Source organism: Citrobacter sp. JUb117 (assembly GCF_024809055.1).
GTDB lineage: Bacteria > Pseudomonadota > Gammaproteobacteria > Enterobacterales > Enterobacteriaceae > Citrobacter > Citrobacter gillenii.
Window position 1 is genome coordinate 115,343 of the sequence record NZ_JANUFB010000003.1, and the last position, 230,686, is coordinate 346,028.

General features: G+C 52.6%; 211 protein-coding genes, 3 tRNA genes, 1 other RNA gene, 4 pseudogenes and 1 riboswitch (1 of these 220 only partly in view). Of the genes and pseudogenes, 90 read left to right on the forward strand and 129 right to left on the reverse strand.

Annotation, left to right across the window (positions count from 1 at the left end; translation table 11 throughout):
- Positions 1 to 33: 33 nt before the first annotated feature.
- The 3 genes from M2374_RS07950 (at position 34) to M2374_RS07960 (ending at position 2,258) form a co-directional block, all read left to right on the forward strand.
- Positions 34 to 747, forward strand: a complete 714-nt coding sequence (locus tag M2374_RS07950) for a TerC family protein (protein WP_096755846.1) — start codon at positions 34 to 36, stop codon at positions 745 to 747.
- Between the two features lie 144 nt (positions 748 to 891).
- On the forward strand, positions 892 to 1,110 hold the full coding sequence (gene ygdR / locus M2374_RS07955) for a lipoprotein YgdR (RefSeq protein ID WP_000758660.1): 219 nt from the start codon (positions 892 to 894) through the stop codon (positions 1,108 to 1,110).
- A gap of 107 nt (positions 1,111 to 1,217) precedes the next feature.
- Positions 1,218 to 2,258 (forward strand): NADP(H)-dependent aldo-keto reductase, encoded by a 1,041-nt coding sequence (locus M2374_RS07960; RefSeq protein WP_096755845.1) that lies wholly within the window; start codon positions 1,218 to 1,220, stop codon positions 2,256 to 2,258.
- Between the two features lie 102 nt (positions 2,259 to 2,360).
- Here M2374_RS07960 and lplT read toward each other — a convergent pair whose 3' ends face one another.
- Both lplT and aas read right to left on the reverse strand, forming a co-directional pair.
- The gene (lplT, locus tag M2374_RS07965; protein WP_096755844.1) at positions 2,361 to 3,554 is read right to left on the reverse strand and encodes a lysophospholipid transporter LplT; all 1,194 of its coding nucleotides are present in this window, start codon (positions 3,552 to 3,554) and stop codon (positions 2,361 to 2,363) included.
- Entirely contained in the window at positions 3,547 to 5,706 is a 2,160-nt protein-coding gene (gene aas / locus M2374_RS07970) for a bifunctional acyl-ACP--phospholipid O-acyltransferase/long-chain-fatty-acid--ACP ligase (RefSeq protein ID WP_181688781.1), read from the reverse strand. The genes lplT and aas overlap by 8 nt, the downstream gene beginning before the upstream one ends.
- Positions 5,707 to 6,308: 602 nt before the next feature.
- Here aas and galR point away from each other — a divergent pair.
- Together galR and M2374_RS07980 are read left to right on the forward strand one after the other, a co-directional pair.
- Positions 6,309 to 7,337: an HTH-type transcriptional regulator GalR gene (galR, locus tag M2374_RS07975; protein WP_117343818.1), complete on the forward strand. Its 1,029-nt coding sequence runs from the start codon at positions 6,309 to 6,311 to the stop codon at positions 7,335 to 7,337.
- Positions 7,338 to 7,350: 13 nt separating this feature from the next.
- Positions 7,351 to 8,361 carry a LacI family DNA-binding transcriptional regulator gene (locus M2374_RS07980; RefSeq protein ID WP_117343817.1) on the forward strand — a complete coding sequence of 337 codons (1,011 nt, stop codon included), beginning with the start codon at positions 7,351 to 7,353 and terminating at the stop codon, positions 8,359 to 8,361.
- A gap of 140 nt (positions 8,362 to 8,501) precedes the next feature.
- Here M2374_RS07980 and lysA read toward each other — a convergent pair whose 3' ends face one another.
- On the reverse strand, positions 8,502 to 9,758 hold the full coding sequence (gene lysA, locus M2374_RS07985; RefSeq protein WP_181688780.1) for a diaminopimelate decarboxylase: 1,257 nt from the start codon (positions 9,756 to 9,758) through the stop codon (positions 8,502 to 8,504).
- 117 nt (positions 9,759 to 9,875) lie between these two features.
- Between lysA and M2374_RS07990 the strand changes: the two genes are divergently transcribed.
- Positions 9,876 to 10,811: a LysR family transcriptional regulator gene (locus tag M2374_RS07990; protein ID WP_117343814.1), complete on the forward strand. Its 936-nt coding sequence runs from the start codon at positions 9,876 to 9,878 to the stop codon at positions 10,809 to 10,811.
- Here M2374_RS07990 and M2374_RS07995 read toward each other — a convergent pair.
- Positions 10,798 to 11,490 (reverse strand): aspartate/glutamate racemase, encoded by a 693-nt coding sequence (locus tag M2374_RS07995; RefSeq protein ID WP_117343828.1) that lies wholly within the window; start codon positions 11,488 to 11,490, stop codon positions 10,798 to 10,800. The genes M2374_RS07990 and M2374_RS07995 overlap by 14 nt on opposite strands.
- Positions 11,491 to 11,632: 142 nt before the next feature.
- On the opposite strand from M2374_RS07995, the gene M2374_RS08000 reads away from it, so the two are divergent.
- The 5 genes from M2374_RS08000 to M2374_RS08020 all read left to right on the forward strand — a co-directional run bounded on the left by M2374_RS08000 (position 11,633) and on the right by M2374_RS08020 (position 16,665).
- On the forward strand, positions 11,633 to 11,959 hold the full coding sequence (locus tag M2374_RS08000; protein WP_137363195.1) for a cupin domain-containing protein: 327 nt from the start codon (positions 11,633 to 11,635) through the stop codon (positions 11,957 to 11,959).
- Between the two features lie 480 nt (positions 11,960 to 12,439).
- The gene (locus M2374_RS08005; RefSeq protein ID WP_096755836.1) at positions 12,440 to 13,330 is read left to right on the forward strand and encodes a carbohydrate ABC transporter permease; all 891 of its coding nucleotides are present in this window, start codon (positions 12,440 to 12,442) and stop codon (positions 13,328 to 13,330) included.
- Positions 13,323 to 14,225, forward strand: a complete 903-nt coding sequence (locus M2374_RS08010; RefSeq protein WP_096755835.1) for a carbohydrate ABC transporter permease — start codon at positions 13,323 to 13,325, stop codon at positions 14,223 to 14,225. Before M2374_RS08005 ends, M2374_RS08010 begins: the two co-directional genes overlap by 8 nt.
- 12 nt (positions 14,226 to 14,237) lie before the next feature.
- A complete protein-coding gene (locus M2374_RS08015) occupies positions 14,238 to 15,365 on the forward strand; it encodes an ABC transporter ATP-binding protein (RefSeq protein ID WP_096755834.1) in 1,128 nt (375 codons plus the stop codon).
- A 13-nt stretch (positions 15,366 to 15,378) separates the two neighbouring features.
- On the forward strand, positions 15,379 to 16,665 hold the full coding sequence (locus M2374_RS08020) for an ABC transporter substrate-binding protein (protein WP_096755833.1): 1,287 nt from the start codon (positions 15,379 to 15,381) through the stop codon (positions 16,663 to 16,665).
- 86 nt (positions 16,666 to 16,751) lie between these two features.
- Here the strand turns inward: M2374_RS08020 and M2374_RS08025 are convergent, their stop codons facing one another.
- From M2374_RS08025 to kduI, 3 genes are all read right to left on the reverse strand, one after another.
- Positions 16,752 to 18,170 (reverse strand): sugar porter family MFS transporter, encoded by a 1,419-nt coding sequence (locus M2374_RS08025; protein WP_115257557.1) that lies wholly within the window; start codon positions 18,168 to 18,170, stop codon positions 16,752 to 16,754.
- A gap of 315 nt (positions 18,171 to 18,485) precedes the next feature.
- Positions 18,486 to 19,247, reverse strand: a complete 762-nt coding sequence (kduD, locus tag M2374_RS08030) for a 2-dehydro-3-deoxy-D-gluconate 5-dehydrogenase KduD (protein WP_096755831.1) — start codon at positions 19,245 to 19,247, stop codon at positions 18,486 to 18,488.
- A 57-nt stretch (positions 19,248 to 19,304) separates the two neighbouring features.
- Positions 19,305 to 20,141: a 5-dehydro-4-deoxy-D-glucuronate isomerase gene (gene kduI / locus M2374_RS08035; protein WP_096755830.1), complete on the reverse strand. Its 837-nt coding sequence runs from the start codon at positions 20,139 to 20,141 to the stop codon at positions 19,305 to 19,307.
- Positions 20,142 to 20,599: 458 nt separating this feature from the next.
- Here kduI and M2374_RS08040 point away from each other — a divergent pair, with 458 nt between their 5' ends.
- Positions 20,600 to 21,775 (forward strand): oligogalacturonate lyase family protein, encoded by a 1,176-nt coding sequence (locus M2374_RS08040; RefSeq protein WP_096755829.1) that lies wholly within the window; start codon positions 20,600 to 20,602, stop codon positions 21,773 to 21,775.
- A gap of 167 nt (positions 21,776 to 21,942) precedes the next feature.
- Here the strand turns inward: M2374_RS08040 and M2374_RS08045 are convergent, their stop codons facing one another.
- The 3 genes from M2374_RS08045 to M2374_RS08055 all read right to left on the reverse strand — a co-directional run bounded on the left by M2374_RS08045 (position 21,943) and on the right by M2374_RS08055 (position 25,267).
- On the reverse strand, positions 21,943 to 22,626 hold the full coding sequence (locus M2374_RS08045; RefSeq protein WP_096755828.1) for an oligogalacturonate-specific porin KdgM family protein: 684 nt from the start codon (positions 22,624 to 22,626) through the stop codon (positions 21,943 to 21,945).
- A 474-nt stretch (positions 22,627 to 23,100) separates the two neighbouring features.
- Positions 23,101 to 24,279 carry an acetyl-CoA C-acetyltransferase gene (locus M2374_RS08050; protein WP_096755827.1) on the reverse strand — a complete coding sequence of 393 codons (1,179 nt, stop codon included), beginning with the start codon at positions 24,277 to 24,279 and terminating at the stop codon, positions 23,101 to 23,103.
- Positions 24,280 to 24,382: 103 nt separating this feature from the next.
- Positions 24,383 to 25,267 (reverse strand): LysR family transcriptional regulator, encoded by an 885-nt coding sequence (locus M2374_RS08055; protein ID WP_117343813.1) that lies wholly within the window; start codon positions 25,265 to 25,267, stop codon positions 24,383 to 24,385.
- Between the two features lie 101 nt (positions 25,268 to 25,368).
- On the opposite strand from M2374_RS08055, the gene M2374_RS08060 reads away from it, so the two are divergent.
- Together M2374_RS08060 and M2374_RS08065 are read left to right on the forward strand one after the other, a co-directional pair.
- Complete coding sequence (locus tag M2374_RS08060) at positions 25,369 to 25,824, forward strand: multidrug/biocide efflux PACE transporter (RefSeq protein WP_115257555.1); 456 nt, start codon at positions 25,369 to 25,371, stop codon at positions 25,822 to 25,824.
- A gap of 142 nt (positions 25,825 to 25,966) precedes the next feature.
- The gene (locus M2374_RS08065; RefSeq protein WP_135911457.1) at positions 25,967 to 27,196 is read left to right on the forward strand and encodes an amino acid permease; all 1,230 of its coding nucleotides are present in this window, start codon (positions 25,967 to 25,969) and stop codon (positions 27,194 to 27,196) included.
- Between the two features lie 52 nt (positions 27,197 to 27,248).
- Here the strand turns inward: M2374_RS08065 and rcnR are convergent, their stop codons facing one another.
- The gene (gene rcnR, locus M2374_RS08070) at positions 27,249 to 27,521 is read right to left on the reverse strand and encodes a Ni(II)/Co(II)-binding transcriptional repressor RcnR (protein ID WP_016154292.1); all 273 of its coding nucleotides are present in this window, start codon (positions 27,519 to 27,521) and stop codon (positions 27,249 to 27,251) included.
- A 119-nt stretch (positions 27,522 to 27,640) separates the two neighbouring features.
- Here rcnR and M2374_RS08075 point away from each other — a divergent pair, with 119 nt between their 5' ends.
- Positions 27,641 to 28,537, forward strand: coding sequence for a nickel/cobalt efflux protein RcnA (locus M2374_RS08075; RefSeq protein ID WP_181688779.1), 897 nt, complete (start codon positions 27,641 to 27,643; stop codon positions 28,535 to 28,537).
- 51 nt (positions 28,538 to 28,588) lie between these two features.
- On the opposite strand, the gene M2374_RS08080 is transcribed toward M2374_RS08075, so the two are convergent.
- From M2374_RS08080 to M2374_RS08110, 7 genes are all read right to left on the reverse strand, one after another.
- Positions 28,589 to 29,971, reverse strand: a complete 1,383-nt coding sequence (locus tag M2374_RS08080; RefSeq protein WP_181688778.1) for an amidohydrolase family protein — start codon at positions 29,969 to 29,971, stop codon at positions 28,589 to 28,591.
- A gap of 12 nt (positions 29,972 to 29,983) precedes the next feature.
- Positions 29,984 to 30,934, reverse strand: coding sequence for a carbamate kinase family protein (locus M2374_RS08085; RefSeq protein ID WP_115257552.1), 951 nt, complete (start codon positions 30,932 to 30,934; stop codon positions 29,984 to 29,986).
- Between the two features lie 26 nt (positions 30,935 to 30,960).
- Complete coding sequence (locus M2374_RS08090) at positions 30,961 to 32,511, reverse strand: xanthine permease (protein WP_096755820.1); 1,551 nt, start codon at positions 32,509 to 32,511, stop codon at positions 30,961 to 30,963.
- A gap of 117 nt (positions 32,512 to 32,628) precedes the next feature.
- Positions 32,629 to 34,047 carry a DUF1116 domain-containing protein gene (locus tag M2374_RS08095; protein WP_096755819.1) on the reverse strand — a complete coding sequence of 473 codons (1,419 nt, stop codon included), beginning with the start codon at positions 34,045 to 34,047 and terminating at the stop codon, positions 32,629 to 32,631.
- Entirely contained in the window at positions 34,047 to 35,594 is a 1,548-nt protein-coding gene (gene fdrA, locus M2374_RS08100; protein ID WP_096755818.1) for an acyl-CoA synthetase FdrA, read from the reverse strand. Before fdrA ends, M2374_RS08095 begins: the two co-directional genes overlap by 1 nt.
- The gene (locus M2374_RS08105; protein ID WP_181689106.1) at positions 35,572 to 36,471 is read right to left on the reverse strand and encodes a DUF2877 domain-containing protein; all 900 of its coding nucleotides are present in this window, start codon (positions 36,469 to 36,471) and stop codon (positions 35,572 to 35,574) included. The genes fdrA and M2374_RS08105 overlap by 23 nt, the downstream gene beginning before the upstream one ends.
- Positions 36,472 to 36,486: 15 nt before the next feature.
- Entirely contained in the window at positions 36,487 to 37,185 is a 699-nt protein-coding gene (locus tag M2374_RS08110; RefSeq protein WP_338075331.1) for an ankyrin repeat domain-containing protein, read from the reverse strand.
- A gap of 300 nt (positions 37,186 to 37,485) precedes the next feature.
- Between M2374_RS08110 and M2374_RS08115 the strand changes: the two genes are divergently transcribed.
- Positions 37,486 to 38,415, forward strand: a complete 930-nt coding sequence (locus M2374_RS08115) for a LysR substrate-binding domain-containing protein (RefSeq protein ID WP_096755815.1) — start codon at positions 37,486 to 37,488, stop codon at positions 38,413 to 38,415.
- Between the two features lie 45 nt (positions 38,416 to 38,460).
- Here the strand turns inward: M2374_RS08115 and M2374_RS08120 are convergent, their stop codons facing one another.
- From M2374_RS08120 to pgaA, 6 genes are all read right to left on the reverse strand, one after another.
- On the reverse strand, positions 38,461 to 38,733 hold the full coding sequence (locus M2374_RS08120) for a GNAT family N-acetyltransferase (RefSeq protein WP_096755814.1): 273 nt from the start codon (positions 38,731 to 38,733) through the stop codon (positions 38,461 to 38,463).
- Positions 38,734 to 38,744: 11 nt separating this feature from the next.
- Entirely contained in the window at positions 38,745 to 38,975 is a 231-nt protein-coding gene (gene yjdI / locus M2374_RS08125) for a 4Fe-4S mono-cluster protein YjdI (RefSeq protein ID WP_115257549.1), read from the reverse strand.
- Between the two features lie 105 nt (positions 38,976 to 39,080).
- Complete coding sequence (gene pgaD, locus M2374_RS08130) at positions 39,081 to 39,581, reverse strand: poly-beta-1,6-N-acetyl-D-glucosamine biosynthesis protein PgaD (protein ID WP_135911450.1); 501 nt, start codon at positions 39,579 to 39,581, stop codon at positions 39,081 to 39,083.
- Positions 39,578 to 40,912, reverse strand: a complete 1,335-nt coding sequence (gene pgaC / locus M2374_RS08135; RefSeq protein WP_016246533.1) for a poly-beta-1,6-N-acetyl-D-glucosamine synthase — start codon at positions 40,910 to 40,912, stop codon at positions 39,578 to 39,580. The genes pgaD and pgaC overlap by 4 nt, the downstream gene beginning before the upstream one ends.
- Complete coding sequence (pgaB, locus tag M2374_RS08140) at positions 40,909 to 42,930, reverse strand: poly-beta-1,6-N-acetyl-D-glucosamine N-deacetylase PgaB (protein WP_181688777.1); 2,022 nt, start codon at positions 42,928 to 42,930, stop codon at positions 40,909 to 40,911. The genes pgaC and pgaB overlap by 4 nt, the downstream gene beginning before the upstream one ends.
- Before the next feature lie 9 nt (positions 42,931 to 42,939).
- Positions 42,940 to 45,402, reverse strand: coding sequence for a poly-beta-1,6 N-acetyl-D-glucosamine export porin PgaA (gene pgaA / locus M2374_RS08145; protein WP_117343806.1), 2,463 nt, complete (start codon positions 45,400 to 45,402; stop codon positions 42,940 to 42,942).
- Between the two features lie 793 nt (positions 45,403 to 46,195).
- On the opposite strand from pgaA, the gene M2374_RS08150 reads away from it, so the two are divergent.
- A complete protein-coding gene (locus M2374_RS08150; protein ID WP_181688776.1) occupies positions 46,196 to 49,738 on the forward strand; it encodes an inverse autotransporter beta domain-containing protein in 3,543 nt (1,180 codons plus the stop codon).
- Between the two features lie 1,133 nt (positions 49,739 to 50,871).
- On the opposite strand, the gene M2374_RS08155 is transcribed toward M2374_RS08150, so the two are convergent.
- Positions 50,872 to 51,642, reverse strand: a complete 771-nt coding sequence (locus M2374_RS08155) for a DUF3800 domain-containing protein (protein ID WP_181689105.1) — start codon at positions 51,640 to 51,642, stop codon at positions 50,872 to 50,874.
- A 196-nt stretch (positions 51,643 to 51,838) separates the two neighbouring features.
- Between M2374_RS08155 and M2374_RS22340 the strand changes: the two genes are divergently transcribed.
- Positions 51,839 to 52,030 (forward strand): gamma-glutamylcyclotransferase, encoded by a 192-nt coding sequence (locus M2374_RS22340; protein WP_181688775.1) that lies wholly within the window; start codon positions 51,839 to 51,841, stop codon positions 52,028 to 52,030.
- Between the two features lie 60 nt (positions 52,031 to 52,090).
- Here the strand turns inward: M2374_RS22340 and M2374_RS08160 are convergent, their stop codons facing one another.
- Together M2374_RS08160 and M2374_RS08165 are read right to left on the reverse strand one after the other, a co-directional pair.
- A complete protein-coding gene (locus M2374_RS08160) occupies positions 52,091 to 53,083 on the reverse strand; it encodes a zinc-dependent alcohol dehydrogenase family protein (RefSeq protein ID WP_181688774.1) in 993 nt (330 codons plus the stop codon).
- 55 nt (positions 53,084 to 53,138) lie between these two features.
- On the reverse strand, positions 53,139 to 54,131 hold the full coding sequence (locus tag M2374_RS08165) for a zinc-dependent alcohol dehydrogenase family protein (RefSeq protein ID WP_181597032.1): 993 nt from the start codon (positions 54,129 to 54,131) through the stop codon (positions 53,139 to 53,141).
- Positions 54,132 to 54,260: 129 nt separating this feature from the next.
- Between M2374_RS08165 and M2374_RS08170 the strand changes: the two genes are divergently transcribed.
- Positions 54,261 to 55,163 (forward strand): LysR family transcriptional regulator, encoded by a 903-nt coding sequence (locus tag M2374_RS08170; RefSeq protein WP_181597031.1) that lies wholly within the window; start codon positions 54,261 to 54,263, stop codon positions 55,161 to 55,163.
- Between the two features lie 38 nt (positions 55,164 to 55,201).
- Here M2374_RS08170 and M2374_RS08175 read toward each other — a convergent pair.
- The 3 genes and pseudogenes from M2374_RS08175 to actS form a co-directional block, all read right to left on the reverse strand.
- Positions 55,202 to 55,558: pseudogene (locus M2374_RS08175) on the reverse strand (Arm DNA-binding domain-containing protein); the annotation flags it as partial.
- A 195-nt stretch (positions 55,559 to 55,753) separates the two neighbouring features.
- Positions 55,754 to 55,827 (reverse strand) — tRNA-Gly (locus M2374_RS08180).
- Between the two features lie 79 nt (positions 55,828 to 55,906).
- Positions 55,907 to 56,665, reverse strand: a complete 759-nt coding sequence (gene actS, locus M2374_RS08185) for an amidase activator ActS (protein WP_168246980.1) — start codon at positions 56,663 to 56,665, stop codon at positions 55,907 to 55,909.
- A 160-nt stretch (positions 56,666 to 56,825) separates the two neighbouring features.
- Between actS and idi the strand changes: the two genes are divergently transcribed.
- The gene (gene idi, locus M2374_RS08190; RefSeq protein WP_117342622.1) at positions 56,826 to 57,374 is read left to right on the forward strand and encodes an isopentenyl-diphosphate Delta-isomerase; all 549 of its coding nucleotides are present in this window, start codon (positions 56,826 to 56,828) and stop codon (positions 57,372 to 57,374) included.
- A gap of 93 nt (positions 57,375 to 57,467) precedes the next feature.
- Here the strand turns inward: idi and lysS are convergent, their stop codons facing one another.
- The 5 genes from lysS to xerD form a co-directional block, all read right to left on the reverse strand.
- Positions 57,468 to 58,985, reverse strand: a complete 1,518-nt coding sequence (lysS, locus tag M2374_RS08195; protein ID WP_096755805.1) for a lysine--tRNA ligase — start codon at positions 58,983 to 58,985, stop codon at positions 57,468 to 57,470.
- Between the two features lie 9 nt (positions 58,986 to 58,994).
- Positions 58,995 to 60,093 (reverse strand): peptide chain release factor 2 gene (gene prfB / locus M2374_RS08200; RefSeq protein ID WP_115257544.1). Its coding sequence is split into 2 segments (ribosomal slippage): positions 58,995 to 60,017 and positions 60,019 to 60,093, totalling 1,098 coding nucleotides; the frame shifts between segments, so codons are not numbered across the junction.
- Positions 60,094 to 60,183: 90 nt separating this feature from the next.
- Positions 60,184 to 61,917: a single-stranded-DNA-specific exonuclease RecJ gene (recJ, locus tag M2374_RS08205; RefSeq protein ID WP_137399032.1), complete on the reverse strand. Its 1,734-nt coding sequence runs from the start codon at positions 61,915 to 61,917 to the stop codon at positions 60,184 to 60,186.
- Positions 61,918 to 61,922: 5 nt separating this feature from the next.
- Positions 61,923 to 62,636, reverse strand: a complete 714-nt coding sequence (gene dsbC, locus M2374_RS08210; protein ID WP_181688757.1) for a bifunctional protein-disulfide isomerase/oxidoreductase DsbC — start codon at positions 62,634 to 62,636, stop codon at positions 61,923 to 61,925.
- A gap of 23 nt (positions 62,637 to 62,659) precedes the next feature.
- Positions 62,660 to 63,556, reverse strand: coding sequence for a site-specific tyrosine recombinase XerD (gene xerD, locus M2374_RS08215; protein WP_096755801.1), 897 nt, complete (start codon positions 63,554 to 63,556; stop codon positions 62,660 to 62,662).
- A gap of 112 nt (positions 63,557 to 63,668) precedes the next feature.
- On the opposite strand from xerD, the gene fldB reads away from it, so the two are divergent.
- Entirely contained in the window at positions 63,669 to 64,190 is a 522-nt protein-coding gene (fldB, locus tag M2374_RS08220; RefSeq protein WP_096755800.1) for a flavodoxin FldB, read from the forward strand.
- 45 nt (positions 64,191 to 64,235) lie between these two features.
- On the opposite strand, the gene M2374_RS08225 is transcribed toward fldB, so the two are convergent.
- Together M2374_RS08225 and sdhE are read right to left on the reverse strand one after the other, a co-directional pair.
- Positions 64,236 to 64,643, reverse strand: coding sequence for a protein YgfX (locus M2374_RS08225; protein WP_096755799.1), 408 nt, complete (start codon positions 64,641 to 64,643; stop codon positions 64,236 to 64,238).
- A complete protein-coding gene (gene sdhE, locus M2374_RS08230; RefSeq protein WP_096755798.1) occupies positions 64,624 to 64,890 on the reverse strand; it encodes an FAD assembly factor SdhE in 267 nt (88 codons plus the stop codon). Before sdhE ends, M2374_RS08225 begins: the two co-directional genes overlap by 20 nt.
- A gap of 256 nt (positions 64,891 to 65,146) precedes the next feature.
- On the opposite strand from sdhE, the gene ygfZ reads away from it, so the two are divergent.
- On the forward strand, positions 65,147 to 66,127 hold the full coding sequence (gene ygfZ, locus M2374_RS08235; RefSeq protein WP_115257540.1) for a tRNA-modifying protein YgfZ: 981 nt from the start codon (positions 65,147 to 65,149) through the stop codon (positions 66,125 to 66,127).
- A gap of 79 nt (positions 66,128 to 66,206) precedes the next feature.
- Here ygfZ and M2374_RS08240 read toward each other — a convergent pair whose 3' ends face one another.
- Together M2374_RS08240 and yqfB are read right to left on the reverse strand one after the other, a co-directional pair.
- Complete coding sequence (locus M2374_RS08240) at positions 66,207 to 66,866, reverse strand: hemolysin III family protein (protein ID WP_096755796.1); 660 nt, start codon at positions 66,864 to 66,866, stop codon at positions 66,207 to 66,209.
- Between the two features lie 163 nt (positions 66,867 to 67,029).
- On the reverse strand, positions 67,030 to 67,341 hold the full coding sequence (gene yqfB, locus M2374_RS08245) for a N(4)-acetylcytidine aminohydrolase (protein WP_096755795.1): 312 nt from the start codon (positions 67,339 to 67,341) through the stop codon (positions 67,030 to 67,032).
- 52 nt (positions 67,342 to 67,393) lie between these two features.
- On the opposite strand from yqfB, the gene M2374_RS08250 reads away from it, so the two are divergent.
- Positions 67,394 to 68,122, forward strand: a complete 729-nt coding sequence (locus M2374_RS08250; protein ID WP_115259901.1) for a MurR/RpiR family transcriptional regulator — start codon at positions 67,394 to 67,396, stop codon at positions 68,120 to 68,122.
- A gap of 120 nt (positions 68,123 to 68,242) precedes the next feature.
- Positions 68,243 to 69,676: a 6-phospho-beta-glucosidase BglA gene (bglA, locus tag M2374_RS08255; protein WP_115257538.1), complete on the forward strand. Its 1,434-nt coding sequence runs from the start codon at positions 68,243 to 68,245 to the stop codon at positions 69,674 to 69,676.
- Positions 69,677 to 69,768: 92 nt separating this feature from the next.
- Here bglA and M2374_RS08260 read toward each other — a convergent pair whose 3' ends face one another.
- From M2374_RS08260 to M2374_RS08295, 8 genes are all read right to left on the reverse strand, one after another.
- Positions 69,769 to 70,512, reverse strand: a complete 744-nt coding sequence (locus M2374_RS08260; RefSeq protein WP_117342627.1) for an SDR family oxidoreductase — start codon at positions 70,510 to 70,512, stop codon at positions 69,769 to 69,771.
- Between the two features lie 78 nt (positions 70,513 to 70,590).
- Positions 70,591 to 73,464 carry an aminomethyl-transferring glycine dehydrogenase gene (gene gcvP, locus M2374_RS08265; protein ID WP_146717840.1) on the reverse strand — a complete coding sequence of 958 codons (2,874 nt, stop codon included), beginning with the start codon at positions 73,462 to 73,464 and terminating at the stop codon, positions 70,591 to 70,593.
- 127 nt (positions 73,465 to 73,591) lie between these two features.
- Positions 73,592 to 73,981: a glycine cleavage system protein GcvH gene (gene gcvH, locus M2374_RS08270; protein WP_045447282.1), complete on the reverse strand. Its 390-nt coding sequence runs from the start codon at positions 73,979 to 73,981 to the stop codon at positions 73,592 to 73,594.
- Positions 73,982 to 74,005: 24 nt separating this feature from the next.
- Positions 74,006 to 75,100: a glycine cleavage system aminomethyltransferase GcvT gene (gcvT, locus tag M2374_RS08275; RefSeq protein ID WP_115257536.1), complete on the reverse strand. Its 1,095-nt coding sequence runs from the start codon at positions 75,098 to 75,100 to the stop codon at positions 74,006 to 74,008.
- Between the two features lie 451 nt (positions 75,101 to 75,551).
- A complete protein-coding gene (ubiI, locus tag M2374_RS08280; protein WP_181688756.1) occupies positions 75,552 to 76,754 on the reverse strand; it encodes an FAD-dependent 2-octaprenylphenol hydroxylase in 1,203 nt (400 codons plus the stop codon).
- Between the two features lie 122 nt (positions 76,755 to 76,876).
- Entirely contained in the window at positions 76,877 to 78,055 is a 1,179-nt protein-coding gene (gene ubiH, locus M2374_RS08285) for a 2-octaprenyl-6-methoxyphenyl hydroxylase (protein ID WP_135911446.1), read from the reverse strand.
- Positions 78,052 to 79,368, reverse strand: a complete 1,317-nt coding sequence (gene pepP, locus M2374_RS08290; RefSeq protein ID WP_181630251.1) for a Xaa-Pro aminopeptidase — start codon at positions 79,366 to 79,368, stop codon at positions 78,052 to 78,054. The genes ubiH and pepP overlap by 4 nt, the downstream gene beginning before the upstream one ends.
- 26 nt (positions 79,369 to 79,394) lie before the next feature.
- Positions 79,395 to 79,973, reverse strand: a complete 579-nt coding sequence (locus M2374_RS08295; protein WP_135911444.1) for a YecA family protein — start codon at positions 79,971 to 79,973, stop codon at positions 79,395 to 79,397.
- 166 nt (positions 79,974 to 80,139) lie between these two features.
- On the opposite strand from M2374_RS08295, the gene zapA reads away from it, so the two are divergent.
- The 3 genes from zapA (at position 80,140) to M2374_RS08310 (ending at position 81,310) form a co-directional block, all read left to right on the forward strand.
- Positions 80,140 to 80,469 carry a cell division protein ZapA gene (gene zapA / locus M2374_RS08300; protein ID WP_096755784.1) on the forward strand — a complete coding sequence of 110 codons (330 nt, stop codon included), beginning with the start codon at positions 80,140 to 80,142 and terminating at the stop codon, positions 80,467 to 80,469.
- A 41-nt stretch (positions 80,470 to 80,510) separates the two neighbouring features.
- Positions 80,511 to 80,694: non-coding RNA, 6S RNA (gene ssrS / locus M2374_RS08305), on the forward strand.
- A gap of 19 nt (positions 80,695 to 80,713) precedes the next feature.
- Positions 80,714 to 81,310: a 5-formyltetrahydrofolate cyclo-ligase gene (locus M2374_RS08310; protein WP_117342630.1), complete on the forward strand. Its 597-nt coding sequence runs from the start codon at positions 80,714 to 80,716 to the stop codon at positions 81,308 to 81,310.
- A 96-nt stretch (positions 81,311 to 81,406) separates the two neighbouring features.
- On the opposite strand, the gene serA is transcribed toward M2374_RS08310, so the two are convergent.
- Together serA and rpiA are read right to left on the reverse strand one after the other, a co-directional pair.
- On the reverse strand, positions 81,407 to 82,639 hold the full coding sequence (serA, locus tag M2374_RS08315) for a phosphoglycerate dehydrogenase (protein ID WP_096755782.1): 1,233 nt from the start codon (positions 82,637 to 82,639) through the stop codon (positions 81,407 to 81,409).
- Positions 82,640 to 82,912: 273 nt separating this feature from the next.
- On the reverse strand, positions 82,913 to 83,572 hold the full coding sequence (gene rpiA / locus M2374_RS08320) for a ribose-5-phosphate isomerase RpiA (protein WP_136345248.1): 660 nt from the start codon (positions 83,570 to 83,572) through the stop codon (positions 82,913 to 82,915).
- Positions 83,573 to 83,742: 170 nt separating this feature from the next.
- On the opposite strand from rpiA, the gene argP reads away from it, so the two are divergent.
- The 5 genes from argP (at position 83,743) to M2374_RS08345 (ending at position 90,288) form a co-directional block, all read left to right on the forward strand.
- Positions 83,743 to 84,636, forward strand: a complete 894-nt coding sequence (gene argP, locus M2374_RS08325) for a DNA-binding transcriptional regulator ArgP (RefSeq protein ID WP_003825477.1) — start codon at positions 83,743 to 83,745, stop codon at positions 84,634 to 84,636.
- Between the two features lie 232 nt (positions 84,637 to 84,868).
- Positions 84,869 to 87,013, forward strand: coding sequence for a methylmalonyl-CoA mutase (gene scpA / locus M2374_RS08330; RefSeq protein WP_181688755.1), 2,145 nt, complete (start codon positions 84,869 to 84,871; stop codon positions 87,011 to 87,013).
- Entirely contained in the window at positions 87,006 to 88,001 is a 996-nt protein-coding gene (gene meaB / locus M2374_RS08335) for a methylmalonyl Co-A mutase-associated GTPase MeaB (protein ID WP_181688754.1), read from the forward strand. Before scpA ends, meaB begins: the two co-directional genes overlap by 8 nt.
- A 10-nt stretch (positions 88,002 to 88,011) precedes the next feature.
- The gene (scpB, locus tag M2374_RS08340) at positions 88,012 to 88,797 is read left to right on the forward strand and encodes a methylmalonyl-CoA decarboxylase (RefSeq protein WP_096755778.1); all 786 of its coding nucleotides are present in this window, start codon (positions 88,012 to 88,014) and stop codon (positions 88,795 to 88,797) included.
- A gap of 24 nt (positions 88,798 to 88,821) precedes the next feature.
- A complete protein-coding gene (locus M2374_RS08345) occupies positions 88,822 to 90,288 on the forward strand; it encodes an acetyl-CoA hydrolase/transferase family protein (RefSeq protein ID WP_117342632.1) in 1,467 nt (488 codons plus the stop codon).
- On the opposite strand, the gene M2374_RS08350 is transcribed toward M2374_RS08345, so the two are convergent.
- The 7 genes from M2374_RS08350 to epd all read right to left on the reverse strand — a co-directional run bounded on the left by M2374_RS08350 (position 90,285) and on the right by epd (position 97,429).
- Entirely contained in the window at positions 90,285 to 91,181 is an 897-nt protein-coding gene (locus M2374_RS08350) for a LysR family transcriptional regulator SrsR (protein WP_137362200.1), read from the reverse strand. The genes M2374_RS08345 and M2374_RS08350 overlap by 4 nt on opposite strands.
- A gap of 121 nt (positions 91,182 to 91,302) precedes the next feature.
- A complete protein-coding gene (locus M2374_RS08355) occupies positions 91,303 to 92,049 on the reverse strand; it encodes an oxidative stress defense protein (protein WP_096755775.1) in 747 nt (248 codons plus the stop codon).
- A gap of 93 nt (positions 92,050 to 92,142) precedes the next feature.
- Positions 92,143 to 92,778 (reverse strand): arginine exporter ArgO, encoded by a 636-nt coding sequence (argO, locus tag M2374_RS08360; protein WP_096755774.1) that lies wholly within the window; start codon positions 92,776 to 92,778, stop codon positions 92,143 to 92,145.
- Positions 92,779 to 92,968: 190 nt separating this feature from the next.
- Complete coding sequence (locus M2374_RS08365) at positions 92,969 to 93,829, reverse strand: small-conductance mechanosensitive channel MscS (protein ID WP_096755773.1); 861 nt, start codon at positions 93,827 to 93,829, stop codon at positions 92,969 to 92,971.
- Positions 93,830 to 94,020: 191 nt separating this feature from the next.
- Complete coding sequence (gene fbaA, locus M2374_RS08370) at positions 94,021 to 95,100, reverse strand: class II fructose-bisphosphate aldolase (RefSeq protein WP_096755772.1); 1,080 nt, start codon at positions 95,098 to 95,100, stop codon at positions 94,021 to 94,023.
- A 97-nt stretch (positions 95,101 to 95,197) separates the two neighbouring features.
- Complete coding sequence (gene pgk / locus M2374_RS08375; RefSeq protein ID WP_096755771.1) at positions 95,198 to 96,361, reverse strand: phosphoglycerate kinase; 1,164 nt, start codon at positions 96,359 to 96,361, stop codon at positions 95,198 to 95,200.
- Between the two features lie 48 nt (positions 96,362 to 96,409).
- The gene (epd, locus tag M2374_RS08380) at positions 96,410 to 97,429 is read right to left on the reverse strand and encodes an erythrose-4-phosphate dehydrogenase (RefSeq protein ID WP_096755770.1); all 1,020 of its coding nucleotides are present in this window, start codon (positions 97,427 to 97,429) and stop codon (positions 96,410 to 96,412) included.
- Between the two features lie 375 nt (positions 97,430 to 97,804).
- Here epd and M2374_RS08385 point away from each other — a divergent pair, with 375 nt between their 5' ends.
- The 5 genes from M2374_RS08385 to M2374_RS08405 are packed head-to-tail and all read left to right on the forward strand — an operon-like array spanning position 97,805 to position 100,859.
- Positions 97,805 to 98,230, forward strand: a complete 426-nt coding sequence (locus M2374_RS08385) for a PPC domain-containing DNA-binding protein (protein WP_115257526.1) — start codon at positions 97,805 to 97,807, stop codon at positions 98,228 to 98,230.
- Between the two features lie 24 nt (positions 98,231 to 98,254).
- Positions 98,255 to 98,833: an ECF transporter S component gene (locus tag M2374_RS08390; protein WP_135911441.1), complete on the forward strand. Its 579-nt coding sequence runs from the start codon at positions 98,255 to 98,257 to the stop codon at positions 98,831 to 98,833.
- Positions 98,834 to 99,541, forward strand: coding sequence for an energy-coupling factor transporter transmembrane component T (locus tag M2374_RS08395; RefSeq protein ID WP_146717838.1), 708 nt, complete (start codon positions 98,834 to 98,836; stop codon positions 99,539 to 99,541).
- Positions 99,529 to 100,206, forward strand: coding sequence for an ABC transporter ATP-binding protein (locus M2374_RS08400; RefSeq protein WP_181688753.1), 678 nt, complete (start codon positions 99,529 to 99,531; stop codon positions 100,204 to 100,206). The genes M2374_RS08395 and M2374_RS08400 overlap by 13 nt, the downstream gene beginning before the upstream one ends.
- Positions 100,200 to 100,859, forward strand: a complete 660-nt coding sequence (locus M2374_RS08405; protein WP_117342637.1) for an ABC transporter ATP-binding protein — start codon at positions 100,200 to 100,202, stop codon at positions 100,857 to 100,859. The genes M2374_RS08400 and M2374_RS08405 overlap by 7 nt, the downstream gene beginning before the upstream one ends.
- A 53-nt stretch (positions 100,860 to 100,912) precedes the next feature.
- On the opposite strand, the gene tkt is transcribed toward M2374_RS08405, so the two are convergent.
- Positions 100,913 to 102,904, reverse strand: a complete 1,992-nt coding sequence (gene tkt, locus M2374_RS08410) for a transketolase (RefSeq protein ID WP_137362195.1) — start codon at positions 102,902 to 102,904, stop codon at positions 100,913 to 100,915.
- A 279-nt stretch (positions 102,905 to 103,183) separates the two neighbouring features.
- Between tkt and M2374_RS08415 the strand changes: the two genes are divergently transcribed.
- Positions 103,184 to 103,942, forward strand: a complete 759-nt coding sequence (locus tag M2374_RS08415; protein ID WP_096755757.1) for a M48 family metallopeptidase — start codon at positions 103,184 to 103,186, stop codon at positions 103,940 to 103,942.
- 110 nt (positions 103,943 to 104,052) lie between these two features.
- Here M2374_RS08415 and speB read toward each other — a convergent pair whose 3' ends face one another.
- From speB to M2374_RS22285, 4 genes and pseudogenes are all read right to left on the reverse strand, one after another.
- Complete coding sequence (speB, locus tag M2374_RS08420; protein WP_096755756.1) at positions 104,053 to 104,973, reverse strand: agmatinase; 921 nt, start codon at positions 104,971 to 104,973, stop codon at positions 104,053 to 104,055.
- A 142-nt stretch (positions 104,974 to 105,115) separates the two neighbouring features.
- The gene (gene speA, locus M2374_RS08425; protein ID WP_146717835.1) at positions 105,116 to 107,092 is read right to left on the reverse strand and encodes a biosynthetic arginine decarboxylase; all 1,977 of its coding nucleotides are present in this window, start codon (positions 107,090 to 107,092) and stop codon (positions 105,116 to 105,118) included.
- Between the two features lie 8 nt (positions 107,093 to 107,100).
- Positions 107,101 to 107,232 carry an acid stress response protein YqgB gene (gene yqgB, locus M2374_RS08430; RefSeq protein ID WP_115257520.1) on the reverse strand — a complete coding sequence of 44 codons (132 nt, stop codon included), beginning with the start codon at positions 107,230 to 107,232 and terminating at the stop codon, positions 107,101 to 107,103.
- A gap of 185 nt (positions 107,233 to 107,417) precedes the next feature.
- Positions 107,418 to 107,519, reverse strand: a pseudogene (locus M2374_RS22285) (hypothetical protein); the annotation flags it as partial.
- 419 nt (positions 107,520 to 107,938) lie between these two features.
- Between M2374_RS22285 and metK the strand changes: the two are divergent.
- The 3 genes from metK (at position 107,939) to M2374_RS08445 (ending at position 111,467) form a co-directional block, all read left to right on the forward strand.
- Positions 107,939 to 109,093, forward strand: a complete 1,155-nt coding sequence (gene metK, locus M2374_RS08435) for a methionine adenosyltransferase (protein WP_115257519.1) — start codon at positions 107,939 to 107,941, stop codon at positions 109,091 to 109,093.
- 379 nt (positions 109,094 to 109,472) lie between these two features.
- Positions 109,473 to 110,867, forward strand: a complete 1,395-nt coding sequence (galP, locus tag M2374_RS08440) for a galactose/proton symporter (protein WP_096755752.1) — start codon at positions 109,473 to 109,475, stop codon at positions 110,865 to 110,867.
- Between the two features lie 78 nt (positions 110,868 to 110,945).
- Positions 110,946 to 111,467 (forward strand): SprT family zinc-dependent metalloprotease, encoded by a 522-nt coding sequence (locus tag M2374_RS08445; protein ID WP_115257518.1) that lies wholly within the window; start codon positions 110,946 to 110,948, stop codon positions 111,465 to 111,467.
- 12 nt (positions 111,468 to 111,479) lie between these two features.
- Here M2374_RS08445 and M2374_RS08450 read toward each other — a convergent pair whose 3' ends face one another.
- Positions 111,480 to 112,355, reverse strand: coding sequence for a dihydrodipicolinate synthase family protein (locus M2374_RS08450; protein WP_135911437.1), 876 nt, complete (start codon positions 112,353 to 112,355; stop codon positions 111,480 to 111,482).
- Between the two features lie 237 nt (positions 112,356 to 112,592).
- Here M2374_RS08450 and endA point away from each other — a divergent pair, with 237 nt between their 5' ends.
- The 5 genes from endA to ruvX all read left to right on the forward strand — a co-directional run bounded on the left by endA (position 112,593) and on the right by ruvX (position 116,221).
- Positions 112,593 to 113,300, forward strand: a complete 708-nt coding sequence (gene endA, locus M2374_RS08455; protein WP_181688752.1) for a deoxyribonuclease I — start codon at positions 112,593 to 112,595, stop codon at positions 113,298 to 113,300.
- 74 nt (positions 113,301 to 113,374) lie between these two features.
- Positions 113,375 to 114,106, forward strand: a complete 732-nt coding sequence (gene rsmE / locus M2374_RS08460) for a 16S rRNA (uracil(1498)-N(3))-methyltransferase (RefSeq protein WP_096755748.1) — start codon at positions 113,375 to 113,377, stop codon at positions 114,104 to 114,106.
- Between the two features lie 12 nt (positions 114,107 to 114,118).
- On the forward strand, positions 114,119 to 115,066 hold the full coding sequence (gshB, locus tag M2374_RS08465) for a glutathione synthase (RefSeq protein WP_117342642.1): 948 nt from the start codon (positions 114,119 to 114,121) through the stop codon (positions 115,064 to 115,066).
- A gap of 175 nt (positions 115,067 to 115,241) precedes the next feature.
- Positions 115,242 to 115,805, forward strand: a complete 564-nt coding sequence (locus M2374_RS08470) for a YqgE/AlgH family protein (RefSeq protein ID WP_096755746.1) — start codon at positions 115,242 to 115,244, stop codon at positions 115,803 to 115,805.
- Positions 115,805 to 116,221, forward strand: a complete 417-nt coding sequence (gene ruvX, locus M2374_RS08475; protein ID WP_096755745.1) for a Holliday junction resolvase RuvX — start codon at positions 115,805 to 115,807, stop codon at positions 116,219 to 116,221. The genes M2374_RS08470 and ruvX overlap by 1 nt, the downstream gene beginning before the upstream one ends.
- A gap of 9 nt (positions 116,222 to 116,230) precedes the next feature.
- Here the strand turns inward: ruvX and M2374_RS08480 are convergent, their stop codons facing one another.
- Positions 116,231 to 117,211: a type IV pilus twitching motility protein PilT gene (locus tag M2374_RS08480; protein WP_181506578.1), complete on the reverse strand. Its 981-nt coding sequence runs from the start codon at positions 117,209 to 117,211 to the stop codon at positions 116,231 to 116,233.
- Positions 117,212 to 117,228: 17 nt separating this feature from the next.
- Here M2374_RS08480 and M2374_RS08485 point away from each other — a divergent pair, with 17 nt between their 5' ends.
- Genes M2374_RS08485 through hemW form a run of 5 tightly spaced genes read left to right on the forward strand, consistent with a single transcriptional unit; the run spans position 117,229 to position 120,535 of the window.
- Positions 117,229 to 117,933 (forward strand): YggS family pyridoxal phosphate-dependent enzyme, encoded by a 705-nt coding sequence (locus M2374_RS08485; protein ID WP_181688751.1) that lies wholly within the window; start codon positions 117,229 to 117,231, stop codon positions 117,931 to 117,933.
- An 18-nt stretch (positions 117,934 to 117,951) separates the two neighbouring features.
- On the forward strand, positions 117,952 to 118,518 hold the full coding sequence (locus M2374_RS08490; RefSeq protein WP_096755742.1) for a YggT family protein: 567 nt from the start codon (positions 117,952 to 117,954) through the stop codon (positions 118,516 to 118,518).
- Positions 118,515 to 118,805, forward strand: a complete 291-nt coding sequence (yggU, locus tag M2374_RS08495) for a DUF167 family protein YggU (RefSeq protein WP_003027101.1) — start codon at positions 118,515 to 118,517, stop codon at positions 118,803 to 118,805. The genes M2374_RS08490 and yggU overlap by 4 nt, the downstream gene beginning before the upstream one ends.
- Positions 118,806 to 118,812: 7 nt before the next feature.
- On the forward strand, positions 118,813 to 119,406 hold the full coding sequence (locus tag M2374_RS08500) for an XTP/dITP diphosphatase (protein ID WP_137362190.1): 594 nt from the start codon (positions 118,813 to 118,815) through the stop codon (positions 119,404 to 119,406).
- Positions 119,399 to 120,535, forward strand: a complete 1,137-nt coding sequence (gene hemW / locus M2374_RS08505) for a radical SAM family heme chaperone HemW (protein ID WP_181540404.1) — start codon at positions 119,399 to 119,401, stop codon at positions 120,533 to 120,535. The genes M2374_RS08500 and hemW overlap by 8 nt, the downstream gene beginning before the upstream one ends.
- A gap of 124 nt (positions 120,536 to 120,659) precedes the next feature.
- Here the strand turns inward: hemW and ansB are convergent, their stop codons facing one another.
- From ansB to trmB, 4 genes are all read right to left on the reverse strand, one after another.
- Positions 120,660 to 121,706, reverse strand: coding sequence for an L-asparaginase 2 (gene ansB / locus M2374_RS08510; RefSeq protein WP_096755739.1), 1,047 nt, complete (start codon positions 121,704 to 121,706; stop codon positions 120,660 to 120,662).
- Between the two features lie 188 nt (positions 121,707 to 121,894).
- Positions 121,895 to 122,614: a DUF2884 domain-containing protein gene (locus M2374_RS08515; RefSeq protein WP_096755738.1), complete on the reverse strand. Its 720-nt coding sequence runs from the start codon at positions 122,612 to 122,614 to the stop codon at positions 121,895 to 121,897.
- A gap of 49 nt (positions 122,615 to 122,663) precedes the next feature.
- Positions 122,664 to 122,990, reverse strand: coding sequence for a YggL family protein (locus M2374_RS08520; RefSeq protein ID WP_096755737.1), 327 nt, complete (start codon positions 122,988 to 122,990; stop codon positions 122,664 to 122,666).
- Positions 122,990 to 123,709, reverse strand: coding sequence for a tRNA (guanosine(46)-N7)-methyltransferase TrmB (trmB, locus tag M2374_RS08525; RefSeq protein WP_096755736.1), 720 nt, complete (start codon positions 123,707 to 123,709; stop codon positions 122,990 to 122,992). The genes M2374_RS08520 and trmB overlap by 1 nt, the downstream gene beginning before the upstream one ends.
- Positions 123,710 to 123,869: 160 nt before the next feature.
- Here trmB and mutY point away from each other — a divergent pair, with 160 nt between their 5' ends.
- The 4 genes from mutY (at position 123,870) to M2374_RS08545 (ending at position 127,860) form a co-directional block, all read left to right on the forward strand.
- Positions 123,870 to 124,922, forward strand: a complete 1,053-nt coding sequence (mutY, locus tag M2374_RS08530) for an A/G-specific adenine glycosylase (protein ID WP_181688750.1) — start codon at positions 123,870 to 123,872, stop codon at positions 124,920 to 124,922.
- Between the two features lie 27 nt (positions 124,923 to 124,949).
- On the forward strand, positions 124,950 to 125,219 hold the full coding sequence (locus M2374_RS08535) for an oxidative damage protection protein (RefSeq protein ID WP_181688749.1): 270 nt from the start codon (positions 124,950 to 124,952) through the stop codon (positions 125,217 to 125,219).
- 86 nt (positions 125,220 to 125,305) lie between these two features.
- Positions 125,306 to 126,391, forward strand: a complete 1,086-nt coding sequence (gene mltC / locus M2374_RS08540) for a membrane-bound lytic murein transglycosylase MltC (protein ID WP_181688748.1) — start codon at positions 125,306 to 125,308, stop codon at positions 126,389 to 126,391.
- Between the two features lie 212 nt (positions 126,392 to 126,603).
- Positions 126,604 to 127,860, forward strand: a complete 1,257-nt coding sequence (locus M2374_RS08545; RefSeq protein ID WP_096755733.1) for a nucleoside permease — start codon at positions 126,604 to 126,606, stop codon at positions 127,858 to 127,860.
- A 76-nt stretch (positions 127,861 to 127,936) separates the two neighbouring features.
- Here M2374_RS08545 and M2374_RS08550 read toward each other — a convergent pair whose 3' ends face one another.
- The gene (locus M2374_RS08550) at positions 127,937 to 130,072 is read right to left on the reverse strand and encodes an ornithine decarboxylase (protein ID WP_115257507.1); all 2,136 of its coding nucleotides are present in this window, start codon (positions 130,070 to 130,072) and stop codon (positions 127,937 to 127,939) included.
- Between the two features lie 468 nt (positions 130,073 to 130,540).
- On the opposite strand from M2374_RS08550, the gene M2374_RS08555 reads away from it, so the two are divergent.
- Both M2374_RS08555 and M2374_RS08560 read left to right on the forward strand, forming a co-directional pair.
- Complete coding sequence (locus tag M2374_RS08555; RefSeq protein ID WP_096755730.1) at positions 130,541 to 131,248, forward strand: DUF554 domain-containing protein; 708 nt, start codon at positions 130,541 to 130,543, stop codon at positions 131,246 to 131,248.
- A gap of 105 nt (positions 131,249 to 131,353) precedes the next feature.
- A tRNA-Phe gene (locus M2374_RS08560) sits at positions 131,354 to 131,429 on the forward strand.
- 75 nt (positions 131,430 to 131,504) lie between these two features.
- Here the strand turns inward: M2374_RS08560 and M2374_RS08565 are convergent.
- The 14 genes and pseudogenes from M2374_RS08565 to M2374_RS08630 all read right to left on the reverse strand — a co-directional run bounded on the left by M2374_RS08565 (position 131,505) and on the right by M2374_RS08630 (position 149,385).
- Positions 131,505 to 132,875, reverse strand: a complete 1,371-nt coding sequence (locus tag M2374_RS08565; protein ID WP_181688747.1) for a VasL domain-containing protein — start codon at positions 132,873 to 132,875, stop codon at positions 131,505 to 131,507.
- A 1-nt stretch (position 132,876) separates the two neighbouring features.
- On the reverse strand, positions 132,877 to 133,320 hold the full coding sequence (tssE, locus tag M2374_RS08570; RefSeq protein ID WP_137362186.1) for a type VI secretion system baseplate subunit TssE: 444 nt from the start codon (positions 133,318 to 133,320) through the stop codon (positions 132,877 to 132,879).
- Positions 133,320 to 133,853, reverse strand: a complete 534-nt coding sequence (gene tssJ, locus M2374_RS08575) for a type VI secretion system lipoprotein TssJ (RefSeq protein ID WP_096755711.1) — start codon at positions 133,851 to 133,853, stop codon at positions 133,320 to 133,322. The genes tssE and tssJ overlap by 1 nt, the downstream gene beginning before the upstream one ends.
- The gene (tssG, locus tag M2374_RS08580; protein ID WP_153880631.1) at positions 133,828 to 134,925 is read right to left on the reverse strand and encodes a type VI secretion system baseplate subunit TssG; all 1,098 of its coding nucleotides are present in this window, start codon (positions 134,923 to 134,925) and stop codon (positions 133,828 to 133,830) included. Before tssG ends, tssJ begins: the two co-directional genes overlap by 26 nt.
- Positions 134,886 to 136,652, reverse strand: a complete 1,767-nt coding sequence (tssF, locus tag M2374_RS08585; protein ID WP_174361146.1) for a type VI secretion system baseplate subunit TssF — start codon at positions 136,650 to 136,652, stop codon at positions 134,886 to 134,888. The genes tssG and tssF overlap by 40 nt, the downstream gene beginning before the upstream one ends.
- A 34-nt stretch (positions 136,653 to 136,686) precedes the next feature.
- Positions 136,687 to 138,285 carry a type VI secretion system protein TssA gene (gene tssA / locus M2374_RS08590; protein WP_181218143.1) on the reverse strand — a complete coding sequence of 533 codons (1,599 nt, stop codon included), beginning with the start codon at positions 138,283 to 138,285 and terminating at the stop codon, positions 136,687 to 136,689.
- Positions 138,282 to 141,668: an ImcF-related family protein gene (locus tag M2374_RS08595; protein WP_181688745.1), complete on the reverse strand. Its 3,387-nt coding sequence runs from the start codon at positions 141,666 to 141,668 to the stop codon at positions 138,282 to 138,284. The genes tssA and M2374_RS08595 overlap by 4 nt, the downstream gene beginning before the upstream one ends.
- The gene (locus M2374_RS08600; protein WP_181218146.1) at positions 141,640 to 142,824 is read right to left on the reverse strand and encodes a type VI secretion protein; all 1,185 of its coding nucleotides are present in this window, start codon (positions 142,822 to 142,824) and stop codon (positions 141,640 to 141,642) included. The genes M2374_RS08595 and M2374_RS08600 overlap by 29 nt, the downstream gene beginning before the upstream one ends.
- A gap of 4 nt (positions 142,825 to 142,828) precedes the next feature.
- Complete coding sequence (locus M2374_RS08605; protein ID WP_174361150.1) at positions 142,829 to 143,095, reverse strand: PAAR domain-containing protein; 267 nt, start codon at positions 143,093 to 143,095, stop codon at positions 142,829 to 142,831.
- A gap of 373 nt (positions 143,096 to 143,468) precedes the next feature.
- Positions 143,469 to 143,774 (reverse strand): annotated as a pseudogene (locus M2374_RS08610) (formylglycine-generating enzyme family protein); the annotation flags it as partial.
- On the reverse strand, positions 143,728 to 144,042 hold the full coding sequence (locus M2374_RS08615) for a hypothetical protein (protein WP_249418295.1): 315 nt from the start codon (positions 144,040 to 144,042) through the stop codon (positions 143,728 to 143,730). The pseudogene M2374_RS08610 and the gene M2374_RS08615, both read right to left, overlap by 47 nt.
- A 65-nt stretch (positions 144,043 to 144,107) precedes the next feature.
- A complete protein-coding gene (tssB, locus tag M2374_RS08620) occupies positions 144,108 to 144,605 on the reverse strand; it encodes a type VI secretion system contractile sheath small subunit (RefSeq protein ID WP_117342666.1) in 498 nt (165 codons plus the stop codon).
- A gap of 476 nt (positions 144,606 to 145,081) precedes the next feature.
- Positions 145,082 to 146,944 carry a bifunctional glutathionylspermidine amidase/synthase gene (gene gss, locus M2374_RS08625; protein ID WP_115257498.1) on the reverse strand — a complete coding sequence of 621 codons (1,863 nt, stop codon included), beginning with the start codon at positions 146,942 to 146,944 and terminating at the stop codon, positions 145,082 to 145,084.
- A 152-nt stretch (positions 146,945 to 147,096) separates the two neighbouring features.
- Positions 147,097 to 149,385 carry an FdhF/YdeP family oxidoreductase gene (locus tag M2374_RS08630; protein ID WP_181688743.1) on the reverse strand — a complete coding sequence of 763 codons (2,289 nt, stop codon included), beginning with the start codon at positions 149,383 to 149,385 and terminating at the stop codon, positions 147,097 to 147,099.
- A gap of 217 nt (positions 149,386 to 149,602) precedes the next feature.
- Here M2374_RS08630 and yghU point away from each other — a divergent pair, with 217 nt between their 5' ends.
- The gene (gene yghU / locus M2374_RS08635; protein ID WP_135911407.1) at positions 149,603 to 150,469 is read left to right on the forward strand and encodes a glutathione-dependent disulfide-bond oxidoreductase; all 867 of its coding nucleotides are present in this window, start codon (positions 149,603 to 149,605) and stop codon (positions 150,467 to 150,469) included.
- A 55-nt stretch (positions 150,470 to 150,524) separates the two neighbouring features.
- Here the strand turns inward: yghU and hybG are convergent, their stop codons facing one another.
- From hybG to M2374_RS08685, 10 genes are all read right to left on the reverse strand, one after another.
- The gene (gene hybG / locus M2374_RS08640) at positions 150,525 to 150,773 is read right to left on the reverse strand and encodes a hydrogenase maturation factor HybG (protein WP_096755683.1); all 249 of its coding nucleotides are present in this window, start codon (positions 150,771 to 150,773) and stop codon (positions 150,525 to 150,527) included.
- Positions 150,774 to 150,803: 30 nt separating this feature from the next.
- Positions 150,804 to 151,145, reverse strand: coding sequence for a hydrogenase maturation nickel metallochaperone HypA (gene hypA, locus M2374_RS08645; RefSeq protein WP_096755682.1), 342 nt, complete (start codon positions 151,143 to 151,145; stop codon positions 150,804 to 150,806).
- A complete protein-coding gene (hybE, locus tag M2374_RS08650; RefSeq protein WP_096755681.1) occupies positions 151,138 to 151,626 on the reverse strand; it encodes a hydrogenase-2 assembly chaperone in 489 nt (162 codons plus the stop codon). The genes hypA and hybE overlap by 8 nt, the downstream gene beginning before the upstream one ends.
- Complete coding sequence (locus M2374_RS08655) at positions 151,619 to 152,113, reverse strand: HyaD/HybD family hydrogenase maturation endopeptidase (protein ID WP_115257493.1); 495 nt, start codon at positions 152,111 to 152,113, stop codon at positions 151,619 to 151,621. Before M2374_RS08655 ends, hybE begins: the two co-directional genes overlap by 8 nt.
- Complete coding sequence (gene hybC / locus M2374_RS08660; RefSeq protein WP_115257492.1) at positions 152,113 to 153,816, reverse strand: hydrogenase 2 large subunit; 1,704 nt, start codon at positions 153,814 to 153,816, stop codon at positions 152,113 to 152,115. Before hybC ends, M2374_RS08655 begins: the two co-directional genes overlap by 1 nt.
- Positions 153,813 to 154,991: a Ni/Fe-hydrogenase cytochrome b subunit gene (hybB, locus tag M2374_RS08665; protein WP_096755678.1), complete on the reverse strand. Its 1,179-nt coding sequence runs from the start codon at positions 154,989 to 154,991 to the stop codon at positions 153,813 to 153,815. The genes hybC and hybB overlap by 4 nt, the downstream gene beginning before the upstream one ends.
- Complete coding sequence (gene hybA / locus M2374_RS08670) at positions 154,981 to 155,967, reverse strand: hydrogenase 2 operon protein HybA (RefSeq protein ID WP_096755677.1); 987 nt, start codon at positions 155,965 to 155,967, stop codon at positions 154,981 to 154,983. Before hybA ends, hybB begins: the two co-directional genes overlap by 11 nt.
- A gap of 2 nt (positions 155,968 to 155,969) precedes the next feature.
- Positions 155,970 to 157,088 carry a hydrogenase 2 small subunit gene (gene hybO, locus M2374_RS08675; RefSeq protein ID WP_096755676.1) on the reverse strand — a complete coding sequence of 373 codons (1,119 nt, stop codon included), beginning with the start codon at positions 157,086 to 157,088 and terminating at the stop codon, positions 155,970 to 155,972.
- Positions 157,089 to 157,276: 188 nt separating this feature from the next.
- Positions 157,277 to 157,564, reverse strand: a complete 288-nt coding sequence (locus M2374_RS08680; protein WP_096755675.1) for a DUF2623 family protein — start codon at positions 157,562 to 157,564, stop codon at positions 157,277 to 157,279.
- Between the two features lie 85 nt (positions 157,565 to 157,649).
- Positions 157,650 to 159,290, reverse strand: coding sequence for a methyl-accepting chemotaxis protein (locus M2374_RS08685; RefSeq protein ID WP_115259899.1), 1,641 nt, complete (start codon positions 159,288 to 159,290; stop codon positions 157,650 to 157,652).
- Positions 159,291 to 159,671: 381 nt separating this feature from the next.
- On the opposite strand from M2374_RS08685, the gene M2374_RS08690 reads away from it, so the two are divergent.
- A complete protein-coding gene (locus M2374_RS08690) occupies positions 159,672 to 160,712 on the forward strand; it encodes an aldo/keto reductase (RefSeq protein ID WP_181688741.1) in 1,041 nt (346 codons plus the stop codon).
- 55 nt (positions 160,713 to 160,767) lie between these two features.
- Here M2374_RS08690 and M2374_RS08695 read toward each other — a convergent pair whose 3' ends face one another.
- Positions 160,768 to 161,262: a TIGR00645 family protein gene (locus tag M2374_RS08695; protein WP_115257490.1), complete on the reverse strand. Its 495-nt coding sequence runs from the start codon at positions 161,260 to 161,262 to the stop codon at positions 160,768 to 160,770.
- Between the two features lie 70 nt (positions 161,263 to 161,332).
- A complete protein-coding gene (locus M2374_RS08700; protein ID WP_117342671.1) occupies positions 161,333 to 161,836 on the reverse strand; it encodes an ESA_00282 family adhesion-associated protein in 504 nt (167 codons plus the stop codon).
- A 105-nt stretch (positions 161,837 to 161,941) separates the two neighbouring features.
- Between M2374_RS08700 and M2374_RS08705 the strand changes: the two genes are divergently transcribed.
- Both M2374_RS08705 and M2374_RS08710 read left to right on the forward strand, forming a co-directional pair.
- Positions 161,942 to 162,346: a hypothetical protein gene (locus M2374_RS08705; protein WP_137363349.1), complete on the forward strand. Its 405-nt coding sequence runs from the start codon at positions 161,942 to 161,944 to the stop codon at positions 162,344 to 162,346.
- Position 162,347: 1 nt separating this feature from the next.
- A complete protein-coding gene (locus M2374_RS08710; RefSeq protein WP_115257487.1) occupies positions 162,348 to 162,755 on the forward strand; it encodes a cytoplasmic protein in 408 nt (135 codons plus the stop codon).
- Between the two features lie 63 nt (positions 162,756 to 162,818).
- Here M2374_RS08710 and exbD read toward each other — a convergent pair whose 3' ends face one another.
- Together exbD and exbB are read right to left on the reverse strand one after the other, a co-directional pair.
- Complete coding sequence (gene exbD / locus M2374_RS08715) at positions 162,819 to 163,244, reverse strand: TonB system transport protein ExbD (protein WP_096755670.1); 426 nt, start codon at positions 163,242 to 163,244, stop codon at positions 162,819 to 162,821.
- Between the two features lie 6 nt (positions 163,245 to 163,250).
- On the reverse strand, positions 163,251 to 163,985 hold the full coding sequence (gene exbB / locus M2374_RS08720; protein WP_096755669.1) for a tol-pal system-associated acyl-CoA thioesterase: 735 nt from the start codon (positions 163,983 to 163,985) through the stop codon (positions 163,251 to 163,253).
- A 250-nt stretch (positions 163,986 to 164,235) separates the two neighbouring features.
- Between exbB and metC the strand changes: the two genes are divergently transcribed.
- Positions 164,236 to 165,423, forward strand: a complete 1,188-nt coding sequence (gene metC / locus M2374_RS08725) for a cystathionine beta-lyase (RefSeq protein ID WP_096755668.1) — start codon at positions 164,236 to 164,238, stop codon at positions 165,421 to 165,423.
- A 131-nt stretch (positions 165,424 to 165,554) separates the two neighbouring features.
- Complete coding sequence (yghB, locus tag M2374_RS08730) at positions 165,555 to 166,214, forward strand: DedA family general envelope maintenance protein YghB (RefSeq protein ID WP_115257486.1); 660 nt, start codon at positions 165,555 to 165,557, stop codon at positions 166,212 to 166,214.
- A gap of 80 nt (positions 166,215 to 166,294) precedes the next feature.
- On the opposite strand, the gene M2374_RS08735 is transcribed toward yghB, so the two are convergent.
- A complete protein-coding gene (locus M2374_RS08735) occupies positions 166,295 to 167,194 on the reverse strand; it encodes an AraC family transcriptional regulator (RefSeq protein ID WP_135953045.1) in 900 nt (299 codons plus the stop codon).
- Positions 167,195 to 167,388: 194 nt separating this feature from the next.
- Between M2374_RS08735 and yqhD the strand changes: the two genes are divergently transcribed.
- The 3 genes from yqhD (at position 167,389) to M2374_RS08750 (ending at position 171,245) form a co-directional block, all read left to right on the forward strand.
- Entirely contained in the window at positions 167,389 to 168,552 is a 1,164-nt protein-coding gene (gene yqhD / locus M2374_RS08740; protein WP_137399267.1) for an alcohol dehydrogenase, read from the forward strand.
- A gap of 222 nt (positions 168,553 to 168,774) precedes the next feature.
- Entirely contained in the window at positions 168,775 to 169,602 is an 828-nt protein-coding gene (dkgA, locus tag M2374_RS08745) for a 2,5-didehydrogluconate reductase DkgA (RefSeq protein ID WP_096755664.1), read from the forward strand.
- Between the two features lie 182 nt (positions 169,603 to 169,784).
- Positions 169,785 to 171,245 carry a DASS family sodium-coupled anion symporter gene (locus M2374_RS08750; RefSeq protein WP_181688740.1) on the forward strand — a complete coding sequence of 487 codons (1,461 nt, stop codon included), beginning with the start codon at positions 169,785 to 169,787 and terminating at the stop codon, positions 171,243 to 171,245.
- 86 nt (positions 171,246 to 171,331) lie between these two features.
- On the opposite strand, the gene M2374_RS08755 is transcribed toward M2374_RS08750, so the two are convergent.
- On the reverse strand, positions 171,332 to 173,503 hold the full coding sequence (locus M2374_RS08755) for a YgiQ family radical SAM protein (RefSeq protein WP_096755663.1): 2,172 nt from the start codon (positions 173,501 to 173,503) through the stop codon (positions 171,332 to 171,334).
- Positions 173,504 to 173,898: 395 nt separating this feature from the next.
- Between M2374_RS08755 and M2374_RS08760 the strand changes: the two genes are divergently transcribed.
- Entirely contained in the window at positions 173,899 to 175,374 is a 1,476-nt protein-coding gene (locus tag M2374_RS08760) for a TrkH family potassium uptake protein (RefSeq protein WP_259154502.1), read from the forward strand.
- A gap of 16 nt (positions 175,375 to 175,390) precedes the next feature.
- On the opposite strand, the gene ftsP is transcribed toward M2374_RS08760, so the two are convergent.
- The 4 genes from ftsP to M2374_RS08780 form a co-directional block, all read right to left on the reverse strand.
- Positions 175,391 to 176,803: a cell division protein FtsP gene (gene ftsP / locus M2374_RS08765; RefSeq protein ID WP_115257481.1), complete on the reverse strand. Its 1,413-nt coding sequence runs from the start codon at positions 176,801 to 176,803 to the stop codon at positions 175,391 to 175,393.
- Positions 176,804 to 176,874: 71 nt separating this feature from the next.
- Complete coding sequence (plsC, locus tag M2374_RS08770) at positions 176,875 to 177,612, reverse strand: 1-acylglycerol-3-phosphate O-acyltransferase (RefSeq protein WP_115257480.1); 738 nt, start codon at positions 177,610 to 177,612, stop codon at positions 176,875 to 176,877.
- Between the two features lie 195 nt (positions 177,613 to 177,807).
- On the reverse strand, positions 177,808 to 180,066 hold the full coding sequence (gene parC, locus M2374_RS08775; RefSeq protein ID WP_096755658.1) for a DNA topoisomerase IV subunit A: 2,259 nt from the start codon (positions 180,064 to 180,066) through the stop codon (positions 177,808 to 177,810).
- A 129-nt stretch (positions 180,067 to 180,195) separates the two neighbouring features.
- The gene (locus M2374_RS08780) at positions 180,196 to 180,588 is read right to left on the reverse strand and encodes a YgiW/YdeI family stress tolerance OB fold protein (protein WP_096755657.1); all 393 of its coding nucleotides are present in this window, start codon (positions 180,586 to 180,588) and stop codon (positions 180,196 to 180,198) included.
- A gap of 153 nt (positions 180,589 to 180,741) precedes the next feature.
- On the opposite strand from M2374_RS08780, the gene qseB reads away from it, so the two are divergent.
- The 4 genes from qseB to M2374_RS08800 all read left to right on the forward strand — a co-directional run bounded on the left by qseB (position 180,742) and on the right by M2374_RS08800 (position 183,782).
- Positions 180,742 to 181,401 (forward strand): quorum sensing response regulator transcription factor QseB, encoded by a 660-nt coding sequence (qseB, locus tag M2374_RS08785; protein WP_096755656.1) that lies wholly within the window; start codon positions 180,742 to 180,744, stop codon positions 181,399 to 181,401.
- Positions 181,398 to 182,747 carry a quorum sensing histidine kinase QseC gene (qseC, locus tag M2374_RS08790; protein ID WP_181540398.1) on the forward strand — a complete coding sequence of 450 codons (1,350 nt, stop codon included), beginning with the start codon at positions 181,398 to 181,400 and terminating at the stop codon, positions 182,745 to 182,747. The genes qseB and qseC overlap by 4 nt, the downstream gene beginning before the upstream one ends.
- Before the next feature lie 108 nt (positions 182,748 to 182,855).
- Positions 182,856 to 183,437, forward strand: a complete 582-nt coding sequence (locus M2374_RS08795) for an NAD(P)H-dependent oxidoreductase (protein WP_181688739.1) — start codon at positions 182,856 to 182,858, stop codon at positions 183,435 to 183,437.
- A gap of 30 nt (positions 183,438 to 183,467) precedes the next feature.
- Positions 183,468 to 183,782: a putative quinol monooxygenase gene (locus M2374_RS08800; protein ID WP_096755653.1), complete on the forward strand. Its 315-nt coding sequence runs from the start codon at positions 183,468 to 183,470 to the stop codon at positions 183,780 to 183,782.
- A gap of 94 nt (positions 183,783 to 183,876) precedes the next feature.
- Here the strand turns inward: M2374_RS08800 and M2374_RS08805 are convergent, their stop codons facing one another.
- The 3 genes from M2374_RS08805 to M2374_RS08815 are packed head-to-tail and all read right to left on the reverse strand — an operon-like array spanning position 183,877 to position 188,190.
- The gene (locus M2374_RS08805; protein ID WP_135911402.1) at positions 183,877 to 185,067 is read right to left on the reverse strand and encodes a glycoside hydrolase family 88 protein; all 1,191 of its coding nucleotides are present in this window, start codon (positions 185,065 to 185,067) and stop codon (positions 183,877 to 183,879) included.
- A gap of 23 nt (positions 185,068 to 185,090) precedes the next feature.
- Positions 185,091 to 186,359 carry an oligosaccharide MFS transporter gene (locus tag M2374_RS08810; protein ID WP_181506561.1) on the reverse strand — a complete coding sequence of 423 codons (1,269 nt, stop codon included), beginning with the start codon at positions 186,357 to 186,359 and terminating at the stop codon, positions 185,091 to 185,093.
- A 10-nt stretch (positions 186,360 to 186,369) separates the two neighbouring features.
- A complete protein-coding gene (locus tag M2374_RS08815; RefSeq protein WP_181688738.1) occupies positions 186,370 to 188,190 on the reverse strand; it encodes a DUF2264 domain-containing protein in 1,821 nt (606 codons plus the stop codon).
- A gap of 165 nt (positions 188,191 to 188,355) precedes the next feature.
- On the opposite strand from M2374_RS08815, the gene M2374_RS08820 reads away from it, so the two are divergent.
- Positions 188,356 to 189,207, forward strand: a complete 852-nt coding sequence (locus M2374_RS08820; protein ID WP_181688737.1) for an AraC family transcriptional regulator — start codon at positions 188,356 to 188,358, stop codon at positions 189,205 to 189,207.
- A 99-nt stretch (positions 189,208 to 189,306) separates the two neighbouring features.
- Here the strand turns inward: M2374_RS08820 and parE are convergent, their stop codons facing one another.
- The 5 genes from parE to nudF are packed head-to-tail and all read right to left on the reverse strand — an operon-like array spanning position 189,307 to position 193,712.
- Positions 189,307 to 191,199, reverse strand: coding sequence for a DNA topoisomerase IV subunit B (parE, locus tag M2374_RS08825; RefSeq protein ID WP_096755648.1), 1,893 nt, complete (start codon positions 191,197 to 191,199; stop codon positions 189,307 to 189,309).
- A gap of 28 nt (positions 191,200 to 191,227) precedes the next feature.
- Entirely contained in the window at positions 191,228 to 191,809 is a 582-nt protein-coding gene (yqiA, locus tag M2374_RS08830; RefSeq protein ID WP_115257472.1) for an esterase YqiA, read from the reverse strand.
- Complete coding sequence (cpdA, locus tag M2374_RS08835) at positions 191,809 to 192,636, reverse strand: 3',5'-cyclic-AMP phosphodiesterase (RefSeq protein ID WP_096755646.1); 828 nt, start codon at positions 192,634 to 192,636, stop codon at positions 191,809 to 191,811. Before cpdA ends, yqiA begins: the two co-directional genes overlap by 1 nt.
- 24 nt (positions 192,637 to 192,660) lie before the next feature.
- The gene (locus M2374_RS08840) at positions 192,661 to 193,083 is read right to left on the reverse strand and encodes a DUF1249 family protein (RefSeq protein WP_181689104.1); all 423 of its coding nucleotides are present in this window, start codon (positions 193,081 to 193,083) and stop codon (positions 192,661 to 192,663) included.
- On the reverse strand, positions 193,080 to 193,712 hold the full coding sequence (gene nudF, locus M2374_RS08845) for an ADP-ribose diphosphatase (RefSeq protein WP_096755644.1): 633 nt from the start codon (positions 193,710 to 193,712) through the stop codon (positions 193,080 to 193,082). Before nudF ends, M2374_RS08840 begins: the two co-directional genes overlap by 4 nt.
- 199 nt (positions 193,713 to 193,911) lie before the next feature.
- On the opposite strand from nudF, the gene tolC reads away from it, so the two are divergent.
- From tolC to M2374_RS08860, 3 genes are all read left to right on the forward strand, one after another.
- Positions 193,912 to 195,399: an outer membrane channel protein TolC gene (gene tolC, locus M2374_RS08850; RefSeq protein ID WP_137363335.1), complete on the forward strand. Its 1,488-nt coding sequence runs from the start codon at positions 193,912 to 193,914 to the stop codon at positions 195,397 to 195,399.
- 148 nt (positions 195,400 to 195,547) lie between these two features.
- Positions 195,548 to 196,225, forward strand: coding sequence for a DUF1190 family protein (locus M2374_RS08855; protein ID WP_115257469.1), 678 nt, complete (start codon positions 195,548 to 195,550; stop codon positions 196,223 to 196,225).
- A 5-nt stretch (positions 196,226 to 196,230) separates the two neighbouring features.
- Positions 196,231 to 197,391, forward strand: coding sequence for a glutathionylspermidine synthase family protein (locus M2374_RS08860; protein WP_096755641.1), 1,161 nt, complete (start codon positions 196,231 to 196,233; stop codon positions 197,389 to 197,391).
- A gap of 85 nt (positions 197,392 to 197,476) precedes the next feature.
- Here M2374_RS08860 and ygiD read toward each other — a convergent pair whose 3' ends face one another.
- Positions 197,477 to 198,265 (reverse strand): 4,5-DOPA dioxygenase extradiol, encoded by a 789-nt coding sequence (gene ygiD, locus M2374_RS08865; protein ID WP_096755640.1) that lies wholly within the window; start codon positions 198,263 to 198,265, stop codon positions 197,477 to 197,479.
- A gap of 147 nt (positions 198,266 to 198,412) precedes the next feature.
- On the opposite strand from ygiD, the gene zupT reads away from it, so the two are divergent.
- Positions 198,413 to 199,186 carry a zinc transporter ZupT gene (zupT, locus tag M2374_RS08870; protein ID WP_096755639.1) on the forward strand — a complete coding sequence of 258 codons (774 nt, stop codon included), beginning with the start codon at positions 198,413 to 198,415 and terminating at the stop codon, positions 199,184 to 199,186.
- Between the two features lie 65 nt (positions 199,187 to 199,251).
- Here zupT and M2374_RS08875 read toward each other — a convergent pair whose 3' ends face one another.
- Both M2374_RS08875 and ribB read right to left on the reverse strand, forming a co-directional pair.
- Positions 199,252 to 199,428: a hypothetical protein gene (locus M2374_RS08875; protein WP_096759330.1), complete on the reverse strand. Its 177-nt coding sequence runs from the start codon at positions 199,426 to 199,428 to the stop codon at positions 199,252 to 199,254.
- 520 nt (positions 199,429 to 199,948) lie between these two features.
- Positions 199,949 to 200,602 (reverse strand): 3,4-dihydroxy-2-butanone-4-phosphate synthase, encoded by a 654-nt coding sequence (ribB, locus tag M2374_RS08880; RefSeq protein ID WP_115257467.1) that lies wholly within the window; start codon positions 200,600 to 200,602, stop codon positions 199,949 to 199,951.
- Between the two features lie 106 nt (positions 200,603 to 200,708).
- Positions 200,709 to 200,858, reverse strand: a riboswitch (FMN riboswitch).
- 132 nt (positions 200,859 to 200,990) lie between these two features.
- On the opposite strand from ribB, the gene ubiK reads away from it, so the two are divergent.
- On the forward strand, positions 200,991 to 201,287 hold the full coding sequence (ubiK, locus tag M2374_RS08885; RefSeq protein WP_135953046.1) for a ubiquinone biosynthesis accessory factor UbiK: 297 nt from the start codon (positions 200,991 to 200,993) through the stop codon (positions 201,285 to 201,287).
- Positions 201,288 to 201,320: 33 nt separating this feature from the next.
- On the opposite strand, the gene glgS is transcribed toward ubiK, so the two are convergent.
- Positions 201,321 to 201,527, reverse strand: a complete 207-nt coding sequence (glgS, locus tag M2374_RS08890; RefSeq protein WP_096755633.1) for a cell surface composition regulator GlgS — start codon at positions 201,525 to 201,527, stop codon at positions 201,321 to 201,323.
- A gap of 178 nt (positions 201,528 to 201,705) precedes the next feature.
- Here glgS and M2374_RS08895 point away from each other — a divergent pair.
- A pseudogene (locus M2374_RS08895) lies at positions 201,706 to 201,822 on the forward strand (hypothetical protein); the annotation flags it as partial.
- Positions 201,823 to 201,875: 53 nt separating this feature from the next.
- Here M2374_RS08895 and hldE read toward each other — a convergent pair.
- From hldE to M2374_RS08910, 3 genes are all read right to left on the reverse strand, one after another.
- On the reverse strand, positions 201,876 to 203,312 hold the full coding sequence (gene hldE / locus M2374_RS08900) for a bifunctional D-glycero-beta-D-manno-heptose-7-phosphate kinase/D-glycero-beta-D-manno-heptose 1-phosphate adenylyltransferase HldE (RefSeq protein WP_181688736.1): 1,437 nt from the start codon (positions 203,310 to 203,312) through the stop codon (positions 201,876 to 201,878).
- Between the two features lie 59 nt (positions 203,313 to 203,371).
- A complete protein-coding gene (gene glnE / locus M2374_RS08905) occupies positions 203,372 to 206,212 on the reverse strand; it encodes a bifunctional [glutamate--ammonia ligase]-adenylyl-L-tyrosine phosphorylase/[glutamate--ammonia-ligase] adenylyltransferase (RefSeq protein ID WP_181688735.1) in 2,841 nt (946 codons plus the stop codon).
- 113 nt (positions 206,213 to 206,325) lie between these two features.
- Positions 206,326 to 207,627, reverse strand: a complete 1,302-nt coding sequence (locus M2374_RS08910; RefSeq protein WP_135911394.1) for an inorganic triphosphatase — start codon at positions 207,625 to 207,627, stop codon at positions 206,326 to 206,328.
- 241 nt (positions 207,628 to 207,868) lie between these two features.
- On the opposite strand from M2374_RS08910, the gene M2374_RS08915 reads away from it, so the two are divergent.
- Positions 207,869 to 208,489: a TIGR04211 family SH3 domain-containing protein gene (locus M2374_RS08915; RefSeq protein WP_096755626.1), complete on the forward strand. Its 621-nt coding sequence runs from the start codon at positions 207,869 to 207,871 to the stop codon at positions 208,487 to 208,489.
- Between the two features lie 62 nt (positions 208,490 to 208,551).
- Complete coding sequence (locus M2374_RS08920; protein ID WP_096755625.1) at positions 208,552 to 209,787, forward strand: multifunctional CCA addition/repair protein; 1,236 nt, start codon at positions 208,552 to 208,554, stop codon at positions 209,785 to 209,787.
- A gap of 98 nt (positions 209,788 to 209,885) precedes the next feature.
- Here the strand turns inward: M2374_RS08920 and bacA are convergent, their stop codons facing one another.
- Positions 209,886 to 210,704 (reverse strand): undecaprenyl-diphosphate phosphatase, encoded by an 819-nt coding sequence (gene bacA, locus M2374_RS08925; RefSeq protein ID WP_096755624.1) that lies wholly within the window; start codon positions 210,702 to 210,704, stop codon positions 209,886 to 209,888.
- Positions 210,705 to 210,789: 85 nt separating this feature from the next.
- Positions 210,790 to 211,158 carry a bifunctional dihydroneopterin aldolase/7,8-dihydroneopterin epimerase gene (gene folB, locus M2374_RS08930; RefSeq protein WP_096755623.1) on the reverse strand — a complete coding sequence of 123 codons (369 nt, stop codon included), beginning with the start codon at positions 211,156 to 211,158 and terminating at the stop codon, positions 210,790 to 210,792.
- A gap of 106 nt (positions 211,159 to 211,264) precedes the next feature.
- On the opposite strand from folB, the gene plsY reads away from it, so the two are divergent.
- Positions 211,265 to 211,882 (forward strand): glycerol-3-phosphate 1-O-acyltransferase PlsY, encoded by a 618-nt coding sequence (gene plsY / locus M2374_RS08935; RefSeq protein WP_096759329.1) that lies wholly within the window; start codon positions 211,265 to 211,267, stop codon positions 211,880 to 211,882.
- A 40-nt stretch (positions 211,883 to 211,922) separates the two neighbouring features.
- Here plsY and M2374_RS08940 read toward each other — a convergent pair whose 3' ends face one another.
- Positions 211,923 to 212,855, reverse strand: a complete 933-nt coding sequence (locus tag M2374_RS08940) for a LysR family transcriptional regulator (RefSeq protein ID WP_153880018.1) — start codon at positions 212,853 to 212,855, stop codon at positions 211,923 to 211,925.
- 210 nt (positions 212,856 to 213,065) lie between these two features.
- On the opposite strand from M2374_RS08940, the gene ttdA reads away from it, so the two are divergent.
- The 3 genes from ttdA to M2374_RS08955 are packed head-to-tail and all read left to right on the forward strand — an operon-like array spanning position 213,066 to position 216,091.
- A complete protein-coding gene (ttdA, locus tag M2374_RS08945; RefSeq protein WP_096755621.1) occupies positions 213,066 to 213,977 on the forward strand; it encodes a L(+)-tartrate dehydratase subunit alpha in 912 nt (303 codons plus the stop codon).
- A complete protein-coding gene (gene ttdB / locus M2374_RS08950; protein ID WP_181688734.1) occupies positions 213,974 to 214,579 on the forward strand; it encodes a L(+)-tartrate dehydratase subunit beta in 606 nt (201 codons plus the stop codon). Before ttdA ends, ttdB begins: the two co-directional genes overlap by 4 nt.
- A 48-nt stretch (positions 214,580 to 214,627) precedes the next feature.
- Positions 214,628 to 216,091: an anion permease gene (locus tag M2374_RS08955; protein WP_181688733.1), complete on the forward strand. Its 1,464-nt coding sequence runs from the start codon at positions 214,628 to 214,630 to the stop codon at positions 216,089 to 216,091.
- 67 nt (positions 216,092 to 216,158) lie between these two features.
- Here the strand turns inward: M2374_RS08955 and tsaD are convergent, their stop codons facing one another.
- Positions 216,159 to 217,172, reverse strand: a complete 1,014-nt coding sequence (gene tsaD / locus M2374_RS08960) for a tRNA (adenosine(37)-N6)-threonylcarbamoyltransferase complex transferase subunit TsaD (RefSeq protein WP_096755618.1) — start codon at positions 217,170 to 217,172, stop codon at positions 216,159 to 216,161.
- A gap of 235 nt (positions 217,173 to 217,407) precedes the next feature.
- On the opposite strand from tsaD, the gene rpsU reads away from it, so the two are divergent.
- The 3 genes from rpsU (at position 217,408) to rpoD (ending at position 221,732) form a co-directional block, all read left to right on the forward strand.
- Positions 217,408 to 217,623 carry a 30S ribosomal protein S21 gene (gene rpsU, locus M2374_RS08965; protein ID WP_001144069.1) on the forward strand — a complete coding sequence of 72 codons (216 nt, stop codon included), beginning with the start codon at positions 217,408 to 217,410 and terminating at the stop codon, positions 217,621 to 217,623.
- 234 nt (positions 217,624 to 217,857) lie between these two features.
- Complete coding sequence (gene dnaG, locus M2374_RS08970; RefSeq protein WP_117342687.1) at positions 217,858 to 219,603, forward strand: DNA primase; 1,746 nt, start codon at positions 217,858 to 217,860, stop codon at positions 219,601 to 219,603.
- A gap of 284 nt (positions 219,604 to 219,887) precedes the next feature.
- Positions 219,888 to 221,732 carry an RNA polymerase sigma factor RpoD gene (rpoD, locus tag M2374_RS08975; protein ID WP_096755616.1) on the forward strand — a complete coding sequence of 615 codons (1,845 nt, stop codon included), beginning with the start codon at positions 219,888 to 219,890 and terminating at the stop codon, positions 221,730 to 221,732.
- Positions 221,733 to 221,777: 45 nt separating this feature from the next.
- Here the strand turns inward: rpoD and mug are convergent, their stop codons facing one another.
- The gene (gene mug / locus M2374_RS08980; protein ID WP_115257458.1) at positions 221,778 to 222,284 is read right to left on the reverse strand and encodes a G/U mismatch-specific DNA glycosylase; all 507 of its coding nucleotides are present in this window, start codon (positions 222,282 to 222,284) and stop codon (positions 221,778 to 221,780) included.
- Positions 222,285 to 222,408: 124 nt separating this feature from the next.
- Here mug and M2374_RS08985 point away from each other — a divergent pair.
- Positions 222,409 to 222,484 (forward strand) — tRNA-Ile (locus M2374_RS08985).
- A 326-nt stretch (positions 222,485 to 222,810) separates the two neighbouring features.
- A complete protein-coding gene (locus tag M2374_RS22345) occupies positions 222,811 to 223,137 on the forward strand; it encodes a LysR family transcriptional regulator (protein ID WP_181688724.1) in 327 nt (108 codons plus the stop codon).
- A 147-nt stretch (positions 223,138 to 223,284) separates the two neighbouring features.
- Here the strand turns inward: M2374_RS22345 and M2374_RS08990 are convergent, their stop codons facing one another.
- The 7 genes from M2374_RS08990 to M2374_RS09020 form a co-directional block, all read right to left on the reverse strand.
- Positions 223,285 to 223,932 (reverse strand): hypothetical protein, encoded by a 648-nt coding sequence (locus M2374_RS08990; protein ID WP_135911382.1) that lies wholly within the window; start codon positions 223,930 to 223,932, stop codon positions 223,285 to 223,287.
- Between the two features lie 68 nt (positions 223,933 to 224,000).
- The gene (locus M2374_RS08995; protein ID WP_135911380.1) at positions 224,001 to 224,339 is read right to left on the reverse strand and encodes a LysR family transcriptional regulator; all 339 of its coding nucleotides are present in this window, start codon (positions 224,337 to 224,339) and stop codon (positions 224,001 to 224,003) included.
- Between the two features lie 698 nt (positions 224,340 to 225,037).
- A complete protein-coding gene (locus tag M2374_RS09000; RefSeq protein WP_115257453.1) occupies positions 225,038 to 225,337 on the reverse strand; it encodes a DUF1889 family protein in 300 nt (99 codons plus the stop codon).
- Positions 225,338 to 225,471: 134 nt separating this feature from the next.
- Entirely contained in the window at positions 225,472 to 227,286 is a 1,815-nt protein-coding gene (locus M2374_RS09005; RefSeq protein ID WP_181688723.1) for a diol dehydratase reactivase subunit alpha, read from the reverse strand.
- 10 nt (positions 227,287 to 227,296) lie between these two features.
- The gene (locus M2374_RS09010) at positions 227,297 to 227,725 is read right to left on the reverse strand and encodes a diol dehydratase small subunit (protein WP_071697585.1); all 429 of its coding nucleotides are present in this window, start codon (positions 227,723 to 227,725) and stop codon (positions 227,297 to 227,299) included.
- Positions 227,726 to 227,727: 2 nt separating this feature from the next.
- Positions 227,728 to 228,312: a propanediol/glycerol family dehydratase medium subunit gene (locus M2374_RS09015; RefSeq protein WP_096755611.1), complete on the reverse strand. Its 585-nt coding sequence runs from the start codon at positions 228,310 to 228,312 to the stop codon at positions 227,728 to 227,730.
- 11 nt (positions 228,313 to 228,323) lie between these two features.
- Positions 228,324 to 229,991, reverse strand: a complete 1,668-nt coding sequence (locus M2374_RS09020) for a propanediol/glycerol family dehydratase large subunit (RefSeq protein WP_146717973.1) — start codon at positions 229,989 to 229,991, stop codon at positions 228,324 to 228,326.
- Positions 229,992 to 230,383: 392 nt separating this feature from the next.
- Between M2374_RS09020 and M2374_RS09025 the strand changes: the two genes are divergently transcribed.
- Positions 230,384 to 230,686, forward strand: partial view of a heme-binding protein gene (locus M2374_RS09025; RefSeq protein WP_117342700.1) — the 5' portion only. 126 nt of this gene lie beyond the right edge of the window; only the first 303 of its 429 coding nucleotides appear in the window; it begins with the start codon at positions 230,384 to 230,386; its stop codon lies beyond the right edge, outside the window.

Below are 230,686 nucleotides of genomic sequence, written 5' to 3' on the forward strand. Positions count from 1 at the left end.
TAGCGCTTCTTTTTTTTGGCAGGACTTTGTTCGATGTTATTTGCATGGATAACCGATCCTAACGCCTGGCTGGCGCTCGGTACGCTGACGCTGCTGGAGATCGTTCTAGGGATCGACAATATTATTTTCCTTTCTTTGGTCGTTGCTAAACTCCCGACCGCACAACGCAGTCATGCCCGACGTATCGGGCTGGCGGCAGCGATGATCATGCGTCTGGCACTACTGGCGTCTATCGCCTGGGTCACGCGTCTGACCAACCCGCTGTTTGAGGTGTTTGGCGAGGCGATCTCAGCGCGTGACCTGATCCTTCTGCTTGGTGGATTGTTCCTGATCTGGAAAGCCAGTAAGGAGATTCATGAGTCTATAGAAGGTGAAGAAGAAGGGCTGAAAACGCGCGTATCCTCGTTCCTCGGGGCAATTGTGCAGATCATGTTGTTAGACATTATCTTCAGCCTGGACTCCGTCATCACCGCAGTAGGCTTGTCCGATCATCTGTTTATCATGATGGCGGCGGTAGTTATTGCCGTCGGCGTGATGATGTTTGCGGCACGCCCGATTGGTGAATTTGTGGATCGCCATCCCTCAGTAAAAATGCTGGCACTCTCTTTCCTGATCCTGGTCGGCTTCACGCTGATTCTGGAAAGTTTCGATGTGCATGTGCCGAAAGGGTACATTTATTTCGCCATGTTCTTCTCTATCGGTGTAGAGACCTTGAACCTGTTGCGCAATAAAAAGAACCCGCTCTGACCCCATCAGTCGCTCTCCTGCAAGGGGAGCGACGACCCACATCACCTTTTCTTCTCACAGATTAAGATTTTACTGCTTTCGCCCGGCATAACTTCGCGTTATTACTAAACTAGTGTCAGACGCAGGCCACGTGAGGATAAATAGATGAAAAAATGGGCAGTTTTAATTTCCGCGGTAGGATTGGCTTTCGCCGTTTCTGGATGCAGCAGTGATTATGTGATGGCGACCAAAGATGGTCGGATGATCCTGACCGACGGTAAACCCGAAATTGATGATGATACCGGTCTGGTGAGCTATCACGACCAGCAAGGCAATGCGATGCAGATTAACCGCGACGACGTATCTCAAATCATTGAGCGTTGATGGTTGAGGTCAGCCACGCTGCTGGCCTTAACAATTTTGCTTCCCTTTTTCCCTTCCCTCAGCCATTTTTATAATCCTTATGTTGTGATTATAAAAAGGAAACGGCTATGCAATATCACCGTATACCCCACAGCTCGCTGGAAGTCAGTACACTGGGGCTGGGCACAATGACGTTTGGTGAACAAAACAGCGAAGCCGACGCACATGCACAGCTTGACTATGCCGTAGCACAAGGCATCAATTTAATCGACGTTGCCGAGATGTATCCGGTCCCGCCACGCCCGGAAACCCAGGGCCTCACGGAAACCTACGTCGGCAACTGGCTCGCTAAACACGGCAGCCGTGAAAAACTGATCGTCGCCTCGAAGGTCAGCGGGCCGTCGCGTAATAATGACAGCGGCATTCGCCCGAATCAGGCGCTGGATCGTAAAAACATTCGCCAGGCACTGAACGACAGCCTCAAACGCCTGCAAACCGATTATCTGGACCTGTATCAGGTTCACTGGCCACAGCGCCCAACCAACTGCTTTGGCAAGCTGGGCTACAGCTGGACAGACTCCGCTCCGGTAGTCACTCTGCTGGAAACGTTGGAAGCGCTAACTGAATTTCAGCGCGCCGGGAAAATTCGCTATATCGGCGTGTCCAACGAAACCGCATTTGGCGTCATGCGCTATTTACACCTGGCGGACAAACACGACCTGCCGCGCATTGTCACTATCCAGAACCCCTACAGCCTGCTGAACCGTAGCTTTGAAGTGGGATTAGCGGAAGTCAGCCAGTACGAAGGCATTGAACTGCTGGCCTACTCGTGCCTGGGCTTTGGCACATTAACCGGTAAGTACCTGAACGGCGCGCAGCCTGCCGGCGCACGCCATACGCTGTTTAGTCGCTTCACGCGCTACAGCGGCGAACAGACGCAAAAAGCCGTCGCCGCCTACGTAGATATCGCCAAACGCCATAACCTGGACCCGGCGCAGATGGCACTGGCCTTTGTGCGTCGCCAGCCGTTTGTCGCCAGCACCCTGCTGGGGGCGACAACTATGGAGCAGCTAAAAACCAATGTCGAAAGTTTGCATCTGACGTTAAGCGAAGAGGTACTGGCAGAGATTGAAGCGGTGCATCAGGTTTATACCTATCCTGCACCGTAACGTGTAGTGCCTGATGGCGCTACGCTTATCAGGCCTACAAAAACAAGCCGTACTGTAGGCCGGATAAGGCAACGCCGCCATCCGGCAACAGCACGTAACAGGCTAATGGCGACGTTGCCAGATCCACAGCGCCGTAATCGCCAGCGCGAACAGCCCGCCAAAGCCAATTCCGATAGCAACTGCCGGAATGCCCACCAGCACCGCCAGCGAGTAAATACCGAGCATCAGCAGCATGGCGCTGTTTTCACCCAGATTTTGCACCGCGATGGCATTACCCGCGCCGACGCTTTTTTTGCCTCGTTCCTGCAACAACGCATTCAGCGGCACAACAAAGAAACCGCCCAGCACACCGATAAGCATTAGCAGCCCATAGGACGGCAACAGCGCATGCTGCAGAGATAAGAACAGTACGCCGACGCCAATCAGGATCCCCGCTGGCATACAGCGAGACACTGTCTCCAGCGTGACCAGCTTCGCCGCAGCACCCGCGCCAACAACAATCCCAATTGCCACCATCGCGTTGAGATAGGTCGGTGTGGCGTTATCGGTAATCCCCAACGCTACCGGCACCCACAGTACCAGCAGAAAACGCAGCGTCACCCCCGCGCCCCAAAACAGGCTGGTTCCCACCAACGAGAAACGCGTTTCACCGTTGCGCCACAACGAAGACGCCGCGCAGAAGAAGCTGCGCGTCATTTTCCCCAGATGCCACGACTGACCAGGACGCGCGGCAGCAAGCTTCGGGATTGACAGGTTAGCCACCACCGCACCCGCATAGGCCAGTGCGCAAACCGAGAGCGCGGCTATCACATGCCAGTCGGCAAGCACACCGCCAGCCACCGAGCCCAGCAGAATAGCAGCGATGGTTGAGGCTTCCATCAGACCGTTAGCTTTCACCAGTTTATCGCCGGTGGTCAGTTCCCCGAGAATGCCATACTTGGCCGGTGAATACGCCGCCGCGCCAACGCCCACTAGCGTGTACCCCAGAAAAGGGTTAACACCGAAGCAAATACTTGCCGCCCCCAGCAGTTTGAGACCGTTGGCGAACATCATCACTCTGCCTTTGGCAAAGCTGTCCGCCACCTGCCCGACAAAAGGGGCGAAAAGAATGTAAGCACCCACAAACACCATTTGCAGGATCGGCTGGCTCCAGTCCGGATAGAATTGCTCTTTCAGCAACGCCAGGGTGGCAAACAGCAGTGCGTTATCGCCAAACGCCGACAGAAACTGCGCGGCGATAACGGACATCATCCCTTTGGACCAGATTGAAGTGTTAGTGTGTACTGACTCACGCATGTTGTTGTTCCGGTTCATCAACCCAGCTTTTCAGCGTTACAAAGTCCGGCTTACCGCTGCCGAGGAGAGGGAATTGCTTCAGGTGGCGAATATCACGCGGCACGGCGAGCTCAGGGATGCCGTGGGCCCGCGCATGCTGCAGCAGTTTTTCACGCGTCAGCTCGCTGTCTGTGGTGAACAACACCAGCGCCTCACCTTTGCTGGCATCACTCTTGATAGCTGTGGCGTGCATTTTGTCAGCAGAGACCGCCAGCGCCAGTTGCTCCACCATTTCCAGCGATACCATCTCACCAGCAATTTTCGCAAAGCGCTTGGCGCGCCCCTGAATCTGCACGAAGCCGTTCTCGTCAAAACGCACAATATCACCGGTGTCATACCAGCCGCGCTCAACCTCGCCCTGTGCATTTTCTGCCGTCGGCACTTCCAGTACACCCGGGTTTTCAACGCGCAAATAGCCGCTCATAATGTTCGGACCTTTCAACTGCAAACGTCCGCCGTCTTCAATGCCTGGAACCGCCAGCAGTCGGGCATCCATACCGGGCAGAATACGCCCTACCGTGCCTGATTTTGCCGCCATCGGCACGTTAATCGACACCACCGGCGCACATTCCGTCACGCCATAACCTTCAAGCACACGCAACCCAAACTTCTCCTGCCACAGTTGCTTTGTGGTGTCCTGCAGCTTTTCAGCTCCCGCTACCACGTAGCGCAGGCGGTGGAAATCATAAGGATGGGCAAAGCGCGCGTAGTTGCCGAGGAACGTCGAGGTGCCAAACAACACGGTGCAGTTTCGGTCATACACCAGCTCCGGCACAATGCGATAATGCAGCGGGCTGGGATAGAGAAAGACTTCGGCACCGGTCAGGAGCGGCGTAAACAGCCCCACCGTCAGGCCAAAAGAGTGGAACAACGGCAGCGCCGACATAAAGCGATCGTCGGCGGTGAAGTCGGCAATGGTTTTAATTTGCTCGACGTTCGCCAGAATGCTTTTGTGGCTGTGCACCACACCTTTCGGATGGCCCTCAGAGCCGGAGGTAAAGAGGATCACCGCAGCTTCTTCAGGCTGCTGCTTCACCTGAGCCAGGTGCGGCATCAGCAGATGAGAGAAAATCCACACTTTATCGTTAAAGGTAACATCGGCTTTTAAATCTTCCAGGTACACCCAGCGCACCTGGGTAAGCTGTTCCGGCAGATGCCAGAGTTTGCCTTTGTCGAGAAACTGGCGGGAGGTAAAAATTGTTTTGATTTCGGAGGCGGTAATGGCGCTGGTCAGCCCTTTTACGCCCGCCGTGTAGTTCATCATGGCCGGAATACGTCGACGGGCAATAGCGCCAAAAATCACAGCCGCGCTAATCCCCGCATTGGGGAGCATCAGACCAATCTTCTCACCTTCTACGCTGTATTTTTCCAGAATACGGGCAACAAACAGCGTTTTAGTCAGCAGTTTGCGATAGCTGTCCGGGGTAAAGTTAACGTCTTCAATGCAGTTTTTTCCTGCACCAAAGCGGTACTTCGCCGCCAGCAGAGACTCATACAACGTTTCACGCGGTCGTACGGCCATGCGCGCTTCCATCATAATCTGGTGCAGCATTTCACCGGCCATCTTGCGGCGATCGCGGGCGCGCGGCGCTTCTGGCATCGGTAACTGCGTAGGCGGCAGGATATGTAGCTGAATGCGCGGGAAGAAACGTCGTTTAACTAAACCTTTCAGGCGGCTAAAGTAGCTCAGCTCAGCGCCCTCAATGCGCACGGGCACCACCGTCGCGCCAGATTTCGCCGCGACAAATCCGGCACCGTCATAGATTTTCATCAATGAGCCGGTGGTCGAAATACGGCCTTCCGGGAAAATAACCACCGGACGTCCCTGCTCAACCAGGCGAACCAGATGCTTAATTGACATCGGTTTAGTGGGGTCTAGCGGCACGAAATCAATCAGCGGGGTGAGCCAGCGCATGTACCATTGCTGGCTGATCGAGGTATAAACCGCAAAGACCGGGCGAATCGGCAAAAACAGCGCCAGCAGCATACCGTCGATAAAAGAGACATGATTGGGAGTGATTAAGACGCGCTCTCCCCGTAGTGCACTGACATCGCCCGTAAGGCGAACGCGGAAAAGCACGCGAAACACATTGCGAAAAAACCCTAATAGCATTTCAACTCCCTGTACCATCAATTATCTAAAGATGAATGGTGGCAGATTATACGAGTTGTGGGGGAGGCGCGACAGGTAAATGGAGTCCGAAAAAAGAGGCGAAAAAAAACCTGCGCATCCGCGCAGGTTGGTGCAAGAGACAGGTACGAAATGCGTACCGAATAATCTCACCAATCAATACCTCTGGGATCTTGATTGTGGTCGCCACCGGGCCGATACGCCAGTCCGAAAACGCAAAGGAATGAACCCAAGTGCAACCAGTTGTGTAAATTATCGCTTACTGTTACAGATGCGCGTAAAGGCAAAAAAAAACCTGCGCATCTGCGCAGGTTGGTGTAAATCTTGTGATCAACCCGAAAGCTGATTTCACCTATCAATACCTCTGGGATCCCAACTCTAGCAATCCTGTCTTTCTCCTCGCCAGCGAACAATCGCAACAGGTCATCGCAAAGTGTAAGCAAAGATTTTCATTCTCTCTTTCTGTCTTACTTCGCTCGTGTGCGCTCACATTTGCGCAGTCCTGATGGGCAATCTGCTTGAACAACCAGCCATTTTCCGTAACACTGACGGAATGTAAGCGTTTACCCACAACAGGTACTATCATGGCGACTATAAAGGACGTAGCCCAACTCGCTGGTGTATCAGTCGCCACCGTTTCTCGCGTGATCAATCATTCCCCTAAAGCCAGCGAAGCCTCCCGCCTGGCTGTGATGAGTGCAATGGAATCACTCAACTACCACCCTAATGCCAATGCGCGTGCGCTGGCACAGCAATCCACCGAGACCGTCGGTCTGGTGGTGGGTGATGTGTCCGATCCATTCTTCGGGGCAATGGTTAAAGCTGTCGAGCAGGTGGCCTATAACACGGGTAATTTTTTACTGATTGGTAACGGCTACCATAACGAGCAGAAAGAACGTCAGGCGATTGAGCAACTTATTCGCCACCGCTGCGCGGCTCTGGTGGTTCACGCAAAAATTATCCCGGACGCGGAGCTGGCGTCATTAATGAAACAAATCCCCGGCATGGTGCTTATCAATCGCATCCTGCCTGGCTTCGAACAGCGCTGCGTTGCGCTTGATGACCGTTACGGCGCATGGCTGGCAACCCGCCACCTCATCCAGCAGGGCCATACGCGCATCGGCTACCTGTGCTCTAACCACAGTATTTCTGATGCAGAAGATCGTCTGCAGGGCTATTACGATGCGCTGGCAGAAAGCAACATCCCGATCAACGATCGGCTGGTGACCTTCGGTGAACCGGACGAAAGCGGCGGCGAACAGGCGATGACGGAACTGCTGGGACGTGGCAAGAACTTCACCGCTGTCGCCTGCTATAACGACTCAATGGCGGCAGGTGCTATGGGTGTATTAAATGATAATGGCATCGATGTACCGGGAGAAATATCACTGATCGGTTTTGATGATGTGCTGGTTTCCCGCTACGTGCGTCCACGGCTGACGACGGTACGCTACCCAATAGTAACGATGGCAACCCAGGCCGCCGAACTGGCGCTGGCGTTGGCCGACAACCTTCCGGCACCGGAAATAACGCATGTATTCAACCCTACGCTGGTCCGTCGACATTCCGTTTCGACGCTGACAGAATCAGGGAATTCTTCGTCAAAGGATTAATCAGGATAGCGTCATGACAACGATGTTGGATGTTTCTCGTCATGCTGGCGTATCAAAAGCGACCGTTTCGCGTGTGCTGAACGGAACGGGTCAAGTCAAAGAAAGCACGCGCCAGAAAGTCTTTAATGCCATGCAGGCCTTAGACTACCGCCCTAATTTTTTGGCGCGTTCGCTGGCAAATCGCACCAGTAACAGCATTGGCCTGGTGGTTTCCACATTCGATGGCTTCTATTTTGGCCGTCTGCTGCAACAGGCTTCACGCCAAACCGAATCCCACGGCAAACAGCTGATCGTGACCGACGGCCACGATACGCCGGAGCGCGAACAGGAAGCGGTACAAATGCTGGCCGACCGCCAGTGCGACGCCATTATTCTTTATACCCGCTATATGAGCGAAAAAGCGATTATGTCGCTGATGCATAGCATTGATATGCCGCTGCTGGTCATTAACCGCGATGTCAGCCAGGCCCGCGACCGGGCAATTTTCTTTGAACAAGAAAATGCGGCGTATCAAGCGGTAAGTTACCTGATTTCACAAGGCCATAGCGATATCGCCTGTATCACCGTCCCGCACCATACCCCGACCGGTAAGTCACGCCTGATGGGTTATCGTAAGGCGCTGGAAAAGCACGGTATTCCCTGGGATCCTGCGAAAGTTAAATACGGTGATTCTACGATGATGAAAGGCTTCGAGGCCTGCCGTGAATTGCTGGAGGAAGGGGTGATTTTCAGCGCCCTCTTTGCCTGTAACGATGATATGGCATTAGGTGCCTCAAAAGCATTACATCAGGCCGGGCTGAAGATCCCGCAGGATGTATCGCTGTTTGGTTTTGATGATGCCCCCAGCGCCAAATGGCTGGAGCCGGGGCTGTCGACCGTCTATCTGCCGATTGATAGCATGATCACCACGGCCATCGACCAGGCCGTCCGCCTGGCGAACGGTGAGAACGTTGAACCTATCCCGCCATTTACCGGCACGCTGGTATTGCGGGATTCGGTGACAACCGGGCCGTTTTACGAATAGTGCCGGGATACATTCGTGCATATTTGTAGGCCTGATAAGCGTAGCGCCATCAGGCATCACCGCGCACATTGCCGGATGGCGGCTACCGCCTTATCCGGCCTACACCCGGCCAAGCGCAGCGCCGCCGGGAATCCCATCTCTCAAATAAGTTCCAGCGCTAACAGCTCATCAATGGTCTGGCGACGACGAATCAGTCGCGCCACGCCGTTATCAAACAGCACTTCCGGTAGCAGCGGTCGGCTGTTGTAATTCGACGACATCGACGCGCCGTACGCCCCGGTATCGTGTAGCACCAGATAATCGCCCGGTACAACCGCTGGCAGCAGACGCGTTTCGACTTTGCCGCCCTCCTGCTGGGTAAATACATCACCGGATTCACATAGCGGCCCGGCAACCACTGTGTCAATCTGCGCGGCCTGCTCTAACGAACGACCATCACCCGCCAGCGCTGAGATGTGGTGATAACTACCGTACATCGCCGGGCGCATCAGATCGTTAAAACCGGCGTCGATCAATACAAAGTGGCGGCTACCCATCTCTTTAACGCTGCGTACTTGCGCCACCAGCACACCCGCTTCGGCCACCAGAAAACGCCCAGGCTCGATCTCAAGTTTCACCGGATGCCCCAGATGTTTAGCAATTTGCTCACGCGCGGCGTTCCACAGACCAAAGTAGTGATCGGTATTGATCGCCTCTTCCCCTTCACGATACGGGATCGATAAGCCACCACCCGCCGAGATCGCGTCAAGATCCTGACCAAACTCCACCACTTGACGCACCATTGCGCCGCACACTTGCTCCAGATGACCGTAATCCACGCCAGAACCGATATGCATATGAATGCCGACCAGCTTCAACTGATAGCGCTGGATCACTTCCAGTGCCGCCGGAAGATTGCTATACCAGATCCCGTGCTTGCTATTTTCACCGCCGGTATTGGTTTTCTGGCTGTGCCCATGACCAAAACCAGGGTTAACACGCAGCCACACGCGGTGGCCCGGCGACAGCTGGCCCAGTTGCTCAAGCATATCCACCGAACCGGCATTCACCGGGATCTGCAGCTCGTGCACCCGCGCCAGCGTCGCACCATCAATCATATCTGCGGTAAAGACAATCTCATCGTTACCCGGCACGAACCCCGCCGCCAGCGCACGTTCAATCTCGCCTAATGAGACGGAATCCACCTTCACGCCCTGCTCGCGCATCAGGCGCAGGATATGAATATTTGAGCACGCCTTCTGGGCAAATCGCACCACGTCAAACTGGCCGAGTTTAGCAATCTGCGCGCGGATGATTTGCGCATCATAAACCCACACCGGACAGCCAAATTCGGCGGGCAGGCGCAGCAGGTTATCAGCGGTCAGGTCAGTATCGGTATTGTTGAGTGGGCGTGGCATAGCAAACTCCGGTATCTGTTTTTTATGATTACGCCACAGCCTGAAGACAATAAAAAATATCGTTTTATCGTGAGTCTATGCAAAAATGATATGGACTAGTTGATTCGAGGAATGCCCATGCCTGCCGTTAACCTGCGCCATATCGAAATCTTTCACGCCATCATGACGGCGGGCAACCTGACGGAAGCCGCACGGATGCTGAATACCTCGCAGCCGACCGTCAGCCGCGAGCTGGCGCGATTCGAGCAGGTACTGGGATTGAAGCTGTTTGAGCGCAGCCGTGGACGGCTACACCCAACGGTGCAAGGACTGCGATTATTCGAAGAAGTACAGCGTTCCTGGTACGGACTGGATCGGATTGTGAGCGCCGCTGAAAGCCTGCGTGAGTTCCGCCAGGGGGAGTTATCGATTGTTTGTCTGCCGGTCTTTTCACAATCCTTTTTGCCTTCGCTGCTGCAACCGTTTCTGGCGCGCTATCCGCAGGTGAATATTCAGATTGTGCCGCAGGAGTCTCCACTGCTGGAGGAGTGGCTGTCGGCACAGCGTCACGATTTAGGCATAACGGAGACGCTGCATACTCCCGCCGGAACCGAACGTACGCCGCTGCTGACACTAAACGAAGTGTGCGTATTGCCCCAGGGGCATCCGCTGGCGGAAAAATCAGTCTTAACACCACAGGATTTTCAGGGCGAAAATTACATCAGCCTGTCGCTAACGGACAGCTACCGCCAGTTGCTCGATGCCCTGTTCCTTGAGCATCAAGTTAAACGGCGGATGGTGGTGGAGACGCACAGCGCCGCCTCTGTTTGTGCGATGGTGCGTGCCGGTGTGGGGATCTCCGTGGTCAACCCGCTCACCGCACTGGACTATGCCACCAGCGGCGTGGTAGTGCGCCGATTTAGCCTCGACGTCCCCTTTACCGTCAGCCTGATTCGCCCGCTGCACCGCCCTACCTCCACGCTGGTTGATACGTTCACAACCCATCTGCAAACTCACCTTCCGCACCTGCTCGATCCACTGGATACTATTTTAAACCTGCCTACGACAACATAAATTCCACCGCATCCGCCGCGTGAATCGCTGCCGTATCAAATACCGGGATCGGGCTTAATTCTGCTGGCACCAGCAGACCAATCTCGGTACAGCCAAAAATCACCCCTTGCGCTCCCTGGCTCGCCAGGTCGCCTATCACACTCAGGTAATAGTCGCGCGAGGCGTCGCTGAATTCGCCGAGGCACAGCTCGTCAAAAATTATCTGGTTAATTTTCTGCCTATCGCCTTGTTCGGGAATCAAGGTGCTAATACCAAATTCATCCTGTAGGCGACCGCGATAGAAATCCTGCTCCATGGTGTAGCGCGTACCCAACAGCGCCACATTACTCATATTCTGCTGACTGATGGCGCGTCCTGTTGCATCCGCAATATGCAGAAAAGGCACATCACAGGCGGCTTCAATCGCCCCGGCCACCTTATGCATGGTGTTGGTACACAGCACAATGCCCTCGGCACCGGCCTGTTGAAGTCCCCGCGCAGCCTGCGCCAGAATGTCGCCCGCTTTATCCCACTCGCCACGACTCTGACACAGCTCAATCTCATGGAAATCCACGCTGTGCAGTAGGATCTGCGCCGAATGCAGGCCACCCAATCGCTGTTTTACGCCTTCGTTAATCAAGCGATAATAAGGAATGGTCGATTCCCAGCTCATACCACCTAACAGACCGATCGTTTTCATCATTTTCCCCGCGTTCGTTACCGTCATGCCAGTGAAGCAAAGATGTGATCAACTTTCCACATCTGTGAGCAAGCGTTTCTTTTTTACTCTTTCTGATATAAATTTAATGAAACATTGTTTCAACATACTACAGGACTGCCGGATGTTTATTTTTCATAAAGAAACCACCCTTGAAGATTTGGGCAATGGCGTGAGCCGCCGCATTCTGGCTCACGATGGCAAAATGATGGCCGTTGAAGTCAACTTTGAACAAGGCGCAGTTGGCCCAATGCACTGCCACCCGCACGAGCAGCTAACCTACGTGCTGTCAGGTGAATTTGAATTTACCATTGGCGAAGAAAAGCATGTCGTGCGCGCCGGTGACACGTTATATAAACAGCCCAATATTATGCACGGCTGCGTGTGTTTAAAGCCGGGAACATTACTGGATACCTTCACACCGGTACGTGAAGACTTCCTGAAAAGATAATGTCCCCCTTTATTTCAAGCCTTCCTTAGTGGAAGGTTTTTTTATGCCCGCAATAGCATTGTTAGCATGTTAATAATATAACTTTCATTACTTTAACCCGCCAAAAAAGCTGCCATACATGTCGTCATAACCCATAGAAATCCGGCAGGAATTTTTAAAATATGACGCGCACCTCACCTATTTGAAACGCCGTTTCGACTTTGATCACATTTCCATCATTATGTGAATGACGTAGAAACAAATCGCAATAAAATAAATTAAAACGATGTTTTACAAATCAAGAACGGCGGTTCATTCATGTTGATCGTTAGGATGACAACCGGTTAATGACAACATTAAAAGCATTGTATATCAATCATTAACAGGGAGTATTGGTATCGCAAACAGACACAGAACGCCGACACACCGGGCATCCAGAGAGTATGTCCGGTTCGTTACAACCGAATCCGTATTAAACCATTACTCGCCAGGTAGGTATGTATGAATGAAAACAGAATGCTGGGATTGGCGTGGATATCACCCTATATCATAGGGTTGATAATCTTTACCGCCTTCCCATTCGTTTCATCTTTCTTCCTCAGTTTTACTGAGTATGACTTGATGAGTCCGCCGGTGTTTAACGGCATCGAGAACTATCGCTACATGCTGACAGAAGATGCTCTCTTCTGGAAATCCATGGGCGTGACGTTCGCCTACGTATTTTTGACAATCCCATTAAAACTGGCATTTGCATTAGGGATTGCGTTTGTTCTTAACTTTAAATTACGCGGTATCGGCTTCTTCCGTACGGCTTACTATATTCCGTCCATCCTCGGTAGCTCCGTGGCTATCGCCGTGCTGTGGCGTGCGCTGTTTGCCATCGACGGTCTGCTGAACAGCTTTATCGGTGTATTAGGCTTTGACCCGGTTAACTGGCTGGGTGAACCCTCGCTGGCACTGATGTCCGTGACCCTGCTGCGCGTCTGGCAGTTTGGCTCCGCGATGGTTATCTTCCTCGCGGCGTTGCAAAACGTACCGCAGTCTCAGTACGAAGCGGCAATGATCGATGGCGCATCCAAATGGCAGATGTTTATGAAAGTCACCGTGCCGTTGATTACGCCGGTTATCTTCTTCAACTTCATCATGCAGACCACACAGGCATTCCAGGAGTTTACTGGCCCGTACGTGATAACCGGCGGCGGACCAACCTACTCCACCTACCTGTTCTCCCTGTACATCTACGACACGGCCTTCAAGTACTTTGACATGGGCTACGGCGCGGCGCTGGCCTGGGTATTGTTCCTGGTTGTTGCGGTCTTTGCGGCCATTGCCTTCAAGTCTTCGAAATACTGGGTGTTCTATTCCGCCGATAAGGGAGGCAAAAATGGCTGATATCCAACAAATCTCTGAAGCTCAGAGCATCGCTGAGCGTGAAGTTGCCCGCACCCTGCGTCGGGAAAAAATTAACGCGGCCATCCGCTACGTGATCCTGCTGTTGGTAGGGCTGCTGATGCTGTACCCGCTGGTGTGGATGTTCTCGGCCTCGTTCAAACCGAACCACGAGATCTTCACCACCCTGAGCCTGTGGCCTGCAAACGCCACCTGGGATGGCTTCGTCAACGGCTGGAAAACCGGTACCGAATACACCTTCGGCCATTACATGCTGAACACCTTTAAGTATGTGATTCCGAAAGTCATCCTGACCATTATCTCTTCCACCATCGTGGCATACGGCTTTGCCCGCTTCGAGATCCCATGGAAGAAATTCTGGTTCGCCACGCTCATCACCACCATGCTGCTGCCAAGCACCGTCTTGCTGATCCCGCAGTACCTGATGTTCCGTGAAATGGGCATGCTGAACAGCTATATGCCGCTGTACCTGCCGCTGGCCTTCGCCACGCAAGGGTTCTTTGTCTTCATGCTGATTCAGTTCCTGCGCGGCGTACCGCGTGACATGGAAGAAGCGGCGCAGATTGACGGCTGTAACTCCTTCCAGGTGCTGTGGTACGTGGTGGTGCCGATTCTGAAACCGGCCATCATCTCTGTCGCTCTGTTCCAGTTCATGTGGTCAATGAACGACTTTATCGGGCCGCTGATTTATGTCTACAGCGTGGATAAATACCCGATTGCACTGGCGCTGAAAATGTCCATCGACGTTACCGAAGGTGCGCCGTGGAACGAAATTCTGGCAATGGCGAGTATCTCCATTCTGCCATCCATCATTGTGTTCTTCCTGGCACAACGCTACTTCGTACAGGGCGTTACCAGCAGCGGAATTAAAGGTTAAGAGGGAAATATCATGGCTGAAGTGATTTTTAATAAACTGGAAAAAGTGTACTCCAACGGCTTCAAAGCGGTACATGGTATCGACCTGAAAATTGCAGAAGGGGAATTCATGGTGATTGTCGGGCCATCCGGCTGCGCCAAGTCCACCACCCTGCGTATGCTGGCCGGTCTGGAAACCATCAGCGGCGGCGAAGTGCGTATCGGCGAGAAGATTGTGAACAATCTGGCACCGAAGGAGCGCGGGATTGCGATGGTATTCCAGAACTATGCGCTGTACCCGCACATGACGGTGCGTGAGAACCTGGCGTTCGGCCTGAAGCTAAGCAAAATGCCGAAGGCACAGATTGATGCCCAGGTAAACGAAGCAGCGAAGATCCTCGAACTGGAAGAACTGCTGGAGCGCCTGCCTCGCCAGCTCTCCGGTGGTCAGGCACAGCGTGTGGCCGTTGGCCGTGCGATTGTGAAGAAACCGGACGTGTTTCTGTTCGACGAACCGCTGTCCAACCTTGATGCCAAACTGCGTGCCTCAATGCGTATCCGTATTTCCGACCTGCACAAGCAGTTGAAGAAATCCGGCAAGCCGGCCACCACCGTGTACGTGACCCACGATCAGACCGAAGCGATGACCATGGGTGACCGCATCTGCGTGATGAAACTGGGACACATCATGCAGGTTGATACCCCGGATAACCTGTACCACAAGCCGAAAAATATGTTCGTGGCTGGCTTTATCGGCGCACCGGAGATGAACATTCGCCCCTGCAAGTTGGTGGAACAAGAGGGACGTCTGCACATTGCCATCGGCAATGAAACCATGCCGTTGAACGACGAAAAGCAGGAGAAAGTCTCTTCTTATGTCGGTCAGGATGTCTTCTACGGCATCCGTCCGGAATTCGTCGACGTCGCCGAAGAGCCTTTTGCCGAAGGCAACTGTAGTGGCGAAATGGTACGCGTGGAAAACATGGGCCATGAATTCTTTGTTTACCTGAAAGTGGCAGATTACGAACTGACTGCTCGCATCCCTTCAGATAAAGCTAAGCCAATGATTGATAAAGGTCTTAACCGCAAGGTGCATTTCAAGTTCGATATAAATAAATGTCATCTCTTTGACGCAAAAACTGAAAAGAACATCTCTCTCTAATGGAGTTATAAAAATGAAAAAAGTGCTTTTAAGCGCCGCTATCTCCGCCACTCTGGGCCTGACCGCGCTGCCTTCTATGGCAAAGGATGTTGATTTACGTATGTCCTGGTGGGGGGGCAATGGCCGCCACCAGGTCACGCTGAAAGCGTTAGAAGAGTTTCACAAGCTGAACCCGGATATCACCGTCAAAGCCGAATATACCGGCTGGGATGGTCACTTATCCCGCCTGACCACGCAGATTGCGGGCGGTACCGAGCCGGATGTGATGCAAACCAACTGGAACTGGCTGCCGATTTTCTCGAAAAATGGCGACGGTTTTTACGACTTGAACAAAATGAAGGACGTGATCGACTTAAGCCAGTTCGATCCAAAAGAACTGCAGTCCACTACCGTTAACGGCAAGCTGAACGGGATCCCCATTTCCGTCACCGCGCGCGTGTTCTACTTTAACGATGAAACCTGGAAAAAAGCGGGCGTTGAATACCCGAAAACCTGGGATGAGTTGATGGCTGCGGGCAAAACGTTCGAAAGCAAGCTCGGCAAACAGTACTACCCGGTGGTACTGGAGCATCAGGACACGCTGGCGCTGCTGAACTCGTACATGATCCAGAAGTACAACATTCCAGCCGTAGATGAAAAGACCAAGAAATTCTCCTACTCCAAAGAGCAGTGGGTTGAGTTCTTCCAGACCTATAAAAAGCTGGTTGATAGCCACGTAATGCCAGACACCAAATACTATGCGTCGTTTGGTAAGAGCAACATGTATGAAATGAAGCCGTGGATCCAGGGCGAATGGGGTGGCACCTACATGTGGAACTCCACCATTAACAAGTATTCAGATAACCTGAAGCCACCGGCGAAGCTGGATCTGGGTAGCTACCCGATGATGGAAGGTGCCACGGACGCAGGGCTGTTCTTTAAACCTGCGCAGATGCTGTCTATTGGCAAATCCACGAAAAATCCGGAAGCCGCCGCGAAAGTGATTAACTTCCTGCTGAACAGCAAAGAAGGTGTCGAAACGCTGGGTCTGGAGCGCGGCGTGCCGCTGAGTAAAGCAGCCGTTGAAATCCTGACGCAAAACGGCACCATCAAAGAAAACGATCCGTCCGTCGCTGGGTTACGTCTGGCGCAGTCGCTGCCAACCAAACTCACCGTGTCGCCATACTTTGATGACCCGCAGATCGTGGCGCAGTTCGGTACGTCACTGCAGTACATCGACTACGGTCAGAAAACCGTGGAAGAAGCTGCCGCAGACTTCCAGCGTCAGGCTGAACGTATCCTGAAACGCGCGATGCGCTAAATAAAAAGCCGGGTGGCGGCTTCGCCCTACCCGGCCAATGCGAACCTGTCGGCCCGGTAAGCGAAATCCGCCACCGGGCATTAACATTACACGCCGATGTTCCGCAACTTCTCTCCCGCCATCAGTTTGCGTTCGATATGTTCCAGGGTGACATTTTTGGTTTCAGGAATAAGCCAGAACGTAATGCCGATGAATACGACATTCAGCGCGGTATAAAGCCAGAATGTACCGGCCGCGCCAATACTGTCGAGCAGCGTCAGGAACGTTGCCCCGATGATCATATTCGACACCCAGTTGGTGGTGGTGGAACAAGTGATACCAAAGTCACGGCATTTCAGCGGCTGAATTTCCGAGCACAGGATCCACACCACCGGCGCGGCGCTCATCGCATAGCCGGCGATACACATCATGGTCATGCCGACGGACAGCCACGATAACCCGCGGGATGCCGTGCCGTTATCAAACTGCATCAGGCAGTAGCCCAGCACCAATGTTCCCAGCGCCATCACGGTAAAACCAATTTTCAGCGCCGGTTTACGCCCGGCTTTATCGACGGTAAAGACGGCGATAAACGTAGCAAACATAAAGGTTAAGCCAACCACCAGGGTGGCAATCATCTGCTGTTCTGTGGTGGTAAAGCCCGCCATTTTAAAAATCCGCGGCGCGTAGTACATGATGATGTTCATCCCGGTGAACTGCTGCATCGCCTGCAGCAACATACCGAGGAAAACCGCACGACGCACGTTACTGTTAATCTTAAACAGCGCCCATCCGCCCTGCTTTAGCTTCAGGCTTTCGCGGATGTCATTCAGTTCATCGCGGGCTTTTTCCGAGGTATCTCGCAGCATACGCAGCACTTCTTCGGCTTCAATATGACGCCCTTTTTGTGCCAGCCAGCGCGGGCTGTTCGGTAAAAACACCACCAGAACAATCAGCACCACCGCAGGCAGGGCCAGCACGCCGAGCATGGCCCGCCAGTTGCCGGTGTAGCTGAACGCCGTATCGGATAAAAAAGCCAGCACAATGCCCAGCGTGACCATCAGCTGGTACATGCTGATCATTTTTCCGCGCACGTTTTCACTGGCCATTTCGGAGAGATAAAGCGGCGCGGTATAGGAAGCAATCCCGACGGCAACCCCCAGTACTACCCGGGCGGCGATCAGAAGCTCAACGCTTGTCGCGAATGCCGATCCCAACGATCCGAGAACAAAGAGGATTGCCCCGACCATCAGACTGTATTTTCGCCCGAGGCGGAAAGAGAGCCAGCCGTTGAACAGTGCGCCAATTGCCGCACCCAGCATCATGCTGCTGACTACCCACTCCTGCAAACGACTGCTTAGCGCAAAGTGTTCAGTGATAAACGGCAGCGAACCTGCAATCACCCCAATATCCAGACCAAATAATAATCCTGCGACAGCAGCGGAAACTGAGACAAACAGATTCATACGTCGCGTGTCGCGCATTGCGCGCGGTGCTAAAGCAGCATCATGATTAATTGAGACCATTTTTTCCTGCCAGAAACAGAGTAAGACATAAAACTGAAAATAAGGGATCCCTTGCCAGGGGCGTCAGGCTGGAAACGGCATAGTTATGGATAAAATAGCTACCCCATACCGTTATGTGATGGACATTACAATTTTAAAATTTATAGATAATTACTCAATAAAATTTAATATATTGATATTAAAGAGTATTAAATATTACCGTTTCATACATATGAAATTATTTATGGATTAATTTATAACCATAATATGGATTAAAATAACTTAAAACCAAAAAAAAACCTGCCGTTGGCAGGTTTTTTAATACTGGAGAGGGAATTAACGCGCCAGCCAGCCGCCGTCTACTGCAACGGTATAACCATTGATGTAGTCAGATGCGCTGGAGGCCAGGAATACGATTGGCCCCTTCAGATCGTCAGGCAGACCCCAACGGCCTGCCGGGATACGATCGAGGATTTCTGCGCTACGCTGCTCATCAGCACGCAGCTGTTGCGTGTTGTTGGTCGCCATGTAGCCCGGTGCAATCGCATTGACGTTGATGTTGTGTTTTGCCCACTCGTTCGCCATCAGGCGGGTTACGCCCATCACGCCGCTTTTTGATGCGGTGTAAGACGGCACGCGGATGCCACCCTGGAAGGAGAGCATAGAGGCGATGTTAATAATTTTCCCGCCGTTGCCCTGCGCGATGAAGTGCTTCGCCGCCGCCTGGGACATAAAGAATACGCTCTTAATGTTCAGGTTCATGACGTCGTCCCAGTCTTTTTCGCTGAAATCGATCGCATCATCACGACGAATAAGACCTGCATTGTTCACCAGAATATCGATATGGCCGAATTCTGCCACCGCGCGCTCCAGCAGTGCCGGAATACCGTCAATCTGACGCAGGTCGGCAGTCAGGCTTAAAAAGCGACGGCCCAGGGCAGTAACACGTTCGATAGTTTCTGTCGGCTCAACAATGTTGATACCCACGATATCGCAGCCCGCTTCCGCCAGACCCAGCGCCATACCCTGGCCCAGACCGGTGTCACAACCTGTCACAACGGCGACTTTACCTTCAAGAGAGAATGCATTCAAAATCATTGTTAATCCTTATTTTTTATAGTGCCCATCACCGACAGGCTGAGTGGCCGCCCGCGACTAGCGCAGATCTTTTACTGCAACGTGATCCATGTCATCAAAGACCTGGTTTTCGCCGACCATACCCCAAATAAACGTATAGGCTTTTGTGCCCACGCCAGAGTGGATAGACCAGCTTGGAGAAATAACAGCCTGCTCGTTGTGCATCACAATATGGCGCGTTTCCTGAGGCTGCCCCATCATGTGGAAAACACAGGTGTCTTCTTCCATATTGAAGTAGAAATAGACTTCCATGCGGCGTTCATGGGTATGGCACGGCATGGTATTCCACAGGTTCCCCGGCGCCAGTTCAGTCAGACCCATGCTCAACTGGCATGTTTCCAGAACATCCGGCACAAAGTATTTGTTGATGGTACGGCGGTTACTGGTGAGATCATCGCCTAGCGTCACCGGCGCAACGTCTGCTGGCGTGACTTTTTTGGTTGGGTACGCGGTGTGTGCCGGTGCACAGTTGTAGTAAAACTTCGCCGGAGTTGCCGCATCAAGGCTGGCAAACACCACTTCTTTGGCGCCTTTACCGACATACAGCGCATCGCGGTGACCGATTTCATAGCATTGACCATCGACGGTAATCGTGCCCGGACCACCGATATTGATCACGCCCAGCTCACGGCGTTCGAGGAAATACGTTACGCCCAGCTGTTTGCCAACTTCACCACCAACGGAAACGGTTTTGGCCACCGGCATAATCCCACCGACAATAATACGGTCGATGTGGCTGTAAACCATGGTGTATTCGTCTGCGACAAATACCTGTTCTACCAAAAATTCGTTACGCAGCGCCTGGGTGTCCAGGGTTTTAGCATGCGCACTGTGGATACTTTGTCTTACGTCCACATTTACCTCCAGTGATAAATTGACCGTGAATACGTTATCGGATAGCGAAACGTCGTTCCGTTTTCCTAATGCGTTAATGATATCTCTCCCGGAACGCGTTTTCAATTACAACTAAAACGATGTTTCACTTTTTCTGCATCTTATTATCAAAAGTGTAGTTGCGATCACGCTAGCGACGGAAAATCGGCAGATAACAAAAAACAACTGGATTTAAAAACCATATAAAACAGATAGATGTAAAATAATAAGAAATGATAACTCCATGGAGGTAGAGATAAAGCATTCAACAACCTCTCGCCGCAGAAATGCTTTCTTATGCTTTTTGTTACAAATTGCGTCATCAATCACACATGATGAAACACTGTTTTGATAAATTATCACTTGGTTTTTAAATTCATCATAAATCTGGGTGCTGACGCAGATTGCTGAAATCCTGCGTACGGTAAAAGGAGTGCATTATGGCTAAAGGCATGCGGGTCAAGCTGAACTATGAGATCAGCCGCGATCCGGATACAGGCGTGGAAGTCACCCGACTGACCCCACCAGAAGTAACCTGTCATCGAAACTATTTCTATCAGAAATGCTTCTTTAATGATGGCAGTCACCTGCTGTTCGCCGGTGAATTTGATGGTCACTGGAACTACTATTTACTGGATCTTGCCAAAGCCGAAGCCGTTCAGTTGACCGAAGGCGCAGGTGATAATACCTTCGGCGGTTTTTTATCGCCGGACGACAGCGCCCTCTACTATGTCAAAAACGACCGCACCCTGCTGGAAGTGAATCTCAAGACGTTGGCAGAACGCGAAGTGTACCGCGTGTCTGATGACTGGGTGGGCTACGGTACCTGGGTTGCCAACAGCGACTGTACAAAACTGGTCGGTATCGAAATTGCTAAAAGCGACTGGACACCGTTAAACAGCTGGCAGCTGTTCCATGACTTCTTCCATAAAGGCCCGCACTGCCGACTGCTGCGCGTCGATTTACGTACCGGCGACAGCGCGGTGATTCACGAAGAGAAAAACTGGCTGGGTCATCCGATTTACCGTCCGTTCGACGATAACACCGTCGCTTTCTGCCATGAAGGTCCGCACGATTTGGTCGATGCGCGAATGTGGCTGGTCAATGAAGACGGCAGTAACGTGCGTAAAGTTAAAGATCATGCGCAGGGTGAAAGTTGCACCCATGAATTTTGGGTCCCGAACGGCTCGGCGCTGGTCTATGTCTCGTACCTGAAAGGTCAGCAAGGACGCACCATCTCCAGCTACAATCCTGATACCGGCGTTAATGAAGCCGTAATGTTAATGCCTGCCTGCTCGCATTTAATGAGCAATTTTGATGGCACGTTGCTGGTCGGCGATGGTTCAGGTACACCGGTAGACGTGAAGGATACTGGCGGTTACACCATCGATAACGACCCTTATCTGTATGGATTTGATGTAGCGAAGAAAAGCTGTTTCCGCATCGCACGCCACGATACTTCCTGGGCTACCGTGGCAAACAGCCGTCAGGTCACCCACCCGCATCCGTCGTTTACACCAGACGATCGCGCGGTACTTTTTAGCTCAGACAAAGATGGCAAACCGGCGTTGTACATTGCCAAACTGCCCGAGCAGCCGGAACTGTTTCAACTGTAGTCCCCGAAATGATTGTGCCCTGTTTTTAATTTAATGTTTCTGTAACTGGCCTTGCCCTCCTCGCGGAGGGCTTTTTTTATTAATAGAAAAGCTCAAGACTATAAATAATAAGCAGCAGAAAACCCCGGCCAACATCTCCGGGGTATTTCGCCAGCTATTGATGGTATTTAGAAAGAATAGGCGACGCCCATACGGAAACGAGTTTGACGCTCATCCGTTGTTTTCACACCCACGTTCCCGACTTCAACATACGGTGCCCAGTTTTTATCCCACTTATAGGCTAACTTGGCATTATATTCATTGGAGTAGGTTTTATTATTATTACGCGCGACACCTTCGGTGCTTTTGGCGTAAACATAGTTCAGCTCAGTACGCCAGTCACCCAGCACAAAACCAACCCACGCATCCCCACGGTTTACCTTATCATCTTCTTTATTGGAGCTTGAAGGATAGCGTGTATATTCATAACGATAGCGGGTAGCTACATAGAAACCATTCTCAAAACTGTACTGCAGGTGCAGGTTCGGTTTGTAGATGGTGCGGCTGTCATTACTTTCAAGTGTCAGACCTGGCGTTACCGCAATATTGCTGGTTGCTTTCCAACGCCAGTTAATTGAGTCTTCATGACCGTTACCCACTACATCAGCAAAAGGCTGGTCAGCTTTATCACCACCCGATTTCCATTTTGCTTCAACGGTAAAACCTAAACCATTTTCAAAACGATGCGACACCGACACGCGATCAGCATTAGACCCGCTATCAATATATTCATGTCGTAAGTCAACGGTGACAGCCTGCGCTGCAAATGACGCACCAATTAAAGACGCAAGCACCAGAGTGTTCTTAAACATATGCTACCCTCAAATTAAAATGATGTTCCTTTTTTATGGAATTGCATTTTATTTTTTTAACACCACTATTTTAGTGATCATGATCGTAATTATTTGTTTCAAAAAAAATGGACAACAACAGCGTGATGAATATCAAACAAAAATCATCTAAAAACCCGAAAACAAAGATCATGATCACGTTTCATTTTATTTAAAATGAATAGCAGAAGTATTAATCACAACAATTGACATTAAAAACAATGAGATACAATAAAACACGCAGTTAATAACGCAAGTTATATTACCCGTGATAATTATACGCTTTTGTATTATTAATTAAGTTATAAGCGAAAAGGGTAAATCAGAGGAAAGATTTTGCTTCAGAGTTTTTCTGAATAGATTTTACTTATTTCAAAATATAACAGGTGAGCGCTGTCACATTTGCATGGACAGCGCGGCAGGAAGGCATATTTGAGAGGATTAATTTAGAGCGGATCAGTCACGTTCGATGGCCAGCGCCACACCCTGGCCGCCGCCGATGCACAGCGTTGCCAGACCTTTATGCGCCCGGCGTTTCACCATTTCATGGACCAGTGAAACCAGAATACGGCAGCCGGACGCCCCAATCGGATGACCGAGCGCAATGGCCCCACCGTTCACATTCACCCGGCGTTCATCCCACTCCAGCATTTTGCCGACAGAAAGCGCCTGCGCGGCAAACGCTTCGTTGGCTTCGATAAGATCAACATCCGCCAATTGCCAGCCAACTCGTTCCAGGCAACGTCGCGTCGCGTATACCGGCGCAATGCCCATCAACGCAGGATCAACCCCGACGCTGGCAAAGGCACGAATGCGCGCCAGCACGGGTAAGTTCAGCTCTTGGGCCTTGGCTTCGCTCATCATCATCACGGCAGCAGCACCATCGTTTATTGATGACGCGTTACCCGCCGTAACGGACCCCAAACGATCAAAGGTAGGATCCAGACGCGCCAGCCCTTCTGCGCTGGCATCGGTTCTCGGCTGTTCATCGGTATCCACCACTATCGATTGCCCGTTACGCTGAGTGACCACGGGCACAATTTCATCTTTAAACCGCCCAGCATCGATCGCCATACGCGCCTTGTGTTGCGAGTGAAGCGCGTAGGCATCCTGTAATTCACGGCTGATACCGTATTCCCGCGCCAGGTTTTCCGCGGTAACGCCCATGTGATAATCGTTGAAAGCATCCCACAGGCCGTCGTGCACCAGGCTATCGACCAGTTGACTATTACCGAGTTGCGCCCCGGTGCGACTGTCGGTCAGGACATGTGGGGCGCGGCTCATATTCTCTTGTCCACCGGCAATCACAATGTCGGCTTCACCGCACTGGATAGCCTGCGTCGCCAGATGCAACGCCTTCAGGCCCGAGCCACAAACGTCGTTAATGGTGATGGCGGAAACGGTGTTGGGGAGTCCCCCGTTAATGGCAGACTGGCGTGCCGGGTTTTGCCCTGCCCCCGCCGTGAGGACCTGACCGAGGATCACTTCATCAATAGAGTGAACATCCACCCCGGTGCGTTCCATTAACGCCCTGACCACCATACTGCCTAATTCAACGGCAGAGTGGCGTGCCAGCGTACCCTGGAAGCAGCCAATCGGTGTCCTCAACGCCCCCACTATCACAACCTCTTTCATCACCACCTCAGCGCAAAATAACAGCGCAATAGTAGATGATTGTTAAGAATAGTTATCTTAGTTGTTTAGAAAATGGTGAGTTTTATCACAAAGGAAATGTGTATCATTTATCTATCATCGAAACGCCACCCTGTTGTAAGTGATCGCGTAGCCAGCTTCCCGCCACGCCAGGCGGCGATTTCTTGTTCCACAGCAGGTCGATAGAAATAGCCTTTGGCCAGCCAGGCACTTTCAGCTGTACCAGCTGTTTTTCCGCAGCAAACTCCTCCACCAGCGCACAAGGCAGCGCACACCAGCCAAATCCCTGCACCGCCATACTGAGCAACAATAAATAGTTAGGCGCTGACCACACCGGACCGCGCGCCACGTTAGTGCCGCTTTCCAGATAGGTATTTAGCCGCAGCTCGCGCCAGGTACGCAGTTGCTCCCACTGCAGTTTTTCCTGCGCCGCCAGCGGGTGCGAAACCGCCACGTACAATCCCATCAAGGTTTGCATCGGCAGGCGTGTGACGCCCATGTCCGTGGGGTAATCCTCGCGCGCTTCAAGGAGACCAACCTGCGCACGTCCCTTTTGCAGCAGATCGATTACGTCCTCATCTTCGCCAATCAGACATTCAAACTCGGTGTGCGGAAACAGTCGGTCAAACTGCACCATCAAATCTTCCAACACATCCGGATGCAGGGTGTCCGAAAGCACAAAAGTCAGACGTGCTTCCGTTGCACCCGACAGCGAAATCGCCGCTTCATCCAGCCGCTCGCTGGCCGACAGAATCGCCTGCACATAGCCAAGAATCCGCTTACCTTGCTCGGTGAGCGTGGGTTGACGTGAAGAGCGGTCAAACAACGCAAAGCCGAGATCGGCTTCCAGATTGGCTATCGCCGTGCTGATGGTGGACTGACTTTTGCGTAACCGCCGCGCCGCCGCAGAAAATGAGCCGCAGGAGACGGTCTCAACAAATGCCGTTAATGCTTCAGGAGAGTAGCGCATAAACTATCTACTTTATCGATGGATCCTATCTTTTAGATATCACATAAAACGATAAAATTACCACTATTCCGTTATCCGGGCATCAAAGAAGGTTTCAGATTATGCAACACGATACAGTCCAACGCCGTTCGTTAATGGAACGTATTTTTCACGCCGTCTGTTTTGAGGGTATTGCCACCGCCGTTCTCGCGCCAACCGCCGCGTGGTTGATGCAGCGCTCAGTGCTGGAAATGGGCGGATTGACCATACTTCTGGCGACCACGGCGATGATCTGGAATATCATTTATAACGCCCTGTTTGACCGCTTATGGCCGACTCACCTGGTAAAACGTACGGCTAAGGTCCGCGCATTTCACGCGTTAGGTTTTGAAAGTGGGTTTATTGTGATTGGGGTGAGCATTATGGCGTATGTGCTGAACGTCAGCCTGCTGCAAGCATTCACCCTGGAAATTGGTTTCTTCCTGTTCTTCCTGCCGTACACCATGTTTTATAACTGGGCGTATGACACATTACGCGAGCGCGTAATGAAACGTCGCCAGCAGCGCGTTACTGCCTGATAATCCAATGAATAGTCGGAATTATCTCCATTCCGGCTATTCATCCCTTCTCCCGTCCACATGCTCACACCTCCCCCAGCCCCGCTCATTTGTGGTAAATTGCGCTTCTTTTTGTTTATTTTATAGTTGATACGTTCAAATAATGTCGAAAATTTGGTCAAAAGAAGAGACTCTCTGGAGCTTCGCGTTATACGGGACTGCCGTCGGCGCAGGAACCCTTTTCCTCCCCATACAGCTGGGTTCTGCTGGTGCGGTGGTGCTGTTTATCACCGCACTCGTCGCCTGGCCTTTAACCTACTGGCCACATAAAGCGCTGTGCCAGTTTATTCTGTCATCCAAAACCTCAGCGGGTGAAGGGATCACTGGCGCAGTCACCCACTATTACGGCAAAAAGATAGGCAGCCTGATTACCACCCTCTATTTTGTGGCCTTCTTTGTGGTGGTGCTGATCTACGCCGTGGCGATCACCAACTCACTCACCGAACAGCTGGCAAAACATATCGAGATCGATCTCCGCGTACGTATGCTGGTCAGTCTCGGCGTAGTGCTGGTGTTGAATTTGATTTTTCTGATGGGTCGCCAGGCCACCATTCGGGTGATGGGTTTTCTGGTATTCCCGCTAATCGCTTACTTTTTGTTTCTGTCGCTCTACCTGACCGGAAGCTGGCAGCCAACGTTACTCACCGGCCAGATGTCGTTTGATCAGCACACGCTGCATCAGGTCTGGATATCGATTCCCGTGATGGTTTTCGCTTTTAGCCATACGCCGATTATCTCCACGTTTGCTATCGACAGACGTGAGAAATACGGCGAGCAGGCCATGGGTAAATGCAAAAAAATCATGAAAGTCGCCTACGTTATCATCTGCCTGAGCGTGCTGTTTTTCGTCTTCAGCTGTCTGATGTCGATTCCGGTAAATTACATTGAAGATGCGAAGCACGAGGGCGTGACCATTCTGTCCGCGCTGTCGATGATGCCCAACGCGCCCGCATGGCTGTCGATTTCCGGGATCATCGTCGCCGTAGTGGCGATGTCAAAATCGTTCCTCGGCACCTACTTTGGCGTGATTGAAGGGGCGACAGAGTTGGTCAAAACGTCTCTGCACCAGGTCGGCGTGAAGAAAAGCCGGGCCTTTAACCGCGCCCTGTCTATTATGCTGGTCTCCACCATCACGTTTATCATTTGCTGCATTAATCCAAATGCAATTTCAATGATTTACGCGATTAGCGGGCCGCTGATCGCCATGATTTTGTTCATCATGCCGACGTTGTCTACCTATCTGATCCCGGCCCTGAAGCCGTACCGCTCGGTGGGCAATCTGATCACCCTGATTGTCGGTCTGCTGTGCGTATCTGTGATGTTTTTTGGCTAGAACGTGTTGTTTAACGGCTCATTACACTATGTGGATGAGCCGTTAAACTGAATTATTTGATGTAGGAGTCCAGCACCTTCAGCACGACGTCCAGATCCTCTTCACGCTTGATTTCATCACCCTGATGCACGATATGCTCGGTCAGATGACCTTTAATCACTTCACGCATTAATCCATTTACCGCGCCGCGAATTGCCGCAATCTGCTGTAAAACGGCGGCGCATTCATGCGGTTCATCAAGCATAGTTTTCAGCGCGGCTACCTGCCCCTGAATCTTACTCGCGCGGGCTTTGAGCTTTTGTTTGTCGCGGATCGTATGTGACATCGTCCTGTCCCCGTTGCATAAATCATGACGTACTATACCGTGCCGATCTACTGGGGGGTAGTATTCGGTACTGGGGGGGAGTAGAATCTGACGAAACAAACCAACTAAGAATCATTCTCATGGGTGAATTTTCGACGCTTCTTCAGCAGGGCGACGCCTGGTTCTTTATTCCCAGTGCGATTTTATTGGGCGTGCTGCACGGCCTGGAGCCGGGGCATTCCAAGACCATGATGGCGGCCTTTATCATCGCCATTAAAGGCACCATCAAACAGGCGATCATGCTGGGACTGGCGGCGACGCTGTCGCACACCGCCGTGGTGTGGTTGATTGCGCTGGGTGGGATGTATATCAGCAAAGCCTTTACCGCCCAGGCGGTCGAACCCTGGTTACAGTTTGTCTCGGCGATTATTATTCTGAGTACCGCATTGTGGATGTTCTGGCGCACATGGCGCGGGGAGCAGAACTGGCTGGCCGACGCGCATCACGACCACGGGCACGATCATCACCATCACCATGATCACCACCATGACCATGACCACCATCATCATGCTCACCACGACGCTCATCATCATCATGATCATCACCACGAACACGATCATGCCGCGCTGGCAGGCTTTGCTGAAGGTTCAAAAGAGTATCAGGATGCCCACGAACGGGCGCATGCCACGGATATCCAGCGCCGCTTTGCGGGTAAAGAGGTTACCAACGGGCAAATTTTGTTGTTTGGCCTGACCGGCGGGCTGATCCCGTGCCCTGCCGCCATCACCGTATTGCTGATTTGCATCCAGCTCAAAGCTTTTACGCTGGGGGCCACCATGGTGTTGTGCTTTAGCGTCGGTCTGGCAATAACGCTGGTTACGGTGGGTGTAGGCGCGGCCATCAGCGTGCAGCAGGCAGCCAAACGCTGGAGCGGGTTTAACACGCTGGCGCGCAAAGCCCCCTATTTTTCCAGTGTGTTGATTGCTATGGTCGGCGTATATATGGGCATTCACGGTTATATGGGGATCGTGGGGTAACACGAGTCACAATAGCGCGCAGCGACCTTTGCCGCTGCGCGTGAAACCTGACTAGCTCGCCACATTCCCCCACACCAGTTGGCCTTTATGGAAGGTTGCGGTACGGGGAGAAATTCGAGCGACAGCCTCGGCAGAACAGGAGGCATCCACCAACACAAAGCTGGCCTCATCCTGTGCTTTTGGCCATACGCGTTCGCCTTTATCATTGAGCGGCAGCACATCGCCGGTGGCAAGGAACAGCGCCCGCGACAGGTTGAGTTCGTTAGGGCGAATATAAAGCTGCGCGTACAGATTGGCCTTTTCCAGCATGTCCCCCAGCCCGTACGGCGACCAGTGGTCGATCACGCTGTCGGTGCCGGTAATCACCACCACGCCTTTGTCGCGCAGCTGTTTCAGCGGCATGTGCATCGTGCCAATCGGCACCGTCGAGGCAATGGTAATTTGCTGCGCCACCAGGCGGATCGCCAGTTCATCCACCTGCTGCTCGTTCAGCGTAGACAGCGCAAACGCATGGCTGATGGTCAGCTTGCCCTTCAACTGCGGGGTTTTCTCTACCGTTTCCACCATGTAATTCACCGCCGCCACGCCTGCCGGGCTGGTTTCATGCAGATGGATATCCACGCCTTTGTCGTAATCGAGCGCAATCTGGAACATGGTGTCGAGGGATTTCTCCATCGCCCCGTCCACGCTGGTTGGGTCCAGCCCACCTACGTACTGCGCCCCCGCCTGCATCGCTTCACGCATCAGCGGTTCAGACTTCGATAACAGCAGGCCATGCTGCGGAAATGCCACGATCTCACAGGCAAAACCCGGCTGACGACGCGCCAGCACCGCCTGTAGATTATCCAGATTTTTCAGCCCGGAAACCGGCTCAATATTGCAGTGGCTGCGGGCAATCGAGGTACCTTTTGATTGCAGCAGGTCGATAAGCTTTTCCGCACGCTCTTGCGTATACGGCTGCAGTTCAGGCAGCAGCTTTTGCTCCAGGCGAATCATATCCTGAATAGTGGTGCCCGCCGGGCGGTTGAGTGAGCGCCATGGACCGCCATAAAAGGTTTTATCCAGATGGATGTGCATGTCGCGCATGGCGGGCAGCATCAGCTTTCCGCCTGCATCGTAGTGCGGCAGCGTGACATCCGGATGCTGCTTATTCTCACGCAGCGCAACAATTTTCCCGTCCTGAATCTCTACGGTTTGCAGTGCGGTACGGGTATGCACCACCACGGCGTTTTCGTAATCAAATCCCGCTTCCAGCAGGACGTTATCCAGGTAGTAGTGTTTATCGTTAATCGTCATCGTGTTCTTCGCGCAACGGGTTGTCCCGACAGGATCCGCAGCATACGCGACCGGAGCGACCGCGCCAAATAGCGCGGCAGCGGTGACCATTTTTCCGCTCTGGCTTAAAAACTCACGGCGGCTGTTACTTTCCTTCATTCGCATCTCCTTTCAGGAATGGACAATATGGGTGCCTGTTTCACCGCGCAGCGCGGCGGGCAGGCATTCCGGCGTGGTGATGATCACCCGTTTGCCGCCACGGGCGAGAAACGTCAGGCTGGCAACGATTTTGGGTAACATGCTGCCCGGCGGGAAATGCCCTTCCTGCATGTAGCGGGTCATTGTTGCAATATCCACGGTGTCCAGCGCCTGCTGCTCAGGCTTGCCAAAATGAATACACACTTTCTCAACGCCGGTGGTGATCACCAGCACGTCGGCGCGGATCTCCTGCGCCAGCAGCGCGGTGGAGAGATCTTTATCAATCACCGCATCTACGCTCTGGTAATCCCCCTGATCGCTACGTACCACCGGGATCCCACCGCCGCCCGCGCCAATCACCACAAAGCCTTGTTGGGTCAGTGCTTTAATCGCCTCGGCTTCGACGATGCGCTTCGGCTCCGGCGAAGCGACAACCCGACGGTAGCCGCGCCCGGAATCCTCAACAAAGCGCCAGCCCGGATTGGCCAGCTGTAGCGCATCACGCTGAGCGTCGCTAAAAAACGCGCCGATCGGTTTGGTGGGGTTGGCAAATCCCGGATCGTTTTTGTCGACCTCCACCTGCGTGACCACAGTGACCGCTTTCTGTTCGCCACGCCGCGCCAGACGGTTATTCAGCGCCTGTTGGATCAGATAACCAATGCCGCCCTGGGTATCGGCGACGCAGTTTGCCAGCGGCGTCAGCGGCAAGCCTTCACGCTCGTGGGCAATCTCTGCGCGCCGCAGATCGAGTCCCACCTGCGGCCCGTTGCCGTGCGTCAGCACAATGTTGTAGTCCGATGCCAACATCTCCAGCACCGTATCGGCAACGGCTTTTACGGCTTCAGCCTGGTGCTCAATCGACTGGCTGGCGTTATCTTTGATAATGCTGTTGCCGCCAATGGCAACGACCACAAGTTCTTTCATAGCGTCATCTTCCACAGCAAAGCGATTCAGGAGGTTTTGGTCGGTTGCTGCTCAAGGGCAGTCACCGCTTCACGGCTGTCGAGCACATGCTTTATCACGAACATCCCGCCCATCATCAGGTAGGCCATGACAAACATCAGCGAACTGCCTTCAGCAAACCCAACGGCCGGGGAGTGGATCACGCCAAACAGCGACAGCAGCGCCCCACCGGCGGCGGCAATCGCCCCACGTAATGGTTTGTTGATAATGGCGAAGATGGCGATACAACCCCACAGCATACTGGCCAGCGGCGCGCCGCTACCGAGGTGCACCAACCCGTCGTAGTACACGCCTTTACTGTGCAGCAGGTCGGTTCCGAGTTTAGCCGCTGACGTTCCCGCCGCCCCCATCACGCTGTTCACGATGGTTAACGCCCAGTTGGCAATCCACGGGAACAGACAGATGAAGATGACGGGCACCTCAACTTTGGGCGTTTCTCGCACCACCTGGTTAGCGGTTACCACGCCGATAAACACCAGTATCGGCACGATCGCGGTCATCGGAATAATGGCGAGCATAAACGCGCCCAGACCAAACAGCGGCACCAGAAACATGGTGATCCCCGACGCGAGGGTATAGCCGATACTGGCCCCCATCGCTTTCCAGCCCGCGTGTCCGACATACACGGTAACCGGGAACGGATTACCCAACATGCAGCCCAGCATTGATGCAAAGCCGTTCGCCATCATGACTTTACGGGTGTTGTACTCATCGCCTGCGGCGTGCGCACTTTCAATGTTCTCAAGGTCAAAAATGTAGTTCGCCAGTCCCAGAGGAACCGCAGAAGCCAGATACGGCAGTGCGTGCGGCAAGCCTTGCAGGAAGCTGTCGACGTGAATTTCCGGCGGGTTGAAGCCAAAGGAAGACATCGACGCTTTGATCGCTTCCGGGCTTTGTAGGCCGGAGATCCACGCCAATGCCGTACCGGCGATCAGCAGCAGCAGGCCGGTAGGGATACGGGCAAAAATCGGCTTCTTACCGAACCAGTTAATGAAGATCAGCAGCAGCACGATGAACGATACGGTTGGCGCTTCAAACGCCTGCAGCATCGGGTTCATCGCCAGCAGCAGCAGACCCAGGCCGGATAAACAAGAGAGCAGCACCGTGCGTGGGATCATCTTGCGGATGGTCTCACCAAGGAACGAGCCACCAACCAGGATCAACGCTTCGACAAAACACCACACCAGCGCGATTTGGATAGCAAAGTTGGCATCTTTGGTTTGCTGATACACCGGCATCAGCACCAGGAAGGTGACGGTGAAAATTGACGGGGCGCTCGGCCCGGAAGGCAGCGCCGTCACATCTTTACGTCCGGTCTGTTTTGCCATCTGCAGGCCAAACCAGGCGTAGCAGACGCTGGCCACCAGCACCGCCAGACCAAAGGCAGGCGCAATACGGCCGTAGACAATTTCGGTAGGGATCCCGACGACAAAGATGAGTAACCCCATCATTGTCAGCAGGTTAGTCAGGTTGTTGGTCATCAGCCCAAAGTAAGCCGCCCAGTCACCCCGTTTCCATTCTAGTTTTGTGCTGTTCATGGAATATCCTTTACAGGTTAAGCATCGTTTGCGATCGCGGGGATCGCCCAGCCCTGCAGGTAAGCAACGTTATTCGCTTCACGATCAGGGGCTAACGGCATTAGCCCCTGGTTATCGTTATTGGCAGTAGCGATCGCGCCAGCTGAGAATTGCCTTTTCAAAGCAAGCAAACGGCGGATGGACAATTCCCGCGCCGATCATGCCGATCCCCGCATCTTTGTGGGCAATCGCGGTGTTGATCACTGGCAGAATGCCGGTGCTGCCGACGCGCGTAATGTCGATAGCGGTAGGTACGCCCATAAAACCGAGCAGCGGAATAGTGACGTTCGGGTTTTCGCCAAGGGTGATTTCACGCATCTGGCGAGAGAAGTCGACCGCTTCCTCAACCGTACCGCCGACCAGCGCCACGATGGCCGGCGCCGTCGCCATGGCAAAACCGCCAATGCCGTAGGTTTCGGTAATCGCACTGTCGCCGATATCACGCCCGGAATCTTCCGGCTTATAGCCCGCAAACATCGGGCCAATCACCTGCTGCGCCGGGCCGGTAAACCACTGGCCTGGTAACCCACTGACGCGCAGACCAAACTCAACGCCGTTGCGCGCCATCGTCGTCACCACGGTGCTGTATTCAATACCGTGCGCAGCATCCATCGCGGCTTTGCACATCGCCATCCACGTCGGTCCGGAGAAATAGTCGCTGCTAAGGACAAACTCAAAGACCTCGCGCTGCTGCGCCACCGGATAGCCGGTCTGGATAATCCATGGGGTCAGCGCCTGAATCAGCAGCGCCGTCCCGGCATTATTGCGGTTGTGGCATTCATCGCCCATATGCAGCGCCTGCGCCAGCATCAGGCGCAGATCAATTTCCCCCGCCAACTTCATGGCGTCGCGCAGCATCGGTCCCAGCACGTCGCGCATCCAGTTCAGGCGATCGATAACGCTCTGATCGTTCGCCCCCATACGCAGGATCTTCGCCATTTGCTCGCTCATATTGGTATATGCGCGGTTGCCGTAGGTTTTGTTTTCCACAATGTGCATGAACATTGAGGCCGACGTGACGCCCGCCATCGATCCGACGCAGTCGTGCTCGTGGCACGGCGAGAAGATGATTTCACCGGAGGCGGCAAGCTCGGCGGCAGCATCGAGGTCTTTCGCCAGTCCTTCAAACACCAGCGCCCCGGTCACGGCCCCTTTCATAGCGCCGCACATGTTTTGCCAACGGGTCGGCGGCCCAGCGTGCAGGATGGTGTTGCGGGTCATGCCCGGTACCACGTTGATGGCCTGATCAAAACCAATCAGCACCGGGTGCGACTGGATAATACGTTCCAGCGCCTGCTGGTTTGCGGCAGCAATTTTGTCTGCCAGCGGCGAATCGGCAATCTCGTCCAGCGCGGCAACCACCTGCATATTGCCCTGGCCCGGCGGCGTCCAGTCGAGCTGAGTCACCGGTACATTTTGCTTTTTCAGGTCATCACTGAACATCGCGATGCCGACGTTAATCACGTTCAGCGGCTGGGTAAACAGCGTCTGGCTCATCAGGCTTCCTCCCCTTTACAGATAAATTCACGCGCCAGCAATCCGGTGTTGGTGCTGCTGCTCGCCCAGATAACCCCGGCATCGGTCAGCATCTGGCACTGTTTTTCCAGTGATGGCGTATCCTGGTCGGTTCCCAGTACATAACCGAGGATCTCCAGAGGACGTCCGTCTGCGGCAGCGATCGCTTTCGCCTCAGCGATCGCCTCGATCATCACGCCCACCGGATCTTCATGCGATCCAAAGCCGAGGACGAAATCCATCACGATCACGCCGACTTCAGGATCCCGCGCTTCCTGCAATAAACGGCTGATGCGGTTGGTCGGGTCGATCATCGGGTGCGGCTTGCCGTTGGTGAAGTCGTCATCACCAAAATCGAGGAAGGTATGCGCCACGCTGCGGTTAATATCCGGCAGGCGGAACGCCGGGTCCGGGTGAATGTTGCTGTACACCTCGGCATGTTTTTCCATCGCGGCAAACATCGCCTCATCGCACAGCGTGCCGCCACAGAACAGCCCACGGATATATTTTTGCTGCGGTGTCAGACGGGCGCGCACTTCTTCAATCAGCGGCCAGTTGAGCGGATGCAGATCCAGGCTCTCTTTTTTCACGCCGCTGAGCAGGACCGCGCGCAGCGCCGCATCTTTGGTGCCTCGGGCGAACTGCAATCCGTCTTCATCCGCCAGCGCGGCGTCACGTCCGAGGAAGCACACCACCACCGGTTTGTGACAAGCGCGCGCGCGATCCAGCACTTTTCGGGCCACCGCAGGCGCAGGCGGTTTGGAGATCAGCGCAATAATCTCGGTTTGCGGATCGGCCTCCAGCATAGCAATCGCGTCGAGCATCATCAGGCCGCCAATCTTTTCGCTCAGGTCACGTCCACCGGTGCCAATCAGCTGGGAAATACCGCCGCCAAATTCATGAATACGTACGCTGAGTTCCTGGCTACCGGTGCCGGATGCGCCGACAATGCCGATATTGCCGCGACGCACTGCGTTACCAAAACACAGTGCCGCACCGTTAATAATGGCGGTTCCGCAGTCCGGCCCCATCATCAACAGCCCTTTTTCGTGCGCCAGTTGTTTCAGCGCCAGCTCATCGTCGAGGGACACGTTGTCAGAAAACAGCATCACGTTGAGGTTATTTTGCAGCGCCTGACGCGCTTCACGGGCCGCGAACAGGCCGTTGACCGAAATCACCGCCAGGTTGCTGTCGGGAACATGCTTCTTCGCACTGGCAAGCGTGGCATAGCGTGCTTCGTGCTGGCCGCCCTGCTCCTTGTGCGTGAACAGCTCATCGATAGCCACCAGCGTTTGCGCGTTCGCCGCCTCGCTCGCACCCTTGATGACAATCATCAGATCGCCACTCTTCGCCTCTTCCAGTTCAGGCGTCAGCAGGCCGAGATTCTTCAGCACGCCTTTGTTCATTTCCGTTGCCATCGCCACGAACGCCTGCTCCACGCCATCGAGCTTGTTAGCGCGCGTTGAGATAGACATCAGTGACACAGAATCAAAATACGTGTTCTTTTTAACAACTATCCTGATCGACATAATTCCCTCCGGACCGATGGCTCAGGGTGCAGGCGTCCGCCATGCCATACAGCATGTCGCAGCCAGAACTTGAGCCGATATTTTTAATGTCAGTAATAAATGGCGTAGCAACGTGGTGTTGCCGCGTAATAATATGGGTTACCAGTCGTGCAACGCTTTCCCGATAACGCTGATGAAAAGCCTCTTCCAGCGTTATTTTACTGAGCAGCGTCGTGTTATTTCCGGCAATCCGTAATGCTGCTAAAAAATCGTGGTGATATTTTTTAAACGGGTGACCGTTAATAAATAAAACCGTACTCAGACCAACTAAATAATCATCGGATGATGGCGTCAAGCCAATTCCCAGACCGATTAACTGGCCAACTGCGAAAGAAATATTTTCGCCATTATTCAGGGCGGCGATTAATGCCCGGCGGCGGTTCTGTAATTCACGGGCGATTTCCTGATAAAACGGGTTATCGCCCTGGTACAAAAATAATGTGTCGCGGTGATTCAGCTGTTGGCGGATAACCTCTGCCCAGCAACGCCAGGAAATTGCTGCGAAGCGGTCTGCATCTGGCGACCAGCGCGGCATTTGCCAGGTCTGGCACCCGGAGGTTGCTATCCATTTATCCGTGCCAACGGCTATTCCCGTCTCGGTAAAACTCACCGGCTCGCCGGGATGAAACAGATCTTCACAATGCGTCAGCGCCAGCCGACAACTGTTAGGCGCGTTATCGCCGCTCTCGCTCAGTAAGGTGAACAATCGCTGCAGCTCGGGTATGAACAGGTTTACCGCGCGGGAAAAAACCTGTTCTACACGCCCCGTTCCCCGAAATTCAAGAAACGCGCCGTCGGCGGTTAGCGCCGTTACGCATCGCCGTGATGGCGTGGCGATAGTGGCGCTCCTCGGTCAAGCTCCGGCGGCAATCAGCAGCTCGGCAATTTGGTGATACCCTTTCTCCCGCGCCAGTTCCAGCGGGGTTTTGCCGTACTTGTCCGTCATGTGCGGATTCGCACCATTGTCGAGCAGCAGCTTGACGATTTCCTGCTGCTTTGCGCCGCCGTCGTTGAGTACGATGGCTTCCAGCAGCGGCGTCCAGCCGACAAAGTTGGTGTGGTTAACGTTGATGTCGGTACGCAGCAGCAGTTCACGCACGATCTCCACGTGGCCTTTTTCGCTGGCAGGCGTAATGCCAACGCCGCCAAAACGGCTGAGAACATTGAGATCAGGGTTAGCCGGTAACACCAAACGCAGCAGCGTTAAATCATTGGTCAGGCAGCTAATCAGGAAGGGATTAAAACAGGTTTGATCTTGTTTATTAATATCGGCGCCAGCCTCAATCAATAAAGACACGCAGTCATAATGTTTATTCAGGCTGGCAATAATGATGGCGGTACGTCCCTGGCGATTGGTCGCATTAATATCCACATTTTTTGCCAGACAGGATGTTAATCCCTGCGCATTGCCCTGCTCTGCCGCCAGCAGAAATTCAGTAATAAGTTCTTTCTCTGACATAATCCTTCTCCTGCAGTTTTTAAGGCTTTTTAAAATTCCGATAACCTGAGAATAGCAACAGAGAGATGGGAATAACATCCGCTTAAATTTCATTCATCGTTAGCGAGTCGATTATTGAATAGTATTTAATAATGAGAGCAAAAACGTGCTGTAGTGCAATCTTTCTCTTATGACCGCTGCTCTTTTAGACATTATTCAGTCATCCGGGAAATAAAGCGGGATGCTGCACGGATAGCGGCCTGCAACTAAAAGACAGAAGTGTGATTGCCTTCAAATCAAATGTGAACCTAGTGTTAAATTCTGTTCAAAACTGGTTGCTCTGCATAAGGATTACAAATACATTCAACAATCATCGTATGGCAGGGGGTAGACGAGCCCGAGGGGAGAGAGAGGATGAATTCAATTTTTACCGAGGAGAACCTGCTGGCGTTCACCATGGCTGCGCGCTACAGCAGTTTTAGCAAGGCCGCCGAAGAGCTGGGTTTAACCACCTCCGCCATCAGCTACACCATCAAGCGAATGGAAACGGGGCTCGACGTGGTGCTGTTTACCCGCAATACCCGCAGCATTGAACTAACCGAGTCCGGGCGTTATTTCTTCCGCAAGGCGACCGACCTGCTAAACGACTTCCACGCCATCAAGCGCAGTATTGATACCATCGCTCAGGGTATTGAGGCGCGGGTGCGCATCTGCATTAACCAGTTGCTCTACACCCCGCAGCATACCGCGCGGCTGTTGCAGGCCCTCAAAAAGCAGTTTCCAACCTGCCAGATAACCGTGACCACCGAAGTGTATAACGGCGTCTGGGATTCCATAATTAATAACCAGGCCAACATCGCCATTGGCGCGCCGGACACATTACTGGACGGCGGCGGAATTGATTACACCGAGATAGGGGCGATCCGTTGGTCGTTTGCCATTGCCCCGGATCACCCGCTGGCGTTTATGCCTGAACCTATTTCAGAAAGTCAGCTACGGTTGTACCCAAACATCATGGTCGAAGACACCGCGCATACCATTAACAAGAAGGTCGGCTGGCTGCTGCACGGGCAGGAGTCCATTCTGGTCCCCGATTTTAATACCAAATGTCAGTGCCAGATCCTCGGCGAAGGTATTGGCTTTTTGCCGGACTACATGGTGCGTGAGGCAATGGAGAAGTCGCTGCTGGTGACGCGTCAGATCCATAATCCGCGTCAGGATTCACGCATGCTGCTGGCAACCCAACACTCGGCAACCGGCCGGGTCACTCAGTGGATTAAAAAGGAGTTTGGCCCACACGGGGTTCTGACGGGGATTTATCAGGATCTGCTGCATCGGGAATGAGATGCCGGATGACGGCGGCGCCGATCCGGCCTACAACTGCGCATATCAGGCGCGGATATCGTCATACTCGCGGGTTTTATCAAACTCATGTTTGGCAAATGGACACAGTGGAATAACCTTGCGGTTTTCGGCGCGCATTTTCTCCACCACCTTTGCCACCAGCAGTTTACCCACGCCCTGACCTTTCAGACTCGGGTCGACATCAGTATGTTCAATAATGCTCAGATGCTCGCCAGTCGGCACAAAGACGATTTCAGCGACCTGGTTGCCCTGCGCATCATTCACATAAAATTTGTTATGGCCTGCAAGAATTTCCATGGTTCCCTCACTTATTTCTGACGGTATTTCAGCGCACCGCTTGGGCAGGTATCGATAACCCTGATAACCGTGGCAACATCAACTTCATCAGGAATAATCCACGGTTTACGCTTGAGGTTGAACAGCTTCGCGCTGCCGCGCACACAGTTCCCCGAGTGCTGGCACATTGTCGTATTGAAATAGACGTCGATCTTCTCACCGGTATAGGCCCGGTAGCCTGCATCCAGTAGTTCCTTATCCATGACATTGCCTCAGTTATTTTTATTGTACCGAGTCTAATCATAGTCCGATGCAGGGTTGAAGGATGTAACAGGCGGCACAAATTGTCTCATGCCGCCTGAGGGTCATTATTTTGCGTCTTCAGACTCGAGCGTTCTTTCCGACAGCATCGTCAGCATGGCCGGCGTGGGCGGTGGCAACCGGTTATCGGCAATGTGCTTGTCCACATCGACGTGACTGATTTCACCATTCTCATGGTGATGCACCGTCAGCACCCTGGCTTTGTTGAGCTCTGTTACCAGTTCCGGGGTAATACGCATGCTTTCTGCCAGCTCATGATGTTCAAGCCCAGGTCTGCGGTTACGTCGTTCCACCCGAAAACGGTACTGGTTGTACTTCGCCCAGCCAATCAGCACCAGTCCGTTGATTAAGGCGACCAGCATGTAAAAAGTCACCGTATCCAGGGTGGTGAAAAACGGCCGCACGCCCATATACGGTGAGTGCGCCAGCGCGGTAATCAGCCCTTTATAAATCAGGTACAGAAACCCAACCCAGGCAATCAGCGTCAACAGCACGTCAATTATGCGTGGCAGGAGACGCCGCTCGGTAAAGATCAGTGGCTGGTTCATGGTTCGATCCTCCCTATTCCACGGTCAGGGCTCACCCAGCGCGCGCGCCCGCGTTTGCGTTTGAGCATCACTTTGGGGAACGCCACCAGCGTGGTAAACAGGCTAAGCATCCAGTACACCACCGGGAACCAGATAATCCAGAACAACGAGGCGCCAATGCCTTTTTCATAGCGTCGTTCGATCATCAGGCTCACGGCAAACTGCAGTAAACAGACCACGCCGAGGATGAGTCCGGTAAAGGCTGGCGGGAACAGATGCTGCACATATAACGAGTCAGGCATCGGCATGATCAGCCCTAACACGAACAGCAGGATGCTGACCGCATAGGCAAACGACCAGGCGGTCGAAAAACAGAACTCGAGGAACAGCGGCCACATGCGGCGGAATTCCCACGACCACAGGCGGCGCATGTTAACAATAAACACCTCAGCCCCACCCTGCGCCCAGCGCAGACGCTGTTTCCACAACCCTTTTAAGGTTTCAGGCATCAGGATCCAGCACAGCGCCCGCGGTTCAAAGAATACCGACCAGTGGCGCAACTGCAGCTTCCAACTGATGTCGATATCTTCGGTGATCATGTCGGGGCTCCAGTATCCCACCTCAGCCAGCGCACGACGGCGAAACGCCGCAATTACGCCGGAGACGGTAAAGATCTGCCCATAGACTCGCTGGGTACGCTTGATAAGACCAATGATTGACGAAAACTCGCCGACCTGCACGCGGCCGATCAACGTGGAACGGGTACGGATACGCGGGTTCCCGGTTACCGCCCCCACACGCGGGAACTGGATCAGCGGGGCCACAATATAGGCCACCGCATCGCGATCCAGTAGCGCATCACCGTCGATGCACACCAGATAATCGCTACGCGCAGCGGCTGCACCGGTCTTGAGCGCCAGCGCTTTACCCTGGTTTTCAGCTAAATGAATCACCCGCAGGCTCGGGTACTCAATTGCCAACTGTTCCAGCACGTCGTGCGTGTCGTCCGTTGAACCGTCGTTAATGGCAATAACTTCAATGTTCTTATAGCGCTGTGCCATCGCGGCACTGATGGTTTCGCGGGCGTTGATCCCTTCGTTAAAGCAGGGGATCAAAATCGAAACCAGCGGATTTCCTTCCAGCGTCGGTGGCGGCGTGTCGTCTCCCCATTTCCAGTGGCGCTCACGGTAAAACCAGAAGTACACCCCACCGCTTATCCACAAAGCAGACATGAACAAGGGCCAGAAGAAGACAAAGTTCAGCATCACTTCACCCGTAAAGATGACAGCCACGCCAAACGGCAGGCTGAACATCAGGCAAAGTATCAGGAAAGCAATAATGCGATCGGTCATTTTTGCGGGTACCAGTATGATGAGAACGTCGAGCGAATCTCTGACATCTCGGGTTTGTCGCTGATGAAATCATCCGGGTAATAACCGTAGTTACCTGCACCGCTTAATTTAAGCTGGCGCATCCATTCGGCTATCTGTTTACCACTGATTTCGGCCTGTTCGCCGGATTTACGCCAGTCGCGTGCCTGCAGCTCAAACACGGTCTTATCCAGCGCGCCTGGGGTCTGCGCAACGGCATTCACCAATCTGTCGAGCCAGGCATTGGCATCATTGGCTGGAATATTCTCCATTAATGGCATCGCCATCGGTGCAGTCCAGTCATAGGTATTGAGGAAGTCATTCAGGTTTTGTGCAAACCAGGCTTCACTTTCTGGCTCCAGAACCGGCATGGCGTAAATATTGCGCGCCGTTTGTACCTGCGGGCCGCGAATATTACGCACCGAACGTGTCAGTTGCTGGGTAAAGTCGATCAGCATCTTACTTTTCAGGCGAGTCCAGCGCTCAAACGCCTGCGGATCGTTACGGATTTTCTCAATGCTGTCCGGAAGGCCCGCAGCGCGGTAGGCGGCTAACGCATCCGGCGAGGCATCTTCGAAGTCCGTCAGGAATGCATCATCATGGAACAATATGCCTTTGAAGCTGGCGTGCTTCGCCAGGTCTTCATAGATCTCGGTAATGCGCTGACGCGCTTCGCTACTCCAGGGAGACAGACGCACATACTGTTCGTGGTTAATCGCACTGCGTCCGGTTTTCGGATCCCATGCGGTGACACGCGGAATAGACGCATCGAGATCGAACGCCAGCACTGGCATCCAGGCATAAACCGTCACGCCAGCACGCGTTTGTAATTGCCAGGAGATGTAGTTAAAGAGATCGGCACGCATCGGCAGCCAACGGTTAGGGAAATAGAGTTCGCGAATATTCCCGTCGCCTTTGGGGTCGGCATACGCCTGCAGGAAGACATGTGAAATGCGCATGTCGTAAACACGCTGGATCAGCTTATCTATGTTTCTCTTCTGCTGGGCAGGATCTTTGTCATACACGTAATCCAGATCGACATGCATCACGCGCATGGTCTGCGGTTCACGTACCTGAGCGATCTGACTGGCAAAACGCTTAAGAGAAGGGTTATCTGAGATCAGTACACGCGGAATATCATCAAGGAACGCCGCATTCGCCAACCCTTCGTTGAGCGTAAACGCCATTTTATAGCCGTGCTCTTTGGCCAAATTCAACGTCGTACCGTTAGCAGCACCGTACGGCCATACCCACGCGCGGGGCGATTTCCCGGTTACAGACTTAATTTTGTTGGTGATCAACGAGATATCGGTATTAATGCGGCGAGTGTACTGCTCATCCGTTTCATACGTATCGGTTTTCTTGTCATACAGACGGTTCGCCACCGCCGGTTCTTTACTGCCCTGCGGGTTTGCCTCTGCGCCGAAGTGTGAGTTCCAGGTATGCGCCCCGACTTCCACCAGCGGCGATTTGCCCATTTCCTCAACCATTTTCCAGGTAGCGAACTTGTCTCGGGCCGTCATCAGGCCACCAAAATCCACTTTTTTGTTGGCTGGGGCATCCACCCAGCTTCCCACCGGCGCCCATAGCGCAGGCCAGTTGTAGGCTTTTAGCAGCGGCCAGACGCGGGTATAAAAGCTGCTATAGCCGTCATCAAAGGTAAGTAAGACGGCTTTTTCAGGCAGCACGATTTTTCCGTCATGGGCATCGAGAATTTGCTGCACGCTGATCGGGTTATAGCCGTTGTCACGCAGCCAGCCGATCTGATCGCTCAGCGCACTGGTACGTACTGAAAGATAGCGTTGATCCGCTGCGCCATCCTCAACATCGTGATAACCCAACACCAAGAAACTATTTTTTGGCCACGGATGGTCCGCCGTCAGCTCGGTTCTCTCTCCTGGAGGAACATAGCGAGGTGTCGTATTGTGCGCGCTACTACACGCGGTGATCATCAACCAGCCAGCGATGAGTGCGCCAAGCCACAGGCATCTTTTCAGCATGTTCTATCCTTAAAACCTAACATTCAAATCGAAAGCGAGGGAGATATTCCGCTCACGTTTACCGTCGTAGGGGCGTTTATCCCACATAAGCATCACCCCGCCATCCACGACGTTATTCCATTTAAGCCGCTGTCCGTAACCTAACTGAACTATCGCACCGCCATCTTCGCCTTGCTGCCAGTAGTTACCCACACCGCCCACGCCTTGCTGGGTCCAGACCGTGTCATAGTGTCGGTAAAGGACCTGCTCCGCGCTCAAGCCGGGTACCACAGAGAAATCGCTTTTGGGGTTGTAATACGGCACATTTTCTTTGGTGTTGGTACTGCCACCGATACCCGGCGTGAAGTCCAGCGTAAAGCGCGGCGTCGTCCACAGGCGCTCTTTTCCACTCAGCCCGTACTCAATGCGATCGTTACCATCCGAGAAATGTGATGCGGCAAACGACAACTGATACTCTCGTCGTTCGTTTTGATACCAGCGGACAAACATATCTCCACCGTTGGCGTACACGCCGCTACGCAATGCGCGTAGCGGTGTATTACGCGAAAGACGCTCCGCCGAACCGCCGACGCGCCAGTTATCGTTGAAATCATGCCAGCCAGAAAGACGGCCACCTATTTTCTGACCATCGCCATAATTACGACCTGAAACTTCCATTTCAGCCCAGTAGTCACGGGAGGTCCATTCCGCACCGGCCGCCAGATCGCGGCTGATGCCCTTACCTTCTTCAAATTCACCAGTAGCGAAGTTGAATCCAGTAAACAGTCGCCAGTTATCATTGATCGGTGGGCTGTAAATGGCGGTATTGATATTGAAGTCATTCTTACCGCTGACCGGGCTATCAGAGGAGATCCCCTGCGTGCCGCTGATCCGCAGTTCAGACATTTTATGCACATCGCGAATGCGCGCGAGACGCAGCGTTGCCTCATCATCCGGGCTACGAGCGATGACATCATCAGTCAGTTCATCGGCCTGCTTCCATTCCTGGAGATCCAGCGCCACATAAGCCTGCTGACGCTCCAGTTCCAGGTTGCTTGGCTCGATCACTTCCGCAAGCTTCAGCTCTTTTTCGGCGGCATGCGGCAAACCGCGGGCTTCGAGTACGGAAGAATAGAGGATACGTAGCCCCTGGTTACCCGAGCCAGTACGCGCCAGATGTTCCGTCAGCTTTTCGGCTTCGGGCAGCTCATTAGCGGCAATGTGATATTGCGCGAGTAGCGTCTGGCCAAGCAGCCAGTTATCGTTAGGCTGCGGCGTAGGCGAACCATAGATCCGTCGCAGGTACGGGCTGTCTTTGATTAACGCATCGACCTGTTTTTTGGCATCAACAAAGTTTTCATTATCGATATGCGCGTAGAACAGATCCTGTTGATCTTCAGGGCTAAGCGGCGTAACGGGTATCGGCCCGTTCGGATAGTAGATGCTCATCAGCATCGCTTCGGTTTTTTCCGGCTGACGTTCACTTAACCACGCGGAAGCCACCCAACGTTTTGCATAGTTGGGGACTTCGCCTTCGGCTGACAGTGATTCGTATTCGGTAATAACGTCAGCGGTACGCTTGCGGACCAGCAAGGCCCCCATACGGTCTATTCTCGCCCGACGCACATCGCCCTGGGCTGCGGGATCATCTTTCCAGGCAGCAAGCAGTTGGTCATAGCGGGCAAGGGCTTTGTCCGCCACGATAAAACGTTCTTCTTCATTGCGCGCGGTCGTATACGAAGAGCGCACCTTTTCGGCCGCGGCATCAAGCGCAAGGCGACGCTTCACGGGATCGGATGTGGGAACCTCTTCCGCCAGTCCCAACGCAGGTTCGGCTATGCGGTTGGCTGCCAGCGCGGACAACAGCGTTGATTTTGCATTTTTGTTGCCCGGATCAACGTCAACCGCCTGACTGGCGACAAGCAATGCATCCCAGTTTTTATTCTGCGAATGGTACACGTAGGCAAGCAGGGCATCGGAATCGGCTCCCGGATGCGCTCGCGCCCATTTATTCGCCTCGGTCAGGGCTTGTTGATTGTAACGGGCATCGGCCAGCGTCATTATCCAGCCGGTACGAACATCCGCGTTATCAGGCTCTTCCTGCAACACGCTTTCCCAGATAGCTAAGGAATCATTCCAGCTTTTCTGATTGCGATACGCACGCGCAGCGGCAACTTTACCGCGCGCAGGCACATCCATCTTCCCGCGATACTGCTGCCAGATAGCAATTGTTGTTTTGTCGTTGTTATCAACCCAACTGGAGACTTGCAGCCAGTCGGCAACCTGATTGGGCGTGAGCGCGCTTTTCTTTCCCTGATCTTCAAGGTAGCGCAATAGTGGCGCGCTATTACCCCCTCGCGCTTCAATAATCAACGCATCATAATCTGATACTGCCGCAGAGATTTGTAGGGGGAAAAGAACGCTGGCCGTAAATAAACAGCTTACAGACTTAAAGCGTGTAATGAATTTGGCATGTCGACGCATACTGAACATATCTTCCCTTATATCTTACACCAGAGTAAAAATAAGCGTTATCAATAGGTTATCGTCACTCCCTGACGGTTGCCGACCATGTAAAGAAACAGTGCCGCTTATTTAGCAATGTGGTTGTAACCCATTTAATTCTTTCGTCTTATTGACGACCAGCACCTCATCCACTAGTACAAGGAGGAGATCAAAAACTCATGAATTTTAACACTACGCGAACACGGTTGCTACGCGATAGGAAAACTCTTAAGCAAAAAAAGTATTTTAGACCATGTTCTCCTAATACTCCTGGGATTGAACACTGCGTTTCGGTTAATTTTGGCGGCAAAACCATGCCATTGCGGATAATATTTCAAAAAAAGATAAGAACGTTACGTAACTGTTTGCCTGTTAACTAACTTGGGCGGTAGACAGAGAGATCTCTGAGATGTCTCTACCGGTCAGCATGCACATCCTACGAATGCGCCGACGTCGGTCAGGTCAACGCGGCGTATTATGAATGACGGTAGAATACGAACAGGCAGATTAATTTCCTGATAATTTTTATTTGCAGTGTACGCTCATGGTTAAAATACAGACGCCAATATTAAAATCGCCACTATAAAAAGAAAAGCATTTTTACAGCACCCGTTATTTAAAGGTTCGACATCATAGCCAATCCGGATCCGCATAATGTAAAAATATCCAGTTAACTGCGCGATGAACAGGTCTTGAATTTTCCCACTAAATACATATATTACGCATCCCGTTCAGTACATGGAATAACCTTTAATTTTTTTAATTGATATTGGAGTTACGAATGTCAAATAAGAAAATTTCACGGAACAATGGGGCAACAGGCTCCGTTAATAAGGTTGTCGCATGGTCAACAATCGCTTTACAGGCTCTGTATCCAGCCCTTCTCAGCTTCACGCCGACCATCAGCCATGCTTCAGCCGTTAAGGCATCACAGGCCGCAGCTGAGCAGCAAGAACTGCGCGGCCTGTCTTCCCTCGCCGCACAGGCTGGCAGAAGCATTGAAAACGGCCATGCGGGCAGTTTTGCTGCCAATACCGTCTCGGCACAGGCAACGAAGGAGGTGGTAGAATGGCTGCAGCAATACGGTAATGCGCGTATTCAACTCAACGTCGATGACGCTTTCTCGTTGAAAGATTCTGCGTTCGATTTCCTTTATCCGTGGGTTGATACAAAGCAGCATGTTTTATTTACCCAGACATCGCTTCACCGTACCGATGACAGAACCCAAACCAATATCGGCATGGGTTATCGCTACTTCACGCCGGATAATTCAATGCTGGGCGCGAACTTATTTTATGACTACGATTTAAGTCGGCATCACGCACGTATGGGTGCAGGCGTTGAGTACTGGCGAGATTATTTACATGCAGGCGCTAATGCTTATTTAAGATTGTCAAAATGGAAGGATTCCCACGATCTGGGCGATTATCAGGAACGTCCGGCTGATGGCTGGGATATCTATACCAAAGGTTGGTTGCCGTCATATCCGCAACTGGGTGCATCGCTTAAATATGAAAAGTATTACGGCAAGAATGTCGGCCTCTTTGGCAGCGATCATCTGCAGGAAAATCCATACGCCTTTACGGGCGGGATCAGCTACACGCCGGTTCCGCTGGTTACGCTTTCTGCTGAACACAAGCAGGGGCAGAGTAATACTCATGATTCACGCTTCGGCATTGAAATTAACTATCGCCCCGGCATCCCGCTGGCGAAGCAACTGGACGGCGATAACGTTGCAGTGATGCGCGAAGTTCAGCACGGGCGCTACGATTTTGTCGAACGTAATAACAACATTGTTCTGGAATACCGCAAAAAATCGGTTCTGAAGATCCGCCTGCCTGAAAGCGTGCAGGGGGAAGGTGGCGCCGTTATTCCGGTGACTATTTCGCTGGATAAATCCCAATGGGGCATTCAGTCGGTAGAGTGGAACGATAGCGCATTTACCGCCGCTGGCGGGCGTATTTCCGGTAGCGGCACGTCATGGCAACTGACGTTGCCAGCGTATACGCCAGGCGGTACCAATCACTGGCAGATCGGCGCAACGGCGCGAGATGTTAAAGGAAACGTCTCTAACTATGCGGTGATGAACGTGACAGTGACGGGGAGTTCAGCCTCAATCGGCACAATGGATTTTACATTAAACGGCGAGCATCAACCGATCATCGCGGCTGACGGGCAGTCGCAGCATCCCGTTACGTTGGTGCTAAAAGATGCCAATGGTAAACCGTTAACAGGGCTTGCCCATGACATTGAGTTGTCATTGGCATTTACGCCTGACGCACAGCAAAACCGTGAGCGTTCGGCACAGGCACCCAAGCTCGGTGAAGTACAGGAAACCCGTTCCGGGGTGTATACCGCGACGCTGACGCCGGGTTTAACGGCGGGTACGGCACGCATCACCGCTAAAGTCCTGGGTAAAACAGAAACTCTGACGGTAAAACTAAAAGCGGTTTCCGCCGAGGCGGCAAAATCGACGTTGACGGTAATGCCCATGGAACAGATCGTTGGGCACCCGATTAGCTTGACGTTAGAGGCAAAAGATAAAGACGGGAATGCCATTACCGGCGACGACAGCTTACGTTTTTATGCTGTTTCAGCCAGCGGCGAGGTTCGTTTTACTGCCGTAGAAGAGAAAGACGGCGTGTACCGCGCTAAGGCAACGTCTGAACTGGCTCAGGCGACACGCATTGGTGTGGCATCACAAAAACATGATTTCTCCGGACTGGAAAAACAAGCCACCTGGATTGCCGACAAAACGCAGCCGGTGGTTCAGGCTTTTAACCTGACCAGGGACAATGCGCTGGCGGATGGCAAACAGAGTAATGTCGCAGTCGTTACCCTGACCGACCGTTATGGCAACGCGCTGTCCGGATACACGGTTACCCTGGCGTTACCGCCACAGGTCAAGATCGCGAATGGGGAGAACGTTGTGAAGACCAATGCCAAAGGTGAAGCAACATTCTCACTGATCAGTTCAACGCCGGGAACATATGAGATTACGCTAAGCGCGGGGAACATCAGCTCATCACTGCGCGTAACATTTGCCTCTTCAATGACGGGCGCAACATTGTCTCTGGCAGCCAAAGACAATGGCGCAATCACCAATATTGCTGCAAACGGTCGCGATGGCGCCACGCTTGAGGTAAGGCTCAACAATACCGCCGCGTCGGTTGAAGGACAGAAAGTGGAGCTTATCGTAACGCCGCAAGGGCTCGTATACCCGGACAAAATCACCACCAATAAAGACGGCTACGCAACGGTGACGTTAACCACGGTTAAGGCGGGTAATTACACCGTGAAAGCCATGGCTACAGACGGGCAACAGAGTATTGAGTCCTCGAGCGTTGAACTGGGCTTTGTACCTGATATTAACAGCGCGGTGCTGAATTTGACCGCACCAGCAGAGAGCATCGCGGCGAACGCATCAGCTAAGCACGAAATTCAGGTACAGGTTGTCGACGGTGAAAACAACCCATTTAGCGGTGACGTGCGCCTGACCAGCGAACCCGCCAGTGGATTAAAACTGGACCAGTCCGAACTGACATTGGATGAGAAAGGAATGGCATCAACAACCTTTGTTGCCGCAGAGGCCGGGCGCTATCAATTGCAGGCAACCTTCATCAAAGAGGGTAAACGCGTTACGGCGAGTAAGGCAGTGGAGGTGATATCGGATCTGCAAAACGCAGTCTTGACGATCGAACCGTCAACCACATCAGCCATAGTGAGTGATGTGGATAACGTGGCGTTTACCCTGCATCTGAGCGATACATCGGGTAACAGCGTCAGCAACCGTAAGCTGAAAATTACGGCCACAGGCCCATCGTCACGCGATCCTCTGCAGATTGATAATACGCTTGTCACCACCAATGGCTCCGGTACTGCGACCGTGAATGTCCACGGCCATAAGGCGGGTCGTTACACGCTGACCGCCACATTGGCTGAACACGGTAGCAACGTCTCGGCAAATGCTTCGCTGACGCTGAATGCTGATGCCCAGAATCCGGTACTCACTCTGGAGCAGGATCCTGGCTATGCCGTTGCCAACCTTGAACCGGTAGGCTTTATGGCCCGATTGCAGGATAAGTTCGGTAACCCGTTAAACGGCAGTGTCGAATTTAGCGCGGGCAGCAAAGCCCAAACCAGCAGCGGAACCTTTACGATGACGCCGGATAAAACCAACTTTACGTTAGGAAATGCCTACTCACAGCTGAGAACGGATACCGCTGGTGAAAGTTGGGTGAGGGTGAAGGCAATGACGGGAGATAAAACGCTGGAAAAAGAACTCACCGTCTGGGTAGTTGAAAACCATAAACCGAATTCCTGATTCGGGATATAACTGGAGATAGTCACGTTCGCAGTGGCTATCTCCCCTTCTTTCTTTATGTTTGAGTTTATATATAAAATTCATTCGATTAAGTGCTAACCCTTTTTATATATTCACTCAGAGAAATCACTGCAGATGCTGTGCAGTAATCAATATTCTACGGTGCAGTTAAAAATTATGTGAAGTGAATTGCCAAATGCCGGCCGTAACGATCATGCAGCTAATTTCGCTAGCCACGATTAAAAATCCACATGCAACATTGTGAAGGGTTTTGAGTAGACTACTAACAAAAGAAAAGCGTTGGAGCGGGCGAAGGGAATCGAAGCATCGAAGACAACTCACCGCTAACCATTTGTTTCTTAAAGGATGATGAATCCTTGTGGTTACAGTTATGGTTACACAGCGAGTGATCTCTGGTCAAGATTGAATACCCATATTATTCCCATGAAGGGAATAGAACCAATACCAGAATGTCTGGCAAGTACCTCTATGTTTCAACTTCAAGGAGATTGCATCCTCCCTCGGTTCAAGGCGAGCCAAGGGAGGGGCACGGGGATAACTCGGGGGAAATTAATTATTAGATAGACACTCAGATTTTTGTGGGAATTTTCAGAAGAAGATTATAAGCATCGTTCACCGCCACCAAGCACTTCCACCAACTGCATAATGAAAACCTGTCAGCACTAGAGCTACCGCGATGGCTACACAAAAAAGAATACCGCAGACGCCTGACAATCTATTGAAAACAATGCGATATATTATGCCAGCAATGAATAGCAACCCAGCGACCCACCAAAACGACTTTACGGCTCTACCAACTGCATAATAGGTAGTCAACGGGATACCGCCGTATATATAACCAGCCATACATCCCGCTGCCAACAGTAGTACAGCCATAGTAATAGACGGCCCTACTCCTCTCACCATAATGATTTTCCTAAAGTAATCTATTCAGTGACTGACGGTAGGATAGCCTGATTGCAGCCATCGCGCAGATCGTTTGTCTCGATCGGTAACCTGATATTGATCGCTGGTATCTATCGCGATTGATACGCGAGGCTTTCAGTCGAGGGAGACCAATGCATAAGCACAGCCCTCTTCTACCTGCGGTGTGAACGCACCTCAAGCCGGGGTTAGGCCAACTCTTCCCGCTGAACAAGCGGAACACTGTAATCAGGACGGATACTCTTGGAACCCGGCATAGCTCGCATCTCTTGCGGGAAGTGCCATATATTAAAATCCTTATTCGGGAACGTATCGTAATGAAACACATCCCAGCCAAGCAGAGCAGCCATCCGTTCAAAGGCTAGCTCTTTAGCCACTGATAGCTCCAGTCGTGGATTAAGGTACTTCAAGTACCCAGAGTTCACAGCCCCGGTCAGAATGTCTACAACCTGCAACCCCAGATGATGCTTGGAATCGTGCATCGTCACAGACTTAACCAGCTTCTTCATCCCAGCCCTAGCCAGCATGTTGTTAGCAACAATGCCTGTCACCTCATCGTTCTTTTTGTATTTATCAATCTTCTGATCAATGATGACCTCAACTTCGTTCTTAATCTGCTTAGCAACGTTCTTAACGAGCATTGTGTACGTTTGGTAAAAAGCCAGCTCCCTGTCCGTCTGCCAGTTGTTGTACATGTTCTTCACAACAATAATCGAGTGGAAACAGCATGAGTTCTTGAGCACCATTGCCAGCAGCTCAATGCAAATGTTTGCCTGCCCCGCACTGTTCTTTATCTTCGACCACTTTAACTCACCAACAATGCCGTACTTGTCTTTCAGCTTCTGGACTCGCTCATTGAAGATGTGCAGCGTGTCTTTACGTACACACAGCAAACCAATGCCGTAACAGCGGTCACTTCCTGTCGTACCACTCTCATCACCAAAGGCCACGTATTCCATGCACAATACCCACTTAAAATTGAATGGGTATTTTATGCTCAACCCAAGCGGCGGGCAATGTATTGTAGGATTCTTGAGGTACTCTGAAACGCCCCCTTCTGGCATCCTCTCACGGAACCACTTCCACAGCTCATGGAGGTCATCAGAAAGGGTTACATTGAGTGACGGGTCAAGTGTCATCGCGTTAGTCTTTGTCATGTCCTGTCACCACAGTACTTATGATAAGGCATACCAGACAGAAGATATTGCACGAAAGATTGCTTTAGCCTCTGGCCCGCTAGGTTCCAACGCAGATTATTTATTTATGCTGCAGGACAGCCTCAAGAAACTCAACATCCAGGATGATTATATTGACTCTATGGCGATAGCAGTTACTAAGTTGCTATAACGCCCATTATCAAAGGCGTTATATGCCTACTCGAGAGATTAAAGTATGAAGAGTTCCCAATTACATTAAACTCAACACAACCTTCCCAAAATGCTTTTGTTGCTCCAGATGCGTCTGAGCTTCGCGCATGTCTTCAAACGCAAAAACTCTGTCGATATTTGGAACCAACACTCCTGTCGCGAGTCCTTGAAGAATATGACTTTTTGCTCTTTCACGAAGAACATCTGAATCCAGAATTTCTGAAAAAAGATATCCCTGAACAGTCAAAGTTTTGCGTATTGCTAGTCTGTGCGGGAAAGGTGTTGGTTCAGAACTCAGATAACCATGAATGACCAGTCGTCCAAATTTTTTCAGTGCTTCAGCTATCTGGAGAACCTGCGGTCCACCTACCGCATCAAAAGCCGCGGCAAGCCCCTCCTCCCCAGTAATACGGTTCAGTTCTTCCAGTAAATCTACTTCATTAGTTGGTATGACATGCTCGGCACCGACATCCTTCAGTAACTGACGCCACTGAGTTCCAAGACAGGTAGCGATGGGGATCGCTCCAACCTGACGCGCCAACTGTATTGCCGCTATGCCTACACTACTGGTTGCAGCGGTAATAAGAACGTAATCGCCTTTTTTTATTTCTGCTGCATGGATAATCCCACCCCAGGCAGTAAGGTACTGCATCCATACTGCGCTAGCCTCAACAAATGAAAGATTTGATGGTTTATGAACGACATATTTATGGTTGATGACCAGTTCATCCGCACTAGTCCCTTCCTGAGAAAGATCATCAACCGGCAGAACGAATACCTCATCTCCAGGAGACAGGTGCGTGACATTTGCGCCAATTGACACGACTATTCCGGATGCTTCATAACCGAATCGTGATGGAAATTGGGCTTTCTGAATATACTGTCCTTTACGGAAGTTGATATCAGATCGATTAAGACCAATCGCCTTCACACTGATATGAACGTCATCAATCCCTACCGATGAAAGTGACACTGATTCCAGTTGGAGGACTTCAGGCCCACCCAGTTCGTGAAAACGCCAGACATTTGCCATATATTCCTCGCAAAAAGGCCGACATTTTGCCGGCCGTGAAAACTCATGATACTTATTAGGCAACATCAATAACGATTTTGATCTGGGCTGATCCATCTTCTACTGCGCGATGGGCTTCTAGCGCAGAGTCCAGTGTAAATGTACGTGGGTCGATAACTGGCTGAAGTTGGCCGTTTTCAACGTAGCCAGTTAATTTACGTAGGATATCTCCATGATGTGCCCTTTGTTCGCCGGAAAGCATCCGCAATAGAACAAATACTGATGAGATCGTAGTGCAACGCAGTGAAGAATTAGTAATATCAAACGAGCCGAATGCAGCACAGCTGGTCACATGCCCGTAATGCCTGGCTGCGGTAAGAACGCCAGATAGTGCATCACCGCCAACAGTGTCATAGACAATGTCAAACCCCTTACCTGAAGTATGCTCGTTCACATAATCGGTGACGCTTTTTTTGCGGTAATCAATGTGCGTTGCACCCAGTTTTGACACTATCTCTTCTTTTGAAGATGAAGCCGTAGCATAGACACTTGCCCCCATAATTCGGGCAATCTGAATGACCATATGTCCTACACCGCCTGAACCGCCATTCACAAGAACGGTATCTCCTGCTTTGACATTCGCGCGGTCAACCAACCCTTCCCATGCAGTCAAGAATACCAGCGGAAGTGCGGCAGCTTCTCGCATGGTAAGGTTTTTGGGTTTAAGTGCAATAAGGCTTGCGTCGGCAACCATATATTGGGCAAGCGAACCCGCAAGGCCGCGAACACCTCCGGCCAGACCATAAACCGCATCTCCAACCTGGAAACTAGCCACACCGTCACCGGTTTGCACAATCTCACCTGCCACATCAGTGCCGAGAATTGCGGGCAGCTCTGGCATTGCATATGGTGCAACACCCATCCGGATTTTGGTATCGATAGGGTTCACCCCGCTGGCATGAACCTTGATTAGGACTTCTCCTGCACCAGGAACAGGAATGTCGACTTCCTGTTTGTGGAAAGATTGTTCTTCATAGCTTTTCAGAACCAGGGCTGACATTTTAGACATAAATTCTTCTCCGAATGTTAGTTTCAGCTAACAGTAGCACCTCGAAAGAAATACAAAAATGGCATAAAATGGATTTTAAAATTCCAAAAAATGGAATTATAAGACCTCTTGTGAACATGGGCATTTATTATGCAAAACCATTTTGAACTCATCCGAATTTTCTGTGCAGCTGCTGAGGCATCAAGCTTCCGTGAGGCTGCCGCTTATCTGGGGAAGTCACCGCAGGCTGTAACAAGGGCCATTAAGGAACTTGAAGCGATTAGAGGCGAGATTTTGTTTTATCGTAGTACTAGAAATATAAGGATAACGTCTTCAGGTGAAGAGTTAGCGGCGAAAGCCAGAGAAATGATCAACAAAATTGATGAACTGGTTTCTCATACTTCAACCAGCAATACTGATGAGATAGAGGGTAATGTTAGTCTTACTCTGCCTGTATCCCTTGGTAGACATATCATAATGCCGGTTATAAATGCGTTTCAGCAGAATTACCCTGGCATTTCAATTACCTGTACGCTTACCGACTCCCACAGTGATGTAATAGATGAGAAGATTGATATTGGTCTGCGAACAGGTTTTTTACGAGATAACCGCTACGTAGCCAGGAAAATCAGAGAGGTTAATTTCTTCGTTCTTGGCACTCCTGAGCTTATTCACTCTACAGGTATACCTGAGAGTCTAGAGCAACTGGCGAGGATGCCAGTACTTGCCCTTTTAGACCACAAAACAGGGCGCTTCTGGCCTTGGCTTTTCGATGATGCACGCACCTTTACACCTTCTTCTCCTCGCTTTATTACGGATGATCTGGATGCGTATACCGACTCAATGCTTAACGGTACCGGATATGGCCAGCTTGCGGATTACCTTGCACTACCTTTGATGAAAAAAGGTTTACTGATCCCGGTTCTTGAGCAATTGAGACCAACATCCTGGAGTTTATACATCTACCGTCCGCAACGAGGACCTGTTCCCAGACGTGTTCGTCTGTTGTTTGATTACCTCACAGAACATCTTGTTAGTTTTAACCCCCTTTAAGGAGAGATATAAGCTAGCGATACCTGGTCACAGATTCGATAAGACTCTGCCCACAGATCGTAGCGCCGCTGATACCACTCTCGTGTAATTGCTTCGAAGGTATTCCCCTGCTTGTCCTGTTGAGCCTGCTTCTTCTCTTTGCGAGTGTCACTAGGATTAATGCCCGTAGCTAGCAAGTCCTGAGCTTCATCGCGCCGTTTTCGTGCTTCGGATAAGGTAACTTTGGGATACGTCCCCAAAGAAAGCATCTTAGCCTTTCCCTCAAAACGATAACGAAAACGCCATCCCTTTGAACCGTTAGGCTCGATTTGCAGAGATAGTCCTTTACCATCCGCTTTCGTATATGCTTTCTCAGAAGGCTTCGCACGGCGTATCTCAAGGTCTGTAAGAGGCATATGTATAGTTTTCTCCTCTGAGATCTCCCTGTGTGTATAGTTTTAGAGTGTATAGGAGAATCTATACACATTTCTATACGACATAAGGTGTTGATTTGGGGTAAGTCAGGTTGAATTGAGTTGACGAAAAATCGATGAAAAACCGAGTAAAATCAGTAGGTAGTTGACTTGAGTGGAGTTCAGGAGATTTGAAATTGGAGCGGGCGAAGGGAATCGAACCCTCGTATAGAGCTTGGGAAGCTCTCGTTCTACCATTGAACTACGCCCGCATTGAAGTGCGTAAGGGATTATAAACCTTACACACTTCCTGGCAAGGGGCTGATCGACTGACTGGCGATTAATTCACCGTCAGCATTTTGGCTTGCTGCCCTGCGGCGGCAAATAGCGCTGCGGATCGATAGCCGTAGCGCGATAACGGATCTGGAAATGCAGGCGCACAGAAGCCGCATCAGAGCTGCCCATGGTGGCAATTTTCTGCCCGGCTTTCACTGTTTGCCCGTTGTTAACCAACAGCGTATCGTTATGGGCGTAGGCGGTAATGTAATCTTCGCCATGTTTTATCATCACGAGGTTGCCGTAGCCACGCAGCTGATTGCCGACATAGACCACCTTCCCGGCTCCAGCCGCATAAACAGGCGTGCCGCGCGCGGCAGAGATATCAATCCCCTTGTTGCCACCTTCGGCCGTGGAGTATGGCAGTATCACCTTCCCACTCGCTGGCCACTGCCAACAGCGTTGCCCTACCGGTGGCCAGGATGACTGTGGCACAGAAGAAGACGGTCTGACTGCTGCCGTTTTGGTGGAGGATTTCGATTTAGATTTTGTTTTCGCCGATGCCGTGCTGGTTTTCGCGCCACCGCTGACCTTAAGCTTTTGCCCAACTTCTATGGTATAGGGGGGAGAAATGTTGTTCAGGCGCGCGATCTCTTTGACGCTGGTCCCTGTCGCACGTGAAATACCATACAGCGTATCTCCCCGCTTAACGGTATAGGTAGAACCAGAGCCGGAATCAGATGAGCTTGAACATCCCGCGACGATCAGGCTGCTCAGCAACATTATTGTGATAACAAAGCGTTTTCTCATCAGGCGTCCCGCACTCAAAACAATTCCTCGCAACATTTTAAGACGCTTTATCATAGCAGTCCGATGCCGGATGCCAAATCATATCGCGGCACGAATCGTCCGTTCAGGCATTTCACACCGACGGATAATCAATCAGCCACAATTAGGCATATAATAGTGATGCTCAAGATTAATGGTGGATGCGATGCGACAGGAACATGTCATTTTATTGAATGAGCAGGACCAGCCCTGCGGAACACTGGAAAAGTATGCGGCGCATACCGCTACAACGCCCCTACACTCTGCCTTCTCCTGCTGGCTCTTTAACGACCAGGGCCAACTGTTGGTGACTCGGCGTTCGCTACACAAAAAAGCCTGGCCAGGCGTCTGGACTAACTCGGTCTGCGGCCATCCGCAGTCCGGTGAAACTACTGCAGACGCCATCATCCGTCGCGCTCGTTTCGAACTGGGTGTGGAGGTAGCCGAACTCACGCCCGTGTATCCTGATTTTCGTTACCGCGCTGCAGACCCCAGTGGGATTGTGGAAAACGAAGTTTGCCCGGTCTATGCCGCACGAGTTATCAGTGCGCGACGGCCAAACACGGATGAAGTAATGGATGAGCAGTGGAGTGAACTTGAGGATGTCTTACGTGCGCTGGATGCCACACCGTGGGCCTTCAGCCCGTGGATGGTAATGCAGGCATCTAACGATAAAGCGCGCGAATTATTACGCGAGTTTGCTAACCGTAATTGATTGCCGGATGGCAACGCGAAAGCGTTTTATCCGGCCTACAAATCATGCTTATCGTAGGCCGGAAAAGCGTGGCGCGATCCGGCATTTCACATCTTATTTAACCGGACGCATCGCCGGGAACAGGATCACGTCACGGATGGTATGGCTGTTGGTGAACAGCATAACCATACGGTCGATACCAATCCCCAGACCGGCTGTCGGCGGCAGACCGTGTTCCAGAGCGGTAACGTAGTCTTCGTCGTAGAACATCGCTTCGTCATCGCCCGCATCTTTGGCGTTAACCTGATCCTGGAAACGCTGCGCCTGATCTTCTGCATCGTTCAGCTCGCTGAAACCGTTACCGATTTCGCGTCCACCAATGAAGAATTCGAAGCGGTCAGTAATTTCCGGGTTGTCATCGTTACGACGAGCCAACGGAGAAACCTCTGCCGGGTACTCGGTAATGAAGGTCGGCTGAATCAGGTGCGCTTCCGCCACTTCTTCAAAGATCTCCGTCACGATACGACCCAGACCCCAGCTCTTCTCAACCTTGATGCCGATAGATTCAGCTATCGCTTTAGCAGAGTCGAAGTTGTCCAGATCCGCCATGTTGGTTTCCGGACGGTATTTCTGAATGGCTTCACGCATGGTCAGTTTTTCGAACGGTTTACCAAAGTCGAAGACTTCTTCGCCGTAAGGCACTTCGGTGGTTCCCAGAACGTCCTGCGCCAGCGTGCGGAACAGCGATTCGGTCAGTTCGATCAGGTCTTTGTAGTCCGCATAAGCCATATAGAGTTCCATCATGGTGAACTCTGGGTTATGACGAACGGAGATGCCTTCGTTACGGAAGTTACGGTTAATTTCGAACACACGTTCGAAGCCGCCAACCACCAGACGCTTGAGGTACAGTTCCGGCGCAATACGCAGGTACATGTCCAGATCCAGCGCGTTATGATGGGTGATGAACGGGCGTGCAGCGGCACCACCAGGAATCACCTGCATCATCGGGGTTTCCACTTCCATAAAGCCACGGCCAACCATGAACTGACGAATACCCGCCATGATCTGTGAGCGCACTTTAAAGGTGTTGCGAGATTCATCGTTAGAGATGAGATCCAGGTAGCGCTGACGGTAACGCGCTTCCTGATCCTGCAGGCCATGGAATTTGTCCGGCAGCGGACGCAGCGCTTTAGTCAGCAGACGCAGCTCGGTGCAATGGATGGACAGCTCGCCGGTTTTAGTCTTAAACAACTTACCTTTCGCGCCGAGGATATCGCCCAGATCCCATTTTTTGAACTGCTCGTTGTAAATGCCTTCCGGCAGATCGTCACGCGCAACGTACAGCTGAATGCGGCCACCAACGTCCTGCAGCGTAACGAATGAGGCTTTCCCCATAATGCGGCGGGTCATCATACGACCGGCAACGGATACCTCAATGTTCAGCGCTTCCAGCTCTTCGTTTTCTTTCGCGTCGAAGTCAGCGTGCAGTTGGTCTGAGGTGTGATCGCGACGGAAATCGTTCGGGAACGGGATCCCCTGCTCGCGCAGGTTAGCCAGCTTCTCACGGCGCGTTTTCAGTTCATTGTTAAGGTCGGCTACCGCGTCAGCGCCCTGTGCGTGTTGTTCAGACATGTTGGTTCCTCATAACCCTGCTTTCAAACTTGCTTCGATAAATTGATCCAGGCTGCCATCCAGCACCGCCTGCGTGTTACGGGTTTCAACCCCGGTACGCAGATCTTTGATGCGGGAGTCATCCAGGACATAAGAACGAATCTGGCTACCCCAGCCGATGTCGGACTTGGTGTCTTCCATCGCCTGCTTCTCGGCATTCTTCTTCTGCATTTCCAGTTCATAAAGCTTCGCTTTCATCTGCTTCATGGCCTGGTCTTTGTTCTTGTGCTGGGAACGGTCGTTCTGGCACTGTGTCACAATCCCGGTCGGGATGTGGGTAATACGCACCGCAGATTCTGTACGGTTAACGTGCTGACCACCCGCACCTGAAGCGCGGTAAACATCGATGCGCAGGTCTGCCGGGTTGATTTCGATATCAATGTCATCGTCAACTTCCGGGTAGACAAACGCAGAGCTGAACGACGTATGGCGGCGACCGCCGGAGTCAAACGGACTCTTACGTACCAGGCGGTGTACGCCGGTTTCAGTACGCAGCCAGCCGTAAGCATATTCGCCAGCGATTCTGATGGTCACGGATTTAATACCCGCCACTTCACCTTCAGATTCTTCAATAATTTCAGTCTTAAAGCCGCGTGCTTCAGCCCAACGCAGATACATGCGCATCAGCATGCTGGCCCAGTCCTGCGCTTCGGTGCCGCCAGAACCGGCCTGAATATCGAGATAGCAATCTGCGCTGTCATATTCACCGGAGAACATACGACGGAACTCCAGCTGCGCCAGCTTTTCTTCCAGCGTATCGAGTTCGGCAACGGCTTCGTTAAAGGTTTCTTCGTCGTCGGCTTCTATAGCCAGTTCTAACAGGCCGGAGACATCTTCCAGGCCCTGGCTCATTTGGTCGAGCGTGTCGACAATGGCCTCAAGGGAAGAACGCTCTTTGCCCAGCGCCTGCGCGCGTTCGGGTTCGTTCCAGACATCCGGCTGTTCCAGCTCGGCGTTTACTTCTTCCAGACGCTCTTTCTTGGCATCATAGTCAAAGATACCCCCTAAGAACGTCAGAGCGTTCCGTGAGGTCCTGAATGCGGTTATTTACCGGATTAATTTCAAACATGGTCTGTTTTCTTTTATTGGACGAGTCAAAATGCGGTTATAAGAGCGGGATTGTAACCAATCCACGCTCTTTTTTATAGATATAGTGACGCTAAAGTGGCCAGATATTATCGATAATAATTTGCAATGAGCGGTTGCCGCGAAACTCGTTAATATCCAGCTTATAGGCCAGCGTGACTTCACGAACGCCGTTATCCGGCCAGATAGCGGTATCAACATTAAACGCAATACCGTCCAGCAGCGGTCCGCCGTCGACGGGCTCAACCATCACCTTCAGATGACGCTCGCCAACCAGACGCTGCTGAAGCAGGCGAAAGCGCCCGTCAAACAGCGGCTCCGGGAACATTTGCCCCCAAGGTCCTGCATCACGCAGCATTTGTGCGACGTCCATGGTCATCTCCGCCGCACTTAGCGGGCCATCGGAGACCACTTCGCCCTGCAGTAAGGCAGGATCGAGCCACTCGGTCACCAGCTCACCAAAACGCTGCTGGAAGCACTCAAACTGTGCTTCTTCCAGCGATAATCCTGCCGCCATGGCGTGGCCGCCGAACTTAAGGATCATGCCCGGGTAAAGGGTATCCAGTCGCTCCAGTGCATCTCGCATGTGCAGGCCCTGAATCGAGCGCCCCGACCCTTTAAGGGTGCCGTCTCCAGCTGGTGCGAAGGCGATCACCGGACGGTGAAAACGCTCTTTAATGCGTGACGCCAGGATCCCTACTACGCCCTGATGCCACTCGGGGTGATACATCGCCAGCCCGCCAGGCAGTGTCTCGCTGCTGCGCTCAAGCTTCTCGCACAGGGTCAGCGCTTCCGTCTGCATGCCCTGCTCTATCTCTTTCCGCGTCTGGTTGAGCGCATCCAGTTCACTGGCAAGCACCCGCGCGTCGCCAATGTTGTCGCACAGCAACAGCGCCACGCCAACAGACATATCATCCAGGCGGCCTGCCGCATTCAGGCGTGGCCCCAGTGCAAAGCCTAAATCGCTGGCAGCCAATTTCTGCGGGTCGCGATTTGAAATCTCAAGCAGCGCTTTAATGCCAGGACGACATTTCCCTGCGCGAATACGGCTCAAGCCTTGCCACGTCAGGATGCGGTTATTAGCGTCCAGCGGGACAACATCGGCCACCGTACCTAGCGCAACCAGATCAAGCAGATCTGCGAGGTTTGGCGGGGTGATACCTTGCTCATCAAACCAGCCCTTATCACGAAGAAAAGTACGCAGAGCCAGCATCAGATAAAAAGCCACGCCGACGCCCGCCAGTGATTTCGACGGGAACGTACAGTCGTGCAGGTTAGGATTAATAATCGCCACTGCGCCCGGCAGAGTATCGCCGGGCAGGTGGTGATCGGTAACCACTACCGGGATCCCCAGCGTTCTGGCATGCTCAACGCCGGCATGGGAAGAGATGCCGTTGTCGACGGTGACGATCAGCTGAGCGCCGCGGGCATGTGCCTGATCCACCACCTCCGGGCTCAAACCATAACCGTCTTCAAAACGGTTGGGCACCAGGTAGTCAATGTTGCTACATCCCAATGCTCGCATCGCCAGAATGCTCAGCGCCGTGCTGGTTGCGCCATCGGCGTCAAAATCCCCCACCACGATAATGCGGGTGCCTTCACGAAAAGCGTTATAGAGGATCTCCACCGCCTTTTCGACACCGCTCAATTGCTGCCACGGCAACATGCCTTTGACGCTACGCTCAAGCTCCTGCGCGCTGCGCACACCGCGGCTGGCGTACAAACGACGCAACAGCGGCGGCAGATCGGCAGGCAGGTCACTAGTCTCGTCGGCTTCACGACGACGAAGTTGTATCTGTTGTTTCACGCGAATTATTTACCGCTGGTCTGTTTTTGGTGCGCGTCGAGGAACGCTTTCATCTCTTTCGGTCCCTGATAGCCAGGAACAACATAGCCATTGCTCAGAACGATCGCCGGCGTGCCGCTTACACCAAACTGCACACCCAGCGCGTAATGGTCAGCAATATCCACATTACAGGTTGCCGGCTTCACGCTTTTACCCGCCATGGCATCATCAAACGCTTTGTTTTTGTCTGACGCACACCAGATGGATTTCATGTCCTGCTCGGCCTGGCTTTCCAGTCCCTGACGAGGGAAGGCCAGATAACGCACGGTAATTCCCAGTGCGTTGTAGTCTTTCATCTCTTCATGCAGCTTGTGGCAATAGCCGCAGGTGATGTCGGTGAAAATGGTAATAACGTGTTTTTCCTGCTGCGCTTTATAGATGATCATCTCTTTTTCCAGCGCGTTCAGCTGCTTCATCAGCAGTTGATTGGTGACGTTAACCGGACTTGCACCGCTCACGTCATACATCGGTCCCTGAATAATATGCTTGCCGTCTTCGGTGACGTACAGCACGCCGCTGTTGGTCAGTACAGTTTTCATTCCCGCAATCGGAGCAGGTTGAATTTCAGTGCTTTGTACACCCAGCTTCGTTAATGACTGACGAATCGCCGCGTCGTCTGCCTGCACCATGCCTGAAAACGCCGTCGCCAGCAGGGTGAGCATCATAAAACTTTTTTTCATAACCTATCCTTTCCTGTCAGCACTCACGCACGCGGGTGATGCTGTTGATGTAATTGACGCAAGCGCTCCGTTGCGACATGGGTATAAATTTGTGTGGTAGAGAGATCGCTATGACCAAGCAGCATCTGCACCACGCGCAAATCAGCGCCATGGTTAAGCAAATGCGTGGCAAAAGCATGCCGCAGTACGTGCGGCGACAGCTTCTCGCTGTCTATTCCCGCTAACACAGCATAGTGTTTAATTCGATGCCAGAAGGTCTGGCGTGTCATCTGCTGCGCACGCTGGCTGGGAAACAGCACATCAATGGAGACGCCATTGAGCAACCATGGTCGTCCGTGCTCCAGATAGGTTTCCAGCCAATACACAGCCTCTTCACCCAACGGTACCAGCCGCTCTTTATTACCTTTACCAATGACCCGCACAACGCCCTGACGCAGGCTGACATCACTCATCGTCAGCCCCACCAGCTCAGAAACGCGCAAACCGGTGGCATATAAGACTTCGAGCATGGCTTTGTCTCGGAGTTCCAGCGGCTGGTCAATCAGCGGGGTCTGCAGCAGTCGCTCGACCTGCGCCTCACTGAGATCTTTTGGCAAACGCTGTGGTAGCTTAGGTGAAGCCAGCGAAGCGCTGGGATCATCATCGCGGAATTTCTCGCGATAGAGATGTTGAAAAAATCGCCGCATTGCACTTAACAAACGCGCGGAACTGGTGGCTTTATACCCCCCCTCCATTCGCTCGGCCAGCAGTGCTTGCAGGTCATCGCTCTGTACCGTCGTCAGAGAAACACCGCGATGGTGTAGCCATTCAACAAGCATGGTTAGATCGCGACGATACGCACTTAATGTGTTTTCCGCCAGATTGCGTTCCAGCCACAGGGCATCAAGAAATTGCTCGATGCGCGCCAGATCTTGTTCCACTCGCGCCCCTTATTTCATTCTCATTTTTGATGCATTATGCCTCATTGTGCCGTGATTGCGGCGATTCTGATACACTACGCGCAACGCTACAGCAGAATTGAGACGTTTAGTAATGAACATGGGTCTTTTTTACGGTTCCAGCACGTGCTACACCGAGATGGCAGCAGAGAAAATCCGCGATATTCTTGGTCCCGAGCTGGTGACATTACACAACCTCAAGGATGATTCTCCGACCTTAATGGAGCAGTACGACGTGCTCATTTTAGGTATCCCAACCTGGGATTTCGGCGAAATCCAGGAGGACTGGGAAGCCGTCTGGGATCAGTTGGATGACCTCAACCTGGAAGGCAAAATTGTTGCTCTCTACGGCATGGGCGATCAGTTGGGTTACGGTGAATGGTTCCTGGATGCGCTGGGAATGCTGCACGACAAGCTGGTCACGAAAGGGGTGAAGTTTGTCGGTTACTGGCCAACAGAAGGCTACGAATTTACCAGCGATAAACCTGTTATTGCCGATGGGCAACTGTTTGTCGGCCTTGCCCTGGATGAAACCAACCAGTACGATCTTAGCGATGAACGCATCCAGGCATGGTGTGAGCAAATTCTTGGCGAAATGGCCGAACACTGGTCCTGAGCATCTGCTGACTGACGGTGAAGGTCTGTAACCTTACCGTCAGCGCTATTTCTGCATTGACGGTTGTAATATCAACCGACGCAAATCCCGCCATTCGGCATCATCCATACTGTCCGCCGCCAGCCACAGATGCTGACGCTTTCCTGTACTTGACCGCAAACGCAACATCATGCCCGTTTTTATCATCCAGGGTGCGCTAACAATCGACCACTCTTGCCCTTGCCAACGCAGGCGGCCATCCATCAATAGTCTAATCTCTCCCTGACAAGCGTTGATACGGCGCTGACTGCGCACGCAATCGAACACCACCAGAGAGAGCAAAATCAACCATAAAGGGGTGTAACTCAGTGGCCATGGCATCAATAAAATAAGCACCGCCACTAGCCCATGAATGAGCAACGAAATCCACTGTGCGCGCCAGGAGACGCGTAAATCAGATTGCCACTGGACCACGTTCCCGATTCCGTGTCTGGATAAGCCGTACCATTTGCTCCAGCTGTGCATCAGCCGGCTTCCCGTGATTCATCAACCAGTTAAATAAATCGGGGTCATCACATTCCAGCAAACGGATAAAAATGCGCTTTTCGTCATCACTTAAGTTGTCATACTCATGTTCGAAAAACGGCATGATCGAAATGTCCAGCTCACGCATACCGCGACGGCATGCCCAATGAATACGTGCTTTGTTGTTAATATCCATGTTCTTCTTCCTGTCTCGCGAAAACGAAGTACCCGGCTATTGTAACGTGTTTTTCACGCTCTTTTACGGGAATATCAGTAAACGGAAGCACGATCGCTAAATAAAACCACATTAAGTCAAAGGGTTCATCAATTATGGATGTCTCCTCGCAAAGCTTAAAATATGGCACAAATAGGATGTTTAAACCGCTTGCAATGGGCCATAGCTCTTTTACCATTAGTCATTATTACTGCGTTAAGCAAATCAGGACATTATTATGGCTTTTACATCTTTTCCTCCTCGTCAGCCTTGTGCGTCAACACGTTTGCCTCTGACGCTGATGACGCTTGATGACTGGGCACTCGCGACCATTACCGGCACCGACAGTGAGAAGTATATTCAGGGCCAGGTTACTGCTGATGTCAGTCAGCTGACCGAACATCAGCATGTGCTGGCTGCCCACTGTGATGCCAAAGGCAAAATGTGGAGCAACCTGCGCCTCTTCCGCCTGGGTGAAGGCTTCGCGTGGCTTGAGCGCCGTAGCCTGCGCGATGCCCAGCTTACCGAACTGAAAAAATATGCCGTCTTCTCAAAAGTGGTGATTGCGCCGGACGACGAACGCGTGCTGCTGGGCGTTGCCGGATTCCAGGCGCGTGCCGCGCTGGACAATCTCTTTAGCGAACTGCCAACCCGCGATAAGCAGGTGATTACCGAAGGCTCTTCCACGATATTGTGGTTTGAACACCCGGCCGAACGCTTCCTGCTGATTACCGATGCAGCCACGGCGGAAACGCTGGTAGAAAAACTGCGTGGTGAAGCAGAATTGAACAACAGCCAACAGTGGCTGGCACTGGATATCGAAGCCGGTATCGCAGTAATTGATACCGCCAACAGCGGGCAGTTCATTCCACAGGCCACCAACCTGCAGGCCTTAGGTGGGATCAGCTTCAAAAAAGGCTGCTATACCGGTCAGGAAATGGTCGCACGGGCGAAATTCCGCGGCGCTAACAAACGAGCACTGTGGACACTGGCAGGTTCAGCCAGCCGGGTGCCGGAAGCGGGTGAAGACCTGGAACTGAAAATGGGAGAGAACTGGCGCCGAACCGGCACCGTACTTGCTGCAGTACAACTGGCGGACGGTCAGGTACTGGTGCAGGTGGTGATGAATAACGACATGGAAGCCGACAGCGTATTCCGCGTGCGCGACGACGCGAAAACGCTGCATATAGTACCGCTGCCGTATTCGCTGGAAGAGTAAATCGCCAGGTAGCGACTTCACCTTACCGGGTCGAGGGTTTTGTAGGTCCGGTAAGCGCAGCGCCACCGGGCAATGATGATTACGCCTGCCCCACGTACAGATAGATGGCCAGGAAATGGCACACGCTGCCACCCAGCACGAATCCATGCCAGATTGCATGGTTGTAAGGAATACGCTTGCAGACGTAGAAAATGACGCCCAGTGAATAGACCACGCCACCTACCGCCAGCAGCGTTACGCCCCCAGCAGCCAGTTTAACCGCCAGTTGATACACCACAATCAATGACAGCCAGCCCATGGTCAGGTAGGTCACCAGCGACAAAATTTTAAAGCGATGGGCAATGGTCAATTTGAACAGAATACCGAGCAGCGCCAGGCTCCAGATCACCACCATCAGGCCACGCGCCAACGGTGAGTCCAGCCCCACCAGCAGAAATGGCGTATAGGTTCCGGCAATCAGCAGATAAATAGCGCAATGGTCGAATTTCTTCAGCCAGAGTTTCGCTCGCTGATGGGGTATCGCGTGATACAGGGTTGAAGCCAGGAACAGCAAAATCATGCTGCCGCCGTACAGGCTATAGCTGGTAATGGCCATAGCACTGGCATTGGTATCTACTGCCTGAACCAGCAACAGCACCAGTCCGATAATCCCAAACACCAGCCCAATTCCGTGGCTGATGCTATTGGCGATTTCCTCTGCCAGAGAATACCCCTGCGCAATTAATGGCTTCTGAACCATAGCTTACTCCCAAAAAACGAACACTTTCGTGATTGCGCTTCTAGCGTAACTGAGAATGGTTCCAGTGAACACATGTTAGCTAAAATAAATATCAACCAATAAATAACATATAAAAATCAATTATTTACATTTTATTTTTCAGCTAACAAGTGTATTCTTTAAATTAAACGCATTTAAAATCAATCACATAAAACTGCGTCTGATTTGGATAGATCTCTGTAATCACGCGTTTAAGCTCATCAAGGGTCATATTTTCCTGCTGAGCATGTTTTTCACTCAGCGTATCCAACGTCACGGTCGAGGTGCCTACCACTTCTATAGTGCAGAAGTAACCGTCATCTTCGAAGCGTCCAACCCGCAGAATGTCTCCGGTTTTGAAGTGGGACTCAGACTCATCGCGAATAGTGATAGTCTTGCGTCCGGCCAGAATGTCATCCTGGAAACGCTGAAAAAAAGTGATGTCATTTGGCTGCATGTTATTATTCCCTGTAGATGAAGTCTGATGAGTGAGTATTGCCATTGTGAGTATGTTCTCCCACGCCGCCATCGCCAGTCTCAACAATCTTGAGATGTTGGTCTACAACTATGTCATCAAGAACCGTGACAAAGTCATGTACATGACCATTCGCGAACTGGCTGATGCCGTAGGGGTTTCAACCACCACCGTGCTGCGCTTTTGCCGCAAACTTAACTGTGAGGGCTACTCTGAGTTTCGCGTACGCTTTAAATTATATTTAGAGCAGAATGAACCGCAACAGGCTAATTTCGGTGCCAGCGAAATAATCAGCTTCTTTAAGGGCGTGAATAACGACGAATTCGACACATTACTCGATCAGGCTGTTGATATTATATTGTCCTCCGAGCGTATTATATTCGTTGGCGCGGGAACATCCGGCGCCTTAGCTAAATATGGTGCGAGATTTTTCTCAAATGTCGGGAAATTCAGCAACCATATTGACGATCCCTATTTCCCGGTAACCAATGATATGGCCCGAAACGCGTTGGCAATTGTCCTATCCGTCTCCGGCGAAACCGAGGAGATCCTGCGTTTCGCCAGCCAGTTTAGCCTCCACAACTGCAAAGTGTTGTCGGTTACCAGCCACGAGCACTCACGCCTGGCGAAACTGGCCGACTTTAACCTCTCCTGGCATGTGCCGCAAACCCGCATTGCGGGGGTCTATGATATAACCACACAAATCCCCGTAATTTATATTCTGGAGTCACTGGGTCGCAAACTGGCGAAAAAATTGGCATAAAAAAACAAACTGTTTTTTTGATGTAACAAATCACATTAAGCCTATTTTGTTATATCGTGACATTTAACTTTCCTTTGTTAGACTCAAAATCAAATGGTATTAATTTGAGACTGAGCGCAAATGAAAAAACTGACTTTACCGAAAGATTTTTTATGGGGTGGCGCGGTTGCGGCGCATCAGGTTGAAGGCGGCTGGAACAAAGGCGGCAAAGGGCCAAGCATTTGTGACGTGCTGACCGGCGGCGCGCACGGTGTTCCACGCGAAATCACCCAGAGCGTCATTCCAGGCAAGTACTATCCAAACCACGAAGCCGTCGATTTTTACAGTCATTACAAAGAAGACATAAAGCTGTTTGCTGAAATGGGCTTCAAATGCTTCCGTACGTCTATTGCCTGGACCCGAATCTTCCCGCGAGGTGACGAAACTCAGCCAAATGAAGAAGGGCTGAAGTTTTACGACGACATGTTCGACGAGCTGCTCAAGTACAACATTGAGCCGGTTATTACCCTCTCCCACTTCGAAATGCCGCTACATCTGGTACAGCAGTACGGTAGCTGGACCAACCGCAAAGTGGTCGATTTCTTCGTTCGTTTTGCCGAAGTGGTCTTTGAGCGCTACAAGCACAAGGTCAAATATTGGATGACCTTTAATGAGATCAACAACCAGCGTAACTGGCGTGCGCCGCTGTTTGGCTATTGCTGTTCCGGCGTGGTGTACACCGAGCATGAGAACCCGGAAGAAACGCTGTATCAGGTGCTGCACCACCAGTTTGTTGCCAGCGCGCTGGCGGTGAAGGCGGCACGGCGCATTAATCCTGAAATGAAAGTCGGCTGCATGCTGGCGATGGTGCCGCTGTACCCCTTCTCCTGTAAACCCGAGGATATGATGTTTGCGCAGGAGTCGATGCGTGAACGCTACGTCTTCACCGACGTCCAGCTACGCGGTTATTACCCCTCTTATGTGCTGAACGAATGGGAGCGTCGTGAATTCAATATCAAAATGGAAGCAGGCGACAAACAGATCCTGCGTGAAGGCACCTGCGACTATCTCGGATTCAGCTACTACATGACCAACGCCGTAAAAGCGGAAGGTGGCAGCGGTGACGCGATTTCCGGCTTCGAAGGCAGCGTCCCCAACCCACACGTTAAAGCCTCCGACTGGGGCTGGCAGATAGATCCCGTCGGCCTGCGCTATGCCTTATGTGAGCTGTACGAACGCTATCAGAAGCCGCTGTTTATCGTTGAAAACGGCTTTGGTGCGTACGACAAAGTAGAAGAAGATGGCAGCATCAACGATGACTATCGCATCGACTATCTACGCGCCCACGTTGAAGAGATGATGAAAGCAGTAACGTACGATGGCGTAGATTTGATGGGCTACACACCGTGGGGCTGCATTGACTGCGTGTCGTTCACAACCGGTCAGTACAGTAAACGCTACGGCTTTATTTACGTGAACAAGCACGACGATGGCACCGGAGATATGTCGCGTTCACGCAAGAAAAGCTTCAACTGGTACAAAGAGGTGATCGCCAGCAACGGCGAAAATCTGTAATTTTTGCCGGATGGCGGCGTAAACGCCTTATCCGGCCTACACGTTAATTTCCCGTAGGCCGATAAGCGATGCGCCATCCGGCAATCAACGCGCTACTTCCCACCCGCCAGCTCCAGAAAACTGCCCGTTACGTAAGACGCCTTCTCACTCAGTAGCCAGGTGATAGCCTGCGCCACTTCTTCCGGTTGTCCGCCACGCTGCATCGGTAACATCGACTTTACGCGATCAACCCGTCCGGGCTCCCCACCAGACGCATGCATGTCGGTGTAGATTAGGCCAGGACGCACGCCGTTCACACGGATACCCTGCGCCGCCACCTCCAGCGCTAACCCCGTCGTCAACGTATCTACCGCCCCTTTCGACGCTGCATAGTCGATATATTCAAATGGAGCGCCCAGCCTTGATGCTGCTGACGAGACGTTAACAATCGCCCCGCCCTTACCGCCATGCTTCAACGACATCCGCTTAACCGCTTCCCGACAACACAGGAAATAACCGGTAACGTTGGTTGCCATTACGCGGTTGATGCGTTCGGCAGTAAAGTTTTCTACCGTGCTCTGCTCGAACAAAATCCCGGCATTGTTCACCAGCGCAGCCAGTGGTTCACCTTCTCGGTCGATCGCCTCAAACATTGCCACAACCTGGCTTTCATCGCTGATATCCGCCCGCAGGGCAAATGCTTTGCCACCTGCTGACGCAATGTGATTCACCACCTCGGTTGCGGCACGAATATTGTGATGGAAGTTAACCGCAACGGTGTAACCCTCTTCTGCCAACTGTAGCGCGGTTGCGCGCCCAATACCGCGACTTCCGCCAGTAACAAGTGCGATTCCCATGGATACCTCCAGATATGAAAAAGCCGGGAGGCGGCTTCGCCTTACCCGGCCTATACACTACCTTACTACGCGGAAAAGTTACTGATATTCGCTCATCGGCACGCAGGAGCAGAACAGATTACGGTCGCCGTAAACGTCATCAAGACGTTTCACCGTTGGCCAGTATTTATTTGCCACGCCAGCCGGGAACACCGCGATTTCACGGCTGTAACCGTGATTCCACTCCGCCACCAGCTCGTTCTGGGTGTGTGGCGCGTTAACCAGCGGGTTATCTTCCAGTGACCACTCGCCTGCTTTCACACGATCGATCTCTGTGCGGATTGCCAGCATCGCATCAATAAAGCGATCTAATTCCACTTTACCTTCAGATTCCGTCGGCTCCACCATCAGCGTACCCGCTACCGGGAACGACATGGTTGGCGCATGGAAACCGTAGTCGATCAGGCGCTTGGCAATATCCAGCTCGCTGATGCCGGTCTCTTCTTTCAGTGGACGAATGTCGAGAATACACTCGTGCGCCACACGGCCATCGCGACCGGTATACAGAACCGGGTAGGCATCTTTCAGACGGCTGGCAATGTAGTTGGCATTAAGAATTGCCACCTGGCTTGCCTGCTTCAGACCTTCAGCGCCCATCATGCGGATGTACATCCAGCTGATTGGCAGAATGGAGGCGCTACCGAACGGTGCGGCAGATACCGCGCCCTGACGGGTGAGCATGCCTTCAATCTGTACCACACTGTGACCCGGCACAAACGGTGCGAGATGCGATTTAACGCCGATCGGCCCCATACCCGGGCCGCCGCCGCCGTGCGGAATGCAGAAGGTTTTATGCAGGTTGAGGTGTGAAACATCCGCGCCGATAAAGCCTGGCGTGGTGATACCGACCTGAGCGTTCATGTTCGCGCCATCGAGGTAAACCTGGCCGCCAAACTGATGCACGACTTCGCATACTTCACGGATCGTTTCTTCGTACACGCCGTGGGTGGATGGATAGGTCACCATAATGCAGGACAGGTTTTCACCCGCCTGCGCCGCTTTTTCGCGCAGATCGCCAAGATCGATGTTGCCATTTTTATCACAGGCCACCACGACCACCTGCATTCCCGCCATCTGGGCGGAAGCTGGGTTAGTACCGTGAGCAGAGGCCGGGATCAGGCAGATATCGCGATGACCTTCGTTACGGCTTTCGTGATAGTGACGAATCGCCAGCAGGCCCGCATATTCACCCTGTGCGCCGGAGTTCGGCTGCATGCAGACGGCGTCATAACCGGTCAGTTTTACCAGCCACTCAGAAAGCTGACCAATCATCTGCTGATACCCTTCCGCCTGCTCAGGTGGGCAGAACGGGTGCAGTTCAGCAAATTCAGGCCAAGTGATAGGGATCATCTCGGCGGCCGCGTTCAGCTTCATGGTGCAGGAACCCAGTGGGATCATTGCCTGATTCAGCGCCAGATCTTTACGTTCCAGCGAGTGCATGTAGCGCATCATCTCGGTTTCGCTGTGGTAGCGATTGAACACCGGATGACTCAGGATCGCATCATCACGCAGCATGCTGTCCTGAATAGAACGGCTGTCGAGCGCCACGTCTTTATCCAGCGTATCGATGTTCAGGCCGTGGCTGTCGCCCAGCAGAACATTAAACAACTGCACCACATTTTCACGGGTGGTGGTTTCGTCGAGCGTAATGCCTACGGCGTTATGAATATCGCTGCGCAGGTTGATTTCTGCCGCTTCGGCACGCGCCAGCACGGCCGCTTTATCAGCGACTTCGACACACAGGGTGTCAAAGTAGTGCGCATGACGCAGCTTCAACCCTTTCTGTTGCAGACCCGCGGCCAGAATATCGGTCAGGCGGTGGATGCGGTTCGCAATGCGCTTCAGTCCGACTGGACCGTGGTAAACGGCATACAGGCTGGCGATGTTTGCCAGCAGTACCTGCGAGGTACAAATATTGGAGTTCGCTTTCTCACGGCGGATATGCTGCTCGCGAGTCTGCATCGCCATGCGCAGAGCGGTATTACCTGCGGCATCTTTGGAGACGCCGATAATACGGCCTGGCATGGAGCGTTTGAATTCGTCTTTGGCTGCAAAGAATGCCGCGTGCGGGCCGCCGTAACCCATCGGTACGCCAAAGCGCTGAGCGGAGCCGAAAACAATGTCCGCGCCCTGTTTGCCCGGCGCAGTCAGCAGAACCAGCGCCATAAAATCGGCCGCTACGCTGACCACCACTTTACGCGCTTTCAGTTCAGCAATCAGCGCGCTGTAGTCGTGAACTTCACCGGTAGTGCCCACTTGTTGCAGCAGCACCCCGAAGACATCCTGGTGATCCAGCGCTTTTGCTGCGTCGTCAACGATGACATCAAAGCCGAAGGTTTCCGCACGGGTACGGACAACATCCAGCGTTTGCGGATGAACATCAGACGCCACAAAGAAGCGGTTGGCGTTTTTCAGTTTACTGACGCGTTTTGCCATCGCCATGGCTTCGGCAGCCGCAGTGGCTTCATCCAGCAGAGAAGCGGAAGCCATATCCAGACCGGTCAGATCCAACGTCACCTGCTGGAAGTTAAGCAGTGCTTCCAGACGGCCCTGGGAGACTTCTGGTTGATACGGCGTATATGCGGTGTACCAACCCGGGTTTTCCAGCATATTACGCAGGATAACCGGCGGTAACTGCACGGCGGTATAACCCATGCCAATGTAGGACGTGAAGCGCTTGTTACGCCCGGCGATGGCTTTTAACTCTGCCAGCGCAGCGTATTCGGTCGCCGCCTCGCCCACCTGTGGCGGGGTTGCGAGCTGAATGTCTTTCGGCACAATCTGGCCGATCAGCGCGTTTAACGACTCGGCGCCAACCGCATTCAGCATTTCTTGCTGCTGCGCGGCGTCGGGTCCGATGTGGCGTTCAATGAAAGCGCCGCTGTTTTCAAGCTGGCTTAACGTCTGTGTCATGGGCGATGGTTCCTGAAACGTGCAGTGAATCGTGATTGTCTCTAACTCAATTGCCCGGTGGCGCTGACGCTTACCGGGCCTACATAAAACCGTAGGCCGGATAAACGCAGTGCCATCCGGCACAATCTTATTCGTCTTCCAGTAATGCCTCGTACGCAGTGGCATCCAGCAGTGATTCGATTTCGCTTTCGTCGCTGGCTTTGATCTTGAAGATCCAGCCGCCGGTATACGGCTCGCTGTTCACCAGTTCCGGGGAGTCGCTGAGCGCGTCATTCACCGCCACAATCTCACCGCCCACTGGCGCATAGATATCGGAAGCCGCTTTTACGGATTCCGCAACCGCGCAGTCGTCGCCCGCGCTAACAGTGGCCCCCACTTCTGGCAGGTCAACGAACACCATGTCACCCAGCAGTTCCTGAGCATGTTCGGTGATCCCTACGGTGTAAGAGCCGTCTGCTTCTTTGCGCAGCCATTCGTGTTCTTTACTGTATTTCAGTTCTGCTGGTACGTTGCTCATCAATCAATCTCCAAAAAGGATGAATCACGCGACGGCTTTGCCGTTACGCACAAAAACAGGTTTAGTCACTTTTACCGGCATTTCACGGTTACGGATCTGCACGATTGCCGTCTCGCCAATACCCGCAGGTACGCGCGCCAGTGCAATGCTGTAGCCCAGCGTCGGAGAGAACGTACCACTGGTGATAATGCCTTCATGCGCATTGCCCGCCGCATCGGTGAAACGCACCGGCAGTTCATTACGCAGTACGCCTTTCTCGGTCATTACCAGGCCAACCAGCTGCTGGTGACCTTTTTCACGCTGCATTTCCAGTGCTTCGCGACCAATGAAGTCGCGGTCAGCCGGTTCCCACGCGATGGTCCAGCCCATGTTGGCGGCCAACGGAGAAATACCCTCGTCCATTTCCTGGCTGTACAGGTTCATACCGGCTTCCAGACGCAGCGTATCGCGTGCGCCCAGACCACATGGCTGTACGCCTGCGTCGACCAGTGCACGCCAGAAATCCGCGGCTTTTTCATTAGGCAGGGCAATTTCATAGCCCGCTTCGCCGGTATAGCCAGTGGTGGCGATAAACAAATCACCCGCCTGCACGCCAAAGAACGGCTTCATGCCTTCTACCGCATGGCGCTGTTCTTCAGTAAACAGCGTGGCTGCTTTAGCCTGAGCATTCGGTCCCTGCACCGCAATCATCGACAAGTCATCACGAACGGTGATGTCGATAGCGTAAGGTTCAGCGTGTTGGGTTATCCAGGAGAGGTCTTTTTCGCGGGTGGCGGAGTTAACAACGAGGCGGAAGAAATCTTCAGTGAAGTAGTAGACGATCAGGTCATCAATCACACCGCCCGACGCATTGAGCATACCGGAGTAAAGGGCTTTACCGGTTTTCGTTAGCTTCGCGACGTCGTTTGCCAGCAGATAACGCAAGAACTCCCGGGTGCGACTGCCGCGCAGGTCGACGATGGTCATGTGCGACACATCAAACATACCGGCATCGGTGCGAACAGCGTGGTGCTCGTCGAGCTGAGAACCGTAATGCAGAGGCATCATCCAGCCATGGAAATCAACCATGCGCGCGCCGCATAGCGTGTGTTGTTCGTACAAAGGAGTCTGTTGAGCCATCTTTTCCTCGTTGAATAAGCGGGGCTATCAACTCTTTCGCGGTGAAATGTTCACCACGAAACCCAGCACCGCAGCCGCTCCGGGGGCTGCGACGCAAACGTTCTCTTTGTCTTGAACTTACCACTGAAACAGACGCTAAACCATAAGGCAAAATTAACCATCACATTAGCTTATGGCTAAAAATGCCCAGATCGACGACAGAATAAAAAACCAATTAACCGCCATAAAATCAGAGCAACAGATAGATAAAACGAAACAAATCGTCATCAATCCATATTAAATGTGGAAAAAATGTCAAAAATGGCGTTATGAGAAAATAGTAATATTAAAAAAACTAATGCGAAAAGAAGCGTGAAATTAGATTATTTCAAATGAGAGAAGCATCCCGGCGCGCAGGCCGGGAGAGGAAAGTGTGACGGGTTTCAAACTCTTAAAATTGTCCTGACGGACGTTAGCGCAACCACTCAGGAAGATCGTTTAATCCCATCGCCTGACGGATGAGTTGTGGTTTTACGCCTGGCAGGGTATCGGCCAGTTTCAGACCAATATCACGCAGCAGTTTCTTCGCTGGGTTCGCGCCAGCAAACAGTTCACGGAACCCCTGCATACCGGCCAGCATCACCGCTGCACTGTGCTTACGGCTACGCTCGTAGCGACGCAGATAAAGGTACTGACCGATGTCTTTCCCCTGGCGTTGCAGACGTTTTAGCTCATCAATCAGCTCCGCAGCATCCATAAAACCGAGGTTAACCCCCTGTCCTGCCAGCGGATGGATGGTATGTGCCGCATCACCGACCAGTGCCAGGCGGTGCGCGGCAAACTGGCGGGCATAGCGCCCCGTTAGCGGAAACACCTGACGTTCACTCTCAACGCGACATAGTCCCAGCCGATTATCAAAGGCGATATTCAGCGCCTGATTAAACGCGTCAACACTTGCCAGTTGCATGCGCTCTGCTTCCTGCGGCGAGAGTGACCAGACGATAGAGCACAAATGCGGATCGCTGAGCGGTAAGAACGCCAGAATGCCTTGGCCATGGAACGCCTGGCGGGCAACTGCACCGTGCGCGTCCTCGGTGCGAATGGTTGCCACCAGCGCATGATGGCGATAATCCCAGAAGGTCAGCGGGATATCCGCTTTGTTACGCAACCAGGAGTTTGCGCCGTCCGCGCCAATGACCAGGCGCGCAGTCAGCATCGAGCCATCCTTCAGGGTCAGAAAAGCTTCGTTCTCCCCCCAGGCCACTTGCTGAAGTTCTGCCGGAGCCATTAGCGTAATATCCGCCGACTGCTGCGCCTTTTGCCACAGCGCGTAGTGGACCACCGAATTTTCAACGATATGTCCTAAATGGCTGTAGCCCATGCTTTGGTCATCAAATTCGATGCGCCCAAAGCTGTCTTTGTCCCAGACTTCCATCCCGTGGTAGCAGCAAGCCCGACGGGCGACAATGTCTGACCATACGCCAAGACGGGTCAGTAGTTTTTCGCTGGCGGCGTTAATGGCCGACACGCGAAGCTGAGGAGGTGCATCCGCCGCCAGAGGCTGCGGAACATGTTGTTCTAATACGGCAACGCGTAACCCGCTGCCCTGCAAGCCGCAGGCAACCGCCAGTCCCACCATGCCGCCACCAACAATTGCTACATCAACACTTTGCACTGTTTGCTCCTGAAAACGGGACTATCAAATACCGTAGGCCGGATCAGGCGAAGCCGCCATCCGGCATGATTGCCATTGCATTTTCCTGATGGCGCTACGCTTATCAGGCCTACTGGCTATATTTATCGCGCGACCCAGCCCAGGGTCCGCTCCGCCAACGCATCGCGGGCTGGCGTCAATAATTCCATCGCCATAAGACCCACGTTACGTCCAACAACCAGCGGTGCCCAGCGATTGGCAAACAGATACACCAGGCTGTTGGTCACGCCAATCGTTGTTTCGCGATCGGTCTCACGACGCTGCTGATAGCGCGACAGCACCGCATAATCACCCACGTCCTCGGCTGCAAACTGTGCCTGCGTCAACGTTTCGGCAAGGCTCATGACATCGCGCAGGCCGAGATTAAAACCTTGGCCGGCAATAGGATGCAGGGTCTGCGCCGCATTGCCCACCAGCACGGTGCGATGGCTAATCGCCTTCACCGCGGTGGTTAAAGACAGCGGATAGGCGCTACGTTGACCGGCTTGCGTAATGCGCCCAAGCCGCCAGCCAAACGTCGTTTGCAGTTCGCGACAAAACTGTTCGTCAGACCAGGCCATGATCTCATCTCGCTTTTCCAGCGGATGACACCACACCAACGAGCAGCGCCCTTCTGACATCGGTAACATGGCCAGCGGGCCATGCTGCGTGAAACGTTCAAACGCTCGTCCGTTATGCGGGACGGAGGTGGTAACGTTGGCAATCACCGCCAGTTGTTCGTAAGGCTGCTGCTGCCAGTCAACGCCGCAGGCGGTCGCCAGCGCAGAGCGTGTGCCGTCAGCGGCTACCAGTACACGACCGGTAATCACCTCGCCATTCTCCAGCGTGACCTCAACGTGCTGCTGGGTGCGCGACACGCTGGCCACCCGGTCAGGGCAATGTAGCGTGACGCCGCGCGCTTTGCGCAACAGCGCAAACAGACGCAGCCCGACGTCATGCAGTTCCACCACCTGACCCAGCGCAGGAATACGGTATTCCTGTGCATCAAGCGTCACACACCCGGCATGTCCACGGTCGCTGACGTGCACCGTTTTGATCGGGGTTGCGCAATCGGCAATGGCCTGCCAGACGCCAATTCGCGCCAACTGCTGGCAGGTGCCTGCGGCCAACGCAATCGCCCGAGCGTCAAATCCCGGATGGCGGTCAGTATCCGGCTCGCTCGCTTCAATAAGATGGACCGGCAGCGTCCCATGACTCAGCTCTGAAATAGCCAGCGCCAGAGTCGCTCCAACCATACCACCACCGACAATAATCACGCTCATTTCAGTCGCGCCGCAGCCATCAGTGCTTCAATATCATCCGCCTTTTTCACTACGCTGGCGGTGAGGTTTTCATTACCGTCTTCGGTAATCAGGATGTCATCTTCAATACGAATGCCAATTCCGCGATAAGCCGGTGGTACGTCGGCGTCCGGCGCGATATACAGTCCTGGCTCGACGGTAAGCACCATCCCCGGTTCGAGGATACGCGAGCGATCCTGGCCATAAACGCCAACGTCATGGACATCCAGCCCCAGCCAATGGCTCAGGCCATGCATAAAGAAAGGACGCTGCGCGTTGTCGGCAATCAGTTGATCGACATCGCCGTGCAGAATACCCAGTTTAACCAGACCGGTAATCATGATGCGCACCACCTCTCCCGTCACCTCCTGGATGGACGTCCCCGGACGATACAAACGCAGGCTGGCTTCCAGTGACTCCAGCACGATGTCATAGATCTCGCGCTGGGCGGGAGTGAACTTCCCGTTGACCGGGAAGGTGCGGGTAATGTCGCCAGCGTAACCTTTGTATTCGCATCCGGCGTCAATCAGCACCAAATCGCCATCGCGCATTTCACTTTCGTTTTCGGTGTAATGCAGGATGCAGCCGTTTACACCGCTGCCGACAATGGTGTTATAGGAAGGATAACGCGCACCATGACGAGTAAACTCATGATGGATCTCCCCTTCCAGCTGATACTCGAACATTCCCGGACGACATTTTTCCATCGCGCGGGTATGCGCCAGCGCGCTGATTTCACCGGCGCGACGCATGATTGCTATCTCTTCCGGCGATTTGAACAGGCGCATCTCGTGCACCATCGGACGCCAGTCGATAATCGCCGCAGGGGCTTTCATATTTTGTCTGGCGCCTTTGCGCAGCTTATCCATCGCCGTAAACACAATCTCATCCGCCCAGGCATATTCGCCCTGGGCGTGGTACACCGTGTCCAGACCGTTAAGCAACTGATGCAGCTGTTGGTTGATTTCGCTGAACGCTAACGCCCGATCAACACCCAGTTTCTCGGGGGCAGCATCTTGTCCCAGACGGCGACCAAACCAGATCTCCGCCGTCAGGTCACGTACCCGGTTGAACAAAACGCTATGGTTATGAGTGTCATTACTTTTAATCAGCACCAGCACGGCTTCAGGTTCGTTAAAACCGGTGAAGTACCAAAAGTCGCTGCTCTGGCGGTACGGATATTCACTGTCCGCACTGCGCGTCGCTTCTGGGGCCGCGAAAATCAGCGCAGCGCTGCCTGGCTGCATGTGCGCCAGTAATGCCTGGCGACGGCGTAAGTATTCTTGCTGAGTCATAACACTCTCCCTGGCGTTCTCGTTACTTAGTGCAGTGTCGGTTTACGTACTTCCGGCGCGGTCGGTTGCTGACGCGTAAACGTGTCATGGCACAACAGCGCAGCAACACGCACGTACTCGATGATCTCTTCAAGCGACATTTCCAGCTCTTCCTGATCTTCGTCTTCGTCATATCCCAACTGGGCGATATTGCGCAGGTCGTCAATCGCTTCGCCGGTTTCGCCGGTCACTTTGTCGAGCTTGGGCTGCGTAACCCCGAGGCCCAGCAAAAAGTGATTGACCCAGCCCGCCAGCGCGTCGGCACGATCGAACACGCTGACGCCGTCGCCTTCAGGCAGATAAAGCTGAAAAAGGAAGCCGTCGTCTTCCAGGGCGTCGCTGGTCGCCGCGTGCATTTTGATCAGTGCCTGAGCCAGCTCATGGCCAAAGGCCAAACCTTCGTTGGTCAGGTCGTGCAACAGCGGCTGCCATGAGCTGTCGTTGTTGCCGCCGCAAATCATCCCGCTGATCAAACCGTGCATTTCGGCCGGGGTTAATCCAGCCCCTTGTTGGTTCAAAAACTGGCTAACATCGGTGTAACCAGGCATTTCGTTCTGTATGGACATAAGCATTCGTCATCAAAGGGAGGATATTCATGTTATGCTACCACTTTGGGCCCTGGTGGACCAGAAAAGGGCTTGTATGTTCATACCAGGGTAGCTATAGTGTCGCCCCTTCGCGGACCCAAGGTCTGGAGACGAAGGCAGCGCAGTCAATCAGCAGGAAGGTGGCATGTCTGCACAACCCGTCGATATCCAAATTTTTGGCCGTTCACTGCGAGTGAATTGCCCGCCTGAACAACAAGATGCGTTGAATCAGGCTGCGGACGATCTGAATCAGCGATTGCAAGATCTGAAAGTTCGCACTAGAGTCACAAATACTGAGCAGCTGGTTTTCATCGCCGCGTTGAACATCAGCTATGAATTAACTCAGGAAAAAGCGAAGACGCGTGACTACGCGGCGAGCATGGAACAACGTATTCGGATGCTACAACAAACCATTGAACAGGCGTTGCTTGATCAGGGTCGCATAACCGAAAAAACGGGCCAAAACTTTGAATAACACTTTTCGGTTTACTGTGGTAGAGTGACCGTGAAGACAAAATTTCTCTGAGATGTTTGCAAGCGGGCCAGTCCCCTGAGCCGATATTTCATACCACAAGAATGTGGCGCTCCACGGTTGGTGAGCATGCTCGGTTCGTCCGAGAAGCCTTAAAACTGTGACGACACATTCACCTTGAACCAAGGGTTCAAGGGTTACAGCCTGCGGCGGCATCTCGGAGATTCCCTTCTACCTGGCAACAGCCATGACACTACTTTCTGAACTTCCTTTATCCCGGCAAGAAATTCGTCAACTGATTCGGCAACGTCGCCGTGCGCTAACGCCTGAGCAACAACGCCATTTCGGTCAGCAGGCCGCGAGCAGAATGCTGAGCTTCCCCCCTGTTGTACTCGCCCACACCGTGGCGGTATTTCTCTCTTTTGATGGCGAACTTGATACTCAACCGCTGATCGAACAACTGTGGCGTGCGGGCAAGCGTGTCTATCTCCCGGTTCTACATCCGTTTAGCCGCGGTAATTTACTGTTTCTGCACTATCATCCGCACAGTGATCTGGTAACTAACCGACTCAAAATCCAGGAGCCGCGACTCGATGTGCGCGACGTTTTGCCGTTATCAAAGCTGGATGTATTGATTACGCCGCTCGTGGCGTTTGATGAAGACGGACAGCGCTTAGGCATGGGCGGTGGTTTTTACGATCGCACGTTACAAAACTGGCAGCAGCATCAGATCCAGCCGGTGGGCTACGCACATGATTGCCAGCGAGTGGAGAAGTTACCGGTCGAAGAGTGGGATATTCCGCTGCCCGCGGTGGTAACACCGTCAAAAGTATGGGAATGGTAGCCTTGAATTGCCAGATGGCGCTACGCTTATCAGACCTACGAATCATCTCGTAGGTCGGTTAAGACGCAGTCGCCACCCGGCACGATGTACCAATAATTAGTACAGCATACGCGCGCGAATCGTTCCCGGAATGGCTTTCATCGCCAGCAGCGCTTTCTCCGCCACATCCTCATCTGCCTCGATATCAATAACCACATACCCCACCTGCGCGGAAGTTTGCAGATACTGCGCGGCAATGTTAACGCCCTGCTCGGCAAAGATTTGGTTCAGCGCGGTCAGCACGCCTGGTCGGTTTTCGTGAATGTGCATCAGACGACGACCACCGTGCAGCGGCAGCGACACTTCCGGGAAGTTAACCGCCGACAGCGTAGAGCCGTTATCGGAATACTTCGTCAGCTTACCTGCCACTTCCAGACCAATGTTTTCCTGCGCTTCCAGCGTTGAACCGCCGATGTGCGGCGTCAGGATCACGTTGTCAAAATCACACAGCGGAGATGTAAACGGATCGCTGTTGCTCGCCGGCTCCGTCGGGAAGACGTCGATTGCTGCGCCAGCCAGATGCTTAGTGGCTAACGCATCGCACAGCGCAGGAATATCAACAACCGTGCCGCGCGCGGCGTTGATCAGCAGCGCACCCGGCTTCATCAGGGCAATCTCTTGTGCGCCCATCATATTCTTGGTGGAGGCATTTTCCGGCACGTGAAGGCTGACCACATCGCTCATATTGAGCAGGTCGGAAAGATGCTGTACCTGGGTGGCGTTACCCAGCGGGAGTTTGTTTTCAATATCATAGAAATAGACGTGCATCCCCAGCGATTCCGCCAGAATGCCCAACTGGGTACCAATGTGGCCGTAACCAATAATCCCCAGTTTTTTGCCACGCGCTTCAAAAGAGCCGGTAGCCAGTTTGTTCCACACGCCACGGTGCGCCTTAGCGTTCGCTTCCGGCACGCCGCGCAGCAGCAGCAACAGTTCGCCAATTACCAGTTCGGCAACGGAGCGGGTGTTAGAGAATGGTGCGTTAAACACGGGGATCCCGCGTTTTGCCGCCGCCCCCAGATCAACCTGATTGGTGCCAATACAGAAGCAACCAATCGCGACCAGTTTCTCTGCGGCGTCAATCACATCTTCAGTCAGATGAGTACGGGATCGCAGGCCAATAAAATGGGCATCACGGATGGACTCTTTCAGCTGTTCAGTGTCCAGAGCGCCTTTGTGAAACTCGATGTTGGTGTAACCTGCCGCACGAAGGCTTTCCAGTGCTTTTTGATGCACACCTTCAACCAGCAGAAACTTAATCTTTTCTTTCTCCAGTGATACCTTTGCCATTTCCCCGACCCTGTCTTTTTTTAGTTCAATCTGATGTGTTGTGTGTGGGATTTTCATCCGCCTCTTCAACATATCAAAAAAAAATATTGCGGCAATATGAACGTTTGCGTCGTCGTGCTGAAGAAGTGTCATTCAGCGGGAAATGTCAGAGTAAAATTCTGGTGATAACTTTTTCTTTGGAGGGATCGGCAGGACAATATTGTAAACGTGACACAAGTCACCAAATTTGCCCTGCCAAAATTTTTTTAACGACAGAAGATCCCGGTCGTCAGATCATTTTACGATAGTTTTCACGCCATCTGCTGTGCCGATCAGCGCAACGTCCGCCCCACGGTTGGCAAACAGACCCACGGTCACAACGCCCGGGATTGCGTTGATGGCGTTTTCCATCGCCACAGCGTCAAGGATCTCCAGACCGTGCACGTCAAGGATGACGTTGCCGTTATCAGTAACCACACCCTGACGGTATTCAGGACGACCGCCCAGCTTCACCAACTGACGAGCAACCGCACTACGCGCCATCGGGATCACTTCTACCGGCAGCGGGAAGTTACCCAGAATATCGACTTCTTTGGACGCGTCGGCGATGCAGATAAATTTCTTAGCGACGGAGGCAATGATCTTTTCGCGGGTCAGCGCTGCGCCGCCGCCTTTGATCATTTGCATGTGACCGTTGATTTCGTCCGCGCCATCAACGTACACGCCAAGGCTGTCCACTTCGTTAAGATCGAACACGTGGATACCGAGGCTTTTGAGTTTTTCAGTGGAAGCGTCCGAACTGGACACTGCGCCTTCAATCTGACCTTTCATGGTGCCCAGCGCATCAATAAAGTGTGCGGCTGTTGAACCGGTACCTACGCCCACAATGGTGCCGGGCTGTACATACTGAAGTGCCGCCCATCCTACTGCTTTTTTCAGTTCATCCTGCGTCATGATCGTTTCGCCTGTGGTGTGAATGTGGTGTGGAAATTCACGCGCATTATAGAACATTGCGTAGAAAAATGTCCCCACACCCGCTCGCAGACGGCGGATTTCGTCTGTACCCAACCTAAAATTGTGTCATAGTGCAGAACACGCAAAAATATCAGGAGTACGTCAGAGCAATGAAACGTCCGGACTACAGAACACTACAAGCACTGGATGCGGTTATTCGTGAACGGGGATTTGAGCGCGCTGCGCAAAAGCTATGCATCACACAATCCGCGGTTTCACAACGCATAAAGCAGCTTGAGAATATGTTCGGACAACCGCTGCTGGTGCGTACCGTACCACCTCGCCCAACCGAGCAAGGGCAAAAGTTGCTGGCACTGTTGCGTCAGGTTGAACTGCTGGAAGACGAGTGGCTGGGAGATGAACAAACCGGCTCGACGCCGCTGCTGCTCTCCCTGGCCGTCAACGCCGACAGTCTGGCCACCTGGTTACTCCCGGCGCTGGCCCCTGTGCTGGCAAACTCACCGATTCGTCTGAACCTGCAGGTTGAAGATGAAACACGCACTCAGGAACGCCTGCGTCGCGGTGAAGTGGTGGGCGCGGTGAGTATTCAACATCAGGCGCTACCAAGCTGTCTGGTGGATAAACTCGGCGCGCTGGACTACCTGTTTGTCGGCTCAAAACCTTTTGCCGAGCGCTACTTTCCGAATGGCGTCACCCGTTCTGCCCTGCTAAAAGCGCCGGCGGTTGCGTTTGACCATCTCGACGACATGCATCAGGCTTTTCTGCAACAAAACTTCGATCTGCCACCGGGCAGCGTGCCGTGCCACATCGTTAACTCGTCGGAAGCCTTTGTGCAGCTGGCGCGCCAGGGGACAACCTGCTGCATGATCCCACACCTGCAGATCGAGAAAGAGCTGGAAAGCGGCGAGCTTATCGACTTAACGCCAGGCCTGTTCCAGCGTCGGATGCTCTATTGGCATCGCTTTGCACCGGAAAGCCGCATGATGCGCAACGTCACCGATGCGCTGCTAGCCTACGGACACAATGTGCTGCGTCAGGATTAAAGCATTTATTGCCCCTGAGTGCCGGATGGCGGCGTAACGCCTTATCCGGCCTACAACCTTATACTCTCTTTTCATGCTATTCCCGCCACGTCTTTGAAATCCATCACAAAATAAAACACGCCACGCGGCAAAAAACGACGTCTTATTGGCTATTTTTTGCTGGCGACAAGCCAGCTGAAAAAGCTCACCGTATTCGCAAAGATTCAACTTATTGCGTAATACGGAGCAAAAAATGGCCAATATGCAGGCGTGGCAAACGCTCGCCAACAAAGAACTCAGCCGACGGGAAAAAACCGTCGACTCGCTGGTAAAACAGACGGCAGAAGGGATTGCCATTAAGCCGCTGTACACCGAGGCTGATCTCGACAACCTGGAAGTGACGGGCACCCTCCCCGGCCTGGCGCCTTACGTTCGTGGCCCACGCGCCACCATGTATACCGCGCAGCCGTGGACTATTCGCCAGTACGCCGGGTTCTCTACCGCCAAAGAATCTAACGCGTTTTATCGCCGCAATCTCGCCGCCGGACAAAAAGGGCTTTCCGTCGCCTTTGACCTCGCCACCCATCGCGGCTACGACTCAGATAACCCGCGCGTGGCAGGCGACGTCGGCAAAGCGGGCGTGGCTATAGATACCGTCGAAGATATGAAGGTACTGTTCGACCAGATCCCACTGGATAAGATGTCGGTATCCATGACCATGAACGGCGCGGCACTCCCGGTGATGGCGTTTTATATCGTGGCAGCGCAGGAGCAAGGCGTCGCGCCAGAGCTGCTCACTGGCACGATACAAAACGATATTCTGAAAGAGTATCTATGCCGCAACACCTATATTTACCCGCCCAAGCCCTCTATGCGCATTATCGCTGACATCATTGCCTGGTGTTCTGACAATATGCCGCGCTTTAATACCATCAGCATCAGCGGATATCACATGGGTGAAGCGGGTGCCAACTGCGTGCAGCAGGTGGCGTTTACCCTGGCCGACGGGATTGAGTACATCAAGGCCGCGCTGTCCGCCGGACTGAAAATTGATGATTTCGCCCCACGACTGTCATTCTTCTTCGGCATTGGCATGGATCTGTTTATGAATGTCGCCATGCTGCGCGCCGCGCGTTATCTGTGGAGCGAGGCGGTCAGCGGATTTGGCGCCACCAACCCAAAATCCCTGGCGCTACGTACCCACTGTCAGACCTCCGGCTGGAGCCTGACCGAGCAGGATCCGTACAACAACGTGGTGCGCACCACCATCGAGGCGCTGGGTGCAACCCTGGGCGGTACTCAGTCTTTGCACACCAACGCCTTTGATGAAGCGCTCGGCCTGCCGACTGACTTTTCCGCCCGCATCGCACGCAATACGCAGATCATCATTCAGGAGGAGTCGGAGATCTGCCGCACCGTCGATCCGCTAGCCGGATCGTATTATGTGGAGTCGCTGACCGATCAGATCGTTAAGCAAGCACGGGCGATCATCGAACAGATCGATGAAGCGGGTGGAATGGCGAAAGCGATAGAAGCGGGGTTACCAAAACGGATGATCGAAGAAGCTTCCGCCCGCGAACAATCACTCATCGACCAGGGCCAGCGCGTTATCGTTGGCGTGAACAAATACAAGCTGGATAAAGAAGACGCCACGTCGGTATTGGAAATCGACAACGTCATGGTGCGCAACGAGCAGATTGCCTCGCTGCAGCACATCCGCGCGACCCGTGACGATATTACGGTGAAAGCCACGCTGAAAGCTTTGACCCACGCAGCGCGGCACAATGAAAACCTGCTCGCCGCCGCAATAGATGCCGCGCGCGTTCGCGCCACGCTGGGTGAAATCTCTGACGCACTGGAGTCCGCTTTTGACCGTTACCTGGTACCCAGCCAGTGTGTTACCGGAGTGATTGCGCAAAGCTACCACCAGTCTGAAAAATCCGCCGACGAGTTTGACGCCATTGTTGCGCAAACTGAAAAATTTCTCGCCGATAACGGCCGCCGCCCGCGCATTCTGGTCGCTAAGATGGGTCAGGACGGTCACGATCGCGGCGCCAAAGTGATCGCCAGCGCCTATTCCGATCTCGGTTTCGATGTTGACCTCAGCCCGATGTTCTCCACGCCGGAAGAGATCGCTCGCCTGGCGGTAGAAAACGATGTACACGTGGTTGGCGCCTCTTCACTGGCGGCGGGTCATAAAACGTTGATCCCCGAACTGGTGGCGGCGCTCAAAAGCTGGGGGCGCGAGGACATTTGCGTGGTAGCCGGCGGCGTCATCCCACCGCAGGATTACGCCTTCCTGCAAGCGCGCGGTGTCGCCGCTATTTATGGTCCCGGTACGCCGATGCTCGACAGCGTACGCGATGTATTAACCCGCATTGGTCAGCACCATGATTAGCAGCGCCACGCTGGCTGATAGCATCCAGCGTCTACGTCTGGGGGAGCGCGCCACGCTCGCCCAGGCCATGACGCTGGTCGAGAGCCAGCATCCGCGTCATCAGCTACTCAGCACACAGCTGCTGGACGCCATTATACCGTTCACCGGTAACGCCCTGCGTCTGGGCATTACCGGCACGCCGGGCGCGGGGAAAAGCACCTTTCTGGAAGCCTTTGGCATGCTACTGATCCGTAAGGGATTACGGGTGGCGGTGATCGCTGTCGATCCCAGCAGTCCGGTCAGCGGCGGTAGCATTCTGGGCGATAAAACCCGTATGACGGAACTGGCGCGTGCGGATGCCGCGTTTATTCGACCGGTTCCTTCCAGCGGGCATTTGGGCGGTGCCAGCCAGCGCGCCCGGGAATTAATGCTGCTGTGCGAAGCGGCAGGCTTCGACGTAGTGATCGTCGAAACCGTCGGCGTTGGGCAGTCCGAAACAGAAGTCGCCAGCATGGTTGATTGCTTTCTCTCGCTGCAAATAGCCGGTGGCGGTGACGATCTGCAGGGCATCAAAAAAGGCATCATGGAGATGGCGGATCTGGTCATCATCAACAAGGATGACGGGGACAACCGCGCCAACGTCGCCATCACCCGCCATATGTATGATTCCGCCCTGCACATTCTCCGCCGCAAGTATGACGAGTGGCAGCCGCAGGCTCTGGCCTGCAGCGCGCTGAAAAAACGCGGCATTGAAGAAATCTGGCAGGCCATCATCGATTTTAAAACATGCCTTACAGCCAGCGGTCGGCTGGAAAAAGTACGCCAGCAGCAAGCGGTGGACTGGTTACAGAAACAGGCCGAAGAAGAGGCGCTGCACCTGTTATTTTCCCGCACTGATTTCGATCGCTATTTCCAGCAAACGCTGCGCTCGGTCAGGAACAATGACCTTTCGCCACGTACCGGCCTGCGACACATTAGCGAATTTATCCAACATCATTACTTTGATTAAAGAGAACATTATGTCCTATCAATACGTCAACGTCGTCATCATCCAGAAAGTCGCGGTCATTGAATTCAACTATGCCCGCAAGCTTAACGCCCTGAGCAAAGTGTTTATTGACGATCTTATGCTGGCGCTGAACGATCTCAATCGTCCAGAAATTCGCTGCATTATTCTACGCGCACCGAGCGGGGCCAAAGTGTTCTCTGCTGGACATGATATTCATGAACTCCCTACCGGACGTCGCGATCCGCTGTCCTATGACGATCCGCTGCGCCAGATCACCCGCATGATCCAAAAGTACCCGAAACCTATTATCTCGATGGTTGAAGGCAGCGTCTGGGGCGGTGCATTCGAGATGATCATGAGTTCCGATCTCATCATCTCTGCCGAGACCTCGACGTTCTCGATGACGCCGGTCAATCTCGGCGTGCCATATAACCTGGTGGGTATTCACAACCTGACCCGTGATGCGGGTTTTCATATCGTCAAAGAGCTGATTTTCACCGCCCTACCGATTACCGCCCAGCGCGCGCTGGCGGTAGGTATTCTCAACCATGTGGTCGCCGTCGACGAGCTGGAAGATTTTACTCTGCAAATGGCGCATCACATCTCAGAAAAAGCGCCGCTGGCGATTGCCGTGATCAAAGAAGAACTGCGCGTGCTGGGCGAAGCGCACACCATGAATTCCGATGAATTTGAACGCATCCAGGGCATGCGCCGTGCGGTTTACGACAGCAATGACTATCAGGAAGGGATGAATGCGTTTTTAGAAAAACGGAAACCGAATTTCGTCGGCCATTAATCGCGGTCAGCTAAAGGAAAAGCCATGAAACGGATGAGCGCCGAACAGGCGGCAGAAATTATTCAGCATGATGATATGGTGGCGTTCAGCGGCTTTACACCTGCGGGTTCACCAAAGGCGTTGCCCGCAGCGATTGCCCGGCAAGCCAGCGAACTGCATCAGGTAGGGCAGCCTTTTCAGATCCGCCTGCTAACCGGCGCGTCAATTAGCGCGGCCGCAGATGACGCGCTCTCTGAGGCGGATGCCGTTTCCTGGCGCGCGCCTTATCAAACCTCATCTGGCCTGCGTCAGAAAATTAATCAAGGCCAGGTGCGGTTTGTCGATCTCCATCTCAGTGAAGTCGCACAGATGGTTAATTACGGCTTCTTTGGCGAGATTGATGTTGCTGTTATAGAGGCCTCAGCCATTGCGCCGGACGGCAGGATCTGGCTGACCAGCGGGATCGGCAATGCGCCAACCTGGCTGCTACGGGCGAAAAAAGTCATTATTGAGCTGAATCATTATCACAATCCACGCGTAGCGGAACTGGCCGACATTGTGATACCAGGCGCGCCGCCGCGTCGTAACAGCGTCCCCATTTTTCATACCATGGATCGCATCGGCAGCCAGTGCGTCCAGATAGACCCGAAAAAAATCGTCGCTCTGGTGGAAACGAACCTGCCCGATGCCGGCAGTGCGTCGGATAAAACCAATCCGCTCTGCCAGCAAATTGCCGATAACGTGGTGAGCTTTCTGCTGGCGGAAATGGCGCACAAACGTATTCCACCTGAGTTTCTTCCCTTGCAAAGCGGCGTCGGCAATATTAATAACGCGGTGATGGCGCGACTGGGCGAGAATCCGGAAATTCCCCCCTTTATGATGTACTCCGAGGTACTGCAGGAGTCGGTCGTAAATCTGCTGGAAACGGGCAAGATAACCGGCGCCAGCGCCTCCAGCCTGACAATTTCCGCCGCCTCACTGCAGAAGATTTATGCCAATATGGATTTCTTCGCCAGTCGCATTGTGCTGCGCCCGCAGGAGATCTCCAATAACCCCGAGATCATCCGCCGGCTGGGGGTGATTGCGCTGAATGTCGGCCTGGAGTTTGATATCTATGGCCATGCCAACTCCACGCATGTTGCAGGGGTAAACCTGATGAACGGCATCGGCGGCAGCGGGGATTTTGAGCGCAACGCCTATCTGTCTATTTTTATGGCCCCGTCGATTGCCAAAGACGGGAAAATCTCGACGATCGTCCCGATGTGCAGCCACGTCGATCACAGCGAACACAGCGTCAAAGTGATCGTTACCGAACAAGGGATTGCCGATCTGCGTGGGTTATCGCCGCTGCAACGAGCGCACACCATCATCGACAACTGCGCGCACCCGCTGTACCGCGACTACCTGCATCGCTATCTGGAACAGGCACCCGGCGGGCATATTCATCACGATCTCAGCCACGCATTTGATCTGCACCGCAACCTGCTCGAAACAGGATCAATGCTGGGTTAATCTGCCGTACCGTCACGATCTTCAGCAATATGCTGGAGCATCGTGGCGGTATAACGATGATTTTTCAGCGAATAGAGAAATTCCTGCATGAACATCGGGCTGCCGGGCGCATCAAAATATTTCAGCGTTGCCGGATTCACCAGCCGCCAGGCAAAATGGGGGATCACCGTCAGAAAATGTCCACGCTCCACCGCACTCACCTTAGCCATAAAGCTATATGGACGATAGATAATGGTTGGATTGATCCCACTGGGCCGCATGTAGGCATCCAGCATGGCTTCAAAATTGGCGCGGTTCTGGAAGCGCATTTGCAGCCAGGGTAATTCCCGCAGCAGATCCTGAGGCTGCTTTTCTTCGTAACGGCGGGACACCAGGAACCCCAGGCGCAGGGGAGGCAGTTCGCTCACCGCTAGATTTTCCAGCTCCTGGACGCGCGAAGAAACATGCTGCGGCGAAATAATAAAATCCAGCTGTCGGTCGAACAGATTATCAATCACCCCATTCTCACTGAATTCAACGGCCTGAGCCGTCACGCCTTCATATTTATCACCAAGGCTAATCAACTGGTCGAAAATGATGGTCGGATAGGTATTGTCGATGCCAATAACGATTTCACGCGAACGACGCGAGGAAGTATGGATTTCGTTATCAATGGCGGACAAACGCTGATAGACGGGAAACAGTTTTTGATACAGCTCCTGCCCGGCTTTGTTGAGACTGATGTTGTTGTCTTTACGGGTAAACAGCGTATAGCCGATTTGATCTTCCAGTGCAGCAATGCTTTTACCAAAGGGCGATGCGGTCATGTGGATTTTTTCTGCCGCTCTGGCGATATTATTGGTTTGCGCCAGCAGAATAAAATTACGCATCTTTTTCGAGATAAAAATATCCATAGTCACCTCATAAAATCACTATGGCATATCCTCATGCAGCCCCAAAAAAGACGCACGACGCGGTCGCATTTTTACAGTTGATCACATAAAAAACCCGGCTGAAAAGCCGGGTCTGAAAAGATTACTGCGTTTTGGCAGGTGTTGTCGCTGGCTGACTTGCCGCAGGCTCTATCTGGAAGACCACATCGACCTGATCGTCAAACTGAATGACCGGCTGCTCGTAGGTTTCCTGCGCCGATGCTGCAGGCGCTGCGTCGGCTTTCATCATCCGTACCATTGGGCTTGGCTGATAATTCGACACGTGGTAGCGCACGCTGTAAACCGGGCCGAGTTTGCTGTTAAAGCCCGCCGCCAGTTGTTCAGCCTGATGAATCGCATCATCAATGGCCGCTTTACGCGCTTTATCTTTGTAGGCATCCGGCTGGGCAACACCCAGCGACACTGAACGAATCTCGTTCAGACCCGCTTTCAGCGCGCCATCCAGCAGCGCGTTGAGTTTGTCCAGTTGACGCAGAGTCACCTCAACGGTGCGCACCGCACGATAGCCTTTGAGTACGCTTTTACCATTCTGGTAATCGTAATCCGGCTGGGTACGCAGGTTTGCAGAGCTGATGTCTTTTTTCGCTATCTGGTTTTGTTCCAGGAAGGAAAGGTATTGCGCGACGCGTTCGTCAGCCTGTTTCTTTGCTGAGGCCGCATCCTTTGCCGCCACGTTGACTTCAATTGCCAGCGTCGCAATATCAGGTGTCGCGTCCACGCTTGCCGTTCCGGAAGTCACGATGTGCGGTCCATTCGGCAATTCATTTGCCTGTACTGAGAGTGCACTGAATCCGACTAATGCCGCCAGGGCCATTATTTTGAACTTCACTGTCGTTCCTCCATGTTTCATTATTTACCCCGAAACTCAGGGCGCATGCAGGCAAGCTTAGCGGATCTCAGCCTGTTGTCCATCAGACAACACTTAGTTGAACAGCGCATCTACGTGCGCAACGCCTTCTTTTGCCAGTTGAAAAGCAATAAACCACATCACGAGTCCCACCAGCGTATTGATGATTCGTTGTGCTTTGGCGGTGCGTAGACGCGGCGCCAGCCAGGCCGCCAGCAGCGCCAGGCCAAAGAACCACAGGAACGATGCGCTAACAGTACCCAGAGCAAACCAGCGCTTCGGCTCGACGTCCAGTTGACCGCCAAGACTGCCCAGCACCACGAAGGTATCGAGATAGACATGCGGGTTAAGCCACGTCACCGCCAGCATCGTAGCGATAATTTTCCAGCGCCCCTGCTTCATCACCTCGGCACTGGCCAGCTCCAGATTACTGCTCATCGCCGTTTTTAACGCGCCGAAGCCGTACCAGAGTAAGAACGCCACGCCGCCCCAGGTTACCAGCGCCATCAGCCATGGCGATTGCATCAGCAAGGCGCTGCCGCCAAAGATCCCCGCGCAGATCAGCAGTAAATCGCTGATGGCACAAAGTAAGGCGATCATAATGTGATACTGGCGACGAATACCCTGATTCATCACGAAAGCATTTTGCGGACCGAGCGGAAGTATCATCGCTGCGCCAAGCGCAAGCCCTTGAAAATAATATGATAACACGTTGAATATCCCGAACTGTTTCTCTTAAGCGCAGACTATAACGCGGGATAATCATTAGCGGAAATTGATAATATTAATCAGGTATAAGAGGAATTAATACCCGGAGGGAAAACGCCGGATGGCGGCAGACGCCTTATCCGGCCTACAGGTTTTGTAGGCCCGGTAAGCAGTAGCGCCACCGGGCTCGTGATTATTCTGCCGCGTTTGCTTTCACGCGCTTGAAATTCACATCCATTTGCGGATACGGGAAGCTGATGCCGTGAGCATCAAACTCACGCTTAATGCGTTCCAGTACGTCCCAGTAGACGCTTTGCAGATCGCTACTGTTGCTCCAGACGCGCACCACGAAATTAATCGAGGACGCCCCGAGCTCATTCAGGCGTACCGTCATTTCACGGTCTTTCAGGATACGCTCGTCAGACTGAATGATATCGGTGAGGATTTGTTTAACCTGGTCGATATCAGAGTCATACGCCACCCCAATAATAAATTCGTTGCGACGAACCGGTTCGCGAGAGAAGTTAATGATATTACCGGCAATGATTTTCCCGTTGGGGATCACTACAATTTTTCCGTCTACGGTACGCATGGTGGTAGAGAAAATCTGCACATTGAGCACGGTACCCGCTACACCGCCAAGATCGACATATTCGCCTGCGCGGAACGGACGGAACATCACCAGCAGAACGCCTGCGGCGAGGTTAGACAGCGAGCCTTGCAACGCCAGACCGACGGCTAAACCGGCGGCACCGAGCACGGCGATAACAGAGGCTGTCTGCACGCCCACGCGGCCCAGCGCAGCAATCAACGTAAAGGCAATAATACCGTAACGCACCAGCGCAGAGAGAAAATCAGCCACGGTCGCATCAATTTGACGCGCCACCATCACACGGTTAATGGTGTTGGACACAACCCGAGCCACAATCATCCCGATGATGACAATAGCGATAGCCGCAACGATGTTGACGGCATAGCTCAACAGCAGCTCCTGGTTACGCACCAGCCAGGTACCCGCACCGTTTATGCTGTCGACAACATTCAAATCTTCCATTCACTATTCCTTTTTTGCTTACCCAAACGGGAGAAAGAAAGCCGCCCCACCGGGACGGGCAATTTGACAAGGGTAAACAATAAACGCCATTTTTGCCAAATAGATCACATAATTCTCTGTCGACTACCGCGAGAAATGACAATAAAAAAGGCCCGCATTTGCGGGCCTGATGTCATGTTGAACGGCGTAAATTACAGAACGTCAACCGCGTTCAGTTCTTTGAAAGCCTGTTCCAGACGGGTGATCATGGTTGCCTGACCAGCACGCAGCCATACGCGCGGATCGTAGTATTTCTTGTTCGGCTGATCTTCGCCTTTCGGGTTACCCAACTGACCCTGCAGGTAAGCTTCGTTTGCTTTGTAGTAGTTCAGAACACCTTCCCAGGTAGCCCATTGGGTATCGGTATCGATGTTCATTTTCACTACGCCGTAGCTTACGGAGTCTTTGATTTCCTGAGCAGTAGAACCGGAACCGCCGTGGAAGACGAAGTTCAGGCTGTTGTGCGGCAGGTTATGTTTCTTAGAAACATAGTCCTGAGAGTCACGCAGGATAGTCGGGGTCAGAACCACGTTACCTGGTTTGTACACGCCGTGTACGTTACCGAAGGATGCCGCGATAGTGAAACGCGGGCTGATTTTGCTCAGCTCGGTGAACGCGTAATCAACGTCTTCTGGCTGGGTGTACAGTGCAGAAGCGTCCATGTGGCTATTGTCCACGCCGTCTTCTTCGCCACCGGTGCAACCCAGTTCGATTTCCAGAGTCATGTCCATTTTGGACATGCGCGCCAGGTATTTGGAGCAGATTTCGATGTTCTCTTCCAGAGACTCTTCCGACAGGTCGATCATGTGAGAAGAGAACAGCGGTTTGCCGGTTGCTGCGAAGTGTTTTTCACCCGCGTCCAACAGACCGTCGATCCACGGCAGCAGTTTCTTCGCGCAGTGGTCAGTGTGCAGGATAACCGGAACACCGTAGTGTTCAGCCATCTGGTGAACGTGATGCGCACCAGAGATAGCACCGAGGATTGCCGCGCCCTGAGGAACGTCAGACTTCACGCCTTTACCCGCAATGAATGCAGCGCCACCGTTGGAGAACTGAACGATTACCGGTGCTTTAACTTTTGCAGCGGTTTCCAGAACGGCGTTGATGGAGTCGGTACCGACGCAGTTAACAGCTGGCAGTGCAAAGTTGTTTTCTTTTGCTACCTGGAAAACTTTCTGTACGTCGTCGCCAGTGATGACGCCCGGTTTTACGAAATCAAAAATTTTAGACATGTTACGTAGTCCTGTATCTGTATCTTCGACCGTTGAAGAAGGTTCGCGAGCGTTTAAGCGCGCTGAAAAACAGGCGGGTCACCCCGCCTGAACTGAATTACTTCTTAGCACGCTCTTCGAGCATGGCTACTGCTGGCAGAACTTTGCCTTCCACGAACTCGAGGAATGCGCCGCCACCAGTGGAGATGTAGGAGATTTTGTCAGCGATGCCGAACAGGTCGATAGCCGCCAGGGTGTCGCCGCCGCCAGCGATAGAGAATGCTTCGCTGTCGGCAATGGCGTTAGCCACGATTTCAGTCCCTTTACGGAAGTTCGGGAATTCAAACACACCAACCGGGCCGTTCCACAGAATGGTTTTTGCATTCTTCAGGATCTCAGCCAGCTGCTGTGCAGATGCGTCACCGATATCCAGGATCTGCTCGTCTTCTTTCACGTCGTTAACAGATTTCAGCGTTGCAGGCGCAGTTTCAGAGAACTCAGTTGCTACGCGAACGTCAGCCGGCACCGGGATGTCGCAGAGAGTCAGCAGGCGCTTGGCTTCATCAACCAGGTCTGCTTCGTACAGGGATTTACCCACGTTGTGGCCTTGCGCAGCAACGAAGGTGTTGGCGATACCACCGCCGACGATCAGCTGGTCAGCAATTTTAGACAGAGAGTCCAGAACGGTCAGTTTGGTAGAAACTTTAGAACCACCAACGATAGCAACCATCGGACGAGCCGGTTCTTTCAGAGCTTTACCCAGTGCGTCCAGCTCAGCGGCCAGCAGCGGACCCGCGCAAGCAACGTCAGCGAATTTCGCGATACCGTGAGTAGAAGCCTGCGCACGGTGAGCCGTACCGAAAGCATCCATGACGAATACATCGCACAGTGCAGCGTATTTTTTAGACAGTGCTTCGTCGTCTTTCTTCTCGCCTTTGTTAAAGCGAACGTTTTCCAGAACCACCAGTTCACCGGCTGCAACGTCAACGCCGTCGAGGTAATCTTTTACCAGACGAACCGGGTTAGACAGTTTGTCTTTCAGGTAGTTAACAACCGGCAGCAGAGAGAATTCTTCGTTGTACTCGCCTTCGGTAGGACGACCCAGGTGGGAAGTTACCATCACTTTTGCACCCTGTTTCAGGGCCAGTTCTATGGTCGGCAGAGACGCACGGATACGCGCATCGCTGGTTACTTTCCCTTCTTTAACTGGTACGTTCAGATCCGCACGGATAAAAACACGTTTACCAGCAAGATCCAGATCGGTCATCTTAATTACAGACATGGTGAATCCTCTCGTTGATTCTTAAAGTTTTGCAAGCGCTCACGCGCCTTACCTGAAACCAATAGCAGCCATCGCTAACGTTGTGTCGAGCATGCGGTTAGCAAAGCCCCATTCATTATCGCACCAGACCAATGTTTTGATCAGGTGAGCACCACTTACGCGCGTTTGCGTACCATCAACGATGGCGCTGTGCGGGTCGTGGTTAAAATCTACAGAGACCAACGGTAATTCCGTATAGTCAACTATACCATGAAATGCACCTTGTGCTGCTTTTTGCAGCAACTGGTTGACTTCACTCGCTTTTACTGGTTTTTTCACCGTCACGCTTAAGTCGATCGCCGTCACATTTATGGTCGGTACACGCACCGCAATCGCTTCAAAACGATCGTTAAATTGTGGAAAAATTCGTGTGATCCCCGCCGCCAGTTTGGTATCAACGGGAATAATCGACTGACTGGCTGCTCGCGTACGACGCAGGTCGGGATGATAGGCATCAATAACCTGTTGATCGTGCATCGCGGAGTGGATCGTCGTAACGGTGCCGGACTCGATGCCGTAAGCATCATCCAACAATTTAATAACGGGAATAATGCAATTCGTGGTGCAGGAGGCGTTGGAAACGATCCGGTCTTCAGCGCGCAGCTGATCCTGATTAACGCCAAACACAACGGTTGCGTCGATGTCGTGACTACCAGGATGTGAAAAGAGCACTTTTTTTGCACCTGCGGCAATATGCGCTTCGCCGTGTTCGCGGCTACCGAAGACCCCCGTACAGTCCAGCACGACGTCAACACCCAGTTCGCGCCACGGAAGCGCATCGAGTGTTCGCTCATGCAGAATGCGAATCGCGTCGTCGCCAACAATGAGCTGGTCGCGTTCCTGGCGAACATCCCAGGCAAAACGTCCATGGCTGGTGTCATATTTCAACAAATGCGCCATGCCTTCAGCACTCGCCAATTCGTTGATGGCCACCACGGTGATTTCCGCCCGACGCCCGGATTCATACAAAGCACGAACCACGTTGCGCCCGATGCGACCGAAACCATTAATCGCTACGCGTACGGTCATAGGTCTCCTGCAAGGATTTCTCAGAAACGATGTGGCTGACAGAGTAATGCAGCAAATCGCTCAGGGAAACCTTACCTGTCGCAAACTGCGACTGTTTGATTAATTGTCGAACATTTAATCGACTGAAACGCTTCAGCTAGAATAAGCGAAACAAGGAATAAAAGGAATGATTGTCCAGCAACAGAACACCGTTATCTGACTTACATCACATTTTAACGCTCTGCCCCGCTAAATTTATTCCATATTCCTGAATTGCGAATAAGCGTAGCAAGATTATTTCGTTGCCGTGTCACAAATCCTGATTTATATCAGAAAGCACCCTAGCCAGCGTCTATATTATCAGCGCTACGTCCGAGTCTCGGAGTCCCTCAACCTATGGTCACATACTCTCCTCACGCCTCTGCAGCTCGCTTTCATGCGCTGCGTTTACTCCCTGGCCAGGAAGTCTTTTCCCGACTGCACGATTTTATCCAACAGCATCAATTACATGCCGCCTGGATTGCCGGTTGTACCGGAAGTTTAACCCACGTTGCCTTACGCTTCGCGGGTCAGGAAGAAACCACATTGCTCACCGGCACCTGGGAAATTATCTCCCTGAACGGCACGCTGGAACTGACCGGCGAGCACCTGCATCTTGCGGTTTCTGACCCACAGGGCGCGATGTTGGGAGGCCACATGATGCCGGGCTGTACCGTGCGTACCACGCTGGAACTGGTGATTGGCGAACTCACAGAGCTGGCGTTTAGCCGCCAACCTTGTGTCGTTTCCGGCTATGACGAACTGGTTATCACATCCCGTTAACGCTTCACTTTAAAGAGGTTTTCTATGGCGCGTCGCCAATTTTCCAGCCAGTCACTGGTACTGATTGTTATTGCCATTGCCATCAATATGGTCGGTGGACAGCTCATCAGCATGGTGAAACTGCCTATTTTTCTCGACTCCATCGGCACCATTATCAGCGCGGTGCTATTAGGCCCGATTGTGGGAATGTTAACGGGATTACTCACCAACCTGCTGTGGGGGTTACTCACCGATCCGATCGCTGCCGCCTTCGCGCCGGTAGCCATGGTTATCGGGCTGGTCGCAGGATGGCTAGCACGAGCAGGATGGTTTCGTACCTTACCGAAAGTGGTGTTCAGCGGCGTGATCATTACCCTGGCCGTCACTGTCGTTGCCGTACCTATCCGCACCACCTTGTTTGGCGGCGTGACCGGCAGCGGCGCTGATTTATTTGTTGCCTGGATGCACTCGGTTGGCGAGGGTCTGGTTGAGTCGGTGGCTGTCACGGTGATTGGCGCCAATCTGGTAGATAAAATTCTCACCGCCGTGATTGTTTGGGTACTGTTGCGCCAGCTTCCATTGCGCACCACACGTCATTTTCCAACGATGTCTGCTGTGCGCTAAATGCACCCGTTTACCTCGTTAACCCTGTGGGCGCTGGCCGCATGTTCCACATTGCTGCTACCCGCGGGAATACCGCTTACCGTTTACAGCACGGTCGTGTTCCTGTTCTTACTGTGTATGCCAGCCACGCGTCCCCGGGCGAAATATGTCGTCTGGTTGATGGTGCCCCTGGGCGTTGGATTGTGGCTGGTCCACGGTGGCTGGTTGACCGAATGGATAAGCGGACAACCGCGCACGCCACAACGGTGGGCCGATGCCATCACGCTGTGGCTGCGGATCCTGGCAATTGTGTCAACGTCACAGCTGTGGATGCAGTACGTGCCGGTATCGCGGTTTATTCGCGCCCTATTTGCCTCCCGCCTGCCGCCCGGCGTTGCCTACCTGTTTGCAGGCCCGCTGCTGGTTGTTGAGCAACTCAAACGCCAGTTGGCGATTATTCACGAAGCCCAGCGCGCGCGCGGCGTGCCGTTGGACGAGCACTGGTATCAACGGCTGCGCGCCATGCCAGCGCTGATCGTGCCACTCACGCATAATGCGCTTAACGATCTGGTGGTTCGCGGGGCGGCACTGGACATGCGGGCCTTTCGTTTGCATCGTAGACGCACAACGTTATGGGCACCGGAGGACAGCACCTTACAACGCATTGCCCGCTACACGATGGTACTCGCCATGCTGGTCGAAACAGGAGTGTGGATATGGTTACGCTAGAGCAGTTTCGCTATCTCCCGACGCACGCCACGCGCCCACCAGCCTGCTTTGACTTCCACTATGCAGAACCCGGAATGGTGGCGATTTTCGGTGATAACGGCAGCGGAAAAAGTACGCTGGCACAGCTGATGGCAGGCTGGTACCCTGATTTTCTTCCCGGAGAGATTGAAGGGAAAGGAAAGTTGCTGGGAAATCCTGTCGGACAACTGTCACTCGTCGAGCAGTCGTGTACCATCCAACTGGTGCAGCAATCGCCTTATCTGCAGCTTTCTGGCTGCACATTCAGCGTGGAGGAAGAAGTGGCATTCGGCCCGGAGAACCTCTGCCTGCAGGAGGCTGAAATTATGCGTCGAATTGACGCGGCACTCACACTGACGGAATGCCAGTCGTTGCGCCATCGCCATCCAGGAACGCTTTCCGGCGGAGAAACACAGCGGGTGGTCATTGCCAGCGCACTAGCCATGCAACCCAGAATATTGATTCTGGATGAAGCATTCAGTCGTCTGACGGCGCAGGCCACCAGTATGTTGCTGGATCGGTTGCATCAATGGGCGCAGGAACAACAGGCGTTGATTGTGCTTTTCGAACGCGCCCCCCCCCCTTTTATCAGCCATTGTCAGCAGGTATGGCAACTGCGTGACGGAGCGCTATCCCCACAATGCTAACGCTTAACCAGGTGACGTATCGCTGGCCGAATGCCTCTTATAACTGCCTGCACAACATCTCGCTTAATCTTAACGCCGGTGAATGGCTGGCGCTGACGGGCGATAATGGCGCGGGAAAATCCACGCTGCTGCGCATCATGGCGGGCCTTCTGCCCCCCTCCTCTGGCACGATAATCTTGAGTGACAGGTCGATTGCGCAACTGAAAAACCGCGAAAGAGCTAAGGTGCTCGGCGTATTGTTTCAGGAAGCCGAAAACCAAATTTTTCACAGCAAGGTCGTAGAGGAAGTGGCCTTTGGTTTACGGTTACAAAAGCGCCCGCTAGCAGAGATTGCGCAACGTACTGCAGCAGCCCTGCAGTTATGTCAGTTAGCGGACGTCGCCGACGCTCATCCGCTGGATCTGCACACCGCGCAACGACGTATGGTCGCCGTCGCCAGCCTTGAAGCCATGGCACCGGCCCTTCTTCTGCTTGATGAACCGAGCCGGGATTTTGACGCACACTGGCTGGCGATATTTGAGAACTGGCTCGCGGTGTGCCGCGCACGGGGTACTAGCGTGGTCGCGATCAGCCATGACGTTGCATTTACGCAGCGTCATTTTTCTCGCGTAGTGCGCCTTGAAACGGGTCAGCTACGCCAAGAAAAAATCTGACGCACAAAAAAAACGGGCCGCCTGAGCGACCCGTTATACCGTTGTAATCGTAATTACAGCAGTTCTTTGGCTTTCGCAACCACGTTGTCTACGGTGAAGCCAAACTCTTCAAACAGCAGCTCAGCCGGAGCAGACTCACCAAAGGTGGTCATACCGATGATAGCGCCGTTCAGGCCCACGTATTTGAACCAGTAGTCCGCGATGCCCGCTTCAATTGCCACGCGAGCAGAGACAGCTTTCGGCAGCACGGATTCGCGATAAGCGGCATCCTGCTTGTCGAATGCATCGGTAGACGGCATAGAGACCACGCGCGCTTTAACGCCTTCCGCCGTCAGTTTGTCCCATGCAGCCACCGCCAGTTCAACTTCAGAACCGGTAGCAATGAAGATCAGCTCAGGCTGGCCAGCGCAATCTTTCAGCACGTAACCACCGCGTGCGATGTTTGCCAGCTGCTCTTCAGTACGTTCCTGCTGTGCCAGGTTCTGACGGGAGAGGATCAGAGCGGTCGGACCGTCCTGACGCTCAACGCCGTATTTCCACGCTACCGCAGATTCAACCTGGTCACATGGACGCCATGTGCTCATGTTCGGGGTCACGCGCAGAGAAGCAACCTGCTCTACCGGCTGGTGAGTCGGGCCATCTTCGCCCAAACCGATGGAATCGTGGGTATAGACCATCACTTGACGCTGTTTCATGAGTGCCGCCATACGCACCGCATTACGGGCATATTCAACGAACATCAGGAAGGTAGAGGTGTACGGCAGGAAACCACCGTGCAGCGCGATACCGTTAGCGATAGCGGTCATACCAAATTCACGAACACCGTAATGGATGTAGTTACCAGCAGCGTCTTCGTTAATGGCTTTAGAACCAGACCAGATAGTCAGGTTAGATGGGGCGAGGTCAGCGGAACCACCGAGGAATTCTGGCAGTAAATGACCAAACGCTTCAATAGCGTTCTGGGATGCTTTACGGCTGGCGATTTTGGACGGATTGGCCTGCAGTTTAGCAATGAACTCATTCGCTTTCGCATCGAAGTCAGATGGCATTTCACCTTTCATACGACGGGTGAATTCAGCGGCTTCCTGCGGGAAGGCTTTCGCATAAGCAGCGAATTTCTCGTTCCACGCCGCTTCTTTAACCTGACCTGCTTCTTTCGCATCCCACTGTGCGTAGATTTCAGACGGGATTTCAAACGGCGCGTATTTCCAGCCCAGCTGCTCGCGGGTCAGTGCAATTTCTGCGTCGCCCAGCGGTGCACCGTGAGAGTCGTGGGTGCCAGCTTTGTTCGGGGAACCGAAACCGATGATGGTTTTGCACATCAGCAGGGACGGTTTGTCGGTCACTGCGCGGGCTTCTTCTACTGCGCGCTTAATCGCATCAGCATCATGGCCATCAACGCCACGCACCACGTGCCAGCCGTAAGCTTCGAAACGCTTCGCGGTGTCATCAGTGAACCAGCCTTCAACGTGACCATCGATAGAAATACCGTTGTCATCGTAGAACGCAATCAGTTTGCCCAGCTTCAGCGTACCAGCCAGAGAACATACCTCGTGAGAGATACCTTCCATCATGCAGCCGTCGCCCATGAAGGCGTAGGTGAAGTGGTCAACAATGTCGTGACCTGGACGGTTAAACTGCGCCGCCAGCGTTTTTTCAGCGATAGCCATACCCACCGCGTTAGCGATGCCCTGACCCAGCGGACCGGTAGTCGTTTCCACACCCGCGGTATAACCCACTTCCGGGTGACCCGGCGTTTTGGAGTGCAGCTGACGGAAGTTCTGCAGCTCAGACATCGGCAGGTCGTAGCCGGAGAGGTGCAGCAAACTATAAATCAGCATTGAGCCGTGACCGTTTGACAACACGAAGCGGTCACGGTCAGCCCAGGACGGGTTATTTGGGTTGTGGTTCAGGAAATCACGCCACAGGACTTCGGCAATGTCAGCCATACCCATCGGGGCACCCGGATGACCGGATTTGGCTTTCTGTACTGCGTCCATGCTCAGCGCACGAATAGCATTGGCAAGCTCTTTACGTGAGGACATTTTGACTCCAGATCGGATAATGAAGGCTGTGCCCGGAACGACTTGACGACAGAGCGTTTTGGGCTACGCCGGAAAAAAGTGCCAACAATGTAACCCAAGCCGCGTGCCATGTACATGGAGCATCCTTTTACCGCTTCAGAAATCTCTGGATCCTGCACGCATGTTGCGCAATCTTCTCGCCCGCTTGTTGTTCTTTTCTTTATACTTAGGTTGAGCGTCGCATTACCTGCAAACGACGCATTTTTTAGAATAATCCTGACTTCGTGCGGAAGAGAAAAAATGAAAATTCGCGCTTTACTGCTTGCTATGAGCATGGCAACGGCATTGACCGGCTGCCAGAATATGGACTCCAACGGACTACTTTCATCTGGCGCAGGTGCTTTCCAGGCCTACAGTCTGAGCGATGCTCAGGTCATCGCGCTGAGCAACCAAGCCTGCCAGGATATGGACAGCAAAGCGACCATTGCTCCTGCCAGCAGTGAATATACCAAACGACTGAGCAAAATCGCCGCTGCGCTAGGCGATAACATCAACGGCCAGCCGGTGAATTACAAAGTCTATGTGGCGAAAGACGTTAACGCGTTTGCGATGGCAAATGGCTGCATCCGCGTGTACAGCGGCCTGATGGATATGATGACAGATAACGAAGTTGAGGCGGTTATTGGTCACGAAATGGGCCACGTTGCGCTGGGTCACGTGAAGAAAGGAATGCAAGTTGCGCTGGGAACCAACGCCGTGCGTGCCGCAGCGGCCTCTGCGGGCGGCATCGTCGGCAGCTTGTCGCAGTCTCAGCTTGGCGATCTGGGAGAAAAACTGGTGAACTCGCAGTTCTCCCAACGTCAGGAATCCGAAGCGGATGATTACTCGTATGATTTGTTGCGCAAACGCGGTATTAATCCGGCAGGCTTAGCCACCAGCTTTGAGAAACTGGCAAAACTGGAAGCCGGTCGTCAAAGCTCAATGTTTGACGACCATCCAGCCTCCGCCGAACGTGCGCAACATATTCGCGACCGCATGAGCGCAGACGGAATTAAGTAATCTTCAAACAGTGCCGGATGGCTGCGTAAACGCCTATCCGGCCTACAGATTCAACAACAATGTAGGCCGGATTAGCGTCAGCGACATCCGGCAAAATTGTCCGAAATCCGTTATTCGCCTTTCTTCGCCGCCTGGATATACAACATCTCCAGTGCCAGCGTTGCTGCTGCCAGCGCGGTGATCTCAGACTGATCGTAGGCCGGGGCCACTTCGACTACATCCATCCCGACAATATTCAGATCCTTCAGGCCACGCACCAGTTTGATCGCACGATCCGACGTCAGACCGCCGATCACTGGCGTACCCGTACCCGGAGCAAACGCCGGATCCAGGCAGTCGATATCAAAGGTCAGGTAAACCGGCATGTCACCGACAATCTGCTTCACCTGCGCAATGATGTCATCCACGCTGCGATCGTTCACCTGGCAGGCATCCAGTACGGTAAAGCCGTTGTCTTTGTCAAACTCGGTCCGAATACCGATCTGCACGGAATGGTTCGGATCGATCAGGCCTTCGTTCGGCGCGGTATAGAACATGGTGCCGTGGTCAAATTCACAGCCGTTAGCATAGGTGTCGGTGTGGGCATCAAAGTGCACCAGCGCCATTTTACCAAAGTGCTTAGCGTGCGCGCGCAGCAGCGGCAGCGTGACGAAGTGGTCACCGCCGAAGGAGAGCATGCGCTTGCCGGCAGAAAGCAGCTTTTCAGCATGCGCCTGCAATTTTTCACTCATTTCACGCGCATCGCCAAACGCATACACCAGATCGCCGCAGTCCACGACGTTCAGGCGTTCACGCATGTCAAAATTCCACGGGAAGCGGTTGTGCTCCCAGGCCAGATTGGTCGACACCTGACGGATCGCTGCCGGACCATGACGCCCACCCGCACGACCAGACGTCGCCATATCAAACGGTACGCCGGTAATAACCCAGTCGGCATCGCTGTCGTAGGGCTGGAAATTCATCGGCAGACGTAAAAAACCAAAGGCGTTAGAAACCAGGGAGTTGTCGTATTGATGACCTAAGGTGCTCATGTACTGACCTCTTATAAAATCGGTTAAAAAAAATCCCCTCCGCGTCGTTAAGCCCGACGAGGAAGGGATTGATTTACGTGACTACGTGTATGGGCGAATTATCGCCGCTAATTTGTCCAGGTTCAAGCGACCCAGAACAACCTTACTCGTCTTCGAGATAGGTATAGCCGTACAGTCCAGCCTCGAACTCTTCGAGGAACTGCTGTTGCAGCGCATCGTCCAGATCGGTCTGTTTAACCTGATCGCGGAAGTGGGTCAGCAACGTTTTTGGATCCAGCTGCACGTACTGCAACATGTCCGCGACGGTATCCCCTTCATCAGACAGCTCAACTTCAACGCTACCATCCGGGAAGACAAATACGTCGACCGCTTCGGTATCGCCGAACAGGTTGTGCATGTTGCCAAGGATTTCCTGGTACGCACCAACCATAAAGAAGCCCAGCATCGGCGGGTTCTCAGGATCGTACTCCGGCATCGGCATGGTGGTAGCAATACCATCGCCGTCAACATAATGGTCAATAGCACCGTCAGAGTCGCAGGTAATATCCAGCAGCACCGCACGGCGCTCAGGGACCTGGTTCAGTCCTTCCAGCGGCATGACCGGGAACAGCTGATCGATCCCCCACGCATCCGGCATCGACTGGAACAGTGAGAAGTTGACGTAAATCTTATCCGCCATACGCTCCTGCAGTTCGTCGATGATCGGACGGTGCGCGCGGTTGCTCGGGTCGAGCTGTTTCTGCACGTCATGGCACATGTTCAGATACAGCTGCTCTGCCCACGCGCGCTCATGCAGGCTGAAGGTTCCGGATGAATAGCCAATGTGAACATCGTGCAAATCCATCTGACTGTCGTGCAGCCATTCACGCAGCGAACGGCGGGTGCCCGGTTCGTGCATCTCCTGCCAGGTTTCCCACATGCTTTGCAGGGCACGCGGCGCATCGTCAGCCGGAGGCGTAGCTTCGGTGTGTTCGCTACGCTCAACGCCGATGATGTTAGACACCAGCACGGTATGGTGTGCGGTTACCGCACGACCGGACTCGGTAATTACCGTCGGATGCGGCAGGCCGTGTTCTTCACAGGCATCGCCAATCGCCCAGATAATATTGTTGGCGTATTCGTTCAGACCGTAGTTGACCGAACAGTCAGACTGCGAGCGTGTCCCTTCATAGTCCACGCCGAGGCCACCACCCACATCGAAGCACTGGATGTTTACGCCCAGTTTGTGCAGCTCAACGTAGAAACGCGCAGATTCACGTACGCCGGTGGCGATATCGCGAATGTTCGCCATCTGTGAACCGAGATGGAAGTGCAGCAATTGAATGCTGTCCAGACGACCGCGTTCGCGCAGAATTTCCACCAGTTGCAGTACCTGGTTCGCCGCCAGGCCGAACTTGGATTTTTCACCACCGGAGGACTGCCATTTACCAGAACCTTGCGAGGCCAGACGCGCACGCACGCCCAGACGCGGGACCACATTCAGCCGTTCGGCTTCATCCAGCACGATCGCGATTTCAGACATCTTCTCAATGACCAGATAGACCTTGTGGCCCATCTTCTCGCCAATCAGCGCCAGACGAATGTATTCGCGGTCTTTGTAACCATTACAGACAATCACGCTGCGGGTCATGCCCGCATGCGCCAGAACCGCCATCAGTTCGGCCTTAGAACCGGCTTCCAGTCCCAGCGGCTCACCGGAGTGAATCAGCGATTCAATCACACGACGGTGCTGATTAACCTTGATCGGATAAACGAGGAAATAATCACCCTTGTAGCCGTAAGATTCGCGGGCGCGTTTGAATGCGGCGTTAATCGAACGCAGACGGTGTTGCAGGATCTGTGGGAAACAGAACAGCGCAGGCAGACGTTGCCCCTGCGCTTCGCGAGCTTTTACCAGCTCGGCAAGATCAACACGTGCTTCCGGGACGTCAGGGTCCGGACACACGCTAATGTGACCGAGTTCGTTGACGTCATAGTAGTTATTACCCCACCAGGCAATATTGTAGGTACGCAGCATCTTGCTGGCTTCCTGGGAACTCATTGCAACCTCCTGCATGGAGCGTAGTACACCCTGTCCGCCTGCTGACGAAGGCGAACCCATAGAAATGTCGTCAGACATAGCGAACCTCAAATTTTATTAACAAGTGTAAAACAGTTGACTACTATCGCAATCCGAAGAAGCGATAACAACCCATAAACAGGCAGATTTTCCAGCAGATAGTGCTGACGCTCCGACTGTGCGACCGGTTTCTTTATCATTTCATTGTAAACACGTTACCGAACGTAGTACTGACAGTTCGGCGAAACCACGAGAAAACTCTTGTTTACCAAGAGCGCCCTTGTTCAGTCCTTAGTGACCGTTACCGGCTCTTGAGTCCTGAGATACGCCGGGATGGGTATACACTTCATCCTTCATGCAGCCTCGACGCAGCATGAATGATTTTATGTATATAACATCGACAGGTATGCAAAGCAGAGATGCAGATTGCGGGGGACATATGCACACCTGAACGGTGTGGCAGATTCAGCAGAATACAACGGTTCATTATCTCGTATCACCTCCACGGTCGCTCCAGACGGAACGAACCCACAAGCCAAAGCTAAAGTGTTAACCCGGCTGGAAGTGGCGACACGATGAAAACGTCGTGTGCTTTTTGTATAAGCCGCGCGCCGCGTTTTATACCGATAAGAGTACGAAAAAGCAAAAGATAAATGCGCGCATTGCCAGCACCGTCAGGAAAAATTTCCAGTTACATTTTCGGTACAATGCGACCGTAGTCAAAAAAAGCTGGAAATCGGGCGAAGAACTGTCCTAAAATAGCCGTCCAGATGTTAATCCATCTATACCGATTAACACTCAGACTGCCAGTGTCCGAAATCTGCAGACTCATGGTAGAATCTTCTACACATGGCTATTCCACTCGACAGTTTGAGCTAACCAAATTCTCCTTAGGTGAAATTAAATATGGCAAAACACCTTTTTACGTCCGAGTCCGTATCAGAAGGGCATCCTGACAAAATCGCTGACCAAATCTCTGATGCCGTGCTGGATGCAATCCTCGAACAGGATCCGAAAGCACGCGTCGCCTGCGAAACCTATGTCAAAACCGGTATGGTTTTAGTTGGCGGTGAAATCACCACCAGCGCATGGGTCGACATCGAAGAGATCACGCGTAATACGGTTCGCGAAATTGGCTATGTGCATTCCGACATGGGCTTTGACGCTAACTCTTGCGCAGTACTGAGCGCTATCGGTAAACAGTCTCCGGATATCAACCAGGGCGTTGACCGTGCCGATCCGCTGGAACAGGGCGCGGGCGATCAGGGTCTGATGTTTGGTTATGCCACCAACGAAACCGACGTGTTGATGCCGGCACCAATCACTTACGCTCACCGTCTGGTACAACGTCAGGCTGAAGTGCGTAAAAACGGCACCCTGTCGTGGCTGCGCCCGGATGCGAAAAGCCAGGTCACCTTCCAGTATGACGATGGCAAAATTGTCGGTATTGATGCGGTGGTTCTGTCTACTCAGCACTCTCAAGATGTTGACCAGAAAACACTGCAAGAAGCAGTGATGGAAGAGATCATCAAGCCGGTACTGCCGACCGAGTGGTTGAGCGCATCGACCAAATTCTTCATCAACCCAACCGGCCGTTTCGTTATCGGTGGCCCAATGGGTGACTGCGGTCTGACCGGTCGTAAGATCATCGTTGATACCTACGGCGGCATGGCTCGTCACGGTGGCGGCGCATTCTCAGGTAAAGATCCGTCTAAAGTTGACCGTTCTGCAGCCTACGCAGCCCGCTATGTCGCGAAAAATATCGTGGCTGCCGGTCTGGCTGACCGCTGTGAGATTCAGGTTTCCTACGCTATTGGCGTGGCAGAACCTACCTCTATCATGGTCGAAACCTTCGGTACCGAGAAAGTGCCAACTGAACAGCTGACCCTGCTGGTGCGTGAGTTCTTCGACCTGCGTCCATACGGCCTGATCCAGATGCTGGATCTGCTGCACCCGATCTATAAAGAAACCGCAGCCTACGGCCACTTTGGTCGCGAACATTTCCCATGGGAAAAAACCGACAAAGCGCAACAGCTGCGCGAAGCTGCCGGACTGAAGTAATTTACTGAATACCCCCGCTTACCAGGACCAGCCTTAAGGCTGGTCTTTTTTTGCCTGTACCTTAACGTCCCTCTCCTCCCTGACCTTCAATGCAAATGAAAGCGATTACATCCAGTCATTATCATAATGAATTGATTTTACATCCCCTAATTTCTACATTTTCATTATTGTTACATTACTTTTCAGTATCGTCTTAATTCCAGGCATTCACTTATTTTTCATTTTCATGAAACTTCATATTTTTCAGATAATTAACTTATAACAGCCGTGAATGCCAGTGTAAGCGATTACACTAATGTGATATTAATCTCATTTTTTCACCCCGTACTCACCTACCCTTAACATCAACAAAAATAAGTTACCCAACCTGGAGGGCATCATGCCTGGGAATAAAAAACAGGGGCGTTCCAACAAAGCCATGACATTTTTTGTCTGCTTTCTTGCCGCCCTGGCAGGATTACTTTTTGGCCTGGATATCGGCGTGATTGCCGGTGCATTACCGTTCATCACCGACGAGTTTCAAATTACCCCGCACACTCAGGAATGGGTGGTCAGCTCCATGATGTTTGGCGCAGCTGTAGGTGCTGTCGGCAGCGGCTGGCTCTCCTTCAAGCTTGGACGTAAAAAAAGCCTGATGATCGGCGCGATCCTGTTTGTCGCCGGCTCGCTGTTCTCCGCCGCGGCGCCTAACGTGGAAGTACTGCTTCTCTCCCGTATCCTGCTGGGTCTGGCCGTGGGCGTTGCGTCTTACACTGCGCCACTGTATCTGTCTGAAATTGCACCGGAAAAAATTCGTGGCAGTATGATTTCCATGTATCAGCTGATGATTACCATCGGGATCCTCGGGGCCTATCTATCCGATACCGCCTTTAGCTATAGCGGTGCATGGCGCTGGATGCTGGGCGTGATCATCATTCCGGCCCTGCTGCTGCTGGTTGGCGTGTTCTTCCTGCCGGACAGCCCGCGCTGGTTCGCCGCTAAACGTCGCTTCGTCGATGCCGAACGCGTGCTGTTGCGTCTGCGTGATACCAGTGCAGAAGCGAAACGCGAGCTGGATGAAATTCGTGAAAGCCTGCAGGTAAAACAGAGTGGCTGGGCGCTGTTTAAAGAAAACAGCAACTTCCGCCGCGCGGTATTCCTTGGCGTACTGTTACAGGTGATGCAGCAGTTCACCGGGATGAACGTCATCATGTACTACGCACCAAAAATCTTTGAACTGGCGGGCTATACCAACACCACCGAGCAGATGTGGGGCACCGTTATCGTGGGTTTGACCAACGTGCTGGCGACCTTTATCGCCATTGGCCTGGTTGACCGCTGGGGCCGTAAACCGACGCTGATCCTCGGCTTTATCGTGATGGCTATCGGTATGGGCGTGCTGGGCACAATGATGCACATTGGTATCCACTCCGCTGCCGCCCAGTACTTTGCCGTACTGATGCTGCTGATGTTTATCGTTGGCTTCGCGATGAGTGCCGGTCCGCTGATTTGGGTACTGTGCTCTGAAATCCAGCCGCTGAAAGGCCGCGATTTCGGTATCACCTGCTCTACCGCAACCAACTGGATTGCCAACATGATCGTCGGCGCAACCTTCCTGACGATGCTGAACTCGCTGGGCAGCGCCAACACCTTCTGGGTCTACGGCGGCCTGAACGTCCTGTTCATCTTCCTGACCTTGTGGCTGATTCCGGAAACCAAAAACGTCTCCCTGGAACACATTGAACGTAACCTGATGAAAGGCCGTAAACTGCGCGAAATTGGCGCACACGACTAATCACCTGCGGCTTCCTCCCCTCGCGGGGGGAAGCCTGCCTCTTGCAGTCCTTTTCCTGTCGCACTATCCTCTGGCGTTATGAAAACCTCTCGTCTCCCCATCGCCATCCAGCAAGCCGTTATGCGCAGCCTGCGGGAAAAACTTGCCCTCGCCAATCTCAAGCTCGAACGCAATTATCCGGAACCTAAGCTTGTGTACCAACAGCGCGGCACTGCTGCGGGTACTGCGTGGCTGCAAAGCAATGAAATTCGCCTCAACCCGGTGCTGCTGATGGAAAACGTCGAGGCGTTTATCAACGAGGTCGTACCGCATGAACTGGCACATTTGCTGGTGTGGAAGCACTTTGGCCGCGTACCGCCTCACGGGAAAGAGTGGAAATGGATGATGGAGAGCGTGCTGGGCGTTCCGGCCCGGCGTACGCATCAGTTCGAACTGCAATCCGTGCAGCGCAATACCTTTACTTACCGCTGCAAGTGCCAGGAGCATCAGTTGACCGTCCGCCGACATAACCGCATTGTGCGTGGTGAGGCCACCTACCGCTGCGTCCACTGTGGCGAACCGTTGATTCCCGGGCCGCAGGAAAACCCGGCGAAGGCCTGACATCCTCGTTCATCAATCCAAAAAAGATAATGAACTCAACGTTTCCTGCAATAAGAGCCTTTCCTCCCCCTTCAGCGTTTGCAGCGGAAAGGGGAGACAAGGCGCAGACACTTTCCCCATCATTTCTGCCACCGTCGCGATCACCCTCAGGCTACCGTGCCGTTGATAAAAGGCCCACAGAGGCTGGAGCGCGCTATCCAGTTGCCGGGTTTTGACGTGATCTCCCGTCAACGCGGCATTGGCTAAAGCACGTGAATAATGCGGGAACAAGCCTGCCAGGACGGAATACCAGACATCGCCTCCGGCTAACAGCCCTGAGGCAGCCTGACCGTCGCCACTGACACCAATAGAGACACCTGCCGGAAGACTGTTTTTTAGCCTGGCGATCCGTTCAGAGGTGAATGAAGCCAGTTTAATCGAACCAATAGCCGGTAAATTTGACAGCGCGATAAGCAGGTCATCGCTAAATTCAAACCCGGTGGTGGCGGGATTATCATAAATACATAGCGGCACCGACAGCTCGCGAGTGACTCGATCGTACAGATCAAAAACTTCATCCACGCTCAGCCGCTGGTAAGAGACCGGGGCCATCAAAACGCCGCTGACACCCGCCTGCTGCGCATCATCCATAAGATGCAGAATTTCTTCGACTCGTACGCTGCCAATGCTGGTAATAACGGGGATACCAGATGCCGCCTCAAGCGCTAGCCGGGTAACGCGTAGGCGCTGTTCACGCGTCAGGTAGGCATAGCTCCCGGTTGAACCCAGCACACCGATGGAATCAACGCCGGCACCGGCAATATTCTCAATTAGAGAAAGCCATGTATTTTCATCAACCTCACCCGCCCTCAGCGGCGTAAGCGGAAACGCGCTCAACCCTTTCTTCATCTTTTTCCCCGGTCATTAATTCGATAAAAACGGCTGTTATCTGGGCAATCTGCGCAACGCCCTGGTTCGCGCTCGTGACACGCTACTGTATGAGCAGGCGCGCTAAACAAGCAAACAATAATCCGCCGATAGCGCCTTGTTACTCAAAAGTAATTTCTGGAACTTATATGATTTAGCTGATTGCATCTGCCCGACGCTTTCGTTACGTTGCGGGCTCGTTTTGACACGGAGTGTGTGATGTACCGTAATCTTTCTATGGCAGTGGCGTTATTGGCTACTGCACTCTCTGGCCCGGCATTCGCCGAAGGTATCAACAGTTTCTCCCAGGCGAAAGCCGCTGGTGTAAAAGTTAATGCCGATGCGCCCGGCGATTTCTACTGCGGCTGTAAAATTAACTGGCAGGGCAAAAAAGGGGTCGTTGACCTCGAATCCTGCGGCTATAAAGTGCGGAAAAACGAAAACCGCGCCAGCCGTATTGAATGGGAACACGTGGTTCCGGCCTGGCAATTTGGTCATCAACGCCAGTGCTGGCAGGACGGTGGACGTAAAAATTGCGCCAAAGATCCGGTCTATCGCAAGATGGAAAGCGATATGCACAACCTGCAACCGGCAGTGGGTGAAGTAAATGGCGATCGCGCGAACTTTATGTACAGCCAGTGGAACGGCGGCGAAGGCCAGTATGGGCAGTGTGACATGAAGGTCGATTTCAAAGAAAAAGTGGCTGAGCCGCCTGCGCGCGCTCGCGGCGCCATCGCGCGCACCTATTTTTACATGCGCGACCAGTACAACCTGACGCTTTCCCGTCAGCAAACCCAGCTTTTTAACGCCTGGAATAAACAGTATCCAGTGAACGACTGGGAGTGCGAACGCGACGAACGTATTGCGAAGGTACAGGGCAACCATAACCCATACGTGCAACGCGCTTGCCAGGCGCAAAAGAGCTAACCTACACTAGCGTCAATATTTTAACCCATGCCCTGCCGTTTTGTCGGCCAGGGCCATGACGCGGATGGTTAACTATGCGCATTCCTCGCATTTATCACCCTGAACCACTCACGGCAGGCAGCCAAATTTCACTGTGTGAAGATGCCGCCAACCATATCGGTCGCGTGCTGCGCATGGGACCGGGCCAGGCTCTTCAACTATTTGACGGCAGCAACCAGGTGTTTGACGCCGAGATCACCCACGCCAGCAAGAAAAGCGTGGATGTGAAGATACTGAGCGCCGAACTCGACGATCGCGAATCTCCCTTGCATATTCATCTTGGGCAGGTGATGTCGCGCGGTGAAAAAATGGAATTTACTATCCAGAAATCGATTGAACTGGGTGTAAGCCTCATTACGCCACTTTTTTCTGAGCGCTGCGGCGTTAAACTGGACAGTGAACGCCTGAACAAGAAGCTCCAGCAGTGGCAGAAAATTGCGATTGCCGCCTGCGAGCAATGCGGTCGTAACCGGGTGCCTGAAATTCGCCCGGCAATGGATCTGGAAGCCTGGTGTGCCGAGCAGGACGAGGGGCTAAAACTGAACCTGCACCCGCGTGCCAGCGCCAGTATTAACACGCTTCCGCTGCCGGTAGAGCGCATCCGGCTGCTGATTGGACCTGAAGGCGGGCTGTCGGCAGATGAAATTGCCATGACTGCACGCTATCAGTTTACTGATATTCTGTTAGGACCTCGCGTTCTGCGTACTGAGACAACTGCGCTCACCGCCATTACCGCGCTACAGGTGCGATTTGGCGATCTGGGCTAACGGAGAAGAACAATGATCAAGCTCGGCATCGTGATGGATCCCATCGCAAGCATCAACATCAAGAAAGATTCCAGCTTTGCTATGCTGCTGGAAGCACAACGTCGTGGTTACGAACTTCACTATATGGAGATGGCCGATCTTTATCTGATTAACGGTGAAGCCCGCGCCCGCACGCGTACCCTGAGCGTAGAGCAGAACTACGACAAATGGTATGAGTTCAACAGCGAACAAGATCTACCACTGGCTGACCTGGACGTCATTCTGATGCGTAAGGATCCGCCGTTTGATACCGAATTCATCTACGCCACCTATATTCTGGAACGTGCAGAAGAGCAAGGGACGCTGATCGTGAACAAACCGCAGAGCCTGCGCGATTGTAACGAAAAGCTGTTCACCGCCTGGTTCGCGGACCTGACGCCAGAAACGCTGGTCACGCGTAACAAAGCGCAGCTGAAAGCCTTCTGGCAAAAACACAGCGATATCATTCTCAAGCCGCTGGACGGCATGGGCGGTGCATCGATCTTCCGCGTGAAGGAAGGCGATCCGAACCTCGGTGTAATTGCCGAAACGCTGACCGAACACGGTACCCGCTACTGCATGGCGCAGAACTACCTGCCGGCAATTAAAGACGGCGACAAACGCGTACTGGTGGTCGATGGCGAACCCGTTCCCTACTGCCTGGCACGCATTCCACAGGGCGGTGAAACCCGTGGTAATCTGGCGGCCGGTGGCCGTGGCGAACCTCGTCCGCTGACCGACAGCGACTGGGAAATTGCACGTCGTATCGGGCCAACGCTGAAAGCCAAAGGACTGATTTTTGTCGGTCTGGATATCATCGGCGATCGCCTGACGGAAATTAACGTCACCAGCCCAACCTGTATTCGCGAAATTGAGGCGGAGTTCCCGGTGTCCATTACCGGTATGCTGATGGATGCCATTGAAGCTCGCTTAGCCAAGTAAACCTGCGCCGGATGACGACGCCACGGTGTCTTATCCGGCCTACAATTGCACCCCGTTGGCCGGATAAGGCGAAGCCGATATCCGGCAATGTTATTTTCAGAGGGTGACAACTTAACGCTTTCCTCGCATACTGACCGTTGTTGCTTTTTTGAACCAGGAAACAGAACCTCTGACAATGAATTTACAGCATCACTTTCTTATTGCCATGCCTGCTCTCCAGGATCCGATTTTCCGCCGTTCCGTGGTCTACATTTGCGAACATAATGAAAATGGCGCAATGGGGATTATCGTCAATAAACCCCTGGAAAACTTACAGATTGCAGGGATTCTGGAAAAGCTGAAGATTACCCCTGAGACACGCGATCCGGCGATTCGCCTGGATAAAGCCGTGATGCTCGGAGGCCCGTTAGCAGAAGAGCGTGGGTTTATTTTGCATACTCCTCCTTCACGCTTCGCCTCCAGCATTCGTATTTCGGACAACACCATTATCACTACTTCCCGCGATGTACTGGAAACCTTAGGCACTCAGGAACAACCTTCCGAGGTGCTGGTCGCCCTGGGGTATTCATCATGGGAAAAAGGCCAACTGGAGCAAGAGTTGCTGGATAACGCCTGGCTCACCGCCCCCGCGGATCTCAATATTCTGTTTAAAACGCCGATTGCCGACCGCTGGCGCGACGCGGCCAAACTTATCGGGATCGATATCCTGACCATGCCTGGCGTGGCGGGACACGCATAATGAGCGAAACATTACTCTCCTTTGATTTTGGGACCAAAAGTATTGGCGTGGCGATTGGTCAGCGCATTACAGGTACTGCCAGACCGCTGCCTGCCATCAAAGCGCAGGACGGCACGCCAGACTGGAACGTGATTGAACGCCTGCTAAAAGAGTGGCAACCGGATGAAATCATTGTCGGTCTGCCGCTCAATATGGACGGCACCGAGCAGCCGCTTACTGCGCGCGCGCGCAAGTTTGCCAACCGTATTCATGGCCGCTTTGGCGTCACTGTTACGCTGCACGACGAACGTCTGAGCACCGTCGAGGCACGTTCCGGCCTGTTTGAACAAGGCGGGTACCGGGCGCTGAATAAAGGCAAAGTAGACTCCGCGTCTGCCGTCGTTATTCTCGAAAGCTATTTCGAACAAGGTTACTAAGGCTCATATTTACAGCCTGCCTTGCGCCTGACGCTGCTGCAGGCTCTGGGCAAATGTTTGCATACCCGCTTGTTGCCCGGTTTGTATCACGCCGGGTAGTTGGTGGGTTTTCCCTTCACGGATCAGATTACTCACAGCCGACGTATTGACCAGCAGTTCAAATAACGCCACCCGCCCACCCTGCCTGTCGGCTTCCAGTTTTTGTGCGAGCACCGCCCGCAAGCTACCCGCCAGTTGATTACGCACCGGGTCTTTTTCCTGTGCAGGGAACGTATCCACCAGCCGCTCCACCGCCTGCGCCGCACCGCGCGTATGCAGCGTTGCCAGCACCAGATGCCCCGTTTCCGCCGCCGTCAGTGCCAGACGAATCGTCTCGCTGTCGCGCAGTTCCCCCAGTAAAATCACGTCAGGATCTTCACGCAATGCCGCCCGCAGGCCGGCAGCAAAAGAAAGGCAGTGCACGCCAATCTCACGCTGTTGGATCAGACAACGCTGGCTGGTATAGCGGAATTCAATCGGGTCTTCCAGGGTCAGAATATGCCCGTCAACGTGCTGATTGAGAGAGTCCACCATCGCCGCCAGCGTCGTCGACTTACCGCTGCCCGTCGCCCCGGTCACCAGAATCAACCCGTTTTCGCTGTGCAGCAGTTCTGGCAACGCAGCGGGCGTCTGGAGATCATCCAGGCACGGGCAATCAAGCGGCAGCAGTCTCAGCGCCAGTGACGTTCCCTGCTGATGCGTAAATGCGCTGGCCCGTAAACGCCGGGAATCCGCCAGTGCGATAGCAAAATCAACCTGACCCTTTTCCCGCCACTGTACCTGTTGTTGCTCACTGAGCCATAACATCAGCAGCTTCTCCACGTCAGGCGCGGTAAACGGGGCAATTTCTACCCTTCCACATATGCGCCAGCGCGCAGGCCATGCATTGCACAGGTGTAGATCCGACACGTTATGCTTTACACTAAGGGCCACTATTTCTTCCATATTCATATGAACATCCTCGGAAAATGAACGATATCGCGCATAACCTGGCACATGTCAGGGAGAAAATCTCAGCCGCCGCGACGCGTTGCGGGCGGTCTTCAGAAGACGTTACGTTGCTTGCAGTGAGCAAAACCAAACCTGCGAGCGCCATCGAAGAAGCCATTGCTGCCGGGCAGCATGCCTTTGGGGAAAACTATGTTCAGGAAGGCGTGGATAAGATCCGCTACTTCAGCGAAAACGGCGTGACTGGACTGCAGTGGCACTTTATCGGCCCGTTGCAGTCCAACAAAAGCCGTCTGGTGGCTGAACATTTTGACTGGTGCCACACGATAGACCGTTTGCGCATCGCCACCCGACTCAGCGAACAGCGCCCGGCAGACCTACCGCCGCTAAATGTGCTGATTCAAATAAACATCTGCGATGAGAACAGCAAGTCAGGTATTCCGCTGGCAGAGCTTGATGCCCTGGTCGCAGACGTCGCCGCTCTGCCGCACATTACCCTGCGTGGACTGATGGCAATCCCGGCGCCTGAGTCAGATTATGTAAGGCAGTTTGAAGTTGCACAGCAAATGGCTGTAGCATTTGCCGGGTTGAAAACACGCTACCCGACAGTCGATACGCTCTCGTTGGGAATGTCTGATGATATGGATGCCGCCATCGCGGCGGGTAGCACGATGGTGCGCATTGGCACTGCCATTTTTGGTGCTCGTGATTACACAAAAAATTAAGGAAAACTGAGGAACACCATGAATACGTTGACCTTCCTGCTCTCAACGGTAATTGAGCTGTATACCATGGCGCTGTTATTGCGCGTGTGGATGCAGTGGTCTCGCTGCGATTTTTACAATCCGTTTTCGCAGTTCATTGTAAAAATCACTCAGCCTATTATTGGGCCGTTACGCCGAATTATTCCCCCGATGGGGCCGATTGATAGCGCATCGTTACTGGTCGCGTTAGTGCTCAGCTTTATCAAAGCTATTGTGCTGTTCAAAGTGGTCACGTTCCAACCCATTATCTGGATCGCCGCCGTACTGATCGTCCTGAAGACTATCGGGCTGCTGATTTTCTGGGTACTGCTGGTGATGGCCATCATGAGCTGGGTCAGCCAGGGCCGCAGCCCTGTAGAATACGTACTGATTCAACTAGCGGATCCGCTGCTGCGTCCTATTCGTCGTATCCTTCCAGGAATGGGCGGGATCGACTTCTCCCCGATGATCCTGGTGCTGCTACTCTATGTCATCAACATGGGGATCGCAGAAGTGTTACAAGCGACAGGCAACATGCTGCTGCCGGGGCTGTGGATGGCGCTATGAGTGCCGTAACACCCTGCGATGACGGTCTGGTTTTACGGCTCTACATTCAGCCTAAAGCCAGCCGTGACAGTATTGTGGGTTTACATGGCGACGAAGTAAAAGTCGCCATTACCGCCCCACCGGTCGATGGGCAAGCCAACAGCCATCTGGTGAAGTTTCTCGGTAAACAGTTCCGCGTGGCGAAAAGCCAGGTCGTTATTGAGAAGGGCGAGCTTGGCCGCCACAAACAGGTTAAAATCATTCATCCGCAACAGATCCCGCCAGAAATTGCGGCGCTAACTGATTAGGTATCCCATGCAAAAAGTTGTCCTCGCGACCGGCAATGCCGGTAAAGTGCGTGAACTCGCCTCTCTCCTGAGCGACTTCGGGCTTGATGTCGTTGCCCAAACGGATCTGGGCGTTGATTCCGCAGAAGAAACCGGCCTGACGTTTATTGAAAACGCCATTCTGAAGGCGCGTCATGCCGCGCAAATCACCGGTCTGCCGGCCATTGCCGATGATTCCGGCCTGGCCGTTGACGCCCTCGGCGGGGCACCGGGGATTTATTCTGCTCGCTATTCTGGTGAAGATGCGACTGACAGACAAAATCTGGATAAACTGCTGCACACCCTGCAGGATATCCCGGACGAAAAACGTCAGGCACAGTTCCATTGTGTACTGGTGTATATGCGCCACGCAGATGACCCAACCCCTGTTGTATGTCACGGACGCTGGCCGGGCGTGATCGCTCGTGAGCCTGCCGGAGACGGTGGTTTTGGCTACGACCCTATCTTCTTTGTACCGTCTGAGGGTAAAACCGCAGCCGAACTGACCCGCGAAGAAAAGAGTGCTATTTCCCACCGTGGACAGGCACTAAAACTGCTGCTGGATGCGCTGCGTAATGGTTAAGTTGCCACCGCTGAGTCTTTATATCCACATCCCGTGGTGCGTGCAGAAATGCCCCTACTGCGACTTCAACTCGCATGCGTTAAAGGGCGAAGTTCCCCATGACGATTACGTTGGGCATCTGCTGAGCGATCTGGATGCCAACGTCGCCTACGCGCAGGGACGCGAAGTAAAGACCATTTTTATTGGTGGCGGTACGCCGAGCCTGCTCTCTGGCCCGGCAATGCAAACGCTGCTGGATGGCGTGCGTGCGCGTCTGAATCTGGCGGCGGATGCCGAAATCACGATGGAAGCCAATCCCGGTACGGTGGAAGCCGATCGGTTTGTCGATTATCAACGCGCTGGAGTTAACCGCATCTCGATTGGCGTGCAAAGTTTTAGCGCCGCCAAGCTTGAGCGACTGGGGCGTATTCACGGGCCAGAAGAAGCCAAACGCGCGGCGAATCTGGCTGACGGTCTGGGATTGCGCAGCTTTAACCTCGATTTGATGCACGGCCTGCCGGATCAAACGCTGGAAGAAGCGCTGGGCGATTTACAGCAGGCCATTGAGCTTAACCCCCCGCATCTCTCCTGGTATCAGCTCACTATTGAGCCCAACACGTTGTTTGGTTCGCGCCCGCCGGTGCTACCGGATGATGACGCCCTGTGGGATATTTTTGAGCAAGGCCACCGGTTGCTGACCGCCGCCGGCTATCAGCAATATGAAACCTCGGCCTATGCAAAACCGGGATATCAGTGCCAGCACAACCTGAACTACTGGCGTTTTGGCGACTATCTTGGCATTGGCTGCGGGGCTCACGGCAAGGTCACCTTCCCGGACGGACGTATCCTGCGCACCACCAAAACCCGACATCCGCGCGGTTACATGCAGGGACGTTATCTCGAAAGCGAGCGTGATGTCGCCGAGGCTGATAAGCCATTTGAGTTCTTTATGAACCGCTTCCGCTTGCTGGAGGCCGCACCGCGTGTGGAATTCACCCACTATACCGGGCTTGCCGAAGAGGTGATTCGGGCACAGATTGATGAGGCTATCGCCCAGGGATATCTGACGCAGAGCGATGAGTACTGGCAGATTACCCAGCACGGTAAGCTGTTTTTAAACTCACTGCTGGAGCTGTTTCTGGCGGAGTAACGCGGAAAACCGTAATGAATGTTGGCCTGATAAGGCTTTGAGCCACCATCCGGCAAATTGCCTGATGGCGCTGCGCTTATCAGGCCTACAGGGTTAGGTCGATAAGCGCAGCCACCTTCATCGATTAGTACTGATTAAACATTTCCTGGATCTGTTTAGGATCTTTAGTCTGTGTCAGCGCCAATTGCAGCAGCACGCGAGCTTTTTGTGGGTTCAGCGAGCCAGATGCCACAAATCCGTACTTCGCATCATCGATTTCAGCATCCTGCGTGGTGGAGCCAGTAGGTACGCGGGAAGAACGCACGACCACGGTACCTTTGTGCGCAGCGGTTGCCAGCGTATCGAAAATGGTTTTATACAGGTTACCATTACCCACACCAGCACTCACAATCCCGGCGTATCCGGCATCGACCAGCGCTTTTGCCGGCAGATCGGAGGCGTTAGCGTAGTTATAGATAATGCCCACCTTCGGCAGCTCGGTCAGCTTAGAGACATCGAATGGCGTTGCGGAAGTATGCTTGCGCGCAGGCGTACGCTGGTAATCAATTTTACCGTTATGGATATAGCCCAGCGGGCCATAGTTGACGGCTTTGAAGGTCGCGACATCCGTGGTGTTGGTCTTGGTCACATCACGGCCATCCAGGACAGTGTCGTTCATCACCACCAGCACACCGCGGTTAGCAGACGCTTTATCCGCCGCGGTCACCACGGCGTTATACAGGTTGAACGGGCCATCGGCGCTCATACCCGTAGACGGACGCATTGCGCCGACCAACACCACTGGCTTGTTGCACTTGACGGTCAGATCGAGGAAATACGCGGTTTCTTCCATAGTATCCGTACCATGGGTCACCACGAAGCCGTCGGTTTTATCACATTCGGTGTTGATCTTCTTCGCCAGCGTTAACCAGACGTCGTCATTCATGTCCTGCGAGCCAATATTCACCACCTGCTCGCCTTTAACGACGGCAATATCTTTCAGTTGCGGCACCGCATCGACCAGATTTTCTACGCCAACTTTACCCGCCGTGTAGTTGGATTTTGTTGCGGAATCACCGCCACCAGCAATCGTCCCGCCGGTAGCCAGAATGGTGATATTGGGTAATGCGAGCGCTGCGCCGCTGAACCCCATAACCAGTGCTGCCAGTGCCGTTTTTCTGAAAAAATCCATGTTATTACTCCGGTTATTTGAATTTGCCGCATTATGTCAACCTGACAGATGAATAATGTGACCTCTTCCAATTAACCAGACTTATATATTTATAAATTTGTTATTTTTAGAGATGGATATCAAAAAACAAGAAAAATGCAAAGCAAAACGGCACAGAATGTTTCTGTGCCGTTAAAGAGAGGTAAATGCTATTTTAGACCGTTAACCAATGCCTTACGGTCATCTTCCAGCGTCACGACGCGCGCGCAAACATCTTTGCCAAACTGCTGGAAGTCTTTCTCTTGGTTCTTCCATTCATTCTGGATGGAGGTTTGCAAACCGCCGAGGCTACCGAGCACACCCTGCAGTGGGTTACCGCCACCTTTGAGCACCGCTTTGGCACCCATTTCGTTGATGCTGTCCTGCAGAATGCCGCCCATCGCCTGATTCACCAGCTGCTGCCCGTCAGCACGGACCTGATCAATCGCCTTATAATGGAAGGTCAGACCGTCAGTACGATGCTCGATGATCCGGTTCATCTGCTCTTTCAATTGGGCGTCAAGCTTGGTTAAACGACCGCGCATGTTGCTGCTTTCACCGACTTCTTTGGCGATAATTTTGTCCAGCGCGATGCGACCTTTCTCGACGCGTGCTCTGGCGCCGTCGTCAATCCACGGCAGGCTGCTACGCAACGCCGCCTGATAATCTTTCGCCTGCTCACGCTGTGCGGCGCTTAAGGTGTACTGCTTACCGTTGAAGGTAACATTCCCGGCTGGCGTGATCACCAGATCGCCGTTTTCACCCTTCACCTGCACCGTTTGCGGAGTCACAATCACATCGTCACGCGGGGTGACGCTGCACTTATAATCAGCATGTGCGGCCATCGCCGTGAACGTCAGGACTGCCGCCAGCAGCGTTTTACGCATCATATCTATCCCTCAATACAAATCGGGCCGGCATTTGCCGACCCTGTGCTACTTAGTCCCACCAAATATCGAAAAGTTCGCTGGTGCGCACATCTTCAAGTTTGTGCTCTTCCAGCCACTTACGCACGATTGCCTGATGTTCTTCAGTGCATTTGCCGATTTCCTGCAGGCAGATCAGACCTTCCCAGGCCAGATAGCCACTGCCGTCATAGGCCAGCTTGTTCGGCTCAATAACCTCATTGATAAAGTCATCAACGATTTTATCGACCTGCTCTTCAGATGTGCCTTCCGGAAAACGCCATGCAACCGAAAATCCGACTTCCTGGAATTCGTCGATATGCATTTTTTTACGCAGACGACGGCTACGGTTCTTTGCCATTATTTCACCCTCTCGAACATTAAGTCCCATACGCCGTGGCCAAGACGATGGCCACGTTGTTCAAATTTGGTTACCGGGCGCGATGGTGGGCGCGGTACATAATCGTTACTCTCAGACTGGTTTTTATACCCGTCAATGGAGGACATCACTTCAAGCATGTGCTCCGCATAGGCTTCCCAGTCGGTAGCCATGTGGAAAACACCGCCCAACTTCAGCTTACTCTTCACCAGCTCAGCAAACGGTACCTGAACGATACGGCGTTTATTATGACGTGCTTTATGCCACGGGTCAGGGAAAAAGAGCTGAACCATCGATAAAGAATTGTCAGGAATCATTTTGTGCAGCACTTCAACGGCGTCATGACACATCACGCGCAGGTTTTCGACGCCCTCTTCATGCGCCGAAGCCAGGCAGGCGCCAACGCCCGGAGAGTGGACCTCAATACCGAGGAAGTTTTGTTCCGGACGCGCTTTGGCCATCGCCACCAGCGAAGCGCCCATACCGAAACCTATTTCAAGCGTCACCGGCGCGTCACGGCCAAACAGCGCAGCAAAATCGACCGGCGCTTCGCTGAACTCAACGCCCATCACCGGCCAGTAGTTTTCCAGTGCGTGTTCCTGCCCTTTAGTCAGTCGCCCCTGGCGACGAACAAAACTACGAATCCGGCGCAGCGGGCGACCGTTTTCATCAAATTCCGGTGAAATGACGTCGTTCTTCATAAAAGTTTAGTCTGCTGTGTTTGAGTTCTGAAAACGGGCATTATCCAAAGTTAGTTGCCGGATGCAAGTAAAGGAAGAGAGTCAGCTGCGGAAAGTTCCGGTTTACACCCTTCGACCTCTGTGCTGCAATCTTGCCCCCAGCAATAATGAAACGGTAATCATGCAAGCGTCTCAATTTTCAGCTCAGGTGTTGAGCTGGTACGACAAATACGGGCGGAAAACGCTGCCCTGGCAAATTGACAAGACGCCTTACAAAGTATGGCTTTCTGAAGTCATGCTGCAACAAACTCAGGTTGCGACCGTTATTCCTTATTTTGAACGCTTTATGGCGCGCTTTCCAACGATAACCGATTTAGCCCATGCCCCGCTTGATGAAGTCCTGCATTTGTGGACCGGGCTGGGGTATTACGCGCGTGCGCGCAATCTGCATAAAGCCGCTCAGCAGGTGGCGACGCTGCATGGCGGCACCTTCCCGCAAACCTTTGATGAAGTTGCCGCCCTGCCCGGCGTTGGACGCTCTACCGCAGGCGCGATCCTTTCGCTCTCTTTGGGTCAGCATTTTCCGATTCTCGACGGCAACGTCAAACGCGTGCTGGCACGCTGTTATGCTGTCAGCGGCTGGCCGGGGAAAAAAGAGGTCGAGAAAAAACTGTGGGCGTTGAGTGAGCAGGTTACACCCGCCCACGGCGTTGAACGATTTAATCAGGCGATGATGGATTTAGGCGCGCTAGTCTGTACGCGTTCAAAACCTAAGTGCGCCCTGTGCCCATTACAAAATGGCTGTGTGGCTACCGCCAATGCAGGTTGGGCACAATACCCGGGTAAAAAGCCCAAGCAGACGTTACCGGAGCGCACAGGCTATTTTTTACTGATGCAGCATAACGATGAGGTGTTACTCGCGCAGCGTCCACCTAGCGGCTTATGGGGCGGATTATACTGTTTTCCGCAGTTTGAAGATGAAGATGGACTGCATCAGTGGCTGGCGCAACGGCAAATTAACGCAGATAATCTGACCCAGCTTACTGCATTTCGCCATACCTTTAGTCATTTCCACTTAGATATTGTGCCTATGTGGCTTCCCGTGTCCTCATTCACCACCTGCATGGATGAAGGCAACGCGCTCTGGTATAACTTAGCGCAACCGCCGTCGGTCGGACTGGCGGCTCCCGTGGAGCGTTTGTTACAGCAATTACGCGTCGGTGCGCAGGTTTAACGTGCCGGTCGATAAAGAGGATTTTTTATGAGCAGAACGATTTTTTGTACTTTCCTGCAACGTGAAGCAGAAGGTCAGGATTTTCAGCTGTACCCAGGCGATCTGGGAAAACGCATTTATAACGAGATTTCGAAAGAAGCATGGGCACAGTGGCAGCACAAGCAAACCATGCTGATTAACGAGAAGAAACTCAACATGATGAACGTCGAGCACCGCAAGCTGTTGGAACAGGAGATGATCAACTTCCTGTTTGAAGGCAAGGAAGTGCACATTGAAGGCTATACGCCAGAGTCATAAGAACCGTTGCCGGATGGCGCTGCGCTTATCCGGCCGACGATTTAATCTGGTCCTTGCAAATAACCAACACAACACGCACCCCCGGAATGATGAAAAAATTTCTCGCGCTTGCCGTTATTGCGCCGTTGCTCATCTCCTGTTCCAGTTCGACCAAAAAAGGCGATTCCTATAACGAAGCCTGGGTCAAGGATACCAACGGTTTTGATATTCTGATGGGGCAGTTTGCCCATAACATTGAGAATTTGTGGGGATTTAAAGAAGTGCTGATCGCGGGTCCGAAGGACTACGTCAAGTATACCGATCAGTATCAAACCCGCAGCCACATCAACTTTGATGACGGTACCATAACCGTGGAGACCATCGCCGGGACAGATCCTGCCGGGCATTTACGACGGGCAATAATCAAGACCTTGCTGATGGGAGACGATCCGGGTTCCATCGATCTCTATTCCGATGTCGACGATATCAAGATTTCCAAAGAGCCGTTCCTCTACGGGCAGGTCGTTGATAATACCGGTCAGCCTATTCGCTGGGAGGGACGCGCGACAAACTTCGCCAACTACCTGCTGCAAACGCGACTGAAGAGCCGGAGTAACGGCCTGCGCATTATCTACAGCGTGACAATTAACCTGGTGCCAAACCACCTTGATAAGCGTGCGCATAAGTATATCGGCATGGTTCGTCAGGCATCGCGTAAGTATGGCGTCGACGAGGCGCTGATCCTCGCCATCATGCAAACCGAGTCCTCCTTTAACCCGTATGCGGTCAGCCATGCTGATGCACTGGGCCTGATGCAGGTCGTGCAGCACAGCGCCGGGAAGGATGTATTCCGCTCACAGGGCCGTTCCGGTACGCCAAGCCGTAGCTTCTTGTTTGACCCGGCCAACAACATTGATACCGGTACCGCCTATCTGGCGATGCTCAACAATGTCTACCTGGGCGGAATCGATAACCCAACCTCACGTCGTTACGCCGTCATTACCGCGTATAACGGTGGGGCAGGCAGCGTGCTGCGTGTGTTCTCCAGCGATAAAATTCAGGCAGCAAATATCATCAACAGCATGTCGTCGGGAGACGTTTATCAAACATTAACCACCCGACATCCGTCGGCGGAATCACGCCGCTACCTTTATAAGGTCAATTCTGCACAAAAATCCTATCTACGTCGGTAATGTTTACCCTCTTCGGCCGCGTGAAGCTGGCGGCAGAAGAGGGTAAAAGTGTTAACTCCGTCACTATTTTGCTTTGCAATTGGAAATTGTTTGCAAATATTTGTCACAGCTAACAAAAAAACACCCCTTCTCATTGATAGAATCACATCATATTGAAACGGCAAATGTGCTTTTTAAAACATCCATCCGCATTACGATGTGAGGAAATTAACATGAATCTTAAGCTGCAGCTGAAAGTCCTTTCCTTTCTGCAGTTCTGCCTGTGGGGTAGTTGGCTCACGACCCTCGGCTCTTATATGTTTGTCACCCTTAAATTCGACGGTGCCTCTATTGGCGCAGTCTATAGCTCGCTGGGGATTGCCGCCGTATTTATGCCTACGCTGTTAGGTATCGTCGCCGACAAATGGATCAGTGCCAAGTGGGTTTATGCTCTTTGCCACCTGGTGGGTGCGGGTACGCTGTTCGCTGCCGCCGAGGTCACCACGCCTGGAGCCATGTTCTTTGTGATCCTGCTTAACTCCCTGGCCTATATGCCAACGCTGGGGTTAATCAACACTATTTCTTACTATCGCCTGCAGTCTGCCGGGATGGATATTGTCACCGACTTCCCGCCAATCCGTATCTGGGGCACCATCGGGTTTATTCTGGCCATGTGGGCGGTAAGCTTCTCTGGCTTTGAACTGAGCCATATGCAGCTGTATATCGGCGCAATTCTGTCCGTGGTACTGGCACTGTTCACCCTGACGCTGCCGCATATTCCGGTTGCTAATCAGCAGAAAAATCAGAGCTGGACATCAATGATGGGTTTGGATGCCTTCGCCCTGTTTAAAAACAAGCGTATGGCAATTTTCTTCATCTTCTCGATGATGCTGGGCGCAGAACTGCAAATTACCAACATGTTCGGTAATACCTTCCTGCACAGCTTCGATAATAACCCGCTGTTCTCTGGTAGCTTCATCGTCGAGCATGCGTCAGTCATGATGTCCATCTCGCAGATTTCAGAAACCCTGTTTATCCTGACCATCCCGTTCTTCTTAAGCCGTTACGGTATTAAGAACGTTATGCTGATCAGTATTGTGGCGTGGATGCTGCGTTTTGGTCTGTTTGCGTACGGCGACCCGACTCCGTTCGGTACCGTGCTGCTGGTTCTGTCGATGATTGTTTACGGCTGCGCCTTCGATTTCTTCAACATCTCCGGTTCGGTGTTCGTGGAAAAAGAAGTTCGTCCGGAAATTCGCGCCAGTGCACAGGGTATGTTCCTGATGATGACCAACGGCTTTGGCTGTATTCTGGGTGGTCTGGTGAGCGGTAAAGTGGTGGAACACTTCACACTGAACGGCATTACTGACTGGCAGAGCGTATGGCTGATCTTCGCGGGCTACTCACTGTTCCTGGCCTTTGCCTTCGTCGCACTGTTTAAGTACAAACACGTTCGCACTCCGGCTGGCACGCAGACTATCGCACACTAATCTTCATTGATTAAAAAGGGTCACCTGACGGTGACCCTTTTTTTGCCGGAAATGTATCGGCCGCGCGATCCGTTTTTTATTTCAGAACATATCCGTACAGACGCTTAATACCGTCGGCGTCCGTTTCACTGTAAACCCCTTGCAGTTCAGGTGAGAAGCCCGGCAGCAGATTAACGCCCTCTTCCAGCGCCAGGAAGTAACGCTGTACCGCTCCGCCCCACACTTCACCGGGTACTACGCACAACACGCCGGGAGGATAAGGCAACGCACCTTCTGCCGCGATACGACCGGCAGCATCACTAATGCGCAACAGCTCAACATCTCCCCGGATATAAGCACTGTTGGCATCCTGCGGGTTCATGGCAACAGCGGGTAAGCTCTCCTGACGGAACATCGCTTTTTGCAGATCCTTCACATCAAAGCTCACGTACAGGTCATGCATTTCCTGACACAGTTCACGCAGCGTGTAATCCCGATAGCGCATCGGGTATTTGTTGAAGATTGTGGGCAGCACATCTGCCAGCGGCGTATCGTTCTCAATGTGCTGTTCAAACTGAGCCAGCATCGCCACCAGCTGCGCCATTTTCTCCGCGCTTTCTGCTGGCGTCAGCAGGAACAGGATTGAATTGAGGTCGCATTTTTCCGGCACAATACCATTCTCTCGCAGGTAGTGTGCGAGGATCGTCGCTGGTATACCAAAGTCAGTATACTGCCCAGTTTGCGCATCAATGCCCGGCGTGGTCAGCAGCAGTTTGCACGGATCGACAAAATACTGATCGCTCGCATAGCCGTCAAAACCATGCCATTTTGCTCCCGGCTCAAAGCTAAAGAAGCGACGCTCGCTGGCAATAACCTGCGTCGGGTATGTCTGCCAGGGCTTCCCCCCCACCATCGGGGGAATAAAGGGCTGAATCAGCTTACAGCGATCGATAATGGCTTTACGTGCCTCAATTCCTAACGCCACGCATTCCGCCCATAACCGGCGTCCGCTCTCACCTTCATGGATTTTTGCGTTAACGTCCAGCGCGGCAAATAGCGGGTAAAACGGGCTGGTGGAGGCGTGCAGCATAAAGGCATTGTTCAACCGTTTGTGCGGGCAAAAACGCGCCTGGCCGCGAATATGGTTATCTTTTTTGTGGATCTGCGAGGTTTGTGAGAACCCGGCCTGCTGTTTGTGCACCGACTGGGTGACAAAAATCCCGGGATCGTTGGGTTTGAGATCCAGTAGCAATGGCGAGCCATCCGCCATCATCGGGATAAATTGTTCGTAACCAACCCAGGCAGAGTCAAACAAAATGTAATCGCACAAACTGCCGATCTTGTCGATCACCTGTCGCGCGTTATAAATGGTCCCATCATAGGTTCCCAACTGGATAATCGCCAGACGGAACGGGCGCGGCTGGTCGGCTTTATGTGGTGCGACGTCGCGTATCTGCCCGCGCAGATACGCTTCATTAAAGCAGTGCTCATCAATGCCGCCAATAAAGCCAAACGGGTTACGCGCCGCCTCCAGATAGACTGGTGTAGCGCCGGCCTGGATCAGCGCACCATGGTGGTTTGATTTATGATTGTTACGGTCAAACAGCACCAGATCGCCACGCGTCAGCAACGCGTTGGTCACGACTTTATTGGCAGCAGAGGTGCCGTTCAGCACAAAGTATGTTTTATCTGCATTAAACACTTTTGCCGCAAACTTCTGCGCATGCTTTGCCGACCCCTCATGAATGAGCAAATCGCCCAACTTGACGTCAGCATTGCACATGTCCGCGCGAAACAAATTCTCGCCAAAGAACTCATAAAAATGCCGTCCGGCAGGATGTTTCTTAAAAAATTCACCGTGCTGATGGCCTGGGCAGGCAAAGGTACTGTTGCCCATTTCGACATACTGCGTCAGCGTGTCATAAAATGGTGGCAACAGATCGTCCTCATAACGACATGCGGCGGACTCCAGCTCCAGCCAGTCCTGTGCGTTACCGCCAATAACCGCCTCTGCACCCGCAGGTAATTCGACAGTAACCTCTGAGAAAATAAACACCGGTAAATGAAAACCTGTGCGTTTAAGCAACGCGAGGATCCCGCTGCGGCTGTCCGCAACGGTAATGACGACTGCCGCAACATCAGTAAAATCGGTACCGTCCAGTGACACCACCTGACGATGGGTAGACAGACAAGAGACCAGTTCACCACTGGCGGCAATTTTCATTGATTTCATAAGCGCAAAAACCCGTTTCGGGAAAGTCAAAGTCCCGGACAATGCCACACGGCGTTATCCCACGAAATGTTTGGTCAAACTGGTTACCAGCCCCGACCGCCAGACATCAGTAAAAGCAGATAGCCTCTGATCTTACTGTTATCCTGCAGTGAGCGTACGCCGCCGTCACCGCATGGAGGGAGAATGAGGATGTGTCGTAGAAAGGGGAGAACGTCGCGCAAAAAGGCGATGTTGAAGGTGATGTAGGGGGAATTGATTCATCCCAGGCAACCCCATTCAGACAGGAGAAAATTCGCGCAATCATGGCACCTTTCACTACCAGGCGCAAGACAAAATCCTATGCATATCCCCACAGATAAACAAGCATTTTGCCGGACAATAGCGTCATAATAATGCAATCTGAAAACATAAATATACCCCGAAAATTGCCTTCATCATCAAGACGATAACGGGTATGCAGGAGCTCATGTGGTAATCGGACCTTTTATTAATGCCAGCGCTATTTTACTTGGTGGCGTTCTCGGTACGCTGCTCAGCCAGCATTTACCCGAACGCATTCGGGTCTCAATGACCTCTATTTTCGGACTGGCTTCTCTGGGCATTGGTATCTTGCTGGTAATCAAATGCGCCAACCTGCCGGTTATGGTGCTGGCAACGCTGGTCGGCGCACTGATTGGCGAGTTGTGCCATCTGGAAAAAGGGATTAATGCGGCGGTCGCCAAAGCGCAGCAGCTTTTCTCAAAGTCAGATGCCAATGCAACGCACGAATCGTTTATTCAAAGCTTTGTCGCCATCATTGTACTGTTTTGTGCCAGCGGAACCGGGATCTTTGGGGCGATACATGAAGGAATGACCGGCGATCCGAATATTTTAATCGCGAAGTCGTTTCTCGATTTCTTCACCGCTATCATCTTCGCCTGTTCGCTGGGGATTGCGGTATCCGCCATTTGTGTGCCGATGCTGGCAATCCAGCTGACGCTCGCTGCCTGCGCCGCGCTGATCTTGCCTTTGACGACGCCTGCCATGATGGCTGACTTTAGCGCCGTAGGTGGCTTGCTGTTGCTGGCAACCGGCTTGCGTATCTGCGGAATTAAAATGTTTGCCGTCGTGAATATGCTACCTGCCCTGCTATTGGCCATGCCGCTTTCCGCCGCGTGGACGGCATTTTTTGCCTGAGAATGCGTGCAATACCAGCAATGTGGTGATAGATTGTGCAGTCTGCATTGATTTGAAGAAATTTCGTTGACGAAAAGAAGCGAATCGGTTTTAATGCGCCTCGTTGCCCGGATAGCTCAGTCGGTAGAGCAGGGGATTGAAAATCCCCGTGTCCTTGGTTCGATTCCGAGTCCGGGCACCACTATTTAGAAAAACCAGCCTACGGGCTGGTTTTTTGCTTTCTGGGACTACAGGCTATTCATTAAACGTCGTGCGATTATTCGCTCCGTTTAACGCTTTGTTTCAACAACGCATAACGATTGAGAAGCTGATTCAGGCGCATATCAAGCTGCTGATATAAAGCTGGCGATATACTCCCTTGTGTTTTCAATTCTACGTCCATTTTACGCAGTAATTCTTCTGGCGGTGGCGTTTCATCCAGTTGACGGCGAATAGCAAAAATCGCGGACTTCAATTCCGAACCGGTTAAATATTTCCCCTTACGCTCATCAAGCGCATTTAGCTGGGCAGTTAACGTCTCCAGCCCCAGCTGTGCATGATGCCAGTTCTGTAATGCGCCATCCGGCAACGCTTCGGTAGCCCACTGTTTATATAATCCGCTGACGAGCTCAGCAGCCTGTGCTTCTTCTGGCCACAGAGTAGCTGCCTGCTGCGCGATCGCTGAGGCATATTCCCTTGACCACAAAGGTTGCTGGTGATGTAAAACATCGAGCTGCTTCTGCGTAGAAGCCAAAACATTCTGTTTTTTCTCATCCAGGTCTGAAGATTGCTTCAAGACCGACAACTGTGCAGGCGTCAGTGACATCGGCAACGGTTGCACCACGTCATACTGCGAAGCCTGCATAGCGTTGATCCCCCAAACAATACCAACACTCACCACAGCGGCGAACAGCACGCCAGTCGCAAAACCCTGCAACATCTGTCGGCGCCCGGAAGAAACATGAGTGGTAAAACCTGCGGTATTCACTTGCTCGGATGGTGCAGTTTCATTGACCACAAATACCAGTTGAGGTAAGGAAGTCGAGATATTATTTACCGTAACAGCGCGCATTTCTTTATGCTCGCCAGAGGCAGGTGCGGATGCCATCACGACTGCGGCTCCCGACTCTGCTTCAGACGTCTCCAGTCGCAAAGCCGCATTGTGCATCCAGGCAACAACGGTTTCCAGTTTGCTTAGCGTCTTCAATTCAAGGCGTTGCAATACTTCACAGGCCTGTTTCAAACTTTTTTCAACCCGATACACCGTCGCGAGATCAGCATATGACAGCGTCAATGTACGCAATTCTTGCTGTAGTCGGGTCGACAGCCAGGCCAGTATGTCAATGCGCGCATGAGTTTGTTGCGGCCATATTGTAGTCCAGTGATACGTGAGTAAAGCTTCAAGGAGTTCGCAACCTTCAGCAAGCCCTATAAGATCCGCATTACGTATTCTGGCGACGGTATACCAGGCAAGGGTTTGTAGTTCGATCCCATTGTTACGGAACAACGCCAGGCTTAACTGCTCAACCTTTTGCCAGTCAACATCCGGACGCGCAGGGTGCGTCAGCTTGTTGATTTCATCCCGCAGCACCCCAAACTCTGCGAAAGTACGCGGATCGCTGCCCGTACTGATTCGGTTTTTATCCATGTTAATAAACTCCAGAATCAAGCCAACCCTGCCTTTTTAAGTGACGAATCAGTACTCGCCCCTCAGGGGTAAAATCTGTGCCATAGCGAACAACGCCAAGATCATGAAGTTCAGCATCGATGGAATAACGTAAATGCCCCGGCGCTTCCTGTTCCTGCATCGTGACCTGAATACCTTTGAGTCGTGGCTCATACTTCAGCAATACCTGAGAAAGCGTTCCTATAAGTTGGTGGGCTGTCCCCGGCATACCCTGGAGGATCTTCGTCATATCTGGCAGGCCGTAGTCGGGGAGATGCTTGAGGCTGCCAGCGCGAGTGTTCAGAATGCGTTGCATATTGTCCAGAACAGACAGAATGACCTGTGTGTTTTCGCTGACCGCCTGCAAAGGCAGCCCCCCTTCGAAATTCCCGAGTAAAATGTCATACAGAGAAGGTTGTCTGACCATTATTCGTCCTCCAGTGGCATGAGCGCCAGTCCCTGAGTTTTCAATTCAATAATCCGCGCCTTATCAGGATCAAGGTCCTCACGACTTAATACTACTCGCCATGAATCTTCAGATTGTTCGGGGGAAATAAACATGCCTGCTACAGCGATATATTGTGCTTCTGTTTCTAATGGAATATCGAGCGTAACGCTTTCCCCCGGACGGACCCTGATATCTTTTTGTGCCACTAAATCTGCTTTCACCACAGTGCTATCCTCTGCAAATAATGACTGATAATTTGCAGAATCAAATGCCTTACGATCCTTTAGTTGATAAATACGTACAACCGTTGAAAGTGCGATACCCTGCGCATTTTTATTTACCGCTTCTCTTGCCAGAAAATCTAAATGCAGCGTTTTTATTTCCTTATAAAAAATTGACTTAGTTAATGATACCGTGCTTTCAGATACCGTTTGCGTCAAACCACATCCGGTTAGTAAACTGGCTATTCCGGTTATTACGGCAACGTTAATAGCGATAATCGCCAGTCTCATCGGCTTCCCTCCGCTGAATATTTTGTTTAAGACTCTGCCAGAGTCCAAGTTTAATGGTTATAAGTTGATTCATTGCTTCTGCGTTATTCGTGTTATCCAGCCGCATCACCGCTGTACGACCGAGCTGTACGGCTCGTTCACTTTTGCTACTGGTCAGTTGAGCATCCGCAAGTGCCGAGCGAGGAATGCGTAATTGCAGCCTCGCGTTTACTCTGGCACCTAAATAAACATGCATTAGCGCTAAAAAATCACCGTTTAGCTGACCACCAGGTAGCCAGTCACGTATCTCCTCGCGGTTATCCGTGGTCAGCGTAATCAGCACCTGACTGTTAACATCCACGGCACTTTGTCCCATCACTGGGCGGGAATAGAGGCTAACAGGTTGTCGTGAGCGCATTGTTAACGCCTTATCCAGCAAGATGACTCGCTTATCATGCGGCGTCACGGTCACCTTCGTTGTTGGCGAGAGTAAATACACCAGCGCGGCGATGCCTTCCTGCGTGCGCGTCGGCATTCTCATTATTCCCAACAAAGCCAGAAAACGAGAGACCGGCGTACCTGTTTGCGTTGCACAACCACGGATCCCCAGCCCCGTCAACCCGAGCAAATACTGTGACGTCTCATCCGTACCTCCGGGACGAAAAGTCGCTGGATAGCTGTATTTACGCCAGATACGGTAAAACTGCGCAATTAAACGATGATTGAAAATATCCAGGAATTCAGCGGCAACATCCGACCCCTCCTGCCTTTGGGCAATATCATCCAGATAGGTTGTCGGCAGAGGTGATTCCACACCATAAAGCCCCATAAAGGTGATGCGAACCGTGGGCGGAAACGTTGTTTGCTCAGGATGATATTCGGCACTTTTTAGCTCTCCCGCCGGAAATCCCATCCCAGGATGAGGCCGAAAGCGAATGACATCATACCGTGGACTCTGCTGGCTTCCCGGGCAGGGCATGTGCGGATTCCACTGCTCCAGTAACTGGCAGAAGCGATAAAAGTTTGTTCGCGGTAGGTTTTCGCCAAGCGTATTTAGCAACCGGGCAGTCGCTGATTGTGATTCTCTTTCCATCGCAAGCTTTTCCCTGCCGGCTGAATGATTAAAGTAAGCTGATTAAACAAATGAATATCCGCGTACAATGCAAAAAAACGGTTAAGCATTTCGCCAAACAGATGAATATCACCCTCGCCTGTAAATCCGTTCTCATCAAGCGTGACTTCAATATCTACACCGCGAAGCAAAAACCCTTTTTCAAAGCGCTGAATTTCATGCTGTTGGACATCCATAATGGCATCCAGACGACGGTAATTAAGTTCATCATCCTGCCAGTTATAGAGAGACAACGTTCCCTTGAGCACTTCTGCGCTGGCCATCATATTCAGAAAACTGGATCCTAAATGGCTCAATACTCGCCAGTGAAAGCGGTCCTCGGCAGGCGGATAAGCAGGTAAGGTCGGCTTACACAGATTGCGTACCGCAAGCGGCGTCTGGAGAATTTGTTCACACCGATTAAGCAAAGCGCTCTGCAAAGCCCGCCGAGGTAATTGACCGTTGGTCCCGGTCACTTTCAATGACAACGTTTCGTGTTCCGCGATACGCTCTTGCTCCCAGGCATCGCCTCCCAAAATCAACCATGTGTCATAGAGGCCCGCCACGCCACGTCTGACGCGGGTATGGTAATAACGCTCCGGTGCGTTACGGTGCATTAGTCCCCCTTTATGGCGGAAGCTAGTGAACGGAACATAGACAGCGCTACGCGTTCGTTGCGACCCCGAAACTGCATCCACAGAGTAGATTTCGGTATGCCCATCCTGCAATCTTCGCGGACGCAATAAATATTCACTTTCTAACCCATTAACGACCAACGGGTCAGCCTCCATGGTGAATAAATTAATAACCGGCACACAATGCAAACGTATATTTTCGCTGCTTACTGGAAGTTCAGAATCCCATTGTTGATTAAGCACTACTTCTATTTCAAATTCATTTATCCCTGCTGGAAAAGTTATCTCATCCAGACCATTAAGATGGACAAACATAAATTTTTCACGAAAAGTAAAATATTCAAGCAATAGCTGCCAGCCGCCAAAAACAGTATCCCCCTTCGGCCAAAGACAATCTTCCTCGGTAAATCCTCCTGGTGAAAAATAGCCATCCAAGCGAATACGTTCAGAGTTGCCAGGTAATCTTAGATGGAGAGAGGCCTGGCGTTTTGTTAATGCCAGATGCAGGGCATGTGTTACCGGTGCGTCACCGCACAAGTAGAGACTCAGATTTTTAACATCAGTTTGTGACCAATCCATCTGGGGATTACAGGTAAATCGGATACGAATAACAGAACGGCCGTCAGGTTCAGCATCCAGATTCACCGCCGTGATACGCAACGGATTAAGCGCCACTGGCTGTGTGGTACGGTACTGGCAAATCGTTTTCTTAGGGCCAACTGGTTGAGAGAGTACGCCAAATCCCGCACTCACCCGTTCATTCATTTTCAGTACATTAATGTCGGGCAAAAGCTCAACAATGCTTAAAGAAGGAACAGTACGTAAATAATGTGGCCACAGCAGACTCATCAAACCTTCGGTAAACTCAGGAAGATGATCGTCAATTTTGGCGCGGAGCCGCCCCATGGAAAATGCAAAACCTTCAAATAATCGTTCAACATAGGGATCGGGTATTCCCGCTTTGTCCAGATCCAACATAGCGGCCCGATCCGGATGCGCCTGAGCAAACTCTTTTGCTGCTTCCCTTAAATAACGCATTTCCGCATCATAATAACGCAGAGTTAAATCTTCCATTTCACCGTTCGCTTATTCTGTTTCTGTTTTTGCTTCAGCCGCATAAGACGGCTGCCCTGGCGGGATCGATGGCGATCAATCCGGACAACAGTGCGTCCATTTCTTGCGCCAGACGGGTTTTATCACTTTCACTACGGTTGGCTTTTAAACGCAGTAATTTCAGGCGTCTCGCTTTTACTTCAAATAACAGTTCAGGTTCCCACTGTTCGAGGATAAGAGACTGCGCTGCCGTATTTAGCTCCCCAAGCAAATGCAGCGCGAGATCGTTGCGGCCGCATTGTTCAGTCAGGCGAGCCATCAACATTTGGCGCAGCCAGCGCTGGCGAACCGAAATAATACCGGGCCGAGCCTGAAGCCAGGCAAGCGCCGCCTCAATCCCTTCGCTATCGGCTAGCGCCAGAGCCTCGCTTTCCAGTAGCAAAATATCGTCGTCATCCCCGGCAGAAACCGCCGTGATGTTCTCTGTCTGCCAGTCACTCTCCTGCATAACATCACGGGTTATCCATTCGCGGGTGACATCATCGGCAAAGGGAGTACCGTCATTAAATGCCAGCGTATCCAGACCCGGCATTCGATGCAGCAGCATCTTCAGATCGCTGATAATAATTTCAGGATATTTATCCCACGGCGTACCTGCCCGACTGACCGCCTGATGAAGATACCACTGCACATCCAGCCAGAAGTGGTTGACCCCCTCAGCAAATAAACTGTCCGTTAACTCAATCAGCTCTGTCCAACTTTGTTGCAAGTACAGACGCTTGAGCTGGGCTCGGTAATCACTCTTGGGGGGGATCAGACGCGTACGCCCTGCGCCATCGGGCGGTGGAAGTTGACAGACAGTATCCAGCCGCACGCTTTTCATCAAATGATGCGCCGCCAGCCAACCGTCGGGTTGATCGCGGAGATATTTCGCCAGCACTCGCGTCTGCTCAAGCAGTTCTCGTCCGGAAGCAATACTTTTGAGCGCTGGCGCTTCTGCGCTTTGTCGACCCGACTGGACCCCGATGTTTTGCGGGACCAGTGCCTGAGCACCGCCTGATTGCACCAGACGATTCTCCAGGGCGCTATACAGCGCTCCGAGTCCAGGGCGAAGGTTCTCCTCCCGCTGGCTAAACATCTGCTGCAGTAATATCAGCGCACCGGTAATTCGTTGCGCATCGGGTCGTGAGACTTCAGGGTAACGTGCCAGACTATCCAGCATCCGTCCGCCAGCCAGCCATTCAAGAGCCGCCTTATGGCTGTTAGCTCTTAAAGGATGCAGGTTATCGCCATAACGTTGCATCAGACCTGCCAGTAAGGTCAGGCCATCGGCGAGGCCAGGCTCACCATCCCGATGCAAACGAGCCCATGTGTAATAGGTTACGACGCGAACATCCTTACTGGTGGTGGTCAGAAGCTTTTCTGCCAGCGCAATGATGAGATCGGTTTGTGCGCCGGAGAGTTTATTGACCTCTTCTCTCATACGCTGAAAATCATCATCATAGCCAGGATCTTCGCCGCCAGGACTCACCTCGGAAATCGGCAGTAGCCAGTTCTGCCAAAGCACAGTCTGCGCTTGCGCCTGTTCCATCAACCGCTGTTGTTCATCTGGCGAAGTCATACTGGCTGCCAGGAGACGATTCAGGGCGCTCATTCTTCTTCCTCTGATGAACTCTGACTGCTTATAACAAAAATATTCTCGGGTAACTCAAAATCGCGTAGCTGGAGTAATGCAAGCGGACCATCACCGGCTTCCGTTCTCAGCGTATAGTTCAGCGGAAGGCCATCCTGGGCCGTCCAGCGCAGGTTAAAGCCGCTGTTAACCCCGGCATTATCGGTAATCTCCGCTTTCTCAAGCAGCCTTATCCAGCCCCAGGTTCCTGGATTATCGGAGTAGATTCGGGTCCCCGTTTTCGTGCTCACCCAGCTTAAGGTTGCGCCCGATGCTTCTGTATCCGCCGGCCAGACAATGTTTTTCCATATCGGCATCTGATTGACGTAGGTGAGTTTCTGACCGTCAATCACCAGATCGGTTTGCATGACATCACGCGCGGTTCCGGGGCGTAGCTCAAAACGTAAACCGGCTTCACCACGGGTAAATGCCACATCCGCAAGCTGGCTTAGCGTATCCATCGTCTCAAGAAATACCGGATCAAATACCAGCCCCTGTGCATTCACCGTATCAGGAACCCAGTGGCTGCCCTGTTTATGCAGCACACCGCTTAAGTGACTTTCGAGAAACTGCGGGATCCGACCGTTATCATTGCGCAAATATTGGGCCAGTAGCGGCAACGAGACCTCACTTCCTACGTCACTAAACGGGTAACGACCGCCAAATGCATTGTTCCAGTCATTAACAATCAGCGCCTTCCACTGCGCGTTCAGCCCGGCTGCCGTCGGCTGCAAAACCTGCTGCCATGACTGCTCCAGCGGCTGGACAAACAAGGTTTGACCAAACCCACTCCATGCCTGCCCTAAACTCGCAGCCACCAGATTGCCATAGTCACGCGTGGTGGTGAGATCGACGGTTTTCCCCTGAAATACCGTTTGTGCCAGCGCCTGGCTCATGCCCTGCGGATCGGCGGCATTGGTCACCTGCTGGAGTTTCAGCCGTACCTGGGTAACCCGCGTCAGGTAGGTTTGCAGACTCAGATGGCTGAGATCCTGCCCACCTGATTTATCGTCCATCAAGGCGAGAACCGGCGAGAACGTGTCCGCCATGGGGCCGTCTTCGCGCGCATGCTGATCAATCGTCTGGTTCTCTTTGGTTTTAAACAGATCTTTTGCTGACTTCACCAGTGAGTCCGACAACGCTTCTCCGGTGAATCCGGTACGCCCTTGTACTGAAAGTGTGTTCATTAGCGCAACCAGAGGCGATTGACGAACATCGGCAATCAACGTCAGTTGATCGATAGCATCACTCAAAGTCTGGCTACGCTTCCAGCGCAAACTGTTGAGGAAATCCTGCCAGTTCCCGGCAAAGTCAGTGAAATAACGCTCGCTAAGGCGCGCTTTTAGCGCCTCCGGGGAGAGCGGATCGCTTGCGGAATGCGTATCATCACCCAGCACCTGATCCACCTCTTCCCGGCGGTTATTCACTACTTTTTCTATCGCCGGTAACACTTCCTCTTCCCAGGCTTTACGGGTATATACGCCAGCAATCGTACTTCGGGTATAAAATACGCTCTCCGCACGGGTGTCACCGGTCATGTCCTCCAGACGAAGAGCAGTGTAATGCGGAGTCACCTGCTCAATAATTTTTTGATACAGTGCAGCCTCACCGTTGCGGATCCCCATCTGACGAATTAACAGCGTACGCACCTGGCTAATAAGATTTTTATCCGCCGCCAGCGTCCATTCAGGATGCGCAGGCAGATTTTGCCCCCAGAATCGCCACAGCCCTGGCCCTACGCCCTGCCATGATGCCTGTGACATCCCTGACCGCTCAGGCCAGTCTTTCATCAACGTCTGGCTAAAAAATGACGCCTCCATCTGCTCTGGCCGGGAAAGCATCAAGTACATTTTCAGCTGGTTGTAGGCATTCTTCGCCCGCCCAGCGAACTGAGGGCTGTCTGGCGCGAGCCGGGTTAATGCCGTGAGTTCCTGAGTAAGATGCTTTGCGGCTTCATCACGCAAGAGCGGGATAGCGATACGTGCATAACTCGGCCACAGCGCATCCAACAACGCATCGTTCTGGCTTAAGCCAAAGCGGTAATACCACGGAACCCCATTCTGCTGGCGCCAGCGCAGTTTACCAGGCGTTTGCTGCAGCGCGGACAGCGCCGAAAGGCGCTCAGCGAGCGGTTTATCCTGACCGGCAGCCAGCTTAGCTTGATCCCGGCTTTCCACCACCAGGCTGCGGTTAACCAGAAATGAGACCACCATTCCCGCGCCCCACAGCAACATTAGACCGGCAGTACCGACTGCAAGCACACGCATCCCTGAACGGCCTGTGCGCTGTGCCTTTAGTTCAGCAGGTAATGCGGGGAGTGAATCAAGCAGCGCACGCCAGCGCTCATCACCCGTCCAGGCATGTACCACTCGCGACGTAGTACCTTCTACAGACAGGCTAAAAATCACACCTGCCAGCGGGAGGCCGCGATGAGCGCTGAAAAAAGTCGTTAGCGAATCGCTAATGGCTGCGGCGCTATGCGTCAGCAAATTAGCCATTTTCAGTAAGAAGTTATCGCGAATATTTAGCGTGAGCTGCTGCGTTCCCTGCTGCGCCAGTTGTGAAGCCAACGAGGTAAGCTGCAAGCGACATAATGCAGGGGTACATCCTGGTGACAACAAACAGGTTGCGGACTGAGCATCTACCCCATCATGTGCAGAGTGAGTACCATGCAGCGACCAGAGATATAACGGAATACGCCAGCGAAGCGTGGTAAAAATAGCCTGAAGATGGCGAGCAACGTCGTCCATCTGTTGTGCTGTTAAGGGAGTGATGGGATCGGTGTGAACCAGCACATCCTGTTGCTGGAAGTGGTTACCTACCCATACCGCCCCGTCCAGTGGGCGTCGATGCAGCTTGCGTATCGCATTGAACAAGGTGACATCCGGCGTGTCAGCCAGATCTCCCCCCCAAATTAACACCACACCATCACCTTCAGCCCAGCGCTGAGAGGTGAGTTTAGGCACCAGTTGATCAACCTGAGAGGCATCCCCCATCACCAGCAGGATGCGGGTTTTGGCGCGCCAGCGACGACCATAATTAGCGTTAAGCACGTGGCGCAGTTCTTCAACCAAAAGACTACCGGAGACTGTTTGCGCTATTCGGTTTTCATTCGCGGGAAAGGCCCCCTTTTTTTCCTCTTCTACCCGATGCTGTCGTTGATTTACGTAACGAGTGAAAACTGGCGACATACGGAACAAAATAGCCAATATTATCGTCAAACTCGCTAAGAGTAATTTTTTAGCCGGTGAATCAGCCCCCAGCAGATCGCCATACCGTATAACCAGCCATGCCAGTCCCCCCAAAAATGCCACTATCAGAACACACAGACTTCCCTTACGCCACAGATGGCTTGTCGTATTCATTCTCACTCCAGGGTAAAACGGTACAGATATATGACTGTTCATCCTGAACAGAAACGGCTAAATATGAGTCTGTGTAATGTTGCGCCATATCAGATGCTACGCCAGCACATAACCATCCTGAAAAAGGGCCAGGTATTCCCATGTATTTTTCGAGAATGACACTATTATCCACCTGCCAGTGAGCGCCATAGCTATGCCCCATCGGATATAACTGCACATTCAGCGAATCAATTGATTGGCAATCAGATACAATCGCCTTTGTATTTTTCGCACAAACCTGAGTAGTGAAGAAAGTGGTTAGATCTTGTGTCAGACATGATTTATCCAATGGCATCGGACGTAACAAACGACATTTTCCCTTAAGACTATAATTACGTGCGACGTCATCGCTGACTAAGAGAAAAGCAGCCATTCCATCGGAGTAACTATTTTGCCCATTAAATTGCAAAACCAGAACAAGATCGCTTCTGACTTCTGCATTTTTCAGATTAACGTCCAGTCGATAACAAGGGAATTGCGTTTCTACTCGTACAGAGGAAGGCTGTGGTCTGCCCGGTAAACTTGCCTGCCAAATACTGTGAAAGTTCACATTCAGCAAACGACGCATTTCTGGTGGAGCATCTGTGATGAATGTTACATGCAGAGGTATAGCTGTCGGCAATACATTGAGTGACTCACTTATACAGTTAAGTAAAACAGTTGTAGCATGGTATTGATTTTTAACCTGCGGTAAATAGTCGATACGACGAACCAGTCCATATTGGTTTTCAAGATTCTTTGATTGATTTGCAAGAAATGCGACGGTGATTTTATCCGGTAACAATACACAACTATTGAGCACAACAAACGAACGTTCTCCCCATAACTGCCATTTGCTCTGAGCAAATAAAATTTCCTTTTGCAAAAATTCAAATTCCTCTAGTGCCCGGCTGTATAAATACCCCCTCAAACTGGCTAGTAGTATCCATAGAACCACCGGAAATAATGTAACCAGCCAAATGTTAAACTCACCCAAGAAAAGCACATATTTTTTCGCATGTAACACAAAAAATAAGATACCCGCCAGTAATGATAATAAACCAGCGATTATCCAGCGCCAGAGCGACAACGTCTCAGGCTCTTTAGGTGTCAAAATATTATGGCGTTCCCAGCCCATGATTTTATCCTATTGATGCTTCCGGTGCGCTTGAAATAACCTGACATCCACACATACTTCGACAACCATCGACAACTATCGGCTTCCCATCAGAAAACCATTCTGGCGAGCCTTCAATGATAGGGTTAACGCCATGAAAAGGGATAGGACAACTAACCATATCGCCCAGGAGTGCCACTGTTTTTCCTTGTACAAACATCGTCGAAGATGCAGATATAACCGTTCCACCGTGCGTTGTTTTATCACCCAACAATACAAAACCTTTTGACATAATCAACTCCAAAATAAGCAGTACGAACATTGATAAAATAAATAAACCGCAAAAAACACACAGATAGAAACAGCATTCAAAAAGTATTTATAGCTAATTACCTTATTAACTTATCATTTATATTTTGATGCAATTTAAAATAAGCGAGATTGTGGTTGCGGTTGGGGAGTTTACGAGATAACCCCTTTTAATAAATACATTTACCTTAATGTATTTTGTCACGCCGTTAACGCAATTAATATAACACACCAATAAACCACGAATAATTAGAGAGTAACTTTTTTTTGACCACCACCCGAGCAAAAGATAGTTTTCATTTATTTAACGAATGAGCCAGATAAACTTATCTATTATTCCGCAATCTATCTGAAAGCTATTTCACATTCACCACGCACCGAAAAACATATTTAGGAGAAAATCTATAATCTTCTGCCTTACGCCCATTCAAAAGCGGAGAAGGGAAGTCTGCCTGACGAAACATGGTCAGGGCATACTGATAATCCCCTCCCGGATAGCCCCTTTGTACCTTCCTGTCGCCGCTCTCCGGTCCCTGTGGGTTATCAACCGGCGAGTGCGCATAGTAGTCCGCCGCATACCAGTCATTAGCCCACTCCAGACCACTTAGTCCCATGTCATACAATCCCAGTGGATTGGGGGGATATTTCCCGACCGGGCAGACGCGCAATTTGGTCATCAAGTAGCGTTTTATCCAGACGCTCCAGTGGTTGTGTCGGATCTGCCAGACATGAGACTAAAACCTGAATGGCAGCGGTCACACGTTCAGCCGGAGCCGCATCGGAAAGCGCTTCATCACTCTGCCACGCATCGACATTTTTCAATGAAGAAACCGGAGCAAGATTAATTTTGTCAAAGAGGGACTGATAAACACTGCGCTCACCCGTCGTGGTGGTAGCCGCAGCTGAAGAGGTATGTTCCTGAACAGACATCAACATATTCCTTTAATGATCCTTTACTATTCCAGCCGCTTAAGCGGAGGAAACCCTGTATAGCGTTAAATCTCTTCTGGCATCATTGTTGCCAACTCATCACGCAACTCCTGACTCAGGGCAGGATCTTTAAGGACGATTTCCAGCTCACGGCGAAAAGCGGCGTTATCAAGTAAATTAGATTTCAAATCGCGCAGTAAATTACGCATTGCCAATAGCACGCGGAGTTGTGGGATATTTCGCGCTACCTGCTCCGGTTCAAAATCACGGATATTCTTAAAAGTAAGATTAATCTCTTCATTTAAACCGTCACCCGCTAACGTATTTTCCACACTCAGGTTCACGGTTGGAGAGAACTTTGCTAACACGTCATTGAAATTATTTTTATTAATATCAACCTTTTCACGCTCAGATAATGGTCGCTGTTCTCTACCATTACTGAAATCACCCACAGTCAAAAGTTTTAACGGTAGTTCAACCTTCTTCTGAACGCCTCCTGTGTGTAAATCCAATTTAATGTTAACGCGTGCCGTCGGCACTTCATTCTGAAAACTGTCACCCATACGTCCCTCTCAAACCGGTGAATCCTACCGGTATATCACTTTTCCCAATGGCGCATTTTCCCTTTCCAATCACTCACAGCCTGACACCGTTGAGGGCGTTTCCTGCGTATGACGACCAGTGACTGTCAATAAGAATTAATGATTATAATTAGTATGCTAAGGTAATCCGATATTTTATAGACATTAAAAACTGATCGAAATCACTATTTCGTCAAATAACACATTGATATTATTTATTTAAATAAAGGGAATAAGAAAAATTACATCTAATACAAACAAACAAACATAATTAAATCAAAATGCATTCATTGAATTAATGACAAAATAAAAAAACAACTTCACTTGATGAATATCTGAATAAGTTTATATAGCCACCACAACTAGATAAATGACAATCACAGCCATTGTAAAAACAAATAAAAAAGCCGGAGACATACCCCGGCTTCTTTAGCGCAATCAGAAACAGACCTGAAAGGTTACGCCCCTTTCACTACAATAAGCGGTTCGATATCACTCTCTTTTTTAATCACCAGCGAATCGTCACCGCGCAGACAGGTGCCGCCGTAGTTACCGCCCACGGTGAACGTGCAAACCTGAATATATTTACCGGCAACGTTGGGCAGACACCAAAGCTGCTGATAGATGTTCTTCTGTTCAGCAAACTTACCGCTGGTCTTATCGAGCAGTTCTTCCTCGTGACTGACCAGATCGATGTTGCTGCCACAACGTCCTGCAATAGGTTTCACGGCATAACCGGTTCTCGCCAGCTCGTCGTTAACAGTGAAGTCAGTATCAAGCAGATAGCGATGATGAGGGAACAGTTGCCACAGGATCGGTAAGATTGCCTTGTTGCCGGGAATAACAGTCCACAACGGCTCGAAGACCAGCACTTCCGGGCGCAGCAGAACATCAATCAGTCGTACTTCCTGGTGAGTATGTCCGGTACGAATTGGCACGGCCGCGTATTCGGTTTCGCTCACCTCACGCACTTGCTCGATCGCGGTTTCCCATGCCCAGGTTTTCCAGACGCAATTCACCAAACGACCGTCGCCGTCAATCAACTGGCCGGCATCATCCCAGCGTAATTCGTCCAGTCCGCGGAGGATTTTGCTGTCAAACCCGGCCTGATGCAGCGCCTGCTGCATAAACTGCGCGTGGTAGTTCTCTTCAATGTCCTTGTCCTGCATGATGTGAACGAAAGGACGCGCGCGACTGTGCTTCCAGGCGCCGGCCAGTTCGTTGATCAGCCCTTCTGCAGGATTGTGCCCGCGCCCACGGTAGCCTTGCTCAGCCCAGCGTTCAAGGATCAGGCCTGCTTCGGTATGGCACGATGCGGAATCGGCGTTGTACTCGTACACCTTCAGCCCGCGCTCATCCATACAAAAATCCATACGACCGGTGATCATATGGTGCCGACGACGCTGCCATGAGAGGCGCAGACGCGGCCAGAGAATTTTTGGAATATCGAACAGCGCCAGCAGGTTATCGTCTTTCAGCACTTTGTCGGTTGCGTGCAGATACATCAGATGCAGTTCGTTGGTCGCTTTAATTAGCTCCTGCTCCGCGCTTTCAGTAATGGTGAAGTACTGATGCGGATCCCGATTGATCACATGACCATTTGCCAATACGTAGGCTTTTTGCAACGGATCCTGCTCGTTCAGCCACTTACCATCAAACTGTCCGCTATCTTCCAGTCTCGCGCCGCCAATCTTCAGGGCGTCATTGTCGATCTCTGGCTGCGGCAGACTGTAGCGGGTATCGTCAGTTTGGATCATCCAGCCGAGGATCGTGGTGTCATCAAAGGTATCACGCAGGGTGTAGTGACCATTTTCAACCACCATCTCCAGCTCGCGGGTCCACTGCTGTCCGGGAGGCAGCGGCGTGTGGATCACGTTCTGTTCAGCAATACGGATTTTATTTTCCAGCAACTGGGTGACAACCGCCACATGGCCCGTTTCGTTGAACTCACCGCCTTTTTGCCAGATAAGTAGAGCGCCTGCTACCGGCGCGCGGGGTGAGCCATTAGGGAATGCTTGTAACGGCAGAATATTGTCATTCACCACTTCGCGCAGGAAACGCAAGGAGAAGATCTCCCAGGCCATACCCACATCGGTGAAGACTACGCCATAGTTGAGAAAGAGAAAACGGCGCGCGAACTCGACGCACTGCCATTTGTGGCCCATGTATTCGTCGTCGATATAGCTGCGAAACGCAGCATCATCGTCGTAGTCCCGTGGGTCAAGGGAGCTGTAATCTGAAGAGTAGATTGCTACGCCGCCGGGGGCGTAGCCCAATAATGTCCCGAATGGGGCATCCTGACTGGTCGTTCCTTTGCTCATGCACCTTACCTCAAAACAATACAGCCTGAGCAGGGTGGCGTGAATTTTTCGCTCTGATTGCCTGCTCTGCGACACTAACCGGACAGAGGTTGACTTATCATACACCTCAACGCAGCGGCTGGCGCTCAGAGGCGAAAAATTCGTAGCAGGAGCTACGCTTTACTGAGGATAACCGGCACGCTTTTATACGCCGGGGTCAGACTTTCCGTATCGACCGCATCAAGCGACAGCAGCACATTCGCTTCCGGCAGATACGCGCCGATCGAACCCTCCGCCATGTCGTAAATGACGACCGTTAGCCCGTGCATCATACGATCCACGCAAGGCTTACCGTGGTTATCCAACGCTTGGACGTTAACGACATCGCCCTGAGTCAGCCCGCGGGCCGTTGCTTCCACGGCGCTTAAAAACACCACATCACGTCGCCCGCTAATGCCACGATAGCGATCGTTCATGCCATAAATAGTAGTGTTGTACTGATCGTGGCTACGCAGTGTGGCCAGCACCAGCGCCTCAGCAGGCTGGTTTTCCCGCTCGACTGCACGCTGACGACTGACGACAAAATTAGCTTTACCGTTTGCGGTGTGCCATTCACGCCGCGAAGCCGGCGTATCCATACGAAATCCACCGGGCTCGGCAATACGCGCGTTATAATCGCGAAACGCCGGAATAACGGCCTCGATGGCGTCGCGAATCAACGCATAGTTCCCGGTCAGCGCTTCCCAGTTTACCGGCGAGTGGGGAAGCGTGGCGCGAGCCAGCCCCGCCACAATCGCCGGTTCCGATTTTAGCCATTGAGAGGCCGGTTTTAGCGCACCGCAGGAAGCGTGGACCATCGACATAGAATCCTCGACGGTTACTGACTGAATACCCGTTGCCTGCATATCGCGTTCGGTTCTGCCCAGCGCGGGTAGCAGATAGTTGTGTTTTGCCAGCAGCAAATGCGAACGATTGAGCTTGGTCGCAATGTGAACCTGCATATCCAGCTTTTTCATCGCCTCGAAGGTACGCTGCGGCTGAGGCATCGCCACCGCCAGATTCCCGCCCATGCAAATCAATGCCTTCGCCTCACCACGCTCTATCGCCCGAATACTTTCCACGCTGGAGCGACCATGCTGACGCGAAACGTTGATAGAAAAATGCGCTTCCAGGCGCTGCAGGAAGTCTTCTGATGCCGCCTCGTTAATCCCTACGGAACGGTCGCCCTGCACGTTGGAATGCCCGCGCAGTGGGCAGATCCCCGCCCCCGGTTTGCCCATATTGCCTTTCAACAACAGCAGATTCACCAGTTGCTGGACGTTCTCGGTACCGTTTTTATGCTGGGTGATACCCAGTCCATAACAAATGATCGTCGCGCGAGATTTGTTATAGCTGTGTGCCAAATCTTCCATCTGGCTGCGCGTCAGGCCAGAGTCCTGCTCCAGTTCAGCCCAGCAACATTGGCGTAAATCGTCATACAACGCCGAATAACCCGCGGTATGTTCGTCGATAAACGCATGATCTAGCGTCGGTTGCTGACCCAGCAAGATCCGCGCTTCATCCATTTCGATCAACGCCTTCATGATGCCTTTGAGCAGCGAGGCATCACCGCCCATTTTGACCTGGTAGTAATCGCTGCTAAGTGCTGTCGTCTGGCCGGTGAACATCTCTTTCGGGCTTTGTGGGAAGCTAAAGCGCTCAAGTCCGCGCTCGGTAAGCGGGTTAATTGAGATAATTTTAGCCCCGCGTTTGGCAACGTCGCGTAACGTGGTCAACATGCGCGGATGGTTGGTGCCAGGATTATGTCCGATGCAAATCACCAGTTCACACTGTTCAAAATCATCAAGCTCCACGGTCCCTTTCCCAAGACCAATGGCCCGCGTCAGCCCGGCACTGGTTGGGCCATGACACATGTTTGAACAGTCCGGGAAGTTGCTGCTGCCGTATTCGCGGGCAAACAGTTGATACAGGAACGCCGCCTCATTTGAGGTTCTACCGGAGGTGTAAAACTCAACCTGCTGTGCAGAGTCATAGCTGCGCAGTCGCTCGCCGATTTCCTGAAACGCAATGTCCCACGCCACGGCCTGCCAGGTATCCGTCACGGCATCGTATTTCATCGGGTGCGTCAAACGGCCTATATTTTCCAGCGCATAATCACTGTACTGCCAGAGTGCCGATACCGGGTGGCGGCTGAAAAATGCAGGTGAGGCTTTCTTACTGGTGGTTTCCCAGGACACTGCTTTTACGCCGTTTTCGCACAGTTCCATCGGCGCACGATGGCTCGGATCGGGCCACGCACACCCCGGGCAATCGAACCCTTTCACTTGGTTCATTTTGAACATCGCGATAATGTCGCGCGCGACGGCCTTTTGCGAAAACACCGAAGCAGTGACGGCTTTTACCGCGCCCCACCCACCCGCCGGGCCCTGATAACCGCTTACTCCTGGAACACCATTTTTCATTGTTACTGCTTTTTCACCGCCAATTATTGAGGGTAGTACGGTAGCAATTTCCGTCCAACATTGATTTCCTCTTCATGGAGTACGGTCTGCGTACAATGAACGGGTTAGATTTATCTTCCCCTTTCAGCACAACACGACATAAAGTCCCAATCTGTTAAATTGAGTTTTCCCTAACTGCTACACTGCTTCAACACAACCACTCAGAAGGCAGGTCACTATGTCAGACAATACTTATCAGCCCGCGAAGGTCTGGACGTGGGATAAATCCAATGGCGGTGCATTCGCCAACATCAACCGTCCGGTTTCCGGTGCCACCCACGAGAAAACGCTACCGGTCGGCAAGCATCCGCTGCAGCTCTATTCGCTGGGTACGCCAAACGGTCAGAAAGTGACGATTATGCTGGAAGAGCTGCTGGCGCAGGGCGTGACCGGCGCGGAATATGATGCCTGGATCATCCGTATTGGCGATGGTGACCAGTTTTCCAGCGGCTTTGTTGAGGTGAACCCAAACTCGAAGATCCCGGCACTGCGCGACCATTCGCAAAACCCACCGGTACGCGTGTTTGAGTCTGGCGCTATCCTGCTTTATCTGGCGGAGAAATATGGTTATTTCCTGCCTCAGAATTTGCCAAAACGCACTGAAACACTGAACTGGCTATTCTGGTTACAGGGCGCAGCGCCCTTCCTCGGCGGCGGTTTCGGCCACTTCTACAACTATGCGCCGGTAAAAATTGAGTACGCGATCAATCGCTTCACTATGGAAGCCAAGCGTTTACTCGACGTTCTGGATAAGCAACTGGCACAGCATCAGTTTGTGGCGGGGGATGAATATACCATTGCCGATATGGCCATTTGGCCGTGGTTTGGCAATGTGGTGCTGGGCAACGTCTATGACGCGGCAGAATTCCTTGATGCGGGGAGCTACAAACACGTTCAACGTTGGGCCAAAGAGGTTGCAGCGCGTCCGGCGGTTAAGCGTGGACGGATTGTGAACCGCACTAACGGGCCGCTGGACGAACAGCTTCATGAACGCCATGACGCCAGTGACTTCGATACCAATACCGAAGACAAACGCCAGGGCTAACGCAAGATGCCTTATCCGGCCTACATATAAGGCGTAGGCCTGATAAGCGAAGTCGTCACGCGCTGGTGACGTCGTAATCCATGCGGCGTAACGCATCTAACGTGGCTTTGGCTTCATCTTCATCGATGATGCTCATAGCGAATCCTACGTGCACCAGTACCCATTGCCCGACCAGCTCAGCCGGATCGCCTTCACAAATCAGGGCAATGTTGACATCGCGCTTGATACCGCAAACTTCAACCTGCGCAAGCTGGTGAATATCTTCACCGACGGTCAGAACCTGACCCGGGACTCCAATACACATATCTGACTCCGTCCCATAGCAACCTATGGGCTATTCGACTTCAATACTTTTCACTTTCAGTGAATCGCCGCTTTCAACCCGCAAACGATCGCCCTGACAACGTGGACATTGCGCATCATGCTGGGTAATTTCCACAACCTGACTGCAATCCCAGCACCAGGCCTGAGCGGGTTTGTATTCAATGTGCAATGCACATCCCTGCGCGACCGTGCCCTGACAGACGATGTCAAAACTGAAACGAACGGCACTCTCCTCAACGCAGGAGAGCGCGCCAATTTCCAGCCAAACGCCGGTAACACGTTTAACATCGTGCTGCTCTGCCTGCTGCTGAATAATCTCAACGGCGCTCTGGCAAAGCGACAACTCATGCATTTTCACAGCTCCGACGGCCCAACAGCAACGCGCGACGACCAAGTTGCGGTGCGTTCGGATCGCTCACCGGCAGCGATAACAACATTTTTGCACAATCGTCAGTCAGGCGGACACCCTCTTGTGCCGACATGCTGTGCGAAAGCGGCGACATTAACGAACAGGACAGGTATTGCGATACTCCATCTAGCTCGCCTACGGTAAATGTCATCTCACCATACGGTAAACGCAGCCCCATTTTCTCGCTGACTTTTCGCAGGGGCCAGATCTGATCTGGCCCAGGAAAAATCAGCGCGCTCAGCATCCAGGGCGTGATCACACACCCCGTCCACTGGCCTTCAAACAGCGTAAAATCAGAGACATACACCGGCATATTCGGATGCAGGAACGAGAGATCGTGCATCGAACGGCGGGCTACCTCTTCAAACGCGGCCTGAATCTGCGCTTTTGGGGCTGTCTGAAAGCCTAAAAACTCTTCAGACATGGGCCGCCTCCCGAGGGATGGCTTCCACACCCGATTCGCGCAGCGCGGCGAGAACCTGCTCAAGCGCAGGTTCAATCATGGCTTCAACCGTCGGCGTTAGCCCGATATGCGGCTCCAGCGATTCCGGAATAACGCCGACCAGAGTCAGCTTCTTCGGAAACTCGCCGGTAAAACGCAGGGCCGACAACACGTCGGCCAGGCCAAGCTGGTGCGGCGAGATTTTATTGGTAAACAGCGCCGGGATCTCTTCATCCCGCAGGACCATCATGGTTCCCGGCGTGCTTTTTCTCGACACAATGGCGTCAGCAATGATCAGATGATCTCTGTCTGCCATATCGCCAAGCAGCTCCATCCCCGCTGTACCGCCATCCAGAACGTCAACGAAATCAGGCAGGATGTACCGTTGCTCTAATGCCTCAACGATACGTACCCCGATGGCTTCGTCAGTCAGCAAAATATTGCCGACCCCTAAGACTAATATCCGCATTACAGAACCTTAACTGAGACGACTTCGTTCCCGTCAACGTCCACCACATGCACCGCACATGACATACAAGGGTCGAAAGAGTGAATAGTACGCACCACTTCCAGCGGTTTGTTCGGATCGGCGATCGGCGTGCCTACCAGTGAACGCTCATACGGTCCCACTTCGTCATTAAAGTTACGCGGGCCAGAGTTCCAGGTTGAAGGTACAACCGCCTGATAGTTGCTGATAATGCCGTCTTTAATCACCATCCAGTGAGAAAGCATACCGCGTGGTGCTTCGAGGAAGCCTACACCTTTGAACTCGCCAGTGGCCGGGATATTCGGTTTCACGAAGGTGGTGTGGTCGCCTTTGCCGATGTTTACGATCAGCGCGTTATACTGATTTTGCAGAACGTTCTGCAGTTCACAGCAGTGAACGGTACGACCAATGATACGACCCAGCGTCGAATGCAGCTGTGCCACTTCGATGGTTTTACCGGTCAGCTTGGTGTAAATCGCAATGATCTCATTCAGCTTGGCATGGGTAGACTCGCGTTTTGCCGCCAGTTTACACAGCATGTTAGCCAGCGGGCCCACTTCCACCGTTTTGCCGTAGAAGGTTGGCGCTTTAACCCAGGAGTATTTGCCATCGTCAGACCAGCCGGTGTAATCCGGAACCGTTGTTCCTTCCCACGGCGCCTGCGGCGCTTCGTCTTTGTACCACGCATGTTTCGCACTCTCCTGAATCCCTTTGATCAGGTATTCATCAGAATGAGAGGTGATCGGACGATAGGTCGACAGGTCTGCATCGGTAATGTAACCACCTGGGAACAGGAAGCTGCCGTTTTTGCCGTCAGTCGGGAATTCCGGCGCGCTCAGGTAGTTTACCGCACCCTGGCCGCGTTCCAGCCACTCCGGATAGAATGCGGCAATAACCGCGGTATCCACTTTGTACACCTGCTCAACAAAGTCACTCAGCTTATCAATGAAGGACTTGATGTACATCAGGCGTTCAAGGTTCAGCACGCCAAGACCGTCGAGGTTGATTGGGTTCGCCACCCCACCGACCGCCAGGTTCTGGATGTGCGGTGTTTTACCGCCCAGCAGCGCCACGACGCGGTTGGCATCACGCTGGCATTCCAGCGCCTGCAGGTAGTGTGCAACTGCAATCAGGTTCACTTCCGGTGGCAGTTTCATTGCCGGGTGACCCCAGCAGCCGTTGGCAAAAATACCTAACTGACCGCTGGCAACCAGGTCCTTGATCTTGTTCTGAACCTTAGTGAACTCTTCCGCGCTGTTCAGGTGCCAGGTCGACACGCCGTTCAGCATCGCCGAGGCTTTTGCTGGATCGGCTTTCAGTGCGGAGGTGATATCCACCCAGTCCAGCGCAGACAACTGATAGAAGTGCACGATATGGTCATGCGTGGTGTGCGCTGCCAGAATGATGTTACGGATGTACTGCGCGTTCACGGGAACATCAATGTTCAGTGCGCTTTCAGCAGCGCGCACGGAAGAGATAGCGTGCGTGGTGGTACACACACCACAAATACGCTGCACAATCATCCACGCATCACGCGGATCGCGATTCTTCACGATCTCTTCCATGCCGCGCCACATGGTACCGGACGCCCATGCTTTTGATACCACGCCATTTTCGATTTCGCAGTCGATGCGTAAATGGCCTTCAATACGGGTTACCGGATCAATAGTAATTCTCTGGCTCATGCTTTGCTCGCCTCATGACGATTTTGATCGTTTTGTTTTAAAGGAGGAAGTATCGGCAGTAGACGAATGAGTACGATGTATGCACAAATCTCAATAGCCACAAAACCAATAGAAATCAACAGTTCTTCCCAGGTCGGGAAGTAGTGGTAGCCACCACCAGGATTGAACGCCACCAGCGAATAGGACAGACGCCATGTTGCACAACCCAGCAATGCGCTCAGCGCAGACAGGTACAGCATGCGCGAGTCATTTCGCAGTTTCGCGATACGCAGTACCACCAGCGGGAAGACCATCAGCACAACCTCAAGCCAGAACATGGCTGAGTAGAAATCGCCTGCAAACGCATACGACAACTTGTCCCGATAGATCAGTTCACCAAAGCGTAGAACCACGAAGATCGCCAACAAGACGCTAATCGTATTCGTCAGTTTGATGAACAAACTCTTCTCGTCCGGCCCATTACCTTTCAGGCCGCTTTGTACCAGCGAACCTTCAAAGATGACGATCGAGAAGCCCATTATAAAGGCGGTAAGCACCGAGAATAGCGGCAGCATTTCATAGGCTTGCCACAGTGGATGCACCTTATTACCGGCAGAAATCATCAATGAACCCATTGAAGACTGGTGCATTGTCGGCAGCAGTGCGCCGAGGGCGATAATAAAGAACATCACTTTGTTCAGACGCTTGAGCGAAACTTTCCACCCCAGGCGTTCAAACAAGGCCGGCGCAAATTCCAGCGCCATGATGCCGATATAAATGGTCATACAGACTGCCGTTTCGAACAGCACCGAGTTCACGTTAAAGTGGCCCGGAATGTAGAAGTACGGCAGGTTCCAGTAACGACCGACGTCGATGGTGATCGACAGGCCACCCAGAGAATAACCAAACAGGCTCGCCAACAAGGCTGGGCGCACCAGCGGGTGATATTCCCCTTTGTTGAAAACATAGACCGCCCATGCCAGTGCCCAACCGCCACAGGCAAAACCGGTGCCGATCAACAGGTCAAACGCGATCCATACACCCCACGGGAATCCACCGTTCAGATCGGAGACTGAGCCCAACCCGAAGACCAGACGTTTTACGATCAGGAGCATACACAGGACGATTAACGGCCCAAAAATAATGACCGGCTTGCTGATTATTCTTCCGCCCAGCGGTTTAGGATCATGACTCATGATCGTCTCCTCCATCGTGATGGTCGTTTTTCATATTACGACGAACCAGCACGGTTATGCCCGCCAGCGCTGCCAGGGGTAAAATCATGCCCTTATACAGGGAATGTTGAACATGCTCAGAACGCGCACCGGTTGACAGATCAGCCAGCTGTGGGAGATCCAGATTTTCATAAGGAACGCCCGTCAGTACCAATACCTGCGTACCGCCGCCTTCTTTCTCGCCGTACAGGTGCGGGTAATATTTCGGCACCGTGTGCAGATAGGTATCGCTGTCTTTCACCGTCTGACGCGGATAGTGGTATTCGCTGCCAGGCTTCAGCGCCAGGCGTTTTTTCGCCTCAGCCATCAGCTCTTCGCGCGTACCAAAAATCACCGCACCGGCAGGACACACTTCAACACAGCCCGGTAAACCACCTTTATCCAGGCGCTCTACACCTTTCTGGTTACACAGCTCGCACTTATGGAGTGCACCAAACGGGTTGTTGTAGTCGTATTTAGGCACGTTGTACGGGCAAGCGACCATGCAGTAACGGCAACCGGTACAGACATCTTTGTCATAGTGGACGATGCCGGTTTTCGGATCTTTTTTCAGCGCGGAGACCGGACAAACAGAAACGCAGTTCGGATCGACACAGTGCATACATTGTTTCTTGATGTACGCGTAGCCGTTCTGCTCCTGGTCTTTGTTAACGCCTGTTCCACTACGCCACACCTGAATGATGTTATTGGTGTACGGTGACAGTTTGTCGTTGTTCGACCAGGTTTGCTCCCCCTCAGGGTTGCGCGCTGGGAAGTTGATGTCCTGACACTTGGTGACACAGGCCTGACAGCCGACACACAGCGTCGAGTCATACAGCATCCCAAGGGAACCCGGGATCGGCGGACGGTTTTCTGCAGCCGCATGGCTGACGGACGGCGCTGCGCCCAACAGCAATGCTCCGCCAGAAGCTGCTTTAATAAAGTTACGTCTGTTCACGGTTATTCTCCCCGTGAGTCAGCGTTATCTTTCTTTTGCTGACGTCCCAGTTCACGTACCGCCATCACGCTGACGCCGGCCACCAGTCCTACTACGCCACCCAGCAGCCCAATAGCCCCAGCAGAAATGTTGCCACCTTCTTTCAGGTTGACATCCGGCTTCTCTGAACGCGGAGTTTGGTTTTCCACAGAAGCGAGTTGGTGAATGCCTTTATGGAAACCGACGCCTTCTTCGTTACAGCCGTAGCAAGGGTGACCGATCGCCACTGGCCACACGCCGCCAACATCACAGAACTGTAACGTTGAGCAGTTGCCGTAGGTTTCTGGCCCTTTACAGCCCAGATGGTAGAGGCACCAGCCTTCACGATGGCCTTCATCGCCGAACTCTTTAGCAAAACGACCCGCATCAAAGTGCGGACGACGCTCGCAGTGTTCGTGGATCAGACGACCGTAGGCAAACGTTGGACGGTTTTTCGCATCCAGCTTCGGTGGCTTACCGTAGGTGATGATGTGTGCGACCGTTGCGAGGAAGTTATGCGGGTTCGGCGGACAGCCTGGAATATTGATGATGGTTTTGCCTGGCAGGACTTCCTGCAAGCCAACTGCCCCCGTTGGGTTAACGCCTGCGGCAGCAACACCACCCCATGCGGCACATGAGCCGATAGCAATGATCGCCGCAGCGCCTTCGGCCGCCTTGCGGATATGATCCACAATAGGCTCACCGGCAACCATGCAGTAAACACCGTTATCTTTCAGTGGGATAGAACCATCTACGACCAGAACATACTGCCCTTTGTACTTCTCCAGAGCGTTATGTTTGTTCTCTTCGACCTGGTGGCCGAAGGCGGCGGAAAGCACCTCATGGTATTCCAGAGAGATCGTCTCCAGGACGAGGTTTTCCACGGTAGGGTGTGTCGCACGAAGTAGCGATTCAGTACAGCCCGTACACTCCTGAGCACCTATCCAGATAACCGGCGGGCGCTGAGGGCGGGATACTGATTCCGCCATTTCTGCGGCGGCTTTGCTACTGAGCCCCATGGTAGCGGCCAATGCTGCACAAAGCTTCATGAAATCACGGCGATTAATGCCGTTCGAATTGATGAGAGAGTTATCTCCAGTCATTTTATTGTTATTCCGTTGCGAAGACCTGGCTTTTATTTTGCACCATTCGCATGTTGCTTATTGCGATCGGCGCGCCATTACCACACTTTTTATATGGTTATGTGCGTTATAATACTTCGGCAGGGCAACAAAACGAAGGTGTAGGTCAATAGTGTAATTAATTAAAGCAAGATAATACCCCTTTCGGATCAAGCTTCGAGCCGATAGCCGGCCATGAAAAAGCGAATTGTTGTACTGGACTGGTTCTCCTTGAAGAAATCCATCACCATTTCTTTATCCAGCCCGTAGCGGCGCGTGAGGATCCCCGCCTCCCACGCACTCAGTTGCCGATCGCCCGTTCGTTCAAACATCCGATGTGAAAAGCCCAGCACAAAGCCACGCTTATAGTCAGCACAAAAATTCGCCACCGTTCGCGCACTATCTGCACTTGAGGCGTTTAATCCTGCCATCAGGCCTTTTCCAAAATGGTTATCCATGCATTACCTCCAATCGCTATATAATAAATTATATAGCGATTTTTTAAGCAAAGGCCAGAGGTATCACGCACTTTTTTGTGCCAGATTAAAAGGCCACCCATTCATCCGGTTTAGATGCTTTAGGCGCAGCGCTTTCTTCGGCGGGTAAAACGGTGTTGGTTGGTGCATGCTGCACGTCACTTGCGGAAAGCCGGAACTGCTGAACGGCACGCTGCAGGTCTTCGGTTTGTCGCTCCAACGCCACTGCCGCTGCCGATACCTGCTCCACCAGCGCGGCGTTTTGTTGGGTCACGCTGTCCATTTGTGTGATCGCGACGCTCACCTGTGAGATGCCTTTATTCTGCTCTTCAGAGGCGGAGGCAATTTGTTTCATAATTGCCGTAACTTCGGTTGCTCCGCGCAGAATAGCGTCCATCGTCAAGCCGGTCTCCTTGACCAGACGCGCGCCCTGATCGACACGGCGCGCCGACTCGCCAATCAACGTCTCAATCTCTTTCGCCGCGCCTGCGCTGCGGCTGGCAAGATTTCGCACCTCACCGGCAACCACCGCAAAACCACGGCCCTGTTCGCCCGCTCGGGCCGCTTCGACGGCGGCGTTGAGCGCCAGGATGTTGGTCTGGAATGCGATGCTGTTAATAACTGAGGTAATTTCGGCGATCTGCTTAGAACTGGCAGCAATCCCGTCCATGGTATCCACTACCTGCGAAACCAGCGTGCTGCCTTTGCCCGCCGTTTCTGATGCCGTATCGGCAAGCTGGCTGGCCTCGCGCGCATTCTCAGCATTCAGTTTCACCGTGGCGGTGAGTTGCTCCATGCTGGCGGCGGTCTCTTCCAGCGCTGCGGCCTGCTCTTCCGTACGCGAAGAAAGATCGTTATTGCCGCTGGAAATCTCCGTCGCGCCGCGCCAGATGTTGTCACTGCCTGACCGAATCGTACTGACGGCTTCACGCAGGCTGTCCTGCATCGCACTGAGTAAAGGCACCAGTTGCCCTACGCAATTACGACCAAATTCTTCAATCGGATGGCTAAGGTCGCCGTGGGCAATCTGGCGGAACTGCTGGCGAATGCGTGCCAGCGGCTTCACCATCATTGCCACAAGATAGCGGTCGGTAAAGATAAGAATGGCAATACCGAGGATAACGGCGGTGATAATCAAGGTGCGGATAATCGATGTTTTACCGTCGACCATAATGCGCGTCGCATCCAGTCGCTTACCGGCAGCGGTATTAAACCGCTCGGCACTGGCACCAAAATCGCGGCTTAGCGCCGGTGTAACGGTGCTGGCATGCTCTGACCATGCGGTAAGCGATCCCTGCTGCGCCAGTTGCATCTGCGGGATCACACCTTTCTCCAGCAGCGCTTGCCACGTCGTCAGCACCGCGGTGGCAATTTCCGCATCCATCGGCCCCGGCGACAGCGTTTTCATCTGCTCAAGTTTTTTACGCATGCCATCCAGAGATTGCTGAGCCGGACCAAAGTCAGGCGTTCCGCCGCCGATTTTGACATCCACAGCTCGGCTTAGCCGCGTGACAAAGCGAAAGTACTGATCGTTCCCCTGACTAAGAACCGTCATCTGCTGTACGAGATGACGATCAATCTCATTGCCTTCTGATATTTTAGATAACGAATGGAGGCTAAATAACCCCACGCCCGACCAGAGCAGGCAAAATAGTCCCAGTATTGCCAGCATGACAATACGAATAGTGAAGTTTTGCAGCAAACGCATAATAGTTTCCTTGCCGTAGATGAGGATTTTCGCCATCAGGCGAGACTTATCCTTGTTATCGGCAGGTCACGAAGAAGATATAATGCGTTGTTTATTTTTTTACTTTTTTAAGCACATCGACTCTTCCTGTTCCTCCCCGTTATATCGATATGAGGGCTAATAAAACCAGCAATTATTATTACCTGGGGAATCAAGTCCATACGTAAATTAAGTGCATACCTATCTGGCCCGACGCCTGAGGGTTACTTTCAACACGAAACACAACTCTCAGTTTTTCATCTCAATGTGACCTGGTGAACGGGATAATCATCGTGAAACAGCTAGAATAGAAACGTCGTTTCGAAATTCACCTGCACGATTAACCTGCACTAAGGAGATCTCATGGCCTGGTTTGCCAACCCTGAACGTTATGAGCAAATGCTCTATCGCTACTGTGGTCGCAGCGGTTTGCGCTTGCCTGCACTGTCGCTGGGTTTATGGCACAGTTTTGGACACGTCCAAGCACTGGATTCACAGCGTGCCCTGCTGCGTAAAGCATTTGATTTAGGCATCACGCATTTCGATTTAGCCAATAACTACGGGCCGCCGCCGGGCAGCGCTGAAGAAAACTTCGGCCGATTATTGCGTGAGGATTTCGCGCAGTACCGTGACGAATTAATCATCTCTACCAAGGCTGGCTACGACATGTGGCCGGGACCGTACGGTTCTGGCGGCTCGCGTAAGTATCTGCTTGCCAGCCTCGACCAGAGTCTGAAACGCATGGGCCTCGATTACGTCGACATTTTCTATTCTCACCGCGTTGACGAAAGCACGCCAATGGAAGAGACCGCCGCGGCGCTGGCTCACGCCGTGCAAAGTGGCAAAGCGTTGTATGTTGGTATTTCATCTTATTCCCCGGAGCGCACGCAAATAATGGCCGACCTGCTGCGGGAATGGAAAATTCCGCTGCTGATCCACCAACCGTCCTACAACCTGCTTAATCGCTGGGTCGACAGCAGTGGCCTGCTGGATACGCTGGACACAAACGGTATTGGTTGCATCGCCTTTACCCCGCTGGCTCAGGGGTTGCTGACGGGGAAATACCTGAACGGTATTCCAGAAGGTTCGCGTATGCAGCGTGAAGGGAAAAAAGCCCGTGGCCTGACGGAAAATATGCTGACGGAAGAAAATCTTAACAGCCTGCGGTTGCTGAACGAGATGGCGCAACGGCGTGGACAGTCGATGGCGCAAATGGCATTGAGCTGGTTACTCAAAGATTACCGCGTGACGTCAGTGTTAATTGGCGCCAGCCGTCCCGAGCAGTTAGAAGAAAACGTTCAGGCGTTGAATAACCTGGCATTCAGCGCTGAAGAACTGGCGCAGATAGATAAGCACGTCACCGACGGCAAGCTCAATCTGTGGCAGGCCTCATCAGATAAATAATCGTCTAAACAGTATGCCGGGGGGGCGGTAAAATTGCCGACCCGGCCGTACTGATTTAGTGATTGTGGCGCGTCAGTCGATCCAGATACCCCATCACAAAGGCTGAGAGCACAAAGGTCAGGTGGATAATGACGTACCACATCAGCTTGTTATCAGGGACATTTTTAGCATCCATAAAAATACGCAATAAATGGATGGAAGAAATGGCCACGATAGACGCCGCAACCTTATTCTTCAGTGACGTGGCATCCATCTTACCCAGCCAGCTCAGCTTCTCTTTGCCTTCAGTAATATCCAGTTGTGAGACAAAATTCTCGTAGCCGGAGAACATCACCATGACCAGCAACCCACCGACCAGGGTCATATCGACCAGCGACAGTAGTACCAGAATGAGATCGGCTTCTGCCATCGAAAAGATATTGGGCAGAACGTGAAAGATCTCCTGAAAGAATTTCAGCGCCAGGGCAACCAAAGCAAGAGAAAGGCCAAAATACACGGGAGCAAGCAGCCAGCGGGACGCGTACATTGCGTTTTCCAGAAAACGTTCCATATGATCCTGTCTTGTAACTAAACCGGGCAGTAGTATATCGCAATTGTGCAACATCGAAACAACATACGCTTCAAACCTCTTCGGCATTGATGGGCGAGCGCTGGAGCTCTGGCCACACCAGTGCGACGAGTGCAGGATAGGCTTCCAGGCTGAACTCCCTGAAACATTGACGCAAATTGAGCACATCTAAATCGGCGTGCGGGACTTTCTCTCCGCTCAGGCAGCGTTTTTTGATGTTGTCGTAATATTTGTAGACCGCTGAATTGAGATCGCTGCAGCGCCGCTGTGCATCAAATAGCCCTGGTGTTTCATTTAACTCCACCATGGTCATACGCTTTATTGTCGAGTGGATAAAATCAATATATTCATGATTGACCCGCCAATACCATACCGGCGTAATCGAATTCATCAATGCTGAGAAATGATCTTCCCCCTCTTCTTTGCTAAGCGTTTCCAGTTTGGGATAAGAGGTAAGTTCCTCATTCGATCGATTTTTATTTGCACCGCGCATCAGCACAAGAACCCCGCAGGTAAGCAATAGCAGGGTAATAACAGAATAAAATATACTGTTCATATACAGGCTCCATTTTTTTTGATTTTAAAATTACCCCATGCTATTGTCAACGCAGCCTGTCTTATTAAAAAAACTTACCTCACTGGCAGTAAAGGATATTTCAACATGCTTCCCGAGCATCTTGTTCCCTCTCGTTTTCATTTATCTACATCCCCAACCAATACTGATACCGTAGAAAATAGTGAAAATTTGACTCAGGGAAAGACAACCTTAAGCGAGTTTGAAGCGGATATTTTAATTAGCGCCACCGCTACCGGTCAGACCCGTAACATGTTATTTGAAGAATGTGACCGCCATTTAAAAGAGCGACTGTTTCGCGCAGCAAAAATCGAATCATTCACCCGTCTGCTTAATTCACTGCAAGCAGAAGGTGACATTAACGCACAAGAATTAAGTAAAATTTTGGCAAAAAACACTGCGTTAATAAATGAGCAAGGCAATAAAATTTGGCTTAATTTACTGACTCGCGAAACCAGCGATCCGATTTTTTATTCTCTGGAAGAGAAATAAAATGAAAGATGTTGAGGATAACAACGTTTATTTGGCTTTAGACAACCATAAAAGTGACGAATTTGTCTTAAAGCAGAACCTGGATATCTTAATTGCCAATAAAAATGCCACGCTGGAGAGCGTGGCTCAGGAAATGGTATCAATACCCGCAGCCCTGGTACGCATGAAGTGGCAAAACCGCCGGGAAATCTATGCTCTGCAAGCCAAAGAAGAGATCTACGGTGCCACCATTGAAGCCATTATTGCCCAACAGCCGGCGCTGCGGGACAAAATCATGGCCCGTCTGGAAAGCGCGTACCAGCATTTACTCGCGCGAGAAACGGCGACATTGCGCCTGACGCGTAAGCTATCTGAAGGGAGTTATGCCGCGACCAGAGTCACTACCGTCGCGCTGGACGAAAAGAAATGAGGGGATGGAGGAAGCCGAAAGTGGAGGCCGGGTAAGGCGAAACCCTTCACCCGGCAATAGAGATTACTTCGCTTTCACGGTCTCTTCACCAACCAAACCAATCTTCAGGAAACCTGCCTGATGCAGCGTATCCATCACTTTCATCATGGTTTCATAGTCGACGGTTTTATCAGCCCGGAAGAAGATAGTGGTATCTTTCTTGCCTTCTGTCAGCGTGTTTAGCGCGTTAATCATGGTTTCATCGGTCACCTGATCGTTGCCGATAAACATCGTGTTATCCGCTTTCACTGACAGGTAAACCGGTTTTTCAGGACGCGGTTGCGGCGTGCTGGTCGAAGCCGGTAGATTCACCTTCACATCCACCGTTGCCAGCGGCGCGGCCACCATAAAAATGATCAACAACACCAACATAACATCGATAAACGGCGTGACGTTGATGTCGTGCATTTCACCGTTATCGTCCAGGTTTTCATTAAAACTCATTGCCATGGAACATTATCCTACACGTAATTTCTGCGCAGCGCGTACCGGATGCGCCGCAGCGCTTGCACTCAGGTCCAGATCGCGACTTTGCAATAACAGCACCTGTGCCGCAACATCACCCAGCATGGCTTTGTAGCTGCCAATCTGACGGGCGAAGATGTTGTAGATAACAACAGCAGGAATAGCGGCAACCAAACCAATCGCGGTGGCTAACAGCGCTTCTGCAATCCCCGGCGCAACCACGGCCAGGTTCGTCGTTTGCGTTTGTGCAATACCGATGAAGCTATTCATGATGCCCCATACTGTACCGAACAGACCCACAAAGGGAGAGATAGCCCCAATGGTCGCCAGGTATCCATTACCCCGCCCCATATGACGCCCTACAGCTGCAACGCGACGTTCCAGGCGGAACCCGGTACGCTCTTTAATCCCTTCGTTGTCATCGCTGCCTTCTGACAGTTCCAGCTCGTTCTGCGCTTCGTTAATTAACATTGCGCCCAGGCTTTTGGCATCGAATCCAGCGGCAATCTCACTTGCCTGGTCTAAAGAGCGGGCATCTGCCAGCAGTTGCTGTTCGCGCTTAAGACGACGCTTCTGCGTAAAGAACTCAAGGCTCTTACTGAAGAAGATAGCCCAGGTGACCACGGACGCCAAAATTAGCCCAATCATCACGCACTTAACCACGATATCGGCGTGCTGATACATACCCCAGACGGAAAGGTCCGTCTGCATCAAATTATTACCCACTCTGTATCTCCAGGACGCAAATCACAAAATCTGAGCGTAATGATATCAAAAAGACGTCGAATTGATAGTCGTTCTCATTACTATTTACATAGTGCCGCACCTTTGGTTTCTTTTCCTTGCGCTTACGCAGTAAAAAAGTCAGCAGACACATTTTGGGACTATTTTCTACTTTATGGCCCTTCTGCAGGATGCGTCGCCGAAGATCCATGCTAGTTTAGACATCCAGACGTATAAAAACAGGTAACCCAACATGGCAGACAAGCATCTTGAGACCAAACTCGTTCAGGCAGGACGCAGTAAAAAGTACACGCAGGGTTCCGTCAACAGCGTGATCCAACGCGCCTCTTCACTGGTATTCGAATCCGTTGAGGCTAAAAAACAGGCCACCCACAACCGCGCTAACGGCGCACTTTTTTACGGACGCCGCGGCACGCTGACGCATTTCTCCCTGCAGGAAGCCATGTGCGAGCTGGAAGGCGGCGCGGGTTGCGCCCTGTTTCCCTGCGGCGCCGCAGCCGTTGCCAACACGATTTTGGCCTTTGTTGAACACGGCGACCACGTGCTAATGACCAACACGGCCTATGAGCCGAGCCAGGACTTTTGCACGAAAATCCTCGGCAAGCTCGGCGTAACCACCGGCTGGTTCGATCCGTTAGTTGGTGCCGATATTGTGAAGCACATTCAGCCGAACACCAAAGTGGTATTTCTGGAATCTCCCGGCTCCGTCACTATGGAAGTGCATGATGTTCCGGCGATTGTCGCCGCCGTCAGAAGCGTAGCGCCGGACGCCATCATCATGATCGATAACACCTGGGCTGCCGGGGTGCTGTTCAACGCGCTGGATTTTGGAATCGACATCTCAATTCAGGCGGGCACCAAATACCTGATTGGCCATTCCGATGCAATGGTCGGTACGGCGGTATCAAATGCCCGCTGCTGGGACCAACTGCGCGAAAACGCCTATTTAATGGGGCAAATGCTGGATGCCGATACCGCCTATATGACCAGCCGCGGACTGCGGACTCTGGGCGTTCGTCTGCGCCAGCATCACGAAAGTAGCCTGAAGGTTGCCGAATGGCTGGCCGATCATCCGCAGGTCGCCCGCGTCAACCACCCCGCGCTTCCCGGCAGCAAAGGGCACGAATTCTGGAAACGTGATTTTACCGGCAGCAGCGGTCTGTTCTCGTTTGTGTTGAATAAGAAGCTGAACAATGACGAGCTATCAGCGTATTTGGATCACTTTACGCTGTTCAGCATGGCCTACTCCTGGGGCGGGTTTGAATCACTGATTCTGGCCAATCAACCCGAACACATTGCCGCCATCCGTCCTGAAGGCAACGTGGACTTCAGCGGAACGCTCATCCGTTTACACATCGGTTTAGAAAATGTTGACGATCTGATTGCGGATTTAGCCGCCGGATTCGCCCGAATCGAGTAACATTGCCGCAGTTGGACATATATGCAGACACTTCTGGTGGAAAAGTCTGCAATTGTTGCGTCCGGGATCAAGGCATCCCGGACAATTCAGGAGTACAATCCACTCATAAATGCTGTTCCACAGGAAAGTCCATGGTAGTCATTCAAGATATTATCTCCGCGCTCTGGCAACACGATTTTGCCGCGCTGGCAGATCCGCACGTTGTGAGTGTGGTGTACTTCGTCATGTTTGCCACGTTGTTTTTAGAAAATGGTCTGCTGCCTGCTTCCTTTTTACCCGGAGACAGCCTGCTGTTACTGGCCGGAGCGCTGATCGCGCAGGACGTGATGAGCTTTCTCCCGACAATTGCTATTCTGACTGCCGCAGCCAGTCTGGGCTGTTGGCTGAGCTATATTCAAGGGCGCTGGTTGGGTAATACGCGGACGGTGAAAAGCTGGCTGGCGCAATTACCTGAAAAATATCATCAGCGTGCCACCTGTATGTTTGACCAACACGGTCTGATGGCGCTGCTCGCGGGACGTTTCCTGGCATTTGTTCGCACCCTGCTGCCAACAATGGCGGGGATTTCAGGTCTGCCTAACCGCCGGTTTCAGTTCTTTAACTGGCTGAGCGGCCTGCTGTGGGTCACCGTGGTCACCAGCTTTGGCTATGCTCTCAGCATGATCCCATTCGTTAAACGCCATGAAGATCAGGTGATGACCTTCCTGATGATCCTGCCCATCGCACTGTTAACTGCTGGTCTGCTAGGTACCTTGTTCGTGGTGATTAAAAAAAAATGCTGTAGCGCCTGAGTCGTCATCGTTGGCCGGGTAAAATCACCCGGCATTTTCGCCTGATGGCGCTTTGCTAATCAGGCCAACGGTGAACATCATTAACTTCCCTGCATCGTCCGAATTCTTGCCGCATCCTCCCCCGGCGTTACGCCAAAGTACCGTTTAAACTCGCGGCTAAACTGCGACGCGCTCTCATAGCCAACCCGCATTGCTGCCGCGCTGGCCTTCATGCCGTCGTGAATGATCATCATCCGAGCCTTATGCAGGCGATAACTCTTCAGATACTGCAGCGGTGAAGTGCTGGTCACCGATTTAAAATTATGATGAAACGCCGACACGCTCATGTTGGCTTCTGCCGCCAGTTGCTCAACGTTGAGGTTCTCGGTGTACTTGTTTTCGATGCGCTTCAGCACGCGACTGATCAAACTGAAATGCGTCTGACGACTGACCAACGCAAGCAGCGCGCCACCGCGTGGACCGGTCAGCACATGGTACAAAATCTCACGGATGATCTGTTTTCCCAGAATTCGCGCGTCCAGCGGTCGCTCCATCACATCCAGCAAACGCTCGGCCGCGCAAAGTATCTCATCAGAAAGCGTGGCCGAGTTTATTCCGCTCGCCGCCATTGCAGGCTGGAACAGTTCATCTTCGCCAATGTCCATCAGGAGTTCCTGCAATTGCAGGATATCGACATTCAGCCGCAGACCGGCCAGTGGAATCTCCGGTGTCGCATACGTTTCACATTCAAAGGGTAAAGGTACGGTGAGCAGCAGGTATTCGTTGGCGTCATAACGAAATACACGCTCATTGATGTAACCAATTTTATGGCCCGAAAAGAGAAATATAATGCCAGGTTCATACATCACAGGGGTGCGAAGCCCAGGCTCCATGCCATACAGTAAACGCACATCAGGCAGCAATTTATTGAGTTTATTTTCATTATTTTTCAGCTGCTTAATTTTTTCCGTCAGCAGAAGGCAGACGTCATCACGGTTCATAGAACACCCTTTCGTCATCGAATTGCAACGTCCACAGTGTGCGTATTTTTATCCGTTTTCTCCAGTAGTCTGTAGAAATAGGCAAGACATTGGCAGAAATGAGCATTGAGAGGAATGCGTCTGACGACCACAATGTTCACCATCAGGCAGACACTCACCTGCCCTCTTTTTTTACCCACACAAGGTAACGAGCAATGAATAACTTTAACCTCCATACCCCAACCCGCATTTTGTTCGGTAAAGGCGCTATCGCTGAACTGCGCGATCAAATCCCTCAGGATGCTCGCGTGCTGATTACCTACGGCGGCGGCAGCGTGAAAAAAACCGGCGTACTGGCACAGGTTCAGGATGCCCTGAAAGGTCTGGATGTACTGGAGTTTGGCGGAATTGAGCCGAACCCGTCTTATGAAACGCTGATGAATGCGGTCAACATCGTGCGTGATGAGAAGGTGACATTCCTGCTGGCCGTCGGCGGCGGCTCTGTTCTCGATGGCACTAAATTCATCGCCGCAGCGGCCCATTACGCTGAAGGTGTCGATCCGTGGCGCATCCTGGAAACTCACGGCAACGACGTAAAAAGCGCCATCCCGATGGGCTCCGTTTTGACCCTGCCGGCAACCGGCTCTGAATCAAACTCCGGCGCGGTAATTTCCCGCAAAACCACCGGCGATAAGCTGGCCTTTATGACACCGTTTGTGCAACCGGTCTTTGCCGTGCTGGATCCGGTTTACACCTACACTCTGCCGCCGCGTCAAGTCGCAAACGGCGTAGTGGACGCGTTTGTTCACACCGTAGAGCAATACGTAACATACCCGGTCAACGGCAAAATACAGGACCGCTTTGCCGAAGGTATTTTGCTCACATTGATAGAAGAGGGCCCGAAAGCGTTGCAGGAGCCAGAAAACTACGATGTCCGCGCCAACGTCATGTGGGCAGCGACCCAGGCGCTGAACGGCCTGATTGGCGCAGGCGTACCGCAGGATTGGGCTACCCATATGCTCGGTCACGAACTGACCGCGATGCACGGTCTCGATCACGCACAAACACTGGCCATCGTTCTGCCGGCACTGTGGAATGAAAAACGCGACACTAAGCGCGCCAAACTGCTGCAATACGCGGAGCGCGTCTGGAATATCACCGAAGGGAGTGATGACCAGCGTATCGATGCCGCCATTGCCGCGACGCGTCAATTCTTCGAGAAGATGGGCGTCCCAACCCGCATGTCCGACTACGGTCTGGATGGCAGTTCCATCCCGGCGTTGCTGGAAAAACTGGCAGCGCACGGTGGGACGAAACTGGGCGAACATCAGGACATTACGCTGGACGTCAGCCGCCGCATTTACGAAGCGGCACGCTAGGTTTTTTGACCTCTGACTTTCGTTTTTGGGTATTTATACCAGGCTTAAGTCACACAAACCTCACCGGGGCTGCTCCGGTGAACTCAATTTACACCCAATCATTCATGATGCATCGAGGCGGCAATTGAGTGAATCCCCGGGAGTGTACATAAGTACGTGACCGGGGTAAACGCAAGCAGCCAACAAAGAGGCAGCCTGAAGGATTCAGTATAGGGGGGAATTATGACCAGTCCGACCATTATCAAGCTACAGGATGGTAACGTCATGCCTCAACTGGGCCTGGGGGTCTGGAAGGCAAGTAATGAGGAAGTCATCTCCGCGATCCATAAAGCGCTGGAAGTCGGTTATCGCTCTATTGATACCGCTGCCGCGTATAAAAATGAAGACGGTGTCGGTAAAGCATTACGCGACTGCGGCGTGCCCCGGGAGGAGTTATTCATCACCACTAAACTGTGGAATGACGACCAGAAACGTCCCCGAGAAGCGTTGCTCGAAAGCATGGAGAAACTCCAGCTCGATTACCTCGATCTTTACCTCATGCACTGGCCCGTCCCGGCAATCGACCATTACGTTGAAGCATGGGAAAACATGATCGACCTGCAAAAACAGGGACTCATTAAAAGCATTGGCGTGTGCAACTTCCAGATCAACCATCTCCAGCGCCTGATGGATGAAACGGGCGTTGCGCCAGTGATTAACCAAATCGAGCTGCACCCGCTTTTACAGCAGCGGCAGCTTCATGCCTGGAACGCCACGCATAAAATCCAGACTGAATCCTGGAGCCCGCTGGCACAAGGCGGCAAAGATGTGTTCGATCAAAAGATAGTTCGCGATCTCGCCGAAAAATACGGTAAATCACCGGCACAAATTGTCATTCGCTGGCATCTGGATAGCGGCCTGGTGGTGATCCCTAAATCAGTCACTCCTGCGCGTATCGCGGAGAACTTTGATGTCTGGGACTTCCGCCTGGACAAAGATGAACTAGGCGAAATGGCCAAACTCGACCAGGGCAAACGTCTGGGGCCGGACCCGGACCAGTTCGGCGGCTAATCCCTTCTCTCCAGCCCGGCATCCCAGTCGGGCTCTTCCTGCATGGAAATATCAAGAAACAATTCACTTACATTTATTGATGTATTTATTTCAGTCGCTGGAGCAGCATTGCGCCACATAACCTACTAATTATTCACTAAATATATTCATACGGTGAATATATTCACAATGTATATAGGTGCATGACCGTGGCTGAAAAAAAAACGCAGGGAGTTAAATGGCTCCCATTAATTCTAATAATTTTGATTTCAGCCGGGCTCTGGCAACTTACCCCACCAACGGGATTAAGCGCTTCCGCCTGGCATTCGGCAATTATTTTCGTGGCCACTATCGCCTCTATCGTGGCAAAAGTTCTGCCCATTGGCGCAGTCGGTATTATTGGCATAACCGTCTTTGCCCTCGCCTATGCCGCCGGGGATAAAACCGCCAGCGGTGCGATTACCACCGCTCTGAGCGAACTGAACAGTTCACTCATCTGGCTGATCGTCGTTGCCTTTATGATTGCCCGCGGGTTTATCAAAACCGGCCTTGGTCGACGTATCGCCCTGCAGATGATCCGCCTGCTCGGCAAGCGCACGCTCGGACTTGCCTACGGCCTGGCGTTTGCCGATCTGATCCTCTCTCCGGCGATGCCCAGCAATACGGCACGCTGCGGCGGCGTCATCTATCCGATTGCCGACTCACTGGCGCGCAGTTTTCATTCCAATCCGGAAGATGAATCGCGCAGCAAAATCGGCACCTTCCTCATTACCTGCATTGGCAACGTCAACGACGTCACCGCCGCACTGTTTATGACCGGCTATACCGGCAACCTACTGGCAGTAAAACTGGCGGCCAACGCCGGGGTCACGCTAACCTGGGGAAGCTGGTTTATGGCGGCGCTGCTGCCTTGCATGGTGTCTTTGCTGTTGGTTCCGCTGCTGGTGTACTGGCTGGTGCGTCCGGAAATTAAACACACGCCGGATGCCCCGAACCTGGCCCGTCAGGAACTGGCGGAAATGGGTAGCATGTCACGCGGTGAGTGGTTGATGCTGGGTACCGTTGGCGTCCTGCTGGTGCTGTGGATTTTTGGCGATACGCTAGGCGTCGATGCCACCACCGCGTCGTTCGTTGGACTCTCAATTTTACTGCTCAGCGGTGTGCTGAGCTGGGAAGACGTCAAAAGCGAAAAAGGTGCATGGGACACGCTGATTTGGTTTGCCGCACTGCTGATGATGGCAAACCAATTGAAGAAGCTCGGTTTCACCACCTGGTTTGGTAATCTGATTGGCGATAGCCTCAGCAGTACCATGCATGGCACCAGTTGGGTGGTCGTCCTGCTGCTGCTTAACGCCGCCTACTTCTACACCCACTACTTTTTTGCGAGCGGAAATGCGCAGATCGCCGCATTGTACGCGGTATTCCTTGGCGTCGGCCTTCATCTGAATATCCCGGCAGCCCCGACCGCGTTGATGCTGGCTTTCACCAGCAGCCTGTACTGCTCTCTCACCCAGTACACACATGCGCGTGGTCCGATCCTGTTTGGTGCGGGGTATGTGCCGACGGGCGTCTGGTGGCGAACAGGGTTTATCGTCAGCCTGTTTAACCAGGCAGTCTTTATTACCGTAGGTCTGATGTGGTGGAAGGTGTTGGGGCTGTACTAAAACAGATTTGCCGGATGGCGGTGCAAGCACCTCATCCGGCTTTCAAAGCAGTGGCCCAGTAAGCAGAGCGCTACCGGGCTTCAGGATTAACGCCCTGCTACTTTGCCACGCTTTTTATTCGCGGCGGGCGTCTGGCGCTGGTGTGCAACAGGTGTGTGCTTGGTCAGTGCCGGGCGGGTATGACGATTCTGGCGACGCGCTTCACGCATTTCTTCCAGCGTAGGCGACGGAACCAGACATTCACGACGACCGCCAATCAGGTGCTTTTTACCCATATCTTCCAGCGCCTGACGGATTAACGGCCAGTTAGCCGGATCGTGGTAACGCAGCAGCGCTTTATGTAAACGACGCTGCTTATCGCCTTTCGGCACCACCACATCTTCACTCTTATAGCCAATTTTACCCAGCGGGTTTTTCCCGGTGTAATACATGGTTGTCGAGTTCGCCAGCGGTGATGGGTAGAAGTTCTGTACCTGATCAAGGCGGAAACGACGCTGCTTCAACCACAACGCCAGATTCACCATATCTTCGTCACGCGTACCCGGGTGCGCAGAGATAAAGTAAGGGATCAGATACTGCTCTTTACCGGCCTGCTTCGAGTAGGTGTCGAACAGCTCTTTAAAGCGGTCGTAGCTACCCATGCCCGGCTTCATCATCTTCGACAGCGGACCTTCTTCGGTATGTTCCGGTGCAATCTTCAGATAGCCACCAACGTGGTGGGTCGCCAGCTCTTTGATGTAGCGCGGATCTTCCACGGCGATGTCGTAGCGCACGCCGGACGCAATCAAAATCTTTTTGATGCCTTTCAAATCACGCGCGCGACGATAGAGGTTAATCGTCGGTTCGTGGTTGGTGTCCATATGCGGGCAGATGTCCGGATAAACGCACGACAGACGACGGCAGGTCTGTTCCGCACGTGGCGACTTACAGCGCAGCATGTACATGTTGGCCGTTGGGCCACCCAGATCGGAAATCACGCCGGTGAAGCCCGGTACGGTATCGCGAATCGCCTCGATCTCGTTGATGATCGAATCTTCAGAACGGCTCTGGATGATGCGTCCTTCATGCTCGGTGATCGAACAGAAAGAACAGCCGCCAAAGCAGCCGCGCATAATGTTGATGGAAAAACGGATCATCTCGTAGGCCGGAATACGGCTGTTGCCATATGCCGGGTGCGGGACACGTTTATACGGCAGCGCGAAGACGCTATCCATCTCTTCGGTCGACAGCGGGATCGCCGGAGGGTTAACCCAAATGTAGCGGTCGCCGTGTTTTTGCATCAGGGCGCGCGCGCAGCCAGGGTTGGTTTCGTGGTGCAGAATACGTGAGGCGTGAGCGTACAACACTTTGTCGCCTTTCACCTTCTCATAAGACGGCAGCAGCACGTAGGTTTTTTCCCACGGCTTCGGACGCGCAGGCTGAACGGTCACCGCTTTGGCTTCCTGCTTTTTAGGCGCTACTGGCTTGTTATCTGCACACGGTAAATCTTCACCGTACGGATGCGGGATAGGGTCAATTTTCCCCGGCATATCCAGACGCGTGGAATCCACACCGCTCCAGCCGGGCAGCGCTTCTTTAACCATAATCGCGGTGTTACGCACGTCGCGGATTTGGTCGATGGTTTCACCCATCGCCAGGCGGTGCGCAACCTCAACCAGCGGACGTTCACCGTTGCCGAACATCAGCATATCCGCTTTGGAATCCACCAGCACCGAGCGGCGCACGGTATCAGACCAGTAATCGTAATGCGCGGTACGACGCAGGCTGGCTTCAATACCCCCAAGGATCACCGGCACGTCTTTCCATGCTTCACGACAACGTTGGGTATAAACCAGTGTGGCGCGGTCCGGGCGCTTACCGGCGACGTTGTCCGGCGTATAGGCATCATCATGGCGCAGGCGACGATCGGCAGTATAGCGGTTGATCATCGAGTCCATGTTACCGGCGGTTACGCCGAAGAACAGATTCGGTTTACCCAGACGCATAAAGTCGTCTTTACTGTTCCAGTCCGGCTGGGCGATAATCCCGACGCGAAAACCCTGGGCTTCCAGCATACGGCCACAAATGGCCATACCGAAACTCGGGTGATCAACATAGGCATCACCGGTAACCAGAATAATGTCGCAGCTATCCCAGCCAAGTTGGTCCATCTCTTCTCGCGACATTGGCAGAAACGGCGCGGGGCCAAAACAGGCGGCCCAGTACTGCGGCCAGGAGAAAAGGTCTCTGTCCGGTTGGATCAGGGATATTGCGCTCATAATGCTTCCAAAAATGGTAAAAAAATAATCAAAGGCCGGGGATTATACGCTGTATGTCCGCCAGAAATGAAGCGGAGTCTGAGCCAGACGAGTAGAAAGTTAAATAAATTGTTAAATTTTACTACGCCTACTTTTATCTATACCCAAAATAATTCGAGTTGCATGAAGGCGGCAAGTGAGTGACAAATTCGTCAGGAAAGAATTTGAACAGCCAAAGGCTGGCCTCCGGTGAGGGACATGGATGTCCCTCATTAATCTCCAGGAGCATAGATAACTATGTGACTGGGGTGAACGAACATAGCTAACGCACATGCAACTTGAAGTATGACGGGTATATCATAATTGACATCATGTCTTGCCAGCCGTACCAGGTCTTTTTGGCGGGGGATTTTCCATTGCATCGCAACGAATCACTTAATATTTCCCAGCTGCGGGTTGTTCTTCACCTGTGCGGATTTCTGGTTCTCCTGTACAGCTTCTCTATGCTGCCGCCGATGGCCATCGCCTTGCTGAACAAAGAACGGAGTTATTTTGCTTTTTTGAGCACCTTTGCCGTTTTTTTTACCCTCGGCGGCGGTGCCTGGCTGGCGACAAAACGTGCGGGCATTCAGCTACGAACCCGCGATGGGTTCGTCATCATCGTTCTTTTTTGGCTACTTTTTTCATTCATCAGCGCCATGCCGATGTGGATGGAAGACGGGTTAAATCTCTCCTTTGCCGACGCCCTGTTTGAAGGCGTCTCCGGTATTACCACCACCGGGGCGACGGTCATTGACGATGTCGGCGCGATGCCCAGATCTTATCTGTATTATCGGGCGCAGCTCAATTTCATCGGCGGTCTTGGCGTTATCGTCCTCGCCGTTGCCGTCCTGCCGCTGCTGGGGATCGGCGGCATGAAGCTGTATCAGTCTGAAATGCCAGGGCCGTTTAAAGAAGAACGCCTGACCCCACGACTTGCCGATACCGCACGTACGCTGTGGCTAACCTATGTCACCCTGGGGTTTGTTTGTACGCTGGCCTACTGGATTGCCGGCATGTCGTTTTTCGATGCGTTATGCCATGGGCTTTCGACAGTCTCCCTCGGTGGGTTCTCCACCCGAAGCGAAAGTATCGGTTTTTATAACAGCCACGCCATTGAGCTTGTCGCCGGGCTGTTTTCGCTGCTTTCTGCCTTTAACTTCACCCTCTGGTACGTCGCCATTGTCAAACGGACCTTCAAGCCTTTTCGCCGTAATGCCGAACTGCAGCTGTTTCTGATCATTGCGCTGGTGATCACCCTGATAGCCACCTGGCAGGTCTGGCGGGCAAGTATGTACAATTTAACGGACAGTCTGGTGCATGCTTTTTTTCTGGCAAGCTCAATGCTCACAGACAACGGCCTGTCGACGGCGGATTACGCCCAGTGGCCTTCACATACTATCTTCATGCTTCTCATCGCCAGTTTCTTCGGGGGGTGTATCGGTTCGACCTGCGGGGGTATTAAGGCGCTGCGTTTTTTAATTATGTTCAAGCAGTGCCGACAGGAATTACACCAACTGGCCCATCCTCGTGCATTACTGAATATCAAAGTGGGTAATAGCGTGGTTAACGAGCGCGTGATCCGCTCAGTGTGGAGCTTCTTTTTTCTCTATGCTTTGTTTACCAGTTTTTTCGTCTGGGCGCTTAATCTGATGGGCTACGATCTCTTTTCCTCGTTCGCCACCGCCGCGGCCTGTATCAATAATATGGGGCTGGGATTTGGCGTCACGGCGGTCACGTTTGGTACTTTAAACGAAGAGGCAAAGCTGTTGATGTGCGCGGCCATGATCATGGGGCGTCTGGAAATCTACCCCATTTTGATCCTTTTCTCGCGCATGTTCTGGCGGGCGTAATAGCCTGCCCGGCACATTATGGCGCCGGGTTCACCAGCATCTGTCCGATCGAGCCACGATCGGCCATTTCCAGCGTCTGGCTGTTAAAGTAGAACGGGAAATGCGCCCAGGAAGGCTGTCCGTAATACACCAGCAGCTCAACCTGACCATCCACCCAAACGGTATCTTTCCAGCCCCGGTCTTCCGGGAACGGCATCGCGCCGTTCACATTGCGGATCAGGAAAGAGACGCCTTCGATATGGAAAGACTGCGGCATATCCGCCCGCACCGTCCAGCGCTCCCAGGAGCCCTGCTGAGCGGTAATGTCCATGCGGTTTACATCCCACAACTGCCCATTAATGCCGGGATCGTCATCAAGGCTGATCTCACGACTGCGAATCGGTGAGCCGCTTAAAATTTCCGTAGGCAACAAACGCATCGGCAGGTTGTCGGTCACCAGCGGCAGCAGCCCGGTCGGGCGCAGGGTCAGTACCAGCGTGGAAATCAGAATACTGGAGGGCTCGAAGAAGCCGCGGATCCGGTCGACAATGCTGGCGGCCTCACCACAGGTGATCGACACTTCATCGCCGTTGGTCATGTCCACCAAAATCTCACGACGTTCACCCGGGGCCAGCGAGAGTTGCTTCACCGAAACCGGCGCGGGTAAAAAGCCCTGATCGCCGGAAATCACATGCAGCGCACGACCGTCACTCATTTGCAGCTGGTAACGACGCGAGTTCGACGCATTGAGTAAACGCAAACGCACCCAGCCGCGAGACACTTCCACATACGGGCTTTGTGCCCCGTTAACCAATAGCGTATCACCAACAAACCCGCCGCTGCCTGGCTCACTGTATTCAGGCGTGCCGAAGTTATCCAGCCGCTTGTCCTGAATAATGACCGGAAAATCATCCACGCCATAATGGTTGGGAATCGGCAGCGACTTACTGACTTCATCTTCAATCAGCCACATACCAGCCAGACCGTTATAGACCTGCTGCGCGGTACGGTTCGGCGTATTGGCGTGATACCACAACGTGGCGGCGTCCTGGCGAATGGGCAATACCGGCGCCCAGTCCGCATTCGGTGACATCATGCGTGCCGGCCCGCCCATCAGTGGGCCAGGAACCTGCAGCCCGGCGACGGTCATTGAAACATTCTCGGTAAGACGGTTGCTGTAAATAAGCTTGACGTCATCCCCTTTCCAGACGCGGATGGTCGGCCCCAGGTAACGCCCGTTAATCCCCCAGACCGGCGCGCGGGTGCCTTGCGTAAAGGACCAGTGAGCGCGTTGCAGGGTCATAAATAGCGGCTGTCCACGGCGAGACTCCAGCAGCGGTGGAACAGGTAACGGTTGTTGCTGACCGGCAGCATTAGCCTTCAGCGGAATAGCACCTGCACACAGTGCGATCCCCGATGTCTGAATGAACTGACGCCGACTGAGTGACATATAAGCTCCATGTAAAACTGGCGATTAACACGCAGGAAAGTATTTCCTGTAACAAACTCGGATGGCGCGAATCACACCTTACCGGTAGCTTCACGCTCGGCAACTTCTTTGTCGAGTTCGGCGATTTTTTGTTCCATTAACGTGCGGCAATGCGCGGCCAGTTCACGAACCTGATCCTTACCATAGTGGCTGATATCTACTGGCGGTAACATCTCGACGATCGCCAGACCATTATTTAATCGGTTAAGTTTAATCTTATTTGAGGTCGTTGAGACGCACACCGGGATCACCGGAACACCCGCGGCAATTGCCGCATGAAACGCGCCAGTTTTAAACGGCAGCAGACCACGGCCACGGCTACGCGTACCTTCCGGGAACATCCAGATAGAGATACGACGTTTTTTAAAATGATTAACGACCGTCGCAATGGTGCTGTGCGCTTTGGCGCGATTGTTTCTGTCGATCAACAGGTTACCGGTGAGCCAGTACAGCAGGCCGAAGAACGGGATCCACAGCAGGCTTTTTTTACCGACCGTAACCGTCGGTGGTTGCACGATCTTCGCGGCGGTAACCATGTCATAGTTATTCTGGTGGTTACAAATATAGATAGCGTTGCCGTAGTCCTTTGCGTCCGGCGGCATGCGGCATTCCACCTTCAGGCCGTACAAGGGGGCCAGTCGACCAAACATATGGCCAAACGTTGAGACGTGTTTAGGATTTCGTGGGCTGAACAGACAATATATACAACCAAAAACACAGACCAGAATGCAGTAAATTACGGTAATGAATAAACGAAAAATATATAGCATAACAACCTCTAAGGCCTAAGAGCCTGGCATTTTACGTCACCAGATGCAGAACCCTGCGTCAGGTTAGGGCTTTGTTAAGAGCGGCTCTCTGGAAAAGCGTATTGTTAATCGCAATGCACGAATAAACAACGGTTTCACGGGAATTTTTAATGTTGACTCTCCCTGCGTAAAAGCAGGGAGAGTCAGACGACAGCGTTATTCTTCGCTGTCGCCCTGACCGGCACGTCGTGGTGAGTCAATTTCGATACGGTCGATGCGCTGTAAACCGCGCATCAGCGTACCGCGACGCCCACGCTCGCCGGTCACCTTCTGCAGTTCTTCAGGACGCAGTTTAATTTTGCGTTTACCAACGTGAATGGTCAGCGTACTTTGCGGAGGCAACACGTAGAGGTGCGCCAGCCCATCATCCCCTTTCGCCGCTTCTGCAGACGGAATGTTGATGATCTTGTTCCCTTTCCCTTTCGACAATTGCGGCAGGTCACTGACCGGGAACATCAGCATACGCCCGGCATGGGTGATCGCCAGCAGCATATCGCTTTCATCTTCAAGCACCACTGGCGGCATCACATGCGCATTCTCCGGTAATGTAATCAATGCCTTACCCGCACGGTTGCGCGCCACTAAGTCATTGAAGGTGCAGACGAAACCGTAGCCAGCATCGGAGGCCATCAGCAGTTTCTGGTCATCACTTTCCATCAGCATATGCTCAACCGTCGCTCCCGGCGGTAGCGTCAGCTTACCGGTCAGCGGTTCACCCTGACCACGTGCCGACGGCAGCGTAATCGGGTCGATGGCATAGCTGCGCCCGGTTGAATCCACGAACACCACCGGCTGGTTGCTCTTGCCCTTCACCGCCGCCTTGTAGCTGTCACCCGCCTTATAGCTTAAGCCCGGCGCATCAATGTCATGGCCTTTGGCGCTACGCACCCAGCCGCTTTGCGACAGTACAATGGTGACCGGCTCAGACGGCAGCATGTCGTGCTCGCTCATCGCCTTCGCTTCTTCGCGCTCTTTCAGCGGAGAACGGCGATCGTCGCCATAGGCATCTGAGTCTGCCTGCAGCTCTTTCTTCAGCAGGTTACTCATCTTGCGCTCAGAGGCCAGAATGCCCTGCAGCTGATCGCGTTCTTTCGCCAACTCGTCCTGCTCGCCACGAATTTTGATCTCTTCAAGTTTGGCAAGATGACGCAACTTCAGTTCGAGGATGGCTTCAGCCTGGGTTTCAGAAATGCCAAACCGCGACATCAGCTCAGGCTTCGGTTCATCTTCATGACGAATGATTTCAATCACTTCGTCAATGTTGAGGAACGCCACCAGCAAACCTTCGAGGATGTGCAGGCGCTTGAGGACTTTTTCCAGACGATAGTTCAGACGACGACGCACGGTATCGCGGCGGAACGCCAGCCATTCGGTGAGGATCTCCAGCAGGTTTTTCACCGCCGGGCGACCGTCGAGGCCAATCATGTTCAGGTTGATGCGGTAGCTTTTTTCCAGATCGGTGGTGGCAAACAGGTGGTTCATCACCTGCTCCATATCCACACGGTTGGAGCGCGGCACGATCACCAGACGGGTCGGGTTTTCGTGATCCGACTCATCGCGCAGATCGTCCACCATCGGCAGCTTTTTATTGCGCATCTGGGCGGCAATCTGTTCCAGCACTTTGGCACCGGAAACCTGATGTGGCAGCGCGGAAATCACCACCGCGCCATCCTCTTTGGTCCAGACCGCACGCATACGCACGGAGCCACGTCCGTTTTCGTAAATCTTACGAATTTCTGCACGCGGGGTAATGATTTCTGCTTCGGTCGGGTAATCCGGTCCCTGGACGATATCCAGCAGCTGATCCAGCGTCGTTTTCGGCTGCTCAATCAGCGTAATCGCCGCTTTTGCCACTTCACGCAGGTTATGTGGCGGAATGTCCGTTGCCATGCCGACCGCAATACCGGTGGTGCCGTTCAGCAGAATATTCGGCAAACGCGCAGGCAGCATCTTCGGCTCCTGCATGGTGCCGTCGAAGTTTGGCACCCAGTCCGACGTCCCCTGGCCGAGTTCCCCCAGCAGCAGTTCCGCATATTTAGACAGTCGAGATTCGGTATAACGCATCGCCGCGAACGATTTCGGATCGTCCGGTGCCCCCCAGTTCCCCTGCCCGTCAACCAGCGGATAACGGTAAGAGAACGGCTGCGCCATCAGCACCATCGCTTCATAGCAGGCGCTGTCGCCGTGTGGGTGGTATTTACCCAGTACGTCGCCGACGGTACGGGCGGATTTTTTAAATTTGGCGCTGGCATTCAGCCCCAGTTCGGACATCGCGTAAACGATGCGTCGCTGAACGGGTTTCAGACCATCACCAATAAACGGCAACGCCCTGTCCATGATGACGTACATGGAATAGTTCAGATAGGCGTTTTCCGTGAATTCATGCAGCGCAAGGCGCTCTGCCATATCGCTCATTAATCGTGGTTCCTCAACTGTTAGCCCGAACAATACCCGGTATTCGTCAGGCAATATTGCCGCAGATACTACCCTATCTGGCGAGTTGAGTCACAAAGAAAAGGGCCGCGAACGCGGCCCTGATGGGGATTATTTGGTGACTTTGGTAATCTGTTTTACGTCGATTTCAACGGAGTTCCAGTCTTTATCCACTTCGCCCTGGATTTCTACGACATCCTGCGGCGTGACGGTTAAACCGTTCCAGCGCTTGTGGTCGATATCCACGTTCACCGTGCCAGATGCATCTTTAAACAGGTACAGATCGTCGGAGATACGCTCAACGATGTTACCGCGCAGCGTGACCCAGGTATCATCACGCAGCGATTTTGCGCTTTCTACCGTCGTGCTGCTGCCATTCGGACCCACAAATCCGCCCGCCTGGCTTTGCGTCGCCGTTGGGCCAGAGAATCCGCCCTGCTGCGCTGCCAGAACAGGTGCGGAACACAGTGCCATCACGGCAACCATTGCAGCTAATTTTTTCATCTTCATGTCTCCCTTATCATGTTGTTTCACGACTATTTAATAAGTTAATCCTTAACAACTTCTTAAGGCAAAAAAAGATTCTTTTTTTGCTGTACATCCCCGGTTGACACAAGGTTTACTGGCAGCCAACTGAGTGAGCGCAGGGAAGAACATATGCGTATTTTACTGGTAGAAGATGACGCGTTGATTGGCGACGGTCTGAAAACGGGCCTGAGTAAAATGGGGTTCACCATCGACTGGTTTACCGAAGGTCGTCAGGGTAAAGAGGCGCTTTACAGTGCGCCTTATGACGCGGTGATCCTCGACCTGACGCTGCCGGGTATTGACGGCCGCGATATCCTGCGCGAATGGCGCACAAAAGGAAAACAGGAGCCGGTGCTGATTTTAACGGCCCGCGACGCGCTGGCAGAACGCGTGGAAGGTCTGCGCCTCGGTGCGGATGACTACCTGTGTAAACCCTTTGCACTGATTGAAGTGGCCGCCCGACTGGAAGCGCTGGTACGTCGCGCCAGCGGTCAGGCTACCAGCGAACTACGCCACGGTCAGGTGACGCTTAATCCCGGCGCACTGGTCGCCACGTTCGCAGGCGAGCCGTTGTCGCTCAAGCCGAAGGAGTTCGCACTGTTGGAACTGCTGATGCGTAATAAAGGGCGCGTCCTGCCCCGTAAACACATTGAAGAAAAACTGTATAACTGGGACGAAAACGTCTCCAGCAATGCGGTTGAAGTGCACGTCCATCACTTACGCCGTAAGCTCGGCAGTGATTTTATCCGCACCGTGCACGGCATTGGTTACACCCTGGGTGATGCATGAAATTCACACAACGCCTCAGCCTGCGCGTCAGGCTAACGCTTATCTTCACCATTTTGGTGCTGGTGACCTGGCTGATTTCCAGTTTTGTCGCCTGGAAGCAAACCACCGATAACGTCGACGAGATGTTTGACACGCAGCTAATGCTGTTTGCCAAACGGCTGGTCACGCTGGATCTTGACGAGCTAAAAGCCTCTGAGCGCTTTGCCCAAACGCCAAAGAAATTCAAACACGGCCATATTGACGACGATGTGCTGACCTTTGCGGTCTACACCCCGGACGGAAAAATGGTTCTGCACGACGGCGACAATGGTCAGTACATTCCCTATAGCTATCGTCGGGAAGGGTTTGACGACGGCTATCTGAACGGTGACAACGATAAATGGCGCTTTATCTGGCTGACTTCAGCAGATAAAAAGTACCGGGTCGTGGTCGGTCAGGAGTGGGAATACCGCGAAGATATGGCGCTGGCGATTGTGACGGCCCAGCTGGTGCCGTGGCTGGTCGCCCTGCCGTTGATGCTGCTGATCCTGATTGTACTGTTAAGTCTTGAACTTAAGCCGCTGAAAAAGCTGGCGCAGGCTTTACGTTTGCGCGATCCGGAATCTGAAGAACCGCTGAGCCTGAAAGGCATTCCCGGCGAGGTTCGCCCACTGGTTGAGTCGCTCAATCAGCTGTTTACCCGTATTCACACCACCATGGTACGCGAGCGGCGCTTTACCTCAGATGCCGCGCACGAACTGCGTAGCCCGCTGACGGCGCTCAAGGTTCAAACCGAAGTGGCGCAACTGTCTGACGATGACCCGCAGTCACGACAAAAAGCGCTAATGCAGATGCAGGCAGGTATTGACCGCGCCACACGCCTGGTCGATCAGCTGCTGACGCTTTCGCGTCTCGATTCGCTCAACAATCTTCAGGATGTCGCCGATATCTCACTCGAAGAGTTACTGCAATCCGCCGTCATGGATATCTACCACCCGGCACAGCAGGCCCACATCGACGTGCGCTTGCAGATTAACGCTCACGACGTTAAACGCACCGGCCAACCGCTGTTGCTTAGCCTGATGGTCCGCAATCTGCTGGATAATGCAATCCGCTACAGCCCGCAGGGTAGCGTCGTGGACGTGACGCTCAATAACCACTGTTTCAGCGTCAAAGATAACGGTCCGGGCGTTGCGCCAGAGGTGTTACTGCACATTGGTGAGCGTTTCTATCGTCCACCGGGACAAAACGCGACCGGCAGTGGGCTGGGCCTGTCGATCGTCCGGCGTATTGCGACGTTGCACGGTATGTCCGTGTCATTCGCCAACGCCGCGGAAGGTGGATTTGAAGCCAAAATCAGCTGGTAGCGTTGAATTATTGCGCTACCAGCAAAAGACTTTGCACATTTTGCTAATTTCACCGCACCGCTCATCGGCGTAAAATCGCCTTCAAACGTAATTCTTTGAGGATACAACATGAGCAACATTCTGATTATCAATGGCGCTAAAAAATTCGGCCATTCCAATGGTCAGTTGAATGACACCCTGACCGAGGTCGCGGACGGTATCCTGCGCGACCTCGGACATGATGTTAGAGTCGTGCGCGCAGACAGCGATTACGACGTACAAACAGAAGTGCAGAACTTTGTCTGGGCTGACGCCGTTATTTGGCAAATGCCGGGCTGGTGGATGGGTGCACCGTGGACAGTGAAAAAATACATCGATGATGTGTTCACTGCAGGGCACGGTACGCTGTACGCCAGCGATGGTCGCACACGTTCTGATGCCACTAAAAAATACGGTTCTGGCGGCCTGATTCAGGGCAAAAAATACATGTTGTCCCTGACCTGGAATGCACCGATGGAAGCCTTTACTGACAAAGATCAGTTCTTCCACGGCGTCGGCATTGATGGCGTTTATCTGCCGTTCCATAAAGCAAACCAGTTTTTAGGTATGGAAGCGCTGCCGACTTTTATCACCAATGATGTGATTAAAATGCCGGATGTCCCGCGTTATATCGCAGAATATCGCAAGCATCTGACCGAGATTTTTGGTTAACTAGTTACCTGGAATTAGAAGGAGTTAACCATGCTTACCGTTATTGCAGAAATCCGTACACGTCCAGGTCAACACCACCGCCAGGCGGTGCTGGATCAGTTTGCTAAAATCGTTCCAACCGTCCTGAAGGAAGAAGGCTGTCATGGCTACGCGCCGATGGTCGATCACGCCGCGGGTGTGAGTTTTCAGACCACAGCGCCGGATTCAATCGTGATGATTGAACAGTGGGAAAGCATTGCGCACCTTGAAGCGCATTTGCAAACCCCGCATATGAAAGCTTACAGCGAAGCCGTGAAAGGTGATGTGCTGGACATGAGCATTCGTATTCTGGAATCAGGTATTTAAGGTTGTTGATGTACCGGATGACGTCGCCCGCGACGTATCCGGTCTACACACGATCGGTAAGCCCGGTAAGCACAGTGCAACCGGGCCAATAAACTTACCAGTACAACTTCCAGCACTGCGTAAAACGGGTTAACGCCTCAACGTAAAAGTAATCTCCCCAGCTTGCGCACTCATCGACCCCTTTATTGCTCGCAAGATGGTAAACCGAGTGTTTCAGTAGCCCGTTGCCCTTCTCATCTTTGCCCATCAGATAATGCTGCGTCAGCGATGACATGATCCCCATCGCCCATTGTTGATAACGTTCACGATCCGGATCGGTCACCGGCAGGTGTTTAATCAACTCCAGCAGGCCACATACCGCAATGGCCGCCGAAGAAGAATCACGCAGCGCATCGGTGCCCACCAGCGCCAGATCCCAGTGACAAACGGCATCATCCGGCAGGCGATTGAGAAAGTAGTTGGCCAGTTTTTTCGACAGCTGCACCATCTCGCGATCGCCGGTATAGATATAGCTCAACAGAAAACCATAAATCCCCCACGCCTGCCCACGCGACCAGCATGAATCATCAGCGTAACCCTGCTGGGTATTACCGTAGCGCGGCGCGCCGGTTTGCACGTCCATGTAGTAGGTATGGAACGTCGAGGCATCTTCACGGATCAGATATTTCGCCGCCTGCGCCACGTGCGCTTTTGCCGCATTGGCAAAGCGCGGATCGCCCGTCTGTTCACTGGCCCAGTACAGCAGCGGCAGGTTCATATTGCAGTCAATGATCATCCGACCGGCCTGATCGGGATCGCGGAGATCGCCCCATGCCTGAATGATCTGCGCCTTCTCGTGAAAACGTTCGAGCAGCGCTTCTGCCGCCATCAGCGAAAAACCGCGCGCATCGCGATTGCCCGTCAACCGCCAGGCCGCCACACAGGAAAGCGTGTACAGGAAGCCCAGGTCGTGGGTGTTGGTGTCATGACGCCCGGCAATACGCAAACCAAATGAGCGCACGTGCTTTTCGGCCATTTCACGAAATGTCGCTTCACCGCTCATTTCCCACGCCAGCCACAGTTGCCCAGTCCAGAAACTGGTGGTCCACTCCACATTATCCGTCAGCGGGTAATAACCGTTGACGCAGGTTTCGGCAGGAAAGTATTCACCGAATTCCGTTAAATGACGGCTAAGCAGCTCGAGGACATGTTCCCTGGCGCCATTCATTTGTTCCTGAAAGGCTGCGGTATTAAGCGGGCTACCAGGAAAAGCGCGCAACGTTTCCTCAACGATATGCTTTAACATATTTTGGTTCCTTATTACGTAGATTATCTTGTCGCGTTATTTTCGGCGATATCGAGCGCGGTATTATTACGACGTTTACTTTGGCAGGCGGATAACGTAAATGCCGAAATCAGCGTAAAGGTCAGCGCAATAATACCCATAATGATATAGGTCTTTTCAAAACCAATTCGGTCATACATTAATCCGGCAGGTGAAGACACCACCACGTTGCCAACATACAGCATCGCCTGATAACCCAGTAAATACATGGTTGCGTTGACGCGTTTATCAAAATGTTCGGCAATGTATTTAAAGACAGAAACCAGCAATAAACAGATTTCCAGGCCATACAACGGTTTTAGTACTGAAATTAACAGATGCGAGTCGCACAGTCCGGAGATAACCAGACGCGCGCCGACCAGTGCCCCGACAATCAGCAATCCTCGCTTCGCGCCGATGTAGTTAACGAACAGCGGGATCACCATATACATGATAAATTCCATACCTGACTGCACGGTGCCCAGATATCCGAATACCGCATTGCCTTTATGTACATCAGCAAAGAAGGTGACAAAATAACGCGAGAATTGCTGTTCGGCGATAAACATCATCCACGCCACGCCTGCGACATACAGGCAAAACGCCCAAAACTTGCGGTTACGCAGCAGCGCGTAAACATCCGCAGGAGAGATTTTATCTTTGGTCAGTACCTCTGAGGCATTGGCTGAATTTACGTTCACTTTCAGGCTTAGCAGGACCATCAGCATTACCACCGACGCCACGCTACCTAACATAAAGTTATACGCCGGAGAGAGGTTAAACAGCAGCCCCGAGAACGACGACGCGACTGCCCAACCGAGCGATCCCCACATGCGGATTTGCCCAAACTCCATGCCGTTTAAACGACTGTAGCGGTCAGAATAGGATTCGCAGGCGGCCACACCAGCGTACCACGCAAAGCTTAAGTAAATTGCGCCGACAATAATACCCAGCAGAGTATTGGAGATTAATAGCGGCTGATATACATAAATAAAAAACGGTGCCATTAATGCCGACATAATCACGACAAAATAGAGCAGGTATTTACTCATACCGATTCTGTCGAGGATATAGCCATAAATCGGCTTCAGTATCACCGAGAAAATACCGTTCACTGCAAATACGGTACCGATAACCGTCCCACTTAACTGCGCTTTCTGCCCCAACCAAATGGCCAGCAAACCAATACTGGCCGACCAGGTAAAGAAATAAAGAAAAATAAAGCTACTAATTTTATAATATTCTGTTCTGTTACTCGCTGAACTCTTTTTCATACCATCCTCGCTATAAAAAGAACGACAACTGACGTGCACCGTCAGGTTCGCGAATAACGACCTGGTTACGGTTAATTTGCAGCAGTGGGACCGTGAGCACGTTTTTTTGCTTGCCGCTGGCATTCACGGCGCAGCACAGCCAGCTCTCGCCCGGCAGGATCTCGGTGGTCAGCGTCGGAATAGCCGCGCACTCAGCAAACATAATGCTGCTGTTAGGCGGCGTGACCACATTGTCCGGCTGGCGGATGATGACAGGTGACAGATCCACAATCGCACTGGTCCCGTTACGCGCTGCCAGCAGACATCCCCGTGCGCTGAGCTGCGGCTCTGTCTTCATCACTGCAAAGCCCCCTTCCACCGTTTGCAGCGTTCTCGCACTGTGAATGCGGTGCAAACGAATATGCCACTCGCCAAACGGCACCAGCCAGGTCTCAATACTGACGTCATGCCACGGCGACCAACGGGACCAGAGATAATTTTCATCAACGCGAACGTCATCGCACTGACGACGTCCGCGGAAGTAATTATCGCCATCTGCCAGCAGCAGCATGGAATCGCACGCCGCATGTTTGATGCCGTAGCGCCCGCGCTCAATGGTGAAGCCAAAACGGCTGGAGTAGGCAAATTTGGTGTACTTGGCCTCGGTATTCACATAGTTGTTCAGCTCAAGCTGCCCTGACGCCAGCATCGTGACATGCGCAGAATCTTCGCTGTGTTGCAGGATCTGCCCGGCATGGGTAATCACCCGTTTTTCGTCAAGCACCGGGAGCGGCAACTCTTCAGCCTGCCAGAACGCGTGATCGTCTGGTAACGCGAGGATCAAAAAGACTTTCAGTGCCCAGTACGGCGATCCCGGCGAATTGTAGTCTTCACACATCGCCAGGTTTGGATAGGCAAAGCCCAACGTCAGGATGCCGTCTCGATCAAAAATCGGCTGCTGTTGCCACCAGCGCAGATGGCGCAGGATCACCCCTTTGATAACCCCGGGTGAGAACACATCCAGTTCAGCAAAGGCCACCGCACTCCAGAAGGCGACCATGGCAAAGCGGTAGGTCAGGCTGCGACCAAACGGCACCGATGCCCCGTCGGCGGCAGACATAAAGATAAAATCCTCGGCAAACAGCCGGGAACGTTCACGCAACGTAGCGGCGCGACGGGTGTCCTCCGGGCTGAGGGTGGCATACAGCAGGCCATAAAAATGAAAGGCCATGGAGATGTAATAATCTTTAGGTCGCCCGGGACCGTCGGAATACCAGCCATCGCCGAGGTAGTAGGCGTCCATCATCTCAAATCGCCGATCGATAGCCTGTTGGTCAAACGGTAATCCTGCACGTTTAAAGCCAAGCTGCACGATAATGGCGAAATAGTTCCAGTTGCTGTCCGGCATCTGAGCATCGGTAATTTGATTCAGCCAGCGGTGCAGATTGTCCTGCTCCGTTGCGCTGAACATCCCGGTTAAACGCGTCTGCAATAACGCCAGGCCCAGACCATACGCCGCCATCTCGACCAGACGCTGATCGTAAGGACCGGTGTCCCCCCAATAGTGCGAGCTGTGGGGATCGGTGCCGAGTTTTATCGCCTGAATATATTTGTCGGCAAACGGCACATCCGCCCCGCCGGCCATCAGCGGAAATAGCCCCCACAGCGCTCGGGAAAGCCCTTCCATGCAGGCAATATCCACGCTGTAATGCGCGCAGGTATCACCGAGAGAAAACTGAGCCTGTCCCGCTGGGAATTGCTTGTCGAGTGCCCGTAAAAGGGTATTAACGGCACGCGTAACGTCTTCGCGGGATGACAATGGATTTGATTTTTCTTCAGTTGCCGACCACATACTCTGCCCCTCTGAATTAAGTGGCTAAAGAATAGTGAATGGCAGACAAGCAGAAATGTTACTTCAATCACACCACAAACATTAAAATAAAACAGTGATTGAAGAAATTTAAAAATAGGGTTTATAAACAGGAATTCGCCGGCAAAAGTTTAAATTTATTGCACTATGAACTTATCTTCCCCTCAAGAGTACCTGGAGCTGATTGCCCTCAACGACGCGGTGGTGTCGTTCAGTCGTTTATTTGCCAATACGGTTCGTTATCACCATTGGCATCAGTGTCTGGAAGTGTTGTACGTGGAAGAAGGGTTTGGCGTGGTGACGGTCGATCATAAGCAATACACCATGCGTCCAGGGCGGATGTTCTTTTTCCCGCCGTTTACGCTGCATAAAATTTTTGTCGACGAGCAGGTGCGGGACCGTTATCGGCGGACCATTATTCATCTCGATCAGCACGCGGTGCTGAAGGTGTTACGCGACTTTCCACTTCATCAACAGCGTCTACAACACCTGAGTGTACGCGGGAGCGAGGCGTGGGTCATCGACGCCGCAGACGTCCATACGCACATTGATTTTCTGTTCAACCGCTATGCAAAACTGGCCGCGCAGAAACCGCTTAACACTGAGCACGTTACCTGCCTGTTATTGAATTTATTCAGCCTGTTACCCGAAGATAACGTCAATATGCATGATAGTGATACGGGGATGGCCAGCCAGGTGATGTTCTGGCTTGATGAGCACTACATGCATAAATTTAGCCTGGTGACGCTGGCACAAGCGTTAGGAAAATCAAAAAGTTATGTTTCTCGGCGTTTTCAGGTAGAAACAGGCGAGAGCATCCTCGGGTATCTCAACACGCTGAGGTTGAGAAAAGCCTGCGAGGCGCTGTTACACAGTGAGGCAAGCGTCAGAGAGATTGCGCAAAAAGTGGGGTTTTCTGATGTGACTTATTTTATCAGCGCCTTCGGAAAAGGCATTGGCGAGACGCCGTTACAGTACAGGAAGCGGCATAAGCCGTAACGCCTGATGGCGACGCTAACGCGTCTTATCAGGCCTACGGGCACAATGTGAATGTAGGCCGGATAAGCGAAGCGCTATCCGGCATTCACAACATCATGCTTACCCTTCGAGATCCGCCAGGTCGCCTTTCTCCTGCAGCCAGTTACGGCGATCTTCAGAGCGCTTCTTCGCCAGCAGCATATCCATCATGGCGTTGGTGCGCTGATCGTCTTCATCATCAATGATGAGCTGCACCAGGCGACGGGTATTTGGATCCAGCGTGGTTTCGCGCAGCTGCATCGGGTTCATTTCACCCAGACCTTTAAAGCGCTGGACGTTCGGCTTGCCTTTCTTACGCTTCAGCTGCTCCAATACGCCCGCTTTCTCTTCTTCCGTGAGCGCGTAATACACCTCTTTCCCGAGGTCGATACGGTACAACGGCGGCAGCGCCACGTAGACGTGTCCGTGTTTGACCAACGTGCGGAAGTGCTTCACAAACAATGCGCACAGCAGCGTAGCAATGTGCAGACCATCGGAGTCCGCATCCGCGAGGATACACACCTTGCCGTAGCGCAACTGGCTGAGATCGTCGCTGTCCGGATCGATACCGATCGCTACCGAGATATCGTGAACTTCCTGGGAGGCCAGCACTTCATCAGAAGAGACTTCCCAGGTGTTCAGGATCTTACCCTTCAGCGGCATGATCGCCTGATACTCACGATCGCGCGCCTGCTTGGCCGATCCGCCCGCCGAGTCACCTTCCACCAGGAACAGCTCGGTGCGGTTAAGATCCTGTGCGGTGCAGTCCGCCAGCTTACCCGGCAGTGCCGGACCGCTGGTGAGTTTTTTACGCACCACTTTTTTCGCTGCACGCAGACGACGCTGAGCGCTGGAAATCGCCATTTCCGCCAGCAGCTCTGCTGACTGCACGTTCTGGTTCAGCCACAGGCTAAAGGCATCTTTTACCACCCCAGAAACGAACGCCGCGCACTGGCGCGAAGAGAGACGCTCTTTGGTCTGACCGGCAAACTGTGGATCCTGCATCTTCACGGACAGCACGTAGGCGCAGCGATCCCAGATATCCTCCGCCGACAGCTTCACGCCACGCGGCAGGATATTGCGGTATTCACAGAATTCACGCATCGCATCCAGCAGACCCTGACGCAGGCCATTGACGTGCGTCCCGCCCTGCATGGTTGGGATCAGGTTAACGTAGCTTTCGGTCAGCAGTTCACCGCCTTCCGGCAGCCACAGCAGCGCCCAGTCTACCGCTTCCGTATCACCGGAGAACGTCCCGACAAACGGTTTTTCCGGCAGCAACGGCAGGCCGTTCACCGCTTCGCTCAGGTAATCGGTCAGGCCATCGGCGTAGCGCCAGGTCTGTTCGGTATCGTTGACCTTATCCTTGAAGATGATCTCCACGCCCGGGCAGAGTACCGCTTTGGCTTTCAGCAGATGGCTCAGGCGAGAAGCGGAGAAACGTGGGCTGTCAAAGAAGCTTTCATCCGGCCAGAAGTGCACGCTGGTCCCGGTATTGCGCTTTCCACAGGTGCCGGAAACGTGCAGGTCTTCGACCTTTTCACCGTGTTCAAAGGCGATACTGTGAATCTGACCATCACGACGAACGGCCACTTCAACACGTTTTGACAAGGCATTAACCACCGAAATCCCCACGCCGTGCAGGCCACCGGAGAACTGGTAGTTTTTGTTAGAAAACTTACCCCCTGCGTGCAAACGGCAAAGGATCAATTCAATGGCCGGGACGCCCTCTTCCGGGTGGATATCGACGGGCATGCCACGTCCGTCATCAATGACTTCCAGTGATTGATCGGCATGAAGGATAACCTCGACACGTTTCGCGTGCCCGGCCAGCGCTTCATCCACACTGTTATCAATAACTTCCTGCCCCATATGGTTAGGACGAGTCGTATCTGTGTACATCCCCGGGCGGCGGCGAACCGGCTCAAGCCCAGTGAGTACCTCAATGGCATCAGCGTTATAAGTTTGCGTCATGGTTTAAATTAGCAATTCGAATTGATCGTCAAAAACTGTGCAGTCCAAGGAAATCGACAATCTGGTTGAAATAATCTTCGAAGCCTGTGAATGCGTGGTTTCCGCCCTCAATAACAGTTTGACGGCAGGAGGCGTAATACGCCACCGCCTGGCGGTAGTCCAACACTTCATCGCCCGTTTGTTGTAGCAGCCAGAGCAAATCCGGCGCCTCCAGCGGGTCAATCTGCATGACTTTAAGATCGTAAATATGGCGAGACTCTAGCACATATTGCTGGCCCGTGTAGGGGTTCTCGTTTTGGCCAAGGTAGTCGACCAGCAGTTCGTAAGGCCGCACCGCAGGGTTCACCACCACCGCAGGCAACATAAAACATTGCGACAGCCAGGTGGCGTAATAACCCCCTAAAGAGGAGCCAACAATCCCCAGCGACTCTCCGCCATGCTCAAGGACTATTGATTCCAGCATCTCTGCCGCTTGGGCAGGATACGGTGGCAGCTGCGGTACGATCATCTCAACGTGCGGGTGGTGCTCTGCCAGCCAGCTTTTCAGCAGACATGCCTTCGCCGAGCGAGGAGAGCTATTAAATCCGTGTAGATAGAGAAGCGTAGACATCAGTAGCCTTCTGAAGCGGTATCAGGGTGGAACCGAATTCCCGGCAGACGGCACACCTGAGTGTGCAGCGAACCATCAGCAAAAAGTTCCAGCGTACGCCAGCCGGGACTAATGGTATCTAACGTAAAGTTGGCACAATGCGGCTTGAACTGCACGCATGTCGACGGCGTAGCCAGCAGGCGGCGACCGTTCCAGTCGAGATCCAACTCCTGATGAATATGCCCACACAGCAGATACTTCACGCGCGGATAGTTCACCAGCACGTTGTCCAGCTCAGCAGCATTGCGCAGGCTGTGCTGATCGAGCCAGCTACAGCCCGAAGGCAGTGGGTGGTGATGCAAAAGCAGCAAGGTATTCCGTTCAGGCGCATCGGCAAGTTTTCGCTCCAGCCATTCAAGCTGGAACTCACTTAATTCTCCGTGGGGAACGCCAAAAACCTGGCTATCGAGCAGCAAAATTTGCCACTGTTCACCAATGAAGACGCGTTTCGCAGGCGAAATTCCGGCGTCCTGCAGGGCGCTGTACATGGCTGGCTGAAAATCATGATTGCCAGGTAACCAGACGCAAGGCGCACGAAAGCTTGCGATACCCTCAGCAAAATGCTGATACGCCGCAGCGGATTGATCCTGCGCTAAATCGCCTGTCGCCACGATCAGATCGAAGTCGGTCGACTCAGCATGTATAGCGTCCAATACGCACTGATAGCTGTCCCAGGTGTTCACTCCCAGCAGCGTTTCATGCTTTTCGGCAAACAGGTGAGTGTCTGTAATTTGCAAGATCCTGACTCTGGCCTCACCAGCCAAAGGAAGGGTTAACAGGCTTTCCAAATGGTGTCCTTAGGTTTCACGACGCTAATAAACCGGAATCGCCATCGCTCCATGTGCTAAACAGTACCGTAACCAGTCGGCCAGGAACTGATTAATTTGATGCTTTTCGTCGCGTTGATGCAACTTTTTATTTGGGTAATCATACCGCGCTTTGAAGCGAAAGATCTGCTGACTTGAACACACTTCAGCCACCCTCGCATCATGATACAGGCGGACGGTAAGCGATGGCAGGCTCCAGTAAGTGACAGCAGGCGCCGTCTGTTCGATCGCAACCAGCGTAGTGTATCGGGTCGATTCAACAATCGTTAACCGATATTGTGCGTTTGCCACCTGATAGCTCACTGTTTCGCCGACCACATCATTTGGCGGCAACAGACGGCGCAGTTGCGAAAAGTTGGTTTCGCACAGGCGCATCATTTCAGGGAAATCAGGTGTATAACGCTTCATTTTTTCCACTCAGTTTTTAACTCTTGATAGTGCAGCTGCAACCATTGCAAGGCGATGACAGAAGCCGCGTTGTCGATTTTTCCCTCTTCCACCCACTGATAAGCCTGTTCCCGGCTTACCACATGAACGCGAATATCTTCGTTTTCATCCGCCAGACCGTGGATCCCGCTTGCGGTCGTGGCGTCCACTTCGCCGACCAAAATGGACAGGCGCTCGCTCGTGCCGCCGGGGCTTGCCAGATAGCTCAGCACAGGTTTGGTTCGTTTTACGTCCAGCCCGGCTTCTTCCATCGCTTCACGGCGGGCAACGTCCTCAACGGTTTCACCTTCTTCGATCATCCCGGCGACCATTTCCAGCAGCCACGGGCTTTCGCTGGTATCAAATGCCGCAATACGAATCTGCTCAACCAGCACAACTTCGTCCCGCTCAGGGTCAAAGGGTAGCAAGACCGCCGCGTGTCCGCGCTCAAAAATTTCGCGCGTGACTTCCTCACTCATTCCACCGTTAAACAGGCGATGGCGGAACCGATAAAGATCCAGTGAAAAAAAACCGCGGTATAGCGTTTCTCGTGCAATAATTTCTACATCATTTTTCGTGAAAGTCATTGGCAAGCTGTCTGGTTTACGCATTGTGCTGTCCTGATACCAATAGTGATTAAAATGTGAATTTCAAGGTCGTTTGACTGCTGTTTGGGCGCCCTTGTGTTAAATTGATGCAAATTAACGCCGTATGGCACGTAACGCCAACTTTTTGAAGTGGTGGATTCTGCTAGAATCAACAATTATTTTTACCATTTGATCAGCGCTAAATACTGCTTCACAACAAGGAATGCAAATGAAGAAATTGCTCCCCATCCTTATCGGCCTGAGCCTGTCGGGGTTCAGTACTTTGAGCCAGGCAGAGAACCTGATGCAGGTTTATCAGCAAGCACGCCTGAGCAACCCGGAATTGCGTAAATCCGCCGCCGATCGCGATGCTGCATTCGAAAAAATTAACGAAGCGCGTAGTCCGTTACTGCCTCAGCTGGGCTTAGGTGCCGATTACACCTACAGCAATGGCTACCGTGATGCAAACGGCGTGAATTCCAACGCCACCTCTGCTTCGTTAACCCTGACTCAGTCTCTGTTTGATATGTCGAAATGGCGTGCCCTGACGCTGCAAGAAAAATCAGCGGGCATCCAGGATGTGACCTATCAGACCGATCAGCAAACGCTGATCCTGAATACTGCCACGGCCTATTTTAAAGTATTGAACGCGATTGATGTGCTGTCATACACCCAGGCACAGAAAGACGCAGTTTACCGTCAGTTGGATCAGACTACCCAGCGTTTTAACGTCGGCCTGGTCGCCATTACTGACGTACAGAACGCCCGTTCACAATACGATACCGTGCTGGCAAATGAAGTTACCGCGCGTAACGATCTGGACAACGCGGTGGAAGAACTGCGCCAGGTTACCGGCAACTACTACCCGGAACTGGCCTCGTTGAACGTTGACGGCTTTAAAACCAACAAGCCGCAGGCGGTGAATGCACTGCTGAAAGAAGCCGAAAATCGCAACCTGACCTTGCTGCAGGCGCGTTTAAGCCAGGACCTGGCGCGTGAACAAATTCGTCTGGCGCAGGACGGTCACCTGCCGACGCTGGATTTAACCGCCTCTACCGGTGTTTCTGATACCTCTTACAGCGGCTCTAAAACCCGCGCGGCAACCGGTACTCAGTATGACGACAGCAATATGGGTCAGAACAAAATTGGCCTGAATTTCTCGCTGCCGCTGTACCAGGGTGGCATGGTTAACTCGCAGGTGAAACAAGCACAGTACAACTTTGTGGGCGCAAGCGAACAGCTGGAAAGTGCGCACCGCAGCGTGGTACAGACCGTACGTTCATCCTTCAATAACATTAATGCGTCCATCAGTAGCATTAACGCGTACAAACAAGCGGTTGTCTCTGCACAAAGCTCTTTGGACGCGATGGAAGCCGGTTATTCCGTTGGTACACGTACCATCGTGGATGTGTTGGATGCCACCACCACGCTGTACAACGCCAAACAGCAGTTGGCTAACGCACGTTATACCTATCTGATTAACCAGTTAAACATCAAATCTGCGCTCGGTACGCTGAACGAACAGGATCTGGTGGCGCTGAACAATACGCTGGGCAAACCGATTCCGACCGCGCCTGACACCGTCGCGCCGGAAAACACACAGCAAGACGCTGCAGCAGACGGCTATACCGCGAGCAACAACGCGGCAGTCGCTCAGCCGACGGCAGCACGTTCAACCAGCAGCACCGGCAACAATCCGTTCCGTAACTGATGGTGATGACGGGGCTTCGGCCCCGTCTGAACGTAAGACAACGTAAAGATCCGCCCCTTCTTCCGCATTCTCGCCTCTTCCCGCTTCAATTTCGACCAGTCATCCTCTATTCTGAGCAGTATTTACCACTGGGTCCTGGAAGACATAAATGAAACGGACAAAATCTATACATCACGCGTCGTTCCGCAAAAGCTGGAGCGCACGCCACCTGACTCCTGTTGCCCTGGCTGTTACCGCCGTTATTATGCTGGCGGGCTGTGAGCAGAGCGACGAAACAGTATCGCTTTACCAAAATGCGGACGACTGCTCGACGGCGAATCCGGGTAAAAGCGCTGAATGTACAACCGCATTCAACAACGCGCTGAAAGAAGCTGAGCGCACGGCGCCGAAGTACGCCACCCGCGAAGACTGTATCGCTGAATTCGGCGAAGGTCAGTGCCAGCAGGCACCTGCACAGGCCGGTATGGCACCAACGGGTGAAGGCCAGGCTCAGGCACAGAATCAGAGCAGCGGCAGCTTCTGGATGCCGCTGATGGCAGGCTACATGATGGGCCGCATGATGGGCGGCGGTATGGGCGCTCAGCAGCCGCTGTTCAGCTCGAAAAATCCGGCCAGCCCGGCCTACGGCAAATATACCGATGCAGGCGGCAAAAACTACGGCGCAGCAACGCCGGGCCGTACCATGACCGTACCGAAAACCGCTATGGCGCCGAAACCGGCAACCACATCAACCGTCACGCGCGGCGGCTTTGGTGAATCTGTCGCCAAGCAAAGCACCATGCAACGTAGCGCCAGCGGTACCACCACGCGTTCAATGGGCGGCTGATCCACATGGAAAGAGTCAGTATTGTTGAGCGCCCGGACTGGCGCGAAAAAGCCACCGAATACGGTTTTAACTTTCACACCATGTACGGCGAACCGTACTGGTGTGAAGACGCCTACTACAAGCTCACGCTTGCACAGGTCGAAAAGCTGGAAGACGTCACCGCTGAACTGCACCAAATGTGCCTCAAGGTGGTTGAAAAGGTCATCGCCAGCGACGAGCTGATGACCAAGTTTCGTATTCCCAAACACACCTGGGGGTTTGTCCGCCAGTCATGGCTGACTCAGCAGCCGTCGCTCTATTCCCGCCTCGATCTGGCATGGGATGGCATCGGTGAACCTAAGCTGCTGGAAAACAACGCCGATACGCCAACCTCGCTGTACGAAGCTGCATTCTTCCAGTGGATCTGGTTAGAAGATCAGCTCAATGCCGGGAACCTGCCGGAAGGCAGCGATCAGTTCAACAGCCTGCAGGAAAAGCTGATTGAACGCTTCACCGCGCTGCGCGAACAGTATGGTTTTCAGCTACTGCACCTGACCTGCTGTCGTGACACCGTCGAAGATCGCGGGACCATCCAGTATTTGCAGGATTGCGCGGCCGAAGCGGAAATCGCCACCGAATTCCTCTATGTCGAAGATATCGGCCTCGGTGAGAAAGGTCAGTTCACGGACTTAGAAGATCAGGTGATTGCCAACCTGTTTAAGCTCTATCCGTGGGAATTTATGCTGCGCGAGATGTTCTCTACCAAGCTGGAAGATGCCGGCGTTCGCTGGCTGGAACCGGCCTGGAAGAGCATCATCTCCAACAAAGCGCTGTTACCACTGCTGTGGGACATGTTCCCGAACCATCCGAACCTGCTGCCTGCGTATTTCGCCGAAGACGACTATCCACAGATGGAAAAATTCGTCGTGAAACCGATCTTCTCGCGTGAAGGCGCTAACGTGTCGATCGTTGAGAACGGTAAAACGATCGAATCGGTGGAAGGCCCGTACGGTGAAGAAGGTATGATCGTACAGCAGTTCCATCAGCTACCGAAGTTTGGCGATAGCTACGTGCTGATCGGCAGTTGGCTGATTAACGATCAGCCAGCCGGGATTGGCATTCGCGAAGACAGAGCGCTGATCACTCAAGATCTTTCCCGCTTCTATCCGCATATTTTTGTCGAATGAATGAAAGTGCCGGGTGGCGGCTCTGCCTTACCCGGCCTACGACACGAACTGTAGGCCCGATAAGCGCAGCGCCATCGGGCATTAATCATCCAACCTGCACCGACAGCATACTCAGACTGCCCATCTCAATGCCGTCCACAGGAATTGTCACGGGTTCTTTTCCATCCCACGCACCTAATACGTAAAGCAGCGGCAGATAGTGATCCGCCGTTGGATTCGACAACGATCCGCCTTCATGATCCAGATAGTTGACCAGCGGATGTTGTTCAACCGGTCCCTGCCATGTCAGGTTGGCCTTCACATAATCGTTGAATGAGGACGCCCACGGGTATGGCGTATTTTCACCGTGCCAGCGTGCCGTGCGCAGGTTATGCACCACGTTACCACTGGCCACCAGCATAATACCTTCGTCGCGCAGCGCCGCCAGCTTACGACCCATTTCAAAATGCCAGGCGGCCGGCTTCGTGCTATCAATGCTTAATTGCACCATCGGGATGTCGGCATTCGGGTACATCTTGATCAACACGCCCCACGACCCGTGGTCAAAACCCCAGGCTTCTTTGTCTAAGGCGACAGGGACGGGAGACAGCAAATCAACCAGATGCTGCGCCAGTTCTGGCGAGCCCGGCGCCGGATAATGTGTGTCATACAGAGCCTGCGGAAAACCACCAAAATCATGAATCGTTTTCGGTGCTTCCATGGCAGTTACGCCAGTGCCACGGGTAAACCAGTGCGCCGAAACCACGACTATGGCTTTCGGTCGCGGCAACGTTTCCCCCAGTTGCTGCCAGGCACGGGTATAAACGTTATCTTCCAGAACATTCATCGGGCTGCCGTGCCCCAAAAACAATGCTGGCATACGAGTTGAAGACATGATGATATCCTTACTGAGGGAGTCATTTTGATATCATCACAATACGCTTTTTCGGTTGATGAAGAACTCAGATAACCATGATGAAGATCATCAGTTATTTTGACGGTCTGGCCCGGACAGCTGATGGATAAGGAGTTGGATTTGTCGATGTCAGTACCTTTACTTCTGACTTTACTGGCGGGTGCCGCCACCTTTATTGGCGCCTTTCTTGGCGTGCTGGGACAAAAGCCCTCAAACCGCGTGCTCGCCTTTTCTCTGGGTTTTGCCGCGGGCATTATGCTGCTTATCTCCCTGATGGAGATGCTACCCGCCGCACTGGCTGCAAAAGGAATGTCACCCGTACTTGGCTACGGGATGTTTATCGTAGGCTTACTGGGCTATTTTGGTCTGGATCGTTTGCTGCCGCACGCCCATCCTCAGGATCTCGTGCAAAAAACAACACAACCTTTACCCGGTTCTATTAAACGCACCGCCATTTTGCTCACGCTTGGCATTAGTCTGCACAATTTCCCGGAAGGGGTCGCGACGTTTGTGACTGCCAGCAGCAACCTCGAGCTAGGTTTTGGTATCGCCCTCGCCGTGGCATTGCATAATATTCCTGAAGGTTTGGCCGTTGCCGGACCCGTGTACGCTGCAACCGGTTCGAAACGTACCGCGATATTTTGGGCTGGGATCTCCGGTATGGCGGAAATACTCGGCGGCGTACTGGCGTGGTTAATTCTGGGGAGTTTAATTTCACCGGTGGTCATGGCGGCAATTATGGCGGCTGTTGCCGGAATTATGGTCGCACTGTCCGTCGATGAACTGATGCCGCTGGCAAAAGAAATCGACCCGAATAATAACCCCAGCTATGGTGTACTCTGCGGAATGTCGGTGATGGGACTCAGCCTTGTCATCCTGCAATCAATGGGCATCGGATAATACAGACGGCGGATGCTGTCCTGCCCTGCAGGCCATCCGCCTCTACAACAGCAAAGCGACAGGGATTATTCATGCTCCCTGACCGTGCCAGCCTCTTCGCTCGTACGGCGAAAGAGTTTGTTACGCGCCTCAAGCAACGCATCTCGGTCTTGTCGAAACGCGCGGCAATAACGCTTCATATGACAATAATAACCAATAGCAACGAGTGCAATTAATACCATCCAATACCAGGCAATAAACATTCTTTTACCCTTAAAATTTAACATCATTAAACATTTAACGTTAAAATTTCACATATCCTTATTTCAACCTACCACTATAGTGGCACATTACAGAAACAAATAGATGATTTCGATCATATAAACCAGCGGATAGAGCCAATTGAAAAACGTGCATTCAAAATAAAACAATACAGAACCTGCAAGCATCTATAAATAACATTAATTATAATAAGTACATTCCAAACTTACTTTACTTAATTAAATCAACACACTAGGGGTTGATAACAAACAGACCTAAAACAATAAACACATTTACTTATCACAAAGATTTAGCCATATTCTTATATGGTAAAAAATACAAAAATAGCGCATGCGGAATATATTATATGTCGATAAAATATAAAGCAGTATATCCTCGTTAAAGGATACCGTTCGTCCGGGCAAAGCTAAATAGGCGGGCCGTAATAACAAAAAACCGAAGCCAGAAAACTGACTTCGGTTTTTTATTGCCACCGTAACTGGCGTGGTAAAGCGTGTGCTATCAGCTGGCTTTACGTTCGTGCGCCTGACGGTAAGCGACTAAATCTTCGATCGTGACCACAGCCATATTATGCTTGCCTGCAAATTCGATGCACGCTGGCGCACGCGCCATGGTGCCATCATCATTGGTCAGCTCACACAGTACACCAGCCGGTTTAAAACCTGCCAGCGTCATCAGATCGATGGTTGCTTCAGTATGACCACCGCGGGTCAACACGCCGCCAGCCTGAGCACGCAGCGGGAAAACGTGTCCCGGACGGTTCAGATCGGAAGGTTTAGCGCCGTCTTTAACTGCCGCGCGAACCGTGGTAACACGGTCAGCGGCAGAAACACCGGTAGTTACGCCTTCAGCGGCCTCAATGGTCACGGTAAAGCCCGTGCCGTAAGCGCTGGTGTTATTTTCCACCATCATTGGCAGATCGAGCTGCTTGCGTCGATCTTCAGTGATGCACAGGCAAACAATACCGCTACCGTGACGGATGGTAAGTGCCATCTGTTCAACGGTCATGGTTTCTGCCGGGAAAACCATATCGCCTTCGTTTTCACGATCTTCGTCGTCAAGCACCATCACACCGCGTCCTTCACGCAGCGCAGACAGCGCAAGTTCAACACGTTCGAAAGGCGTACCAAAAGAGGAAAGTAGCGTCTGATTCATGGTAAAAAAACCTCACTAAAATTATGGTTACCAGAATCAGGGCAGTCTTAGGAGTACCGTCTAAGCGGCAAAAAAATAACGTGAGCGGGTCCATGCCCGACTGGATCGTTACTCTCTCCCATCCGGACTCTAACCGTCGGCCCCGGAATTACACCGGATCTGCTGACCTTTTCGCGTTAACGAAAAGCGCTCGCGGGCTTTCAACATCAGTTGATTTACCGCCGGTGGGGAATTTCGCCCCGCCCTGAGAATAAGCGAGTTAACTATAACGCTATTGATTACCTTCATCAACGCCTTTGCTTGACTTCACTTCACACAATTCTGGTTTATGCCGCTGCCAGTTCGCACTACAATAGGCAGCAACACGTACCAGTTCAGGGAAACCACCATGATTGACCCGAAAAAAATTGAGCAGATTGCTCGTCAGGTCCACGAGTCGATGCCGAAAGGGATCCGCGAGTTTGGGGAAGACGTCGAGAAAAAGATTCGCCAAACGCTGCAGTCACAGCTGACGCGCCTGGATCTGGTAAGCCGCGAAGAGTTTGATGTACAAACCCAGGTTTTGCTGCGCACCCGCGAAAAGCTCGCGCTGCTTGAGCAACGCCTGACCGAGCTGGAAGCGCGCGAGAAACCGGCTGAAGTGAAGCCTGCGCCTGCTATCCCGCCCGTCGATCCGCAAGCGTAAAAACGACAACGGGCCGCAAGGCCCGTTTATCTGTTAGTGTTCCAGCTCTAATTTTTTCGCCTCAGTTGCCTGCTGGCAATACAGCGCGTAGCGTTTGCAAAACCAACTGCGGTGCTCCTCATCCATGTTGCCAGTTACGGCCTGGATATCAACAGGGTGCCCCTCAGCCTGCATCCTGGCAAAACTCCGGGCCAGGAAATCGAAATTGTTCAGTGAATACATATTGCTGTTCATGAGCATACCCTCCAGTTATTGAATATCTGTTAAGGCCATATGCTTTTTCTGATTTCAGTATTTCCCTATACAGAAAGTTGTTCTGTACATAATGTGCGCAAATTGAGAGCTATGCTTCACACTTTCCTACGAAATCTGAGAGGGGGAGATGTCTTTTTTCGGATGTAAGGAACCTGCAGAACTTCAGGCACCGCTGATTGATTCGCTGTTAAATGAGATTGGTTTGTCCGGCGGTTCGCTTCACGCCCTGGCTGAGCCGCTGAAAAACAGTCCACAGCCTGTGGAGAAAACTGAAGCATAAGAGACAGAAATGCCGGATAAGGTGTTTATACCGCTATCCGGCAATCGACCAGACTATGACTTATCGCTGTCTTTCTGGATCTTTTTGATGATATTGGTCGTTGAGCAGCCGTCTTCGAAGTTCAGCACCAGCACTTCACCGCCGTTCGCCCATACCTCTTCGCTACCCGCAATTTGTTCCGGCTTGTAGTCACCACCTTTTACCAGCAGATCCGGCAGAACACCTGCGATCAGTCGCTGTGGGGTATCTTCTTCAAAAGAGACCACCCAGTCGACGGATTCCAGCGCACCCAGTACGATCATACGCTGCTCGAGAGGGTTGACCGGGCGCGTTTCACCTTTCAGACGTTTGGTGGATGCGTCGCTGTTTACCGCCACGATCAGACGATCGCCCAGCTTGCGCGCATTCGCCAGATAAGAGACGTGGCCCGCGTGCAGGATGTCGAAAACGCCGTTGGTCATGACCACCTTCTCACCGCGCTTGCGCGCGCTGGCCACGGCTTGTTTCAGCTCGGCTTCTGTCATCACACCAAAACCGGTATCCGCACGACCGCGCACGGCGTTTTCCAGTTCGATAGGCGAAACGGTGGACGTCCCCAGCTTACCCACTACCACGCCCGCCGCAGCGTTAGCAAAATAACACGCTTCTTCCAGTGAGTTACCCGCCGCCAGCGTTGCCGCCAGCACGCCAATAACCGTATCGCCAGCACCGGTCACGTCATACACTTCCTGCGCCTGGGTCGGCATGTGCAGCGGTGCTTTGCCCGGCTGCAGCAGCGTCATGCCCTGCTCGGAACGGGTGATCAACAGCGCGGAAAGATCGAAATCCGCAATCACCTTCATGCCGCGTTCAACCAGTTCCTCTTCGCTTTTGCACTTACCGGCAACCGCTTCAAACTCGGAAAGATTTGGTGTCAGCAGCGTCGCACCGCGATAGCGTTCAAAATCAGTGCCTTTCGGATCGATAAGCACCGGTACGCCAGCCTTTCGTGCCAGCGCAATCATCTGCTGCACGCTGGCCAGCGCGCCTTTGGCGTAGTCAGACAGTACCAGAGCACCGATAGAACCCAGCGCCTGGTTAATACGATCGTGCAGCGGCAGTGGATCTACGCCTTCGAAACCTTCCTCGAAGTCCAGACGGATCAGCTGCTGGTTGCGTGAGAGTACGCGCAGTTTGGTGATCGTCGGGTGCGTCGGCACCGAAACGAAGTCACATTTCACATTCACGTCCGCCAGCGTTTTACTCAGCGCACGTGCCGCATCATCAATACCAGTCAACCCTACCAGACGGGAATTTGCGCCCAGAGAGGCAATGTTCATCGCCACGTTTGCCGCGCCGCCGGGACGTTCTTCAATGGTATCCACTTTGACTACCGGAACTGGGGCTTCTGGTGAAATACGGCTAGTAGGCCCGTACCAGTAGCGATCCAGCATCACATCACCGACAACCATGACTCCTGCACGTTCAAACTCTGGCAGCGTTACTTTCATTCCTGTCTCCTGAGAGATTCTCTGAGGGTCTTAAAATTTGCGCGCGATCATAGCACACTTCACTCGGCAACCAGCCACTTCTGCCAGCTGTCACGCACCAGCGCGCGCTCAGCGCTGAAGCACTCCGGCGCCACATGGCCCGGAAGTTCCTGCAAAGCAAGATGATGAAGTTCATCACGCAGCGTAGTATAGGCGCGGGTCAGCGCCAGGGCTTCTTGCTCTTCCATAATGTCGTTTTGTGCCAGTAATTCCAGAATGCGCACGTTATCTGACCAGCGCGTCAGTTTCGGTTTTTCATGGGCATAGCGCAGCACCAGATATTGAGTAATAAACTCAATGTCGGTGATCCCGCCTTCATCTGCTTTGATATCAAAGCGATCGCGATGCTTATTACCCAAATGAGCACGCATTTTCTCGCGCATTTCACGCACGTCGGTCTGCAACGTTTTTCCGTCACGAGCGAGCGTTATGATATCGCGACGCACCGCGTCAAACTGAGAGGTCAGCTGCGGGTCGCCATACACCACCCGAGCACGCACCAGCGCCTGATGCTCCCATGTCCAGGCTTCGTTGCGCTGGTAATCGGCGAAAGCCTCGGTTGATGTCACCAGCATGCCTGCGGCACCGGATGGGCGCAGCCGCGCATCCACCTCATATAAAATGCCGGAAGACGTGCGGGTACTGAAAAGGTGCATGATGCGCTGTGACAGACGCAGATAGAACTGCCGCCCGTCAATTTCACGCTCGCCGTCAGTCATCACGTCCATCGGACAATCGTGCAGGAAGATCAAATCAAGATCGGAGCTGTAGCCCAGCTCCCAACCGCCCAGCTTGCCGTAACCGACAACGGCGAAACCGCGGCCCTCGCGATCGCCAAGGTGCGTTGGTTGCCCGTAGCGGGCGACCATTTGCGTCCACGCCTGCTGAACCACGGCATCGATAATCGCTTCGGCCAGCCATGTTAAGTGGTCGCTCACCTTCATCACTGGCAGCGTCCCGGCGATATCGGCCGCCGCAATACGCAGCAATTGAGTTTGCTTGAACTGACGCAACGCTTCCAGTTGCTGTTCTTCGTCATCCTCCGGCACACGCAGCAGATACTGACGTAGCTCATCACGGTAGGCATCGGTTGCGGTGGGCTGATACAGGGTGTTCGGATCCAGCAACTCGTCCAGCAGCAGCGGATAGCGCGCCAACTGGCTGGCGACCATCGGCGAGGCGGCGCACAGCGAAATCAGGTGCTTCAGCGCGCCAGGGAATTCACTCAACAGCTCCAGATAGGTCGTACGGGTGACAATGCCCACCAGCAGCTGAGTAATACGCGACAGCGGCACCGAGGCATCAGCGCGGGAGCAAACATCGCTCAGCAAGTGCGGCATCAAATGATCCAGCACCTGGCGTCCACGTGGGCCGATGGTGCGCTTATCCAGCTCTTTGCGAAAATCGGCGATCAGAGTCAGCACGCGGCGCTGATCGTCTTCCGCAAGATGCGCCAGCACTGGCGTGGTGTCATCTTCCTGCAAAGCATCCTGCCACAGTTCGCGCCACTGTTCCGACAACGACTCTTCCTGGGTTTCGGTTTCATCATCACCGATTAACTCATTGAACACCCGACGCACGTTGCCCATGTGAACGTTCAGGACAGCCGTCAACTGCGACCAGTCATCCGCCCCCATGGCCCATGCCAGACGCGCGCGATTTAGCTCATCGCCCGGCAGCGTCTGGGTTTGTTCATCGTTGATGCTCTGCAGCAGGTTTTCCAGACGACGTAAAAAGAGATAGGCACTTCGTAAATGCTCCGCATCGGTATCAGACAGTAGATGCAGCGCGTTGATGGCGCTGAGCGTAGGTAACAGCGCGCGGGATTGTAGCGATGGCTCACGCCCGCCGCGAATCAGTTGGAAGACCTGAACGATAAATTCGATTTCACGAATACCGCCCGCCCCCAGCTTGATATTGTCTTTCAGACCACGGCGGCGGACTTCACGGGCAATCATCCCTTTCATGTTACGCAGCGACTGGATCACGCTGAAATCGATATAACGACGAAAAACAAAAGGCCGCAGCATGGCGCGCAGTTCAGCGACGTAAGTACCGTCAGCATCCCCCATAATACGCGCCTTAACCATCGCGTAGCGTTCCCAGTCACGCCCTTGCTCCTGGTAATAATCCTCCAGCGCCGAGAAGCTCAGCACCAGCGGACCGCTGTCACCAAACGGGCGTAAACGCATATCCACCCGATAGACAAATCCATCCATAGTCGGCTGATCCAACACTTTAATCAGCCGTTGGCCCATACGGGTAAAGAACTGCGCGTTATCCAGCTCACGCCGTCCGCCCTGCGTCGTTCCGTGTTCTGGCCAGGCAAAAATCAGGTCGATGTCGGAGGAAAAGTTAAGCTCGCCGCCGCCCAGTTTTCCCATCCCTAAAATCAGCAGCGGCTGCGGGACACCGTCAGGGTTGCACGGCGTTCCCCACTCACGACAGCAGGCGTCATACAGCCAGTCTCGTGCAGCGATAATCAGCGTTTCAGCCAGATGGCTTAACTGCTGCAAAATGCTCTCTTCCGTCACCAGCGACAGCGTCTGCGCCCAGGCAATTCGCACCATGATGCGACGGCGAAACAGGCGCAGCTCACGCATCAGCGCCGCTTCATCACCGACGTCAGCTAATGCTTGCTGCAACCAGACGCCATAGTGCTGCCATTCATCCGCCAGCGGCGGTTCGCTTTCCAGCTCTGCCAGCCACTCGGGATGGGCAATCACGCTGTCGCGAACAAAATCACTGAATGTGAGCACTGACTTCGCCTGCAGGCTGAGTGACGCTTCAGGTATTGCTGCTGGCAGCCGATCAACAACGGTCGGCCAGTACTGTTGTAACGGTGAAGAGAGCTGCTGCATTTACGGGTTATCCTTTAAATGATGCCGGATAGTGGCGTTTCGCCTTATCCGGCCTACAAGACATTTAAGCCCATCGCGTAGGCCTGATAAAGGCATCCTGATCTCGGTCCTGATTATCGTTTACCGCTGTGCAGCCAGAACGGCTCCTCAGAGATCGCTTCATTACGATAATGTTCAATTTCAATATGTTGGCGCGTCATGATGGCATGACGTAAACCCTGCCAGGTCGCAATCCATTCCGATGCCACCTTCTCATCGTAATAGCCTGCCAGCATCAGAATACTGTCAATGTTTCGCGTCAGGCGCGGGATTTGGTCGGCATATTGATCGCCCAATGGCTGACCAAACACCGTTTTCAGTTCAGCCGCATGACGTGAAAGATGGGTATCAGAGAAACGCTTGAAGGAGTCGGCGATTTTGGCCTGCGCTTTCGCATCGAGGAACGGTTGCCACCCTTTAGTCACCAACCACTCGGTGAGTGCCAGTTTTGCCATTGCCGTTTGCGGGTTGTAAACCGCAGATACCGCAGAAGTTTCAGCAGCAATAATCGCTTCCGACTGGGTCAGCAAATCACGTAAGTGAGCGCTCGCTTTACGTGGAACATTCCCGCCAAACAGCATCAGGATGTGGCGTACCAGCCCCATCGCCGCCAACACTTCCGATTTGGCGCCTTTTACGCCGCGAACCCATAACTCCTCATGGTACTGCCATTGCGACAATGCCAGTTCCAGCGCGGCTTCAAGCCCCTGCTCAATGCTGACCTTGGCCGGGACTTTCAGAATACGCGTCGGCTTCAGCTCGCGTGGGGCATTCCCCTGCGCCAGATGATAACCCCGTGCCGCCTTACTCAGGCTACCCAGGCGTAAACCCTCCTCGGCAACCAGCTGATTTGCCAACTTCAACACTGCGCGGGTATCGCCGCTGACCAGTTCCAGTTCAAGCTCACAGAGCGGTTCAGCGAACTCTCCGGCCTTCACTTCACCCAGATCGAGGGCGAGTTCAATCTGGCTACCGTCAACCTCAAGCAGCCATTTCTCACGGTTAAAATCAGTGCTGAACAGCGGTTGTAGCTGAGAGGCGAGATCGGCTGGCAGTTCGCCATTTGGCCAGACTTCGGCTGGAAGCAGCGCAAGATCCAGTTCTGGCTCGCTCAACGCAACATTATACTCCGGTCGCTGATGCAACCCCCCCGTCACCCGTCCGGCAATTTTCAGGGTCATTTCATAACGACCGTTCTCACCGCGAATACGCAGCCCCATATCATGGCTACGCAACCACCCATCCGGCGTTTCATAGTAGATATTCAGCAACTGGCTGGGCGCATGATGCTCTCCCCCCAGCGTATTCAGACGTTCGCGTAATGCATCAACAGCATCATTATTGACGATAAATTTTAATTCGATTTCCTGGGTCATGATCTTGTACTTATGGGTTATGTCACAGTTGAGAAAACAGACTGCGAACTAAGTGCGTTCTTGATTGTCAGTAGATAGTATTTTGCGCCAAATTGCCATGCAACGAGCAATTTGACGGGCGTAAAAGTTTCGAGTGGTGGCAAAAAGGACACAGATGATTCCGATTGATGTTGAATGCTTTGCGTAGAGACACTGATGCCACTACTATCGTTCCACTTTCTATGACAATAACGACAGCCTGATGCCAAAATTACGCCTGATTGGATTAACTTTACTCGCACTTAGCGCCACTGCCGTCACCCATGCAGAGGAAAAGCGCTATGTCTCTGATGAACTGAACACCTGGGTCCGCAGCGGTCCGGGAGATAATTATCGCCTCGTGGGTACGGTTAACGCCGGCGAGGAAGTCATTCTGTTACAGACCGATGCCAGCACCAACTACGCCCAGGTAAAAGACAGTACCGGACGTACAGCCTGGATCCCGCTGAAAGAGCTGAACAGCACGCCAAGCCTGCGTACCCGCGTTCCGGACCTGGAAAACCAGGTAAAAACACTGACCGATAAGCTCAATAATATTGATACCACCTGGAACCAGCGTACCGCCGATATGCAGCAAAAAGTGGCGCAAAGCGACAGTGTGATCAATGGGTTGAAAGAAGAAAACCAGAAGCTAAAAAACGAGCTGATTGTGGCGCAGAAAAAGGTCAGTGCCGCGAATTTGCAGCTTGATGACAAGCAGCGCACCATCATCATGCAGTGGTTTATGTATGGCGGCGGCGTACTGGGACTGGGTCTGTTGCTCGGTCTGGTTCTGCCACACATGATCCCAACCCGTAAACGCAAAGATCGCTGGATGAACTGAATCGCCTTCTCCGCCACACTGACATATGATTAAGGGATAATTTTTTTCAGAAGGAAAGTGGCGTGAAGATTTATCTGGTCGGTGGAGCTGTTCGGGATGCGTTATTAGGGCTACCGGTTAAAGATAAAGATTGGGTTGTCGTCGGCGCCACGCCGCAAGAGATGCTCGACGCGGGCTACCAGCAGGTAGGCCGCGATTTTCCTGTTTTTCTCCATCCGCAAACACGCGAAGAATATGCGCTGGCGCGAACCGAACGAAAATCAGGTTCAGGCTACACCGGATTTACCTGCTATGCCGCAGCAGACGTAACGCTGGAAGCCGATCTCCAGCGCCGCGACCTGACGATCAACGCGCTAGCCCGCGATGATGACGGCGAGATTATCGACCCGTATCACGGACGTCGCGATCTGGAAAATCGTCTACTGCGCCATGTTTCCCCTGCTTTTAGCGAAGATCCGCTGCGCGTACTGCGCGTGGCGCGCTTTGCCGCGCGTTATGCACACCTCAGCTTCCGTATCGCCGATGAAACCCTGGCCTTAATGCGCGAGATGACCGCTGCCGGAGAACTGGCACATTTGACGCCGGAACGAGTCTGGAAAGAAACGGAAAATGCGTTAACTACCCGTAATCCACAGGTCTTTTTCCAGGTCCTGCGCGACTGCGGCGCACTGCGCGTTCTGTTCCCGGAAATAGACGCTCTGTTTGGCGTCCCGGCGCCGGCTCAATGGCATCCGGAAATCGACACCGGTATTCACACGCTGATGACGCTGTCGATGGCGGCCATGTTGAGCCCAAACGTAGATATACGTTTTGCCACGCTGTGCCACGATCTTGGCAAGGCCCTGACGCCAAAAGCGCTGTGGCCACGTCATCATGGTCACGGCCCGGCGGGCGTCAAACTGGTAGAGCAGTTATGTCAGCGTCTGCGGGTGCCCAATGACATCCGCGATTTAGCCAAACTGGTGGCGGAATTCCACGATCTCATTCATACGTTCCCGATCCTGCAGCCGAAAACTATCGTGAAGTTGTTTGATTCCATCGATGCCTGGCGTAAACCGCAGCGTGTGGAACAAATTGCCCTGACCAGTGAGGCCGACGTCCGGGGTCGCACCGGTTTTGAAGCAGCAGATTACCCGCAAGGTAGGCTGCTGCGGGAGGCCTGGCAAGTCGCACAGACTGTGCCGACGAAAGAGGTCGTTGAGGCAGGATTCAAAGGGCCGGACATTCGCGAGGAGCTGACACGACGTCGCATTGCGGCGGTGGCCAGTTGGAAGGAACAGCGTTGCCCAAAAGCGTAGGCAGTATGTTGCCGGATGCGCTGCGCTTATCCGGCCTACGGGGTCAACATCTCGTTCCGTAGGCCCGGTAAGCATAAGCGCCACCGGGCACACAAAAGTTAGAAGAACACCACGTAAACAGCGGCGGCGACCACAAAACGATAAATCGCAAATGGAATAAACGAGATACGTTTAATCAGCTGCAGGAAGGTTTTGATCGCCACCAGCGCCACGACAAATGCCGTCACGAAGCCCACAGCAAACATTGGAATGTCTGACGCGCTCAGGAACGACCAGCTTTTGTAGAGATCTAACGCCGTGGCACCCATCATCATTGGTACCGCCAGCAGGAATGAGAATTCCGATGCGGCATAGCGGCTCACGCCCATCAGCATACCGCCTGAAATGGTCGCTCCGGAGCGGGAAAATCCCGGCCACAGCGCCAGGCACTGGAAGCAGCCAATCATAAACGCCTGGCGATAAGTCATATCATCCAGACCCGGCGCGCGCGGCTCTTTCGGCTTCAGGCATTCTGCGGCTATCAGCAGCACGCCCCCCACCACCAGCGCATACATCACGTTGATCGGGTTAAACAATGATTTGATGGTATCGTGGAAAATCAGTCCCAGTACCACGGCCGGGATCATCCCTAACAGGATATGCCCCAGCGTTAGTCGTCCCTTGCCGGTTCCTTCATGCGGGGCTTTACCAAAGTGAATGCCAATCAGGCCAAACAAGCGGCGCCAGAACATCACCACAACAGCCAAAATGGAACCCAGTTGAATAACCACTTCAAATGTCTTTGCGGTAGCGCCTTCAAACCCCAGCAGATGGCCAACAATAATCATATGGCCGGTGCTGGATACAGGCAAAAACTCCGTCAATCCCTCGACCACACCCAAAATTGCCGCCACCAGCAGCGAGTGCATATCACTCATCAATTAACCCCTAGATAGAAAACCACGGCAAAAAAGAGCCAACGTTAGGACTCTTTTATACCTGTTAGGTTTAGATATTATTAATTTAATTACTTTCTTTCAGATTATTGCCACGTTCAATGATAACGCCGACGTTTGCCGCTCTCGCCACCGCCCCCGGCTTGCTGAGCTTGATGCGTACCCATGGGGAATTAAAACGGCTAAGCAGGAGGTCTGCCACCTCTTCAGCCACGCGTTCAACCAGCGCAAAACGTCCGCCTTCCACATGGCTGACCACCGTTTGTGCGATATCAGCATAGCTCAGGCAATCGGCAACATCGTCGCTTTTCGCTGATTTGCGGTTATCCCATGCCATTTCGATATCGAACACCAGTTTTTGTTCGATAGTCTGTTCCCAGTCATAAACACCAATAGTGGTGATTACCGAAAGTTGCTCTATAAATACAATATCCATCACGACCTGCCTGCTTTTTGGCTAACCCGGATACCACTTCCGGCGAAATATGCGTATTATCCACGGAAGTAGTGTTTTACACGACATTTTCAAAACGGAACAGCTTATGAGTGCAATCGCGCCTGGAATGATTATCTTCGCGTACCTCTGCGGCTCAATTTCCAGTGCTATTCTGGTATGCCGCCTCGCTGGATTGCCGGACCCACGTGATAGCGGTTCTGGAAATCCGGGCGCGACAAACGTATTGCGAATTGGTGGCAAAGGAGCCGCCGTCGCCGTGCTGATTTTTGACGTCCTGAAGGGTATGTTACCCGTGTGGGGTGCATACGCGCTAGGCGTTAGTCCTTTCTGGTTGGGCTTGATTGCTATCGCCGCCTGCCTGGGACACATCTGGCCGGTGTTCTTCGGTTTTAAAGGTGGGAAAGGCGTCGCCACCGCCTTTGGCGCCATTGCGCCGATTGGCTGGGATTTAACTGGCGTCATGGCGGGCACCTGGTTGCTGACCATCTTGCTGAGCGGTTATTCCTCGTTAGGAGCCATCGTCAGCGCCCTGATAGCCCCATTCTATGTCTGGTGGTTCAAACCCCAGTTCACTTTCCCGGTATCCATGCTGTCGTGCTTAATTCTGCTGCGCCATCATGACAACATCCAACGTCTGTGGCGTCGACAAGAGCCGAAGATCTGGACCAAACTGAAGAAAAAGCGCGAAAAAGATCCCGAGTGACGGTGCTGCCGGATGATGATGCGACGGTGTCTTATCCGGCTTACAGGATCTGATACCCGTCAACCGGCTTACCCAACCGCTGCTGGCACCACGTTGCCAGAAACTCTACGCACACCCGTAGCTTTACGCTACGATACAATGGCTCCTGATACACCGCCCAGATATTGGCGCTCTGCGCATATTCTGGCAGCACGCGAACCAGTTCACCGCTGAGCAGAAACGGCTGTACGTCCCACTCAGAACGCAGCATGATCCCTTTTCCTTGTAACGCCCACTGCAACACAATCTCGCCGCTGTTAGAAGAAAGATGCCCCGCCACCTTAACCGATTTTTTCTCCTGCCCATTATCAAGTTCCCAAACCCCGTGCGTCATATCGCGCTCTTTGGTAACCAGGCAATCATGGCGACTTAATTCCTGTAACGTCTTTGGATCCCCGTATTCTCGTAAATATGTCGGTGCAGCACACAATATTCTTTTATTTTTCGTTAACAAATGTGCAATATAATAATCGGGAATTTCATCATTAATACGAATATCCAGATCGATATTATCCTGCGCTAAATCAATTTGCCGATCGTACAGTTCAAAATGCACCTGTAATTCAGGATAGCTATGCATCAATTCGGTAATCGCTGGGGCGATATAACTGCGCCCAAACCCAAAGCTACAACCAATACGGATCATCCCTTCCGGTCGCGTTTTGATTTGCGTGACGTCATCCACCAGATGCTGATAGCGGGCGAGGATCTCCTGCGCATGTTCATAGCACCGCTGACCGCTTTCCGTTAACGCCACGCCGCGTGCGGAGCGGTTAAGCAGCGTGGCCCCTAGCGTAGACTCCAGAATCTGAATGCGTTTTGTCACAAACGCTGGCGTCTGCCCAAGGGTCGCTGCCGCCGCGCTAAAGCTGCCGCTATGCACAATTTCAACCAGCACCTGCAGGTCTTTCGCCAGGGGATAGGTGTTCAGCATGTTCAGGATATCCGTGAGGGTGTGAATCGCAGTGTAATTCCCCTGGACATAATAAACCCTGCCTTTGCGCAATTTTTATTATCTTAAGCGGGCATCATTCACGAACTGTTAATTGGTTATTCACAGCGCTAAAAAATATAAAACCACATTTTTAGTGGTAGTTTGTCCGGGAGAATTTATTTCCAGATAAATAAAAGAACTGGAGTTGACATGATGAGCCATCAAAATAACCAACATGCGATAAATACGCTGACTAACATTGTCGCTGATTTTACCGCCATGATTTCTACCCGTATGCCCGACGATGTCGTAGATAAATTAAAACAGCTACGCGAAGGCGAAACCTCGCCGATGGGTAAAATTATCTACCACACCATGTTTGACAACATGCAGAAGGCGATCGACCTGAATCGCCCGGCGTGTCAGGACACCGGTGAAATCATGTTCTTTGTGAAGGTCGGTTCCCGTTTTCCACTGCTGGGCGAACTGCAAAGCATCCTTAAGCAGGCCGTTGAAGACGCCACCGTGAAAGCGCCGCTACGCCACAATGCGGTAGAGATTTTTGACGAGGTAAACACCGGTAAAAATACCGGTACCGGCGTGCCATGGGTCACCTGGGACATCATCCCCGACGCTGATGACGCAGAAATTGAAGTCTATATGGCGGGCGGTGGCTGTACGCTGCCGGGGCGTTCCAAAGTGTTAATGCCTTCCGAAGGCTACGAAGGTGTCGTGAAGTTTGTTTTTGAGAATATCTCCACGCTAGCAGTAAACGCCTGCCCACCGGTGCTGGTCGGCGTAGGTATTGCGACCTCCGTTGAAACCGCCGCCGTGCTGTCACGCAAAGCCGTACTGCGCCCGATTGGCTCACGCCATCCCAATCCCAAAGCTGCCGAGCTGGAACTGCGTCTCGAGGAAGGACTTAACCGTCTGGGTATTGGCCCACAGGGGCTAACGGGTAACAGCTCCGTGATGGGCGTACATATCGAATCGGCCGCACGCCACCCGTCGACTATCGGCGTGGCCGTTTCTACCGGCTGCTGGGCGCACCGTCGCGGCACGCTGCGGGTTCATGCCGATCTCTCCTTCGAAAATCTGTCTCACACCCGGAGCGCGTTATGAAAAAGATCCTGACAACCCCGATCAAAGCCGGAGATCTGGCAGACATTCGCGTCGGCGATGTCATTTACCTGACCGGTACGCTGGTGACCTGTCGCGACGTGTGTCACCGCCGTTTGATCGAACTCAAGCGCCCGATCCCGTACGATCTGAACGGTAAAGCCATTTTTCACGCTGGCCCGATCGTGCGTAAGAACGGGGAAAAATGGGAGATGGTCTCCGTCGGCCCAACCACCAGCATGCGTATGGAAGCCTTTGAGAAAGAGTTCATCGAGCAAACCGGCGTCAAACTGGTGGTCGGCAAAGGCGGCATGGGACCGTTGACCGAAGAAGGGTGTAAGCAATTCAAAGCACTGCACGTGATCTTCCCGGCTGGCTGCGCGGTTGTTGCCGCCACGCAGGTTGAAGAAATTGAAGAAGTGCACTGGACGGAATTGGGCATGCCGGAATCCCTGTGGGTGTGCCGGGTTAAAGAGTTTGGCCCGCTGATTGTTTCCATCGATACCCATGGCAACAACCTGATCGCCGAAAACAAAAAGCTGTTCGCTGAACGTCGCGCCCCGATCGTCGAAGAAATCTGCGAGCACGTGCACTACATCAAATAACCCTCCCGGAGAGGCGCATACCTCTCCCCCTTTCGCAGGGATACAACAATGGCACCTTTAGCTGGTTGGTGGCGATACCTGGCTCCGCTGGTGGTCATCGCCATTATTGCTGTTTTGCCCGTTCCTGGCGGTCTTGAAAGCCACACCTGGCTCTATTTTGCCGTCTTTACCGGGGTCATCGTCGGGCTTATTCTGGAACCTGTTCCCGGTGCGGTAGTGGCGATGATTGGTATTTCTATCATTGCCGTGCTGTCGCCGTGGCTGTTGTTCAGCCCTGAGCAACTCGCCCAGGACGGATTTAAATTTACCGCCAAATCGTTATCATGGGCTGTGTCGGGGTTTTCTAACTCGGTTATCTGGCTGATTTTCGCCGCCTTTATGTTCGGTACCGGTTACGAGAAAACGGGTCTGGGTCGGCGTATCGCGCTGATGCTGGTAAAGAAGATGGGGCATCGCACGCTGTTTCTCGGCTATGCGGTGATGTTCTCCGAACTGATCCTTGCCCCCGTGACACCGTCTAATTCCGCACGCGGCGCAGGCATTATCTACCCGATCATTCGTAACCTGCCACCGCTGTACCACTCTCAACCCAACGATCCCAGCGCCTGCTCCATTGGCTCTTACATTATGTGGATGGGGATCGTCGCCGACTGCGTCACCAGCGCTATTTTTTTAACGGCGATGGCACCAAATCTGCTGCTAATTGGCCTGATGAAAGGTGCTTCCCATACAGCGTTAAGCTGGGGTGACTGGTTCTTAGGCATGCTGCCGCTGAGCATTTTACTGGTGTTGATCGTGCCCTGGCTGGCCTACGTGCTGTACCCACCGGTGCAGAAATCTGGCGATCAGGTCCCGCGCTGGGCGGAAACCGAGCTGAAGGCGATGGGGCCACTGTGCGCGCGTGAAAAAAAGATGCTGGTATTGATGGTGGGAGCGCTGGTGCTGTGGATCTTTGGCGGTGACTATATTGATGCCGCAATGGTCGGCTACAGCGTGGTGGCGTTGATGCTGGTACTGCGCATCATTTGCTGGGATGACATTGTCAGTAATAAAGCAGCATGGAACGTCTTTTTCTGGCTGGCTTCGCTGATTACCCTTGCCACCGGGCTGAACAATACTGGCTTTATCTCCTGGTTCGGCAAACTGCTGGCAAACGGACTCAGCGGCTACTCGCCGATAATGGTAATGGTGGCGTTGATCGTGGTGTTCTATCTGTTGCGTTATTTCTTTGCCAGCGCCACGGCCTATACCTCTGCCCTCGCGCCAATGATGATTGCAGCCGCGTTGGCGATGCCGGACATCCCGCTGCCGGTATTCTGCCTGATGGTCGGTGCCGCCATTGGTCTGGGCAGCATTTTGACCCCGTACGCTACCGGACCAAGCCCGATCTACTACGGCAGCGGCTACTTGCCGACGGCCGATTACTGGCGACTGGGCGCCATCTTCGGCCTGATATTCCTCGTCCTGCTGGTGATAACCGGCCTGCTGTGGATGCCTCTGGTTTTACTGTAAATCCCGCCGGGGCGGCGTAGTGTCGCCCCTTTTCCCTACGCATCTCACCAGTCCGCTCCCAGTGCGCTTACGCCGCCGGTAACTCCGCCAACGGCCAGCGTGGACGCACGGTGACACCAAGGTCTGCCGTTGCTCCGGATTTAAAACGCACCATGCCCGCATAGGCGATCATCGCCCCGTTATCGGTACAAAATTCCGGGCGCGCATAGAACACTTCGCCACGGCGTTTTTGCATCATTTCCGCAAGCGCGGCCCGCAGGGTACGGTTAGCGCTCACGCCCCCCGCCATCACCAGACGCTTAAAACCGGTTTGATCCAGCGCGCGTTTGCACTTGATCATCAGCGTATCGACCACCGCATCTTCAAATGCACGGGCGATATCCGCACGGGTCTGATCGTCGTTTTCGTTATTACGAATGGTATTCGCGGCGAACGTTTTCAGGCCTGAGAAGCTGAAATCCAGCCCCGGACGATCGGTCATCGGGCGCGGGAAGACAAAACGCTTTTCCACGCCCTGAGACGCCAGCTTAGACAGCATCGGTCCACCTGGATAATCCAGCCCCAGCAGTTTGGCCGTTTTATCGAACGCTTCACCGGCCGCATCGTCAATCGATTCGCCCAGCAACTCATACTGTCCAATACCGGTGACGCTAATCAGCTGCGTGTGTCCGCCAGAAACCAGCAGCGCTACAAAAGGATATTCCGGCGGATTATCTTCCAGCATCGGTGCCAGCAAATGGCCTTCCATATGGTGTACAGGAATGGCCGGAACATTCCAGGCGAACGCCAGAGAACGCCCTACGGTCGCCCCCACCAGCAGCGCACCGACCAGACCCGGCCCTGCGGTATAGGCCACCGCATCAATATCTTTTGCCGTTAACCCTGCTTCAATCAGCGCCGCCTGAATCAACGGTACGGTTTTACGCACGTGATCGCGCGAAGCCAATTCAGGCACTACTCCACCGTAGTCAGCGTGCAATTTCACCTGACTATACAATTGGTTGGCTAAAAGACCTTTTTCATCGTCGTAAATGGCGATGCCGGTTTCATCGCAGGATGTTTCAATTCCCAGTACACGCATGACTTGTTTTACCTCGCTCTAATACCGCGCAGTGTAGGTCGAATGCGGGTTGATGTAAAACTTTGTTCGCCCAAGGAAGAACCCTCGTGTATACTCCTCACCCTTATAAAAGTCCCTTTCAAAATCGCGTCGGTGCTTTACAAAGCAGCAGCAATTGCAGTAAAATTCCGCACCATTTTGAAATAAGCTGGCGTAGATGCCAGCGGCAAACCGAATTTATAAAGGTGAGAGTTACATGCCGGTAATTAAAGTACGTGAAAACGAGCCGTTCGACGTAGCACTGCGTCGCTTCAAGCGTTCCTGCGAGAAAGCAGGTGTTCTGGCGGAAGTTCGTCGTCGTGAGTTCTATGAAAAACCGACTACCGAACGTAAGCGCGCTAAAGCTTCTGCTGTGAAACGTCACGCGAAGAAACTGGCTCGCGAAAACGCACGCCGCACTCGTCTGTACTAATCTATTGGGAGCTAAGGCTCTCAATTCAGACTGAGTTGTAGTTGTAAGGCCGTGCTTCCGGAAGGAATGCGCGGCTTATTTTCGTTTATACATCAGTAACTACACAAAATCATTCACACTGTATCAAGACGGCAAGTGAGTGAATCCCCGGAGCTTACTTAAGTAAGTGACAGGGGTGAGCGAGCGCAGCCAACGCAGAGACAGTTTGAAGGATGAAGTGTAATAACGGGGCATATGGCTGGACGAATCCCACGTGTATTCATTAATGACCTGCTGGCAAGAACCGACATCGTCGATCTCATCGATGCACGAGTTAAGCTGAAAAAGCAGGGCAAAAATTATCATGCGTGTTGTCCGTTCCATAACGAGAAAACCCCCTCTTTCACCGTAAACGGTGAAAAACAGTTTTATCACTGCTTTGGGTGTGGCGCGCACGGCAACGCCGTCGACTTTCTCATGAACTACGACAAGCTCGAGTTTGTGGAAACCGTCGAAGAACTGGCCGCAATGCACAACCTTGAAGTGCCTTATGAAGCAGGCAACGGCCCCAGTCAGATAGAGCGCCATCAACGGCAAAGCCTCTATCAATTGATGGACGGCCTGAACACTTTTTATCAACAGTCTCTGATACAACCCGCCGCTACCCCTGCGCGCCAGTACCTGGAAAAGCGAGGACTCAGTAGCGACGTGATCGATCGTTTTGCTATTGGTTTTGCCCCCCCCGGTTGGGACAACGTCCTGAAACGGTTTGGCGGCAATCCTGAGAATCGCCAGGCATTGATTGACGCGGGTATGTTGGTGACCAACGATCAGGGACGCAGTTACGATCGCTTCCGTGAGCGAGTGATGTTCCCTATCCGCGACAAACGCGGTCGGGTCATTGGTTTTGGTGGACGCGTGCTGGGCGATGCCCTGCCGAAGTACCTGAACTCCCCGGAAACCGATATTTTCCATAAAGGTCGCCAGCTGTATGGCCTTTATGAAGCCCAGCAGGATAACGCCGATCCGCAGCGCCTGTTAGTGGTTGAAGGCTATATGGATGTGGTGGCGTTGGCCCAATACGGCATTAACTACGCCGTGGCCTCCCTCGGGACGTCAACCACTGCCGATCACATCCAGCTGTTGTTCCGTGCGACGAACCAAGTGATTTGTTGTTACGACGGTGACCGGGCCGGACGCGATGCCGCATGGCGCGCGCTGGAAACTGCACTGCCGTATATGACGGACGGACGCCAGCTGCGCTTTATGTTTCTACCTGACGGTGAAGATCCCGATACGCTGGTGCGTAAAGAAGGGAAAGAAGCCTTTGAAGCCCGGATGGAGCAAGCCTTACCGCTCTCCGCGTTTCTGTTTAACAGCCTGTTACCACAGGTAGATTTGAGTACCCCGGACGGACGAGCACAGCTCAGTACGCTGGCCTTGCCGCTGATCACGCAGGTCCCGGGCGAAACGTTGCGCATTTATCTGCGGCAGGAGTTGGGAAACAAGCTAGGCATTCTGGATGACAGCCAGCTTGAACGTTTAATGCCAAAACTGGCAGAAAATGGAGCTTCCCGCCCTGTTCCACAGCTAAAACGTACGACCATGCGTATACTTATAGGGTTACTGGTACAGAACCCAGGTTTAGCCCCGCTGGTGCCGCCGTTAGGCGCTCTGGATCAAAATAAGTTGCCCGGCCTTGGCTTATTCAGAGAACTGGTCAACACTTGTCTGGCCCAGCCAGGTCTGACCACCGGACAACTGTTAGAACACTATCGTGGCACAAATGATGCGGCCACCCTTGAAAAACTGTCGATGTGGGACGATATAGCAGATAAAGATATCGCGGAAAAAACCTTCACCGACTCACTCAACCATATGTTTGATTCGATGCTTGAACTGCGCCAGGAAGAGTTGATAGCTCGTGAGCGCACACATGGTTTAAGCAACGAAGAACGCCGGGAACTCTGGACGCTGAACCAGGAACTGGCGAAGAAATAAGAGAAAGACAAAACAAAGACAAAATCATTCGCGTTGTATCAAGGCAGCAAGTGAACGAACGCCTGGGAGTGTACATAAGTACATGACCAGGAAGAGAGAACGCAGCTAACGCAGAGACAACGTGAAAGATGAAGTATTTAACGGCTTAACTGCCGAATATCGATCGGGAAGCCCCCGACAGCCGCACGGAGAGGCAGCGGCAAAATATAAGTATGCCCTCGTTTTGCCGTTGGCGGTTTTACCGCCCAACACCAATCAAACGAATTAAGTGTGGATACCGTCTTATGGAGCAAAACCCGCAGTCACAGCTGAAGCTACTTGTCCAACGTGGTAAGGAGCAAGGCTATCTGACCTATGCCGAGGTCAATGACCATCTGCCGGAAGATATCGTCGATTCAGATCAAATCGAAGACATCATCCAAATGATCAATGACATGGGTATTCAGGTGATGGAAGAAGCACCGGATGCCGATGATCTGCTGCTTGCTGAAACCTCCAACAGCACCGATGAAGACGCGGAAGAAGCGGCTGCCCAGGTTCTGTCCAGCGTTGAGTCCGAAATCGGTCGTACAACTGACCCGGTGCGCATGTACATGCGTGAAATGGGTACCGTTGAACTGTTAACCCGTGAAGGCGAAATTGACATCGCTAAACGTATCGAAGACGGGATTAACCAGGTTCAATGCTCCGTTGCAGAATACCCGGAAGCCATCACCTATCTGCTCGAGCAGTACGATCGCGTAGAAGCTGAAGAAGCGCGTCTTTCCGACCTGATCACCGGCTTTGTCGATCCGAACGCGGAAGAAGACATGGCACCAACGGCGACGCACGTCGGGTCTGAACTCTCTCAGGAAGAGATGGATGACGACGAAGACGAAGATGAAGAAGAAGACGACGACAGCAGCGATGACGACAACAGCATCGACCCTGAATTAGCGCGCGAGAAATTCGGTGAACTGCGTACTCAGTACGAAATCACCCGCGACACTATCAAAGCGAAAGGCCGCAGCCATGCTGCCGCGCAGGAAGAAATTCAGAAGCTGTCTGAAGTGTTCAAACAGTTCCGCCTGGTGCCGAAGCAGTTCGACTACCTGGTAAACAGCATGCGCGTCATGATGGACCGCGTGCGTACTCAGGAACGTCTGATCATGAAGCTCTGCGTTGAGCAGTGCAAAATGCCGAAGAAAAACTTCATCACCCTGTTCACCGGCAACGAAACCAGCGAAACCTGGTTCAACGCGGCTATCGCGATGAACAAACCGTGGTCTGAAAAACTGCACGACGTGGCAGATGATGTCCACCGCGGCCTGCAGAAACTGCGTCAAATTGAAGAAGAAACCGGCCTGACCATCGAGCAGGTTAAAGACATCAACCGTCGTATGTCCATCGGTGAAGCGAAAGCCCGCCGTGCGAAAAAAGAGATGGTTGAAGCGAACTTGCGTCTGGTTATCTCTATCGCTAAGAAATACACCAACCGCGGTCTGCAATTCCTCGATCTGATTCAGGAAGGCAACATCGGTCTGATGAAAGCGGTAGATAAGTTTGAATACCGTCGTGGTTATAAGTTCTCCACCTATGCAACCTGGTGGATCCGTCAGGCGATCACCCGCTCTATCGCAGATCAGGCGCGTACCATTCGTATTCCGGTGCATATGATTGAGACCATTAACAAGCTCAACCGTATCTCCCGCCAGATGCTGCAAGAGATGGGCCGCGAGCCAACGCCGGAAGAGCTGGCTGAACGCATGCTGATGCCGGAAGACAAGATCCGTAAAGTGCTGAAGATTGCCAAAGAGCCTATCTCCATGGAAACGCCGATCGGCGACGATGAAGATTCGCATCTGGGTGATTTCATCGAGGATACCACCCTCGAGCTGCCGCTGGACTCTGCCACTACCGAGAGCCTGCGTGCCGCAACGCACGACGTTCTGGCTGGCCTGACAGCGCGTGAAGCGAAAGTTCTGCGTATGCGTTTCGGTATCGATATGAACACCGACCACACGCTGGAAGAAGTCGGGAAACAGTTCGACGTTACCCGCGAACGTATCCGTCAGATCGAAGCGAAGGCGCTGCGTAAACTGCGTCACCCGAGCCGTTCTGAGGTGCTGCGTAGCTTCCTCGACGATTAATCTCGCCGTATAAACATCAACGCCACCGCAAGGTGGCGTTTTTTTTCACATCCCACGCATGACCAGCGCGTCATCTAATTCCCGATACGCCGCCACTAACTTATCCAGCGTAATCCGGCTTAACCCACTCGGGTTCGGCAACACCCAGATCTGCGTCGCGCCAATCGTCAGCGTCTGTTTCCCCCACTGTGCACCACGCTGGCTAAAGCCTTGCTCAAATGCCTGTTTTCCCAAAATAGCGAGCGCCGCTGGCTGATAGTCTTCAATCTTCTCAACGAGCTGACGACCACCGCTACGCATCTCCTCGAGCTTCACTTCATTGGCCTGCACCGTCGGCCTGTCGACAAATTTGGTGACGCCACAGCGAAAATCCAGCAGGTGTTGTGCCTCTTCTGGCTTTAGCAGGCGATCGGTAAATCCCGCCTGATGGATGACCTTCCAAAAGCGGTTAGCAGGATGCGCAAAGGGAAAACCTGTACCCGCCGAAGAGAGCCCCGGATTGATGCCGCAAAAAACCACCCGCAGCCCCGGCGCCAGTATGTCCTTAACCATAATCACTCCGCACAATACATCAGGCAACCAGTATAACGGACTGAAAACACATTGTTTATAAAAACAGCATCCGTACGCTTATGGCTGGATTGCAACGCAGAGTTACTTTATAATCCACCGCCACGGCCCCTTAGCTCAGTGGTTAGAGCAGGCGACTCATAATCGCTTGGTCGCTGGTTCAAGTCCAGCAGGGGCCACCAAACAAAACAAGGAGTTAGATGAGAGATCGTCTGACTCCTTTTTCTTTGGATGCAATTTGGGTCCGCTTCCCCAACATGCAATACGACTATGATTGAACCGCCCCGGTATGTCTTCTTGAACACTACATCCTTGGTGATGCCGATGTCAGGAAAAGCCCTCTTACGCCGACATTGAATTGAAGGGAAAAATCAGAAAGGGTGGCTAACCCTCTATTTTCATTACATTATATCAAAACGTATATTTAGATATATCTATTATATTGTTTGTTTTGATTTTCTTATATGTTTATATTCTTTTAAGAAAATTAATTCAAAAGGATAATTCATTGCTTACACAATCTGATTTTTCAAAATTCAAAAACCTGAATATTTCGATTAACAACATTCTTGTTTTTGCCGCAGTCATGAATACAGGAGGGATAGTTTCTGCTTCATACTATATGAACTGTTCACCGTCTGCAGTGAGCCTTTCGTTGAAAAAATTTTGTACTTGTTTTCCCGAAAAACTATTCAGCAGAGAGGGCCGTTGTTTAATACCAACAGAAGAGGCACAATTGCTGTATAACGACATTAGCCCTGCAATAAGGAATCTCTTATATGCAATGACGTCCAGCACTGACATTTCCTCAACTGCCGTAGAGCAGATTTTATAAACGTCGTGGCAAGCACATAGTTATTCACAACGAGAACCCTAAATTGTGCATGCTGCGTTAAACTGACAATCGCTTTAATGATAAAATCACGACTACATTGCTGTCGGCAATCCGTACAGCGGGATATGGCAATATTATCTTTCTCACTTATAATCGTGACACTCTTTCATTAATTTCACGTAAACTTAATTGAAGACGGACTGATATTCTTTTCCGATAGGTAGCAGCAGTTTTATAGCTAATCCCCATTCGCCTCGCTGTTTCGTTCAGTCCTATTTTTTCTGTCTGCAGGACAAACCACTGCAATTCCCTTTGTGGTAATCGAACTCCGCCGACCTGGCCGACTTTCCTGGTGATCAACGGACTCATGATCGTGCCTGATGATGCGTCAGCGGAGAAAAATATGAGTTTAGATAAGATATTAATCGCCTCCGCGCGATGAACAATGCCCATAGGTTGAAGATTTGCGACTGCTGCCAGCAACAGAGGGTCACGTAAACGGGTAAAAACAATAATACTATATTGGTCTGCAGGCCACTCGTCCTTTGCAAACTTTAAGAATGCTAATCCTTCCGCCAGCGTCTCACTTTCGCTCGTTAACTCGGTAATAACGAGTACCCGCCCTGGTTCCCCATGACGGGCTGACACTTGTTTCTGCAATGCGGAAAGCGTCATTACTCTTAGACTAATTGAGCGACCTGCCAGGCTATCAATAAAGGCACATAGCCCAAGGGCACTATAATAGATAGTGTCCATAACCAATACCCGCTCGTAGGAAAAATTTAAATTTTCCATATTATGCTCTATTTTTTGTCGAATACATTTTAAAAGCACTATTTAGCATAACCAATGGTTATGTTTCATTAATTTTTATTTTCACCGATAGCTAATTCACAATCGGCAACAGCACTTTCCCCATGACAGACAGTATCAAGATTATAAAATGCAAGTTTAAGTTGATGACTTAATTCCACAGCATATTCAGTAGGATTGAGATTGCGACCTTCACGTATGAAAAGGGTGTCATTAAAGTAACTTCTGACTCTTTTCAAGTGCAGGCTAATAGATGATGCAGAACAACCAAGTACCAGTGAGGCACCATACAAACTGCCCGTGTCAACAAAAACGATAAACGTTAGTATGGACCTAAAATCCACATCCATAAGATGACGAAGCCTAGAGTCATAATTAATTAAATCCATATTAAACGCCTCAATAACTTTTTACCAAAATATACCTTTCTTTTCAAAGGTGCAATAACCATGCAAAAATAGAAACATTAGGTAAAAACAATTAATAAAAGCAAAAACAAAGATGATTATTTCATGCATTTTTAATAAGGAAGTGAAAAAAATCAGATAAATCAAAGCAGATAGAGTTAAATTCCGAAAACATTAAAAAATGAAATAGTTAAATATTACTCAATGATTTAATAAGTTTTATTATTTGAGATACTATCAATAATAAAATAAGAAACCAAACTCTATTAAAGCCCATGTTATTTAAGAGTTTTCTATTCTTAAAACTTACATTAGTCGTCGAAAAATGGTTGGCAAAAAAAAAGAAATGTCGATTTATCAGTTAGGTTTCATAAATAAATAAATTCGAGAAAAGTCTTAACCGTCGTTTAGCAAAGTATTAAAAATTAGTTTCAATAGGGTAACCACGCACATTCCGGGCAGCGTAAAAGCACCCCCACCGTCCAGTGTTAATCTGATAATGTTAATGCTGAAGTTAAATTAGAGGATTCAACACGTTCAATTAAGCGGAGCGGTACACAATGTGTCCATCTGCACCAACGCAAAAAAATCGGCACTGTCTGGCTGGTTGAGGGCAACTCTTTTGGACGCCACCACCTTGAAAGTGGAAACGTCCGTTAGCGTGTTATTCGATAGTCAGCTCACACGAGTTCTTTGAGCTGCTCCTGCATATAGGTCGAAAAGTACTCAGGGTTCTTGATAAGGATACGGTTACCGGAGGCGACTTTTTCAGCCCATCCAGCGACTTTTTTTGTGAACTCAGGATTCCATCCCTCTTGCTCACCGCGTGCCATCACATCTGCTGCGCTCACTGGCACACCTAAATCATGCAAATATTTTAAAATTCCCTTGGCCGTACTTTCATCCATGGAATGGGGTACTGGCGCCGATGTGTTCATACCACCAATAAAATCCAATGCTTTCTCAATTGCTGTTGGCATGCTCTTATCCTTAAAATTAACCGCGTATTAAACACCTTTATACTATGTACCCAAGTCAGCCGGGATATCAAAGAGAACGTTGCCTTTATTTGATTTATGCCGCAGCCAAACGCTTGCGGTGGTGGTTTTCTGCACTATTTTTTCGCATCACCAGCCAAAACCAGCCCGGTTGCCACCGCATTTCGTGGCCCTTCGGTTCCCCGAATATTGCCCTGACCGGCAACAACACCGTAATGCGCCAGCGCGTCGGTGATCATCTGCGGGATTTCAAAATCCAGCGATGAACCGCCCACCAGCACCACAAAAGAGATGTTGCGAATTGAGCCGCCGGGTGAGACCTGCCGCAATGCGCGCAGGCAGTTCGTCACAAAGACCTTCTCCTTGGCCTGACGACGTACCAGCCGAATTTTCTCCAGCGACGTCTGGTTCTCAATGGGGATGGCTTTGCCCGCTTTCAGATACACCACTTTGGCAAACACCGACGGGCTGAGCGGTTCACGAAAGAACTCCACCGCGCCGTTCTCGTGGCGAATACTGAACAGGCTCTCCACTTTCGCCAGCGGATATTTTTTTATCTCCTCTGCCAGAAAAGGATCGCTCAAGCCGAGCTCCGTTTTGATAAGCAAGCTGACCATGTTCCCTGCTCCCGCCAGATGTATCGCCTTAACGGTGCTATCGTTATGGATAATCGCGGCATCGGTGGATCCGGCACCTAAGTCGAGGATCGCCAACGGCGCAGCGCATCCTGGCGTCGTCAATGCCCCGGCCACCGCCATATTGGCCTCCACGCCCCCCACTTCAACCGACGTATTCAGCCGCACACTCAGCTCACGGGCGATCGTCTGCATCTGTAGCCGATCGGATTTCACCATCGCCGCAATGCCAACCGCGTTTTCCATTGAATATTCCCCGGCAACACCGCCCTGGACTTTACGGGGAATAAACGTATCGACCGCCAGCAGATCCTGAATATGTACTGAATTCATATCGTGCCCGCTCAGCGAGGCCATCACCTTACGCACGCGCTCCAGCATGCCACCCGCGTGAGTACCGGCCTCACCGCGAATGTCGCAGACCGGCGCACAGGCGTTCATTGCCTGCATAATTGTCTGAGCGCCTTGGGCCACATCGGCTTCTCCGCCGCGCTTTTCACCACTGATAAAGATCTTGCCCGCCGGGATCACCCGTGATTGCACATCGCCCTGCGGGGTTTTCAGCACCACAGCGGATCGGTTGCCGATCAGTGCCCTGGCGATCGGGACGATCGTTTTTGTTTCCTCCGGCGTCAGGGCAAAGAAAGTGGCGATGCCATAAGGATTCGACAGTACCCGAACCACCTGTCCTGCTGCCGCCACTTCTACCGCCGCCAGCACCCCTTCCGGGACCTTCTCCAGCAGCGTGACTTCATCAATCACCGGCAGCGTTCGTCGCAGACGATTATTGACCAGTACGCCATCGTCCTTTTTCAGGATCGCCGCCACCACGTCGACGCCGCGATCCAGCGCCGCATTGATAAGCCACACCGCCTCAAGAAAATCCATCTCTTCGCCCACCAGCGGGATCCAGCCCTGCGCAAACCGATCGAGGCTCAACGATGCCAGTTTCTCCACGGCGATCGTGGTACCCATCCCTACGCCAACACCGCCTGGCGTTTGCGGGTTATGACCAATCATTGTCGATTCAGTGATGATGGTTTCGGTGATCGTCTCCATCGCCACATCACCAATGACCGGCGCGGCCTCGTTGATGCAGATTTTCGTCACATCCTGAAGCGACGACGACGTTTTTTCCAGCGCCTGCTGCAGGGAGGCCACTACCCCGGCAATGTTATCCCGCGTGCCTTTCATGCCCGTGGTCGCGACGATCCCGCTGGCAACAAACCGGCCATCCTGCGCCAGCGCCACTTCCGTGGTGGCGTTGCCGATATCAATCCCTGCAATTAACGGCATACCGCCTCCGTCACTGACTGCCTTTACGCAGCTTGTTTCTCTGCTGGTACACGTCTGCCGACTCGCGGACAAACCCGGCGTTCACCGTGGCATGCCAGGTGTGCTCCAGTTCATCGGCAATGGCCTGCAACTCCGTAAATGAAGAACGAAATGGGCGCAGCGCATTGTAGATTTCCAGAATGCGAGCATCCGGGATGGCAATCAGTTCCGCCGCACGGCGGAAATTACGCGCCACGGCGTGACGCTGCATCTGCTCGGCGATCTGCGCCTGATACTCCAGCGTTTGCTGAGAAATACGCACATCCTGTGGCCCCACACGCCCTGCCAGTACATTCTCAAGAGTAATATCAGTTAACGGCTTTCCGGTGGGCGTGAGGATTTTCTCCGGGCAGCGAGTCGCTAACGGATAATCCTGCGCGGTCATGATGTTTTCGTTCATCGTCATTCCCTTACTAAGGCAATATGCAGCGTGACAGGCGCGGCATCCTGCACCACGTGTTTGGTTTCTTTAATGTGGAACAGCGCAGCCTTGGCCATAAATTTCGGTCGCACCATCTGGTCATTAACGACCGGTACCGGCGAGGGCGACTCTTTGCGTGCGTAACGCGCGGCGTTCTTACCAATCTGGCGATAGGTTTCCAGCGTCAGCAGCGGGGCCTGAGAAAAAAGCTCCAGGTTGCTCAGCGGCAGCAAATCACGCTGATGAATCACCGTAGTTCCTTTCGACTGGATACCAATGCCGATGCCGGAGCCGCTCAGATTTGCTGCATCCCAGGCCATAAAGGAGACATCCGAAGTGCGCAAAACTCTGACCACCCGCGCATGTAATCCCTCTTCTTCAATTCCGGCCACCAGCTCTTTCAGGATCGCCTTGTGCGGCATATCAATCAGGGTCTTATGCTGGTATTTATCAAAGGCCGGCCCAACGCCAATCACCACTTCATCCGCGCGATCGTCCGCTTTTGCCGCTTCGCCTTCGCTAACCTGCAAGGTGAAAACCGGCTTACGTTCAGTTGTACATTCCACCGCATACCGCCTTATTCAATGCTGCCAGGCTGAACCACACCCGCAATATTTTTAATTTCCGCCCAGCGTTCGGCAGAGATGCGATAGCCGGTGCCGGGTCCCTGATAATCATTGATGTCATTAACGGCGCTGACCACCTCAAACTGGCGATCCAGAATGGCGGATGTTTGCAGATAATCGCCGGTCACACGCTGCCTCAACATGTTGAGAATGTTGCTGGCGATATCGTCAAAACCGCTGGCACTCAGCGCGCCAACAACATCCAGCCCGGTGATATTGCGCTTCATCATTTCTTCCACCGCGGCCAAATCCTCTACCACATTACGCGCGGGCATATCTTTGCTGCCGTGAGCATAGGTGGCGGCGTCGACCTCTTCATCGCTAATCAGCGGCAGGCCCAGCTCGCGAAACACCGCCTGAATAGCGCGAGCCGCCTGATTGCGAATAGCGATAGTTTCCTCTTCCGTTACCGGACGCAGACCGCCATCAACCATCAGATCACGTTGCAGAATGTTGTAATCATCAAAGTCCTCGGCATCGAAGTTCGACCCAGCAAACATGTTGTCGTAGTTCGGTACCGCGCTGTAGCCGGAAAAGATAAAGTCGGTACCGGGCAGCATCTGCATCAATGTGCGGGCGGTGCGGCGAATATCGGAGTGCGAGAAGGTCTGGTCATTCGCCGACGCCACTTCGAGGTCGAGCATCGAGGCAATCAGGTTTTCCGCCAGCACAGCACGGATCCCCGACGGTACAGCCCCGGTCATACCAATACAGCTGACCGCGCCGTTTTGCAGCCCCTGAACGCCCGCGCCCTTAGTGATAAAAATGCAGCGCGACTCCAGATACAGCATTGATTTGCTTTCTGAGTACCCCATCAGCGCCTCCGAGCCAGTGCCAGAGGTGTAGCGCATCTTCAGCCCGCGGGATGCGTAGGCTGAGGCGAGAAAGGATTTTGACCACGGCGTGTCATCGCCGTCGGTAAACACTGACTCTGTACCGTATACCGACACCGTTTCGGCGTAGCTGGTTAAGCCGCGCATACCCAGTTCCAGTTCGGTGGCTTCTTCAACGGAACATTGGGTAAGCACGCCAGGACGGCCGCACTGCGAACCAACCAGCAGCGCCAGCGCGTTAAACGGCGCATAGCGGGCGATGCCTACGGTCGTTTCTTGCTCGGAAAAACCACGGATCCCCGCCTCGGCGGCATCGGCGGCAATTTGCACCGGGTTATCTTTCAGGTTGGTGACGTGACACTGGTTAGAGGGTGTGCGTCTGGCGCGCATTTTTTGCAGCGCCATCATCATTTCCACCACGTTCATTTTTGCCATCACCTCCACCGCTTTCGCCGGGGTGATGGCGGTGGTAATGGCAATAATATCTTCCCGACTGACGTGGATATCCACCAGCATTCTGGCGATGTCCAGCGCGTCGAGTTGCATTGCCCGTTCGGTTTCCGCGACGTTAATCGCGTAGTCAGCAATAAAACGGTCAATCATGTCGAACTGTGCACGATCTTTACCGTCCAGTTCCACAATACGGCCATTTTCCACCTTCACCGACGACGCGGGATCGTAGGGGCTTTCCATGGCGATCAGCCCCTCTTCCGGCCATTCGCCAATCAGCCCATCCTGATTGACAGGCCGCTGGGCAAGAACTTCGAATCGTTTTGATCTTCTCATAGCGCGTTGACTCAAAAAGTAAATAATAAGGACGCCGGGCCGTATCGCTGGTGGTTTACCGTCCCAGCAATCGCCTTTATCAGCAATAGCCGAACTTTAAATGAGCAGAATAATAAAAAAATAAAATTAATTACGTTCCAATTTGGCACGCAATTAAAACGCATCGTTTCATATTGAAACGCGTACTTGGAATATCCATAGAGAATTGTGACGAGGTTAAATGATCATTATCAATAAACACCAAAGGAAGATCACTCACTTGCTATTTTAGATTTTTTTACTGTATTGACTTAATAACGTGCTGCGCGAAAATAAAGAAAACCCAATGATAAAAAATAGCTGCGCGCGATATTTTTCGTGACCTCAGCCCTACACAATTAACAGGAGATACCGTGAATAAGAGCCAACCCATCGCCACCATCACGCTGGCGGCCGCACAGAAAATGGCGGTCGCCGTTGAGGCTAAAGCGCTTGAAATCAACGTCCCGGTCGTCTTTTCCGTTGTTGACCACGGCGGAAACACGCTGCTGATACAGCGCATGGATGAGGCGTTTGTCACCAGCTGCGATATTTCACTCAATAAGGCCTGGACCGCCTGCTGCCTGCGACAGGGTACTCACGAAATTACCGATGCGGTGCAACCCGGTGCATCGCTTTATGGCCTGCAGCTCACCAACCAACAGCGCATTATTATT

What these genes read in the sequence shown, in the direction of transcription:
- M2374_RS07950 (WP_096755846.1), top strand. Translation starts at nt 34, where the DNA reads ATGTTATTTGCATGGATAACCGATCCTAACGCCTGGCTGGCGCTCGGT.
- ygdR (WP_000758660.1), top strand. Translation starts at nt 892, where the DNA reads ATGAAAAAATGGGCAGTTTTAATTTCCGCGGTAGGATTGGCTTTCGCC.
- M2374_RS07960 (WP_096755845.1), top strand. Translation starts at nt 1,218, where the DNA reads ATGCAATATCACCGTATACCCCACAGCTCGCTGGAAGTCAGTACACTG.
- lplT (WP_096755844.1), bottom strand. Translation starts at nt 3,554, where the DNA reads ATGCGTGAGTCAGTACACACTAACACTTCAATCTGGTCCAAAGGGATG.
- aas (WP_181688781.1), bottom strand. Translation starts at nt 5,706, where the DNA reads ATGCTATTAGGGTTTTTTCGCAATGTGTTTCGCGTGCTTTTCCGCGTT.
- galR (WP_117343818.1), top strand. Translation starts at nt 6,309, where the DNA reads ATGGCGACTATAAAGGACGTAGCCCAACTCGCTGGTGTATCAGTCGCC.
- M2374_RS07980 (WP_117343817.1), top strand. Translation starts at nt 7,351, where the DNA reads ATGACAACGATGTTGGATGTTTCTCGTCATGCTGGCGTATCAAAAGCG.
- lysA (WP_181688780.1), bottom strand. Translation starts at nt 9,758, where the DNA reads ATGCCACGCCCACTCAACAATACCGATACTGACCTGACCGCTGATAAC.
- M2374_RS07990 (WP_117343814.1), top strand. Translation starts at nt 9,876, where the DNA reads ATGCCTGCCGTTAACCTGCGCCATATCGAAATCTTTCACGCCATCATG.
- M2374_RS07995 (WP_117343828.1), bottom strand. Translation starts at nt 11,490, where the DNA reads ATGAAAACGATCGGTCTGTTAGGTGGTATGAGCTGGGAATCGACCATT.
- M2374_RS08000 (WP_137363195.1), top strand. Translation starts at nt 11,633, where the DNA reads ATGTTTATTTTTCATAAAGAAACCACCCTTGAAGATTTGGGCAATGGC.
- M2374_RS08005 (WP_096755836.1), top strand. Translation starts at nt 12,440, where the DNA reads ATGAATGAAAACAGAATGCTGGGATTGGCGTGGATATCACCCTATATC.
- M2374_RS08010 (WP_096755835.1), top strand. Translation starts at nt 13,323, where the DNA reads ATGGCTGATATCCAACAAATCTCTGAAGCTCAGAGCATCGCTGAGCGT.
- M2374_RS08015 (WP_096755834.1), top strand. Translation starts at nt 14,238, where the DNA reads ATGGCTGAAGTGATTTTTAATAAACTGGAAAAAGTGTACTCCAACGGC.
- M2374_RS08020 (WP_096755833.1), top strand. Translation starts at nt 15,379, where the DNA reads ATGAAAAAAGTGCTTTTAAGCGCCGCTATCTCCGCCACTCTGGGCCTG.
- M2374_RS08025 (WP_115257557.1), bottom strand. Translation starts at nt 18,170, where the DNA reads ATGGTCTCAATTAATCATGATGCTGCTTTAGCACCGCGCGCAATGCGC.
- kduD (WP_096755831.1), bottom strand. Translation starts at nt 19,247, where the DNA reads ATGATTTTGAATGCATTCTCTCTTGAAGGTAAAGTCGCCGTTGTGACA.
- M2374_RS08040 (WP_096755829.1), top strand. Translation starts at nt 20,600, where the DNA reads ATGGCTAAAGGCATGCGGGTCAAGCTGAACTATGAGATCAGCCGCGAT.
- M2374_RS08045 (WP_096755828.1), bottom strand. Translation starts at nt 22,626, where the DNA reads ATGTTTAAGAACACTCTGGTGCTTGCGTCTTTAATTGGTGCGTCATTT.
- M2374_RS08050 (WP_096755827.1), bottom strand. Translation starts at nt 24,279, where the DNA reads ATGAAAGAGGTTGTGATAGTGGGGGCGTTGAGGACACCGATTGGCTGC.
- M2374_RS08055 (WP_117343813.1), bottom strand. Translation starts at nt 25,267, where the DNA reads ATGCGCTACTCTCCTGAAGCATTAACGGCATTTGTTGAGACCGTCTCC.
- M2374_RS08060 (WP_115257555.1), top strand. Translation starts at nt 25,369, where the DNA reads ATGCAACACGATACAGTCCAACGCCGTTCGTTAATGGAACGTATTTTT.
- M2374_RS08065 (WP_135911457.1), top strand. Translation starts at nt 25,967, where the DNA reads ATGTCGAAAATTTGGTCAAAAGAAGAGACTCTCTGGAGCTTCGCGTTA.
- rcnR (WP_016154292.1), bottom strand. Translation starts at nt 27,521, where the DNA reads ATGTCACATACGATCCGCGACAAACAAAAGCTCAAAGCCCGCGCGAGT.
- M2374_RS08075 (WP_181688779.1), top strand. Translation starts at nt 27,641, where the DNA reads ATGGGTGAATTTTCGACGCTTCTTCAGCAGGGCGACGCCTGGTTCTTT.
- M2374_RS08080 (WP_181688778.1), bottom strand. Translation starts at nt 29,971, where the DNA reads ATGAAGGAAAGTAACAGCCGCCGTGAGTTTTTAAGCCAGAGCGGAAAA.
- M2374_RS08085 (WP_115257552.1), bottom strand. Translation starts at nt 30,934, where the DNA reads ATGAAAGAACTTGTGGTCGTTGCCATTGGCGGCAACAGCATTATCAAA.
- M2374_RS08090 (WP_096755820.1), bottom strand. Translation starts at nt 32,511, where the DNA reads ATGAACAGCACAAAACTAGAATGGAAACGGGGTGACTGGGCGGCTTAC.
- M2374_RS08095 (WP_096755819.1), bottom strand. Translation starts at nt 34,047, where the DNA reads ATGAGCCAGACGCTGTTTACCCAGCCGCTGAACGTGATTAACGTCGGC.
- fdrA (WP_096755818.1), bottom strand. Translation starts at nt 35,594, where the DNA reads ATGTCGATCAGGATAGTTGTTAAAAAGAACACGTATTTTGATTCTGTG.
- M2374_RS08110 (WP_338075331.1), bottom strand. Translation starts at nt 37,185, where the DNA reads ATGAAATTTAAGCGGATGTTATTCCCATCTCTCTGTTGCTATTCTCAG.
- M2374_RS08115 (WP_096755815.1), top strand. Translation starts at nt 37,486, where the DNA reads ATGAATTCAATTTTTACCGAGGAGAACCTGCTGGCGTTCACCATGGCT.
- M2374_RS08120 (WP_096755814.1), bottom strand. Translation starts at nt 38,733, where the DNA reads ATGGAAATTCTTGCAGGCCATAACAAATTTTATGTGAATGATGCGCAG.
- yjdI (WP_115257549.1), bottom strand. Translation starts at nt 38,975, where the DNA reads ATGGATAAGGAACTACTGGATGCAGGCTACCGGGCCTATACCGGTGAG.
- pgaD (WP_135911450.1), bottom strand. Translation starts at nt 39,581, where the DNA reads ATGAACCAGCCACTGATCTTTACCGAGCGGCGTCTCCTGCCACGCATA.
- pgaC (WP_016246533.1), bottom strand. Translation starts at nt 40,912, where the DNA reads ATGACCGATCGCATTATTGCTTTCCTGATACTTTGCCTGATGTTCAGC.
- pgaB (WP_181688777.1), bottom strand. Translation starts at nt 42,930, where the DNA reads ATGCTGAAAAGATGCCTGTGGCTTGGCGCACTCATCGCTGGCTGGTTG.
- pgaA (WP_117343806.1), bottom strand. Translation starts at nt 45,402, where the DNA reads ATGTTCAGTATGCGTCGACATGCCAAATTCATTACACGCTTTAAGTCT.
- M2374_RS08150 (WP_181688776.1), top strand. Translation starts at nt 46,196, where the DNA reads ATGTCAAATAAGAAAATTTCACGGAACAATGGGGCAACAGGCTCCGTT.
- M2374_RS08155 (WP_181689105.1), bottom strand. Translation starts at nt 51,642, where the DNA reads ATGGAATACGTGGCCTTTGGTGATGAGAGTGGTACGACAGGAAGTGAC.
- M2374_RS22340 (WP_181688775.1), top strand. Translation starts at nt 51,839, where the DNA reads ATGTCCTGTCACCACAGTACTTATGATAAGGCATACCAGACAGAAGAT.
- M2374_RS08160 (WP_181688774.1), bottom strand. Translation starts at nt 53,083, where the DNA reads ATGGCAAATGTCTGGCGTTTTCACGAACTGGGTGGGCCTGAAGTCCTC.
- M2374_RS08165 (WP_181597032.1), bottom strand. Translation starts at nt 54,131, where the DNA reads ATGTCTAAAATGTCAGCCCTGGTTCTGAAAAGCTATGAAGAACAATCT.
- M2374_RS08170 (WP_181597031.1), top strand. Translation starts at nt 54,261, where the DNA reads ATGCAAAACCATTTTGAACTCATCCGAATTTTCTGTGCAGCTGCTGAG.
- idi (WP_117342622.1), top strand. Translation starts at nt 56,826, where the DNA reads ATGCGACAGGAACATGTCATTTTATTGAATGAGCAGGACCAGCCCTGC.
- lysS (WP_096755805.1), bottom strand. Translation starts at nt 58,985, where the DNA reads ATGTCTGAACAACACGCACAGGGCGCTGACGCGGTAGCCGACCTTAAC.
- dsbC (WP_181688757.1), bottom strand. Translation starts at nt 62,636, where the DNA reads ATGAAAAAAAGTTTTATGATGCTCACCCTGCTGGCGACGGCGTTTTCA.
- fldB (WP_096755800.1), top strand. Translation starts at nt 63,669, where the DNA reads ATGAACATGGGTCTTTTTTACGGTTCCAGCACGTGCTACACCGAGATG.
- sdhE (WP_096755798.1), bottom strand. Translation starts at nt 64,890, where the DNA reads ATGGATATTAACAACAAAGCACGTATTCATTGGGCATGCCGTCGCGGT.
- ygfZ (WP_115257540.1), top strand. Translation starts at nt 65,147, where the DNA reads ATGGCTTTTACATCTTTTCCTCCTCGTCAGCCTTGTGCGTCAACACGT.
- M2374_RS08240 (WP_096755796.1), bottom strand. Translation starts at nt 66,866, where the DNA reads ATGGTTCAGAAGCCATTAATTGCGCAGGGGTATTCTCTGGCAGAGGAA.
- yqfB (WP_096755795.1), bottom strand. Translation starts at nt 67,341, where the DNA reads ATGCAGCCAAATGACATCACTTTTTTTCAGCGTTTCCAGGATGACATT.
- M2374_RS08250 (WP_115259901.1), top strand. Translation starts at nt 67,394, where the DNA reads ATGTTCTCCCACGCCGCCATCGCCAGTCTCAACAATCTTGAGATGTTG.
- bglA (WP_115257538.1), top strand. Translation starts at nt 68,243, where the DNA reads ATGAAAAAACTGACTTTACCGAAAGATTTTTTATGGGGTGGCGCGGTT.
- M2374_RS08260 (WP_117342627.1), bottom strand. Translation starts at nt 70,512, where the DNA reads ATGGGAATCGCACTTGTTACTGGCGGAAGTCGCGGTATTGGGCGCGCA.
- gcvP (WP_146717840.1), bottom strand. Translation starts at nt 73,464, where the DNA reads ATGACACAGACGTTAAGCCAGCTTGAAAACAGCGGCGCTTTCATTGAA.
- gcvH (WP_045447282.1), bottom strand. Translation starts at nt 73,981, where the DNA reads ATGAGCAACGTACCAGCAGAACTGAAATACAGTAAAGAACACGAATGG.
- gcvT (WP_115257536.1), bottom strand. Translation starts at nt 75,100, where the DNA reads ATGGCTCAACAGACTCCTTTGTACGAACAACACACGCTATGCGGCGCG.
- ubiH (WP_135911446.1), bottom strand. Translation starts at nt 78,055, where the DNA reads ATGAGCGTGATTATTGTCGGTGGTGGTATGGTTGGAGCGACTCTGGCG.
- pepP (WP_181630251.1), bottom strand. Translation starts at nt 79,368, where the DNA reads ATGACTCAGCAAGAATACTTACGCCGTCGCCAGGCATTACTGGCGCAC.
- M2374_RS08295 (WP_135911444.1), bottom strand. Translation starts at nt 79,973, where the DNA reads ATGTCCATACAGAACGAAATGCCTGGTTACACCGATGTTAGCCAGTTT.
- zapA (WP_096755784.1), top strand. Translation starts at nt 80,140, where the DNA reads ATGTCTGCACAACCCGTCGATATCCAAATTTTTGGCCGTTCACTGCGA.
- M2374_RS08310 (WP_117342630.1), top strand. Translation starts at nt 80,714, where the DNA reads ATGACACTACTTTCTGAACTTCCTTTATCCCGGCAAGAAATTCGTCAA.
- serA (WP_096755782.1), bottom strand. Translation starts at nt 82,639, where the DNA reads ATGGCAAAGGTATCACTGGAGAAAGAAAAGATTAAGTTTCTGCTGGTT.
- rpiA (WP_136345248.1), bottom strand. Translation starts at nt 83,572, where the DNA reads ATGACGCAGGATGAACTGAAAAAAGCAGTAGGATGGGCGGCACTTCAG.
- argP (WP_003825477.1), top strand. Translation starts at nt 83,743, where the DNA reads ATGAAACGTCCGGACTACAGAACACTACAAGCACTGGATGCGGTTATT.
- scpA (WP_181688755.1), top strand. Translation starts at nt 84,869, where the DNA reads ATGGCCAATATGCAGGCGTGGCAAACGCTCGCCAACAAAGAACTCAGC.
- meaB (WP_181688754.1), top strand. Translation starts at nt 87,006, where the DNA reads ATGATTAGCAGCGCCACGCTGGCTGATAGCATCCAGCGTCTACGTCTG.
- scpB (WP_096755778.1), top strand. Translation starts at nt 88,012, where the DNA reads ATGTCCTATCAATACGTCAACGTCGTCATCATCCAGAAAGTCGCGGTC.
- M2374_RS08345 (WP_117342632.1), top strand. Translation starts at nt 88,822, where the DNA reads ATGAAACGGATGAGCGCCGAACAGGCGGCAGAAATTATTCAGCATGAT.
- M2374_RS08350 (WP_137362200.1), bottom strand. Translation starts at nt 91,181, where the DNA reads ATGGATATTTTTATCTCGAAAAAGATGCGTAATTTTATTCTGCTGGCG.
- M2374_RS08365 (WP_096755773.1), bottom strand. Translation starts at nt 93,829, where the DNA reads ATGGAAGATTTGAATGTTGTCGACAGCATAAACGGTGCGGGTACCTGG.
- fbaA (WP_096755772.1), bottom strand. Translation starts at nt 95,100, where the DNA reads ATGTCTAAAATTTTTGATTTCGTAAAACCGGGCGTCATCACTGGCGAC.
- pgk (WP_096755771.1), bottom strand. Translation starts at nt 96,361, where the DNA reads ATGTCTGTAATTAAGATGACCGATCTGGATCTTGCTGGTAAACGTGTT.
- epd (WP_096755770.1), bottom strand. Translation starts at nt 97,429, where the DNA reads ATGACCGTACGCGTAGCGATTAATGGTTTCGGTCGCATCGGGCGCAAC.
- M2374_RS08385 (WP_115257526.1), top strand. Translation starts at nt 97,805, where the DNA reads ATGGTCACATACTCTCCTCACGCCTCTGCAGCTCGCTTTCATGCGCTG.
- M2374_RS08390 (WP_135911441.1), top strand. Translation starts at nt 98,255, where the DNA reads ATGGCGCGTCGCCAATTTTCCAGCCAGTCACTGGTACTGATTGTTATT.
- M2374_RS08395 (WP_146717838.1), top strand. Translation starts at nt 98,834, where the DNA reads ATGCACCCGTTTACCTCGTTAACCCTGTGGGCGCTGGCCGCATGTTCC.
- M2374_RS08400 (WP_181688753.1), top strand. Translation starts at nt 99,529, where the DNA reads ATGGTTACGCTAGAGCAGTTTCGCTATCTCCCGACGCACGCCACGCGC.
- M2374_RS08405 (WP_117342637.1), top strand. Translation starts at nt 100,200, where the DNA reads ATGCTAACGCTTAACCAGGTGACGTATCGCTGGCCGAATGCCTCTTAT.
- tkt (WP_137362195.1), bottom strand. Translation starts at nt 102,904, where the DNA reads ATGTCCTCACGTAAAGAGCTTGCCAATGCTATTCGTGCGCTGAGCATG.
- M2374_RS08415 (WP_096755757.1), top strand. Translation starts at nt 103,184, where the DNA reads ATGAAAATTCGCGCTTTACTGCTTGCTATGAGCATGGCAACGGCATTG.
- speB (WP_096755756.1), bottom strand. Translation starts at nt 104,973, where the DNA reads ATGAGCACCTTAGGTCATCAATACGACAACTCCCTGGTTTCTAACGCC.
- speA (WP_146717835.1), bottom strand. Translation starts at nt 107,092, where the DNA reads ATGTCTGACGACATTTCTATGGGTTCGCCTTCGTCAGCAGGCGGACAG.
- yqgB (WP_115257520.1), bottom strand. Translation starts at nt 107,232, where the DNA reads ATGATAAAGAAACCGGTCGCACAGTCGGAGCGTCAGCACTATCTGCTG.
- metK (WP_115257519.1), top strand. Translation starts at nt 107,939, where the DNA reads ATGGCAAAACACCTTTTTACGTCCGAGTCCGTATCAGAAGGGCATCCT.
- galP (WP_096755752.1), top strand. Translation starts at nt 109,473, where the DNA reads ATGCCTGGGAATAAAAAACAGGGGCGTTCCAACAAAGCCATGACATTT.
- M2374_RS08445 (WP_115257518.1), top strand. Translation starts at nt 110,946, where the DNA reads ATGAAAACCTCTCGTCTCCCCATCGCCATCCAGCAAGCCGTTATGCGC.
- M2374_RS08450 (WP_135911437.1), bottom strand. Translation starts at nt 112,355, where the DNA reads ATGAAGAAAGGGTTGAGCGCGTTTCCGCTTACGCCGCTGAGGGCGGGT.
- endA (WP_181688752.1), top strand. Translation starts at nt 112,593, where the DNA reads ATGTACCGTAATCTTTCTATGGCAGTGGCGTTATTGGCTACTGCACTC.
- rsmE (WP_096755748.1), top strand. Translation starts at nt 113,375, where the DNA reads ATGCGCATTCCTCGCATTTATCACCCTGAACCACTCACGGCAGGCAGC.
- gshB (WP_117342642.1), top strand. Translation starts at nt 114,119, where the DNA reads ATGATCAAGCTCGGCATCGTGATGGATCCCATCGCAAGCATCAACATC.
- M2374_RS08470 (WP_096755746.1), top strand. Translation starts at nt 115,242, where the DNA reads ATGAATTTACAGCATCACTTTCTTATTGCCATGCCTGCTCTCCAGGAT.
- ruvX (WP_096755745.1), top strand. Translation starts at nt 115,805, where the DNA reads ATGAGCGAAACATTACTCTCCTTTGATTTTGGGACCAAAAGTATTGGC.
- M2374_RS08480 (WP_181506578.1), bottom strand. Translation starts at nt 117,211, where the DNA reads ATGAATATGGAAGAAATAGTGGCCCTTAGTGTAAAGCATAACGTGTCG.
- M2374_RS08485 (WP_181688751.1), top strand. Translation starts at nt 117,229, where the DNA reads ATGAACGATATCGCGCATAACCTGGCACATGTCAGGGAGAAAATCTCA.
- M2374_RS08490 (WP_096755742.1), top strand. Translation starts at nt 117,952, where the DNA reads ATGAATACGTTGACCTTCCTGCTCTCAACGGTAATTGAGCTGTATACC.
- yggU (WP_003027101.1), top strand. Translation starts at nt 118,515, where the DNA reads ATGAGTGCCGTAACACCCTGCGATGACGGTCTGGTTTTACGGCTCTAC.
- M2374_RS08500 (WP_137362190.1), top strand. Translation starts at nt 118,813, where the DNA reads ATGCAAAAAGTTGTCCTCGCGACCGGCAATGCCGGTAAAGTGCGTGAA.
- hemW (WP_181540404.1), top strand. Translation starts at nt 119,399, where the DNA reads ATGGTTAAGTTGCCACCGCTGAGTCTTTATATCCACATCCCGTGGTGC.
- ansB (WP_096755739.1), bottom strand. Translation starts at nt 121,706, where the DNA reads ATGGATTTTTTCAGAAAAACGGCACTGGCAGCACTGGTTATGGGGTTC.
- M2374_RS08515 (WP_096755738.1), bottom strand. Translation starts at nt 122,614, where the DNA reads ATGATGCGTAAAACGCTGCTGGCGGCAGTCCTGACGTTCACGGCGATG.
- M2374_RS08520 (WP_096755737.1), bottom strand. Translation starts at nt 122,990, where the DNA reads ATGGCAAAGAACCGTAGCCGTCGTCTGCGTAAAAAAATGCATATCGAC.
- trmB (WP_096755736.1), bottom strand. Translation starts at nt 123,709, where the DNA reads ATGAAGAACGACGTCATTTCACCGGAATTTGATGAAAACGGTCGCCCG.
- mutY (WP_181688750.1), top strand. Translation starts at nt 123,870, where the DNA reads ATGCAAGCGTCTCAATTTTCAGCTCAGGTGTTGAGCTGGTACGACAAA.
- M2374_RS08535 (WP_181688749.1), top strand. Translation starts at nt 124,950, where the DNA reads ATGAGCAGAACGATTTTTTGTACTTTCCTGCAACGTGAAGCAGAAGGT.
- mltC (WP_181688748.1), top strand. Translation starts at nt 125,306, where the DNA reads ATGATGAAAAAATTTCTCGCGCTTGCCGTTATTGCGCCGTTGCTCATC.
- M2374_RS08545 (WP_096755733.1), top strand. Translation starts at nt 126,604, where the DNA reads ATGAATCTTAAGCTGCAGCTGAAAGTCCTTTCCTTTCTGCAGTTCTGC.
- M2374_RS08550 (WP_115257507.1), bottom strand. Translation starts at nt 130,072, where the DNA reads ATGAAATCAATGAAAATTGCCGCCAGTGGTGAACTGGTCTCTTGTCTG.
- M2374_RS08565 (WP_181688747.1), bottom strand. Translation starts at nt 132,875, where the DNA reads ATGGATAAAAACCGAATCAGTACGGGCAGCGATCCGCGTACTTTCGCA.
- tssE (WP_137362186.1), bottom strand. Translation starts at nt 133,320, where the DNA reads ATGGTCAGACAACCTTCTCTGTATGACATTTTACTCGGGAATTTCGAA.
- tssJ (WP_096755711.1), bottom strand. Translation starts at nt 133,853, where the DNA reads ATGAGACTGGCGATTATCGCTATTAACGTTGCCGTAATAACCGGAATA.
- tssG (WP_153880631.1), bottom strand. Translation starts at nt 134,925, where the DNA reads ATGGAAAGAGAATCACAATCAGCGACTGCCCGGTTGCTAAATACGCTT.
- tssF (WP_174361146.1), bottom strand. Translation starts at nt 136,652, where the DNA reads ATGGAAGATTTAACTCTGCGTTATTATGATGCGGAAATGCGTTATTTA.
- tssA (WP_181218143.1), bottom strand. Translation starts at nt 138,285, where the DNA reads ATGAGCGCCCTGAATCGTCTCCTGGCAGCCAGTATGACTTCGCCAGAT.
- M2374_RS08595 (WP_181688745.1), bottom strand. Translation starts at nt 141,668, where the DNA reads ATGAATACGACAAGCCATCTGTGGCGTAAGGGAAGTCTGTGTGTTCTG.
- M2374_RS08600 (WP_181218146.1), bottom strand. Translation starts at nt 142,824, where the DNA reads ATGGGCTGGGAACGCCATAATATTTTGACACCTAAAGAGCCTGAGACG.
- M2374_RS08605 (WP_174361150.1), bottom strand. Translation starts at nt 143,095, where the DNA reads ATGTCAAAAGGTTTTGTATTGTTGGGTGATAAAACAACGCACGGTGGA.
- M2374_RS08615 (WP_249418295.1), bottom strand. Translation starts at nt 144,042, where the DNA reads ATGTCTGTTCAGGAACATACCTCTTCAGCTGCGGCTACCACCACGACG.
- tssB (WP_117342666.1), bottom strand. Translation starts at nt 144,605, where the DNA reads ATGGGTGACAGTTTTCAGAATGAAGTGCCGACGGCACGCGTTAACATT.
- gss (WP_115257498.1), bottom strand. Translation starts at nt 146,944, where the DNA reads ATGAGCAAAGGAACGACCAGTCAGGATGCCCCATTCGGGACATTATTG.
- M2374_RS08630 (WP_181688743.1), bottom strand. Translation starts at nt 149,385, where the DNA reads ATGAAAAATGGTGTTCCAGGAGTAAGCGGTTATCAGGGCCCGGCGGGT.
- yghU (WP_135911407.1), top strand. Translation starts at nt 149,603, where the DNA reads ATGTCAGACAATACTTATCAGCCCGCGAAGGTCTGGACGTGGGATAAA.
- hybG (WP_096755683.1), bottom strand. Translation starts at nt 150,773, where the DNA reads ATGTGTATTGGAGTCCCGGGTCAGGTTCTGACCGTCGGTGAAGATATT.
- hypA (WP_096755682.1), bottom strand. Translation starts at nt 151,145, where the DNA reads ATGCATGAGTTGTCGCTTTGCCAGAGCGCCGTTGAGATTATTCAGCAG.
- hybE (WP_096755681.1), bottom strand. Translation starts at nt 151,626, where the DNA reads ATGTCTGAAGAGTTTTTAGGCTTTCAGACAGCCCCAAAAGCGCAGATT.
- M2374_RS08655 (WP_115257493.1), bottom strand. Translation starts at nt 152,113, where the DNA reads ATGCGGATATTAGTCTTAGGGGTCGGCAATATTTTGCTGACTGACGAA.
- hybC (WP_115257492.1), bottom strand. Translation starts at nt 153,816, where the DNA reads ATGAGCCAGAGAATTACTATTGATCCGGTAACCCGTATTGAAGGCCAT.
- hybB (WP_096755678.1), bottom strand. Translation starts at nt 154,991, where the DNA reads ATGAGTCATGATCCTAAACCGCTGGGCGGAAGAATAATCAGCAAGCCG.
- hybO (WP_096755676.1), bottom strand. Translation starts at nt 157,088, where the DNA reads ATGACTGGAGATAACTCTCTCATCAATTCGAACGGCATTAATCGCCGT.
- M2374_RS08680 (WP_096755675.1), bottom strand. Translation starts at nt 157,564, where the DNA reads ATGGATAACCATTTTGGAAAAGGCCTGATGGCAGGATTAAACGCCTCA.
- M2374_RS08685 (WP_115259899.1), bottom strand. Translation starts at nt 159,290, where the DNA reads ATGCGTTTGCTGCAAAACTTCACTATTCGTATTGTCATGCTGGCAATA.
- M2374_RS08690 (WP_181688741.1), top strand. Translation starts at nt 159,672, where the DNA reads ATGGCCTGGTTTGCCAACCCTGAACGTTATGAGCAAATGCTCTATCGC.
- M2374_RS08695 (WP_115257490.1), bottom strand. Translation starts at nt 161,262, where the DNA reads ATGGAACGTTTTCTGGAAAACGCAATGTACGCGTCCCGCTGGCTGCTT.
- M2374_RS08700 (WP_117342671.1), bottom strand. Translation starts at nt 161,836, where the DNA reads ATGAACAGTATATTTTATTCTGTTATTACCCTGCTATTGCTTACCTGC.
- M2374_RS08705 (WP_137363349.1), top strand. Translation starts at nt 161,942, where the DNA reads ATGCTTCCCGAGCATCTTGTTCCCTCTCGTTTTCATTTATCTACATCC.
- M2374_RS08710 (WP_115257487.1), top strand. Translation starts at nt 162,348, where the DNA reads ATGAAAGATGTTGAGGATAACAACGTTTATTTGGCTTTAGACAACCAT.
- exbD (WP_096755670.1), bottom strand. Translation starts at nt 163,244, where the DNA reads ATGGCAATGAGTTTTAATGAAAACCTGGACGATAACGGTGAAATGCAC.
- metC (WP_096755668.1), top strand. Translation starts at nt 164,236, where the DNA reads ATGGCAGACAAGCATCTTGAGACCAAACTCGTTCAGGCAGGACGCAGT.
- yghB (WP_115257486.1), top strand. Translation starts at nt 165,555, where the DNA reads ATGGTAGTCATTCAAGATATTATCTCCGCGCTCTGGCAACACGATTTT.
- M2374_RS08735 (WP_135953045.1), bottom strand. Translation starts at nt 167,194, where the DNA reads ATGAACCGTGATGACGTCTGCCTTCTGCTGACGGAAAAAATTAAGCAG.
- yqhD (WP_137399267.1), top strand. Translation starts at nt 167,389, where the DNA reads ATGAATAACTTTAACCTCCATACCCCAACCCGCATTTTGTTCGGTAAA.
- dkgA (WP_096755664.1), top strand. Translation starts at nt 168,775, where the DNA reads ATGACCAGTCCGACCATTATCAAGCTACAGGATGGTAACGTCATGCCT.
- M2374_RS08750 (WP_181688740.1), top strand. Translation starts at nt 169,785, where the DNA reads ATGACCGTGGCTGAAAAAAAAACGCAGGGAGTTAAATGGCTCCCATTA.
- M2374_RS08755 (WP_096755663.1), bottom strand. Translation starts at nt 173,503, where the DNA reads ATGAGCGCAATATCCCTGATCCAACCGGACAGAGACCTTTTCTCCTGG.
- ftsP (WP_115257481.1), bottom strand. Translation starts at nt 176,803, where the DNA reads ATGTCACTCAGTCGGCGTCAGTTCATTCAGACATCGGGGATCGCACTG.
- plsC (WP_115257480.1), bottom strand. Translation starts at nt 177,612, where the DNA reads ATGCTATATATTTTTCGTTTATTCATTACCGTAATTTACTGCATTCTG.
- parC (WP_096755658.1), bottom strand. Translation starts at nt 180,066, where the DNA reads ATGAGCGATATGGCAGAGCGCCTTGCGCTGCATGAATTCACGGAAAAC.
- M2374_RS08780 (WP_096755657.1), bottom strand. Translation starts at nt 180,588, where the DNA reads ATGAAAAAATTAGCTGCAATGGTTGCCGTGATGGCACTGTGTTCCGCA.
- qseB (WP_096755656.1), top strand. Translation starts at nt 180,742, where the DNA reads ATGCGTATTTTACTGGTAGAAGATGACGCGTTGATTGGCGACGGTCTG.
- qseC (WP_181540398.1), top strand. Translation starts at nt 181,398, where the DNA reads ATGAAATTCACACAACGCCTCAGCCTGCGCGTCAGGCTAACGCTTATC.
- M2374_RS08795 (WP_181688739.1), top strand. Translation starts at nt 182,856, where the DNA reads ATGAGCAACATTCTGATTATCAATGGCGCTAAAAAATTCGGCCATTCC.
- M2374_RS08800 (WP_096755653.1), top strand. Translation starts at nt 183,468, where the DNA reads ATGCTTACCGTTATTGCAGAAATCCGTACACGTCCAGGTCAACACCAC.
- M2374_RS08805 (WP_135911402.1), bottom strand. Translation starts at nt 185,067, where the DNA reads ATGTTAAAGCATATCGTTGAGGAAACGTTGCGCGCTTTTCCTGGTAGC.
- M2374_RS08810 (WP_181506561.1), bottom strand. Translation starts at nt 186,359, where the DNA reads ATGAAAAAGAGTTCAGCGAGTAACAGAACAGAATATTATAAAATTAGT.
- M2374_RS08815 (WP_181688738.1), bottom strand. Translation starts at nt 188,190, where the DNA reads ATGTGGTCGGCAACTGAAGAAAAATCAAATCCATTGTCATCCCGCGAA.
- M2374_RS08820 (WP_181688737.1), top strand. Translation starts at nt 188,356, where the DNA reads ATGAACTTATCTTCCCCTCAAGAGTACCTGGAGCTGATTGCCCTCAAC.
- parE (WP_096755648.1), bottom strand. Translation starts at nt 191,199, where the DNA reads ATGACGCAAACTTATAACGCTGATGCCATTGAGGTACTCACTGGGCTT.
- yqiA (WP_115257472.1), bottom strand. Translation starts at nt 191,809, where the DNA reads ATGTCTACGCTTCTCTATCTACACGGATTTAATAGCTCTCCTCGCTCG.
- M2374_RS08840 (WP_181689104.1), bottom strand. Translation starts at nt 193,083, where the DNA reads ATGAAGCGTTATACACCTGATTTCCCTGAAATGATGCGCCTGTGCGAA.
- nudF (WP_096755644.1), bottom strand. Translation starts at nt 193,712, where the DNA reads ATGCGTAAACCAGACAGCTTGCCAATGACTTTCACGAAAAATGATGTA.
- tolC (WP_137363335.1), top strand. Translation starts at nt 193,912, where the DNA reads ATGCAAATGAAGAAATTGCTCCCCATCCTTATCGGCCTGAGCCTGTCG.
- M2374_RS08855 (WP_115257469.1), top strand. Translation starts at nt 195,548, where the DNA reads ATGAAACGGACAAAATCTATACATCACGCGTCGTTCCGCAAAAGCTGG.
- M2374_RS08860 (WP_096755641.1), top strand. Translation starts at nt 196,231, where the DNA reads ATGGAAAGAGTCAGTATTGTTGAGCGCCCGGACTGGCGCGAAAAAGCC.
- ygiD (WP_096755640.1), bottom strand. Translation starts at nt 198,265, where the DNA reads ATGTCTTCAACTCGTATGCCAGCATTGTTTTTGGGGCACGGCAGCCCG.
- zupT (WP_096755639.1), top strand. Translation starts at nt 198,413, where the DNA reads ATGTCAGTACCTTTACTTCTGACTTTACTGGCGGGTGCCGCCACCTTT.
- M2374_RS08875 (WP_096759330.1), bottom strand. Translation starts at nt 199,428, where the DNA reads ATGTTTATTGCCTGGTATTGGATGGTATTAATTGCACTCGTTGCTATT.
- ribB (WP_115257467.1), bottom strand. Translation starts at nt 200,602, where the DNA reads ATGAATCAGACGCTACTTTCCTCTTTTGGTACGCCTTTCGAACGTGTT.
- ubiK (WP_135953046.1), top strand. Translation starts at nt 200,991, where the DNA reads ATGATTGACCCGAAAAAAATTGAGCAGATTGCTCGTCAGGTCCACGAG.
- glgS (WP_096755633.1), bottom strand. Translation starts at nt 201,527, where the DNA reads ATGCTCATGAACAGCAATATGTATTCACTGAACAATTTCGATTTCCTG.
- hldE (WP_181688736.1), bottom strand. Translation starts at nt 203,312, where the DNA reads ATGAAAGTAACGCTGCCAGAGTTTGAACGTGCAGGAGTCATGGTTGTC.
- glnE (WP_181688735.1), bottom strand. Translation starts at nt 206,212, where the DNA reads ATGCAGCAGCTCTCTTCACCGTTACAACAGTACTGGCCGACCGTTGTT.
- M2374_RS08910 (WP_135911394.1), bottom strand. Translation starts at nt 207,627, where the DNA reads ATGACCCAGGAAATCGAATTAAAATTTATCGTCAATAATGATGCTGTT.
- M2374_RS08915 (WP_096755626.1), top strand. Translation starts at nt 207,869, where the DNA reads ATGCCAAAATTACGCCTGATTGGATTAACTTTACTCGCACTTAGCGCC.
- bacA (WP_096755624.1), bottom strand. Translation starts at nt 210,704, where the DNA reads ATGAGTGATATGCACTCGCTGCTGGTGGCGGCAATTTTGGGTGTGGTC.
- folB (WP_096755623.1), bottom strand. Translation starts at nt 211,158, where the DNA reads ATGGATATTGTATTTATAGAGCAACTTTCGGTAATCACCACTATTGGT.
- plsY (WP_096759329.1), top strand. Translation starts at nt 211,265, where the DNA reads ATGAGTGCAATCGCGCCTGGAATGATTATCTTCGCGTACCTCTGCGGC.
- M2374_RS08940 (WP_153880018.1), bottom strand. Translation starts at nt 212,855, where the DNA reads ATGCTGAACACCTATCCCCTGGCGAAAGACCTGCAGGTGCTGGTTGAA.
- ttdA (WP_096755621.1), top strand. Translation starts at nt 213,066, where the DNA reads ATGATGAGCCATCAAAATAACCAACATGCGATAAATACGCTGACTAAC.
- ttdB (WP_181688734.1), top strand. Translation starts at nt 213,974, where the DNA reads ATGAAAAAGATCCTGACAACCCCGATCAAAGCCGGAGATCTGGCAGAC.
- M2374_RS08955 (WP_181688733.1), top strand. Translation starts at nt 214,628, where the DNA reads ATGGCACCTTTAGCTGGTTGGTGGCGATACCTGGCTCCGCTGGTGGTC.
- tsaD (WP_096755618.1), bottom strand. Translation starts at nt 217,172, where the DNA reads ATGCGTGTACTGGGAATTGAAACATCCTGCGATGAAACCGGCATCGCC.
- rpsU (WP_001144069.1), top strand. Translation starts at nt 217,408, where the DNA reads ATGCCGGTAATTAAAGTACGTGAAAACGAGCCGTTCGACGTAGCACTG.
- dnaG (WP_117342687.1), top strand. Translation starts at nt 217,858, where the DNA reads ATGGCTGGACGAATCCCACGTGTATTCATTAATGACCTGCTGGCAAGA.
- rpoD (WP_096755616.1), top strand. Translation starts at nt 219,888, where the DNA reads ATGGAGCAAAACCCGCAGTCACAGCTGAAGCTACTTGTCCAACGTGGT.
- mug (WP_115257458.1), bottom strand. Translation starts at nt 222,284, where the DNA reads ATGGTTAAGGACATACTGGCGCCGGGGCTGCGGGTGGTTTTTTGCGGC.
- M2374_RS08990 (WP_135911382.1), bottom strand. Translation starts at nt 223,932, where the DNA reads ATGGAAAATTTAAATTTTTCCTACGAGCGGGTATTGGTTATGGACACT.
- M2374_RS08995 (WP_135911380.1), bottom strand. Translation starts at nt 224,339, where the DNA reads ATGGATTTAATTAATTATGACTCTAGGCTTCGTCATCTTATGGATGTG.
- M2374_RS09000 (WP_115257453.1), bottom strand. Translation starts at nt 225,337, where the DNA reads ATGCCAACAGCAATTGAGAAAGCATTGGATTTTATTGGTGGTATGAAC.
- M2374_RS09005 (WP_181688723.1), bottom strand. Translation starts at nt 227,286, where the DNA reads ATGCCGTTAATTGCAGGGATTGATATCGGCAACGCCACCACGGAAGTG.
- M2374_RS09010 (WP_071697585.1), bottom strand. Translation starts at nt 227,725, where the DNA reads ATGAACGAAAACATCATGACCGCGCAGGATTATCCGTTAGCGACTCGC.
- M2374_RS09020 (WP_146717973.1), bottom strand. Translation starts at nt 229,991, where the DNA reads ATGAGAAGATCAAAACGATTCGAAGTTCTTGCCCAGCGGCCTGTCAAT.